The sequence below is a fragment of the Flavobacterium succinicans genome (assembly GCF_001662485.1).
Lineage (GTDB): Bacteria > Bacteroidota > Bacteroidia > Flavobacteriales > Flavobacteriaceae > Flavobacterium > Flavobacterium succinicans_A.
In genome coordinates, this window is record NZ_JMTM01000053.1 from 1 (window position 1) to 230,686 (window position 230,686).

The 230,686-nt window shown below is 35.2% G+C and carries 194 protein-coding genes, 2 tRNA genes and 1 pseudogene (1 of these 197 cut by a window edge); 81 read left to right on the forward strand and 116 right to left on the reverse strand.

Annotated features, from left to right (window positions below):
• Positions 1-121: 121 nt before the first annotated feature.
• Both FLB_RS08955 and FLB_RS08960 read right to left on the reverse strand, forming a co-directional pair.
• Positions 122-361 carry a GlsB/YeaQ/YmgE family stress response membrane protein gene (locus FLB_RS08955; protein WP_064715626.1) on the reverse strand — a complete coding sequence of 80 codons (240 nt, stop codon included), beginning with the start codon at positions 359-361 and terminating at the stop codon, positions 122-124.
• A gap of 63 nt (positions 362-424) precedes the next feature.
• On the reverse strand, positions 425-1,570 hold the full coding sequence (locus FLB_RS08960; protein ID WP_064715627.1) for a sensor histidine kinase: 1,146 nt from the start codon (positions 1,568-1,570) through the stop codon (positions 425-427).
• 89 nt (positions 1,571-1,659) lie between these two features.
• Between FLB_RS08960 and FLB_RS08965 the strand changes: the two genes are divergently transcribed.
• From FLB_RS08965 to aat, 3 genes are all read left to right on the forward strand, one after another.
• On the forward strand, positions 1,660-2,535 hold the full coding sequence (locus FLB_RS08965) for a flavin reductase (protein WP_064715628.1): 876 nt from the start codon (positions 1,660-1,662) through the stop codon (positions 2,533-2,535).
• A gap of 12 nt (positions 2,536-2,547) precedes the next feature.
• Complete coding sequence (locus FLB_RS08970; RefSeq protein ID WP_064715629.1) at positions 2,548-2,928, forward strand: DUF3127 domain-containing protein; 381 nt, start codon at positions 2,548-2,550, stop codon at positions 2,926-2,928.
• 105 nt (positions 2,929-3,033) lie between these two features.
• Positions 3,034-3,669, forward strand: a complete 636-nt coding sequence (aat, locus tag FLB_RS08975; RefSeq protein WP_064715856.1) for a leucyl/phenylalanyl-tRNA--protein transferase — start codon at positions 3,034-3,036, stop codon at positions 3,667-3,669.
• Positions 3,670-3,679: 10 nt separating this feature from the next.
• Here aat and FLB_RS08980 read toward each other — a convergent pair whose 3' ends face one another.
• The 4 genes from FLB_RS08980 to FLB_RS08995 all read right to left on the reverse strand — a co-directional run bounded on the left by FLB_RS08980 (position 3,680) and on the right by FLB_RS08995 (position 6,828).
• Positions 3,680-4,246, reverse strand: a complete 567-nt coding sequence (locus FLB_RS08980) for a DNA-3-methyladenine glycosylase I (protein ID WP_064715630.1) — start codon at positions 4,244-4,246, stop codon at positions 3,680-3,682.
• Complete coding sequence (locus tag FLB_RS08985; protein ID WP_064715631.1) at positions 4,243-4,878, reverse strand: hypothetical protein; 636 nt, start codon at positions 4,876-4,878, stop codon at positions 4,243-4,245. Before FLB_RS08985 ends, FLB_RS08980 begins: the two co-directional genes overlap by 4 nt.
• Before the next feature lie 107 nt (positions 4,879-4,985).
• Complete coding sequence (locus FLB_RS08990; protein ID WP_064715632.1) at positions 4,986-5,639, reverse strand: queuosine precursor transporter; 654 nt, start codon at positions 5,637-5,639, stop codon at positions 4,986-4,988.
• A 130-nt stretch (positions 5,640-5,769) separates the two neighbouring features.
• Positions 5,770-6,828, reverse strand: a complete 1,059-nt coding sequence (locus FLB_RS08995; protein WP_064715633.1) for an exopolyphosphatase — start codon at positions 6,826-6,828, stop codon at positions 5,770-5,772.
• A gap of 205 nt (positions 6,829-7,033) precedes the next feature.
• Between FLB_RS08995 and FLB_RS09000 the strand changes: the two genes are divergently transcribed.
• Entirely contained in the window at positions 7,034-8,275 is a 1,242-nt protein-coding gene (locus FLB_RS09000; RefSeq protein ID WP_064715634.1) for an MFS transporter, read from the forward strand.
• A 149-nt stretch (positions 8,276-8,424) separates the two neighbouring features.
• Here FLB_RS09000 and tsf read toward each other — a convergent pair whose 3' ends face one another.
• From tsf to rplM, 4 genes are all read right to left on the reverse strand, one after another.
• Complete coding sequence (gene tsf / locus FLB_RS09005) at positions 8,425-9,249, reverse strand: translation elongation factor Ts (protein WP_064715857.1); 825 nt, start codon at positions 9,247-9,249, stop codon at positions 8,425-8,427.
• Between the two features lie 126 nt (positions 9,250-9,375).
• Positions 9,376-10,137, reverse strand: a complete 762-nt coding sequence (gene rpsB, locus FLB_RS09010) for a 30S ribosomal protein S2 (protein WP_064715635.1) — start codon at positions 10,135-10,137, stop codon at positions 9,376-9,378.
• Positions 10,138-10,307: 170 nt separating this feature from the next.
• Positions 10,308-10,694 carry a 30S ribosomal protein S9 gene (gene rpsI / locus FLB_RS09015; RefSeq protein ID WP_024980376.1) on the reverse strand — a complete coding sequence of 129 codons (387 nt, stop codon included), beginning with the start codon at positions 10,692-10,694 and terminating at the stop codon, positions 10,308-10,310.
• Complete coding sequence (gene rplM, locus FLB_RS09020; protein ID WP_064715636.1) at positions 10,694-11,149, reverse strand: 50S ribosomal protein L13; 456 nt, start codon at positions 11,147-11,149, stop codon at positions 10,694-10,696. The genes rpsI and rplM overlap by 1 nt, the downstream gene beginning before the upstream one ends.
• Before the next feature lie 336 nt (positions 11,150-11,485).
• Between rplM and FLB_RS09025 the strand changes: the two genes are divergently transcribed.
• Positions 11,486-12,505 (forward strand): LacI family DNA-binding transcriptional regulator, encoded by a 1,020-nt coding sequence (locus tag FLB_RS09025; protein ID WP_064715637.1) that lies wholly within the window; start codon positions 11,486-11,488, stop codon positions 12,503-12,505.
• Between the two features lie 177 nt (positions 12,506-12,682).
• Here FLB_RS09025 and FLB_RS09030 read toward each other — a convergent pair whose 3' ends face one another.
• The 5 genes from FLB_RS09030 to mutY all read right to left on the reverse strand — a co-directional run bounded on the left by FLB_RS09030 (position 12,683) and on the right by mutY (position 19,459).
• Positions 12,683-13,570, reverse strand: coding sequence for a M28 family peptidase (locus FLB_RS09030; RefSeq protein WP_197488950.1), 888 nt, complete (start codon positions 13,568-13,570; stop codon positions 12,683-12,685).
• Positions 13,571-13,631: 61 nt separating this feature from the next.
• Complete coding sequence (locus FLB_RS09035) at positions 13,632-16,625, reverse strand: OmpA family protein (RefSeq protein ID WP_064715639.1); 2,994 nt, start codon at positions 16,623-16,625, stop codon at positions 13,632-13,634.
• A gap of 114 nt (positions 16,626-16,739) precedes the next feature.
• Positions 16,740-17,369, reverse strand: coding sequence for a hypothetical protein (locus tag FLB_RS09040; protein WP_064715640.1), 630 nt, complete (start codon positions 17,367-17,369; stop codon positions 16,740-16,742).
• Positions 17,366-17,836 carry a T9SS type A sorting domain-containing protein gene (locus tag FLB_RS09045; RefSeq protein WP_064715641.1) on the reverse strand — a complete coding sequence of 157 codons (471 nt, stop codon included), beginning with the start codon at positions 17,834-17,836 and terminating at the stop codon, positions 17,366-17,368. The genes FLB_RS09040 and FLB_RS09045 overlap by 4 nt, the downstream gene beginning before the upstream one ends.
• Before the next feature lie 582 nt (positions 17,837-18,418).
• Positions 18,419-19,459 carry an A/G-specific adenine glycosylase gene (gene mutY / locus FLB_RS09050; protein WP_064715642.1) on the reverse strand — a complete coding sequence of 347 codons (1,041 nt, stop codon included), beginning with the start codon at positions 19,457-19,459 and terminating at the stop codon, positions 18,419-18,421.
• A gap of 133 nt (positions 19,460-19,592) precedes the next feature.
• Here mutY and FLB_RS09055 point away from each other — a divergent pair, with 133 nt between their 5' ends.
• Together FLB_RS09055 and FLB_RS09060 are read left to right on the forward strand one after the other, a co-directional pair.
• Positions 19,593-19,883: an HU family DNA-binding protein gene (locus FLB_RS09055; RefSeq protein ID WP_024981932.1), complete on the forward strand. Its 291-nt coding sequence runs from the start codon at positions 19,593-19,595 to the stop codon at positions 19,881-19,883.
• Between the two features lie 385 nt (positions 19,884-20,268).
• Positions 20,269-21,813, forward strand: a complete 1,545-nt coding sequence (locus FLB_RS09060) for a ribonuclease E/G (protein ID WP_064715858.1) — start codon at positions 20,269-20,271, stop codon at positions 21,811-21,813.
• A gap of 198 nt (positions 21,814-22,011) precedes the next feature.
• On the opposite strand, the gene pbpC is transcribed toward FLB_RS09060, so the two are convergent.
• The 3 genes from pbpC to FLB_RS09075 all read right to left on the reverse strand — a co-directional run bounded on the left by pbpC (position 22,012) and on the right by FLB_RS09075 (position 30,958).
• Positions 22,012-24,387 carry a penicillin-binding protein 1C gene (pbpC, locus tag FLB_RS09065; protein WP_064715643.1) on the reverse strand — a complete coding sequence of 792 codons (2,376 nt, stop codon included), beginning with the start codon at positions 24,385-24,387 and terminating at the stop codon, positions 22,012-22,014.
• Between the two features lie 196 nt (positions 24,388-24,583).
• Positions 24,584-30,253: an alpha-2-macroglobulin family protein gene (locus FLB_RS09070; protein ID WP_064715644.1), complete on the reverse strand. Its 5,670-nt coding sequence runs from the start codon at positions 30,251-30,253 to the stop codon at positions 24,584-24,586.
• 261 nt (positions 30,254-30,514) lie between these two features.
• The gene (locus FLB_RS09075) at positions 30,515-30,958 is read right to left on the reverse strand and encodes a nucleoside deaminase (protein ID WP_064715645.1); all 444 of its coding nucleotides are present in this window, start codon (positions 30,956-30,958) and stop codon (positions 30,515-30,517) included.
• A 91-nt stretch (positions 30,959-31,049) separates the two neighbouring features.
• Between FLB_RS09075 and FLB_RS09080 the strand changes: the two genes are divergently transcribed.
• Entirely contained in the window at positions 31,050-32,828 is a 1,779-nt protein-coding gene (locus tag FLB_RS09080) for a 1-deoxy-D-xylulose-5-phosphate synthase (protein ID WP_064715646.1), read from the forward strand.
• A 24-nt stretch (positions 32,829-32,852) separates the two neighbouring features.
• Positions 32,853-33,923 carry a DUF3078 domain-containing protein gene (locus tag FLB_RS09085; RefSeq protein ID WP_082923259.1) on the forward strand — a complete coding sequence of 357 codons (1,071 nt, stop codon included), beginning with the start codon at positions 32,853-32,855 and terminating at the stop codon, positions 33,921-33,923.
• A 54-nt stretch (positions 33,924-33,977) separates the two neighbouring features.
• On the opposite strand, the gene FLB_RS09090 is transcribed toward FLB_RS09085, so the two are convergent.
• The 6 genes from FLB_RS09090 to FLB_RS09115 all read right to left on the reverse strand — a co-directional run bounded on the left by FLB_RS09090 (position 33,978) and on the right by FLB_RS09115 (position 43,387).
• Positions 33,978-36,638 (reverse strand): T9SS-dependent M36 family metallopeptidase, encoded by a 2,661-nt coding sequence (locus FLB_RS09090; RefSeq protein ID WP_064715647.1) that lies wholly within the window; start codon positions 36,636-36,638, stop codon positions 33,978-33,980.
• Positions 36,639-36,730: 92 nt separating this feature from the next.
• Positions 36,731-38,074, reverse strand: a complete 1,344-nt coding sequence (locus FLB_RS09095) for a deoxyguanosinetriphosphate triphosphohydrolase (RefSeq protein WP_064715648.1) — start codon at positions 38,072-38,074, stop codon at positions 36,731-36,733.
• Positions 38,075-38,129: 55 nt separating this feature from the next.
• Positions 38,130-38,849 (reverse strand): AAA family ATPase, encoded by a 720-nt coding sequence (locus FLB_RS09100; protein ID WP_064715649.1) that lies wholly within the window; start codon positions 38,847-38,849, stop codon positions 38,130-38,132.
• A 93-nt stretch (positions 38,850-38,942) separates the two neighbouring features.
• Positions 38,943-41,366: a ribonucleoside-diphosphate reductase subunit alpha gene (locus FLB_RS09105; protein ID WP_064715650.1), complete on the reverse strand. Its 2,424-nt coding sequence runs from the start codon at positions 41,364-41,366 to the stop codon at positions 38,943-38,945.
• Between the two features lie 212 nt (positions 41,367-41,578).
• On the reverse strand, positions 41,579-42,556 hold the full coding sequence (locus FLB_RS09110) for a ribonucleotide-diphosphate reductase subunit beta (RefSeq protein ID WP_064715651.1): 978 nt from the start codon (positions 42,554-42,556) through the stop codon (positions 41,579-41,581).
• Positions 42,557-42,820: 264 nt separating this feature from the next.
• Complete coding sequence (locus FLB_RS09115) at positions 42,821-43,387, reverse strand: DUF3109 family protein (protein ID WP_064715652.1); 567 nt, start codon at positions 43,385-43,387, stop codon at positions 42,821-42,823.
• A gap of 260 nt (positions 43,388-43,647) precedes the next feature.
• Here FLB_RS09115 and FLB_RS09120 point away from each other — a divergent pair, with 260 nt between their 5' ends.
• The 3 genes from FLB_RS09120 (at position 43,648) to FLB_RS09130 (ending at position 45,131) form a co-directional block, all read left to right on the forward strand.
• Positions 43,648-44,226, forward strand: coding sequence for a MarC family protein (locus FLB_RS09120; protein ID WP_064715653.1), 579 nt, complete (start codon positions 43,648-43,650; stop codon positions 44,224-44,226).
• A gap of 95 nt (positions 44,227-44,321) precedes the next feature.
• Positions 44,322-44,525: a hypothetical protein gene (locus tag FLB_RS09125; RefSeq protein ID WP_064715860.1), complete on the forward strand. Its 204-nt coding sequence runs from the start codon at positions 44,322-44,324 to the stop codon at positions 44,523-44,525.
• Positions 44,526-45,131 carry an FAD-dependent oxidoreductase gene (locus FLB_RS09130; protein ID WP_064715654.1) on the forward strand — a complete coding sequence of 202 codons (606 nt, stop codon included), beginning with the start codon at positions 44,526-44,528 and terminating at the stop codon, positions 45,129-45,131. It abuts the gene before it with no gap.
• 2 nt (positions 45,132-45,133) lie between these two features.
• Here FLB_RS09130 and FLB_RS09135 read toward each other — a convergent pair whose 3' ends face one another.
• Genes FLB_RS09135 through FLB_RS09145 form a run of 3 tightly spaced genes read right to left on the reverse strand, consistent with a single transcriptional unit; the run spans position 45,134 to position 47,733 of the window.
• Positions 45,134-46,705 carry a S41 family peptidase gene (locus tag FLB_RS09135; RefSeq protein ID WP_064715655.1) on the reverse strand — a complete coding sequence of 524 codons (1,572 nt, stop codon included), beginning with the start codon at positions 46,703-46,705 and terminating at the stop codon, positions 45,134-45,136.
• Positions 46,706-47,137 (reverse strand): deoxycytidylate deaminase, encoded by a 432-nt coding sequence (locus FLB_RS09140; RefSeq protein WP_064715656.1) that lies wholly within the window; start codon positions 47,135-47,137, stop codon positions 46,706-46,708.
• 2 nt (positions 47,138-47,139) lie between these two features.
• Positions 47,140-47,733, reverse strand: coding sequence for a HupE/UreJ family protein (locus FLB_RS09145; protein WP_064715657.1), 594 nt, complete (start codon positions 47,731-47,733; stop codon positions 47,140-47,142).
• Between the two features lie 170 nt (positions 47,734-47,903).
• Between FLB_RS09145 and FLB_RS09150 the strand changes: the two genes are divergently transcribed.
• A complete protein-coding gene (locus tag FLB_RS09150) occupies positions 47,904-48,335 on the forward strand; it encodes a TerB family tellurite resistance protein (protein ID WP_064715861.1) in 432 nt (143 codons plus the stop codon).
• Positions 48,336-48,896: 561 nt separating this feature from the next.
• On the opposite strand, the gene fbp is transcribed toward FLB_RS09150, so the two are convergent.
• Complete coding sequence (fbp, locus tag FLB_RS09155) at positions 48,897-49,910, reverse strand: class 1 fructose-bisphosphatase (protein WP_064715658.1); 1,014 nt, start codon at positions 49,908-49,910, stop codon at positions 48,897-48,899.
• 170 nt (positions 49,911-50,080) lie between these two features.
• Here fbp and FLB_RS09160 point away from each other — a divergent pair, with 170 nt between their 5' ends.
• Positions 50,081-50,557: a GNAT family N-acetyltransferase gene (locus tag FLB_RS09160; protein ID WP_064715659.1), complete on the forward strand. Its 477-nt coding sequence runs from the start codon at positions 50,081-50,083 to the stop codon at positions 50,555-50,557.
• Between the two features lie 69 nt (positions 50,558-50,626).
• Positions 50,627-51,886: an aspartate kinase gene (locus tag FLB_RS09165; RefSeq protein ID WP_064715660.1), complete on the forward strand. Its 1,260-nt coding sequence runs from the start codon at positions 50,627-50,629 to the stop codon at positions 51,884-51,886.
• A 69-nt stretch (positions 51,887-51,955) separates the two neighbouring features.
• On the opposite strand, the gene FLB_RS09170 is transcribed toward FLB_RS09165, so the two are convergent.
• From FLB_RS09170 to FLB_RS09180, 3 genes are all read right to left on the reverse strand, one after another.
• Positions 51,956-53,254 carry a TlpA family protein disulfide reductase gene (locus FLB_RS09170; RefSeq protein ID WP_064715661.1) on the reverse strand — a complete coding sequence of 433 codons (1,299 nt, stop codon included), beginning with the start codon at positions 53,252-53,254 and terminating at the stop codon, positions 51,956-51,958.
• A 92-nt stretch (positions 53,255-53,346) separates the two neighbouring features.
• Positions 53,347-53,709, reverse strand: a complete 363-nt coding sequence (locus tag FLB_RS09175) for a DUF2200 domain-containing protein (RefSeq protein ID WP_064715662.1) — start codon at positions 53,707-53,709, stop codon at positions 53,347-53,349.
• A 4-nt stretch (positions 53,710-53,713) separates the two neighbouring features.
• Positions 53,714-54,415: a CPBP family glutamic-type intramembrane protease gene (locus FLB_RS09180; RefSeq protein WP_064715663.1), complete on the reverse strand. Its 702-nt coding sequence runs from the start codon at positions 54,413-54,415 to the stop codon at positions 53,714-53,716.
• A gap of 167 nt (positions 54,416-54,582) precedes the next feature.
• On the opposite strand from FLB_RS09180, the gene FLB_RS09185 reads away from it, so the two are divergent.
• The 3 genes from FLB_RS09185 (at position 54,583) to FLB_RS09195 (ending at position 60,179) form a co-directional block, all read left to right on the forward strand.
• Complete coding sequence (locus FLB_RS09185; RefSeq protein WP_064715664.1) at positions 54,583-58,014, forward strand: hypothetical protein; 3,432 nt, start codon at positions 54,583-54,585, stop codon at positions 58,012-58,014.
• 405 nt (positions 58,015-58,419) lie between these two features.
• Positions 58,420-58,956, forward strand: coding sequence for a hypothetical protein (locus tag FLB_RS09190; RefSeq protein WP_064715665.1), 537 nt, complete (start codon positions 58,420-58,422; stop codon positions 58,954-58,956).
• A gap of 161 nt (positions 58,957-59,117) precedes the next feature.
• Entirely contained in the window at positions 59,118-60,179 is a 1,062-nt protein-coding gene (locus tag FLB_RS09195; RefSeq protein WP_064715666.1) for a glycosyltransferase, read from the forward strand.
• Between the two features lie 49 nt (positions 60,180-60,228).
• Here FLB_RS09195 and FLB_RS09200 read toward each other — a convergent pair whose 3' ends face one another.
• From FLB_RS09200 to FLB_RS09210, 3 genes are all read right to left on the reverse strand, one after another.
• Positions 60,229-61,056: a phosphate ABC transporter substrate-binding protein gene (locus tag FLB_RS09200; RefSeq protein ID WP_064715667.1), complete on the reverse strand. Its 828-nt coding sequence runs from the start codon at positions 61,054-61,056 to the stop codon at positions 60,229-60,231.
• Between the two features lie 105 nt (positions 61,057-61,161).
• On the reverse strand, positions 61,162-62,274 hold the full coding sequence (locus FLB_RS09205; protein ID WP_410503415.1) for a sensor histidine kinase: 1,113 nt from the start codon (positions 62,272-62,274) through the stop codon (positions 61,162-61,164).
• A gap of 158 nt (positions 62,275-62,432) precedes the next feature.
• Positions 62,433-63,116, reverse strand: coding sequence for a response regulator transcription factor (locus tag FLB_RS09210; RefSeq protein ID WP_064715669.1), 684 nt, complete (start codon positions 63,114-63,116; stop codon positions 62,433-62,435).
• 240 nt (positions 63,117-63,356) lie between these two features.
• Here FLB_RS09210 and FLB_RS09215 point away from each other — a divergent pair, with 240 nt between their 5' ends.
• The 5 genes from FLB_RS09215 (at position 63,357) to FLB_RS09235 (ending at position 69,777) form a co-directional block, all read left to right on the forward strand.
• Positions 63,357-66,113: a TonB-dependent receptor gene (locus FLB_RS09215; RefSeq protein ID WP_064715862.1), complete on the forward strand. Its 2,757-nt coding sequence runs from the start codon at positions 63,357-63,359 to the stop codon at positions 66,111-66,113.
• 189 nt (positions 66,114-66,302) lie between these two features.
• Positions 66,303-67,508, forward strand: a complete 1,206-nt coding sequence (locus FLB_RS09220; RefSeq protein WP_064715670.1) for a hypothetical protein — start codon at positions 66,303-66,305, stop codon at positions 67,506-67,508.
• A gap of 105 nt (positions 67,509-67,613) precedes the next feature.
• Positions 67,614-67,952: a T9SS type A sorting domain-containing protein gene (locus tag FLB_RS09225; RefSeq protein ID WP_064715671.1), complete on the forward strand. Its 339-nt coding sequence runs from the start codon at positions 67,614-67,616 to the stop codon at positions 67,950-67,952.
• Between the two features lie 113 nt (positions 67,953-68,065).
• Positions 68,066-69,046 carry an acyl transferase gene (locus FLB_RS09230; RefSeq protein WP_064715672.1) on the forward strand — a complete coding sequence of 327 codons (981 nt, stop codon included), beginning with the start codon at positions 68,066-68,068 and terminating at the stop codon, positions 69,044-69,046.
• Positions 69,047-69,057: 11 nt separating this feature from the next.
• Positions 69,058-69,777, forward strand: a complete 720-nt coding sequence (locus FLB_RS09235) for a hypothetical protein (protein ID WP_064715673.1) — start codon at positions 69,058-69,060, stop codon at positions 69,775-69,777.
• A gap of 50 nt (positions 69,778-69,827) precedes the next feature.
• On the opposite strand, the gene tyrS is transcribed toward FLB_RS09235, so the two are convergent.
• On the reverse strand, positions 69,828-71,120 hold the full coding sequence (tyrS, locus tag FLB_RS09240) for a tyrosine--tRNA ligase (RefSeq protein WP_064715674.1): 1,293 nt from the start codon (positions 71,118-71,120) through the stop codon (positions 69,828-69,830).
• An 81-nt stretch (positions 71,121-71,201) separates the two neighbouring features.
• Between tyrS and FLB_RS09245 the strand changes: the two genes are divergently transcribed.
• Positions 71,202-72,194, forward strand: coding sequence for an NAD-dependent epimerase/dehydratase family protein (locus tag FLB_RS09245; RefSeq protein ID WP_064715675.1), 993 nt, complete (start codon positions 71,202-71,204; stop codon positions 72,192-72,194).
• Between the two features lie 2 nt (positions 72,195-72,196).
• On the opposite strand, the gene FLB_RS09250 is transcribed toward FLB_RS09245, so the two are convergent.
• Genes FLB_RS09250 through FLB_RS09260 form a run of 3 tightly spaced genes read right to left on the reverse strand, consistent with a single transcriptional unit; the run spans position 72,197 to position 74,691 of the window.
• Positions 72,197-72,613, reverse strand: a complete 417-nt coding sequence (locus FLB_RS09250) for a DUF4296 domain-containing protein (protein WP_064715676.1) — start codon at positions 72,611-72,613, stop codon at positions 72,197-72,199.
• 1 nt (position 72,614) lies between these two features.
• The gene (locus FLB_RS09255; RefSeq protein ID WP_064715677.1) at positions 72,615-73,955 is read right to left on the reverse strand and encodes a dihydroorotase; all 1,341 of its coding nucleotides are present in this window, start codon (positions 73,953-73,955) and stop codon (positions 72,615-72,617) included.
• Positions 73,956-73,965: 10 nt separating this feature from the next.
• The gene (locus tag FLB_RS09260) at positions 73,966-74,691 is read right to left on the reverse strand and encodes a polyprenol monophosphomannose synthase (RefSeq protein ID WP_064715678.1); all 726 of its coding nucleotides are present in this window, start codon (positions 74,689-74,691) and stop codon (positions 73,966-73,968) included.
• Between the two features lie 103 nt (positions 74,692-74,794).
• On the opposite strand from FLB_RS09260, the gene FLB_RS09265 reads away from it, so the two are divergent.
• The 3 genes from FLB_RS09265 to FLB_RS09275 all read left to right on the forward strand — a co-directional run bounded on the left by FLB_RS09265 (position 74,795) and on the right by FLB_RS09275 (position 76,829).
• Positions 74,795-75,466, forward strand: a complete 672-nt coding sequence (locus FLB_RS09265; RefSeq protein ID WP_410503416.1) for a DUF4271 domain-containing protein — start codon at positions 74,795-74,797, stop codon at positions 75,464-75,466.
• A gap of 12 nt (positions 75,467-75,478) precedes the next feature.
• Positions 75,479-76,228: a uroporphyrinogen-III synthase gene (locus tag FLB_RS09270; protein ID WP_064715680.1), complete on the forward strand. Its 750-nt coding sequence runs from the start codon at positions 75,479-75,481 to the stop codon at positions 76,226-76,228.
• Positions 76,229-76,358: 130 nt separating this feature from the next.
• Positions 76,359-76,829 carry an Lrp/AsnC family transcriptional regulator gene (locus tag FLB_RS09275; protein WP_064715681.1) on the forward strand — a complete coding sequence of 157 codons (471 nt, stop codon included), beginning with the start codon at positions 76,359-76,361 and terminating at the stop codon, positions 76,827-76,829.
• A 103-nt stretch (positions 76,830-76,932) separates the two neighbouring features.
• On the opposite strand, the gene FLB_RS09280 is transcribed toward FLB_RS09275, so the two are convergent.
• The 5 genes from FLB_RS09280 to leuS all read right to left on the reverse strand — a co-directional run bounded on the left by FLB_RS09280 (position 76,933) and on the right by leuS (position 82,803).
• Positions 76,933-77,619 carry a zinc metallopeptidase gene (locus FLB_RS09280; protein WP_064715682.1) on the reverse strand — a complete coding sequence of 229 codons (687 nt, stop codon included), beginning with the start codon at positions 77,617-77,619 and terminating at the stop codon, positions 76,933-76,935.
• 163 nt (positions 77,620-77,782) lie between these two features.
• Positions 77,783-78,373, reverse strand: a complete 591-nt coding sequence (locus tag FLB_RS09285; protein WP_064715683.1) for a hypothetical protein — start codon at positions 78,371-78,373, stop codon at positions 77,783-77,785.
• Positions 78,360-78,833, reverse strand: a complete 474-nt coding sequence (locus FLB_RS09290) for an RNA polymerase sigma factor (protein ID WP_064715684.1) — start codon at positions 78,831-78,833, stop codon at positions 78,360-78,362. Before FLB_RS09290 ends, FLB_RS09285 begins: the two co-directional genes overlap by 14 nt.
• Before the next feature lie 2 nt (positions 78,834-78,835).
• The gene (locus FLB_RS09295) at positions 78,836-79,681 is read right to left on the reverse strand and encodes an alpha/beta fold hydrolase (protein WP_064715863.1); all 846 of its coding nucleotides are present in this window, start codon (positions 79,679-79,681) and stop codon (positions 78,836-78,838) included.
• Between the two features lie 197 nt (positions 79,682-79,878).
• Entirely contained in the window at positions 79,879-82,803 is a 2,925-nt protein-coding gene (gene leuS, locus FLB_RS09300; protein ID WP_064715685.1) for a leucine--tRNA ligase, read from the reverse strand.
• Between the two features lie 305 nt (positions 82,804-83,108).
• Between leuS and FLB_RS09305 the strand changes: the two genes are divergently transcribed.
• From FLB_RS09305 to truB, 4 genes are read left to right on the forward strand one after another with little or no spacing between them, the layout of a single operon-like run.
• Positions 83,109-83,984 carry a cell division protein FtsX gene (locus FLB_RS09305; protein ID WP_064715686.1) on the forward strand — a complete coding sequence of 292 codons (876 nt, stop codon included), beginning with the start codon at positions 83,109-83,111 and terminating at the stop codon, positions 83,982-83,984.
• A gap of 51 nt (positions 83,985-84,035) precedes the next feature.
• Complete coding sequence (locus FLB_RS09310; protein ID WP_064715687.1) at positions 84,036-84,278, forward strand: DUF3098 domain-containing protein; 243 nt, start codon at positions 84,036-84,038, stop codon at positions 84,276-84,278.
• A gap of 49 nt (positions 84,279-84,327) precedes the next feature.
• Complete coding sequence (locus FLB_RS09315) at positions 84,328-85,122, forward strand: undecaprenyl-diphosphate phosphatase (RefSeq protein ID WP_064715688.1); 795 nt, start codon at positions 84,328-84,330, stop codon at positions 85,120-85,122.
• Positions 85,122-85,811, forward strand: coding sequence for a tRNA pseudouridine(55) synthase TruB (gene truB, locus FLB_RS09320; RefSeq protein WP_064715689.1), 690 nt, complete (start codon positions 85,122-85,124; stop codon positions 85,809-85,811). Before FLB_RS09315 ends, truB begins: the two co-directional genes overlap by 1 nt.
• A 360-nt stretch (positions 85,812-86,171) precedes the next feature.
• Here the strand turns inward: truB and FLB_RS09325 are convergent, their stop codons facing one another.
• Positions 86,172-86,789, reverse strand: a complete 618-nt coding sequence (locus tag FLB_RS09325) for a thioredoxin family protein (protein WP_064715690.1) — start codon at positions 86,787-86,789, stop codon at positions 86,172-86,174.
• Positions 86,790-86,879: 90 nt separating this feature from the next.
• On the opposite strand from FLB_RS09325, the gene FLB_RS09330 reads away from it, so the two are divergent.
• From FLB_RS09330 to FLB_RS09355, 6 genes are all read left to right on the forward strand, one after another.
• Positions 86,880-87,665 (forward strand): patatin-like phospholipase family protein, encoded by a 786-nt coding sequence (locus tag FLB_RS09330; protein ID WP_064715691.1) that lies wholly within the window; start codon positions 86,880-86,882, stop codon positions 87,663-87,665.
• 60 nt (positions 87,666-87,725) lie between these two features.
• Positions 87,726-88,433, forward strand: a complete 708-nt coding sequence (gene pyrH / locus FLB_RS09335; protein ID WP_064715692.1) for a UMP kinase — start codon at positions 87,726-87,728, stop codon at positions 88,431-88,433.
• Between the two features lie 69 nt (positions 88,434-88,502).
• Positions 88,503-89,066, forward strand: a complete 564-nt coding sequence (frr, locus tag FLB_RS09340; protein ID WP_064715693.1) for a ribosome recycling factor — start codon at positions 88,503-88,505, stop codon at positions 89,064-89,066.
• Between the two features lie 165 nt (positions 89,067-89,231).
• Positions 89,232-90,569, forward strand: coding sequence for a hypothetical protein (locus tag FLB_RS09345; RefSeq protein WP_064715694.1), 1,338 nt, complete (start codon positions 89,232-89,234; stop codon positions 90,567-90,569).
• A gap of 2 nt (positions 90,570-90,571) precedes the next feature.
• Positions 90,572-91,045 carry a hypothetical protein gene (locus tag FLB_RS09350; RefSeq protein WP_064715695.1) on the forward strand — a complete coding sequence of 158 codons (474 nt, stop codon included), beginning with the start codon at positions 90,572-90,574 and terminating at the stop codon, positions 91,043-91,045.
• Positions 91,046-91,362: 317 nt separating this feature from the next.
• Positions 91,363-93,861: a DUF5686 family protein gene (locus FLB_RS09355; protein ID WP_064715864.1), complete on the forward strand. Its 2,499-nt coding sequence runs from the start codon at positions 91,363-91,365 to the stop codon at positions 93,859-93,861.
• Between the two features lie 255 nt (positions 93,862-94,116).
• On the opposite strand, the gene FLB_RS09360 is transcribed toward FLB_RS09355, so the two are convergent.
• Complete coding sequence (locus tag FLB_RS09360) at positions 94,117-94,446, reverse strand: DMT family transporter (RefSeq protein ID WP_064715696.1); 330 nt, start codon at positions 94,444-94,446, stop codon at positions 94,117-94,119.
• 1 nt (position 94,447) lies between these two features.
• Complete coding sequence (locus FLB_RS09365; protein WP_064715697.1) at positions 94,448-96,715, reverse strand: cation:proton antiporter; 2,268 nt, start codon at positions 96,713-96,715, stop codon at positions 94,448-94,450.
• 198 nt (positions 96,716-96,913) lie between these two features.
• On the opposite strand from FLB_RS09365, the gene FLB_RS09370 reads away from it, so the two are divergent.
• The 4 genes from FLB_RS09370 (at position 96,914) to rpoN (ending at position 103,299) form a co-directional block, all read left to right on the forward strand.
• Positions 96,914-99,334 (forward strand): efflux RND transporter permease subunit, encoded by a 2,421-nt coding sequence (locus FLB_RS09370; RefSeq protein WP_064715698.1) that lies wholly within the window; start codon positions 96,914-96,916, stop codon positions 99,332-99,334.
• A gap of 10 nt (positions 99,335-99,344) precedes the next feature.
• Positions 99,345-99,827, forward strand: a complete 483-nt coding sequence (locus FLB_RS09375; protein ID WP_064715699.1) for a SixA phosphatase family protein — start codon at positions 99,345-99,347, stop codon at positions 99,825-99,827.
• Between the two features lie 468 nt (positions 99,828-100,295).
• Positions 100,296-101,741 carry an asparagine--tRNA ligase gene (gene asnS, locus FLB_RS09380; RefSeq protein WP_064715700.1) on the forward strand — a complete coding sequence of 482 codons (1,446 nt, stop codon included), beginning with the start codon at positions 100,296-100,298 and terminating at the stop codon, positions 101,739-101,741.
• Between the two features lie 94 nt (positions 101,742-101,835).
• The gene (gene rpoN, locus FLB_RS09385) at positions 101,836-103,299 is read left to right on the forward strand and encodes an RNA polymerase factor sigma-54 (RefSeq protein ID WP_064715701.1); all 1,464 of its coding nucleotides are present in this window, start codon (positions 101,836-101,838) and stop codon (positions 103,297-103,299) included.
• A 44-nt stretch (positions 103,300-103,343) separates the two neighbouring features.
• Here rpoN and FLB_RS09390 read toward each other — a convergent pair whose 3' ends face one another.
• The gene (locus FLB_RS09390; protein ID WP_064715865.1) at positions 103,344-103,937 is read right to left on the reverse strand and encodes a thymidine kinase; all 594 of its coding nucleotides are present in this window, start codon (positions 103,935-103,937) and stop codon (positions 103,344-103,346) included.
• A gap of 102 nt (positions 103,938-104,039) precedes the next feature.
• On the opposite strand from FLB_RS09390, the gene FLB_RS09395 reads away from it, so the two are divergent.
• The 5 genes from FLB_RS09395 to FLB_RS09415 all read left to right on the forward strand — a co-directional run bounded on the left by FLB_RS09395 (position 104,040) and on the right by FLB_RS09415 (position 109,381).
• Positions 104,040-104,981, forward strand: coding sequence for a hypothetical protein (locus FLB_RS09395; RefSeq protein ID WP_064715702.1), 942 nt, complete (start codon positions 104,040-104,042; stop codon positions 104,979-104,981).
• A gap of 88 nt (positions 104,982-105,069) precedes the next feature.
• Positions 105,070-105,783: a 16S rRNA (cytidine(1402)-2'-O)-methyltransferase gene (gene rsmI / locus FLB_RS09400; protein ID WP_064715703.1), complete on the forward strand. Its 714-nt coding sequence runs from the start codon at positions 105,070-105,072 to the stop codon at positions 105,781-105,783.
• A 10-nt stretch (positions 105,784-105,793) separates the two neighbouring features.
• Positions 105,794-106,144: a HopJ type III effector protein gene (locus FLB_RS09405; protein WP_064715704.1), complete on the forward strand. Its 351-nt coding sequence runs from the start codon at positions 105,794-105,796 to the stop codon at positions 106,142-106,144.
• Positions 106,145-106,419: 275 nt separating this feature from the next.
• The gene (gene recJ, locus FLB_RS09410; RefSeq protein WP_064715705.1) at positions 106,420-108,111 is read left to right on the forward strand and encodes a single-stranded-DNA-specific exonuclease RecJ; all 1,692 of its coding nucleotides are present in this window, start codon (positions 106,420-106,422) and stop codon (positions 108,109-108,111) included.
• A 1-nt stretch (position 108,112) separates the two neighbouring features.
• Positions 108,113-109,381, forward strand: a complete 1,269-nt coding sequence (locus FLB_RS09415; protein WP_064715706.1) for an MFS transporter — start codon at positions 108,113-108,115, stop codon at positions 109,379-109,381.
• A gap of 9 nt (positions 109,382-109,390) precedes the next feature.
• Here the strand turns inward: FLB_RS09415 and FLB_RS09420 are convergent, their stop codons facing one another.
• The 5 genes from FLB_RS09420 to FLB_RS09435 are packed head-to-tail and all read right to left on the reverse strand — an operon-like array spanning position 109,391 to position 112,332.
• Positions 109,391-110,074, reverse strand: coding sequence for a GNAT family N-acetyltransferase (locus FLB_RS09420; protein ID WP_064715707.1), 684 nt, complete (start codon positions 110,072-110,074; stop codon positions 109,391-109,393).
• An 11-nt stretch (positions 110,075-110,085) separates the two neighbouring features.
• Positions 110,086-110,838, reverse strand: a complete 753-nt coding sequence (locus FLB_RS09425; RefSeq protein ID WP_064715708.1) for a UDP-2,3-diacylglucosamine diphosphatase — start codon at positions 110,836-110,838, stop codon at positions 110,086-110,088.
• 60 nt (positions 110,839-110,898) lie between these two features.
• Positions 110,899-111,351, reverse strand: coding sequence for a 6-pyruvoyl trahydropterin synthase family protein (locus FLB_RS09430; protein ID WP_064715709.1), 453 nt, complete (start codon positions 111,349-111,351; stop codon positions 110,899-110,901).
• Between the two features lie 34 nt (positions 111,352-111,385).
• Positions 111,386-111,559, reverse strand: coding sequence for a hypothetical protein (locus tag FLB_RS14385; RefSeq protein WP_197488951.1), 174 nt, complete (start codon positions 111,557-111,559; stop codon positions 111,386-111,388).
• A 5-nt stretch (positions 111,560-111,564) separates the two neighbouring features.
• On the reverse strand, positions 111,565-112,332 hold the full coding sequence (locus tag FLB_RS09435) for an enoyl-CoA hydratase/isomerase family protein (protein ID WP_157490592.1): 768 nt from the start codon (positions 112,330-112,332) through the stop codon (positions 111,565-111,567).
• A gap of 128 nt (positions 112,333-112,460) precedes the next feature.
• Here FLB_RS09435 and FLB_RS09440 point away from each other — a divergent pair.
• Positions 112,461-112,534, forward strand: a tRNA-Ala gene (locus FLB_RS09440).
• A 185-nt stretch (positions 112,535-112,719) separates the two neighbouring features.
• Here FLB_RS09440 and FLB_RS09445 read toward each other — a convergent pair.
• The 11 genes from FLB_RS09445 to FLB_RS09495 all read right to left on the reverse strand — a co-directional run bounded on the left by FLB_RS09445 (position 112,720) and on the right by FLB_RS09495 (position 123,977).
• On the reverse strand, positions 112,720-113,307 hold the full coding sequence (locus FLB_RS09445) for a hypothetical protein (protein WP_064715710.1): 588 nt from the start codon (positions 113,305-113,307) through the stop codon (positions 112,720-112,722).
• Between the two features lie 40 nt (positions 113,308-113,347).
• Positions 113,348-113,980, reverse strand: coding sequence for a DUF4468 domain-containing protein (locus FLB_RS09450; RefSeq protein ID WP_197488952.1), 633 nt, complete (start codon positions 113,978-113,980; stop codon positions 113,348-113,350).
• An 83-nt stretch (positions 113,981-114,063) separates the two neighbouring features.
• On the reverse strand, positions 114,064-115,155 hold the full coding sequence (locus FLB_RS09455; RefSeq protein ID WP_064715712.1) for a DUF6371 domain-containing protein: 1,092 nt from the start codon (positions 115,153-115,155) through the stop codon (positions 114,064-114,066).
• Positions 115,155-116,711, reverse strand: coding sequence for a phage/plasmid primase, P4 family (locus tag FLB_RS09460; protein WP_082923260.1), 1,557 nt, complete (start codon positions 116,709-116,711; stop codon positions 115,155-115,157). The genes FLB_RS09455 and FLB_RS09460 overlap by 1 nt, the downstream gene beginning before the upstream one ends.
• A 3-nt stretch (positions 116,712-116,714) precedes the next feature.
• On the reverse strand, positions 116,715-117,020 hold the full coding sequence (locus FLB_RS09465) for a hypothetical protein (protein ID WP_064715868.1): 306 nt from the start codon (positions 117,018-117,020) through the stop codon (positions 116,715-116,717).
• Between the two features lie 5 nt (positions 117,021-117,025).
• Positions 117,026-117,304, reverse strand: a complete 279-nt coding sequence (locus FLB_RS09470; RefSeq protein ID WP_064715713.1) for a helix-turn-helix domain-containing protein — start codon at positions 117,302-117,304, stop codon at positions 117,026-117,028.
• 81 nt (positions 117,305-117,385) lie between these two features.
• Entirely contained in the window at positions 117,386-119,824 is a 2,439-nt protein-coding gene (locus tag FLB_RS09475; protein WP_064715714.1) for a hypothetical protein, read from the reverse strand.
• Between the two features lie 61 nt (positions 119,825-119,885).
• Positions 119,886-121,145, reverse strand: coding sequence for a tyrosine-type recombinase/integrase (locus FLB_RS09480; protein WP_064715715.1), 1,260 nt, complete (start codon positions 121,143-121,145; stop codon positions 119,886-119,888).
• Between the two features lie 303 nt (positions 121,146-121,448).
• The gene (locus tag FLB_RS09485) at positions 121,449-121,862 is read right to left on the reverse strand and encodes a hypothetical protein (RefSeq protein ID WP_064715716.1); all 414 of its coding nucleotides are present in this window, start codon (positions 121,860-121,862) and stop codon (positions 121,449-121,451) included.
• Positions 121,863-122,115: 253 nt separating this feature from the next.
• Positions 122,116-122,865, reverse strand: a complete 750-nt coding sequence (mtgA, locus tag FLB_RS09490) for a monofunctional biosynthetic peptidoglycan transglycosylase (RefSeq protein ID WP_064715717.1) — start codon at positions 122,863-122,865, stop codon at positions 122,116-122,118.
• Positions 122,865-123,977, reverse strand: coding sequence for an NAD(P)/FAD-dependent oxidoreductase (locus tag FLB_RS09495; RefSeq protein ID WP_064715718.1), 1,113 nt, complete (start codon positions 123,975-123,977; stop codon positions 122,865-122,867). The genes mtgA and FLB_RS09495 overlap by 1 nt, the downstream gene beginning before the upstream one ends.
• A 384-nt stretch (positions 123,978-124,361) precedes the next feature.
• Here FLB_RS09495 and FLB_RS09500 point away from each other — a divergent pair, with 384 nt between their 5' ends.
• Entirely contained in the window at positions 124,362-126,263 is a 1,902-nt protein-coding gene (locus FLB_RS09500; protein WP_064715869.1) for a S9 family peptidase, read from the forward strand.
• A 56-nt stretch (positions 126,264-126,319) separates the two neighbouring features.
• Here FLB_RS09500 and accC read toward each other — a convergent pair whose 3' ends face one another.
• From accC to pdxA, 6 genes are all read right to left on the reverse strand, one after another.
• A complete protein-coding gene (accC, locus tag FLB_RS09505; protein WP_064715719.1) occupies positions 126,320-127,666 on the reverse strand; it encodes an acetyl-CoA carboxylase biotin carboxylase subunit in 1,347 nt (448 codons plus the stop codon).
• Between the two features lie 84 nt (positions 127,667-127,750).
• Positions 127,751-128,230, reverse strand: coding sequence for an acetyl-CoA carboxylase biotin carboxyl carrier protein (accB, locus tag FLB_RS09510; RefSeq protein ID WP_064715720.1), 480 nt, complete (start codon positions 128,228-128,230; stop codon positions 127,751-127,753).
• Between the two features lie 24 nt (positions 128,231-128,254).
• The gene (locus tag FLB_RS09515) at positions 128,255-129,253 is read right to left on the reverse strand and encodes a beta-ketoacyl-ACP synthase III (RefSeq protein ID WP_064715721.1); all 999 of its coding nucleotides are present in this window, start codon (positions 129,251-129,253) and stop codon (positions 128,255-128,257) included.
• A gap of 173 nt (positions 129,254-129,426) precedes the next feature.
• Complete coding sequence (gene rpmF / locus FLB_RS09520; RefSeq protein ID WP_007137315.1) at positions 129,427-129,621, reverse strand: 50S ribosomal protein L32; 195 nt, start codon at positions 129,619-129,621, stop codon at positions 129,427-129,429.
• Between the two features lie 9 nt (positions 129,622-129,630).
• The gene (locus tag FLB_RS09525) at positions 129,631-130,194 is read right to left on the reverse strand and encodes a YceD family protein (protein ID WP_064715722.1); all 564 of its coding nucleotides are present in this window, start codon (positions 130,192-130,194) and stop codon (positions 129,631-129,633) included.
• A gap of 95 nt (positions 130,195-130,289) precedes the next feature.
• A complete protein-coding gene (gene pdxA / locus FLB_RS09530; RefSeq protein WP_064715723.1) occupies positions 130,290-131,339 on the reverse strand; it encodes a 4-hydroxythreonine-4-phosphate dehydrogenase PdxA in 1,050 nt (349 codons plus the stop codon).
• 57 nt (positions 131,340-131,396) lie between these two features.
• Between pdxA and FLB_RS09535 the strand changes: the two genes are divergently transcribed.
• The gene (locus FLB_RS09535) at positions 131,397-131,984 is read left to right on the forward strand and encodes a riboflavin synthase (RefSeq protein ID WP_064715724.1); all 588 of its coding nucleotides are present in this window, start codon (positions 131,397-131,399) and stop codon (positions 131,982-131,984) included.
• Positions 131,985-132,036: 52 nt separating this feature from the next.
• Here the strand turns inward: FLB_RS09535 and FLB_RS09540 are convergent, their stop codons facing one another.
• The 5 genes from FLB_RS09540 to FLB_RS09560 form a co-directional block, all read right to left on the reverse strand.
• On the reverse strand, positions 132,037-132,252 hold the full coding sequence (locus tag FLB_RS09540; RefSeq protein WP_064715725.1) for a hypothetical protein: 216 nt from the start codon (positions 132,250-132,252) through the stop codon (positions 132,037-132,039).
• 135 nt (positions 132,253-132,387) lie between these two features.
• A tRNA-Ile gene (locus tag FLB_RS09545) sits at positions 132,388-132,461 on the reverse strand.
• Positions 132,462-132,601: 140 nt separating this feature from the next.
• On the reverse strand, positions 132,602-133,000 hold the full coding sequence (mce, locus tag FLB_RS09550; RefSeq protein WP_064715726.1) for a methylmalonyl-CoA epimerase: 399 nt from the start codon (positions 132,998-133,000) through the stop codon (positions 132,602-132,604).
• Positions 133,001-133,032: 32 nt separating this feature from the next.
• Positions 133,033-135,345: a hypothetical protein gene (locus tag FLB_RS09555; RefSeq protein ID WP_064715727.1), complete on the reverse strand. Its 2,313-nt coding sequence runs from the start codon at positions 135,343-135,345 to the stop codon at positions 133,033-133,035.
• Positions 135,305-136,309 (reverse strand): hypothetical protein, encoded by a 1,005-nt coding sequence (locus FLB_RS09560; protein ID WP_064715728.1) that lies wholly within the window; start codon positions 136,307-136,309, stop codon positions 135,305-135,307. Before FLB_RS09560 ends, FLB_RS09555 begins: the two co-directional genes overlap by 41 nt.
• 160 nt (positions 136,310-136,469) lie before the next feature.
• Here FLB_RS09560 and FLB_RS09565 point away from each other — a divergent pair, with 160 nt between their 5' ends.
• Complete coding sequence (locus FLB_RS09565) at positions 136,470-138,134, forward strand: Ig-like domain-containing protein (RefSeq protein WP_064715729.1); 1,665 nt, start codon at positions 136,470-136,472, stop codon at positions 138,132-138,134.
• 5 nt (positions 138,135-138,139) lie between these two features.
• Complete coding sequence (locus FLB_RS09570; protein ID WP_064715730.1) at positions 138,140-138,571, forward strand: cytochrome c oxidase assembly factor Coa1 family protein; 432 nt, start codon at positions 138,140-138,142, stop codon at positions 138,569-138,571.
• Positions 138,572-138,590: 19 nt separating this feature from the next.
• Here FLB_RS09570 and FLB_RS09575 read toward each other — a convergent pair whose 3' ends face one another.
• The 4 genes from FLB_RS09575 to FLB_RS09590 all read right to left on the reverse strand — a co-directional run bounded on the left by FLB_RS09575 (position 138,591) and on the right by FLB_RS09590 (position 143,004).
• Positions 138,591-139,355: an amidohydrolase gene (locus tag FLB_RS09575; RefSeq protein WP_064715731.1), complete on the reverse strand. Its 765-nt coding sequence runs from the start codon at positions 139,353-139,355 to the stop codon at positions 138,591-138,593.
• Between the two features lie 131 nt (positions 139,356-139,486).
• The gene (locus tag FLB_RS09580) at positions 139,487-140,248 is read right to left on the reverse strand and encodes a succinate dehydrogenase/fumarate reductase iron-sulfur subunit (protein ID WP_064715732.1); all 762 of its coding nucleotides are present in this window, start codon (positions 140,246-140,248) and stop codon (positions 139,487-139,489) included.
• A gap of 69 nt (positions 140,249-140,317) precedes the next feature.
• A complete protein-coding gene (locus FLB_RS09585; protein WP_064715733.1) occupies positions 140,318-142,327 on the reverse strand; it encodes a fumarate reductase/succinate dehydrogenase flavoprotein subunit in 2,010 nt (669 codons plus the stop codon).
• A gap of 11 nt (positions 142,328-142,338) precedes the next feature.
• The gene (locus FLB_RS09590) at positions 142,339-143,004 is read right to left on the reverse strand and encodes a succinate dehydrogenase cytochrome b subunit (protein ID WP_064715734.1); all 666 of its coding nucleotides are present in this window, start codon (positions 143,002-143,004) and stop codon (positions 142,339-142,341) included.
• Positions 143,005-143,345: 341 nt separating this feature from the next.
• Between FLB_RS09590 and FLB_RS09595 the strand changes: the two genes are divergently transcribed.
• Entirely contained in the window at positions 143,346-144,707 is a 1,362-nt protein-coding gene (locus FLB_RS09595; RefSeq protein ID WP_064715735.1) for a hydroxymethylglutaryl-CoA synthase family protein, read from the forward strand.
• Between the two features lie 100 nt (positions 144,708-144,807).
• Here the strand turns inward: FLB_RS09595 and FLB_RS09600 are convergent, their stop codons facing one another.
• The 4 genes from FLB_RS09600 to FLB_RS09615 all read right to left on the reverse strand — a co-directional run bounded on the left by FLB_RS09600 (position 144,808) and on the right by FLB_RS09615 (position 149,748).
• A complete protein-coding gene (locus FLB_RS09600; protein WP_064715736.1) occupies positions 144,808-146,646 on the reverse strand; it encodes a T9SS type A sorting domain-containing protein in 1,839 nt (612 codons plus the stop codon).
• Between the two features lie 19 nt (positions 146,647-146,665).
• Positions 146,666-147,208 (reverse strand): hypothetical protein, encoded by a 543-nt coding sequence (locus tag FLB_RS09605; RefSeq protein ID WP_197488953.1) that lies wholly within the window; start codon positions 147,206-147,208, stop codon positions 146,666-146,668.
• 60 nt (positions 147,209-147,268) lie between these two features.
• Positions 147,269-147,799 (reverse strand): outer membrane beta-barrel protein, encoded by a 531-nt coding sequence (locus FLB_RS09610; protein WP_157490594.1) that lies wholly within the window; start codon positions 147,797-147,799, stop codon positions 147,269-147,271.
• 467 nt (positions 147,800-148,266) lie between these two features.
• Positions 148,267-149,748 (reverse strand): ImmA/IrrE family metallo-endopeptidase, encoded by a 1,482-nt coding sequence (locus tag FLB_RS09615; RefSeq protein WP_064715739.1) that lies wholly within the window; start codon positions 149,746-149,748, stop codon positions 148,267-148,269.
• Positions 149,749-149,956: 208 nt separating this feature from the next.
• Between FLB_RS09615 and aceB the strand changes: the two genes are divergently transcribed.
• Positions 149,957-151,558, forward strand: coding sequence for a malate synthase A (gene aceB, locus FLB_RS09620; RefSeq protein ID WP_064715740.1), 1,602 nt, complete (start codon positions 149,957-149,959; stop codon positions 151,556-151,558).
• A gap of 321 nt (positions 151,559-151,879) precedes the next feature.
• Positions 151,880-153,160, forward strand: a complete 1,281-nt coding sequence (gene aceA, locus FLB_RS09625) for an isocitrate lyase (protein ID WP_064715741.1) — start codon at positions 151,880-151,882, stop codon at positions 153,158-153,160.
• Positions 153,161-153,520: 360 nt separating this feature from the next.
• Here aceA and FLB_RS09630 read toward each other — a convergent pair whose 3' ends face one another.
• Positions 153,521-156,145, reverse strand: coding sequence for a WD40/YVTN/BNR-like repeat-containing protein (locus FLB_RS09630; RefSeq protein ID WP_064715742.1), 2,625 nt, complete (start codon positions 156,143-156,145; stop codon positions 153,521-153,523).
• A 212-nt stretch (positions 156,146-156,357) separates the two neighbouring features.
• On the opposite strand from FLB_RS09630, the gene FLB_RS09635 reads away from it, so the two are divergent.
• A complete protein-coding gene (locus FLB_RS09635; protein WP_064715743.1) occupies positions 156,358-157,650 on the forward strand; it encodes an aminopeptidase P family protein in 1,293 nt (430 codons plus the stop codon).
• 156 nt (positions 157,651-157,806) lie between these two features.
• Positions 157,807-158,607: a TIGR00266 family protein gene (locus tag FLB_RS09640; protein WP_064715744.1), complete on the forward strand. Its 801-nt coding sequence runs from the start codon at positions 157,807-157,809 to the stop codon at positions 158,605-158,607.
• A gap of 380 nt (positions 158,608-158,987) precedes the next feature.
• On the opposite strand, the gene FLB_RS09645 is transcribed toward FLB_RS09640, so the two are convergent.
• Together FLB_RS09645 and FLB_RS09650 are read right to left on the reverse strand one after the other, a co-directional pair.
• Entirely contained in the window at positions 158,988-159,566 is a 579-nt protein-coding gene (locus FLB_RS09645; RefSeq protein WP_064715745.1) for a hypothetical protein, read from the reverse strand.
• Complete coding sequence (locus FLB_RS09650) at positions 159,556-160,797, reverse strand: AAA family ATPase (protein WP_064715746.1); 1,242 nt, start codon at positions 160,795-160,797, stop codon at positions 159,556-159,558. Before FLB_RS09650 ends, FLB_RS09645 begins: the two co-directional genes overlap by 11 nt.
• A 209-nt stretch (positions 160,798-161,006) precedes the next feature.
• Here FLB_RS09650 and FLB_RS09655 point away from each other — a divergent pair, with 209 nt between their 5' ends.
• Positions 161,007-161,789: an alpha/beta fold hydrolase gene (locus FLB_RS09655; protein ID WP_064715870.1), complete on the forward strand. Its 783-nt coding sequence runs from the start codon at positions 161,007-161,009 to the stop codon at positions 161,787-161,789.
• A gap of 6 nt (positions 161,790-161,795) precedes the next feature.
• On the opposite strand, the gene FLB_RS09660 is transcribed toward FLB_RS09655, so the two are convergent.
• From FLB_RS09660 to FLB_RS09685, 5 genes and pseudogenes are all read right to left on the reverse strand, one after another.
• A complete protein-coding gene (locus FLB_RS09660; protein WP_064715747.1) occupies positions 161,796-162,455 on the reverse strand; it encodes an ATP-binding cassette domain-containing protein in 660 nt (219 codons plus the stop codon).
• Between the two features lie 300 nt (positions 162,456-162,755).
• A complete protein-coding gene (locus FLB_RS09670; protein ID WP_064715749.1) occupies positions 162,756-165,521 on the reverse strand; it encodes a PD-(D/E)XK nuclease family protein in 2,766 nt (921 codons plus the stop codon).
• 65 nt (positions 165,522-165,586) lie between these two features.
• Positions 165,587-167,073 (reverse strand): annotated as a pseudogene (locus FLB_RS09675) (OmpA family protein).
• Between the two features lie 109 nt (positions 167,074-167,182).
• The gene (gene kbl, locus FLB_RS09680) at positions 167,183-168,373 is read right to left on the reverse strand and encodes a glycine C-acetyltransferase (protein WP_064715750.1); all 1,191 of its coding nucleotides are present in this window, start codon (positions 168,371-168,373) and stop codon (positions 167,183-167,185) included.
• A 31-nt stretch (positions 168,374-168,404) separates the two neighbouring features.
• Positions 168,405-171,563, reverse strand: a complete 3,159-nt coding sequence (locus tag FLB_RS09685) for a UvrD-helicase domain-containing protein (protein ID WP_064715751.1) — start codon at positions 171,561-171,563, stop codon at positions 168,405-168,407.
• A gap of 259 nt (positions 171,564-171,822) precedes the next feature.
• On the opposite strand from FLB_RS09685, the gene rbfA reads away from it, so the two are divergent.
• The gene (gene rbfA / locus FLB_RS09690) at positions 171,823-172,215 is read left to right on the forward strand and encodes a 30S ribosome-binding factor RbfA (RefSeq protein WP_064715752.1); all 393 of its coding nucleotides are present in this window, start codon (positions 171,823-171,825) and stop codon (positions 172,213-172,215) included.
• 1 nt (position 172,216) lies between these two features.
• Positions 172,217-173,416, forward strand: coding sequence for an ABC transporter permease (locus tag FLB_RS09695; protein WP_064715753.1), 1,200 nt, complete (start codon positions 172,217-172,219; stop codon positions 173,414-173,416).
• A gap of 62 nt (positions 173,417-173,478) precedes the next feature.
• On the opposite strand, the gene dusB is transcribed toward FLB_RS09695, so the two are convergent.
• Complete coding sequence (gene dusB / locus FLB_RS09700) at positions 173,479-174,471, reverse strand: tRNA dihydrouridine synthase DusB (RefSeq protein WP_064715754.1); 993 nt, start codon at positions 174,469-174,471, stop codon at positions 173,479-173,481.
• Between the two features lie 337 nt (positions 174,472-174,808).
• On the opposite strand from dusB, the gene lepA reads away from it, so the two are divergent.
• From lepA to FLB_RS14550, 3 genes are all read left to right on the forward strand, one after another.
• Positions 174,809-176,605 carry a translation elongation factor 4 gene (gene lepA / locus FLB_RS09705; RefSeq protein ID WP_064715755.1) on the forward strand — a complete coding sequence of 599 codons (1,797 nt, stop codon included), beginning with the start codon at positions 174,809-174,811 and terminating at the stop codon, positions 176,603-176,605.
• Positions 176,606-176,792: 187 nt separating this feature from the next.
• A complete protein-coding gene (locus FLB_RS09710) occupies positions 176,793-177,014 on the forward strand; it encodes an addiction module protein (RefSeq protein WP_064715756.1) in 222 nt (73 codons plus the stop codon).
• Between the two features lie 5 nt (positions 177,015-177,019).
• Positions 177,020-177,325, forward strand: coding sequence for a type II toxin-antitoxin system RelE/ParE family toxin (locus FLB_RS14550; RefSeq protein WP_064715757.1), 306 nt, complete (start codon positions 177,020-177,022; stop codon positions 177,323-177,325).
• A gap of 117 nt (positions 177,326-177,442) precedes the next feature.
• Here the strand turns inward: FLB_RS14550 and FLB_RS09720 are convergent, their stop codons facing one another.
• Complete coding sequence (locus FLB_RS09720; protein WP_064715758.1) at positions 177,443-178,375, reverse strand: 1-phosphofructokinase family hexose kinase; 933 nt, start codon at positions 178,373-178,375, stop codon at positions 177,443-177,445.
• A 105-nt stretch (positions 178,376-178,480) separates the two neighbouring features.
• Here FLB_RS09720 and thiL point away from each other — a divergent pair, with 105 nt between their 5' ends.
• Positions 178,481-179,527: a thiamine-phosphate kinase gene (gene thiL, locus FLB_RS09725; protein ID WP_064715759.1), complete on the forward strand. Its 1,047-nt coding sequence runs from the start codon at positions 178,481-178,483 to the stop codon at positions 179,525-179,527.
• Positions 179,528-179,844: 317 nt separating this feature from the next.
• On the opposite strand, the gene FLB_RS09730 is transcribed toward thiL, so the two are convergent.
• From FLB_RS09730 to purN, 4 genes are all read right to left on the reverse strand, one after another.
• Positions 179,845-181,743, reverse strand: a complete 1,899-nt coding sequence (locus tag FLB_RS09730) for an amidophosphoribosyltransferase (RefSeq protein WP_064715760.1) — start codon at positions 181,741-181,743, stop codon at positions 179,845-179,847.
• Between the two features lie 66 nt (positions 181,744-181,809).
• The gene (locus tag FLB_RS09735) at positions 181,810-182,733 is read right to left on the reverse strand and encodes a PfkB family carbohydrate kinase (RefSeq protein WP_064715761.1); all 924 of its coding nucleotides are present in this window, start codon (positions 182,731-182,733) and stop codon (positions 181,810-181,812) included.
• Positions 182,734-182,838: 105 nt separating this feature from the next.
• Positions 182,839-183,318: a ribonuclease HI gene (rnhA, locus tag FLB_RS09740; RefSeq protein ID WP_064715762.1), complete on the reverse strand. Its 480-nt coding sequence runs from the start codon at positions 183,316-183,318 to the stop codon at positions 182,839-182,841.
• A gap of 53 nt (positions 183,319-183,371) precedes the next feature.
• Positions 183,372-183,935: a phosphoribosylglycinamide formyltransferase gene (purN, locus tag FLB_RS09745; RefSeq protein WP_064715763.1), complete on the reverse strand. Its 564-nt coding sequence runs from the start codon at positions 183,933-183,935 to the stop codon at positions 183,372-183,374.
• A 175-nt stretch (positions 183,936-184,110) separates the two neighbouring features.
• Between purN and FLB_RS09750 the strand changes: the two genes are divergently transcribed.
• The 6 genes from FLB_RS09750 (at position 184,111) to FLB_RS09775 (ending at position 189,481) form a co-directional block, all read left to right on the forward strand.
• Positions 184,111-184,347: an acyl carrier protein gene (locus tag FLB_RS09750; protein ID WP_007137004.1), complete on the forward strand. Its 237-nt coding sequence runs from the start codon at positions 184,111-184,113 to the stop codon at positions 184,345-184,347.
• Between the two features lie 188 nt (positions 184,348-184,535).
• Entirely contained in the window at positions 184,536-185,789 is a 1,254-nt protein-coding gene (fabF, locus tag FLB_RS09755; protein ID WP_064715764.1) for a beta-ketoacyl-ACP synthase II, read from the forward strand.
• Positions 185,790-185,795: 6 nt separating this feature from the next.
• A complete protein-coding gene (gene rnc / locus FLB_RS09760; protein WP_064715765.1) occupies positions 185,796-186,536 on the forward strand; it encodes a ribonuclease III in 741 nt (246 codons plus the stop codon).
• A gap of 114 nt (positions 186,537-186,650) precedes the next feature.
• Positions 186,651-187,139 carry an IPExxxVDY family protein gene (locus tag FLB_RS09765; RefSeq protein WP_064715766.1) on the forward strand — a complete coding sequence of 163 codons (489 nt, stop codon included), beginning with the start codon at positions 186,651-186,653 and terminating at the stop codon, positions 187,137-187,139.
• A gap of 5 nt (positions 187,140-187,144) precedes the next feature.
• Entirely contained in the window at positions 187,145-188,575 is a 1,431-nt protein-coding gene (gene pyk / locus FLB_RS09770) for a pyruvate kinase (RefSeq protein WP_064715767.1), read from the forward strand.
• Between the two features lie 135 nt (positions 188,576-188,710).
• Positions 188,711-189,481: a Bax inhibitor-1/YccA family protein gene (locus tag FLB_RS09775; protein WP_064715768.1), complete on the forward strand. Its 771-nt coding sequence runs from the start codon at positions 188,711-188,713 to the stop codon at positions 189,479-189,481.
• 150 nt (positions 189,482-189,631) lie between these two features.
• Here the strand turns inward: FLB_RS09775 and FLB_RS09780 are convergent, their stop codons facing one another.
• Both FLB_RS09780 and FLB_RS09785 read right to left on the reverse strand, forming a co-directional pair.
• Positions 189,632-190,240, reverse strand: coding sequence for a superoxide dismutase (locus FLB_RS09780; protein WP_064715769.1), 609 nt, complete (start codon positions 190,238-190,240; stop codon positions 189,632-189,634).
• A 169-nt stretch (positions 190,241-190,409) separates the two neighbouring features.
• A complete protein-coding gene (locus tag FLB_RS09785; RefSeq protein WP_064715770.1) occupies positions 190,410-191,093 on the reverse strand; it encodes a ComF family protein in 684 nt (227 codons plus the stop codon).
• Between the two features lie 97 nt (positions 191,094-191,190).
• Between FLB_RS09785 and FLB_RS09790 the strand changes: the two genes are divergently transcribed.
• The 5 genes from FLB_RS09790 (at position 191,191) to FLB_RS09810 (ending at position 197,116) form a co-directional block, all read left to right on the forward strand.
• Positions 191,191-192,732 (forward strand): glycine--tRNA ligase, encoded by a 1,542-nt coding sequence (locus tag FLB_RS09790; protein ID WP_064715771.1) that lies wholly within the window; start codon positions 191,191-191,193, stop codon positions 192,730-192,732.
• 332 nt (positions 192,733-193,064) lie between these two features.
• On the forward strand, positions 193,065-193,865 hold the full coding sequence (locus FLB_RS09795) for a LytR/AlgR family response regulator transcription factor (protein WP_064715772.1): 801 nt from the start codon (positions 193,065-193,067) through the stop codon (positions 193,863-193,865).
• Positions 193,866-194,040: 175 nt separating this feature from the next.
• Positions 194,041-194,280 (forward strand): hypothetical protein, encoded by a 240-nt coding sequence (locus tag FLB_RS09800; RefSeq protein ID WP_064715773.1) that lies wholly within the window; start codon positions 194,041-194,043, stop codon positions 194,278-194,280.
• Positions 194,281-194,372: 92 nt separating this feature from the next.
• The gene (locus FLB_RS09805) at positions 194,373-196,418 is read left to right on the forward strand and encodes an ATP-binding protein (RefSeq protein ID WP_064715871.1); all 2,046 of its coding nucleotides are present in this window, start codon (positions 194,373-194,375) and stop codon (positions 196,416-196,418) included.
• A gap of 2 nt (positions 196,419-196,420) precedes the next feature.
• Entirely contained in the window at positions 196,421-197,116 is a 696-nt protein-coding gene (locus FLB_RS09810; protein ID WP_064715774.1) for a response regulator, read from the forward strand.
• Positions 197,117-197,167: 51 nt separating this feature from the next.
• On the opposite strand, the gene FLB_RS09815 is transcribed toward FLB_RS09810, so the two are convergent.
• Entirely contained in the window at positions 197,168-198,970 is a 1,803-nt protein-coding gene (locus FLB_RS09815; RefSeq protein WP_064715775.1) for a GNAT family N-acyltransferase, read from the reverse strand.
• A gap of 196 nt (positions 198,971-199,166) precedes the next feature.
• Here FLB_RS09815 and FLB_RS09820 point away from each other — a divergent pair, with 196 nt between their 5' ends.
• Both FLB_RS09820 and FLB_RS09825 read left to right on the forward strand, forming a co-directional pair.
• A complete protein-coding gene (locus FLB_RS09820; RefSeq protein WP_064715776.1) occupies positions 199,167-199,928 on the forward strand; it encodes an exodeoxyribonuclease III in 762 nt (253 codons plus the stop codon).
• Positions 199,929-200,067: 139 nt separating this feature from the next.
• On the forward strand, positions 200,068-201,006 hold the full coding sequence (locus tag FLB_RS09825; RefSeq protein ID WP_064715777.1) for a flagellar motor protein MotB: 939 nt from the start codon (positions 200,068-200,070) through the stop codon (positions 201,004-201,006).
• Between the two features lie 62 nt (positions 201,007-201,068).
• Here FLB_RS09825 and FLB_RS09830 read toward each other — a convergent pair whose 3' ends face one another.
• Entirely contained in the window at positions 201,069-201,284 is a 216-nt protein-coding gene (locus FLB_RS09830; protein ID WP_064715778.1) for a PLDc N-terminal domain-containing protein, read from the reverse strand.
• Positions 201,285-201,424: 140 nt separating this feature from the next.
• Here FLB_RS09830 and FLB_RS09835 point away from each other — a divergent pair, with 140 nt between their 5' ends.
• Positions 201,425-202,462 carry an aldo/keto reductase gene (locus tag FLB_RS09835; protein ID WP_064715779.1) on the forward strand — a complete coding sequence of 346 codons (1,038 nt, stop codon included), beginning with the start codon at positions 201,425-201,427 and terminating at the stop codon, positions 202,460-202,462.
• Between the two features lie 157 nt (positions 202,463-202,619).
• Here the strand turns inward: FLB_RS09835 and FLB_RS09840 are convergent, their stop codons facing one another.
• The 14 genes from FLB_RS09840 to uvrC all read right to left on the reverse strand — a co-directional run bounded on the left by FLB_RS09840 (position 202,620) and on the right by uvrC (position 224,325).
• Entirely contained in the window at positions 202,620-203,135 is a 516-nt protein-coding gene (locus tag FLB_RS09840) for a PAS domain-containing protein (protein ID WP_064715780.1), read from the reverse strand.
• Between the two features lie 92 nt (positions 203,136-203,227).
• The gene (dinB, locus tag FLB_RS09845; protein WP_064715781.1) at positions 203,228-204,310 is read right to left on the reverse strand and encodes a DNA polymerase IV; all 1,083 of its coding nucleotides are present in this window, start codon (positions 204,308-204,310) and stop codon (positions 203,228-203,230) included.
• A 156-nt stretch (positions 204,311-204,466) separates the two neighbouring features.
• Positions 204,467-204,952: a septal ring lytic transglycosylase RlpA family protein gene (locus FLB_RS09850; protein ID WP_064715782.1), complete on the reverse strand. Its 486-nt coding sequence runs from the start codon at positions 204,950-204,952 to the stop codon at positions 204,467-204,469.
• Positions 204,953-205,017: 65 nt separating this feature from the next.
• Positions 205,018-205,440 carry a hypothetical protein gene (locus FLB_RS09855; protein WP_064715783.1) on the reverse strand — a complete coding sequence of 141 codons (423 nt, stop codon included), beginning with the start codon at positions 205,438-205,440 and terminating at the stop codon, positions 205,018-205,020.
• 101 nt (positions 205,441-205,541) lie between these two features.
• A complete protein-coding gene (locus FLB_RS09860; protein WP_064715784.1) occupies positions 205,542-208,817 on the reverse strand; it encodes a carboxypeptidase regulatory-like domain-containing protein in 3,276 nt (1,091 codons plus the stop codon).
• Positions 208,818-209,398: 581 nt separating this feature from the next.
• A complete protein-coding gene (locus FLB_RS09865) occupies positions 209,399-212,182 on the reverse strand; it encodes a TonB-dependent receptor (protein ID WP_064715785.1) in 2,784 nt (927 codons plus the stop codon).
• A 411-nt stretch (positions 212,183-212,593) separates the two neighbouring features.
• Positions 212,594-214,243 (reverse strand): glucose-6-phosphate isomerase, encoded by a 1,650-nt coding sequence (pgi, locus tag FLB_RS09870; RefSeq protein ID WP_064715786.1) that lies wholly within the window; start codon positions 214,241-214,243, stop codon positions 212,594-212,596.
• Positions 214,244-214,365: 122 nt separating this feature from the next.
• A complete protein-coding gene (locus FLB_RS09875; protein WP_064715787.1) occupies positions 214,366-215,586 on the reverse strand; it encodes a M23 family metallopeptidase in 1,221 nt (406 codons plus the stop codon).
• 86 nt (positions 215,587-215,672) lie between these two features.
• A complete protein-coding gene (locus FLB_RS09880) occupies positions 215,673-216,608 on the reverse strand; it encodes a tryptophan 2,3-dioxygenase family protein (RefSeq protein WP_064715788.1) in 936 nt (311 codons plus the stop codon).
• Between the two features lie 4 nt (positions 216,609-216,612).
• On the reverse strand, positions 216,613-217,386 hold the full coding sequence (locus FLB_RS09885) for a DUF3108 domain-containing protein (RefSeq protein WP_064715789.1): 774 nt from the start codon (positions 217,384-217,386) through the stop codon (positions 216,613-216,615).
• A gap of 295 nt (positions 217,387-217,681) precedes the next feature.
• Positions 217,682-218,842: a 4-hydroxyphenylpyruvate dioxygenase gene (hppD, locus tag FLB_RS09890; RefSeq protein ID WP_064715790.1), complete on the reverse strand. Its 1,161-nt coding sequence runs from the start codon at positions 218,840-218,842 to the stop codon at positions 217,682-217,684.
• Positions 218,843-218,995: 153 nt separating this feature from the next.
• Positions 218,996-220,150, reverse strand: a complete 1,155-nt coding sequence (locus FLB_RS09895; protein WP_064715791.1) for a homogentisate 1,2-dioxygenase — start codon at positions 220,148-220,150, stop codon at positions 218,996-218,998.
• 156 nt (positions 220,151-220,306) lie between these two features.
• Entirely contained in the window at positions 220,307-222,511 is a 2,205-nt protein-coding gene (locus FLB_RS09900) for a patatin-like phospholipase family protein (protein WP_064715792.1), read from the reverse strand.
• 20 nt (positions 222,512-222,531) lie between these two features.
• A complete protein-coding gene (uvrC, locus tag FLB_RS09905) occupies positions 222,532-224,325 on the reverse strand; it encodes an excinuclease ABC subunit UvrC (RefSeq protein ID WP_064715793.1) in 1,794 nt (597 codons plus the stop codon).
• Between the two features lie 176 nt (positions 224,326-224,501).
• Between uvrC and FLB_RS09910 the strand changes: the two genes are divergently transcribed.
• Genes FLB_RS09910 through FLB_RS09925 form a run of 4 tightly spaced genes read left to right on the forward strand, consistent with a single transcriptional unit; the run spans position 224,502 to position 229,415 of the window.
• Positions 224,502-225,530, forward strand: coding sequence for a succinylglutamate desuccinylase/aspartoacylase family protein (locus FLB_RS09910; RefSeq protein ID WP_082923262.1), 1,029 nt, complete (start codon positions 224,502-224,504; stop codon positions 225,528-225,530).
• Positions 225,531-225,583: 53 nt separating this feature from the next.
• Positions 225,584-226,858 carry a pyridoxal-dependent decarboxylase gene (locus tag FLB_RS09915; RefSeq protein WP_231891071.1) on the forward strand — a complete coding sequence of 425 codons (1,275 nt, stop codon included), beginning with the start codon at positions 225,584-225,586 and terminating at the stop codon, positions 226,856-226,858.
• Positions 226,833-227,405, forward strand: a complete 573-nt coding sequence (locus tag FLB_RS09920) for a 5-formyltetrahydrofolate cyclo-ligase (protein ID WP_064715872.1) — start codon at positions 226,833-226,835, stop codon at positions 227,403-227,405. The genes FLB_RS09915 and FLB_RS09920 overlap by 26 nt, the downstream gene beginning before the upstream one ends.
• A 36-nt stretch (positions 227,406-227,441) precedes the next feature.
• The gene (locus tag FLB_RS09925; protein ID WP_064715795.1) at positions 227,442-229,415 is read left to right on the forward strand and encodes a transglycosylase domain-containing protein; all 1,974 of its coding nucleotides are present in this window, start codon (positions 227,442-227,444) and stop codon (positions 229,413-229,415) included.
• Positions 229,416-229,504: 89 nt separating this feature from the next.
• On the opposite strand, the gene FLB_RS09930 is transcribed toward FLB_RS09925, so the two are convergent.
• Both FLB_RS09930 and FLB_RS09935 read right to left on the reverse strand, forming a co-directional pair.
• Entirely contained in the window at positions 229,505-229,786 is a 282-nt protein-coding gene (locus tag FLB_RS09930; RefSeq protein ID WP_064715796.1) for a TM2 domain-containing protein, read from the reverse strand.
• 79 nt (positions 229,787-229,865) lie between these two features.
• On the reverse strand, positions 229,866-230,686 hold the 3' portion of the coding sequence (locus FLB_RS09935; protein ID WP_064715797.1) for a 2-hydroxyacid dehydrogenase. It continues 127 nt past the right edge of the window; 821 of the gene's 948 nt are visible here — the last part of the coding sequence; its start codon lies beyond the right edge, outside the window; its stop codon occupies positions 229,866-229,868.

Consider the following 230,686-nt stretch of genomic DNA (forward strand, 5'->3'; position numbering starts at 1 on the left):
TTTCATAAATAAGAAAAGTTTATTGAAACGAATTTCAATAAACTTTTGCAAACATCATATTTTATAATGCTTTGCAGCATTTTTACCAACTATTTTTGACTATTAAACCAGTTTTTGAAGTCTATTTTTTGAATAAACTTATTAAAAATAGCAAAACCCAAGCGCCTCCAGCAGCAATGATAATCTGCCAAAGTAGACCACCACCACCAATTCCTAATTTTCCAGCCAGCCAGCCACCAAAGATACTACCAACAATACCTACAATGATATTACCAAATAAACCAAAGCCGCTACCTTTCCAAAGTTGTCCACCTAGCCATCCTGAAATGGCACCGATCAAAAGAAAATACAAAAATTCCATAAGTCTATTTTTTATTAGTTATCCCTTAAAATTAATCGAAAAATAATCTTAAAGCCAATAAAATCAGAATTTTACAAAAATTAGCTGCATTACTGTTCCTTTTCCTACTTCTGACTGCAATACTTTGATTTTTCCTTTGTGATAGTCTTCAACAATACGTTTGGTTAACGACAAGCCTAATCCCCATCCTCTTTTTTTGGTTGTAAAACCAGGTTCAAAGATTTTTTTAAATTGATTTTTTGGAATGCCGCTTCCAGTATCTGAAATGGTGATTTTTACACTGTCGTTTTCTTCTTCAATGGCTAAATGTAATTTGCCTTTCCCCTTCATCGCATCAATAGCATTTTTTACCATGTTTTCAATCGTCCAACTATGCAAAGTAGGATTTAATTGTACTAAAATGTTTTTTTGAGGTGCCGAAATTGAAAATTCAATCTGCTTAGAAAATCTAGATTGTAAATAGTCATAAGAAAGTAAAGTTTCTGAAACAATATCTTTGGTTTCGAGTTTGGGTTCTGAACCAATTTTTGAAAAACGATCAGTAATGGTTTGCAGACGTTCAATATCTTTTTCAATTTCTTTGGTCGTACTTTCGGGTATATCTTCGGTTTTTAAAAGCTCAATCCAACCAATCAAAGAAGACAATGGAGTGCCAATTTGATGGGCTGTTTCCTTGGCCATTCCTGCCCAAAGCTTGTTTTGGGTCGCCATTTTAGTGCTTTTGTAATAATTAAAAACTAGAGCAGCAAACAAGACAATGATGAGTAGTAAGGCAATTGGATAATATTTTAATTGATTTAAAAGCGAAGAGTTGCCATAATAAAGTTTTTGAACTCTTCCTGGAGCATAAACAATGTGGATAGGCTCATTTTCACCTTTTAATTTTTCTAAAAAGAGTCTTGATTTTTTCGGATTTTGGATAATTGTGGTATCGATATTGACTGCATTGATGATGCTGTCTTTCTCAGTAAGCATGATTGGAATAGAAGTATTATTGCTAAAAATAAGAAGTGGCAAATCTACATCTGTGTTTTCATCAGCATTGATTAAAGTCTCTTGAGCATGTGCCCAAAGTTTCATTTTTAACCGCTCTTCATTTTTAAAAATTTGAAAAAAGGTATAAGTATTCCATAAAATTAAAGAAACCAAACAGAACGAGGAAGCAATAATGATCCATCGAGTGGTGTTTCTTTTATTTGAAAAGGGCATAAGTTTCTTTTTTTAACGATAAATATAACGAATTTATGATGGTTGTATTTTACTTTTGTGAAAACAAAATAGCGTTTTAACTTCAAATTATGGTAACTATAGATCCCAAAAGTATTCCTACCGCTCAGCTACAAGGTTATTTGCAAAGTTCAGTTGGTCCAAGACCTATTGCTTTTGCAAGTACAATAGATAGTAATGGAGTGCCTAATTTATCTCCTTTTAGTTTTTTTAATGTATTCAGTGCTAATCCGCCCATTTTGGTTTTTTCTCCCGCGCGTCGAGTTCGGGATAATACAACAAAACATACGTTGCAAAATGCTGAAGCTACTCGCGAAGTGGTGATAAATGTAGTGAATTATGATATGGTGCAGCAAACTTCTTTGTCGAGTACCGAATATCCAGAAGGAGTGAATGAATTTTTAAAATCGGGATTCACACCCATTCCTTCAACCATCGTAAAGCCCTATCGCGTAAAAGAATCTCCTGTACAGTTTGAATGCAAAGTCACTCAAATTATTGCTTTGGGGACAGAAGGAGGAGCGGGTAATTTAATTTTGTGTGAAGTAGTAAAGTTACATATCGATGAGTCGATTTTGGACAGTAATGGCGCCATCGATCAGCACAAAATTGATTTGGTTTCTCGATTAGGAGGAAATTGGTATTCTAGATCGAACGAAGGTCTTTTTGAGGTTGAAAAACCTTTAAACACCTTGGGTATTGGCGTAGATGCTATTCCTGGTTTTATTAGAGAAAGTGCTTATTTTGATGGGAATGACTTAGGTAAATTAGGAAACATAGAAAAAATTCCAACCGAAGAAGAAATTACTATCTTTGTAAAAGAAAATTTCGATGTCAAAGCGGTCCTCAGTGCCGACGATATGGATAAGAAATTTCAAAAAGCAAAAGAGTATTTAGTTAACGGAAAAGCAGTAGACGCTTGGAAGTTATTATTAGCCAAAAAGTAAATTTTAAGTATTATGGAAGTTTTAGGAAGAGTAAAAGTAATCAACCCTGTACAACAAGTAAGTGCTTCTTTTAAAAAGAGAGAAGTTGTAGTAACTACTGATGAGCAATACCCACAACATATTTCGATTGAATTTCAGCAAGACAAAACCGATTTATTGAACAGTTATGCAGTTGGGGAGCCAGTTAAAGTTTCTATCAATTTAAGAGGAAGAGAATGGGTGAGTCCTCAAGGCGAAGTAAAACACTTTAATACTATTGTGGGATGGAGAATTGAGAAACAAGCTCCAGTTGCAGCAGCAGCTCCTGCTCAAGCACCACCAATGCCAGCGGCAGAAACGTTTGCTCCAGCGACTAATTTTAATGAAGAAGAAGCAGACGATTTACCTTTCTAAAAGAATAAATTTCAAATTCTATTTTCCAAATTCCAAAGCATTACGATGTATTGGAATTTGGAATTTTTTTTGACGGCATTTGTAATTAAAGTATCGAACAAAAAGATGTATCATTTATCTAAAAACTTATTTTTCCCACCTGTTTCAGAAGCTAATCCTGATGGAATATTGGCTATTGGAGGTGATTTATCTCCAGAGCGTTTACAGTTGGCTTATTCAAGTGGAATTTTTCCTTGGTTCGAAGAGGATCAACCGATTATTTGGTGGTCGCCCAATCCTAGAATGGTACTTTTTCTAGAAGATTTGGTAGTGTCGAAAAGTATGCGAAACATTTTGAATCGAAATGTTTTTAAAGTCACCTTTAACCAAGATTTTAGAGCGGTTATTGCTCATTGCCAACAAGTAAAACGCGACGGACAAACAGGAACTTGGATTACAAATGATATGATTGAGGCTTATTGCAAATTACACGAATTAGGCCTTGCAAAATCGGTTGAGGTTTGGCAAGACAATCAATTGGTTGGAGGATTGTATGGTGTAGATTTAGGACATGTTTTTTGCGGTGAGAGTATGTTTTCTTTGGTTTCTAATGCTTCTAAAGTGGCATTTATTGCTTTAGTCAACCATCTTAAAATTAATAACTATCGTCTTTTGGACTGTCAAGTCTATAATGACCATTTAGCCAGTTTGGGTTGTGTAGAAATAGAACGAGCCGATTTTATGCAAATATTGAAAGGTTAATAAAATTTACCTAATTGTTCCTGATCCAACAATCTTCAACATGGTCATTGACCATGCCAGTGGCCTGCATATGCGCATAGATTACTGTGGAACCGACAAATTTAAAGCCTCTTTTTTTTAAGTCTTTACTTATCGCATCCGAAATCGGCGAAGTAGCTGGAACGTCTTTCAAGGTTTTAGGGAAATTGTCAATAGGTTTATGGTCTACAAAAGCCCAAATGTAAGTAGAGAAACTTCCAAATTCTTCTTGGATTTTGATGAAATTTTGAGCGTTGGTTACAGCGGAATAAACTTTGAGTTTGTTGCGAATGATACCAGCATCTTGTAATAATGCTTGAATTTTATGATCAGAATACTGTGCGATTTTTTTATAATCAAAAGTATCAAATGCTCTACGAAAATTGTCTCTTTTGTTTAAGATAGTAATCCAACTTAACCCCGCTTGAAAGGTTTCCAAAAGCAGAAATTCAAATAAAGTAGCATCGTCATAAACAGGTTTGCCCCATTCTTCGTCGTGGTATTTTTGGTATAGAGTGCTAGAGTTGCACCAGTTGCAGCGGTGGAGTGGTTTTGTCATTGTTTTTTTATTTCCCAATAATAGCCTTTCACTGATGGGATATAGGCATTGCCGTTTTTGATAATTAATTCGGTATGGATTTTTTTATTGTGCTTTATTCCGATGGCGCCCCCTTTTAAGATAGTTTTGTTTTCTTTGATGTCAAAGGTTAGTATTCCATTTTTGAATTTTGCATCCGAAATTCTTTCTACAAACCAAGTAGATCCCCAATAAAAGTACAATGTATGTTGTCCTGTATATGTTACCTTTTTGACGAGACCTAATGATTCTTTGGGAAAATTAAAGTTTTCTATGAGTTCTTTTTTGGTGTATGTTTTTCCAATTTGCCCATGTTCAAACAAATCTTTTAAAGGCGAATTAATTTTTTTTTCGAGAACTAAACCCGAAGGTTCAATTATTGACTTGACGTTTTCAATGAGGGTTTTACTCTCGTTTTTACGTGATGAAGAACGGGATTCGTTCTTTGAGGTTATTGTATTGCCTGATTTGGCAGAGGATTCATTTTCTGTAATAATTACAGTATTGGAGTTTTGTTCTTGTGAAGTATTGTCCTCTTTTTCGGAATCATTACCATTACAACCTACTAGGTTGAATAGTACTAAAAGAAAAATAAAGGATGTTACTTTGTTCATTTCGGGTAATTTAGAGAACTTTTGATATTGAAATCAGTTTGTTTATTTGATGTAAAAATAATGATATTCAAAATAAAATTTTGCCAAATTAATCTAAAATCAATGTTTTAAACGGTTTCTTTGGAAAGGTATTTTTTAATGAAATGATGTCCCGCATAAATTACTGGAGTTAAAAGAATAGCTATAGAAAGTTTAAAGGTATAACCCGTAAGTGCAGAACTTAGAAAAGTTTCAAAATCTATTTTTCCAGGGAGCCAAAAGGCAATACCTAAAACGATAAAGGAATCAAACAGTTGCGAAACCAGAGTTGAACCAGTTGTTCTCAACCAAATCTTAGTATCACCCGTTCGGTTTTTAAAAAACCAAAACACAGTAACATCAATGAGTTGTGAAACCATAAAAGCAATAATACTTCCAACAATAATCCACATACTTTGTCCAAAAACGGCTTGAAATTGATCATCGTTTACTGGACTAATTCCTTTAGCCGCAGGAATACTCATAGCGAGTAATAGAATGAGAAATGAATAAGCGATAAGACAAGCAGTAATAAAGGAAAGTTTACGAACACCTTTTTCTCCAAAATATTCATTGATTAAATCAGTAGTCAAGAATACCACAGGCCAAGGCAAAATCCCGATACTCATTACAAAAGGCCCAATTTGGATTAACTTACCACCAATTAGTTCTGCAGTAACAGCATTGGTAATGAAAATCCCTGCGAGAATCACAAAAACAAAATCTTTACGAGTTTTAAACATAGTTTTGAGTTTCTCAAAAATAACATTTTATTTTGATTTGGTTTCTGTTTTAGAATTAGAACAGTTGTTAAATAAAAAAAATCCCAAACGTAAAAAACGAATGGGATTAATATTTTGAAAAGGATTAAAACTAGTAAATCTGTTTTACTCCTCTAGCATTGTCGAATACGTAACTTACTAACCAGGCAATTTGACCTTGTTTTGCAAAGAAAATCTTCTTGTTTTTCATATCTGGAATTACTTCTAGACAAGTTTCTAAAAGGTTAAATGCGGCAATTAGATTTTTTTGCTGATATGTTTTTAATACTTTTTTCTTATTAGCATTGTTTTCAGCATCCAAAACAAAACGCTGGTAGTTGTTTTCTGCAATAGCTTTGATTGATAAAATATCATCATAAGTTACTGGAGTAAAGTTTTCTTCTGCTACAGTACCATTTAGCAAAGTAAACATTGCCCAAGCAGCTCCACCAGAAATGTAAACGTTGTTTTTTTGTTGAGATTCTGGTCTGTTAGTATACATTTTTGTGAAAGTTTCACGTAATGTTGGCAGATAGTTGAACATTTCTTCGTTAAACTCAAAAACGGTTTTTTGTTTACATTTTTTGTTGATTAACTCGGTCAAGGTTACAGTTCCGATATCAGCTGAGATAGGAAAGAAAACCCCAGAAGAATTGATTTCCTTTGCGTAACCGCCTTTAGTATTACCACCCCCGATATCAACAATAACAGAGTTTAAATAGTTTTTTGGAGGAATACATCCTTTAAGTAAAAGCTTAGCTTCCAAAGAAGAAGAAATTACTTCTACATTCTTTTTTGTAAGAAGTTTGATTTTGTCTGTAAGTTCGCTTGTATTGGTGGCTAAACCAACTCCAGATGATGCTACTATGAAAATATTTTTATCTTCAATTTTGTATTCTGTAAGCATTTTGTCGTAGTTCAATAAAACAACAGCTACCGCACGCTCAATGTCTTCTTTGAATAAAGTACCATCTATTGAGATACCCGTTGCTATACCAATGTTTTCTGTCCAAAATTCTTTAACATCATAATTGTTTTTCTTTAAGTTTTCAACTTCAAGAACGGTCATTTTAACACCTTTACTACCGATTTCAATTCCTCCATAAAGTTGAGCATAAGAAGAAAATGAAAAGAACAGCAGCGCAACTATAAAGTGCAATTTTTCTTTCATAATAATTTTTTAATTTGGGGTTAGGTTGCAAATCTAGATTAAAATTTGAAAAATGTATCATTTTTTTTAAATTTTATTTCGAAAAATGAGAGGGTTCTTTTTTTTAAATCACTAACCTATAATTTAACATTTCAATGTTGCTTCGTCTAAAAAAAAATCTATTTTTGCCTCTATAAAAATATTTTTGCCCCAAAAATTTTTAATTATGATAAAAAACTACCTAAACAATTTTAAAGACTTTCCAAGAGAAGTCTGGATTTTGACTTTAATCACATTTATTAACAGAGCGGGAACAATGGTTATTCCTTTTCTGTCAAAGTACATGAAAGAAAATTTACATTTTAGCTACAGCCAAATTGGTTGGGTAATGGTTTTCTTCGGAATTGGTTCTATCATAGGCACTTGGCTTAGTGGTAAATTATCAGATAAGATTGGCTTTTACAAAGTCATGGTTTTTAGTTTATTTGCGAGTGGTATCGTTTTTATTTTACTACATTATGCTAAAACATTTGAAGAAATGTGCATTGGCATACTAATTCTAACTATCATTGCGGATATGTTTCGTCCCGCTATGTTGGTTTGTTTAAAAACCTTTACCACTAAAGAAAATAGAGCAAGCGCTTATTCACTAACTCGTGCAGCTGTCAATTTAGGATTCCTTTTTGGACCAGTTTTAGGAGGTTTAATTATCATGCAATCAGGATATGAGTTTATCTTTTATGCAGATGGTGCCACTTGTATTTTAGCTATTATTGTTTTTGTACTCTTTGTAAAAGAGAAACAATTACCTATAAAATCTGCCACTGAAAAAGCATTGCCTAAAAACATTTCAGTTACGAAAGACAAACCATTTATGCTGCACTTAGTTATTTGCTTAATAACTGGAATTTTGTTTTTTCAAATATTTACCACTTTACCTTTGTATCACAAAGAACAATTCAATATGTCTGAATTTGATAGTGGATTATTATTGAGCTTGAATGGCTTGCTGATCTTGCTTTTTGAACTTCCCATTGTGAACTACGTGAGCAGAAACAAAATCAACAACCATAGAGTTATCTTTTTCGGTTTGGTCTTAATGGCTACAAGTTTTTTATTCTTATTGTATCCATGGGAAGGAATGTTGATTCCCATGATGTTATTTATGACTTGTGGCGTAATGTTGACGTTTCCTTTTGCGAATTCATTTGCTATGGAAAGATCTTATGAGCAAAGAGAAGGGAAATATATGGCTGCTTTTACCATGAGCTATAGTTTCGCTCACATTTTGAGTGCAAAATCAGGAATGGAAATCATTCAATTTTCAGGATACGAAACGAATTGGATTTTTATGTCTATTCTTGGCTTGGTCGGTTCTTTACTTGTATTTAAATTGTTTGCAATGGTTGAGAAAGAAGAATTAAACAAAGCGAGAATGATCCCCGTAGAAAGCGACGATAGAAAATAAATTTTACTTTAAATAAAAAAAACGGTAGTAATCAATTTACTACCGTTTTTTTTATGGAATAAAATTATCTACGCATAAATAAAAAGTCCCAACTTCCAATGAAGTTGGGACTTTTGTTTGATAATACAAGAAGTACATCTTTGCTTTTATTATCCTAAAGCAGCTCTTTTGAAACCAGTTACGATAAGATCTTTATCTAAAGATTTAGCATAAGCAGCAACGCTTAATTTACTATCTTTAATATAATCTTGGTTTACTAAAGTGTTGTCTTTAAAGAAACGAGCTAATTTACCTTTAGCGATATTGTCTAACATAGCTTCAGGCTTGCCTTCTTGACGTAATAAGTCTTTTGCGATTTCAATTTCTTTAGCGATAGTTTCAGCATCAACACCGTCTTCGTTAAGAGCGATAGGTGCCATTGCAGCAGCTTGCATAGAAATATTTTTAGCAACTTCGTCAGCACCTTCAATGTTTTTAGATAAAGCAGTTAAAGTAGCGATTTTGTTACCAGCGTGGATGTAAGAACCGATGAAAGCGCCTTCTAATCTTTCGAAAGCACCAATTTCGATTTTTTCTCCAATAACTCCTGTTTGCTCAATTAATTTTTCAGCAACAGTAATTCCGTTGAAATCAGCCGCTAATAATTCTTCTTTAGTATTGAAGTTTAAAGCTAAAGCAGCTAAATCTTGAGCTAATTTTACGAATGATTCGTTTTTACCTACGAAGTCAGTTTCACAGTTTAATGAAACTACAACACCAGCAGTTTTTTCAGCATTCACAACAGCGATAACAGCACCTTCTGTAGATTCTCTATCAGAACGGTTAGCCGCTACTTTTTGTCCTTTTTTACGTAAGTTTTCGATAGCTAAATCAAAATCTCCTTCTGCTTCAACCAAGGCTTTTTTGCAGTCCATCATACCTGCACCTGTGATTGTTCTTAATTTATTTACGTCTGCAGCAGTAATTGTTGCCATAATATTTTGTATTTTAATGTTAAAAGTAAAAATTCCAATTCTCAAATCCCAAATTCCAACTTTATCAGAAAGTTAATTTTCTGATTTTGGATTTTGGAATTTAAGTTTTGGAATTTAAAATTTGATTTATTCTTCAGTTGCTGGAGCTTCAGGAGCTACTTCTTCGGTAGCAGGAGCAGCTTCAACTTCTTTCTCAGCACCTCTATCAGAAAGGCCTTCGATTACAGCAGTAGTAACTAAAGATAAAATTTTGTCAATTGATTTAGAAGCATCATCATTTGCAGGGATAACATAATCTACTTCACGTGGATCAGAGTTAGTATCAACCATTGCAAAAACTGGAATGTTTAATTTTTGAGCTTCTTTTATTGCGATGTGTTCCGCTTTGATGTCTACTACGAACAATGCTGCAGGTAATCTTGACATATCTGCGATTGAACCTAAGTTTTTCTCTAATTTAGCACGAAGACGATCTACTTGCAAACGCTCTTTTTTAGAAAGTGTGTTAAAAGTACCGTCTTTTTTCATCTTGTCGATAGAAGACATTTTTTTAACAGCTTTACGAATGGTAACAAAGTTTGTCAACATTCCACCTGGCCATCTTTCAGTGATATAAGGCATATTTGCAGCTTTTGCTTTTTCAGCTACGATGTCTTTAGCTTGTTTTTTGGTAGCAACAAATAATATTTTTCTACCTGATGCAGCGATTTTTTTCAATGCTTCATTAGCCTCTTCAATTTTTGCTGCAGTTTTATATAGATTGATAATGTGGATTCCATTTCGCTCCATATAAATATAAGGAGCCATGTTTGGATCCCATTTTCTAGTCATGTGTCCAAAATGAACACCTGCTTCTAGTAATTCTTTTACTTCTACTTTGTTTGACATTTTTTGTACTAGTTTACGTTCTGTTGATTAGCAATGTACGAATGGCGATAAATCGGCTACTTACATTTAGATGCTAAACTAATTTCCCGACGCATCGGGACAACAACAACATTGTTTTTAAATTCAATAAATAAACGAAGTCTTGTACGTATTGCACAAGACAGGCAATATTAACGTTTAGAGAATTGGAATCTCTTACGAGCTTTCTTCTGACCGAATTTCTTACGTTCAACCATTCTTGGGTCTCTTGTTAATAAACCTTCTGGTTTCAATACTCCTCTGTTTTCAGCATTTACTTCACACATTGCGCGAGCGATTGCCATTCTTACAGCTTCTGCTTGACCAGTTACACCACCTCCATAAACGTTTACTTTTACGTCAAAGTTTGATGCATTTTCTGTCATAGACATTGGTTGCATTACTTTGTACTGTAAAGTAGCAGTTGGGAAGTAAGTTGCGAATTCTTTTTTGTTTACTGTGATTACTCCTGTTCCTTCTGAAACATAAACACGTGCAACAGCGGTTTTTCTTCTACCGATTTTGTGAATAACTCCCATTACTTAAGATCGTTAAGGTTAACAGTTCTAGGTTTTTGAGCACCTTGTTTATGCTCAGCTCCTACAACAACATTTAAATTTCTGAAAAGTTCAGCTCCTAATTTATTTTTAGGTAACATCCCTTTTACTGCTTTCTCCACTAATAACGCTGGGTTTTTAGATTGTAAAACTTTAGCAGTTAAAGTTCTTTGTCCTCCTGGGTAACCTGTATGACGCATGTAAATTTTGTCATCCATTTTGTTTCCTGTAAGGTTAATTTTTTCTGCGTTGATAACAATTACGTTATCTCCACAGTCCACGTGTGGTGTATAACTTGGTTTGTACTTACCTCTCAAAATCATAGCGACTTTTGAAGCAAGACGTCCTAAGTTATGACCGTCTGCATCTACAACGATCCATTCTTTAGTAGAATTGGCTTTTGTTGTTGAGATTGTCTTGTAGCTTAATGCGTTCACAATAATAAATTTTAATTAAACATTCCATCCCCAATAAAGGGGTTGCAAAAGTACAATTAATTATTTTAAATACAAATACCTTAAATGATTATTTTTCAAAGCTTTCTGCATTGATTATCAATCGTATATTCATTTTAAGATAATATTCTACTTTAATTTTTAGGAAGCTACTCATTAAAATATAAATGGTTGAAAATCTTTTTTTTGCAAAAAATCAAGTGTTTTAAGTACAAAAAAAACAAAAATAATGACTATCTTCGCTTGTTTAATGCGTATAATTGATAATTATGCTTCTTTTCATAATTATTCAAAAAACTTGAAACTATTTTCTATCCTATGAAAGCAAAAGCTACACTCAAACAAATTGCCAAAGAACTGAATGTTTCTGTTTCCACCGTATCAAAAGCACTTAATGATAGCCCTGAAATTAGTGAACAAACTAAGATTAAAATCAAAGAATACGCGAAGTTAAAAAACTACAAGCCTAATGTAATTGGTTTAAATCTTAAAAACCGTAAGACAAAAACTATTGGCGTTATTATCCCCAATATTTTGAATTCCTTTTTCGCTAAAGTCTTTAGCGGTATTGAGAAAGTTGCCGATAACAACGGATACAACGTGATTATGTGCATCTCTAATGAATCGTTAGAAAAAGAAGCTCATACCTTAGAAATGCTAAGCAACGGAACAATTGACGGTTTTGTTTTGTCTATTTCTGAGGAAGCACAAAAAGAACATGAATACAATCATTTTAAAGAAATTATTAGTGAAGGCACGCCAATTGTTCTTTTTGATAGAACTACAGACGAATTGGATTGCGACAAAGTTATTGTAGACGATTTTGACTCAGCTCTTGATTCTACTCAATATCTTATCAATTCAGGATGTAAAAATATCGCACTCATTTCAACAATTGATAATTTAAGCATTGGTAAACTGCGCCTTGAAGGGTATTTGCAAGCCTTAAAAAACAACAACTTACCTATCAACGAGAATATTATTTTGAGAACTGATTCTAGCGATGGCCTTAATGAAAAAGTAGAAGCTATTTATGCTAATAATACTATAGATGGTGTTTTTGCATTAGCCGAAGACGATTCTGTTGCTGCTTTGAAATTTGGTTTAAAGAAAGGATTAAGCATCCCAGATGAGTTATCCATCATTGGTTTTGCTGACGGAATTCTTGCTTCAAGACGCTTATCGCCAAGCTTAACAACAGTAAGTCAGCATGGCGTTGAAATCGGAGAAGTGGCGGCTCAATTATTGATTGATCGTCTAGAATCTAAAGAAGATCATTTACCCTATCAGACTAAGGTAATTAAAACTAAATTAAAAGAAAGAGAATCTACTAGATAATTTACTTGAAAAAAAGATGTGCAAAAATTAAAAGTTATCTTTTGGGATGAATTAAAAAATGAACTTCTAGCATATTTTTATACATAAAAAACGAATCAAATTGAGTAGTGATATCTAGTTCAAGAGTAGACCAATTCAGAATATAAATTATCTGTTTTTTAAGTTTTTCAACAAAACCTAAAAACAATCAATTAATTTTAGGAGATACCTTTCTATCTGAACCATTCCATCTAAATTAATATAGATTGCATCATCGGATGGCGTATGGTAGTCCATATGAACACCTGTCGTAAAATTAAGACATGGAACCCCTTGATTGTAAAAAAATTTTGTGTCCAAATTTTTTAATTGTTCTTCATTACCCAATTTTAATTTCAATCCAAAATTTTCAATTGGTACAGCATCCAAAATTATAGTTGCTGACTTTGAATTCATACATTTTAAAATTTTTAAGTCAGAATCTAAACGCCCAATCATGTCAAAATTGAGAACGCATGATATTTCTTTGAAATAATTTGAACGCACTTTTATAAAACCAGCAAAAGCTTCTGATCCATATAGCCCTATTTCATGACCCGAATAGAATACAAACAAATAATTTACGTTTGGTTTCTTACGTTTGATTAATTCACTAGCCAAACCAATAGTCATCGCAACTCCAGAAGCATTATCATCGGCTCCATTGTGGATTTGATCAGATATAAATTTAGTTGACAATGCACTTCCTAAACCAATATGATCATAATGAGAACTTATCAAGATGGTTTTACTGGAATGATTATTTACAAACACAAAACCATTGCTTGAAATTATTGTAGTGTCTTTTAATTTAACATAAAAAGTTTGTCTTTCAAATTTAATTTTACTCGACAAGCTTTTCATTTTTAACGCTATGTAATTTAATGATTTCCTCTCCTCTAAGGTACCTGTGTAGCGACCTTTTAAACTGTCATCTGCCAAAGTCAATACAACTTCTTTAAATAAAGACTTAAGAGGAAACTCAACCTTTTTTTGCCCAAATGACAAGGATGTAACTAAAACTAGAAATATTCGAAATAAATTCATTTGAAAAATTAAAAAGGGTTCTTTTGTGAAGAACCCTTTAAAGATATAAAATGTTATGTTATTATTTGACAAGATTAATTTCAACGCGTCTGTTGTTTTTTCTACCTTCTTCTGTATCATTTGAAGCAATGGGCTTTGTATCTCCATGTCCTACAGATTTCAGCCTATTTTTACTAATACCTCTTTGAATAAAATAATTCATTACCGCTTCTGATCGGTCTTTTGAAAGCTTAACATTGTCATTAGTTTCTCCTGTATTATCTGTATTTCCTTCAATTATAAAACTATCGGAACGGTATTGATTTAAAACATCTATGATAGTATTCAAGATAACATAGGATTCTGAAGTAATGGTTGATTTTCCAGTATCGAACAAAATAGCTTTAGAAAATTCTGCAATTCTTTTAATGGCTTCTTTCTTCTCTGTTTTATAGCTTTCCGTTGATTTTTCACTAGAATTATAATCTTCTTTTGGTCTTTTTACTTTCGTTAAACTTTCTGGCATAGTACCAAATTGAATTTTATTTCCATCCCACCAGATTCCAATACCTTTTCCATCTAAGTTAGAATCATTGAACAAAACTTGTTGTATATTTCTATCAAAATTAGCATCAGAAACCATTTGAGTAGCTTTATCCAAACGATTATCAACTCTATTCCCAACAGAAATCCAAGAGACTGCAACAGTACTTGTTCCATGGTTCATTTCTTTAATAGTAAATCCGTTTTTATCTATGCTAGCAATATAAACACCATTACAATTTCCTTTTGGTGTAACGGTGACTTCTGGATTTTCTCCTAGCAAAGCTTTGTATGCCTCATTAAATGCAATATAAGCAGTTCCATTAACTAATTCAGCACTTCCTTTAGCATAAATAGTTGACTCAGTACTAGTAACCGAATAAACAGGTGTTTTAACATTATTAGAAGTTGCTACAAGCTCCACATTTTTACCTAACGTATAAACATTTCCTGAATTATATGACGAAAATAATTCTCCAGAATTTAATTGACCTATTACACTTCCTTTGGATGCAGAACCGATAACGCCAAAGAAACCTCCTCCAAAACCTGAAATTTCACTATTTGTAAAAAAACCAGTTCCAGAACCATATGCATTGGATCCGTATACACCATAAGTAACAGTACTAGCAGCCTTATAGCCTAAAGACCCCCAATAATTACCATAAATCTCCGCACCTACAACTCCTCCTGCACGAGAAAAGTCATTATAATTCCATCCACCTACGCCAAAAGAATAATCGTCACCCCAAAAAGACATACCTGTAACCCCTGTATTAGTTCCATTTTGACCATAGCTAGCTCCTACGTTTTGACTATTACGATCACGATATCCATATATAGTTGATTGACCGTCTCCATTTGCTGTTTGTTGTTGACGATATACAAATAATTGAGAATTTGCTTGAAGAGGGTAATTAATACTTACTGAAGTTCCATTGTCTTGTATCATTGAGTTCCCTATTACGCCTGCAGGGCCATTGGTGAATTTAGTATGAAAATTTGTAAGTCCTGTACCTGTAACTCCAGTAGCTCCTGAAACCGTTAGATTTCCAGAAGCATCTGTTAAAACCACTCTCGTACCTGTACCCGCCAATGCCGTAACACGCTCATTAGTGGTAACAGAAGTCCCAACTACTGTATGAGTATCAGTTGCATTATCCCAAGTATTATTTGCACTACCCGCAGCAACACCTGCATTATTAAAGATGATTTGCGTATCAGCACCTGCAACAGCAGCAGATGCATTTGCATCTACATAGGCTTTAACTGCTTTTACACTTGGATATTTAGTGTCCGATGTTCCATCAGCTGCAACATCTGTGCTTTTATTCGCCACATCTTCTTTTAGTAAATCGGCATCAGTTCTATCTGTTATTTCGCTAGCTAAACTGCTAGCAAGTGTAGTTTCCGCAGTAGTCGCTCTTGTTTCTTCATTAGACAAAGCTGTTGATGCTACTGCCGCACTAGCATCTACATAGGATTTAACCGATTTTACACTTGGGTATTTACTATCCGAAGCGCCATCAGTTGTAACATCTGTGCTTTTATTGACCACATCTTCTTTTAGTAAGTCAGCTGCGGTTCTGTTTGTAACTTCAGTAGCTAAAGCGGTTGATACTGCTGCTGAACTTACATCTACATAGGATTTAACCGATTTTACACTTGGGTATTTACTATCCGAAGCGCCATCAGTTGTAACATCTGTGCTTTTATTGGCCACATCTTCTTTTAGTAAGTCAGCTGCAGTTCTGTTTGTAACTTCATTTGCCAAACTGGTAGTGATAGTATTCACACCAGTATTAGCTCTTGTTATTTCTGTGGTCAAAGCTACAGAAGGTAATGCAGTTACTGCATCCACATAAGTTTTAACAGATTTCACAGTTGGATATTTAGTGTCGGAAGTGCCATCTAGGTTTATATCAGTAGACTTATTAACTATGCTTTCTTTTAAATCTAATGCAGTTTGAGTCGCTGTACTAATTGGTTTATTTAAGTCACTTGTATTATCTACATTTTGTATTCCTAAATTTGTTTTAGCTCCTAAAACAGTAGTTGCATTAGTACCTCCATTTTCTAGTGCAACTGTACCAGTAACGTTCTCAGCATTGATAGCTGAAAAAGCAAATGGAGAATAACTAAATTCCTGATTACTAATTTCAGTGTAAGTGTCACAATTTCCACTAATGTTAATTCCTACCACCAAACTTTTCTTTGACGAATTCCAAACAATAGACTGAAAAGAATCAGCATATCCAGCGGTTTGCGATCCTTTACCTATCACTAAATTTACCATTCCAAAGCCATCCGTTTTGGTTTTTACGGTTTCCTGATATTCTACATTTGAAAATTGATCAATAAACTTGAATACCATACAAATATTTTTATTTACAACTGGGCTATTTGCATTATTCACTCCTGGTATTTGACTACCATTAGGATTTACAATTATGGCTTGATAGCTTATTCCATTTGTCTGAGCATAAATTTGAGCTCCTATAAAAAACACTATTAATAAAATTATTTTTTTCATATAATTTGAAGTTTAATTGTTAGTTCTTCCAACATATTGGTACTAACCATTTTATAGTATTTAATCTTGTAAAATTGCATTAAATCGTTTTGTAAAATCAATTGATACTTGATTTTAATTGATTTTAAAACACAACCCTAACTCTAACTGATTCGTTCTAAATGATAATTTCTCTTCGGAAGTATTAGTAATGTTTATACTATGACTAAAATTATAACCAAGACTTATAGCTCCAGAAGAGGAAAAGGCATATTTAGCAGCTAATCCTATTGAAGGTTCTAAAATTATTCCAGAAAATTCTTTTTGTTTCATCAGGCTATAATAAGTCCCGTTAATTTCCTGCTTCCCATAAACAAGAGTAGATGCATTCAAACCAATACCAGCTAGAATATCAAATTTCCTTTTAGGTTTGGTTTTGTTCGCCAACAAAGAATAAGACAATCCTCCGTGAATCCCTAAATAATGTGATTCCCAACGATATGAATCAGCTGTATTACTACCAATTGCATTATATTCATTAAACGAAACCCCATATTCATAAAAAAAATTTTTTATTCCTGTAGGCTTAACAAAACCAACTTCATAGAAACTTCCAGTTCCTTTCTGGATATCAGAATTTGATTGATCATTAGTGTCTTTATAGGAATACTTTGTGTAATTTTTCCCTGTGTTAAAATAGATTTCCTGAGAAAATAAATTTGCAGATACTAATAGTAAAAAAAGTAGTGAATGTTTTTTTATCATATTTTAATAATTTTAGTATAATAAATCATTGATGTTGAACGAAGTTGAACAAGGTATTCAGATTGTGGCAATTTAGGTAACTGTATTGTCAGAACTGAATTAGAGGGTTTACCTTTCTGCTTATTAACCAAGATACCAGCTATATCAAAAATATAAATTGATATTTCTTCGTCGATAGCTTGCAAAAATTGAAAATTAACGATGTCTTTAAAAGGATTGGGATAAGTTAAAATTTTTATTTCAGCATTCAGTTTGTCTTCTACATAAGCATTCCACAAACTTTGCTGAAAACCCTGAATAACAACTGGGTCTTTATTTGAATTTCCAATGACACTTTGCTGATCGATAGTTTGGCTAATTATATAGCCATCAGCGATTTGTTTAGTTGTTCCTTGAGCAGAAAGCATCTGATGATGTAAAACTTGCCCATAAAAAGAAACTGAGAAAAATAGGAGCAAATATTTCATAACAAAAAAATTTTATCGAATTTAACAAAAATTATAATACTAATTATCAATTGATTATGATTTTTTAAAAAAAAATTATGAAGTGTTTGCTATCAGAATTGGATATTTAAAATTTACAAATGTCACTCCTTTCTGAAAAAATTCAGCGAAGCCTTATATTATTTGGGGTTCTCAACCGAAGAGTTAGTAAAAAAATTATCGTTAAAAATTAATTTTTTTATTTATTCTTCGTCATTTTTTTTATAAAAAAATCTTTGTTTTTTATAAAAAATAACTATTTTTTTTTGAAATTTCAAATGAAAAATTAAGTTTTTTCTTTCTTTTAAAATCAAAAAAAGTCTTCTTCATCAATATTTTGAAAAAAAAATTCTTGATTTTTTTTTATAGTTTATAAAAACAACTAAATATGTTTTAAATGGCAACAAAATAGCGCATCTTATTGAATTACATCCATTTAATATAAAAAAAATAGATAGTACACCCAAAACAAACTAGCGAATTACAGCCTGCTTTTGAATAAAAACTTAAAACACACCATTAATTATTTAGCAAAAGCTAATGAATTATTTAAAATGGATTATTTTAATCCGTAATATGTTCGATGAAATTGTAAATCACTATCGGAAAAGGAAAGGTTTTTAATTGTTCAAAACTTACTCCATCAACCAAAACGTCACCAAGGGTCACTTTCCAAAACTTGACATTCAAATGTTGATGCGATAGTTTATGAACAATACCAATGCGATTCCACTCTTCGATACGATCTACCGAAGCTCCGAAAGAAAAATTGTTCTGAATCAAAGGCGCAATGGTTTCGAATCCTTCCTCTTGTTTAGTTTCGATCAATGGAAATTCATATAAGTTGTGCCAAATACCCTTATCTGTTCGCTGTTGTATTTTGGTGTTTCCATATTTATCAGTTACTACTATATAATTAAAGTAGCGATGTCTCACTTTTAACTTTTTAGATTTTACAGGTAACTCACCTACCCATCCTTTTTGCAAAGCAACACAACTGCTGTTAAAAATGCAATTTTCACAATTTGGACTCTTAGGTACACATTGCAACGCGCCAAACTCCATTATCGCTTGGTTAAAAAGCGCAGGTTGGTCTTTAGGCAACAATTCTGCAGCCAAAGCAGTAAACTCTTTTTTGGTTTTACCTAAACTTATATCTGATTCTATTCCAAAATACCGAGACAACACCCGAAAAACATTGCCATCAACCACAGGTACAGGTTCATTATAAGCAAACGATGCAATTGCTGCTGCTGTATATTCACCAACCCCCTTTAGTTTCAAAAGGCCAGAATATGAATTCGGAAAAACACCGCCTAATTCACTTACTATATATTGTGCGGTTTGATGTAAATTCCTTGCTCGTGAATAATAGCCTAATCCCTGCCACAATTTCAACACTTTTTGCTCATCGGATTGGGCCAAATCATAAATTGTAGGAAAAAATTCTAAAAAATTAGAAAAATAAGGCATTCCTTGAGCAACACGCGTCTGTTGAAGAATTATTTCTGAGAGCCAAATTGGGTATGGATTAGTAGTATTTCGCCATGGCAAATCTCTCTTGCTTTGTAAATACCATTGAATTAAGGAGTTAGAAAATGTCATTGTAAATTATTTGTAAGCAAAAGTAAAAGTTTATGTAATTAAATTTTAACGAATTAGGTTGAATTATTGTTTTTTAAATTCGTATATTTGCAACCTCAAAAAAAATAGTACAACATATTAAAAAGGAAAGAAAATGACGAAAGCAGATATCGTAGCGAAGATTTCAGAAAAATTAGGTCTTGAAAAAGGAGATGTTCAAGCAACAGTTGAGACTTTTATGAATGAAGTTAAAACTTCATTAGAAACTGGAGACAATGTGTATCTAAGAGGTTTTGGAAGTTTTATTGTAAAAACTAGAGCTGAAAAAACAGGAAGAAATATTTCTAAAAACACCACTATTAAAATCCCTGCTCACAACATTCCAGCTTTTAAACCAGCTAAAGTGTTTGTAGAAGGTGTAAAAACAAATAACGAAGCAAAATAATCTATTAATTAATCATAAAATCTTCAGGATATGCCAAGTGGTAAAAAAAGAAAGAGACATAAGGTAGCGACGCACAAACGTAAAAAAAGAGCGAGAGCTAACCGTCATAAAAAGAAAAAGTAGTTTTAAACTACTTTTTTCTTTTTAAAAGTTCATTGAAATTTGAATTTCAGACATTAGATTTTAGACTTCAGATTGCTGCTTAAACTGCATACTGCCCTCTGAATACTGCCGACTGAAAATTCATCCGGGTCAAACCTGTAAAATATTGTTTAATCCATCCTTACAATTCAGTTATGAGTTATAAGTTATGAGTTATGAGTTGTAAAACTGAAAACTGAAAACCGAAACTGAAAACTTTAACGTATGGATAAAAATGTACAGCGTGAATAAAGAATTAATTATTCGTTCTAGTTCTGATGCCGTAGATTTTGCCTTATTAAAAGATGGAAAACTAATTGAATTACACAAAGAACAAGAAACAAGCAACTTTCAAGTAGGCGATATTTTTATTGCCAAAATAAGAAAACCTGTTGCTGGACTCAATGCAGCTTTTGTAAATGTTGGCTACGAAAAAGACGCCTTTTTACATTATCATGATTTAGGTCCAAACCTTGCTTCCCAACTGAAATTCATAAAACTTGTAAGCGCAGGTAAAATAAAGGATTTCTCCCTAAAAAACTTTCAGTTTGAAAAAGAGATTGATAAAGATGGTACCATTACTGATGTTTTGAATGCCAATCAATCTGTTTTAGTACAAGTAGTAAAAGAACCGATATCAACCAAAGGTCCAAGAATTAGTGCAGAGCTATCCTTGGCCGGAAGATTTATCGTTTTGGTCCCTTTTTCGGATAGGGTTTCTATTTCTCAAAAAATAGAAGACAAAAAAGAAAAAGATCGACTAAAAAAACTCGTACAATCCATCAAACCAAAAGGCTTTGGCGTTATTGTTCGCACAGTAGCCGAAGGCAAAAATACAGCCGAATTAGAAAAAGATTTGCAGAACCTGCTCAGCAGATGGACTGCAATGTGTAAGAAATTACCAACTGCTCATCATCCGTCAAAAGTGTTAGGCGAGCTCAACAGAGCCTCCTCTATCCTTCGCGACGTGTTTAATGATACCTTTAGCGGTATTCAAATAGATGATGAAGAGTTGTACCAACAAACAAAGGATTATTTGCAAGAAATTGCACCATCCAAACAATCAATCGTAAAGTTTTATCAATCGAAAGACACACCAATCTTCGAGAAATATAACATAGAGAGACAAATCAAAACATCTTTCGGGAAAACGGTTTCCATGAGTAAAGGTGCCTATTTAATCATTGAACATACCGAAGCCCTTCACGTTATAGACGTTAATAGCGGTAATCGTTCAAATAAGGCTACCAATCAAGAAGACACCGCCATGGAAGTAAACATGATCGCCGCAGCCGAAATCGCAAGACAATTGCGTTTGAGAGATATGGGCGGAATCATTGTAGTTGATTTTATCGACATGGCCAATCCCGAAAATCGCAAAGTTTTATTCGACTTCCTCAGAGAAGAGATGAGCGATGATAAAGCCAAACACAAGATCTTACCTCCTAGTAAATTTGGATTAGTTCAAATCACTAGACAAAGAGTAAGACCAGAAGTCAACATCAAAACTCGTGAAGAGGATCCTAATAATGAACATGGCGAAATTGAAGCGCCAATTTTAATCATTGACAAAATCACTTCCGATCTAGAAAGGCTTCTAAAAACCCACAAAAAAGTAGTACTCAATGTACACCCTTTTGTGGCTGCTTACCTCAGTAAAGGTTTTCCATCATTGCGTTCAAGATGGTTTTTTGAACACAAAAAATGGGTGAAAATTATACCACGTGACGCTTACACGTATTTAGAATATCATTTCTACGACAAAAAAGGAAATGTTATTACAGACTAAAACAAACAAAACCGCTTTTCGTAAGATTAGCGGTTTTTTTGTGCTTTTTTTGGCCACAAATTCACAAATTATAATTGATTCTAATTCGTCAATTTTCTTTTTATACTTTTAAAATTCAAAACGTTAAGTAGGAGTTATTTACTTCGTCAGTTCGCTCCGCTCGTGTCTAGCTAGGGCTTTTAGTTTTCACATCATCAATTACTCTTTTACAATCTCTATTTTTCTTCGAATTTCGTTTCCAAATTCATCTACAACCGTTATGTAATGAAACCCTGTCGTTGCCGAAATAGGCATTTCATGAAAAGTTTTTGTACTGCCCTTGAACACTTTATCAACGTACCAAAACAGCTTACTTTCTCTTTGAGAATGGGCTACTTTTAAAATCACAGGCTGAACTTCACTATTGAAATTCTTCGTAAGATAGATTTTGCTATTGGTTTTCGGATAAATAAAATCCATTGTTGCCGTTTGCATTCCCATACAATCATTTCGATATGGTGGCAAGGGTAAATATTCTATATGCTGACTTTTGTAGTACCAAGCCATTACGGGTGGCAAAATGAACCAGTTTTTGGTCACTATATTTTCAATGTTTTCGCAACTGCTGTTCACTTGAAATTGCAATGTTTTATCCAAATGCACCGTTTTGTGATACGGACAAATGGAAGTGTTTTTCCCTTTCTTCGGAACGAGTTGTTTTATTTTCGGGCAACCGTCTTTGGCCAAATGACCACTCAAACGACACACCTCAACCTCTTCTAAATCCTTAAATGGTGTATCAAACCATCGTTGTCTAGGTAACAAATTAAAGACATCAAACAAAATCGGTGCTGCACTGCTAACTCCCGTTAAGATTGGCCTACCCTCACCTGTTGCATTCCCAACCCATACGCCTACAACGTATCTCGCATTGGTGCCTATCGCCCACGCATCACGATTCCCAAAACTTGTTCCCGTTTTCCAAGCAATTTTGAGTGAACTGTCGTAGAACTTCCAAGCCTCATCTCCTTCAGGGCGATTGACTTGTTCCATGGCATTATAGGTAAGCCAAATCGATCCGGCTCCCAAGATGTTCTTTTGCTTGGTTTCATCGCCAAAATCAACTTGAAAAGCATCATCATAGTTTAATTCGGTAAATTCATTGGTTCTATATTGCCCTTGATTTGCATTAAAATAATTCAAAGTGGAAGATAAACCTGCGTAAGTTCGGCACAAATCCCATAAATTACTTTCGGCACCACCTAAAATAAGCGACAAACCATAATGGTCTGGTGGTTTTGAGATATCCCGTAATTTAAATCGCTGTAATTCTTCATAAAATTTAGTGACCCCAAAATCCTGTAACATCAATACAGAAGGAATGTTCAAGGAACGAGACAAAGCCCGATGTGCTGGAACTGCTCCATCAAAAGTCAGGTTGAAATTCTGAGGCGTATAGCCCGCAATTTGTGTTGGAATATCAGCCACTAATGTATTGGGCAACAACTCGCCATCATCGAGCATACCGGCGTATAAAAGCGGTTTCAGAATACTTCCGGTACTTCTTGGCGCATCAATAATATCCACGTCTTTTTGATGATTGCCATCTGTAGGTGAGTTACCCACATAGCTCATCACTTTTCTATTGGACACATCAATTACCAAAATAGCCAAATTATGCACCTCATTTTGCTTGTATTGGTTGTAATAATACTTTGCAATTTGATTGACTCTGTTTTGTAACCCAATTTCTATTGTTGTTTTCACCCGAGTTCCTTCTTGATTCTTGGCCACACGTTGCAATAAATGCGGAGCAATTTGAGGTAAATCATACGGTTTTTGAGGCAAAGGTTCGGCTATCGAGAGTTCGTAAGTTTGCTGATCAATTATTCCTTCTTGATTTAATTTCAACAAAAGTCGGTTGCGCTTGCTTAATAATTTGATTTGGTTCTTTCCTGGATAAATCAAACTAGGCGCATTGGGCAAAACGGCCAAGGTTGCGCTTTCTGCCCAAGACAATTGATGGGATTGCACGCCAAAATACCGCCAAGAAGCCATTTCCAACCCTACCACATTTCCTCCAAACGGAGCGTGAGCGGCATATAATTCTAGAATTTCATTTTTAGAATAACCTAATTCTAATCGGGTGGCGAGAATGAGTTCGATTATTTTCTCAAAATAAGTTCGGCCTTTGCCATTTCTGGATAAACGAATGACTTGTTGTGTCAAAGTACTTCCGCCACGAACGACTTTGCCGGCTTGCCTATTTTGCTGAAAAGCATTGACCATCGCCACAGGATTGAATCCGGGGTGTTTATAGAAATATTCGTCCTCAAAATAGACAATACATTTTTTAAACTTATCGGGAACGCTATCTTGCGCAGGAAATCGCCATTGTCCATCGAGGGCAATTTTAGCGCCAAGCAATTCTCCTTCCTTGCTTTCAATCACGGTAGAATACGGCTCTTGAAACAAAGTTCGTGGCAACGAAAAATAATAAACCACCAACAGCAAAAAAGCTATTGATGATTTAATTTTATTCGTTTTTATCCAATTGATGATGCGTTGCAAGAACGCTATTAATTTGTTTTTCAAAGTTATTTTATTTAACCGCAAGGGTCGCAAAGTTATACGCAAAGTTCGCGAAGAATATTAATATTTAATATTGGCCACGGATTGCACAGCTTAAACAGATTAAGTCTGATTTTTTACTTCAGGACAAGACACATTAAAATTTCAATCAGTGTAAAATCCGTTCTATCTATATCATCCGTGGCCATTTTAGCCTCTTCTATTTCACCACTTGAACCCAAAATCCTTTGGTTCTTGCCAAAAAGGTATTGTCATACATCGCTTCGCATTGCAATCCTGGTAGATAATAGGTTCCTAGATATGAGGCATTCAGCAATATTCTAAACGATTTGGTTTCACCCGATTTTAAACCAAAATAAAAATTGGTTCTATCATCGCGAATATCAATGTAATCCGCAACGTTATTAGTTGCATCACCATAGTCTGTGAAACGAGTATTTACAATTTCGAAACCTGAAGGTAGAATTTGCGACAAGGCTACATTTTCTACGCGCTCATTTTTCTGATTTCTAACCGTTACCTCAGCGATGAATTCTGTTCCTTGATTGATTTTAGAGACATTAATAATGCTTCCTTTTCTGTTCTTGAAAACAATAGAAGCCGAAGCATTGCTTTGAATCGCTTTTTCTTGTCCAATTGGAAGAATTCCTGTATTCAGCACACGAACAAATAATCTATTTTTTTGGTTGTTCTTCAAAGTCACACTATTCGAACCTGCTTTGACCACCAGACTTCGATCAGCGATGGTTTTCATCGTTTTAATTGATTGCGATTTTCCGTCTTTACTGAACTGCACATCGATTCCTCTCGGACCATTGCTCACGGAAAATTTAGCCATTGCATACAAACCATACGCTGTAGTTTGCGTGCTCATCCATTGATCACTAGACATATTTTTGGCCAATTTTGTTGCCATTGCAAATGCTTTTTGCTTTTGTCCAAGCAATAACAATGTTTCGAGAGCCATGGCACGATTTCTATCAGCGGAACCATAATAGTAATAATTATAATTGGAAGCATCATTTATAGAAGTATTTAACAACAACGACAAACCTGCTGCTTTTTGTCCCGCCAATACATAAGCCGAAGCCAAACGCAATTTACTTTCGTTCGAGATTCCTTTGGTTTCACGCAATCTATTCATCGAAGACAAATCAGGAGCTCCCGCCAAAGCCAAAGTGTACAAACGGTAGGACTGTGCTAAATCATTGCCATAACTCGGCTCAAATCGCCATTGTTTGGCTTCTTTTTGCTGATACGAAATCCATTTGGTTTTGAAATTGATTGGCAAGAAATACCCTTTTTTCTCTGCTTCAATCATAAAATGTCCCGCATACGAAGAGCCCCAATCATCGGCAACGGTGCCTCCTTGCCAATACGATAATCCGCCATTCGACAATTGAAAACCTCCTAAACGCGAGATTCCTGCCGTGATATTTTTTTGAATTAATTGCTGACGCGTGGCATCCAAATCGACAATCTCATTTAAGTACAATTGTGGAAAAACAGACGAGGTCGTTTGCTCCACACAACCGTGAGGATATTGAATCAGATATTGTAATCGTCCATTCAAATTGATGGTTGGCATTGAGGAAACCTCCAATTTTGCTTTATTACTACCCGCAACACCAAATGTTTTCCAAGAAATTGTTTTAGAACTGTTGGGTTCCAAAATCACATCGGTAAACGTATTGGTCACTGGATTTGGATTGGTCATATCAATTTCTACATCATACACGGATTTCTCCTTGCCAGAAGTTGCCACAATTTGCACTTTCCCAATTCCGGTTAGAGCACCTACAGCCAAATTGAAATAAGCCATTTTTTCGTCAGGTTGTGCAAAAGAAAGTCTTTGAGTGGCACTGCCAATAACTTTTAACCCATTATTCGTCTTAACCTGAACGGTAACGTTTTTGATGTTTTTTTCCATAGCAAAAACAGTCACCGGAATCGTAACTTTCTCGGATGGAGAAATCTTTCTAGGCAATGAAGCCAACACCATCAAAGGACTACGAACTGGAGTCGCCTTTTCGACACTTCCATACGCACTTGTAGTTGCATCGCCAGCCACAATCATTGTTTTTACAGAACCAATGTATTTCGGTAATTTCACTTGATGGGTTTTGGTTTGTCCTTTTTCTAATTTAAAAGGTCCCATATAAATTACAACCGGTTTAAAACGATTGGCTTTTTTGGCTTTTCCACCGCCCAAATCTTGGTCACCACCAATACTGAAAATCTGATTCACTTTTCCGCCATACGCCCCAATCACATCATCGTAAATGTCCCAAGTTTTTACGCCCAAAGCTTCACGAACATAGAAACTATCCCAAGCATTTGGCGCTTTGAAACGGGTTAAATCCAATAAACCTTCATCTACAATAGCAATGGTATACGTCATTGCTTTTCCAGTTTGTTCACTCACTTTTAAAGCAAATGATTGTTCAGGACGTAACACATCTGGCATTACTAATTTGGGAGCAAGAATGGTGTTTTTATCAATCACTTCGATTGGTACAATTCCATACATACGGATTGGCAAATCATTCTTGGTTGTAGCATGTGGTTGCAACAGCGTAATATTAAAATAAACATTCGGTGCCATCGCAGCAGTAATCGGGATAGTTACTTTGGTTTCTCCTTTTTGGGTCTTAGCCCAAAGGGTTTGTACTACTTTTGATCCGTTTTCAATAGAAATAAAAGCACGACCTCCTTCGCTAGATGGGAAAGAGATTTGTGCCTTTTCGCCCACGGCATACTTCTCTTTATCTGTAGAAAAAATCAACATGTTGGCCGTTGAAGCATCCGTGTTTTTGGTTTTTCCAGACCACATTGGCCAATCGATATTTACAGTCAATGCTGTTGCGTGACCTCCAACCGCATCAGTAACTCGAATTAAGTAACGCCCCCACTCTTCATCCGTCAAGGCAAATCGAACGTTTCCTTTTCCATTGGCATCTGTGTTTATTCTAAAAGTTTTATACGAAGTCGTAGCATCATCAGCGTTATAATTCGATAAATTATCACTTGATGCATCCCACCACCAGCGCCATTCTACTTTGTAAACTTTGACTTCTAGATTTTTAACTGCTTTTGGTCTTCCGTTTTCATCTACGGTAACGATATCAAATTGATTCATTTTACGGGTTTCTAACATTCCGTATTTGTTAGGTTCAGGTGATTTGATCCCGATATAAGTGTTATACGGAGAATAAGTCGTCGCCATAACATCGGTGCTAAAATCACCGCCTTCTTCATAGACTTTGGTAATAAACGCCGCTTTCAGCATTCCTGGTGCTTCTCCTTGTATTTTGGGGTCTATTGTTACATTCGCTTTTCCGGTAGCATCCAATTTACCTGAAAAAACGGTAATTTCTTCGGTGCTGAATTTTCGAACCAAATCATCAAAAACATACTTTTCATAGTTTTTGAAAGTCGTGATTTGTTGCGAAAATTTGGCTTGCATTTCAACATTCAAATTTTTGGCGACCGCTCCGTGAAGCCACGCTACTTCTAGATTACTCGTATTGGGATAAGAAGAAGAAAGTACAGCTCGTTTGAAACTGTTTTTAATTTTTAAACGATTGGGTTTGATGGTTTCGATTTTAATGCTTTTATAAAATTTTGCTCCTCCCACGCTAACCATTGCTTCCCAATTTCCGGTGGGCGCATCACTTTCAGTTGGAACAGTAAACGCATAATGATGCCACTCATTTGCTTTTTGCACCGTTTGATAGGTTACTTTTCCATTTGGATCGGCTAATCGAAATTTTATAGGATGTCCCAACGGAATTTTATTCGAAGCATCATTCAAAATGAAAGACAAATACAAATTATCTCCAGGTCGCCAAACGCCACGTTCTCCATAAATGAATCCTTTGAGACCTTTTTGCAAAGTCTCGCCAGATACGTTAAAATTACTTACCGATAAAGAATGCCCATCATCAAGTTTTACATAAGTGGACTGCGTTCCGTAAGTCACAATCGCAAAATAAGCAAAAGTATCCAGCTGAAAACTAGCAATTCCTTCGCTACTTGTTGCTCCAGTTGCCAATTTTTGTTGCTGAAAACTGTACAAATCTACTCTTGCATTTGCAATGGGTTCGGTGGTAATAATATTGCTTACGGCAAATAAATACGATTTATTTTCTCCTCTTTTGGCAATTACACCCACATCCGATGCTAAAATATTCGTTCCTATTTTGGCATTATAAAAATAGGAACTTGTACATGGATCCTGACTTTCTCTCCATTCATAATCGTCATAATAGTAATCATCATAAGGGTTTTCACTGTAATTTACATCTTTTTCCTCTATTTCTTCTTCCTCTACATTTTCACTTTCGTCACCAGATGAAGCGTCGCATTTATATAAAGAATACGCCTTTTTATACGAAAACTCTACCCTGTAAATAGCGCCTGGTTCTGGCGTTATAATCTTGGATAAATCCAAAGCAAATGTGTTCCATTTACTCAGATTAACCAAGCCATGTTCGTTAAGATTGAGTGTCGATTTGGCGATAGGTTGCGCTACTCTTTTCAGATTTCGTGCACCATTTAATTCATTATCCTGCAAAAATTGAAGTATGTTGTTTTTGTATATCTTGTATACCTTTACATCGACAGCACTTAGATTTGCCGCTTCAAAGTTGAGTTTTAGATTACTGGAACTTGGTAAGATCGTTCCATTTTTGATAAATCGAACATTGGGTTTTATTTCATCAAACGAAATTTTTTCAGCATAATTCTCGTTCAATTTTTTCCCATATTCGCTTTCGATGCCTTGAAACACCTCTAAGAGTAATTCTCCAGTGAGTTTTTGAGAAACATCAACAGCTTCGGTTGCTACGACTTCTACAATTTCTTGAGATTTTTCAACAACTGTAGTGTCTGAAACCACAACTGTAGAGTCAGTTACAATACCTTCGGAAACCGGCTCAGTAAGCACTTCAACTGGTTTTTCTATAACTTTCTCTTTGCTAAAATAAATCTTCAACACGTTTCCTTGTGCAGAAAACTTTAAATTATTTGTATTTTGAATCGCCACCAACCCTTTAAAATCCTGCCCTTTTTCGAGTGGCTCAGAAAAATTGATGGACAAAGATTGATCGTCTCCTTCTTGTATTTCGGTCTTAACTACTTTGAATTCATTCAGGGCAGTAATTGGAAAATCGATGGTTCCTTTTTGATCTATATCAAAATCGCTTCCATCATAAGCTATCTCAAGATTACTTTCAGCAGCTAATCTTTGAATGCTATCAATTCTGAACTTAAATTCTTTCCCAACTGTGGTCGATTTTTCAAAAACCAGCTGTAAATTCTCTCCATTATGTTCGGCTTCTACTAATTTTTTTGCAGTTTCTAAATCAATATTGTCCGCAGTTTTCAACACACAATTCAAATATTGGTAGTCTTTACTATACGATTGAACGTCGAGTGTGTTAACGATGAAATCCTGTTTAATGGTTTTTACCGTAAAATTGAAATTGGAAAGCTCCTTGTTTTTTTCTGCTACTTTTGGATGTAGCTTATCCAAATGCAAAGTCACTTGGTATTCCGTACCTGATTCTAATTTTTTTTCAGGAATAAAAGCGATGGTATTGTTCGAAAGCGCGATCACTTTTCCATCAACACTTGGAGAAATATTGAATAAATCATCATCTAAAACCTGATTTACCTTCCAATTATTTTCTTCGAATGCCAAAACCACCCGAATATCCGATTGTGCCGAGACAATTCCACCCGTAAAACTGACGATATACTCTTTGAATAATGAAAAATCAGAATTAAAATCGGCAGCCGATTTTCTTCCACACGCTTGAAACAGAAAAAACACACAAAACACATAAATTAATCCTTTTACTTTCACTTTTATCTAGAGTTAATGGGTTATAAACTAAAATTATAGCAACATTTTGCAAATAAAACGATAACTGCAAAAGCGCTATTATATTGTAGTAAAAGTATCGTTTTTAATTTATTATTTTAGGTAGTAGATTATTTAGCGATAAATTATTTCGAAAAGTCTTTTTTGGGAGCTATTTCCAGCTATCCACTCTATCTTTTCCTGCCTAAAGAAGGCAGCAAAAGGATGCCGTTACTATCTGGGCTAGGGTTTTAAGATGTTCAATTACTTTCTTTTCTCAGCAAAAAACCGCTTCATTAAATCAGCCGCTTCTTCTGCTAAAACACCTCGGACCACAGTAGTTTTGGGATGCAATTGAGTGCCCATTTTTTCATATCCTCGATGCGTATCACTGGCGCCAAAAACAATTTTAGCAATTTGACTCCAATACAAAGCTCCTGCGCACATTTGGCAAGGTTCTAAAGTCACATACAAAGTACAATCTTTCAAATATTTTCCGCCTAAGAAATTAGCCGCTGCGGTTATGGCTTGCATCTCGGCATGGGCGGTAACATCGTTGAGAAGTTCTGTCAAATTATGCGTTCGGGCAATGACTTTATCGGCCACAACAATAACGGCTCCCACAGGAATTTCGCCTTTTGCAAAAGCCATTTCAGCTTCTTGCAAGGCTTTTTTCATGAAATATTCGTCGGTAAAAGGATGTATCATAGTCAAGACCGCAAATTCGCAAATTAATTACTTTGTAAAACAACTTTTTTATAGAATGTAAAAATACAATTTCAAATTGTACCTTTGCTTTATGTCAGATAATTTACTTTCAAACATCAATTCCCCCATTGATTTACGCTTACTACATGAAGCGCAACTGCCTCATTTGGCACAAGAATTACGTGACTTTATCATCAATATTGTCGCCACCAAAGAAGGACATCTTGGTGCCAGTCTTGGCGTGGTTGAATTGACCATTGCGCTGCATTATGTATTTGACACTCCCAATGATTTATTACTTTGGGATGTAGGACATCAAGCCTATGGTCATAAAATCCTGACCGAAAGAAAAGCTGTTTTTCATACCAACCGTCGATTGAATGGTATTTCTGGATTTCCAAAAAGAAGTGAGAGTATTTATGATGCCTTTGGCGTAGGCCACTCATCAACCTCAATTTCTGCAGCATTAGGAATGGCGATTGCTTCCAACTTAAAAGGAGATTTCGAAAAACAACACATTGCCATAATTGGCGACGCATCCATAGCCTCAGGAATGGCTTTTGAAGGACTCAATCATGCAGGAGTTACCGACGCAAATTTATTAGTAATTTTGAACGACAACGCTATAGGAATCGACCCAAGTGTTGGCGCACTAAAAGAATATTTAACTGCGGTAAAAGAAGGAAAAAATCATCGACAAAACAATATGATTAAGTCTCTGAATTTTGATTATTCAGGGCCAATTGATGGTCATGATCTTACTACAGTTATTAAAGAATTAAAACGCTTAAAAAACGTAAAAGGCCCAAAGTTTCTTCATATTATTACCACCAAAGGTAAAGGACTACAACAAGCCGAAGACAACCAAGTGCAATACCATGCGCCCGGAAAATTTGATGCTTCAACAGGAGATTTACTGCCTAAATCAGAAGAGCATTTACCTCCAAAATACCAAGATGTTTTTGGCTTAACACTTTTGGATTTAGCCCAAAAGAATGAAAAAATCATCGGAATAACACCCGCTATGCCTTCGGGTAGTTCCTTGAAGTTTATGATGGATGAAATTCCAAGCCGTGCTTTTGATGTGGGTATTGCCGAACAACATGCCGTAACGCTAGCCGCTGGTATGGCTACGCAAGGCATGATTGTTTATTGTAACATCTATTCTACTTTTTTACAAAGAGCGTATGATCAAGTCATTCACGATGTGGCTTTACAAAACTTACCCGTTATTTTCTGTTTGGATAGAGCGGGCTTGGTTGGCGAAGATGGTGCCACCCATCATGGTGTGTTTGACTTAGCCTATTTGAGATGCATTCCCAATCTAATAATCTATGCTCCGTTGAACGAAATAGAGCTACAGAACATTTTGTATACCGTACAATTAGGAATCGACCAGCCTATAGCCATTCGTTATCCTAGAGGTAGAGGAGAATTCATCCAATGGAAATCGCCCTACAAAAAAATCCCTTTCGGAAAGGGCAATTGTTTAAAAGAAGGAACTGAAATTGCCATTCTTTCTACTGGAACCATAGGGAATAATGTGATAAAGGCAATAGATCAATTGGAAAATAAAACCTGCTTTGCTCATTATGATTTTGGCTTTGTAAAACCATTGGATGAAAAACTTTTACATGCTATTTTTGACCAATTTGAAACTATAATTACGGTAGAAGATGGAGCGATAACGGGAGGTTTTGGCTCTGCCATACTCGAATTTTCTGCTTCGAACAACTATCAGAAAACGATTAAAACACTTGGAATACCCGATACTTTTACTGAACAAGGAACGATAAACGAATTACAAAACGCTTGCAAAATTGACGTTAAAAACCTAAAATACTTTTTTTCAACCCACAAAATCAGTTAATTTGCATTTTTTAAAACGACAATAATGAAATTTTCATCAATACCACTTTTATTATTTATAATTAGTTTTTCTTTTCAAAGTTTTGCACAAGAAACTACAACGGTACCAGAAACTACGAACGACTCCATTATTCTTTTATCACCTACTGCTGGACCTACTTTTCGTCCTTTTGTAATTCCTACTTCACTGCCTCCAATAAAAGCGCCAACAATTCGAAAGACTTCTGTAAATACTTTAGGGATTTCAAACTGGATTAAAAAAAATAAACTAGGCTTTGATATTACACAGATAGCTTTTGTCAATTGGAATGCTGGGGGTACCAGTTCAATTTCTGGATTAGTTAAAGGGAATTTTACAAGAGTGTATACCAGAGAAAATTATAAATGGCAAAATGAATTGATTGTGCGCTATGGTCTCAACAAACAAGACGGAATTGAATTACGAAAAACAGATGATGCCGTTTTAATCAACTCTACTTTTGGTTATCGAAAAGACACTTTGACCAATTGGTATTATTCTGCAAAATTTAATTTTAATACACAATTTACAGACGGTTACTCTTATCCAAATAAAGAAGTGGCTATTTCTAGAGCTTTTGCTCCAGCATACGTGTTTATAGGTTTAGGAGCTGAAAAAATAGATAAAAAAAAGAATTACTCTTATTACATCTCTCCATTCACATCAAAAACAACTTTAGTTTTAGATCAAAGATTGGCTGACCAAGGTGCCTTTGGGGTAGACAAAGCCATTTATGATACAAATGGAAATCTTTTAGTAAGAGGAAAAAAAACAAGAACAGAATTGGGTTTATTGTTCACAGGCCAGATGAAAAAAGAGGTGTTCAAAAACATTAATTTAGACAATCGATTGACACTATACTCAGATTATATCAACAATTTCGGAAATATTGATATTGACTGGAATATACAATTTGAACTCGTAGTCAACAAATATGTAAAGGCTAATATTGGTACACATTTAATTTATGATGATGATATCAAATCAAAACGAGAAGAAAATGGGGTTCAAATTACCGAAGGCCCCAAAGTACAGCTAAAACAGGCTTTAGGAGTGGGTATCGTTTATGAGTTTTAGATACAAAAAAAATCCGTGTTACAACGGATTTTTTTATGCCCAATAAATTCTAACTTATTTAACAATTACTTTTTCAACATAATCTAAACCTACACCAGTTACCTTTATTAGGTACATCCCAGATTGCAAACTACTTAAATCAATTTGCTTTTGATTTTCGAATTGTTGGTTATCTAATTTTAAGACTACTCTGCCATTGAAATCAAGGACTTGTATATTGGCTAATCCGCTATATTGATCGATTTTTATTGTAATCCCTCCTTTGGTTGGATTTGGATAAATAGACATCACATTAAGGTTTTCAACATCATTTACAGCCAAAGTACAATTTGCTCCATTCGCAGGCCTAGTGAAATCTTCCGTCTGATCATTACCTTTAAATCGGTCACCTGATGAAGCATTAAGACCTAATCCTCTTGCGGCAAATACTTCCCAAATCATACAAAAATCCTGTCCCCCGGTCAACAACTGATCAGCCCTAATTATTGCATCTCTTGCCTCAACAAAAGTTGGTTGGCAAGGCTGAAGTTTAATTCCATCTAAAACAATCTTCATTACTTTATTGTTACCACCATTCCCATTGTATTTATTGGCATCAAAACCATATTTATTGATATAAGCCCATGATAAGTCCCATAAAATAGTAGCCCACACGGAGCCTACTCCATGAACAGAAGTTTTTTCTGCCCCATTTTCAAAATACTGAAAATTATTTGTTGTTGCAAAAGTCATAGGATTGATACTTCTATCTGTCGAATAAGGGTAACTTCTAATTCCTAAGCCATCTATTGGTTCCGAAGAGACAAAAGTTCCAATCCCTCTTTTTGCGCCAGGTGAATCTCCAGCTTTAATCTGCATCATTAGGGCAAACCAATCAGACCATCCTTCCCCCATTTGATCTGCATTGTTTAAACAACTTGAGTTATTACTTCCCCCAGCCAAACGTGTTGAGATACCGTGTCCATATTCATGTGCTATTATGCCATTATCAAAGTCACCATCGGCGTTAACAAAATTTAAGTCTGTGTCTAATTGAATTGTTAAATTTACCGCACCTGCAGCCATTTGATTGATAAGTAATTCTCCAACATCTTTCGTCACACTTATAGAAGGAATAGTTATGGCAACATCTGCTCCCGACATTGTTATCTCACCATCAACATTGTTAACAACAATAACTGCAGTTGCACCAGCAGTTTGTGCAGCTAACGTTTTAGTAACGAAATTGCACCCCCCTCTTCTTACAACAACAATTTTACCTGTCATTGCCGCAGCATTAGACGGAGCTACACATGCCTCTGATGTACCTCCTACACTATCCAAGTATAACACTAAATCAGACTGAATCAAATTAGGAGCAACTGGCAAGTCAACTTTTCCTGGATTAAATGAATTTTGTTTAGCAATATAAACTCCCGCAATACTTGCTGGCGAATTCACCTTAATTGGCTTTAACTGCGGTAGCTTATCCCATAAATACATTTGCATTCTTCCAGAAGTCCCATCCACAGGTGTTGAGAAGTTAGCATTATTTAACTTTATTTCTGTTGCCTGTGATCCATCCTGTGCTTCGGCTATAACAAAATCACCTGCTATTCCACCCTTGCCATAATTATTAGCTTGAAAATTCCCACTTACTTCATCAAAACCATATTGATACCAGACATCATGCATTATATTGTTCATATAAAACAAATTAGTGGTAGCCGCATCAATATATATTGGAGCGGGCACACTAGTACCTCCGTATAGAAAATCGAATTTTAGATCCGGCCCGCCATCAGGACTGTAACCTAAAGGACTGTTTGTACCATTAAAATCTTCTTTGGCCCATACATTATTTCCTCTGGTAATGGTATGTTCCGGACCAACAGCTCCATTTGTATCGTGCCAACCAAACGGCGATGCGGTGGCGTTCTCTACATTAGTTAATAACTTGAAAGGGCCATGATTAGGACTTTCAAACTCAAAAGGTAGAACTCTATAAGTTCCTGAATTAGCAACTACAGATTTTGGCGTATATATTTGATTATAAGCGATATCAAACACCGAAGGGTCAAACTTGTTTGATGTTACACCTTCTGCTTCATGATCAAAACTACAAGAGATGACAAAATCATTTTTTTCTAATAAATTTCCATTATCAGCATCAATCCTTACACTCCAAATATGATCGTGTTTAGGGGTATGAATCGTGTAATCCCACGCTAAAATTAAATTTCCCTCTTTGGTTTGATGATACACTAAATTAGCCAACACGGGCTCGGCTATAGTTAAGCCATTTGACACCTTGTATTTATTAAGGGCTGTTGTTTCTAGCAATTCAAACTCTTTGATTGGAACAATTCCTAATTGTGAATAGGCCTTTCTTAATCCTTCGGTTACTGATAAATTGGCTTTGGTAGTATTAGCCTTTTTGGAGATTCCTGATACCGCTCTTTGCTGAACTGCAATAACTTCATTATTTTTAATGGAGAAGTTTGAAACTGCATTGAAAATCTCAATCCCCTTGTAGCGCTGAACTACATAACAATTTTTAATTCCAGAAGTGGTAGCTCCTCCGTCACTTTGAATCACCCAATCAGAAAAATCGTCTTTGGAAAAAGTAGATTTTGATGTAGAAGCATTCAAATATCGTTGAATAATTTCTTTATTTGATTGAGAAAAACCAAAAACAGAAATTATAAATAAACAAAAAAGTAGAGTTTTTTTCATATTTTTTATTCAATTAGTAATAGAAACACAAAAATGTAACAAAACTAATTGATATCCAAAACTTTTAAAGCAAATCAACTCTATAACAGGTGTTAATTTTTTGCCGCTGTAAGTGTTTTGTATATCAATAGGGCATTACCATCGGTCAACATAGAAATATAATGACAAATGTGTAACAAGCGCTCGTATAGATTTTCTTTGTCGAGGTGGTGTTTTTCTGGAAGCATTTTTAAAATTAGTTGGTCGTAATTGGAAGCCTTGCCTTCAAATTTATTATTAAAAGCAACAATAAATTTATCCAAAAGCGTCTGAATAATTTGATATCCTACTAACTCTTTTTCTATCACTTCTCTACTCTGATAAATGTTCTTGACACTAATCTTGATGATATCATCCATTTGTGCTTTGTATTTGCTTTTATCCATTAACGCGAATGGAAAATTACCCGCAAGAATGTGGTTCTCGTTTTCGATAAAAACTTTTACAGCATCATTTATTAAACTTCCTATTGCCAAGGCGCGTAAGTAACTAATCCGATCTTCTTTGGTGCTCAATGTCTTGTATTTAGAAGCATCAATACTATCTTTTACCAATTTGATTAAATATTCTAAAGCAAAATCTTCCGAAATTAATCCCAAATTGATTCCGTCTTCAAAATCAATTATAGTATAACAAATATCATCGGCAGCTTCGACCAAATACGCTAAGGGATGTCTTTCGAAACCAACATTTGGAAGATCCTTATTCGGAATCATTCCCATTTCTAGAGCTACTTCTTGAAAAAAATCTTTATCGGTTTGAAAGAAACCATATTTTTTATCCGCAATATTTTTGGTAGGCTTTTTTGGTAAACTCTCTTTGGGATATTTCATAAAAGCACCTAACGTAGCAAACGAAAGTCGAATCCCTCCTTCGACTCCTGGACGAGAGCTATTCAATACAGAAAATCCATTAGCATTACCTTCAAAATCTACCAAATCTTGCCACTGCTTAGGACTCAATTGATTTTTATATTGTTGTCCTTTTCCAATTGAAAAATACTCTCCAATAGCTTTTTCACCAGAATGTCCAAATGGAGGATTCCCAATATCGTGTGCTAAAGAAGCCGCGGCAACAATGGCTCCAAAATCATTCATTTGATAGCCATGAATCTCTTGTAAGTGCGGATATTTTTCGATAATTTTTTTTCCAACCAATCTTCCTAAAGAACGTCCTACCACCGAAACCTCTAAACTGTGTGTCAAGCGAGTATGCACAAAATCAGTTTTAGACAATGGAATTACCTGAGTTTTGTCCTGCAAACTTCTAAAAGCAGACGAAAAGATGATCCGATCATAATCTACTTCAAACCCTAAACGGGTTTCATCTTGTTCGATTCGCAAACGCTTTCCTGTGTCGCCTTGACGTTTTAATGATAATAGTTGTTCCCAGTTCATTTTACTTTGTGCATGATTAGTTGTCAAATATACAAATACGATTGGTTTTATATTTCTATTCGGATAAATCCTGAGAGTGATTCGCAATAGCGTCTTGAATCACATTGTTTTTCACTGATTGGAGCAAATGGTTTTTGGCTTCAGCAAAAGTAAGGTCGTACAAACGTTCCATTTTTTGAAATTGTAAGGGATACTTTTGAAGTAATGAATCATAATATGAATCCAAAACGGCAGCGTTGGGCGCTGTAAACTCAAGTTGTAATTCAAAGCGACGCACTAAGGCCTCGTCTATCATTTGGATTTGATTGGTTGCAGCAATTAAAACAGAGCGACTCGGAAAACTATCAATCAACTGAATAATGGAGTTGACCACTCGTTTCATTTCTGTATTGTCTTTATTGTCATAATCTCTTATTTGTCCTAAAGAATCGAACTCATCAAAAAACAATACGGCACTTTCATACTGTACTTCTTTAAATAGCCCTTCGATATTTTTGGATGTTTCTCCTAATTTAGAAGAAACAATTCTTGACAAATTAACAATGATAAGTTTTTTATCCAATTTTTTAGCAATGGCTTTGGCAGTCATCGTTTTTCCACAACCTGTTTTGCCATAAAGTAACATTTTATTGGCTACTGGTAAATCATATTTTTCGAGTACTTTTCGAAATTGATACTCCTTCAAAAATTGATTAATTTGTTGTGAAACGGCTTCATTAAAGACAACATCTTCAAGGAGGACATTACTTCGGTCCGTAAAATATAATAAACTCAAGGGGATTGGATTAGAAGTTATAGCTGCAAAAGTATAAAAAAACAGCTATCGATTTGGATAGCTGTTTTCATTTTTATCGATGGATTTAATCAATTAAGAACCACACATTTCGCAGTCATCTGGTCCTGCATTTTTGGCCAATTCAATCATGGCTCTGTATTCTTCAGGAGTCATTTCTACCGTTTCGACCTCAACCGCTTCAAGAGGTCTTGCTTTAGGTTTACTTTCTGGAATTGCCTCTTCTTTTTTGTCATTATTCAAAGTGAACTTGATAGCGTCTACTGCTGCTTTGGTTCTCAAATAGTACATTCCTGTTTTTAATCCTGATTGCCAAGCATAGAAATGCATTGAAGTTAATTTAGAATAATTAGCATCTTGCATAAACAAGTTCAAAGATTGTGACTGGTCAATAAAATACCCTCTTTGACGAGACATATCGATAATATCTTTCATAGACATTTCCCAAACCGTTTTGTACAATTCTTTTAAATCCTGAGGAATGGCGTCAATGTTCTGAACTGAACCATTATTTCTCATGATTTCTTGTTTCAACGTTTCATTCCACAAACCACGTTCTACTAAGTCATGTAACAAATGTTTGTTAACAACTATGAACTCTCCAGAAAGTACACGTCTTGTGTAAATATTAGAGGTGTATGGTTCAAATGCTTCGTTATTTCCTAGAATTTGTGAAGTGGATGCTGTTGGCATAGGCGCAACCAATAGTGAATTTCTAACACCATGTTGCATAACTTCTTTTCTTAAAGACGCCCAATCCCATCTTCCAGATAATTCTTCGTCTTTTAGTCCCCAAAGATTGTGTTGAAACTCCCCTTGAGAAATTGGCGAACCTTCGAAAGTAGAATAAGCCCCTTCTTCTTTGGCCATTTCCATTGAAGCAGTAACCGCAGCAAAATAAAGGGTTTCAAAAATTTCTTGATTCAATTTCTTTGCCTCATCACTTGTAAAAGGCATACGTAACAAAATAAAGGCATCGGCCAAACCTTGTACTCCCAATCCAACTGGTCGGTGACGCATGTTAGAGTTTTCAGCTTCTTTTACCGGGTAGTAATTTCTGTCAATTACTTTATTTAAATTACGAGTTACTCTCTTAGTTACTTTGAATAACAATTCATGGTCAAATTTGCCATTTTCAATGAACATTGGTAAAGAAATAGAAGCTAGGTTACATACCGCAATTTCATCTTTAGACGTGTACTCCATAATTTCGGTACACAAGTTTGAAGAACGAATAGTTCCTAAATTCTTTTGATTTGATTTGCGGTTAGCCGCGTCTTTGTACAACATATAAGGCGTACCCGTCTCGATTTGAGATTCTAGAATTTTTTCCCATAATTCACGAGCCTTGATCGTTTTTCTTCCTTTTCCTTTGCTTTCATAATCAGCATAAAGGGTTTCAAATTCTTCTCCATATACATCATACAATCCTGGACATTCGTTAGGACACATTAAAGTCCAATGTGCATCTTCTTGCACACGTTTCATGAACAAATCCGAAGTCCACATCGCATAGAATAAGTCTCTAGCGCGCATTTCTTCTTTTCCAGTATTTTTTTTCAAATCCAAAAATTCAAAAATATCAGCATGCCAAGTTTCTACATAAACTGCAAAACTTCCTTTACGTTTTCCTCCTCCTTGATCTACATAACGAGCGGTGTCGTTAAAAACACGCAACATCGGAACAATTCCGTTTGAAGTTCCATTGGTACCGCGAATATATGAACCTGTAGCTCTCACATTGTGAATAGAAAGTCCAATTCCTCCAGCCGATTGTGAAATTTTAGCCGTTTGTTTCAACGTATCATAAATTCCGTCAATACTATCGTCTTGCATCGCCAAAAGGAAACAAGAAGACATTTGAGGTTTTGGAGTACCCGCATTAAATAAGGTTGGCGTCGCGTGGGTAAAGAATTTTTTAGACATTAAGTCGTAGGTTTCAATAACCGATTCTAAATCGTCCAAATGAATACCCACAGAAACACGCATCAACATGTGTTGCGGACGTTCAACTATTTTTCCATTGACTTTCAATAAATAAGAACGCTCTAAGGTTTTAAAACCAAAATAATCATAATTAAAATCACGGTTATAAATGATATGAGAATTCAAGAATTCAGCATTTTCCATGATTACTTTATGTACTTCATCAGAAAGTAAAGGTGCTTTTTGACCATTTCTTGGGTTTACATAATGATACATTTCGTTCATGGTTTCTGAGAACGATTTGTTGGTATTTTTATGCAAATTAGAAATAGCAATACGAGCGGCCAATTGTGCATAATCTGGATGCGCAATGGTCATTGAAGCAGCAGTTTCTGCCGCTAAATTATCCAATTCAGAAGTAGACACGCCGTCATACAAGCCTTCGATTACTCGCATGGCTACTTTTACAGCATCTACTAAATCATTCAAACCATAGCATAGTTTTTTAATTCTATCTGTGATTTTGTCGAACATTACCGGCTCTTTATGGCCATCTCTTTTTACTACGTACATAATTTTTGGTTTTAAAAAACAGCAAATCCCTTTGCTATTTTAGGGTATTTGTAATAATTGAATTGGGAAGCTAATCCCTTGAATGTATTGAATCGTAAGAGGCAAATGATTCCTTATCACCATAAAAAGTCATGTCTAAAAAAGACAGAATTTAATAGGCAATAAAAAGAACTACTTACTTCTAATTACTAAACGATACTACTTAACTTTTTTTAAAAATCAGCGTCGAATGAAATCTTCTGCGCGTCACTATCTGTGTTCATTACGCCCGCTTTCTGATATTCTGCTACTTTTTTCTCAAAGAAATTGGTTTTTCCTTGTAATGAAATCATGTCCATGAAATCAAAAGGATTAGTGGTATTATATTCTCTTTCGCAACCCAACTCAACCAACAAACGGTCGGTTACGAATTCTAAATATTGAGTCATTAACCCTGCATTCATTCCAATCAAACTAACCGGAAGTGATTCAGTGATAAACTCTCTTTCAATATTTAAAGCGTCAACTAAAATTTCTCTAATTCGCTCTTTTGGAACTTTATTAATCAGATGATGATTATGCAAGTGTACTGCAAAATCACAATGAACACCTTCATCACGAGAAATCAACTCATTAGAAAATGTCAATCCTGGCATTAAGCCGCGTTTTTTTAACCAAAAAATAGAACAAAAACTTCCTGAAAAGAAAATTCCTTCAACCGCTGCAAAGGCAATTAATCGCTCTGCAAATGAATCGGATTCAATCCATTTTAACGCCCAATCAGCTTTTTTCTTGATGGCAGGAAATACTTCAATAGCGGTAAACAACTCGTTTTTCTCTGATTCATCTTTTACATAAGTATCAATCAATAAAGAGTAGGTTTCACTATGAATGTTTTCCATCATAATTTGAAAACCATAGAAAAATTTAGCTTCTGCATATTGCACTTCGTTTACAAAGTTTTCAGCTAAATTTTCATTTACAATCCCGTCTGAAGCAGCAAAAAAAGCTAAAATATGCTTGATGAAATACTTTTCATCTTCACTTAGCTTATTATTCCAATCATTTAAGTCTTGAGATAAATCAATTTCTTCTGCAGTCCAAAAACTGGCTTCCATTTTCTTATACCATTCCCAAATATCATGATGCTTGATAGGAAAAATCACGAAACGATTTTTATTTTCTTGTAAAATTGGTTCTAATTGTGACATTTTTATTGTTTCTTTTTTTTGATTTTTAAAGAGAAATTTAATCCATCTGGGGATTACAAAGATTGTGAAATATTGCGTGTATTAAAAGTCAAACTTATTCACAATCGACTCTAGTTTTTAACAAAGGGGTATTTTCGAAATTGTAAATTATTATTTTTTAACTCACTGATTTACAGTTTTTTGAATTTTAAAAAACCGAATGAAGTGCCGTAAAATATAGGATTTTAAAACTCCTATGCAAGCAAAAAAAGATATTTTTTGGATTTATTTTTTTAGATCATTTGCTACTTTTTCGAGCTCCATATACCAATCCTCTCCGAACCTTCTAATAAGGGCTTCCTTAACAAATTTATATACCGGAACCTCTAATTCTTTTCCTAAAGAACAAGCATCGTCGCAAATATCCCATTTGTCGTAATTGACGGCAGCAAAATCACTAAAATCTTTTACTCTAATAGGATACAAATGACAGGATACTGGTTTTTTCCAGTCGATTATTCCTTGGTTGTAGGCTTGCTCGATGCCGCAAAGCGCTGTGGCTCCATCAAAAATAACATACGCACAATCTTTATTGTCGATTAATGGCGTTTCTAAATCCCCATCTGTTCCTTTTAGCCAAGTTCCTTGCGATTCTATAGCCTCTATACCTTGTTTGCGCAAAAAAGGTTTTACTTTAGGATAGATGGCTTCAAGGATTTTAGTTTCCTCAAGACTCAAAGGTGCACCAGCATCTCCGTCAACACAACAAGCTCCTTTGCAAGCAGATAAATTACATACAAATTCTTTTTCGAGTATATCTTCGGATACGATAGTTTTTCCTAATTGAAACATGAGTGTGCTTGTTTTTTTTATTTTTGAGGCAAAGTTAATGAAACTCACGGAGTCTACTGTTTTTTAATCCTTCTTTAACTATTAAGCTACTTTAATAAATAAAAATAGCTTTGATAAAACGATTATCAACAACTGCCAAATTACAAGTAAAGCAAAGAATGGAAGCTTATTTTTTGATAAAAATTATTAAAAAATTACTATTTATTGCGACAAACTACTAAAAATCTATACAATGTTTTACCTTTGTCCTCAAAAAAAGTATGTTAGAATTCAACTTAAGAGAAGTCGCTACTGTAGGAATGGTACTATTTGCCGTGATTGATATTGTCGGTTCTATTCCAATCATCATTAACCTTAGAGCCAAACATGGACATATTGAATCTGAAAAAGCCTCTCTTGTTGCTGGCTTAATCATGATCGTATTTCTTTTTATAGGAGAAGAATTTTTAAGTTTAATCGGAATTGATGTGCATTCTTTTGCTGTTGCAGGTTCGTTTGTGCTTTTCTTTTTGGCACTCGAAATGATTCTTGGCATTCACTTGTACCGAGACGAAGAAGCAAATTCTGCCTCCATAGTACCTATTGCTTTTCCTTTAATTGCAGGAGCAGGAACCATGACTACTTTATTATCCCTTCGTTCTCAATTTCATACCATCAACATTATTATCGGCATTATTCTAAATATTGTATTGGTTTATTTTGTTTTGAAATCTTCTGGTAAAATCGAAAAAATGTTGGGCAAAAACGGGCTTGGAGTCGTTCGTAAAACGTTTGGAGTTGTCCTTTTGGCTATAGCTGTTAAATTATTTGCAGCTAATGTTAAAGGTTTGTTTGTCTAAAGTAAAATTTTATAAATTTACTGCCTCGAATACTTTTAATCACCCCATGTTGACCACAAAATATTGGAGGATTAAATCATAATTTAATGAATCCCATGAAGATCTTTACTACTGTTTTAATTTTTTTAGCTGTTGCTTTAATCGTTTTTAATATTACCCTATTGGACTTCTCAGAGCCTTTCAAAGGTAATAGCGGAGTAGCACTTATTGGTGTTGGAGCCTCTTTTTGTGCTATTTTAATTCTTCTGATTTTTAGAATTTCTAAAAAAATTGAAGAAAAAATGAACGACAACATCTAAATGTTTGATGTTTTAATTATCGGCGGAGGTGTTTCGGGAGTTTCTTGCGCCTTAGTTTTAGGTTCTGCCCAGAGCAAATCTTTTGTTTCAAACAAAAAAATTGGAATTATTACCCATCAAAAAACCTCTTCGCTACAAGAAGCCTTATTCAATAATACCTACGGAATTCCTGCTGGTACATTAGGGAGTGATTTGTTAAAACAGAGCCTCTCACAATTAGGCACTTCCTATCCTCACATCATTCAAATTCCCGAAGAAAAAGTATTTAAAATCGAGGACGACTACCCTGTTTTTAAGGTTGTTACAAACAAAAACACCTATACCACCAAAAACATTATTATTGGTATCGGATCAGCCAACACATTTGCCATTGAAGGCTTGATGCAGTTTGTAGAACCTCACCAAAAAGCATTACCAGAAAAACAACGCATACAATTGCGAAATATAGACCACAAAGTAGCGGAAGGGATTTATGTAATAGGCACATTAGCAGGCTGGAGAAGTCAACTAGCCATTGCAGCTGGAAGTGGCGCAGCAGTTGCAACAGACATTCTTACTTTATGGAATAATGGCGTGCAAACGCATGCACATGATAGCATTCGTTAATTTCATTTTTTAGTCAAGACTTTTTTGACCATTTCATCTTGTTTCAAGACAATTTGATAAAAATAATCTTCGCCGTATAATTGTCTGGCAAATTCCGCTTTGATGTATTGATTTACCGCTATTTTACTTTTTTCTAATGGAAGTAACAAACCATTTCTTTTAAGGTAATCTTGAAAGAGGTCAAAATACTTCTCAGCATTGTATTGCATTTGAAATTCTTGGAAAGTTAATCCCTTAAACGCTTTTCGATCTTGGTCCAAGACTTCAAAAACAAAATGTCCAACCACTCCAGATTGTTCTAATATTGCTGCATTTTCTTCTTCCTTTTCGGTACTTATTGGCACAAAAACATCAGGAACGATTCCGCCACCGCCATAGACTAATTTGCCTTTTTTGGTTTTAAATTTCAACGTATCGGCAACTTTAATGCTGTCTTTGTGATACAATTCGCCATTCAAATAACGGTGTTCCGATTCTTTAAAATAATCGGCATTGCCTTTAGCATAAGGCTTTTGTATCGAACGCCCTGAAGGAGTATAATATCGAGCTACGGTCAAACGCACGGCTGAACCGTCTTTAAAATCCATTTCGCGTTGCACTAACCCTTTACCAAAAGAACGACGGCCAACTATGGTTCCGCGATCGTTGTCTTGTATCGCTCCAGCCAAAATTTCGCTTGCGGAAGCACTATTTTCGTTGATTAAAACGAATAATCTGCCCGATTCAAAATTTCCTTTTTCGGTAGCGAAGGTTTTTTCTATCGTACCGCTTTTACTTTTCGTAAAAACAATCAAGTCGTTATCTTTCAAAAAATGATCGGCTATTGCTATGGCTTCTTCCATGTAACCTCCGCCATTGTCACGCAAATCCAAGACCAGAATTTGTGCGCCTTGCTTTTTCAATTGTGCCAATCCTGCATTAAATTCTTCTAAAGTAGTTTCGGCAAAACGGTTAATTTTGATGTAACCCACCGTAGGATTCAACATCAAAGCCACGTCAACACTTTTTAGCGGAATGATGGCTCTTTTTATTTTGAATTTGAGTTTTTGGTGTGTGGTTTTTCGGTAAACCGTCACTTCAATATCAGAGCCCACTGTTCCTTTTAGCTTTGCAAAAAGGCTGTCACTGGGCAAATGACGCCCGAATAATTTGGTTTTTCCAGCATATAGTAATCGGTCACCGGCTTGTATTCCTGCTTTTGCCGAAGGGCCATTCGCAACAGGTTTTATGACGGCAACGGTATCTTTGTACATGTAAAAATTGATTCCAATCCCTACAAAATCTCCTTTCATACTCTCAGCAACCTGAGTTTGTACGCTTGGCGGAATATAAACAGAATGAGGATCTAACTTGGCCAAAATATTATCTACGGTCATATTCACAATAGAATCCGTATTGACATCGTCTACATACTCGTTATTGATGAAATCAATCAAAGAATTCAACTTTGATTTAGAAGAATTTGAAGCTACTAAACCAGGATTTTTCGAAATATTTAACCATCCGCCAATACCCACGCCGAGTGCTAAAGTAGCACTCAAAAGTATGGGCAAATATTTGTTTTCGAATTTCATTTAGTCGTCTAAATTGGGAATATGTATGACCTCAACGCCTGCTTTTATTAAAAATTGTATTCCAGAATCATCACGATATCCGTTTTGGTACACGACTCTTTTGATTCCAGATTGGTGAATCAACTTACTGCATTCTTTGCAGGGAGAAAGTGTGATGTACAAGGTGGCTCCTTCGCAAGATTGTGTGGATCGCGCTACTTTGAGAATGGCATTGGCTTCGGCATGTAATACATCCCAACGTGTTAATCCTTCGTCGTCTTCGCAACAATTATCAAATCCTGAAGGCGTTCCATTGTAACCATCCGAGATAATCATCCGGTCTTTTACAATAATAGCTCCTACTTGCTTGCGTTTGCAATACGACAACAAACTCCATTCTCTGGCGATTCGCAAGTAGGCTTTGTCGTATTTATTTAATTTTATTTCGTTCATTATTATCGTAACCAAAATTCACTTTCAACAATCATTGGAAGCACTACACCGATTATGAAAGAAGACATAACCAAAGTCCAATCTCTTTTGGAGAATCTAAATACTGTTTGTACAATATATGACAACACCAAAACTACAAAAACTACTGCAATCTGCGCCGCTTCTATTCCTAAAGCGAACTCGCATAACGGTAATAATTTTGAGTTGGCCGTTCCGCCTAATATAGTTTTGAAATAGTTAGAAAATCCTAAACCGTGAATGATTCCAAAGAACAAAGTGATAAAAAACACCAGATTAATACTCTCTTTTTTACTGGACTTTCCAGCAGTAAACAAATTAAACAATGCGGTAATCAAAATCGTAATAGGAATCAGCAATTCGACTACATTTACTTTTATAGCTACAATACCATAAACCGAAAGAAATAATGCCATGGTGTGGCCTAGTGTGAACACAGTAACCAATAACAAAATGCGTTTCCAATCGTTAAACGAATAAGGAACTGCTAAGGCGATTAAAAATAAAACATGATCATAAGCATGAATATCTAAAACGTGGCGTAAACCGATTTGAAAATAAATCCAAAATTCTGACATAGGGAAATAACTATTTTTGATTAAGGGTTTGTAAACTTACGATAATTTTTGAAAAGGAAGAGCTTGAAAATTGTAATCCATTGATAAAAAAATGGATTATTTCTAGAACACTTTCTTACTTTTTTGAATATTTTCGTACCTTTATTTCAAACACAAAAAAAACAACTATTATGTCAATTTCAGATTTATTTGATAACGAATTCAAACAACGCAACAAAGGTCATTTTTCAGCTATTGTTCGTGTAGCTTTAGCAGATGGAAATACAACGCCCGAAGAGCAAGCTTTTTTGGACAAACTGGCTTCTCGTTTGGAAATCTCGACCGAGGAATACCACGAAATTTTGAAAAATCCCTTGAACTACGATATTAATCCGCCGTATTTGTATACGGAACGTTTAGAAAGATTATATGACTTGGGTCGTATGGTTCACGTAGATCATCATTTGGGTGATGCACAAGAACAATTATTGGTGCGTTTTGGTTTGGCGCTAGGCTTTACACCTGGAAATGTAGGGTATATTATCAACAAAGCTTTGACACTCCTTGACAAAAAAGTAGACTTAGACACCTTTGTTTTTGAAATGAAGAATATGAATAAATAGTAATTAGTGATTAGTAATTAGTGACTAGTGATTAGTAGCTAGTTCTTAGTCGTTAGTGAAAAATATTTTAAAACAGAAAACCGGTGCTTTTTTACAGCTACCGGTTTTTTTTGAGTGGTACGACAAATTCTGTTTTTTAATAGGGTACCAATTGTCGCAATTTTTTGTGTATTAGTCTTTAATTGCCTCCAACTTTAGTTGGAGGGATAAGATTTGCTAGATTTTATCGGCTTTAGCCAAAAATATTGAATTTTGGCTAAAGCCAATTTACATTTATTCCTTTATCTCCAGCTAAAGCTGGAGCCAATTCAAAAATTATTATAACATAAAACAAAATCTCCAGCTAAAGCTGGAGCCAATTCAAAATTTATCCTAATTGATAACCCTAGCTAAAGCTGAAGCCTATTTAAAAAAAGAACGCATTTTTTATGTTTACAAAGAAGCGCATTGCTGTTCTTTTAGCCCTGATCGCAGCGGCATCCTTTTGGGGCGGGGTTCGCCCCAAAAGATATAGCGGAGAGCAGGAACCCTTGTTTGCTGAAAATGCCTACTGTTTCGCTCCTATTTATTTTTTGCTTTTGCCATAAATTCTTCGGCTTTTACGACCATATTGTAGCTGCCACAAAAGAATGGCACGCGTTGGTGCAACTCTGTAGGCTGGATTTCCATGATGCGACCAAAACCATCCGAGGCTTTGGCGCCAGCTTGCTCAGCAAGGAAAGCCATAGGATTGCATTCGTAAAGCAAACGCAATTTTCCGTTGGGTGCTTTGGAGCTGGTAGGGTACAAATAAATTCCGCCTTTGATCATGTTACGATGGAAATCGGACACCAAACTTCCGATGTAGCGTGAGGTATACGGGCGATCGCCTTCTTCGAGCTGGCAATATTTGATATAATCTTTGACTCCTTGTGGGAAATGCACGTAATTCCCTTCGTTGATGGAGTAAATTTTTCCATCAGGAGCGTATTTCATGTTGGGATGCGACAAGTAAAATGTTCCAATAGCAGGATTCAAAGTAAAGCCGTTCACGCCATGCCCTGTAGTGTACACTAACATGGTGGAGGTGCCGTAAATTACATAACCTGCTGCTACTTGATTGATGCCTGGTTGCAAGAAATCCTCGATGGTTACTGGAGTTCCAATGGGTGTAACACGACGATACACTGAGAAAATAGTTCCTACCGACACGTTTACATCAATATTTGAAGAGCCATCAAGCGGATCCATTAATACAACGTACTTGTTGTTGTGACTGCTGTCTGAGCCTTCGACGGTGATGAAATCGTCGTTTTCTTCGGAGGCGATACCGCAGACAATCTCTCTGTTGATAAGGGTTTGAATGAATACTTCGTTGGCATAGACGTCTAATTTTTGTTGGTCTTCACCTTGAATATTTTGTTCTCCAGCTGCTCCAACAATATCGACTAAACCGGCTTTGTTTACCTTATAATTTACTACTTTGGCCGCCAAACGAATGGAGTTAATGATTCGGGATAATTCACCCGAGGAATACTGAAATTGATTTTGTTTTTCGATGATAAATTCACCTAAGGTTTTGTTGCGTTCTTCCATTACGAAATCGTTGTAGTTAATTTGAAGTCACAAATATCGTTTTTTTTGTGAAAATGAATTGATAATTATTTAGATAGTTTAGCACTATTGTATCTTTGCAATAAAAATGACAAAAAAAATGTGTTTTTATCTGTTTTTTCGGTCAATTTAGAATCTAAATATCAAATATTATGATAATACGAAAAGGAACTTCAGTAGATATGAAAGGTGTTTTGGCACTTATTAAGGAACTTGCTGCATTTGAAAAAGAACCTGAAGCTGTTGTAATTACCGAGGTGGATTTGATCAGAGACGGTTTTGGCGAAAATCCTTTATTTTCAGTCTTTGTCGCCGAAAAAGAGCAAGAGATTGTTGGGATTGCTTTGTATTATTATCGCTATTCTACTTGGAAAGGGAAAACCATTCATTTAGAAGATTTGGTGGTCAAAGAAAGTATGCGTGGGACTGGTCTTGGCTCTGCCTTGTACTCGGCCATAATTGAACAAGGTAAAATCGATGGTGTGAGAAGAATCGAATGGAATGTTTTGGATTGGAACAAGCCTGCTATCGCTTTCTATGAGAATTCCGGAGCCAAAGTTTTGTACGATTGGAGCGTGGTACAAATGGATCAAAACGGAATTGAAGCATTTTTAGAAAAAAGTAAATAACATTAAAGCAACTCTTGCTGCTCAAATACACAAAAGCAAGAGATTGTTTTACAATTATAAGTTGATATAATGAGAGTATTTAAATTTGGAGGCGCATCGGTAAAAGATGCCGAGGGCATAAAAAACGTACACCACGTACTAAAAACTGTAGGTTACGACGAAGTATTGTTGGTCGTTTCGGCTATGGGTAAAACCACCAATGCTTTGGAAGAAGTTATCAAGAACTATTTTGATAAATCTCCCGAGTTGAATTCTTCGGTTCAAGAAGTAAAAAAGTACCATAACCAAATTGTTTTGGATTTGTTCGAAGACGAAAATCATCCCGTTTTTAGCGCGGTTAATTTGCTTTTTGCTGAATTAGAATATTTTTTAGCACATAACAAATCACCGAATTACAACTTTGTTTACGACCAAGTGGTGAGCTTTGGGGAATTGATTTCGACCACTATTTTGAGTTATTTCATGAATTTCATGGATATCGAAACCCAATGGATAGATGTTCGTAATTTGATTAAAACAAATGCTAATTATCGTGATGCCGAAGTAGATTGGGAGCAAACCAAAAAGAACATTACCAAAACCATTAAATCAAAAAGCCTAAATATCACCCAAGGATTTTTAGGATCGGATGAAAATAACTTTACGACCACTTTAGGAAGAGAAGGATCGGATTATACGGCGGCTATTTTTGCCTATTGCTTGAATGCTGAAAGCGTAACAATTTGGAAAGACGTTCCAGGAGTGATGAATGCCGACCCAAGGTATTTTGAAAATGCAAGTTTGTTGAACCAAATTTCGTATCGTGAAGCGATTGAATTAGCCTTTTACGGCGCCACGGTAATTCACCCCAAAACCTTACAACCTTTGCAAAAAAAGGAAATTCCTTTGTATGTTAAATCCTTTATAAATCCTTTATTGAAAGGAACTTCAGTTTCGAAAGGAGCCGATTTAGAACCTCAATTGCCTTGCTTTATTGTGAAGCGCAACCAGTTGATGATTTCGCTTTCGTCTATTGATTTTTCATTTATTATGGAGGAAAATATTAGTGAAATCTTTGCTTTGTTCCATCAATACAAAATCAAAGTGAACTTGATTCAAAACTCAGCGATTAGTTTCTCAGTTTGCGTAGAAGATAAATTTGGCAATTTCGGGGAATTGAATGCTAAATTATCAAAGAAATTCAAAGTTGAGTTTAACGAAGATGTGACCTTGTACACCATTCGCCATTTTAACGACCAAGCCGCTAAATTGGTAGAAGAAAATAAGATTGTACTACTCAAACAAGTCAGTCGTGAAACGATGCAAATCATCACCAAAGAGACTTTATAAAAACGAAAAAGACCATTTTGAAATTATTTTAAAATGGTCTTTTTTTATTGAAAAACTGCAGTTGATGGATTACAAATGAAGTTGTAATAACTTTTCAATATCTGGACTTGAAGGTCTAGGGGCGTCTTTGTGAAGTATTTTACCATCTTTTCCAAACAAAACATAACGAGGTATAGAATAAATCTTAATCTCTTTCATTAATTGGTCTTCTTCTGATTTTGTAAGCAAAAAACTATTGTCTTTGTTCAAAATCTTGGGATACTGAAGCATTGCTTTTTCCCAAGCTGCTGCACTTTGATCAGTAGAAACAAAGACAAACGCTACTGCTGGAAACTTATCCATCAAAGCTTTTTCAGCAGGGAATTCTGCTCTACACGGCTTACACCACGATGCCCAAAAATCGACCAAAACCAATTGCCCTTTGTACTTATCAATTTTACTTTGCAACACAAATGGCTTGTTCTTAGGTTGTAAATCTAAATTGATAGCATCAAGATATTCTTGGTCTTTACAATACTTTCTAAATAAATCAATAGAGGGTTGATCTAGTTTAGTTATCGATTTTGGATCATTTAAAAAAAAATCCAAATTCTTAAACAAGAAATAATCTTTGACTTTTTGACTTTGAAATGTGGTGGTAACAAATGTTAGTTTATTTAATAAGGTAGGTGTATTTCCTGATTTAACCAAAGACTTTTTAATATACATTTCTAATAATGAACGATATTCATCCACAACAAAAAGGGAATCTGCTCCTTTAAAACTCTCTTCTATTGCTAAAATTGTAGCTGGAGCAACAGTTGCTTTTTCAAGTTCATTCGTTTTAATCAAAGACCAATACATTGTTTTAAAATAACTGTAAAATTCTTTAGAAATATTTCCAGATTTAAAATTACTTTCTAAGAATTCTTGTTCTTTTTGATACGTTGGGTCAAAATTTTTCAACACCTTATGTATGGAACGAATTCTTTTTAGTTCATTATAATCAGAGAAACTTTCTGCAACTCCATACTTTTCAAAACTCTCATTCAAATACTGCGATTCGGTTGCTCGGTACTTGTTGGTTTTACAAGAATATTCGATCAACCCTTTTTTATTAAAATCAAATTCTATCACTTCATTAGGCAAGGCAAAAATGGGTGTTGCTTTTTTGTAATGCGTACATTTAATCACTGCAGGCTGATTGAGCTTGAACACCAATTCTCGTTCTCCAGGACTGAAACCTCTGGGGCCAATCAAAAATTTTTCGGAGCAACCAATAAATGCAATACCATCGTCATTATCGCCAATAAATTTTAAAACGATGTTTTGAGAAAAACATAGGGAAGTAAGAAACAACAAGCAGAGCGTAATTTTAAATACTTTCATAAATTTAGGTTGGGTTGGTTAACTGTAAATTTCAACGTAGAATACTACAATTTATTGTCGCGAAAGAAAGCATAAACTTACTAATTAAAAATTTAACTCCTCAAAATCTTCTCCATAGCTTTTCCTTTGGCTAGTTCATCGACCAATTTATCTAAATAGCGAATTTTCTGCATCAAAGGATGTTCGATGTCTTCAACGCGATAACCGCAAATTACTCCAGTAATTTGGCTAGCGTTTGGGTGCAATTGAGGTGCTTGGGCAAAAAAAGTTTCAAAATCTACTTTCGTTTCCATTTGATGCTGCAAGGCTTGTGATGTATACCCTGTTAGCCAACAAATAATGATATCAAGTTCTTCTTGGGTGCGATTTTTTTTGAGGACTTTGGCTAAATAATGCGGATAAACACTGGCAAAAGTCATGGCAAAAACGCGTTCATAATTTTTAGGATGTGCCATAGTATTATATTTTATGCAACAGAAAAAAAGTCAAATTAGTCATACAATGCAGCAGGATTCCCCAAACAAAACCTTGTTTCAATCTCAAATTAGTAGCAAAATAACCAATCAACATTTGTGGAAGAACAAAGAATGGGTAAATCAATAGTAAAGAAAAATATAACTTTTCTAAATTACCAATATGCACTAACCCAAATGCTAGTATTGAAACTATTGTTATACTTCTTCGGATTCGAATTGAAAAAGTGATGCTGTCTATGACAAAAAAATACAGCACTACAACAACCGAAAGCGAAATTCCAACCTTTACCCAAGTAGAAAGCAAAAACAAGGCTTCACTAGTAAACCGAATTCCTAATGCCAACAGCAACATAAAAAATACACTCAGGCAAATTTCCTTTTTATTGAAATTCAAAAAAAGACGAAATGTAATTTCTTCTATAATTGGACCAATTACAACAACATACCAAAAAGAATAAGTAGCAATCCTGACTCCTGACTTTTGTACAGACTCTATTATGGACGGAAAACCCAAAATAGTTGTAACAAAATAGTCTAATGGTTGGAGCAACAATAAAACAATTAGTAGGATTGCTAAATACATATACCAATAAGACAACAAAAGGTTTTTGATTTTTGACTTCCAATCGTAAGGCTGGTGAATTTCTTGAGATGGGCTAAAAACAGTAAATAAATTGAAAAACATAAAATGGTTTTGAGTATAGAATTACATATTCATAAAATTGGATTACAACTTTCAATCCTTATCAAATATATTATTAATTCCTGCAAAACAAAAATCACTAATTACTAATTACTAACTACTATTCACTATTAAATACTACTTTTGAACATTAGACGTTATCGTAAGCTATGTGGAATAAAATTGTGCTTCTTGGAGTCTTCTTTTGGCTTTCTGGCGTCTACGCGCAGGAAAATCAATCGTCCTATCGCACTAAAAAAGTCCGCGTTACTACCGATACCATTTGGTTAGAAAAAACAAGTATCAATCCGAGTTTTTTTAAAATTACAACCGACAAAAAAGAGACGCTTCCCACCGCAAACTACAGCGTGAATTTTGAAAAAGGCTATTTGCTGTTACAATCTATTTCGACACTTACCGCCGAAGAACTAACGGTTCAGTACCTAAAGTATCCCGATTTTTTGACGAAAACCTACCAAGTCTACTCGGATAGTCTAGTGGTCAACAACGAAGCGCTGAAGGGTACTTTATATCAAATGGCAGAAACGAATCCTAAAAAAACAACACCTTTTGATGGGCTCAATACCTCTGGAAGCATCACGCGTGGGGTGACGGTGGGCAACAATCAAAACGCGGTGCTCAACTCGAATTTGGACCTGCAAATCAGCGGTAAACTCTCAGATAAAGTCAGTATTAGCGCCTCGATTCAAGACAGCAATATTCCGCTACAAGACGGAGGCTATTCGCAAAGATTGGATCAGTTTGATAATATTTTTATGGAATTGTACAGCAAGGATTGGAGAGTCCGCGGAGGCGATTTGTTTTTAGAAAATCGAACATCTCAGTTTATGAATTTCAACAAAAAAGTACAAGGTTTGAGTACCCAATTCGATTGGGGCAACACCGAAAAACACACCAAAATCGAGGCTGCTGTTGGTTTGGTCAGAGGGCAATATGCTAGAAGTTCATTTATTGGTCAAGAAGGCAATCAAGGGCCTTATAAACTCAAAGGAAATAATCAAGAAGCCTACGTATTAATTGTTTCGGGTTCGGAGCGCGTGTATGTAAATGGCAATTTGCTAAAACGAGGAGAAAACAACGATTATGTGATGGATTACAACGCGGGTGAGTTGGTCTTTACCCCTTTATTCACCATCACTTCCGAAATGCGAATTGTAGTCGAATACCAATTTACAGACCAAAACTATACCCGAATTGTTGCGTATGGAGGTGGAATGCACGAAAACAAAAACTGGCGTTTTGGTAGTTATTTGTATTCCGAAAGCGACTTGAAAAACCAACCCTTACAGCAAAGTTTGTCCAAAGAACAAGTCGCCATTTTACAAAATGCGGGCAATGACCCAAGCAAAATGAATGCGCCATCAGCCTATGAAGATTCGTATTCTGAAAATAAAATCTTGTATGAGAAAAAAAGCGCCAATGGTATTGAATACTTTGAATTTTCAACCAACGACCAAGCTGTTTTGTACAATGTTCGTTTCAGTAATATAGGTGCGAATCAAGGAAATTATATTCTAAAAAACTCCGGAGCAATTGGCAGAATTTACGAATACATAGCGCCCATCAACGGGATTTTACAAGGAGAATATGAACCAACGATTCCGCTCATTGCTCCCAAAAAAATACAAATCGCTACTTTTTTAGGTCAATACCAGCCAAATGAAAAAAGCAGTACTGATTTTGAAATTGGCGTGAGCAACAACGACCAAAACTTGTTTTCGAGTCTTGATGACAATCAAAACAAAGGATTAGCCGCAAAACTCAACACCAAACAACGCTTGTTTACCGGAAAATGGAATTTGGATTTTATAGGCAATTACCAATACATAGCCGAAAGCTTCAAAACCGTAGAACGCTTGTTCAACATCGAATTCAATCGGGATTGGAATTTGGGCAGCACAACTGCGGGTAATCAAAGCTTCTGGACTGCAGGAATCCAAAGCGAATGGAACCCAAACTACAAAGGAGCGTTAAAAGGCAATGCGTCTTATCAACTAGAAAAATTAGATTTTACCGATTCTTTTTCTGGGCAAAAACACCGCATAATGGCGCACTTCCAGCTTCCGAATTGGCGTTTTCAAAATCAGACTAGCGTACTCAAAAGCGACAACTTGTTGAACACTTCAAATTTTGTTCGCCAACAAACCCAAGTCCGTTTTCACAAAAAGAAAAATTGGGTGGGCGCTACCTTCCGTTTAGAAGACAACCAAGAAAAAATCAAAAGCACACAAACCTTCACCCCCATCAGCCAGCGTTTTTCAGAGATAGGAGGTTTTGCGGGTCGCGGCGATAGTACCAAAGTTTTCGTGGCTGTGGGATATTTGCAAAGAGCCAACGACAGTATTCAAAATGGCGTGTTACAACGCGTCAACCATTCACAAACCTTCAGCTTAAAATCAAAAGTCTTTCAAACTGCCAAAAGCGATTTGTCTGTCTTTGCCAATTATCGTGTCTTGGAATACACCCATAACTCCGCACAAAAAGAGCCTTCCCTCAATTCGAGAGTCGTATACAATGACCGTTTTTGGAAACAATTGGTACAAAGCACCACCGCTTATGAAACCAATTCGGGTTCGATTGCCCAACAAGAATTTACCTTTTTAGAAGTCAATGCGGGGCAAGGAGTGTATGCTTGGAACGATTACAACGGCAACGGCATTCAAGAATTACAAGAATTCGAAATCGCGCCTTATCCTGATTTGGCGAAATACATTCGCGTGTTTTTGCCCAACCAAATCTTTATCAAAACCCATCAAAATAAGTTTTCGCAATCCCTAATTATTAACCCAAACCAATGGCAAAACGAAAAAGGAATCAAAAAAATAGCCTCCTATTTTTACAACCAAACCTCGTTTATTATGGACCGAAAAATTAAAAACGAAGGCGGTAATTTCGATTTGAATCCGTTTGGAAGCCCGAAGGACGATGTCTTGGGACTCAACTCCGTTTTCAGAAACAGTTTATTTTTCAATCGAGGCAAACAAAAACACTCGGTCACTTACACCTATTTGCAAAACAAATCCAAGAGTTTATTGTCCAATGGCTCACAGGAAAACAGCAATGCCTCACACCAGTTGCAATACCAACATTTGTTTCAAAAAAGTTGGCTGCTGAACTTCTTTACCAAAACATTGGCGACCGCCGTGGTTTCCGAAAATTATGCTGAGAAAAATTTCGACATCAAAGGCTATCAAATCGCTCCCAAAATCAGCTATTTGTTTTCTAAAAACGCCAGTTGGGAATTGTTTTATGAATTCCAACACAAAGAAAACCAACTCGCTCAAGCCGAAACCCTGCAACAAAACCGATTGGGAACCGCCTTTAGTTATGCGCGCAACGCCAAATTCACCCTCAACGGTGAACTCTCTTTTTATCAAAATCAATTCGATGGCAATGCTCAATCTGCTGTAGGTTTCCAAATGCTCGAAGGCTTACAAACCGGTCAAAACCTCACTTGGCGTTTGTTATTGCAAAAAAACATCACCCAATTTCTAGATATTAATTTCAACTACCAAGGCCGCAAAAGCGAAACCAGCACCGCCATTCACACCGGAAATGTGCAGTTAAGAGCTTATTTTTAGGACAGCTATAAATTGTTATAAAATATAAGTCATTCAAGTTTTTTATTGACTTTTTGAACCATATAAGGAATTTAAGGACATAAAAGACCCCAAATTACGCAATGTTCGCAAAGAATAATCGGCTGTTTAAACGATTAAACTTTAAACTTATCTGACTTATATGTTAAAAATTAAATAATCAGGAGAGCCAACAAAAGGCTTTTTCAGCCGGCAGGGATTCCTGCTATCCACTATATCTCTTGTCTTGTTGTAAGGACAAGACAAGAGGATGCCGTTCCTATCAGGACTAGAAGCAAAATTGAGGCATTCTTGCCAACACTAAAACTAAGATTTTTAGAACTTTATATCCTTTTACCAAAAATAATTAGTAGTTTTAGTAATCCATTAATTTAAAACCCTAAAACTATGAAAAGAATACTGATTTTATGTTTCTTGTTTATCGCGTCCAACACTATTTTCGCCCAAGAAACAGCCACCAAAAAGAAAACTACAAAAGCTAAAACAGAAGTTTCTGCTGCCGAAAAAGAAGCCAAACAAAAAGCAGCCAACGAAAAAAGAAAAGCAACTATAGCTGCCAAAAAAGAAGCCGAAGCCAAAGAAGCTGAAGCTAAAGCTGCCAAACAACAAGCCGCTAACGAAAAAAGAAAAGCAACTATAGCTGCCAAAAAAGCCTCCGCCGAAAAAGAAACTGCTGAAAAAGAAGCCAAAAAAGCCACAACTGCAGCTAAAGCAGAAAAAAGCAAAGCAGAAAAAGCCGTAACTGAAAAAGCTACCAAAGCCAAAAAAACAGCCGAGGTTAAACTCAAAGAAACCACCGAAAAAGCGCCAAAAACTCCAGACAAAGTAACAGGTGAATACAACGGCAAAAAAGTATATACTGGCCCAAGAGGCGGGAAATATTACATCAATAAAAACGGAAACAAAACCTATATCGAAAACTAGTTTTCCCGTAAAACACAGTATTTCAAAGGCTTTCTTTAAAAAGAAAGCCTTTTTTTATGTAAACAGTTGTTAAATTAAACTTTTAGTAATGTTCTGTAAACTTAAAAAAACAAGAGTATTGCTACCTTGCCTCTGTATTAATGTTTAATTTTGCACACTAAATGACCTTGGATTCTACCTCAAAAACGATACTCATCGCACCCTTAAATTGGGGATTAGGCCACGCGACTCGCTGTATTCCAATTATAAAAGCCTTGCAAGAAAATAATTACACCCCCATCATCGCGTCGGATGGTGTGGCACTAGAATTGTTAAAAAAAGAATTTCCTTATATTCAAACCCTACAACTTCCCTCCTACCAAATCGAATATGCCAAAAATGGCAAAAATTTTAAATGGAAACTCCTCAAAAGCTTGCCAAAAATGTTGGAAGCCATAAGAGAAGAAAAGAAATTGGTCAAAAAGTGGATCAAAAAATACGAGATTGAAGGCATTATTTCAGACAACCGCTTAGGCGTTTATAATCCAAATGTTCCTTCTGTTTTTATTACCCATCAGTTGAATGTAATGACTGGAAATACTACTTGGTTTACGAGTAAATTACACCAAAGAATTATAAAAAAATACACTAAATGTTGGGTACCCGATGTTGAAGGAACTCCCAATCTTACAGGAAAACTAGGTCATGTAAATGGCAATCATTTTCCAGTACAATACATTGGCCCTTTGAGCCGATTACATAAAAAAGAGAGTCCAAAAGTCTATGACTTGATGGTAATCCTTTCTGGTCCAGAACCTCAAAGAGGAATGCTTGAGAAAAAGCTAACAGAGGAAGTAAAACATTTTGAAGGTAAAGTCGTTTTCGTAAAAGGAATCATCGAAAAAACACAAGTTAAAGAAATAGTTGGTGACGTAACTTTTTACAATTTTATGAATACACGCCAGTTAGAACAAACCTTTAATGAAAGTGAACTCATTTTGTGTCGCTCTGGCTATACCACGATTATGGATTTGGTCAAATTAGGTAAAAAAGCCTTTTTCATCCCTACTCCTGGACAATACGAACAGGAATATTTGGCGATCAAACTTGATGAAGAACGCATTGTTCCTTATGCTTCTCAAGAAGCTTTTAAAATTGAAATGCTATCAAAAATCACCGATTACAAGGGACTTTCAGAAATGAATACCACAATAGATTGGGAGGAACTTTTGTCTGTTTTTTAAACGAGAAAAAAAATCCTTCGTTAATTAAAAGGAGGAAGTCTAATTGGGTTTATTTTAAAGGATAATATCCCACCTCAACAATTACATTTTGCCCTTCGTCACTCAAAATCCAATCGATGAATTTTTTGGTTTCACCCGTTGGTTTTTCTCTCAAATACATAAAAAGGTATCTAGAAATAGGATAGGTTTTATTTTTAATTGTAGCCGCCGTTGGCAAAATTCCTTTGCTCTTAGCATCTTTTTTAACTTTACAATCTTTCACGCCTTCGGCATAAGCCGCACCACCATATCCAATACCAAACTTATCTTTTTTCACTGCATTAACAATGGCGGCTGTACCAGGCAATGTTTGACAAGTATGAGCAAAATCAGTTTTTACTACATGATCTTTAAAAAACTCAAAAGTCCCTGAGCTACTTTCCCTTCCATACAACTGAATTTTAGCATCGGATCCACCCACTTGTTTCCAATTCGTGATTGCTCCCGAAAAAATATCGGATAACTGAGCAAGGGTTAACTCATTTACAGGATTGGTTTTATTTAAATACACTGACAAACCATCTTTCGCACAAGCAATTTGAATTCCATTCTGCTTGTATTTGGTTTTCAATTTTTCTAATTCTTCTTGTTCTATCGGGCGGCTTGAATTGGCAATCATCGTCGACCCATTAATTAATGCCGCAATGCCTACGCCTGATCCACCACCGGTAACTTGAACAAATACGCTTGGATTTTTTCTCATATAAACCTCAGCCCATTTTTGGGATAAAATGACCATTGTATCTGATCCTTTTACGGTTATTTTCGTAGTAGTAGTAAACGAAAATCCAATCATCATAACAACTACTAAAAGAGCTGCTAATTTTGTTTTATACATTCTTAAAATTTATATCATTTAATACAAAAATAGAAACTCCAAACTAATTATGTGTTATTTCTACATTAATCCTTCTTCAAATTGATGACTTTATGCTTGTTGAGATTAGTCATGATTTTCCTCCTCTTTTACAAGTACTTTTTTTGGTTTTTCCTTTTCTAAGGTAAAAGAAAATTCGGAGCCAATACCAAATTCACTCTCCACATAAATTTTTTCTTTATGGGCTTCAATAATATGTTTTACTATAGAAAGGCCTAAACCTGAACCGCCTTCTGAACGAGAACCACTTTTGTCCACACGATAAAAGCGTTCAAAAAGACGCGGAATATTTTGCTTTTCAATTCCTTCGCCATTGTCTGTTACGCGAATCAAAACTTTTTTATTCGTTAAATTTACAATGGTAACTTCAGTATTTCCGCCTACTCTTCCGTATTTAATAGAATTCACGATAAGATTTTCGACTACTTGTTGAATTTTATCTTTATCGCCATGTACATAAACCGACTGAAGATTACTGCTCTCAAAACCTAGTGTAATTTTCTTTTTATCGGCCTTCATTTCTAGCAAATCAAAGACATTCTGAATTAGATCTACAATATCAAAATTAGAAAACTCTAGATTTAAATCGCCAGATTCTAGCTTTGTAATCATGTCTAAATCTTCAACAATATAAATCAATCGTTCCACTCCTTTTTCGGCACGTTTTAGGTATTTCTTTCGAACAGATTTATCATCCATGGCTCCATCTACTAAAGTAGACAAATAGCCTTGGACTGTAAATAATGGCGTTTTTAACTCATGAGAAACATTACCTAGAAATTCACGTCGATAAGCTTCACGAACCTGCAACATCTCGATTTCTAGTTTTTTATCGGTGGCGAATTTCTTCACTTCGCGCGTCAACGTTTCCATATCAGTAGTGATGGGCTGATTGATGAACGAACTGGATTCTAATAAGGCTACGTCATCATATATTTTTTTTACTCTGCGATAAATAAAACGTTCTACACGATATTGAATCACCAAGAAAGAAAAAATATAAGTTCCTACAAAAGCAATTAATGCATAAGAAAGAATAATTTGAGAAGGAGGTTTAAAAAAAGCTTGTTGCAGAATAGCCGAAGATAATGCCACAAAAATGCTGACATACAAAGCGGATTTTATGGCAAATTTATAGGTCTTTTTAAAGTTGATTTTTACCATGGGATTCAATTCCAATTTGTTACTTTTTTAGGATTAAAATATTTTTTGAACGCTTAGTTTCATTTTAAAAGACAAAAATCACAAATTATAACCAATAATTTGGTGTCAATTTGTGATTTTATTTTAAAATTACGAATACGCTTCTGCAAAAGAACAGTAGCATTTATAGGTAGTTATACTTCAAATTTATACCCTACCCCTTTGATGGTTTTGAACAAGTCTTCACCAATTTTTTCTCTTAATTTGCGAATGTGTACATCTATGGTTCTTCCACCAACCACTACCTCATTTCCCCAAACTTTATCTAAAATCTCGTCTCTTTTGAAGACTTTTCCTGGTTTTGAAGCTAGCAAATAAAACAATTCAAACTCTTTTCGTGGTAACGCAATTTCAATATTGTCTTTTATAATTTTGTATTCTTCACGATTGATTTCTATTCCTCCAACATTAAGGGTTTCACTATTCTGGGTTTCTTCTTTTAATCTACGAAGTAATGCTTTTACTTTACTTACCAATAATTTGGGCTTAATTGGTTTTGTGATATAATCATCGGCACCTGCATCAAAACCTGCTACTTGGGAGTAATCTTCGCTTCTGGCGGTCAAAAAAGTGATGATCACATTGTTCAATTCAGGGATTTTACGAATATGTTCACAGGCTTCCATTCCGTCCATTTCTGGCATCATGACATCCATAATAATCAAATCTGGCAATTCTTTTTTGGCTTTGGTAACCGCTTCTTTTCCATTGCTTGCGGTTACAATTTGATAGCCTTCTTGAGAAAGATTGTAGCCTACAATTTCCAAAATATCTGGTTCATCATCAACCAATAAAATCTTTGTGCTTCTTTTTTTCATAAAAAATGGTGCAAAATCTATTAAAACAAATCAAATTTAGGCTTTTATTACTACAAATTCACAAAAACCATCGTAAATGTAGCTATAAAGAAATCATTTGTAAAAATAGAATTCGAGGACTTAACTTTAATTTAATATGTTAACATTTGCATAATGATAATAAAATACAATGTTAATATTGAAATAACATCGGGTTTAAAGCATGGTTGTTATTTTGCCCCCAACAAACAAAGACAACAAATGAAATTAAAATTTTTAATCCTTACCTTATTTATAAGTGTACTTGGATTTTCTCAAAACAAAGGAACAATTACTGGAATCTTATCTGACAAAGACTCTAACAATCAACCCTTACCATTTGCAAATGTAACTTTAAAAGGAACAAAAATTGGAGTAAATACTGATATTGATGGTAAATACACCTTAAGTGCAGCAGCAGGTAGTTATGTACTACAATTTAGTTTTGTAGGATATGAATCCGTTGAAGTTGCTGTAACAGTTAAAGCCAACGAAACTATAACTGTAAATAAATCTATTGGATCTGGCAGTTACAAATTACAGGATGTTGTAGTAAAAGCCGCTGCTCCCAACAGACAAAAAGAAACCGCTTTATTACTTGAGCAAAAAAATGCAGTAGAAATTAAGCAAAGTATTGGTGCTCAAGAATTAGCTCGTAAGGGAGTTAGTGATGTAGCAACTGCTGTAACAAAAACTACTGGAATCACAAAGCAAGAGGGATCAGGAAACATATTTGTAAGAGGTTTAGGAGACCGATACAATTCTACTACCATGAATGGAATGCCAATTCCATCAAACGACCCAGAAAAGAAGAACATCAATCTTGATATTTTCTCAACCGACATTTTGGAATACGTTTCTATTGATAAAGTATACAGCAGCCGTTTATATGGTGACTTTGCAGGTGGAAATGTTGATATAGTTTCGAAAGACTATAAAGGAAAAGGTTTCTTGAAAATTGACATTGGCTCAAAAGTAAATACTAACGCTCTTCAAAATGATAATTTTTCATTGCAAAAAGGAATCAATAGTTTAGGGTTTAGTACTTCTACTATACCATCAAACCCATTGACCAATTATAATTACAACTCATTAAACTTAGATACCAAGAATCCAATCGCAAGTTCTGTTGGAATTTCAGCTGGTAACTCTTTCAAAATAGGTTCTGAAAGTAAACTAAATGTATTTACGACAGTATCCTTTGGAACTGACTTTACATCTCGTAGCGATGGTAGTGCAAAAGGCGCCGTAAATGGTAATGGCGTGGTTTTTAAAGATTTTAAGAACTATACTCTTGATAGTTACAACACCAATTTTACTGCAATGTTGAATTTGGGATACAAAATCAATAATAGTAACAAAGTAAGTTTCAATTCTGTATTTATCAATACTTCTTCATTAAGTAAAGAAGAATATACTGGATTGATAATCGATATCGCTAATGACGGTAATGGTTTGATTCGTCGTAACAAATTCGAAAAAAATACACTGTGGATCAATCAATTATTAGGTGATCATAAATTAAGCGATCGATCCAACTTTAATTGGGGACTTTCTTTAAATACTATAGATGGTGATATGCCCGATAGAAATCAAAACATTTTTAGAAAAGAAGCTGCTGGATACCAATTATCGAATATTTCAGCTCCTGATAACCACCGTTATTTCCAACAATTACAAGAGACAGAAGCTGCAGCAAATATGGCTGTAGATTACAAATTCAACAAAACTGGAGAAGGGGAATACAAAGGAAAATTCACCCTTGGATATAATGGTCGAATGAAAAAGAGAGATTTTGAAGCAACTCAGTTCAACTTCAAAACCAATGCCAACGCCGCTGCAACAATTGTTGATCCAAATAACTTAGACTTGTTTTACAACCAAACTAATTTAAGTAATAATGTTTTCCAAATATCAACTTTTAGAGGTAATGCACAGGTGTCAAATGCACTTGATCCGCAAACCTACAATGGAGAACAATTCATTAATGGCGGTTTCTTAAATACCGAATATAACTTTGGAAAACTAACAGGTGTATTAGGATTAAGAGGGGAATACGTATTTCAAAAAATAAGATGGAATACACAGCTAGACCCGTCTGGTAATGGTTATGATGAGTTGGAAAAAATAGCCTTCTTACCAAGTTTGACTTTAAAATACGAATTAAACGAAAAGCAAAATTTGAGATTCGGATTTAGTAAAACCTATACTTTGCCACAATTTAAAGAAAGAGCATTGTTTGTTTACGAAGATGTAACAGAGGTAAAAGTGGGTAATCCAGATTTATATGCTTCTGACGACTATAATTTTGATTTAAAGTGGGAAATGTTTCCAACTTCTGACGAATTACTTTCTGTAACTGGATTTGGTAAATACATTATGAATCCAATTAACGAAGTGACAATTGCTTCATCAACCAATGATATTTCATTCATCAATACAGGTGATTATGGTTATGTAGCTGGAGCAGAAGTAGAATACAGAAAAACTATCTTTAATTTTGATGACACTAATGCTAAAAAATTATCTGCTGGTATTAACGCTTCTTACTTGTACAGTAACCAAGAACTAAGTACTTCAAAAGTAATCAATGAGACTGCATACAATGTTGTGTTTACCGATGAGAAAAGTAAATTTACTGGAGCGTCAGATTTGTTGTTGAACGCTGATGTCTCATTCTTTAATGAGTGGAACAATAAAGAAAGCAACCTTACATCGACACTAGCTTACACGTATTTCTCTGACAGAGTATATGCTATTGGAACTAACGATAGAGGAAATTTAGTTGACAAAGCATTTGGTTCATTAGATTTTATCACAAAAATGAAATTGAACAAAAAAATAGGAATCGATTTCATCGTAAAAAATATTTTAGATCCAAAGATTAACCGCGTACAAGAAAATGCGTCTGGAGACATTAACGTTCTTTCTTATAAAAAAGGTCTTAATGTAGGTTTAAATCTAAACTATCAATTTTAATAAAACACGAAAGAGCAGCTTAACAGCTGCTCTTTTTTTTTAATAAACTCTGTTAAACAAGTAACATTAACTTAATGTTGATATAAGCATTTATTAAATCAACATTGATATTTACTTAACCTTGAAAATAAAATAAAGGCAGACATTTGCCATGTTAATAAAGAACAAACAACTATTACAATTACAATCATGAAAAAAAACTTTTTGAAATTATTCGGAATTTTAGCAGTGAGTGCTGCGTTATTTACTAGCTGTTCAAGCGACAATCCAAATGAAAAACCATCTTCTTCTTTCGTAGCAGATGCAAATAATTTTCAAGGAACAATCAACGATGGTGAAGTTACTTTAGATGCATCTAAAACGTACAAATTAACTGGAAAATTACAGGTTAATAACGGCGCAACATTAAACATTCCTGCAGGAACAAAAATTGAAGGTACTGGAGGAACAGCTTCTTATATTGCTGTAACGCAAGGAGGAAAAATAAATGTAAACGGAACTGCTTCTAACCCTGTAGTTATGACAAGTGGTTTAACTACTAAAAAAGCAGGTGACTGGGGAGGTTTAGTAATTTGTGGAAAAGCTCCAATCAACCGTGTAACTGGTGGTGCAAGTACTGCGCAATCTGAGGTTGCAGATTTAACTTACGGAGGTACAGTTGCTAATGACAATTCAGGATCTATCCGTTATTTAAGAATTGAATATGCTGGAGCTGCATTTAACAGTGAAAAAGAATTTAACGGAGTTTCATTATTTGGTGTCGGTTCAGGCACTACATTTGAATATGTTGAAGCTTACCAAGGTGCTGATGATGGATTTGAATTTTTCGGAGGAACTGTAAATACTTCAAACTTGATCTCTTTAGGAAATGAAGATGACCAATTTGACTGGACAGAAGGATGGAATGGAACCAATACTAACTGGTATGGTAAATTAGCTTTCGGTAAAGGAAATAGAGGAATAGAAGCAGATAATTTCGAACTAGGCTTCTCCAATACACCATTCTCTTCTCCAACTATTTCTAATATAACATTAGTTGGACCAGGTAGTGCCCCAACAAGCGGGACTTGGCAAGAAAATCAAGCAATTAAACTAAGAAGAGGAACAAAAGCAATTTTTACTAATGTAGCTTTAAGCGGATGGGCTAGAGGTGTTGATGTTGAGCACGACGAAACATTAAGCTTTATTGGAACTTCTTTGAAATTAAGCAGTGTTAACTTTATTTCTGATGTTACAACTAAAACAAGAGGTACAAAAACTGTAGTTGCTCCTGCAACAAGTGGTGTTACAGCTGATGCTTCAGCAGTAATTGCTTCAGAATTAGCTACAGCTACTGGTGCTGGAAATGGCGTTGGAGCTCCAGGATGGGCTGCTACTTGGTCTATTGGTTTGTAATCTGATATAATTTTAGATAAAATATAAAGGGATTGAATTTATTTCAATCCCTTTTTTTATATTATATAAATCAAATTTTATATCTTTACTATTAAATCTAAGCTAATGGTAAAAAACTACTTTTATAGTATACTCTTATTGGTCTTGTTTTTTTCTTTAGGGGTTTCAGCTCAAGAGGTAAAACAACAACCAAAGCCACAAGAAAACACTTCCATTGAAGGGTTGAGCTTGTATCCAAATCCTGTGAGTAATGGTAAAGTATATATCTCTACCAAAGAGGATTTAGAAAAAGAAATCACCATTTTTGATGTTTTAGGTAAAAAAGTACTACAAACTCAATTAAGCTCTCGCGAACTTAATGTTTCTGCACTACCTCCTGGTGTATACATCATAAAAATTAATGAAAATCAAGCTTCTGCTACTCGAAAACTAATTATTAGGTAATTCTAAATAAACTACGCTAAAGCTCCAATTCAGTTGGGGCTTTTTTTTATTCCATTTTTAATATAAACTCGAAAAAGAACAAAAAAGTATACCTTTGCCAAAAACATACTGCATTGGTCTCAAATTCTGATCTTTTTTCGATTTCCAACCAAAAGCAATTTGAAAAAATCGCTTTAAAAACCTTTCGTTATCAATACGAAAACAATCTGGTGTACCAAGAATTCTGTGATTTATTAAAAACCAATGTGCAAAAGGTAAAAACACTGCAACAAATTCCGTTTTTACCCATTCAGTTTTTTAAAAGTCATGCAGTTGTGACCAATAATGAAACACCTCAAGCTATTTTTACCAGCAGCGGAACTACAGGTATGACCACAAGCCAACACCTAGTTACTGATGTCACTCTTTACGAAGAAAGTTATCGTCGAGGATTTTCTCAGTTTTATGGCAACATTGAGAATTATGTTGTTTTGGCTCTTTTACCTTCTTATTTAGAGCGCGAAGGCTCCTCTTTGATTTATATGGTCGAAGATTTAATTCAGTTATCCAATCAACCCGAAAGCGGTTTTTACCTCAACAATCACGAGGAATTAATAGAAAAGTTAATTGCACTGGATAGTGAGGGACAAAATGTGATTTTGATTGGTGTTACCTATGCCTTATTGGACTTGATTGAAAAAAGAAAATTCCAGTTCCAAAACACCATCATTATGGAAACTGGCGGAATGAAAGGCAAGCGCAAAGAAATGATCCGTGAAGAATTGCACGAACAATTATGTGCTGGTTTTGGTGTTGCTAGCATCCATTCAGAATACGGAATGACCGAATTACTCTCACAGGCGTATTCTCTTGGAGAAGGCGTATTTGAATGCCCCTCTTGGATGCAAATACTCATTCGTGATACCGAAGATGCTTTAAGTTATATCGCTAATGGAAAGACTGGAGGAATCAACGTGATTGATTTGGCCAATCGCAATTCCTGCTCCTTTATTGCTACTCAAGATTTGGGTAAAAAATACGCTAACGGTACTTTTGAAGTGTTAGGTCGTTTTGACAACACGGATATTCGTGGGTGTAATTTGATGGTGGTTTAACTCTATTTTTTATGAAAAGGATATTGTTGCTAATTTTTTATTTTCCTTTATTAGCTGCTGCTCAATTACAAATAAAAATCAATACAATTACTACTGACAACAGTAATAAAAACCATAGAAAATTCAACATTGAATATACTCTAGAAAACACTAGTGATAAAGAAATTGCCTTTTTCTTCACTCCAAATCATTTCAATTCTGCTCACCGTGGATCCTTGCAAACAGCAATGTTATTTAAAATATTTGAAAATGACACATTAATTCCTACCGACGGAATTCTCTCAAATTCAAAAAATAACTATTCCAAACTCTCAAACATATTAGATGTTGAGGAGAAAATGAAAACGTTGGACAAAATGAAAGCAGATGAGCTAAACATCACTATAGACTCCCTCCGTTCCTATCGAAAAAGAATAACTAGTGATCCTGATTTTTTTCAAAAAGAATCTAGCAAAAAATTAATGAGTAGCATAATTAGATTACCATCAAAATCAAGCAAAACCTATCATCAAGATCTTTATTGGAACAAAAAAAGATACTTTAAAACCGATGATAACGAATATTATTTAGGAGAAGCAAGTCCCTTTTTTATTGAACTTTCCTTAGTTGCCCTTAAAGAAGAATTGAGTTTTAAATTAAGTTCAGAAGACTTCAAAATCATAAAAAACGATACTTCTTTTATTAAAGGCTATTTTACATCTAACAAAACTCTTATCGATTTATCAAAATAAAAAAGTCCGCAATAAAAATTGCAGACTTTTTAGTGTATAAATTTCGGGCATTACACCACTCTGATCACAAAATAATTTTTCTTACCACTTTGCAACAAGACAAATCTATCGTTGATTAAGTCGTTGGCTGTCAAAACAAAATCTTCTTTTACTTTTTCTCTATTTACCGAAATAGAATTGGCCGTTAAAGCTCTTCTCACCTCACCATTCGATTTAAAGAAACCTGTTTTTTCGTTTAAAACGGTAATGATATCCAAACCAGCTTCCACTTCATTTTTGGCAATTTCTGCTTGAGGAACACCATCAAAAACTTCTAAAAATGTAGCTTCGTCCAATTGCTTCAAATCATCAGCAGTAGCATTTCCAAACAAAATTCCAGAAGCTTTTATCGCATTTTCTAAATCTTCCTTAGAATGTACCATAATCGTAATTTCCTCGGCTAATTTCTTTTGTAACAAACGTAAATGAGGTGCTTCTCTATGTTGCAACGTCAACTCCTCGATGGCTTCTTTGGTCAAGAACGTAAAAATCTTGATATATTTCTCAGCGTCAACATCAGAAGTATTCAACCAATATTGGTAGAATTTATAAGGTGACGTTCTAGCGGCATCCAACCAGATATTTCCTCCTTCGGATTTTCCAAACTTAGTTCCATCAGCTTTAGTAATCAAAGGACAAGTCAAAGCATAGGCTTTACCTCCTTCTTTTCTTCGAACCAATTCGGTTCCTGTGGTGATATTTCCCCATTGGTCGCTTCCCCCCATTTGCAGCGTACAACCTTTGGCTTTGTATAAATGCAAGAAATCATAGCCTTGCACCAACTGATAGGTAAACTCTGTGAAAGACATTCCCTCAGCTGCTTCTGAGGACAAACGTTTCTTTACAGAATCTTTCGCCATCATATAATTCACCGTAATGTGCTTTCCGATATCGCGAATGAAATCCAGAAACGAAAATTCTTTCATCCAGTCATAGTTGTTCACCAATTCGGCAGCATTGTCAGCATTCGAAGTAAAATCTAAGAAACGAGCCAATTGGCCTTTTATCGCTTCTTGATTATGGCGTAAAGTGGGTTCGTCTAATAAATTTCTCTCATTTGATTTCCCAGATGGGTCTCCAATCATTCCTGTGGCACCACCAACCAAAGCCAATGGTTTATGTCCAGCTAACTGAAAATGTTTCAATAGCATCACGCCTACCAAATGACCAATATGCAATGAATCGGCAGTTGGGTCAATACCCACATATGCCACACGCATTTGCTCCAACAAATGTTCTTCGGTGCCTGGCATAACATCGTGGAGCATTCCTCTCCAAGTCACTTCTTCAATAAAATTCTTCATTTTTTTTCAATTTTGACAAAGATAACAATTTCGATGGCAATGACAATTTGAGTTATGAGTCAAAATAGTATATTTGTCCATATGATATTAGTAACAGGAGGAACCGGCTTAGTTGGCGCACATTTATTACTTCATTTGATAGAAAATGGAGAACAAGTTCGGTCAATGTATCGAACAGAAGCGAATTATTCTAAAACCAAAGCGCTATTTAGCTATTACCAAAAAGAACATTTATTTGCCGAAATTGAGTGGATCCCTGGAGATATTTTGGACATTCCCTCACTTGAAATGGCATTTCAAGACATTAAACAAGTCTATCATTGTGCTGCTCTGATTTCGTTTGACCCCAAAGACGAAGACGCCATCCGAAAAACGAATATCGAAGGCACCGCCAATATTGTCAATTTTTGTTTGGCAAAAAAAACTGAAAAACTATGTTTTGTGAGTTCGATTGCTGCATTGGGTGACTTAGCTCCTCACGAAACAGAAATCACCGAAACCACCGAATGGAATCCAGAAAAACCGCATAGCGATTATGCCATTTCAAAATACGGCGCCGAAATGGAAGTTTGGCGCGGTCAGCAAGAAGGACTGAAGGTCATTATTGTAAATCCAGGTGTGATTTTAGGTCCGGGTTTCCCTTCTCAAGGAAGTGGGACTTTGTTTACTACCATAAAAAAAGGCCTATCATACTACACTTTGGGAACTACTGCTTTTATCGCCATTCCTGATGTAATAAATTGTATGTACCGCTTAATGAAAAGCGATTGTTGCAACGAAAGATTCACATTAATTGCCGAAAACTTAACCTTCAAAGATATTTTCTTCACTATAGCTGATGCCTTAAAAGTAAAAAGACCGACACAATATGCCAGTCCTTTACTTACTACTATTGCTTGGAAAATTGATTCATTTTTAGCATTCTTATCCATCAAAAAACGTACATTTAGTCGCGTTACTGCTAAAGCTTCCCATTCTAAAACACCTTACAGTAACGAAAAAATCAAACAGCAATTACAACCTTCTTTTACTAGTATTACAACATACATTCACGAGATTGCTTCTTCTTTCTAATTTTATTGTGCTAATTTCTCGGCCCTACTTTTGGATTGGGTTGTAGAGTTCAGCTTTAATTTCTCTTGTTTCCTTTTTATGATGGTATCCATTTTATCACTATTGACTTGCAGTCGTTTCTGCACTTGCTCAAACATAGCTTTATACTCCTCAATAGAAGACGCATAATAAATATTACTCTGAGAAAACTGAGCGCTATCAATCTTGTATTTTTTAAAAATGAATTCTTTAGGAACAATTTTTTGATACTCCGTTTTAGACATCATCTGATATTTTGAAGCATCCAAAATGGCCAAATCGTAAAAAACGTTTACCATAACGGCTTTATCAATCAACTTTTTGGGCGTTTTGACTGTTTCTTCTTTTCGACATCCAACGAAAAAAACTAAGAGTACAAAAAATAGGATTCCTTTTTTCATTTTATCTATCAAATAATAATCGTTTACCAGCTTTCTTTGGACTTACTTTAAAGCCTTGGTACACCAATTGTCCGTTAACAAAAGTATGGGTAATTCTAGATTTGAAAGTATAGCCTTCAAAAGGAGACCAACCACATTTAGCTAAAATATTTTCTTTTTTCACACTCCACGGTAAGCCTGCATTCACAATGGCTAAATCGGCATAATACCCCACTTTAATAAAACCACGTTTCTCGATTTTGAAAAGCGATGCAGGATTGTGGCACATTTTCTCTACAATTTTTTCGATAGTGATTTTTCCTTGGTGATAGGCTTCAAACATGGCCACTACTGCGTGTTGCACCAACGGCCCACCAGAAGGAGCTTTGGTATACACTTGTTTTTTTTCTTCTAGAGTATGAGGCGCGTGATCTGTAGCAATAACATCAATTCTGCCATCATTTACCGCTTTCCATAAAGCGTCTCGGTCATTGGCTGTTTTGACTGCTGGATTCCATTTGATAAAGTTTCCTTTTGTTTTATAGTCTTCGTCTGAAAACCATAAGTGATGGATACATACTTCAGCAGTAATCATTTTCTCAGCCAGTGGAATTTTATTAGTAAACAAATCCAACTCCTTGGCCGTAGAAATGTGAAAAACATGTAATCTTGCTCCGGTTTTTTTGGCCAATTCAACGGTTCTTGATGAAGAAAGATAACAAGCTTCTTCGCTACGAATCAAAGGATGGCACTCCACTGGAATATCGTCACCGTATTGTTCTTTGTATTTGGCTAAATTCGATTTCACTGTACTTTCATCTTCACAGTGAACGGCGATTAGCAATTTAGTACTAGAAAAAATTTTCTCCAAAGAAGCGGTACTGTCTACCAACATATCTCCTGTTGATGAACCCAAAAAGAGCTTAAGTCCAGCAACATTTCTTGGATTTGTCTTTAAGATTTCCTCCAAATTATCATTGGTTCCTCCCATCATAAACGAATAATTCGCAAAAGAAGACTCCGCTGCAATTTGGTATTTTTGTTCTAATAATTCTTGGGTAACTGCATTTGGAACGGTGTTGGGTTGTTCTATAAACGAAGTTATTCCGCCCGCTACAGCCGCTCTAGATTCTGATTCAATATCGCCTTTGTGGGTAAGACCTGGCTCTCTAAAATGCACTTGGTCATCTATTGCACCTGGGATCAAATAATTTCCTTCGGCATCCACAATTTTGCAATCGGATGACTTTGGGCTAATTGTTTCAGCAATTTCAACAATTAAATCATTTTCAATTAATAAATCGCCTTCAAAAATGGTCCCTTCATTTACAATCTTAGCATTTTTTATTAAAATCTTATTCATTTTTATGGTATTAAAGTCTTCTAATTAACTGTCGCATTCGGAGGGAAATGACTCCAAAAACAGCTTCTATTATAATGGAGTTGCTCATTTTTGAAACCCCTTTGGTTCGATCGGTAAAAATAATCGGAACTTCTGCAATCTCAAATTTTTTGCAATACGTTCTATATTTCATTTCGATTTGAAAAGCATAGCCTACAAACTTAATTTTATCAATGTTAATACGCTCTAGCACTTCTCTTTTGTAACAAACAAAGCCTGCGGTTGCGTCATGAATCTTCATCCCTGTAATCAATCGAACATAAACTGAGGCAAAATACGACATCAAAACGCGACTCAACGGCCAGTTGACCACATTTACTCCCGTTACATATCGAGAACCTATAGCTAAATCGGCTCCACCAAAATGACAAGCATCGTATAGTTTTTCTAAATCGTTAGGATTATGAGAGAAATCGGCATCCATTTCAAAAATGAATTGGTAGTCCCTTTGCAACGCCCACTTAAAGCCATGAACATAGGCTGTTCCTAGACCAGATTTTCCTTTTCTTTTCTCTAAAAACAATCTTCCTGGATATTCTTCTTGAAGCGAAGTTACCTTATCAGCGGTATGATCGGGCGAATTATCATCTATAATTAGAACATGAAAAGGTTTGTGCTGAGAAAGCGTCGCTCGAATAATTTTTTCGACATTCTCAATTTCGTTATAGGTTGGAATTATAACTATACTATCGTTCATATTTGTAGCAATTTCACGGCAAAAGTAAACTTTTTATAGCATTTGATTCATAATAAATCTATAATAAAAAGATTCAAACAAAAAATTAGTAATTTTGTTGGCTATGATGGATCCCATACTTCACCCAAGAATAATAGAGAATAAAGACTGGGCAACTGCTTTATTTGTTTTGTCATTGGTATTGATTGCTTTGACCAAATCGATGTACGAAAATCGTTTCAATGAATTCACAAAATTGATCTATTCGGACAAATATGTCAAAATGTATCGTGATAGCAGCCATTTAATGAGTGGTTTTACCATAGCACTTTTTATTGTCCAAATCATATCATTTGCTTTTTTTCTGCAACTTTTTTTAAGTTATTACGGTCGGGCTTCAAAATCAGATTGGATGTTATTTATTCAGCTGTTTACGTTTCTTACGTATTTTATTTTGGCCAAATTTTTACTAGAAAAAATTATTGCTACTGCTTTTAAGATTGAAGATGTAATGGAGCAATTCAATTTGAAGAAAGTAACCTATCGAACTTACATTGGGCTAATCATGTTACCGATCGATTTGATTCTTTATTATTTTGACGTCTTTTCTAAAAACATTTTTTTACCAATTCTAGTTATTTTATTGATAATAAACCTCTTTACTTATTTACTCACAATAAAAAAGTACCAAAGTTTAATAATGAGTAAATTGTTTTATTTTATTTTATATCTTTGCGCACTTGAAATAGCACCCTATTATTTTATGTATTATTGGTTTACAAAAGGGAATACTTAGACAATATTAACTATGAAAGTGAAAACAATTTTGGTGTCACAGCCAGAACCTAAAGTAGAGAACTCTCCTTACTTTGAGTTGCAACAAAAGCATAAAGTAAAAATTGATTTCAGGCCTTTTATTCATGTAGAAGGAGTCAGCGCAAAAGAAATTCGATTGCAAAAAATCGATCTACACAATTACAGCGCCATTATTTTAACCAGTCGTAATGCGGTAGATCACTTTTTTAGAGTGGCCGAAGAAATGCGATACAAAGTTCCCGAAGATTTAAAATATTTTTGCCAATCAGAAGCTATTGCTTTTTATCTTCAAAAATATGTAGTGTACAGAAAACGTAAAATCTACGTTGGGCCAAAAGATTTCGCGGATTTATCTCCGTTAATCAAAAAGTATAAAGACGAAAAATTCTTATTACCCGCTTCAGATCAATTGAATGCTGATATTCCAGTTACTTTAAATGCTTTGAAAGTAGATTGGACTCCTGCTACTTTTTACAAAACCGTAATGAGTGATTTATCTGATTTAGCCGATGTATATTATGATGTTTTGGCTTTTTTCAGTCCAACTGGAATCAAATCATTATACAAAAACTTCCCTGATTTTGAGCAAAACAACACAAGAATTGCTGTTTTCGGAAGCACAACTCAAAAAGAAGCTTTAGATCATGGATTGCGTGTAGATATTATGGCACCAACCCCTGGAACTCCTTCAATGACCATGGCGTTAGAAAAATATATCGCTGAGGCTAACAAAGGAAAATAATACTTTTAAAGCCCAAAATATAAAATCCAAATTCCAATTAAAAACGGAATTTGGATTTTTTTTATATCCTCAAATTTGATTTTAATTTCAAATCTAAACTAAAATCATTATTTTAGTTAAAAATTATAACATGAAAATCAATTCCCTTATAGTTGAAATTGACGGAATCGACAAAGAAATTTTGCGTTACCTGATGGAAGATGCTAGAAAACCCATTTTGCAAATCGCTAACAAGATTGGAATTTCGGGTGCAGCCATTCATCAACGACTGCGCAAATTGGAGCAATCGGGCGTAATTTCTGGGTCTAAATTCACTGTAAACCACAAAGTATTAGGTTATAACACTATGGCTTTCGTTGGAGTATATCTCGATAAAGCCGCCCGAAATTCAGAAGCGGTAAAAGATTTAAAAAAAATTCCAGAAGTACTCGAATGTCATTATACCACGGGAAATTGGTCTATTCTAATTAAAATCATTTGTCGAGATAACGAGCACTTAATGCAACTTTTGAATTCAAAAATACAGACCATCGAAGGCGTTTCCAGAACTGAAACGTTTATTTCGCTAGAGCAGCAAATAGAACGACAGATACAACTTTGAAAAATCTCAAATTCCAAATTCCAAATTCCAAGTAAAATAAAAATTCCAACCTCAAGACTTCGAGATTGGAATTTGGATTTGATTTTTATTGAATTTTTCTCTTCTACTCTCTTCTGCCTCCCATATAAATGGAAACATAGTACAACAAAGTCGCAATAGATCCCAAAGCTGCTACTACATAGGTTCTAGCCGCCCATTTTAAAGAATCTTCGGCTCCATCATACTCGGCACGATTGAGCATATTTTTGTTTTTCAACCAAGCTAAGGCACGATTGCTCGCATCATATTCTACTGGCAAAGTAACGATAGAGAATAAGGTCGTTGCTGCAAAAATCACAATCCCGATCAACAACAAGCTTGGAAAGGTTTTGATTAACAAAATTCCTGCTAACAAAATCCATTGCACAAATCCAGAAGCTACACTTACAATCGGCACCAACTTAGATCGCATTTGCAACCATTCGTACCCCACAGCATGTTGTACCGCATGACCACATTCGTGCGCTGCCACAGCTGCCGCTGCCGCATTTCGCTGATTGTACACCGCTTCACTCAAATTGACCGTTTTATCAACAGGATTATAATGGTCCGTTAATTGTCCTGGAGTCGAAATGACACGAACATCATAAATCCCATTATCTGCGAGCATTTTTTGAGCAATCTCAGCGCCCGACATACCGTTTTGCAATTGCAATTTAGAATAGTGTTCAAATTTACTCTTCAATCTTGAACTCACTAACCAGCTGAAAAGCATAATGGCTCCAGCCAAAATCAAATAACCACTTCCCATATTTTTGTTTTTTAGTTTATATTTTTTGTCTCGGTTGTAGACAACAATTTACGAACCAAACTCCAAAAATGCCATTTTGACACGAGTTAAATATTCTATAAAAAAATCCAAACTCCAATCGTGAAATTGAAATTTGGATTTTTTTCAAAACTAAAATTGAAATTTACAACAGTTGTTTGTCTACTTCTTCAAATTTTTCAATTAGAGCATTTATCTTATCTTCTTGCTTTTTAATTTGTTTCGGACGGACATAAAACCAGTTAAACCCTATCCAAAGCAATGTAACACCATAAGTAACCACAGCATAAAAAACAGTCATTCTAGAAGCGTATTCATACATATACAAACATATACCGACAAACAGCAAAACAAAATAACAAGTTAATATTGTAGACTGCATAAATTGCTGTTTCTTTTTAATTACAATAAGCTGCTGCAAATAGTCGTGATTCGTATGAGTGGCATCACTATTTTTAAAATCGTTTAGCGAGCGATTATAAACTAAGACATACATCGCCATAGCAACAATTGCCAAAACGATCCCGATTTTACTTGAAATGAATTGTGGCTGAAAATAATACCACACAAACAGAATGAAAGCGCTTGTTGCAAAAAGGAGAATGTTCGTTATCCATAAATTTCTCAAATTTGTTCTTTTAAACTTCTTCAACCTCAACATTAAATCTTCCATATTAGGCTGACTTACGGCTTGTTTTTTCCATAAATCTTTAAAATCTATATTATTGTTGTCCATTTTCTTTAAATTTTTGAGTCAATTTTTCTTTTATTCTGTGAATTTTCACTCTAATATTCGCTTCAGAAAGCCCAACGATTTTGGCAATTTCCGCTTGCTTTACCTCTTCTAATTCCAATGAAATAATAATACGTTCCGTTTCTGGCAACTCGGCAATACATTTGTACAAAAACTGAATTTGCGGCTCTAGGGACTGTTGTTTTTCTTCTGTCAAATGAATTGGCAAATCTGATTTTGGAAAACGTTTTTCTTTTTCAATTTGTCTTAAACAATTATTAGAAGCGATTCTAAAAATCCAAGTTCCAATACTCGATTCATTTCTAAAAGTTTCTAGCTTTTGCCAGACAATTATAAAGGTTTCTTGGGCTAAATCTTGTGCAATATCGTAATCATTGACAAAACCCATACAAAGCCTGAATATTCTGTCCCAATAGGTTTTATAGACTTCTTCAAACTCCATTATTACGATTTTATAAAATTGTTTAATTGCACCAAATACCAGTCTTTATCGTCGTACATAATAAAATGCAATCCTTTATTGGCATATTGAAAATTGGCCGTTTTCAAGTTTTTATATTGTTCTTCGATTGCAGGTTTTAAATTTATAAAATTAGATGCTAATAAAATTAGCGATGGACATTTTACAGTCGAAATTCTTTCCCTCAAATCGGTATTAAAGAAATCGCAATACATTTGAGCAAAGGTTTTTCTATCTGATTTCACACTCCAATCAATAACCATTTCTAGTTTTGAAGTATCTTGTAAAAGTCTCGGCATCGTTTGTTTCTGCATTTCATAAAACCGCGTTTCGTTCATTGCTGTCATTTGAGCAACCATTGGCGAACAATCATTATTTTCTTTTGATTTAAAAGAAGTATTCCTCAAAGCTGCCAAACACGGAAGCGCATCTACCACCACAATTTTCCCAATTAAATCTGGATAATCTGCTGCTAAAGCCAGAGCCAATCCTCCACCCATACTGTGACCAATTACAATTGGTTTTTCAATTTTATTTGTTTTAATGTAAGTAGCGATTTCTGCTTTCCAATTTTCAAAAGAAGAACTTGGATGTGGTTTTGCGCCAGCAAAACCTGCCATTGTAAGCGTATAACAAGTGAAGTCTTTTTCGAAAGCTGTTTTGGTTTCATTCCATACTTCTCCAGAAGAAGCAAATCCGGGAATAAATAGAATAGCTTGTTTTCCTTTTCCAGTTTTAATTACTTCGAAAGGATATGATTTTGTCTGAGCAAAAACATTTACACATAATGCAGAAAATAAAAGGGCGATAATTACAATATACTTTTTCATTTTAAATAGTTTTAAGTTGTTCATTTAATCGGATCCGCCCTTTGGATACGTGAACTATTAAAATGTTACAAATTTTTAAAAAAAAGCAATAAAAAAATTTCAAATCCCAGTGTTTGCTAGTGTTTTTGACCATAAAAAAACCCAAACTCCAATCGTGAAATTGGAATTTGGATTTTTTAAAGTTAGAATTTAATAATTTACCCTACCAAGTTGATGATTTTCCCTGGCACAATAATCACTTTATTTGGCGTTCTGCCGTCTAATTGTTTTTGAGTTCTTTCGTCTTGCATTACGATTTCCTCAATTTGTTCTTTGGTTAAATCCAAAGGCAATTTGATGGTGAAACGCATTTTACCGTTGAAAGAAACTGGATATTCTTTCTCGCTTTCAACCAAATGTTGCGCGTCAAAAACTGGAAACGGAACAGTTGCAATAGACCCTTCGTGACCTAATAACGACCACAATTCTTCTGCAATATGAGGCGCATAAGGCGAAATCACAACCGCCAAAGGCTCTAAAATGGCACGAGAATGACAGTTTTGTGAGGACAATTCGTTGACACAAATCATAAATTGTGAAACCGAAGTATTGAAAGAGAATCCTTCAATGTCTTCTGCCACTTTTTTGATGGTTTTATGTAATGATTTCAAGTTGTCTTTGGTAGGTTCGTCGTTGTTTACAATCAAACCATTTTCATCAAAATACAAACGCCATAATTTTTTCAAGAAACCAAAAACTCCAGAAATTCCAGCGGTATTCCAAGGTTTGGCTTGCTCTAATGGGCCTAAAAACATTTCATACAAACGCAACGTATCCGCTCCGTATTCTGCACAAATATCGTCTGGAGTGACTACATTGTATTTCGATTTCGACATTTTTTCGATTTGCATTTCGAAATCAAATGCATTGTTATTGTTTACATTTTCGCTTGTTTTATCAACACCAATTAAATTAAATCCAATACAATTTATAGCCTTTAAAAAATCGTTTTTCTTAGACAAATTTAAGTCCCCAAAAGATTTAAAAAATCTTTCTGCATATGGAACTCTAACTTGAGTCAGATTACCAATTCCACTAGTTAAATGATAATTTGGATACACCAATTTATTTTCAAAATCAACAAAAGTAAAAAAGCTCTGACCCAAAATCATCCCCTGATTAATCAGTTTTTTGAAAGGTTCTTCGGTTGGCGCAAACCCTTTGTCTTTTAAGAATTTGTTCCAAAAACGAGAATACAACAAGTGACCTGTTGCGTGTTCGCTTCCACCAATGTATAAATCTACGCTTTCCCAATATTTCAAAGCATCGGCAGAAGCAAACTCGGTGTCGTTTTGCGCATCCATATAACGCATCCAATACCAAGAACTTCCAGCCCAACCTGGCATCGTATTCAATTCTAAAGGAAAAATGGTAGCCTCCCCCGACCCCTCCGAAAGAGGGGAGATAAGCTCATTAGAAACTACTTTGTTATTTACAGTATCCCAAGCCCAAGTCGTTGCATTTCCTAACGGAGGCAATCCGTCTTCGGTTGGTAAATATTTCTCAACTTCTGGTAAAACGATTGGCAAATGTTTGGCATCAATCATTTGAGGCAATCCGTTCACATAATATACTGGAAAAGGCTCACCCCAATAGCGTTGACGCGAGAAAACCGCATCACGCAAACGATAATTGATTTTTCCTTTACCTTGACCTATCGCTTCAAGTTCTGCAATAACTTTTTGAGTCGCTTCTTTATAACCTAAGCCGTTCAAGAAATCAGAATCGATTAATTGAAACCCTTCTTTGGCGCCATAAGCCGCTTCTGAAATGTCTTGGTCAAAAATATTTTTGATGGCTGGCATTCCGTTTTGCCCTTTGAAGAAATTCGCAAAAGCATAATCTCTTTCGTCTCCACAAGGTACCGCCATTACTGCTCCTGTTCCGTAACCCGCCAACACATAATCGCCAATCCAAACTGGAATTGGTTCTTTGGTGAACGGATGTTCTGCATAAGCACCCGTGAATACTCCCGAAATAGTTTTCACATCGGCCATACGCTCTCTTTCGGAACGTTTTGCTGTTTTTTCAATATAAGCGTCTACGGCTTCTTTTTGTTCAGCAGTTGTGATTTGAGCAACTAATTCATGTTCTGGAGCCAAGGTCATAAACGTTACTCCGAAAATAGTATCTGGACGAGTTGTAAATACGTCAATACTTGCTTCGTGATTTTGCACATTGAAAGTTACCATCGCTCCCACCGATTTTCCAATCCAGTTTCTCTGACTTTCTTTGATACTTTCACTCCAATCAATTTCGTTTAAACCTTGCAACAAACGCTCGGCGTAAGCAGAAATTCGCATACTCCATTGTGTCATTTTCTTGCGAATCACAGGATAACCACCACGCTCCGAAACGCCATTCACAATTTCGTCATTCGCCAAAACCGTTCCCAATCCAGGACACCAGTTTACCTCGGTTTCTGCTAAATAAGTTAATCGGTATTGTAATAAGATTTTTTGTTGCTCATCGGATGAAAATGCGTTCCATTCGCTTGCTGAAAAACTAATGATATTGTCATCACAAACAGCATTTACAGTAGCATTTCCTTCTTTTTCGAATATAGCTATCAAAGTCGAAATATCTTCGGCTTTGTCGGTTTCGTTATTGTACCAAGAATTGAACAATTGGATAAAAATCCATTGCGTATGTTTATAATAATCAGGATTGGATGTTCTCACTTCTCTGTCCCAATCAAATGAAAATCCAATTTTGTCTAACTGTTTTCGGTAACCTGCAATTGCATTTCCTTCTTTATCAACTCCTCCGTCTATATTTACACGTGTAGTATCTTCTGGACGTTGTCCCGTTTGTATCGCATATTGTTCAGCAGGTAATCCAAAACTATCATAGCCCATTGGATGCAAAACATTAAAACCTTGATGTCTTTTGAAACGCGAATACACATCTGATGCGATGTAACCTAGAGGATGTCCAACGTGTAATCCCGCTCCAGAAGGATAAGGAAACATATCCAAAACATAATATTTTGGTTTATCAGAGTTGTTTTGCGCTGCAAAAGTCTTGTTTTCAGCCCAATATTGTTGCCATTTGGCTTCGATTTCGTTCGGATTGTATTTCATTCGTACCTAGTTTATTGCTTTTTAAAGGTCTTATGCTTTCACTTTCGCTCAAGTCATCCCTTTTTTTATATGGTTTTTTTAATAGAGTAATGCTTTCGCTTACTCAAGTCTTTGTTCTGTGAAGATTTTTGGCTGACGATTTATAAATCTGTTTTATGTCGATAACAACGAACTAAAAACTATAAACCACAAACTAAAAATGAGCCGCAAATTTACATTTATTGTACGAAAGTTGAAAGTTTGGGCGTTATTAACTTCAAATAAAGAATTTGTTTGTTATTTTTACGCCATAATTAAAGTATGCTATGAGTTCTAACTTCGACAAATTTCAAAAACGCAGGTTAATTTCCTCTTATTTTTCGGTAGTATTGAGTGTTTTTTTGGTGTTATTCCTATTGGGAACATTAGGACTATTCATCGTGAATTCTAAAAAATTAGCCGATGATTTTAGAGAAAAAATTGCGATGACTGTTTTCTTCAAAAAAGAAGCTACTGACAGTACTTTTCAGGCCTTTGAAAAAGAATTAAAAGCGGCTAAATTTCCGAAACAATTTGTTTATGTTTCTAAAGAAAAAGCAGCCAAAGAACACACAGATATCATTGGAGAAGATTTCCTTACTTTCTTAGGAGAAAATCCACTTCAAAATTCCTACGACATCAACCTAAAAGCGGATTATGTGGTTCGTGATAGCATTGCAAGAATTGAAAGTCATTTTCGTAAAAACCCAATGATTTCTGACATTGTTTATGACAAACAATTGGTAAATCTAGTAAACGATAACATCAAGAAAGTAAGTATGTGGATTTTAATCATCAGTGGTTTTCTAACGGTAATCGCTGTGTTATTGATTAATAGTTCCTTACGTTTGTCGATTCATTCCAATCGTTTTATCATCAAAACAATGCAAATGGTGGGCGCTACCAAATCCTTTATCCGCAAACCTTTTGTCATTAAAAGCATAAAATTAGGAATGATTGGAGCTGGTTTGGCTATCGTGGCTTTGATTTCTTTATTGATTTATATCGAAACTAACTTTCCAGATTTAGGAATTTTAGAAGACAAATTAATCATTGCTGTGATTCTTTTGGGCGTATTTGGTCTTGGTGTTTTAATCACTTGGTTGAGCACGTACTTTGCTACTCAACGTTTCTTGAACTTAAGAACAGACGACTTATACTAGTCGATTGCCATTTCTCATAACTATTCGATAATTCATCAAGTTGAAATAAAAATGAAAAACAACGAAATAAAAAAAGAATTCCTTTTTGAAAAAAGCAACTACATTATTTTATTGATTGGTATTGCCGTGATTACCCTTGGTTTTATCTTAATGTCTGGTGGAGGAAGCGATGATCCTGCCGTATTTAGTGAAGCTATTTTTGACTTTAGAAGAATTCGTTTGGCTCCAACAACCGTTTTGATTGGTTTTGGAATCACTGTTTATGCTATTCTTAAAAATCCTAAAAAACAGTAATTAGTCATCAGCATAGCTACTGGCTTTTCTCCATTTTACAAACAGAAAAATGAACACACTACAAGCAATCATCCTTGCAATTATTGAAGGAATTACTGAATTTTTGCCTGTTTCTTCGACTGGGCATATGATTATTGCTTCGTCTTTTTTTGGAATTGCGCACGACGATTTTACCAAATTATTCACTATTGTGATTCAATTGGGAGCGATTTTATCGGTGGTGATTTTGTATTTCAAACGGTTTTTTCAATCCTTAGATTTTTATTTCAAATTATTGGTGGCTTTTATACCCGCTGTAGTTTTAGGATTGCTATTAAGCGATTTTATTGATGGCTTACTAGAAAATCCAGTTACCGTAGCAGTATCATTACTAATTGGCGGTTTCATTTTATTAAAAGTGGACGAGTGGTTCAATCACACTACTACCGAAAATGAAAAAGAAATCACCTACGGACAAGCCTTTAAGATTGGTTTGTTTCAATGTTTAGCAATGATTCCCGGAGTCTCTCGAAGCGGAGCGAGTATTGTGGGCGGAATGTCTCAAAAATTATCTCGTACTTCTGCTGCTGAATTTTCCTTTTTTCTAGCCGTACCAACGATGTTGGGTGCTACAGTCAAAAAATGTTACGACTATTACAAAGACGGATTAGTTTTGAGCGACGATCAAATTAATTATTTAATTATTGGTAATATCGTGGCTTTTATAGTAGCCTTATTGGCAATTAAGACCTTCATTGGTTTTTTAACTAAAAACGGTTTCAAAGTATTTGGTTACTACCGCATACTTGCTGGTATTATCTTGCTAATCATCCATTTTTTTATTCATCCTCTGACCATTATTTAATGACACCCGAAGACTATTTAGAAGGTCAAGTCCTTTTGATTGACAAACCTTTGCATTTTACTTCTTTTCAAGCGGTAAATAAGTTAAAATATTTGTTGATTAACAAAGTGGGATTGCCAAAAAAATTCAAGATTGGTCACGCGGGAACCTTAGACCCATTGGCCTCTGGTTTATTATTAATCTGCACTGGTAAATTCACCAAACGTATTACCGAACTACAAGGGCAAGCGAAAGAATACACCGGCACTTTTCATATTGGAGCTACTACTCCATCCTACGATTTAGAAACAGAAGTAGACCAACACTTTCCGACCACACACATCACTGAGGCGTTGATACACGAAACAGTAGTACATTTTCTAGGAGAGATTGACCAAAAACCACCAATTTTTTCTGCCATAAAAAAAGATGGCGTACGCTTATACGAACACGCGAGAGCAGGAGAAACTATTGAAATTGCAAGTAGAAAAACCACCATTCACGAATTTGAAATCACCAGAATTGCACTACCAGAAGTTGATTTTAGAGTAGTTTGCAGCAAAGGAACTTACATCAGATCTTTAGCCTTTGATTTTGGCAAAGCCCTGCAATCTGGAGCGCATTTAACAGCACTAAGAAGAACCAAGATTGGTGATTATGATGTTCAAAATGCTGTAACACCAGCTACTTTTGAAGAACATTTAGGATAAAACATAAAAAAAAACACATGACACTTTCTTTTTCTAGAACTTGCAATGTGTTTCTTTTTAAACAAAGTACTTTTTCAAACCATACTTGTTGTTTTTAAAAGGCTGGGGCTAGACCGAAGTTAATAATGAATTGTTGTTTTCCCCCCAAATAAAGCTGAGGAAAAAAAATCATAAAACTTTTCAAATAGCTTTTTCATAATGATGTTTTTAAATTGTGAGACACTATTTTAAACACCAATAAAAAAGTAAATCAAATTAATAGACTTGGTTAGCTGCCACCAATTTACAACATTTCTTTCATAAACAGAAGATTTTGCTATTATTTTTTATGATAACCATCTGAAATAAAGAAACTTACCTTTAGAAGTGGGCTGTCTCTACACTTTCAAGAATTAAACCCAAAATTTCCTCTTGTGTACTTAATCCTTTGTCATGCAAATACCATAATTGTAGCTCTGATTTAGCGGTTTCATCAACCACTCCATGCTCTTTTTTGTAATTCAAAATCAAGTCTTTAGCTCCTTTTGGACGAGGCCCCCAGTCAGCAATAACCTCAGAAGTAGCTTTATCAATAATAATCAACTTAGGAATAGCTTTTCCGCCATTGGTCAAAAATTGGTTCATTAGATTTTCATTTTCATCTCTAAAAACAATTCTCAAATCAATTTTATCGGTTTCTAAAGCCATTTTATTTATAATCGGTAGGATTTGAGCGGCATCTCCGCACCATCCTTCGGCTAAAACCAACCAAGTGTATTCGTTTTGCAATCCTTTCAATTGTTCGGCAACAGTTGCATCAATCTTTATCGTTTTATCCAAACGATTCATCCTGGTCTCGTTGAGTGCACTATAATGGGTCAAATCTTCCGATTGTTCGTTGCCTGATGATTTTCCTTCTTTTAACAAATCAGAAACTATTTTTCTATAATTGATATAAGGATGACTATGAAATAATGCTTTTGCAATTGATGTTTTCATTTTATTACTATTTTTAAGCAAAATTAAACATATCACATCGTTAATAGCGTGATAAAAATCACTTATGAATAAAATAAAACATAGCGTTCTATGTTGAGCAACTCACAATCAACAGGTTTAGTTTTGTCTGGCGGTGGTTCCAAAGGAATTGCCCATGCTGGAGTTTTGCAATTTTTGGAAGAGCAAAACATCATTCCAAAAAGCATATCAGGCTCAAGTGCTGGATCAATCGTTGCAGCCCTTTATGGAAGCGGAAAATCACCAAGAGAAATTTTGGCTTTCTTTAAATCGATTTATTTCTTTCATTGGAAACATTTTACCTTTTCAAAAGCGGGTTTAATTGATCCGGAATCATTTAAAGAATATTTTACAGACATTTTCAACGACTCTGTGTTAGGCGATTTGAAAATCCCAATTCACATTACGGCTACCAATATGGTAAAAGGAAATTTAACCGTTTTTGATGCCGATACCAAAACCATAGATGCCATTTTAGCTTCAAGTGCTTTTCCAGGCGTTATTTCTCCTTACGAAATCAATGGACAATTGTATAGTGATGGCGGCATTCTGAATCATTTTCCAACAGAGTTACTACAGGACAAATGTGACTTTATTATTGGCGTCTATGTGAGTCCAATGCAAAAAATTAATGCAAAAGACCTGTCCTCCATAAAATCTGTTACCAGTAGAGCCTTTGATTTACTAACTGCAAATTCAAGTCTAATTAAATTCGATCACTGCCATTGGTTGATTGAACCCGAAGAATTATCAACCTATAGTACTTTTGAAACCAGCAAAAGCAAAATGGATGCTATTTTTAACATTGGTTACGAATCGGCCAAAAAAAGTTACGAAAAACTTAATTTATATATTTAAGGCTCACTATTTCACAAAAAATAGAATATCGCTATATTTGCACCAAACAATTCAACAAACATGAAATACAAAAGAATCCTTCTCAAATTAAGTGGTGAAGCTTTAATGGGCGATTTAAATTACGGAATTGATCCTAAAAGATTAGCTGAGTATGCCAATGAAATTAAAAAAGTTCACGCTAAAGGAGTAGAAATTGCCATTGTAATTGGTGGAGGAAATATTTTTAGAGGTGTTGCTGGCGCAAGTTCTGGAATGGATCGCGTTCAAGGTGATTATATGGGAATGCTAGCCACTGTAATAAACGGAATGGCGTTACAAGGAGCATTAGAGGATAACGGGATGAAAACCCGCTTAATGACTGCTTTAAAAATGGAATCTATCGCAGAACCTTATATCAAAAGAAGAGCCGACCGTCATTTAGAAAAAGGACGTATTGTAATTTTTGGAGCAGGAACTGGAAATCCATATTTTACAACCGATACGGCAGCCGTTTTACGAGGAATCGAAGTAAGTGCAGACGTAATTTTAAAAGGAACTCGCGTAGATGGCGTATATGATTCTGATCCAGAAAAAAATGCTGCTGCTGTAAAATTTGACTACATCTCATTTGAAGATGTCTTAAGCAAAGGATTGAATGTTATGGACACCACAGCATTTACTTTGAGTCAAGAAAATAAATTGCCAATTGTAGTTTTTGACATGAACAAAGACGGTAATTTATTGAAAATTTGTGAAGGCGAAAACATAGGAACCGTAGTTAATATATAAGTTTATGGTTAAAGGTTTGTAGTTTATAGTTGACTGCGAACCACCAACAACAAACAACAACATAAGATTATGACTGAAGAAATTGAATTTATATTAGATAGTACAGAAGAATCTATGAATGGTTCTATTGCGCATTTAGAAAAATCATTTTTGAATATCCGCGCAGGAAAAGCTTCTCCAGCAATGCTAGGAAGTGTTTTTGTAGATTATTACGGGTCTGCATCACCGCTTTCTCAAGTGTCAAAAATTAGTGTGCCAGATGCGAGAACCATTACTTTGCAACCGTTTGAAAAAAGTATGTTGCACCCTATAGAAAAAGCAATTATGATTGCCAATTTAGGGTTTAACCCAATGAACAATGGAGACGTAATCATCATTAGCGTTCCACCTTTGACAGAAGATCGTCGTAGAGAATTGGCCAAACAAGCCAAAGCCGAAGCCGAAGACGCCAAAATTGGAATTCGTAACGCTCGTAAAGACGCCAATACCGATATCAAAAAATTAGAAAAAGACGGCACCTCTGAAGACATTTGTAAAAGTGCCGAAGAGCAAGTTCAAAACTTAACCAACACTTTCATCAAAAAAATCGATGAATTGCTAGCCGTTAAGGAAGCCGAAATTATGAAAGTGTAACTTTCACAATAATCATTAAACGAAACCGTCTCCAAAAGTATCTTGGAGACGGTTTTTTTATTGCTAAAAATCACTAAATGTAGGTATTGTCTATTAATTTTCAAATCAATATTTTTGGTTAAATTCTCTTCTTTAGAATGATTTTAAACTTTAACTAAATTTTTTATGAAAAAAATCTTTTTTATTGCAACATTTATAATTTTTTCTGCTTTGCTATTCTTAAATTCTTGTTCAAATGAAGATCCTGTAAATAAAGGCAAACCTGATTTAATCAATATAAATCTAGCAAGAGAATGTTTTAATAGTACACCAATTAAGATTAAAAAAAATATTTATTTTTCGAATGAATTAGATTGGGAAAGAGGTCATTTTGAAAACGACACATTATCTATTCCTATATTATCAAACAAGCCCATTTTAATTAAGATATTAAAAAATCGAAGCACATCAAAATATTTATATCCTTTTCTCCTTATAACCAAAAACAAATCGAACAACACTTACGATTACAATTTAAAAGTTTTTATTGCTACAAATAGTAATGGCTTTGATAAAGAAAGTTATCATTTATATGACACAAACAATAAATTAATTTTAAATAAAGAGAAATTAAGAATTAAAGAGACTTCCAAAAAATCAAAAAGCAGTGCTGTCGAATGTGAATTATGGGGCATGTTCTCAACCAATCTTGAAACAGGCGAAGAAAAGCTGTTATATACTTGGTGGCAATGTTCTGACTCTAACCAACCAGAACAAGCTCCCCCTGGCAATGGAGGTGGTGGTGAAGCAATAAGTTGTGGTCCTGGATACATTCAAGATGAATATGGAAATTGTGTTTTAGATGATCAGATTATTGTTGAACTTACTGGAAAAGTAAAATGTATTTATGATAAATTAATGAACTCAAATTCTGGATTTAAAAATTCAATTTTGAAATTTGATGGGGAATTTCCAGTAAGTCACTTAAAATTAACAATTAACAATACATTAGCATCAAATGTATATGGAGAGACTCAACCTCCTGTTGATTTTGTCACAGAAATACAATTTAACGAAAATAGTTTTACCTCTTTATCAGATTTAGGTGCAGCAACAGTATTTGCACACGAGATTATTCATGCTGAAATTTTTAGAAAAATGTTATCAGCTGCTCAAAGAGGCACTCTAAACTCAAACACTCCAGAAGAACAAGTAATATTAGTGAACTCTTTAAAAAATAATTTTCCAGGATTATATGACTACTATGAAAGAAGATGGAAGCCAACTTGGAATCATGAAATGATGGCAAACCATTACCGAAGTATAATTGCTGATATGATACAACAATTTGATAATAATCGTCTTCCCCGATCTACCTATGAAGCTGTAGCGTGGGTAGGTTTGGGTAAACTTGACAAAAATGTAACTACAATTGCTTGGGATAATTTACCTCCAGATGTAAAAGCCTCAATTGATATATTAATCAGAGATAATTTTTATAACGGACCAAAAAATTGCAATTAACCATGAAAACAATTATTTACACATTACTATTAAACGTAAGTTTTATATATTCCCAAAATCTAAAAGCGGATTTTGATAATTTTTATAGAGGAGAAAATGAAAGAGAAAAACCAAAAAAGTATATTTTATTCGAAAACGAAAATAGTACGAAACAAAAAAGTGAAGATAAAAAAGTAACTTACTTTTACATAGAAAAAGAAAGATTTGTTTTTAATAAAGGAAGACACAAAATCGATACATGCTCAATTAGAATCCTAAAAAAAATTAAGTTAGAAAGCACAGGAAATTTAGAGGAAGAAGAAGTAAATTACTTTAGAAAAAAAGTTGAAAAATTCAAAAAAAAAACAAATCAAAAAGTTCCAAAATCAATGCCTATATCACGCATTCATAAATATCTCAAGGTATATATCCTTGAAAAAACGGATAATGATAAGATAATTAAGTACGAGGTGGACTGGGAATCAAGTATTTTTTGAAAGAAATTGCAATTTGGTTAATCTCAAACAACCTATGTGTTCGCAAAACACAAATTTAGCGACAATTATATGGAATAATTTATTTCTTAAAAGAAAAGTCTACATTGATGTATTAATCTGGACATGCTAACTTATAAGTTACTAAAATATGAAGTAGATTGGGAATATTCTATGTTTTAAAAATAAAATATAAAAACTCTTGTAACCGCTGTTTGGCAATATGGCGAAACCGTCTCCAAAAGTATCTTGGAGACGGTTTTTTTATGCTATTTTTGTCAATCTAATACATAAATCACTTGGGTTCAAAATACACGCTTATGAAGCAATTGAGTTGGTTGTTGCTGCTTTTTACGTTCTCACTGCACGCGCAATTCCAATGGAATGGTTTGGTGAAAGACACGAAGACCAATCAACCCTTGCCGTTTGCGAGCATTAGCAGCAACACGGGTGTACAAACCATCTCGGATGTAGACGGGAAATTCCAGCTCTTGAGTCCCAATCCCATTTCGGATTTTACGGTTTCATATTTAGGTTATACGCCCATCCAACAAATCATTAAGCCCCACAAAACGTTTTATGTAGTGGCGTTACAAGAAAAGTCCAATGATTTGAATGAAGTGTTGATTCCCAAAGAAAATGAGGCTTTGCAAATTATTCGAAAAGCTATAGCGACCAAATCAGTCAATAATCCGCAGCAAAAAAACAATAGTTTTTCGTTTAAATCCTACAACAAACTCCTAGTTACGGCCAATCCTGACTCGATTAACGGCAAAATCGATTCGGTTTTTGTAGACAAAACGTTTGGTAGAAAACTTGTAAAAATAGATTCGTCTAACTACAAGTTTAAAGAAATTATCAGTAAGCAGCATTTGTTTCAAACGGAGAAAGTATCGCTTTTTCAGTACCAAAATGCCCACTTAAAAGAAGTTATTTTAGGAACCAAAATGGCTGGCTTCAAGCAACCTATTTATGAAATCATCGCGTTCAATTTACAATCTTTCTCAATTTATGAACCCAAATATGAGTTGTTTGAAACCAAATACAATAGTCCCATAGCCGATGACGCGCCAGAACATTACAACTACAAACTACTGGATACGGTAGCCATTGACGGCAGGACTACCTATATGATTTATTTCAAAAACAAGAAAAAGAAAAATGCCGCAGGGCTAGAGGGGGTTTTATATATAGACACGAATTCCTATGCGATTGCTAAAGCCATTATGCGCATAAAAGGCGTGTTAGACATCAGTGGGACTCACGAATATGTGTATTTGCCTAAGGAAAAAATTTGGTTCCCCTCGGCCAAGACATTCCAAATTGTGAAAGGAAAAAATGACGATGACATTAAAATTCTCGGCGGAACCATACAGTTTGATGGTGATATTGAACAAGAATTTAAGCCAAGAAAAAAGGAAGCTACTGATATTAGTTATTTAATTTCCAAAAGCTACAATTTTGATATCGAATACAACACAGCTGTTAAAATTAAACAGCCCATGATGACTATCGAAATTCAAGAAGATGCTATCAATCAAACAGAAGCCTTTTGGGAAGCGTATAGAAAAGAAAAATTAGATTTGCGCAGTCTAAAAACCTATGCTGCAGTGGATAGTATCTCGATAAAAAATAGGATTGAAAGCAAATTATTATTTGGTAGAAAAATTATCAACGGATACCTCCCAATTAGTGTCATTGACTTTGATTTAAGAAAGTTTATGACTTACAACAATTACGAAGGTTTTCGATTAGGAGTTGGCGGTATCACCAATGACCGCTTTTCTAAAAAATGGAAAATTGAAGGCTATAGCGCTTATGGCACAAAAGACGGGACTTTTAAATACAGTTTAGGGATTGGCACCCGAATCAATAAGTTTTCGAATACTTGGTGGGGCGTTTCGTTTACGGATGATGTGCGAGAAATAGCGAGTACCATTTGGACTGTTGACCGAAGAGCCTTTAAAATTTACGACCCAAGACCTATCAATATTAGTACTTTTTACAATTATCAAACATGGAAAACGACTGTTGAAACCAAGTTTATTCCAAAAACCGAAAGCATTTGGGAAGTATCTAATACTTTTGTGGAGCCTAAATTTAATTATGCCTATAATCTGGGAGGCAAACTTTTTACAAGATACAATTTGACCACAGCTATGGTTTCGTTGCGTTGGAATCCGTTTAGCGATTATATGCAAACGCCAACGGGAAGAATTGAAACCGAAAAAAGGTATCCGAAATTTACGTTTCAGTTTACCAAATCATTACCCAATGTAGGCAACAATGATTTTGAGTTTAGCAAAATCGATTTTAGAACCGAATATCAAAAGAACTACTTGAACGGTCAAAAAACCAGTTTGCTCTTTGAAGCAGGCTACACCATTGGCGACTTGCCGTTGACGCATTTGTACAATACCTCGCCGAATAATTTGAATAAAGAAACGATTATTCAGCGTGTGACTTTTGCAGGTAAAAACAGTTTTGAAACGATGTTTTTTAATGAATTTTTCTCTAGTAAGTTTGCTTATTTTCAGTTCAAACACAGTTTTAATCGGATTCATTTGTTGAAAAAAGTAAAACCCAACTTGGTAGTGGTGAGCCGAATGGGATGGGGCGATATGGAAAAACCAGAACAGCACGTTGGCATTAACTACAAAACCCTACGCGATGGCTATTTTGAATCGGGCATTGAGTTGAACCAAATTTATAACGGTATTGGCCTAAGTGGTTTTTACCGTTATGGGCCGAATCAATTAGCAAAATTTCAAGATAATATTGCGGTGAAAATTAGCTTTATTTTGAATTTGGGATTCTAACTCAGATTTCAAGAAAGTGGTGCTTTGACCATTGACATCTCACTTATATTTTACTATTGATTTTAACCACAAGGTTCGCAAAGGGGAAAACGCAAGGTTCGCAAGTTTCGCGTGAGGGATAGAAGCGGCATCCTCTTGGGGCGGGGTTCGCCCCAAGAGATATAGCGTAGAGCCCGACAGCATAAAACAAAGAGAGCCACTCAATAGTTAGTTGAATGGCTCTCTTTGTTTTATGGTGGCACGCCCTAATTTAACTTAATGTTCGGAAACCATTTTTAGTCCGATAATGGAGGCGATGAGGGTAAGCAGGAAGAAAATACGCCAAAAAGTAGCGGGTTCTTTGAAGACTAAGAGTCCGACGAGAACGGTTCCTGCAGCGCCTATTCCTGTCCAAACGGCATAAGCGGTTCCGATGGGGAGGGTTTGTGTGACTTTGTAAACTAAGGACATACTGATGGTAAGACAGGCCAAAAAACCTAGGTACCAGTAGGTGGCTTCGGTACCTTGAGCTGCTTTGGCTTTGCCTAAACAAGTGGTAAATCCTACTTCGAAAAGGCCAGCAATTAGTAATAAAATCCAGTTCATACTATGGTTTTATAATTAATACCGAAGGGACTCCGCTCAACCAAACGCTTCTGGAATCGACAAGTGCTTTCCAGCTTTCAAGGCTTATCATCATCAAATCTTGCTCGGCTAGGAACTCTTTTTTGATGATTTTTTCGCCATACAAGGTGATGTTGTTTGGAAATTTATGCTCCAATGAACTTATGGCGCTTCCGATTACAAAATTCGATTTGATGTGTCCGTTTACGTCCAAAACGACTACTTTAGACTTATTATTATGGATGAGTTTTTGAGCATAATCAATCAAAAAGGCATCATCGGCGCTGAAGATGGGGATAAAGATGGTGTTTACTTTTTGTAAATCTTTGTCGATTAAGATTCCCACAGGCATTTTGGCTTTGAGCAAAATTTGACGGGTTCTTTCGTCAAAAGGAGAATTGGCAAATAAGCCTTCTTTTCCTGTGAATTTATCCATTAATCGCTCTGGATTAATGATTCTAGTGGTAAAACCAATCACTTTTCCGAGCAAAGTTCCCTCGAAAATTGATTTCCCGAGTCCTACTAATAATAGGTCGTATTCGCCTTGATTGGCGATGTCGGTAATTTCTGTTTCGATGTCGACTGTAGCTTTGAAGATGGTAGTGACTTCCTGTTTTAAGATTTTAGATTCTTCATGAATAGGTAAAAATGTTGCAGTTTCTTTATCTTCTAGAGCAAATGGATGCATTTCGTTGCTTACAGACAAATGCATAGCGGTTACCGAAGCGTCTTTTTGTTTTCGAACTAAACTGTTAGCCAAACGCAGCAGTGATCTTCCTTTTTCGTTGTTTCCAAAAGAAATCAAAACGCGATATACTTTGGATTGTTCTAGTTCTTCTACCTCAACATCGTCTTTGGTCTTGAAAATAAAATTGATTAAGTTTAAGGCTGGTCCCGTCATAAAAGTAGTAACCAAAGCCATAATTACCATCATAGTAAATACCGCTGGAGTCAGCACTCCCAATTCTAAACCAATGTTTAGCACAATTAATTCCATCAAGCCGCGCGTATTCATCAATGCGCCGATGGTTAAGCTATCTCTCCAGTTTTGTCCTACAAATTTGGCCGCTAAAGCACTACCAAAAAACTTACCTACTACGGCTACCAAGATGATAAAACCGGTTACTTCCCATAAATAAGGGTCGTTGATTAGACCGATTTCGGTTCGTAATCCTGTAAATACAAAAAACAAAGGCAAAAGTAAAATAACAGAAACATCTTCTACTTTTTCTATAAAAACGATTCTGAATTTAGCCACATCTGGCATAATTACACCTGTCATAAAAGCTCCAAAAAGCGCGTGTATTCCGATTACTTCTGTTGCATAAGAAGCAATAATAAGGGTGACAAAAAAGATAGCCACAACAGGTTTACTAATCGCTTCTTTGGATGCATACAAGTCTCCAATTCGTTTCAGGAACGGTTTGACAATCAAAAGCATAATCAACACAAATCCGACAGCTAAAGAAATCACATATAAAGAACTCACAAAAGAACCCGCTTTTACAATGGCAATTACGGCAGCCAATAAACACCAAGCTGTAATATCATCGGCGGCAGCACAAGTGATTACAATGGCTCCTAATTTGGTTCTATGAATACCACGTTCTTGAACAATTCTTGCCAAAACAGGAAATGCTGTTATACTCATCGCAATTCCCATAAACAAACTAAAGGAGAGGAATTTTACCCCATCAGGAGCAAATTGGTCATATACAAAATACGCTAAACCAATTCCGAGTGTAAACGGAAAAATAATACTAGCGTGACTGATTACTACGGCATCATTAGCCTTGTTTTTCAACACCTTCAAATCCAACTCCATACCAATCACATACATAAAAAGTATCAAACCGATTTGGCTTAAGAACTTTAGGTTTCCTAGAGATTCTACAGGAAACAAAACTCCCGAAAACTCTGGAAAATAAGTTCCTAACAAAGATGGGCCTAAAGCTATTCCTGCAATAATTTCACCAATTACAGAAGGTTGCCCTATTTTTTTAAAAATCCAGCCAAAAATTCTGGCCACAATAATTATGGTGATGATTTGAGCCAAAAGTATGGCCAAAGGTTCTTGAAAACTATGCTGCATAGATGTAATAAAATCCAACCAAGCATCTTTAGACCCAGTGGTAGTTTTTGTAACATCGGTGCCTTCCAATAATTTTCCGTTTTGTATGATCCAATACATTAAGGCGGAAAAACCTCCCGTAACTGCTAGATAAAATAGGGTATTTTTGTAATTCTTCATTTATTTATTTTAGACTGTAATGTAATACTGATTTAACAAAGATGAGAAAATCAAATATAAGAATTATATCAGGAAGGAGAATATTAACCAAAATTTAAAGAATTTCACAATACGATCAAAAAAACTGCCATCAAAGCAATGAATTCCTGCTTTTTTAATATGGGTTTCGTTACCTTTACAGCTTTTTAACTACAGAAAATGATTAAATGGTTTAGTTTAGGATTTTGGGAACTTATCGCCCGTATTGTCCTTAGAAATAGAATTTTAATGATCTCTATCATTGTAGCCATCACGATATTCTTGGCAATGCAATGGAAAAATATTCATTTTACGTTTACCGAAGCAAACATGTTGCCCGATGACAACATTGCCAATGTAGAATACAATGCCTTTTTGGACAAATTTGGTGAAGAAGGTAATTTGATTATTATAGGGGTTAAAGATTCCACTTTATTTACACCAAAAGCTTATGCCTCCTGGAGTAAATTGATGAACACCATCAAACAAAACCCTACGGTTGACTTAGTGGTTTCGATTAATGATTTGAAAAAATTGCAAAAAAACGAAACTTTAGAAAAATTTGAATTGGTTCCCTTTGTGGACGAATCGAAAACTCTAGATCCAAAATACCTGCAAACCATCAAGAAAGAGTTGTTTAATGATCTCCCCTTTTATGAAGGATTATTGTTCAACAAACGATCTGGCAGTGTTCGTTCGGCGATTTATCTTGACAAAAAAATCGTGAACACTAAAGTTCGCAAAACCTTTGTTTTAGAAAAATTAATCCCTGCGATAACCACTTTTGAAAAAGAAACCAAAATTGACCTTCGCGTTTCGGGGATGCCTTACATTCGAACGCTCAATGCAAAGACAATAACAGACGAGATTAGTATTTTTATTGGTGCTTCGTTATTGATTACTTCTTTGTTATTTTTCTTCTTTTTTAGAAGTTTCAAGGCGACTTTAATTTCTATCATTATCGTGGTGATTGGTGTAATGTGGTCCTTTGGATTCTTGGGATTATTCAATTATGAAATTACCATTTTAACGGCTTTGGTTCCATCCTTAATTATTGTAATTGGGATTCCGAATTGTATTTTCTTGACCAATAAATACCATCAAGAGTTTAAAGTACACCGCAACAAAGCCAAAGCCTTGCAAAGAGTCACCACCAAAATTGGAATGGCTACTTTGATGACCAATTTGACTACCGCTATAGGTTTCGCTACTTTTGTAGCTTCGAACAATGATTTGCTGATAGAGTTTGGCGTGGTAACTTCTATTAATATTTTGGCGCTTTTTTTCTTGAGCATTGTTTTGATCCCCATCTTTCATAGCTACATTTCAGCGCCCAAAGACCGTCATATTCAGCATTTAGATCGTGGTTCTGTTAAGCAATTCATGGACTGGATTTTGCGTAATGTGAAAACGAATCGTTTCTCAATTTATGTAGTGGCTATAGTCCTGCTGATCATTAGTATTATTGGTATTTATGAAATGCGTATTTCGGGAAGTTTGATTGAAGACATGCCCAAAAAGGAACCTTTCTTTCAGGATATTGTTTTTTTCGAAAAAGAATTTGATGGGGTAATGCCACTCGAAATCATGATCGACACCAAACGCAAAAAGGGAGTGATGAAATTATCGACCTTAAAACGCATGGAAGAGTTAGAAACTGCAATTGAAGAAATTCCAGAATTATCAAAACCTATTTCGATTGTGAATTTGGTGAAATATTCCAAACAAGCATACTATAATGGCAATCCTGATTATTATGAATTACCGACCTCGCAAGAACAAGCTTTTATCCTTTCGTATGCCAAAAATGCTACAGCCAACAGCAAAGAAAATGTAATGAAAAGCTACGTGGATAGCACTGGTCAATATGCCCGAATCACCACGTTTATGCGCGATGAAAGCGGAGATCAAATTGCTAAAATTGAGGCCGAAATTAGAAAGAAAGCCGACAAATTATTTCCAAAAGAACGTTATAATGTTATCATAACCGGAAAAGCCTTAGTGTTTCAAAAAGGAACGGGTTATTTGCTCGACAACTTGCTATCTTCGCTGGTGTTTGCCTTTTTCTTGACAGCGCTTTTGATTGGATTTATGTTCCGTTCGTTCAAAATGATATTGGTTTCTATAATCCCTAACCTGTTGCCGTTATTATTAACTGCCGGGATTATGGGCTTCCTAAATATTCCGCTAAAACCGTCTACTATTTTGGTATTTGGGATTGCCTTTGGGTTATCGGTAGATGATACTGTGCGGTTCTTGTCGCAATACCGCGAGGAATTGAAAAAGAACAACTGGAAAATAAAAAAATCGGTGTATGCCACTTTTAACGATGCGGGATTGAGTATGTTTTATACTTCGATTGTGTTGTTTTTTGGATTTTCGGTGTTTATGTTGTCTAGTTTTGGCGGTACAATTGCTTTAGGCGGATTGATTTCGTTAACTTTATTGTTTGGTATGTTATCAAATTTGATGTTGCTTCCAGCTTTAGTGCTAACTTTGAATAAAACCTTGGCCAATGAACAAGAATTTATCGAACCTAGAATTGACATCATCGAGCATTCTGACGAGGAAATTGACTCGCTTACTAAAGACAAAAAATAAATAGTTGTTTATGAAAAAGATAGTATACGCTTTCGTTTTTTTGGTTTTTACTCTTGGTGCTTTAGGCCAAACGACGTCGATTTACTTGATTCGCCACGCCGAAAAAGTAGACAATTCTAAAAATCCTGATTTGTCTAAAGCAGGTTTGGAACGCGCGGAACATTGGAAAACGATTTTATCCCAAGTTCCACTAAAGGCCGTGTACAGCACTGATTTTTTGAGAACGGTACAAACTGCTTCTCCAACTGCTACAAGTAAAAATTTGGAAATCATAAAATATGACCCCAAAACTATCGACCTTGAACAACTCAAAAAAGATTACAAGGGTCAAGCTGTTTTGATTGTAGGTCATAGCAATACGACGCCTGATTTGGTCAACAAAATCATCAATAAAAAGGTGTATGCGCCAATCGATGATACTGTTTTTGGAAATTTATATATCATTACGATTAGCGGGAATGAAGTGAGCCATCAATTGTTGCAAGGATTGTAAACCCAAAAACAATTGGTTTCCCTACTGGCCTAGCCCCGATTGTAGTGGAAATCCTTGTAGAAAGAAAAGCTAATTTTTTCTTGCCAAAAAAGAGCGACCAACGGAAGCTCCTTTTTTGGGTAGAAAAATAGCTTTTATGAGACAAGATTGTAACGAAAAGCGGGAAATAGCTCCAAGAGTTAGCCAAGACCCGAGAGATAGCGAATTGGCGAAGCAATAGCACTAAATGGCACTACTTTTATAAATTTTAAACATTGGATTGCACTAATTATATCAATCTTAAGAATTCGTGGGATAAAAAACGGTTATAAATTAGTGTTTATTGGTGTAATTTGTGGCGGAAATTTTAAAAGCAAATGTCCTGAAATAGCTCCTAAAAAATAAATACAAAACAATTATATTTGCATAGTACTTGAAACATCGATTTTGGTTTTGAGTGCATATTTAAATCTAAAATCTAAAATTAAGATGAGACACACAAAAGTTAAAGACTTATTAAACAGTACAACGACACTTCAGGAAGTGAATGCAAAAGGATGGGTGAGAACGTTTAGAAATAATCAGTTTATTGCGCTGAATGACGGTTCTACTATTAATAATATTCAGTGTGTGGTTGATTTTGAAAATACTCCCGATGAGACCTTAAAACGCATTACGACAGGCGCTGCCGTTTCGGTTATTGGCGCTTTAGTAGAAAGCCAAGGTGCGGGTCAGAAATATGAAATTCAGGTAAAGCAATTGGAAATTTTGGGCGACTCCGATGCGGAGAAATTCCCAATGCAGCCTAAGAAACACTCTTTGGAATTCTTGCGTGAGAATGCGCATTTGAGAGTAAGAACGAATGCTTTTGGTGCGATTATGCGCGTGCGTTCGGTTTTGGCTCACGCGGTGCACACGTATTTTCAGGAGAAAGGTTTTGTGTATGTGAATACGCCAATCATTACTGGTTCGGATGCAGAAGGTGCGGGTGAAATGTTTAAAGTGACCGCTTTGCCTTTTGACAACACGCCAAGAACCGAGGAAGGAAAAGTAGATTACAAAAAAGATTTCTTTGGGAAAGAAACGAACTTGACGGTTTCTGGACAATTAGAAGGTGAAACGTTCGCCATGGCGTTGGGTCAGATTTATACTTTTGGCCCTACGTTTAGAGCTGAAAACTCAAATACTTCTCGTCACTTGGCAGAATTTTGGATGATTGAGCCAGAGGTGGCTTTCAATGATTTGGAAGACAATATGGATTTGGCTGAGGATTTCATTCAATTTGTAATTAAATATGTAATGGATAAATGTCAAGAGGATTTGAAATTCCTTGAAGGACGTTTGCTAGAAGAAGAAAAATCAAAACCACAAGCCGAAAGAAGCGAAATGGCTTTGTTGGAGAAATTGAACTTTGTGTTGGAAAACAATTTCAAACGCGTTTCGTATACGGAAGCAATTGATATTTTGAGAAATTCAACTCCGAACAAGAAGAAAAAATTCCAATATATTATTAACGAATGGGGCGCTGATTTACAATCAGAACACGAACGTTACTTGGTGGAAAAACACTTTAAATGTCCGGTAATTTTGTTTGATTATCCAGCCAATATCAAAGCGTTTTATATGCGTTTGAATGATAATACAGAACCTGGAAAAGAAACGGTCCGTGCGATGGATATCCTTTTTCCTGGCATTGGAGAAATCGTTGGCGGCTCAGAAAGAGAAGAACGCTACGATGTATTGGTAGAAAAAATGAAAACCTTAGGTATAGATGAAAAAGAATTGTGGTGGTACTTAGATACCAGACGTTTTGGTTCTGCTACACACGCTGGTTTTGGTCTTGGTTTCGAAAGATTGGTATTGTTTGTAACTGGAATGACGAATATTCGTGACGTAATTCCTTTCCCAAGAACACCGGGAAGCGCCGAGTTTTAAAAAAGTTTACTGTAGTTTAAAATGGTTTAAAGTTGTTGCCTACAACACAACAACTTTAAACCTTTAAACCTTAAACCTTTAAACTATTAAAAAAATGCTAAAGCAATTTTTAAATTTAAAATTATCTCAGAAATTATCTCCTCAACAAATTCAGTTGATGAAGTTAATTCAATTGCCTACGCAAGCCTTTGAACAACGTTTATTAGAAGAAATGAACGAAAATCCAGCCCTAGAAGCAGGCAAGGAAGACGACTACGAAAACGACGAGTTTGAAGCTGAAGATTATGACGATTATGATGATGCAGAATCAGATCGAATAGAAGCGGATGATATTAATCTTGATGACTATCTTGGCAGTGACGACATCCCAGATTACAAAACACAAGTTAATAATTATAGTGACGACGATGAAGACCGCGAGACACCTTTTGCCGCTCCTATCAGTTTTCACCAAGATTTAATCAACCAACTTAACACGTTTATTTTAAACGACGAAGATCGAGAAATAGCAGAATTTTTAGTGGGAAGCATTGACGATATGGGTTATATCCGAAGAAGCATTCCTGATATCGTAGACGATCTAGCGTTCACACAAGGTATTTATACCGATGAAAAAAATGTAGACCGTTTACTCCATGTTATTCATGAATTAGAACCTACTGGAGTTGGCGCTCGAGATTTACAAGAATGTTTGCTTTTGCAACTCAAACACAAAACACCAACGGAATACATTGCACTAGCCATTGATATCATCGAAAATCAATTTGATGCTTTTACCAAAAAACATTACGAAAAATTAATCCAGAAATGTAATGTCTCCAATGAACAACTCCGAAAAGCCATACACGAAATCGAAAGGCTCAACCCTAAACCAGGAGGTTCATTTGCAGGCAATAGTAAAATTACCGAAAATATTGTTCCAGATTTTGCCATCAGAATCGTGGATGGTGAATTAGAATTAACGTTGAATGGACGAAACGCTCCATCATTGCACGTGTCTAAGGACTATCAAGAAATGATGCAAACGTATAAAGATTCTAGAGACAAATCGACTCAGCAAAAAGAGGCCGTTCAGTTCATCAAACAAAAATTAGATTCGGCAAAATGGTTTATCGATGCTATTCGTCAACGTCAAGAAACCCTTTTTGTAACGATGAACGCCATTATGCATTACCAAGAAGAATTTTTCCTAGACGGCGATGAAACCAAGTTAAAACCAATGATTTTGAAAGATATTGCGGATTTGGTTGGTCTTGATATTTCGACCATTTCTAGGGTGGCCAATAGCAAATATGTAGAAACCCCCTACGGCACCAAATTGATTAAAGAATTTTTCTCCGAAGCGATGATGAACGACCAAGGCGAAGAAGTTTCAACGTTAGAAATTAAGAAAATCCTAAAAAACACCATCGAAGAAGAAGACAAACACAAACCACTTCCCGATGACCAATTGGCCGAAATATTAAAAGAAAAGGGCTATCCAATTGCTAGAAGAACCATAGCCAAATACCGTGAACAACTCGATATTCCGGTGGCGAGGATGCGGAAGAAAATGTAATAAAAAAATCCCAACGAGTTGTTGGGATTTTTTATAGTGCTATATTATTTTTTGTCTTTATCGTCATGCATCGCATGATAAAAAGCGGCCCGACTTAAGGGTTCATATTCCTCTGTTTCTCCCAGCATAACGAGTTTATCATTGTCAGTTTTTCTGAAACTGTAATTCGCTAAATTCCCAGTTCTGGTGCACACGGCATGCACTTTGGTCACATACTCGGCTGTGGCCATCAAAGCAGGCATTGGACCGAAAGGATTGCCTTTAAAATCCATATCCAACCCAGCCACAATTACGCGAATCCCTTGATTGGCTAAATCATTACAGACAGTAACAATTTCGTCATCAAAAAATTGAGCTTCGTCAATACCAATAACGTCACATCCTTGCGCCAAAAGTGCTATATTGGCTGCAGCAGGAACGGGTGTAGAACGGATTTCGTTCTCATCATGCGATACCACCATTTCCTCATGATAACGCGTATCAATAGAAGGTTTAAAAATTTCGATTCGTTGTTTGGCGAACTGAGCTCGTTTTAATCTACGAATCAGTTCTTCTGTTTTACCCGAAAACATGGAGCCACATATGACTTCGATCCAACCAAATTGTTCTTTATGATTTACTGTATTTTCGAGAAACATTTTGTATTTTTCTACCTTTAAAAATGAATAGTTTTTATTACTTTGTAATGGCAACAAATTTATTAAAAAAGACACACCTTACTCACTATAATACCAAAAGTTATGAAAAAAAGATTGGAGGCTGATTTAGTCAGCATTGCGCACAGAATTCTACAACTTAAAAACAAATCGGATGTAAATGTGCTGTTCTTAGAAACCCAAAAACTTTATGAAAAACTGGCGATTTTAAAGTTTATACAGGATAATTTCGGAGAAGTCAAACCAACCATTGGACAAGCAGCTCTAGAGATAGAAGTTGAAAAAGCTTTTGACAAACTAGAGATCTCTCCTGAAATTGTGCTTCCTGCATCTGCTGCAACAATCGAAGAAGTTGTAACAGAAAATGATCTTCCGATAGAAACATTCGTTACTGAAATTTTAGAAGAAGTTGCTCCAGAAAGTAGTATTAAAGAAACAATTATATCCGAAATTGAAGCGCCTAAAAATGAAATTCCAAGCATTGAAGACGTTCTAAAAGAAGAAGAGAAACCAATACTTGAAGCTATAGTAGAAGAAGTTGTCGCAACAGAAGAAGTGGAAATCCAAGAACCAGAAACTGTTTTACCATCGGAAGAGATTAAACAAGAAGTAATCCAAATTTCTTTTGAAGAATTATTGGGAGGAAGCTTTACTGAACCTCTATTTGTAAAGGCTGATAGTATCGAAGCAAGTAAAACCAATGCAACCGTTTCGCCTTTTGACTTAGCGTTTGATAAAGTAGAAACACTAACCGAAGAAAAGGAGAACAAACCCAAATCATTGAACGAAAAATTAAGCAAAGGAATTAACATCGATTTAAATGATCGTATCGGCTTTGTTAAACATCTTTTTGGCAATAGCAATGAAGATTATAATCGTGTGTTGAGTCAGCTGAATAGTTTTAATAACTTTTATGAAACCAAGACTTTCATTGAAGAAATGATAAAGCCGGATTATAACAACTGGGAAGGAAAAGACGATTATGCCAATCGATTCATGGAAATTGTAGAGAAGAAATTCATGTAATTGATCCTTTTCACTGTATAATTCAATACCCAATCATCAAACACGGACTTCGTTTTATTGCGGATTTCGTGTTTTAACTTTTTAAAATATGTCTAAACTATATATCGTACCCACTCCAATTGGCAACCTCGAAGACATGACGTTTCGAGCGATACGTATTCTCAAAGAAGCCGATTTAATTTTGGCCGAAGACACCCGAACCAGTGGCAAATTGCTCAAGCATTTTGAAATTAGCACACACATGCACAGCCATCACATGCACAATGAACACAAAACCATCGAAAACATAATTAGTCGATTACAAGGAGGCGAAACCATCGCTTTGATTTCGGATGCTGGAACGCCCGCCATCTCGGATCCTGGTTTTTTGATCACTCGAGCTTGCATTGAAAACGGTATTGCAGTAGAATGTTTACCAGGCGCCACAGCATTTGTACCTGCTTTAGTCAATAGTGGTTTGCCGAATGATAAATTTGTTTTTGAAGGTTTTTTGCCTGACAAAAAAGGAAGACAAACCCGTTATTTGGCTTTGGCCGAAGAAACCAGAACGATGATTCTTTATGTTTCTCCTCACAAATTAGTCAAAACGTTAAGTGAATTTGTTACTTATTTTGGCGAAGACCGTCCCGTTTGTGTATCAAGAGAATTATCTAAAATGCATGAGGAAAACGTACGCGGAACAGTAAAAGAAGTATTAATTCACTTTGAAAAAACCGCCCCTAGAGGTGAAATTGTAGTAGTGATTGGCGGAAAACCCATAACTAAAGAAACCAAAAAAAGTAAATTTTCAGAAGAACAATAAAATAAAAAATATGAGCCTAACTGCTTTTTTAGAAAAATTAAAAAATACCCCAAACGCGATTACATTTCAAGAAACTATCACGGTTATTGAAGCCAATTATGATTTTGAACCAACCGCTTTTGAAAACGGATTGCAACACAATGCAGCTAACGAAAATAATGGCTCTTGCAAATTGTTTGCTTTTGCACAACTCCACAACTTGTCAGAAGAAGCAACGCTGGCTTGTTTTGGCGCTTATTATACCGAAGACGTCTTGAAAAATCCAGAAGGAACAGACCATCAAAACATTCGTAATTTTATGAAAACGGGTTGGAATGGCATTGCTTTTTATGGAGAGCCTTTGACATTGAAAGAACAATAATTGTTATTTACAGATAACGATTTTAGAAAAAAATGTTATTTATAGATAACAAAACTAGTTCTAAAATATAGTCTAAAGACCATTTTAAAATGCCAACAAAAAGGCAATTTGTGGCTCTTTAACCCCGATAGATGCGGTATCCTTTGTTTTTTTCCTTTAAAAAAACAAAGATATAGCGGATAGCGGGCTCCTTGTTTCCTGAAAAAGCCTTTTGCTTTGGTTCCTAAAAAAATAAATTATACGCCTAATTAACAAGTTATAAAACCTAAAACAGCATGCGTTGGACACTCAAACCCAAATCCGAAGAAGAAAAAATAAATGAATTAGCGACTGCCTTACAAGTTTCTGGAACGATTGCCTCATTATTACTGCAAAGAGGCATCTCTTCATTTGAGGAAGCCCGACAATTTTTTCGCCCCTCTTTAAACGATTTACATGACCCGTATTTGATGAAAGATATGGAAAAAGCGGTGGAAAGACTTGAAAAAGCCATAGCAAACGAGGAAAATATTTTGGTTTTTGGGGATTACGATGTGGATGGAACAACAGCAGTTTCCTTAGTTTCTGGTTATTTGAAAAGTTTTTACCCCAATGTTGCCACGTACATTCCGGACCGTTATGATGAAGGCTATGGCGTGTCGTTTAAAGGAATTGATTTTGCCGATGACAACGGTTTTTCGCTAATTATAGCGCTAGATTGTGGGATAAAATCTATAGATCACGTGGCGTATGCCAAAGAAAAGAATATCGATTTTATTATTGGCGATCACCACCGTCCTGGAGAGCAATTACCTGATGCTGTAGCGATTTTGGACCCGAAACGAGAAGATTGCGACTACCCGTATGACGAATTGTGTGGCTGTGGCATTGGCTTTAAACTCATTCAAGCGCTGGCGGCTAACCGTAACCAAACCCTAGAGGATTTGATTCCGTATCTGGATTTGGTTGCAACAGCTATTGCTGCTGATATTGTTCCGATGACTGGAGAGAATAGGGTTTTGGCGCATTTTGGTTTGCAAGTAATTAATAGTGACCCTCGTCCTGGAATTAAGGCGATGACACATCAACTCAAGAAAAAAACGCTCGATATTACGGATGTGGTTTTTATTATTGCGCCGAGAATCAACGCGGCGGGTCGCATCAAACACGGGAATCATGCCGTGGAATTGTTGACCGAATTTGATTTTGAACAAGCCCAGCAATTTGCCTTTGAAATTGAAGCCTATAATGCTGAACGCAAAGATTTGGACCAACAAATTACGAAAGAAGCGCTGACGCAAATTGAAGAAAATGGCGAACAAAACCGTTTTACTTCGGTAGTTTTTCAGGAAACTTGGCACAAAGGCGTGATTGGAATTGTCGCTTCTCGATTGATAGAAACCTATTATCGCCCTACCTTGGTGTTTACCAAAAGTGGCGATAAATATGCCGCATCTGCCCGTTCGGTAAAAGGATTTGATGTGTACAATGCACTTGAAGCTTGTGCAGAACATCTGGAACAATTTGGAGGCCACATGTATGCTGCAGGAATGACTTTAAAGCCTGAAAATTATGCCGCTTTTAAGGAAGCCTTTGAAAGAGTCGTTCAAGAAACCATTGCCCCCGAATTACTACAACCCGAACTTTCTATCGATGCTGTTGTCCGTTTTGAAGAAATTACCCCTAAATTTACACGCATTTTGAAACAATTTGAGCCTTGTGGTCCTCAAAATATGACGCCCGTTTTTGTTTCCAACAATGTCTTTGATACAGGCTATGGAAAACCTATGGGAAAAGAAGAAGAACATCTGAAACTATTTGTGCGTCAAAATAATTCGGAGGGAATTCCAGCAATTGGTTTTGGATTAGGGAAAAAATATGAAATAGTAAAAAACAAACAACCGTTTGAGGCAGCTTATTGTATAGACGAAAACGAATGGAACGACAAAATAGAACTACAATTGAGACTAAAAGACATAAAGAACTAAAATGAAACCAAAAAACGACCCTTATCAAGCCCTTCGCTATAAAGAATTTAATATCTTTTTACTCATCCGATTCGCTATGGTTTTTGCATGGTCCATGCAGTTTATCATTATCGAATGGGAAGTATATAGAGTTACCAAAAGTGCTTTATCCTTGGGGATTATTGGGTTGATGGAAATCATACCGGCGGTTGCCATGGCGCTGTTTGCTGGTCATATCGTGGATCAAAAGGAGAAAAAAGGCATGCTAATCAAATGTATTTTTGGATTTCTTTTTATTAGTTCAGGATTATTTTGCTTGACATTTCCCTTCTTTTCAAATCGATTTTCTACAACCACTCTTTTGTATTTAATTTACTTTTTTGTGTTTATGGGAGGCATTGTACGTTCGTTTTTGGGACCAACCATTTTTTCCCTTTTAGCCTTAATCGTCCCAAAACAAGCCTATTCAAATGCTGCAACTTGGAGCAGCTCTGTTTGGCAAGTAGGATCGGTAATTGGGCCTGCGGTTGCTGGATTTTCAATTACTTTTATAGGGGTTCATTGGTCTTTAGCCCTTGTCGTTGCCTTTGCTTTTGCCGCTTTATTAGGCCTAACTTTCATAGATAAGAAACCCATTTTAAATCCAAAAATTGGTGAACCTGTTTTGGATAGTTTGAAAGAAGGCGTAAAATTTGTGTACAACAATAAAATGATTCTTGGCGCCTTAACCCTGGACATGACCGCCGTATTATTTGGTGGTGCAGTAGCTTTGTTACCTATTTTTGCTTTAGATATTTTGCAAGTAGGCTCACAAGGTTTTGGTGTTCTAAGAGCCGCTCCTGCTGTTGGAGCAATTCTAACCATGCTTTTCACTGCTTATGTTCCAGTAAATAAAAATGCTGGAATGAAATTGCTAACCGCTATTTTCTTATTTGGTGTTTGCATCATCATTTTTGGACTTTCTACTATTTTCTGGATTTCATTGTTGGCGTTGTTCTTTAGTGGCGTTGTGGATGGCATTTCAATGGTGATTCGTTCAACTATTTTACAACTCAAAACTCCCGATCATATGCGAGGCCGAGTAGCTTCGGTAAATTCTATTTTTGTTGGCTCGTCGAATGAATTGGGTGCTTTTGAAAGTGGTTTAACTGCCAAATTAATGGGAACTGTTCCTGCGGTGGTATTTGGAGGATGTATGACTTTGATGATTGTACTCGGAATGGGAACCTTTATGCCTTCTTTCCGAAAACTAGATTTACAAAAAGATTTAGAAGAAATCGAAAAGGCATAAAACAGAAAACTATTTTTTAACTAAATGCCAAATGTCTATTTTTTTTCGAGTACTAAACCCTAAAGATTCGTATACGTGAATGGCACCAACATTTTGATCGGATACATGCAAAAAAGGAATTTTATTTTGATCAAAAATCGCGTTGGCAGTGTGTGTTACTAACTGTTTTGCATAGCCTTTTCCTGTGTGCTCTGGATGCGTAATTACAGCACTGACTTCTATAAAATCGTTCATTTGCATGCGCTCACCCGTAACGGCAACTAATTGGCCATCTTTATAAATGCCGTAATAATTACCCATAGCCGCTGTTTGAGGCTTGAAATATTCCGGATAGACTAATTGTACCAAACCCAACAAATCGTTCAACTTTTCAGGACCTAATTTGATGATAGATTCCGTAATAGGATGTTGTATCCTTGAAGAAACAATCATTTGTCGACAAAGTAACGCACCTTTATTCTCTATACTTGACGGGACTTCAGGTAAGTTACCAAAAATGTAAAAAGAAGAAGCCATTTGGGCATACTGCTCTAAAATAGAAGCTGCATTTTCAAAAGAAGAAAAGTCCCCAAAAGGACAATAGTCAGGAAGATAAAAATGCCCATTTTGAAAATCTAATCCATACTGACTATGGCATTCTTTGACGGAATTCCCAACAGGATAATCTAATCTATTATAATCTATTGGCTCCATATCCCTTAATTTTAGTTGAATGTTTTGATTTCAAAAGTATCTCCATCAAAAACACCATAGGTGAAATAAGTAATCCAATCACCTAGATTGACATATTCAGCGTTTTCACCAACGGTATATTTCATGGGCAAATGGCGGTGTCCAAAAACCAAATAATTGTAATGCTTGGTTTCTAGTTTTCGTTTGGCATATTGAATTAACCATTCGTTGTCTTCGCCTAAAAAAGTAACATCTTCGGCTCCAGAAATTAATTTATTTTTTACCGAAAGATATTGCGCTAGTCCAACGCCTAGATCAGGATGCAACCAACGAAACATCCATTTAGAGAACGGATTGGTAAACACTTTTTTCATGCGTTTGTATCCCAGATCCCCAGGTCCTTTTCCATCTCCGTGCCCTACCAAAAAGGTTTTTCCATGAAAAGTGTATTCTTGATTGTCGTGAAAAACGGGAATATTCAGTTCTTTTTCAAAATAATCGTTCATCCATAAATCATGGTTTCCAACGAAAAAATAAATTGGAATACCACTATCGCGAATCTCGGCCAATTTACCTAAAATGCGGACAAATCCTTTGGGTACCACGGTTTTGTATTCAAACCAAAAATCGAATAAATCACCCAATAAAAAAATAGCTTCGGCATCTTTCTTTACTTCGTCTAGCCAAGCTACAAATTTCTGTTCTCTTGGAAAACTCAACTCAGGGGTAGGCGCACCAAAATGCTGATCAGAAGCGAAATATATTTTTTTAGAAATTGAAGTCATGCAATTTAATTTGGAATTTGGTCCAGAAACTTTGGGATGAAACTTGAAAGGTATCTATTTCTATACATTATCACTAGCAAACCATTCTGCGAAAGAAGATTCGGTTTCTTGCAATTTTAAAGAAAATAGGTTAATTCCTTCTGGCAAACGGCTTTTGATTCTTTCAGCAAAATCAACAATCATATTCTCGCTAGTAGGCTGATAATCAACCAAAATCACATGATGTCCGCGGTCTTTTAATTCTTTGGCCAATTCAACATGAGGAGTGGTTTGGTTGAAAACGGTAGCGTGGTCAAATTGATCGACTACTTCTTCTTTAACGATTTTTTTCAAATCGGTAAAATCAATCACCATTCCAAGTTTTACGTTCGATCGATCGGTTATTGGAGAGCCAATTACGGTTACTGATAACTTGTAGCTGTGTCCATGTACATTTTTGCATTTCCCATCATAACCATACAACGCATGACCGGTTTCGAAACTAAATTTTTTGGTGATTCTGATATTACTCATCTGTATTGAATTTGAGGGGCAAATTTAAGGAATATTAACGGTTTTCGTCTCTTTTTTTTGCTCGGTAATACATCCAATACGCAAATCCAACCAAAACCACGAAAGGCAAATACGAGCCAATTACCACTCCTATTTCGTAACTTTTGTCTGGCGCTTGGGCTATTTTTTGAGCCACATCTGGTTTTTGAATCAAAGAAAATGGTGTCATTATAGTTATTTTTTAAATTGAAGTAAAGCGTTTTTGGTAAAATCAGAAAGTACCAATTGTCCCGAAATTGCGGCACGTTCTAGCAATAATGCTGCCCAATGATCGGTGCCTTCCCAAAATACTTTCTTGATTTCGAGTAAGGCTTGCGGATTGTAGCCAGCTAGTTGTGTAGCCATTTGGTATACGACTTGATCCAATTCTGGAATTGTATCAAAAATAGCGGCATACAAACCTTGTTGTTGTGCCCACTCAGCCGATTTCCATTCTTGAGCCGTCAAGGTCATTTGGGACATCGCCATTTTTCCGATTTTACGGCTTACCGCAGGCTCAATCACAAAAGGACCAATTCCGATGGCGAGTTCTGATAATTTGATACTTGCCTGACGAGTAGCCAAGGTGTAATCACAAGCCGCGGCAATGCCTACGCCTCCCCCAATGGCTTTGCCATGAATGCGACCAACAATGACTTTGGGACAAGTGCGCATCGCATTGATTAGATGGGCGAAACCAGAAAAAAAAGTAGTTCCTTCAGCTTCAGTATTCACCGCCAAAAGCTCATCAAATGAGGCACCTGCGCAGAAAACCCCCGTTCCTTCGCTCTGAAGCACCACCACCTGAACGGCATCATTAGTACTTACCTCCTGAATCGCATTCGTGAGTTGTTGCAAGAGTACTTTAGGAAAAGAATTGCTGGCGGGGTGACCAAAGGTAAGTGTTGCAATACCGTTGGTAATCGTTGTGGTAAGTGTACCTGAGGCAATCATTTGTGACATGCTTTTTATTTTAGCGTAAAGTTAAAATTATTTCAACAAACCACTTCTTTTTTTGAAGGGAAAGCATTTTTGTACGACATAAATTTGTGTATTGAGTAATTAAAATACTATATTTGCGCCATAGTCATGGGGATGTAGCTCAGTTGGCTAGAGTGCTTGACTGGCAGTCAAGAGGTCGTGGGTTCGAGCCCCATCTTCTCCACTTATAAAAACCGTAATTGCTTGTAAAATAAGCGTTTACGGTTTTTTGTTTTTGATATTTGTACGATTTATGTACGGTCAAAAAAAATAGCCTACTATCTAGACTATTTTAGTTGAAAAAAAATATTGTTTTTTAGGATTCATTTCGTGCATTTCGTGCATTTGAAAAAAGTTGATTAATCAAAATTACATCATTAAAAGTATTTCTTCCATGTTGGGCGGACAACTCTCGATTAAATCTATTTTCTTTTTTACTCTTAAATATCGTTTTGTTGGTTTACCCTTATAATGCGTTTTAAAATATTTTTTATACCGTTCTTGGTAAATTTCATCAGGATTAAAAATATAATCAAATACCTTTCCCAAATATCTGAATTTTTTACTCTCAATTTGTTTTGAATACATCAAATTTTGAAAAGCGGTTCGATGCAAAAAGTAACCGCATTGTAAATGTAATTTTCTGCATTGTTGTTTTGTACTCGGACAAACAAAATACATAACCTCTCCTTTGCCTAAATTAGAGGGTTTACTAATAATCTCAACTTTATAATTTTTAGGCTCTCCATTTACAGAATAATCTAAAATCATAAAAGCTTTGAAATCACTCTTTGTTATCGTTATCCTAATATTAGAATGAGGTGTTCCGTTTCTGCTCCAACTAATTGTACCCGACTTAGTGCCGTTATTAGTTAAGTAATCCCAATCTTTTAGTTTTTTTATCGATAAATACAAACAGTCTTCAACTGTTGTTGGATAATTGCCATATCGTCCCATAGTAAATAACCTAAATTATTAAGGAATAAAAAACTATTTATTACCAGTTATCTTTTGAAATTGTGCTTACAGTTTTTTGGATTGATAACATAAAATCTTTTTCATAATTTACAATATCATCATTAACACCATGTAGATATCCTTTAGAACTTGCTTTAAAAGCATCTCTTTTTTTAGAACCCACAAAACCCATTTTCAACAACTTATCCATTCTCGAATTATATTCATCGACAACATTTTGCTCAACTCCATTAAAATTAACGCAATCAAAATTAAATTTATCATTCGGACTAACTTCAGATTTCAAATCAGTTAATTTAAAAATGACTCTGTATTTGTTGTCTTTAATATTAATTTCAATCATATGATTAAATTCATAATAATTGTATTCAGGCATACTCATTGGATAAAGACTTTTTAGTGCATTTTTAGTTTTTACTTCATTTATCCCTTTTATAATTATAGTTCCCGAATCTAAATCATTCATTTGAATAACATTCTTTGATGAGTTATAGTTTACAGAAATCCATTTATTTATTACCGAAAACAATTCAGCTTTACTCTTTCCTTGTGCCTCAAAAACCCCTGTAAGAGTTTTGTTATCTTTTGTAAAATCCTGTGCAAATCCTAAAAAACTTGCAAAAATCATTAATCCTAACAAAGTGTATTTCATAAAATAAAAATTTAAGTTAATGTAAATGTAACCCTTTACAGAATCCATAACAATACTGGAATTTAGTGATTTTTACAAAAGCTCTACAAATCTTGTAAACTCAAATAATAATCTGCTAAATCAAAACCGTTTTCAAAGTCTGTTTGCTCTATCATATCACTAACCGAAATTTTAAACCCTAATGCGTTTAATTCGGTGGCTTTGTCTAACCAGTTGTTATACTCTCCCTTATCAGGAAAGGAAACAATATTTCTTTTTTTGATAGGCTTCAACATTTCAAATTTAAAATTCCCTTTGCTTCCAGTTGCTAACCAAATGTAATGCGGTAACAAAATGCTCATTATAATTGCGGTCTTTTCACTCTCTACTATTGCAATAGTTTTTTGATAGTCTTCATTAACTCGATGCAATCCAAACAAGCATTGACAAAGATTAAAATCAGGCTCTTTGGTGGCTTTGTGTACCCAATTGATATGATTATAAGGTTCTTTTATTCTTTTGCCCGTAAATCTATCATACTGCATAATTTTTCCAGCGTGTATTTGTTCTTTGTCATCAATTTGCCAAAATACAGTTGACAATAACCAACAAAAATTTGTTCCTGTAATGAAGTAATCTTGCATTGCCTTAAATACCTCATCTTTTGAAAACCGTTCTTTTAAATACTCGGTCAAATGGTCATTTACTCGATTTTCAAAATACATTTTTTCCAATAATTCGAAACTGTGAAAACTTGGTGCAACTGGTGGCGGTTGCATTATTTCTTTGACTTCATTTACAAAACATACCTCATCAGTATTAAAGTATTTACTTTCATTACTCAAATAGTTAATAGTTGAGTTTTTTAAATACCATTCTGTTATCCAACAATCATTTTTTGACTGCTCCAGTATTTGCGACTTTGGTACAATTGAAATAACACCGTTTAAATCGGTTAATTTAATCGCCTTATCACTAATACTACTTAAACTCAAAAACGCTATTAAATACGCTTTTTTACCCTTTGGCGGTGCTTTGTGATAGTTACAGTTTTGCGCCCTATCACATTTACCAAAATCAGTAGTTAAATAATTGTTTGTTTCTGTATCAATGTATAAAACAAAAGTTTTTTTATTACAGTTAGGACAAACAAACTTCTTACTGCTTTTATCTAATGAATATCTAAACCTTTCCATCAAAACAAATCTTTATCAGTTGTAATGTATGCCACGTTTCCAATACTTATGCGACTAACCAAAACTTTAAAACTATGTAACCGCTTCATAAAGTTTGACTTGTTTACTGGTCTGAAACCGTCTTCAATACAAAAACTTTTATACTGGTTGTATAAAGTACTTATAGTGGTATATTCTGTTGAGGTGCTATATTCAAACTCATCAATAAACATTTTTACACTATCACTTTGTTTTTCGTAATTGCTTCGGGCGTTTTCTATTGCTTCGCATTTGCTGAAATTCTTTTGCTCCAGTACCCTGTCAAGTCCTTGCAAAATCCAATTAAACACTCCCGATAATTCGTTATTAATTATCTTTTGCGGTAACTGTTTGTCCTGTTTGCTTTCGGGTATAGTAACATCAAAACCAATAATTAAAAACCGTCTGAAATAAGCGTTTGTATGTTCTACGTCTTTGGGTAACTCGTTACAGTTAAAAATTAGTTTTGCATACTCGTTTAAAATAAACGGCTCTCCATAGGGCAAACGTGCTTCTATTGGTTCGCCCGATGCCATTTGTTTGAAAATATCAGTTTCTAGTTTGCCGTTTATCTCACTTGCATAGTTTACCAGTTTATTTGCGATTTTTGCCCTAAAATAACCGTTATCATTCGTTAAACTTTGCAATGAATAGTTGCTTATGTTTTCAGTCCCTAAAAGGGCGTTAAGTATCTCAAAAAACACACTTTTGCCATTTGCTCCAGTACCGTATAAGATTAACATTTTTTCAAGTTTCAAAACACTTGGTTTAATGAAAATGTAACCGCAATACTCGGCAAAAACTCTTTGTTTATCCTTATCGGGCAAAACCTCATCTAAATACTTTTGAAATAGTGGTGCGGTGGCTTCGGGTTCATACTCAAACGGCAACTGGTGGGTAATAAAATCTTTGCTTTCAAAATCTCTCAACCCTCTTTTTGTTGGTGTAATCTCAAAAGTGCCATTCTGCAAATTGATTAATACATTATTTTTCTTGGTCTTTGGTGTAGGCAAATAAGCATCTGCCATAAACTGTTTGAATAACTCATCTTTAAACGTATGAATTTTACATTTGAATTTTTCAACTCCCATTTTTAAAGCTACGTTACCCAAAAAAGATTGAAAACACTCCTTATCAATTTCGCTCCAGTAGCTACCATTATACAAATAAATAAAGCCGTTCTTCTTGCATAAACCCCATTTATTCGCAACTGCAATTTTTAAAAGTTGCTCGATACAAAGGATTAAAAAATGGTTTTTACTTAACTTAAATCTCTTTAATTTATCCGTTAAATCCTTAAACCTTGTTTGGTCTTCATCTGAAAGAGTACCGCTTACATTTAACTTGGTTTCAAGTGCTTTGTATTGTTTCAGAACGTCTGCGCTTTCAGGATATGCCAAAAGCATAAAATCAATTTGCCCAATACTTTTTGTTAGTTCCTGTAATATGTCATCGGTTGTATTTTGTATTGGTTCAATGCTATCCGTTAGCCGTAAAACATCATTATTAATAATGTTTTTTAATTTATTTACTTCCATAGTCTAAAACATTTTTAATTGGTTCGACTTCGGAAATAACTCGGGGTTTGTGGTTAAATACCACGCACGAAAACCAGTAGACTTGCAATGCTTCTTTACTATTTCATAAAGCAAACCTTGTTTCTCTAAATCTCGCTTATAACGACAAATAGACTTTTGCGGGACTCCTGTCGCTTCTGTTACCATTGAAGCGGTGGCGGTTTGTTGCTTTAAATATTCAAATATGGTTTTCTTTTGGTTTTGGGATTGCTTAACTTTGCCTTGTTCTAATCCATTAAAATCAAGGCTTTGCGTATTGGTAGTACTCATTGCCTTTATTTTTTTAACGGTTTTAAACATTGAAGTAATTCCGCTTTTTTGTAATATCTGCGGTTTCCAATTCCATAGGCTATAACTTTGCCCTTGTTTGTCCAATGAAATAACGTGCTGGAATTTATTTGTAGAAACTCGCACGTTTGCTCTCGGGTTAATAACTCATCAGGATTGTGAGTATTATTTGTTTCTTTTTTTTGCTCTAAAAATTCAAGTGTTTTTAAAGCAATTTTTTCAGTTAAAGCATCAACTGAAATCGGTGTTAAAATTAAATTGTGCATCTTTTTACATTTAAAAGTTTACACAAACCACGTGAGGTATTTTAAAAGGTTTTTTTAAGGTACGTACCTGAAAGTACCATACTAATTTGAAGAGTATTTTTTTTCAATGAAACTAACAACTGCCTGATTATAATTTGACAGTTCTTTAATCTTATCTTTCCAATCTTTACCAAAACTTACATTAATTGATTTTTCGTTGTTTAAATCTATATCAATGAAATGTCTGTAAAAACTTTGTCCAGTTGTATTTGTTTTATTACTACCTATTTTTTCAATTTCATTTCTTATAAATGCTCCTTCAATATTTTTTGGAGGTTGCTCTCCATTTGCATTTAATTCAATCCAGTATAACAATGCGTACCATTTTTCTGATATTTTTTTTTGTTTAGCCTCATTAGGAATATTGTTTTCAGTTTGTTGAGGTTGTATAATACTTTTACATACTTCTCGTATCTCGATACACTTGGAATAAATTTTATCAACTTTTAAGCTTTCAATATATTCCGAATTCTTACTTCTATTTTTAAATCCTATTTCTAACAGATGACTGATTTTGTTATCGGTATAATGAAAGTATTCAAGCTTTGCACTTACACTCCCCGAAGACTTCCCACCCTTTGAGTTAACATATTCATACTGATAAAAAATTAACGGATTCGGTTTTGGTATTAATAAGTATTCGTTTCTTTTAATTTCAAAACTATCGATTATCTCAATCAACTTTTTCGCTTCAATTTTTGCAAAATCATTAAGGCTATTTTCTAAGAAATATTGCTTTAATTTTTCAATATCAAATAAAGGTTCATCTGAACACACTAAAAAAATTTCTTTTATTTTCAGATTATTTACTAAGCATAACCTTTTATAAAAATAATCTATCTGCAAATTAAGTTTTAAAAGAATATTAGTTTCTTGCTTAACTGCTTTTGTTTCAAGTTCGTTTATTAAAGCTAACTCTTTAAAATCAATTGCTTTTTCTAAATCGTTTTTAACATTTTCAAAGTGACTTTTCAAAGGACTTTTATAAATATCAATGGTTAAAACATCATTGAGATTATAAACACAATTACCAAATAATGAGATGCAATAATCTTTAATATCATTTGCTTTTTGAAACTGCTTATTTCTTATGTAATGTTTGACAATTTCAGAATAGTACTTAATAGAATCTAACCTTCGTAAAATCTCATTTTCTTGTATGTGTATTGATGTTTTAAAACCAGCATTATTTGTTTTTTTATAACCGCTTACCGCTTTGAATAAACCCATTAAATCCTGTGCCAAAAAGAGTAAATATTTATTATAAGTACTTAATTTATCTTGTGTTTCAGCATCATAACTTTTATTAGCTAAAAGGTTTCTATCTATATTCTTAAACCATTCATTAAAATTATTACCTAAATAAATATTATTTGGTGTTCCGTCTTCATTTCGTTTAATCATTACCTCATCAAAATGATTTTCGTTGTATGATTCTAAGTAAATATCTATCTCGTTATCTTGTTGAGGTTGTTCAATTGATACCCTTAAATCTGTTTGGGGTTTAATTTTATTTAAATTCTTTTCTTTTGCTTTTTTCTTTAAAAATTTAAGAATAAGTCTAATTGAGTTTTTTAAATTGTGTGAGTTAAAAACAAACTCATCAAATGAAAGATTTTTAAACAAATTAATTACATACATCACATCGGGTCTTACCTCCTCAACTGCAACATATCCATTTTCATTTTCTTCGCTTACATAGAAAAAATCATCGATTGTACCCTCTGCAAAATAGAGATTACCATAATCGAAATCATTAATATTAATTACTTGAAATTTGTTTTTTTTATGCAATAAATCATCAGGAATACATTTTATAGAATTAATAAGATTAAAGTAAAACTCGTAGTTGTTTTTTTCATCTAAAATAAAATGACTAGTATCGTAATCAATATGAATTTTTAAATGATTAGATAACCTACTCTCGTATAGTAATTCATACTCCTTTAAACTCAACACAATCGGTTGATAGTAGTCCTTAATAGAAACTTTCTTTATCAAACTAAAATTCTGAAAAGCATCTTTAACCTTTTCAGAATTTGAGTTTTTCAATTCGGTTAAAATTCTCAACTCTTCTAATTTTTTTAATGCTTCATTATACCAATTTATAAATGAAGCCTTTAAATCGGTGTTTTCAATCTGTAAAATACCAAAACCATACATAATAGCTTTTTTGGTAAAGTTTAGCCAATTAAAGCTATTATTGGGCGTATACTCATTGTACAAATTGTATTGATTTTGGATATACTCAATAAATTCAGATTGATTCGTTAAGGTTCTTAATTTACTGTAAAAATGTAATCCATTTGCGTGCAACAAACTATTTACTGCCCGAATAAAATCTTCTTTATTTTCAAAATCGTTTTCAAGTTTTTGATAAGCCTGTTTGATTCTGTTTTTATTTGTATCACTAAAGTAAAATAGTCCCTTTTCAAAAACCATTTCTTTAAAAATTTGGTCTTTTTCTTTTTCTGAAATCATATTTTGTAATAAATAATGTATGTAATGTACCAAATGCACGTTAAAAAACAATCTTTTTTTCTTAAAAATAGTTAGTCAGTTCCATTGCAATATCCTTATTGCTTTTGCCTATGTAGTTTAAAAACATTGCTTCTGTGCTATGTCCAGTAACATAAATCAAAAACGAGGTGGGTATAATTCCATAATTATTTGTAGCAAAAGAACGTCTTCCGATGTGAGAAGTTACAAGGTCGCATTTTTCAAAAACTCCAGTTTCTTTGCGATAAATTCCGCTTTCGGGTGCGGTTTCAGAAATTACACTTCCATTAACCTTTTGAGTTATCTTTGCTTCTCTACATACAATTTTAATATAGTCATTGTATTTTTGGTCTGAAATTGCTCTCGGAAACTCTCCATTTCTTTTGCTTAAAATATCCATTACTTTTTGTGATAATGGTACGGTCATTTCTTTGCCAGTTTTCTTTTGAGTAAACTCAATCAAAGGCTTTAAAACACCCTCTTTATTCTTTTCAAAACGTATCATTTCTTTTGTAAATCTCATAAAGTCTGAAACCCTTTGCCCTGTATAACAAGAAATCAAAAGCCAGTCCCTCGCATTGTCTAAATGTTCAACTAAACCGCTAGTTTTTTCAATTGCTTCTAATTCGTTTACAGTCAAATAAATGCTTTCAATTTTATGATATTTCACTTTGATACTGTCTAACTGGTAACTGGTTTCAAGTCCGTTAGATTTTGCGTGTTTACAAATGGTTTTAATAAATCGAATTGTTCTTGCTATGGTGTTTGGTGCATAACCATTCGACAAACAATAATTTTCAAAATGAGTTTTAAAGTTTGTATCAATATCGGTAAGTAAAAGATTTTTTTTGTAGTGGCTTTGATACCTTGTTAAAAGCTGTTTAATAACATTACATTTCTTAATTGTGCTTTCGGTTACTTCGGTACGTTTCGCATCAATGTAATGAAGTAAGTATTTATTAAGTTCCGTTGGTAGCTTTTCGGCTTGTTGAGGTGGGTTGTAATAATAGTCAATTTGAGTTTGTAACCATTCTTTGTTTATCTCATCAGGATTAACAGAATTAAACGCATTTAAAACGTGGTTTTCAATTTTATTAAGTTCGGTGTTAACTTCAGTTTGTCTGTTTGAAATATCAATATCCTTTGACTTCTTTTTGTGTTGCTTATTCCAGTAATCTTTTAAAACTTCAAACTTTGTGTTTGCTCCAAAAACAAAATCAGTATCATTGAAACGATACAATAACCTCAAATGTAAATTTGCTTTTTCTTTAGTTGAGCGATACAAAAAATTAACCGTTGCCATAAATTGAAATTTTAGTCATACAAATATAAATAATCTGTACGGCATTTGTACGGCTAAATGCAAATTGTTTCAATTTGTTGCAAACTAAATAAAAAACAATATATTTGTAAAAGCTTGTAAATATTGATTTTAAAATAAAATATTATGCTTTTTATAGGGATTCAGAAAACAGTAACTTTGCATTTATAGTAGTCCCATCTTCTCCACAAAAAAGCCTTAGAAACTTATGTTTTTAAGGCTTTTTTTTATTTTTATCTCAAAAGCAAAAAAGGAGTTCTTTTTGATTCGCCTTTTCTTTTAACTTTATAATTCTTTTATTTGTAGCCCATAATAATCAACAGTACAAATCCACGCTATTATAGCAAAATCGTTCTCCCAAACCATTTTGATTTCACTGCTGTTTGTCTTTATTGTTAAATCCATCATTTCGAAATCTTCAATTGATTTACATAGGGATGATATAACTGATTCATCCGTTTTTGGCTCAGTAAATTTGAAATCATAAAACTGTAAAGCCTTTTTCAACTCGCGATATACTTTTGCATAAGCGACGGTGTTAGGCTTCATAATCAGGGCGTCTTGTTTAACACCTGAAATATACCATTGACCTATTATTGCTTTTTTTCCTAGTTTTTCACTTGAATGGTAATCTGTTGATTGAGCAAAAGCATTTGCTGCCAAAAACAATATGAATGTTGTAATAAGTGTTTTTACCATTTTCTTTTATTTTAAAGATAATTAAAATTACTACAATTTAGGTAAATACCTAATCACTAAATTTAGTGATATTTTAAATTTATCCTTGTTAAACTAAAATGTAAAAACATCTTATGAAAAACAAAAAGTCCTGTCTAGCCCTGATCGCAGCGGCATCCTTTGCTTTTTTCCTTTAAAAAAGCAAAGATATAGCGTAGAGCAGGTCGAGGCGTGGTTATGGAAAGGAGAGGATCTGCTCTAAAAAGGAAACAATTTATTTGTAGTTTATAGGCCCTACATGATTCATCACGCGTACGATTTTGGCTTTTCGATTGTTGATGTAAGAAGACGAACTTGTGGCTTTGTATTTGCGTGGGTTGGGTAAAATAGCGGCTATTCCTGCGGCTTGCATTTTGGTCAAACTCGACGCGTCTTTTCGGTACCAATATTCTGTCGCAGCATGGGCGCCATACACCCCATCACCCATTTCGATGCTGTTCAAATAGACTTCCATAATGCGTTTTTTACCCCAAATGATTTCGATTAGTACGGTAAAATAAGCTTCTAATCCTTTGCGCAAGTAACTTCTTCCTTGCCATAAAAAGACATTTTTGGCAGTTTGCTGCGAAATAGTGCTTCCTCCTTTTATTTTACGGCCTCTTTCGTTGCTTTTATAGGCTTTTTGCATCGCCAAAAAATCAAATCCATTGTGGGTCAAAAAGGTTCCGTCTTCACTAGCGATTACGGCTTTTTGTAAATTCATTGAAATGTTTTCGATGGGTTCCCAATCATGGCTAAAATGATTCTCTTTTCCATCGGCTACATTTTCAAAAAAACGAATCACCATAAGCGGCGTAAATGGAACGGGAACGAATTTAAACACCACCACACTAAAGATAGAAAGCCCAAAAAACCAAAGCATGGCTTTGAAAAGAAAGCGTTTCACTTTACTTCCAAAACTAGTTTCTTGCTTCTTTACCGGTTTTTTTGGAGTTGCTTTTTTTGAGGTAATCTTGGTTGCCATTATACTAAATCTGCTAATTCGGTTCCTATTAAACTGCCAATTGCTACGCCCATTCCGCCCATGCGAACCCCACAATAAACATTTTGGGACAGATTCGTTACTATGGGATTCTTGCTTGCGCCTATGCCCATAATACCGCTCCAACGGTGTGCAATTTCAATTTCTTGATTCGGCAAAATTACTTCTTTTAATAACTGTTCCAATTTTTTTTGAATAATTTCGGTTTGCCCCATTTCGTTGGTGGTTTCTTCTTCAAAAGCCAAGTTTCGACCACCGCCTAACAAAATTCGGTCACCAATATTTCTAAAATAATAATACCCGCGATCCAAATGAAAAGTTCCTTTAATGTCCAAATTCGGAATGGGTTCTGTAATCAGCACCTGCGCCCGTGCGGGTTTTACTTGTCCTTGTGTGAGTTCGGCAGCGAAACCGTTGGTAGCAAACAATAACTTTTGGGTCACAAAACTAAAATCACCCAAGGCTACTTCAACACTTGAACCCTTATCCTCAAACCCTGTAACCGTTTGCTGATTTAGAATCAAAATATTCGCCGCTACAGCTTGACGCAACAATTCTTGCATCATATTTCCGGTATCAATTTGTCCTTCGAAAGGATTAAAAATTAAATATTCTTTTGTCCCTTTAAATCCAAAACGGTCCACTTCCTTGGTAAAAACGCCACCTCTAAAAATAGGATTCAGAATTTCATTGACAAAAGGCATTTTGTTCACACACTCAGTGTACAAACTTTCCTCCTCTTCCAAAAACAATTCATAGCCGCCAAAAGGTTTGTAATCCAAAACCGCATCAGGAATCCGTTTGCGCAACAATTGCAAACCCGACCAACGCTTTTGCACCAAAGCAATTACCTCTTCTTCGGCATGTGTTTTTAAATCTTCTACAATCTCCGAAAGACTTCCAAAACAAGCAAAACCAGCGTTTTTGGTACTGGCGCCTTGTGGTAACATTCCTTTCTCTAACACCAAGATTTTAGCAGCAGGAAATCGTTCTCTCAACCGCAACGCGGCGTGCAAACCCACAATTCCACTACCCACAATCGTATAATCTACGTCGGTAAACCAATTTTTTATTTCCCAATAACTCAATTGCATCTGTGAAAATTTTTTATAAAAATAAGGATTTTTTGGAGCTATTTCCAGCTGTCCACTGTATCTTTTCTATTTTAAAGAAAAATAGAAAAGGATGCCGTTCCCATCTGGGCTAAAATGAGGTGCACCACAAGATATTTGATTTACAGAATTAAAATCAGCGCCAACAATAAAATTCAAAATGGAACACGAATTACGCGGATAAAACGGATTTTACACGTTTCACAATTGAATGTAAACTCATCAAATCCGTCCTAATCTGCTTCATCCGTGGCATCTGTGGTTCATTAGTTTGTTTGACAAGCTTTTTTTAAAGCAAGCATTGAGATTACCATCCAAAACAAGTCAATTTAAATGATTATTTTTACGTTTTTAAAATTGAAAACAATGAAAAAGATTCTTTTATTAACCTTATCCATGATGAGTTTGACAACAATGGCTCAAAACACACTGACTCCCGAGCTGCTCTGGAAACTAGGTCGCGTAACACCTCTAGGTCTTTCAAAAGACGGAAAAAACGTTATTTATAAAGTTAGCACACCCTCTGTGGCTGAAAACAAATCCAGTTCTAAACTGTATTCCCTACCCATCGAAGGCGGAAATGCCACTGAAATTAAAGACACCAAAGGTCTGCTAAACGACAAAAACACCTCACCTGATGGAAAATATCTAGTCTATAACGAAGAAGTAAAAATCGACAAAGTTCACGGCAAAGATTTCTATCCCGAACTGGAAAAATCAAACGTACAAATCTACAATGGACTCGATTACCGCCATTGGGACACTTGGAATGAAGGTAAATTCAACCACGTTTTTTACAAAGAAAATAAAGACGGTGCTACAGGAATCGATATCCTAAAAGGAGAAAATTTCGATAGCCCACAAAAACCTTTTGGTGGCGACGAAGATTATATCTGGTCACCAGACGGCAAAAGCATTTTGTACGTATGCAAGAAAAAAGCAGGCACGCAATATGCCATTTCTACGAATACAGATATTTACGAATACCAACTCGAATCCGGCAAAACCATCAACCGAACTGAAGGTAATTTAGGGTACGACACGGCACCTCAATTTTCGCCTGCGGGTCACTTGACTTGGTTACAAATGAAACGTGATGGCTATGAAGCCGATAAAAACGACATCATTGTAGATTTCAAAGGCATCAAAATGAACCTTACCGCCAATTGGGACGGAAGTGTAGACCAATTTATGTGGAGTCCAGACGGAAAGAACGTCTATTTTATAGCTGCCGTAGACGGCACCAAGCAATTGTTTGCAGTGAACTTCCCTGGAATGACTAGAATTGCGGTAACCGCTCGCCAAATTACCAATGGTGATTTTGATGTAAGCGATATTATTGGCTTTTCTGGCGACCAAGTCTTGGTCACTAGAACCGACATGAATCACGCTGCTGAAATTTTTTCTTATACTCTAAAGAAAAACACTTGGAAACAATTGTCTAATGTGAATACAGCAACGTACAACACTTTGGCTTTAAGCAAAACTGAACGCAGATATGTTACCACAACGGATGGCAAAAAAATGTTGGTTTGGGTAATTTTACCTCCGAATTTTGATGCAACTAAAAAATACCCTACTTTATTATTTTGCCAAGGAGGACCACAGTCTCCGTTAACACAAAGCTATTCGTTCCGTTGGAATTTCTCTTTGATGGCCGCTCAAGGCTATGTAGTAGTAGCACCAAACCGCAGAGGAATGTACGGCCACGGACAAGAATGGAACGAAAAAATATCGGGTGATTGGGGCGGACAAGTGATGGACGATTATTTATCAGCGATTGATGACGTCGCCAAAGAATCGTATGTAGACAAATCACGTCTGGGATGTGTAGGCGCTAGTTACGGTGGCTATTCTGTGTTTTATTTAGCTGGAATTCACAACAACCGTTTCAAAACATTTATTGCTCACGACGGCGTTTTCAATACGCAGAGTATGTTTGGCACCACCGAAGAAGTCTTCTTTAACAACTGGGATTTTGGAGGCGCGTATTGGGAAAAAGATAATAAAGTAGCACAAAAAACCTACACTACTTTTAACCCAATCACCTTGGTAGACAAATGGAACACCCCAATATTAATTATACAAGGAGGAACTGATTTTAGAGTGCCGATTGGACAATCCCAAGAAGCCTTTCAGGCAGCACAATTAAGAGGCATCAAAAGTCGCTTTTTGTACTTCCCTGAAGAAAACCACTGGGTATTGCAACCTCAAAATGCTCAAGTTTGGCAAAGAGAATTCTATAAATGGTTGAAAGAAACCTTATAGTTACCCACAAAAAAACCTCGCAAATTGCGAGGTTTTTTATAGTAATTATTTCCCATCTATTCTGGATCATTCATTTTGAAAGTATCCATAAAGGCAGTAGTGTAATCTCCTGCTATATAACGAGGATCATCCATTAACTGTCTGTGGAAAGGAATAGTAGTTTTGATTCCTTCAATTACGAATTCATCCAAAGCTCTACGCATTTTGCTAATCGCTTCTTCACGAGTTTGCGCAGTAGTAATCAACTTGGCAATCATCGAATCGTAATTTGGTGGAATAGTATATCCAGAATACACGTGAGTATCTAAACGAACTCCGTGTCCGCCTGGCATATGTAAGGTGGTGATTTTTCCTGGAGAAGGACGGAAATCATTGTAAGGATCTTCCGCATTGATACGACATTCGATAGCGTGTAAATTTGGGAAATAATTCTTTCCTGAAATTGGCACACCTGCCGCTACTAATATTTGCTCACGAATCAAGTCATAATCTACTACTTGTTCAGTGATTGGGTGTTCTACTTGGATACGAGTATTCATTTCCATAAAGTAGAAATTACGGTGTTTGTCTACTAAAAATTCAACAGTTCCAGCGCCTTCGTATTTAATGTATTCTGCAGCTTTTACAGCAGCTTCACCCATTTTAGCACGTAACTCATCAGTCATAAATGGTGATGGAGTCTCTTCAGTTAATTTTTGGTGACGACGTTGTACAGAACAATCTCTTTCAGAAAGGTGACACGCTTTACCGTAAGCATCTCCCACTACTTGAATTTCAATATGACGCGGCTCTTCAATTAATTTCTCTAAATACATTCCGTCATTACCAAAAGCGGCTGCCGATTCTTGACGAGCACCTTCCCAAGCTTTCAATAAATCTTCTTCTTTCCAAACGGCACGCATTCCTTTTCCTCCACCACCAGCAGTTGCTTTCAACATAACTGGATATCCAAATTCTTTGGCTAATGCTGCTGCTTGTTCGTATGATTCAAGAATTCCAACAGATCCTGGTACACAAGGTACTCCTGCTTCGATCATTGTCGCTTTTGCAGAAGCTTTATCTCCCATACGATCAATCATTTCAGGAGCTGCACCAATAAATTTAATACCGTGTTCTTGGCAAATTTTTGAAAACTTAGCGTTTTCCGAAAGGAATCCATATCCTGGGTGAATGGCATCGGCATTAGTAATTTCTGCTGCTGCAATAATATTTGACATTTTAAGGTATGACAAATTACTTGGTGCAGGTCCGATACAAACGGCTTCGTCAGCAAATTTTACGTGTAAACTTTCAGCATCTGCAGTAGAGTAAACCGCTACTGTTTTGATTCCCATCTCTCTACACGTTCTAATAACCCTAAGAGCAATCTCTCCTCTATTTGCTATTAATATTTTTTTAAACATCTTGTTTTTTTTAAAATTACAAATTCCAATCTTCAAATTCCAACGTATTGGATTTTGTGATTTGTCTATTGGAATTTTTAAAAATTATGATGGATCTACTAAAAATAAAGGTTGGTCAAACTCTACAGGAGACATATCGTCTACTAAGATTTTCACTATTTTTCCTGAAACTTCCGATTCAATTTCGTTAAAAAGCTTCATTGCTTCAATTACGCAAAGAACATCACCTTTAGCGATTGTGCTTCCAACTTCAGCAAAAACTGGTTTATCTGGAGCAGGTTTTCTATAGAAAGTACCAATAATTGGTGATTTGATGGTAATAAATTTTGAATTATCCTCTTTTGGCGCTGCTTCTGGTGTTGCAACAACTGGAGCAATTTGTGGTATAACTGCTGGTTGAATTGCCGCTTGAGTTGGTAATTGCTGAACGTAAGTAGTTTCTGTTACATTACCTTCTAAAGTTGTTCTAATTGTGATTTTCACATCATCCATCTCTAACTTAACCTCAGCAACTCCAGAATTTGCTACAAATTTGATTAGGTTTTGAATTTCTTTTAAATCCATAATTGTTTTGTTTTTAGTTTTAATTTATTTTGTGTCGTAGGCCCATTTTAAATAAATAGATCCCCAAGTAAATCCTCCTCCGAAAGCAGCAAATATAATATTATCTCCTTTTTTTAGTTTCTTTTCAAAATCATGAAGTACTAATGGCAAAGTTGCTGATGTTGTGTTCCCATAACGCTCGATATTCACTAAGACCTTTTCTTCTTCAAGGTTCATTCTGTTGGCCGTAGCATCGATAATCCTTCTGTTGGCTTGGTGAGGTACTAACCAATCAACATTTTCATTGGTTAAATTATTTCTTTGCAAGATCAAATCACTTGCATCAGCCATATTTGTTACAGCATATTTAAAAACTGTTTTACCGTCTTGGATGATATTGTGCATGTTTTCTTCTACCGTTTGAGCCGATGTTCTAAGAATAGAACCTCCTGCAGGAATTTTCAAGAAATCACGACCTACGCCGTCGCTTCTTAAATATTCATCTTTCAAACCATAGCCTTCATAATTAGGCTCGAATAAAACGGCTCCAGCACCATCTCCAAAAATAATACAAGTGGCTCTGTCAGTATAATCAATAATAGAAGACATTTTATCTGCTCCTATTAATAGTACTTTTTTATATCTACCTGATTGAATGTAAGCTGCAGCTGTAGACATTCCGTATAAAAAACTAGAACAAGCAGCTTGTAAATCATATGCAAAAGCATTTGTTGCCCCTATTTCTGTTGCCACATAAACTCCTGTTGAAGCTACAGGCATATCAGGTGTTGCGGTTGCCATAATTACCATATCAATTTCAAGTGGATCGATATTGGCTTTTGCTATTAAATCTTGAGCGGCTTTTATGGCCAAAAATGAAGTTCCTTTTCCTTCTTCCTTTAATATTCTTCTTTCTTTAATTCCTGTACGAGTAGTGATCCATTCATCATTGGTATCAACCATGGTTTCCAATACTTTATTAGAAAGCACAAAGTCAGGAACATACCCACCTACTGCGGTAATTGCTGCGGTAATTGCATTCATTGTGTATGACTATTACTATCAAATATTGCTACTTGATTTTTTAATTTAAAAGACCTGAAAATTACAAAATTTATTCTAAAAGTACTGTTTTAGCTTTTCTTATTTTAGAAAATTATAAACAATAAAAAAAACTCCCACAAAGTGAGAGTTCTACTATTTTTTGCCAAAACGTATTAAGCAACAGCTACAGATTTATCGATAACAACTTGCCCTCTGTAGTACATTTTACCTTCATGCCAGTAAGCTCTGTGGTACAAATGTGCTTCGCCAGTGATAGGACAAGTAGCGATTTGAGCTACAGTTGCTTTGTAATGTGTTCTTCTCTTATCTCTTCTTGTTTTCGAGATTTTTCTTTTAGGATGTGCCATTTTACTATATTATTTATCCGTTAATAGTTGCTTTAATTTGTCCCATCTAGGGTCAATATTATCTTGATTCTCTTGTTGTGTATTCTCTTTATTCTTCTCTTTTACTTCTTTTTTTGCAGTCAATATTTTAAGCTTTTCTAAAGCTTCTGATTGCAAAGTACCATCTTTTACCCCTGGATGAACTCTCTTTAAAGGAATTGACAACACTATCATTTCATAGATGTACTGTGCAATATCTAGCTCAAATTCTCCAAATGGCAAAATTAATAACTCTTCGTTGTCATTATTAAACGTTTCTCCGAAACGAACAATTAATTTAATTTTACCTTTTATCGGTAAATCAAATTCTTCCCCTGTTAAATCACAAGGTACTTGAACGGTTCCTTTGTGTTTAAAATCTAATTCTAATAAATTCGCTTTTTTTTCTAAAACTACATTTACTTTGATGTTTGATTTTTCAAACTCACTAAAGTCAAAGATCTCAAAGAACGAATTATTGATTTGGTATTCAAATTGATGTTTCCCTAGCTTCAATCCCACGAATGGAATTATGAATTCTTTTCTCTTGTTCATTTCATCAACAATTTTCCCTATTCTGAATTGTCTGAATCGGGGTGCAAAGATATAAAATTATTATAAATCTAATAATGTTATTCACCTTTTTTTGTTTATAACTGTTTTTCTTTTGATTTCAGTGGATTTGAACTCACTTCTTCATGTTGCATTCTTGATTTATAGATATCTATAGCCAGATAAACCGCTTCTTTAAAAGAAGTAAAATCCGCTTGATTTTTTCCCGCAATATCAAAGGCTGTACCATGATCAGGCGAAGTTCTTATCTTATTCAACCCTGCGGTATAATTTACTCCTCGACCAAAAGACAAAGTCTTAAATGGAATTAATCCTTGATCATGATAAGTAGCAATAATGGCATCGTATTTCTCATAATGATTGCTTCCGAAAAAACTATCCGCAGAAAAAGGCCCAAAAACCAAAGTCCCTTTGTCGAATATTTTCTTCAACGTTGGCTTAAGCAACGTATCATCCTCGGAACCAATCACCCCCCCATCGCCACAATGCGGATTCAAACCTAGCACAGCAATTTTAGGCTTATTGATACTAAAGTCTTTAATTAAAGTTTGTTTTACCGTTTCGATTTTCTTTTTAATTAACTCCTCAGTCAAATGTCCAGCAACTTCATTCAATGGTACATGATCAGTTAGTAAACCAACACGCAAATTATCATTCACCATAAGCATTAATGCATCGCCTTCTAACTCTTGCGCTAAATAATCGGTATGCCCTGGAAATTTAAAGCTATCCGATTGAATATTGTATTTATTTATTGGAGCTGTAACTAAAACATCTACGATTCCTTCTTTTAAGGCTTTGGTTGCCGCCACAAACGACTTGATAGCATATTCACCCACTTTATCATCATTGGTTCCTAAATTTAAATCCACACCTTCTCGCCATAAATTATAGACATTAATTTTGCCTAAAACTATTTGATCTAGTTTATCAATACCATGAATACTCGAAGTAGATTCAATGCTTTTCTTCAAAAAGGAAACAATTTTTACATTAGCAAAAATTACTGGAGTACAAAATTCCAACATTCGAGCATCCTCAAAAGTTTTTAAGACTACTTCGCTTCCAATACCGTTTAAATCTCCTATCGAAATTCCAACTATTATATTTTCTGCTGTTTTATTCATGAGCTCCCGTTTTTTATTGCTAATTTTGAACTGCAAATTTAGTAAAATAAAATAAGAATGTTTACAGGAATCATAGAAACCCTTGGCATTGTAACAGAAATAAAAAAAGAGCAAAACAACCTGCATCTTACCCTATCTTCTGACATTACACCCGAGCTAAAAATAGACCAAAGTGTTGCGCATAATGGCATTTGTCTTACAGTAGTCGCTATAAACGGAACCCAATATACAGTTACCGCCATAGGCGAAACGATTAACAAAACCAATATTGGTAGCTGGAACGTCAATGATGAAATCAATCTGGAACGAGCCATGAAATTAGGTGATCGTTTAGATGGTCATATTGTACAAGGACATGTGGATCAAACCGCCACTTGTATCGAAGCCAACGAAACGAATGGAAGCTGGCACTACACTTTTGAATACGATCCTAACCGCAACAACATTACTATCGAAAAAGGATCCATAACCGTTAATGGTGTAAGTCTAACAGTTGTCAATTCAGAAAAAAACAAATTTAGTGTTGCCATCATTCCTTATACCTACGAACACACGAATTTTCATAATTTCAAGGTAAATACAATTGTAAATCTAGAATTTGATGTAATCGGAAAATATGTTACCCGTTTGCATGCATTGAACTAAAATCAAATTCCAAGTTAGAAATCTTATTGGCTATAAAATAAAAAACCCCAAGTTATCTTGGAGTTTTTGCTTTTAATTTATTGCTAATGACATAAAAGCCATAAAGAATCGAAAGAATAACCAATATACCTATATAATCATCAATTGGTAATTTTGGCGGTGGTGGCGGTGTTCTTCTGGGACTTGGCGGTGTTGGAGCTGCATATAATGACATATTACCAATCAAAAGCAACAAAAACCCAGCTATTATTTTTAATTTGTCTTTCATAAATATCCGCATATTAGCAAACTAATTCCTTATTTGCTTGGCAAAATAAGGAATATTTTTATTGATAAAAAAATAAAAAGCTTATTTTTATCAGAAAACCCTTCTTGAAAATTTCAAGAAGGGTTTTCTTAGTTGTGGTCCCACCTGGGCTCGAACCAGGGACCACCTGATTATGAGTCAGGTGCTCTAACCAGCTGAGCTATAGGACCGGTTAAGAGTTTGCAATATTACTATATTTTTTGGTTTAGACCAAATATTTTAGTCGTGGATTTTGAATTATATCATTATTCGCAAACCCCTCAAACGGAATCTACTGATAATGAAGCAGTATAAAAATTCAAATAACTATCTAAATTTCTTGACACAATTCTATTAAAACGCCATTTGTACTTTTGGGATGCAAAAATGCAACCCATTTATTGTCGGCACCTCTCTTTGGTGTTGGATTTAAAACCACAAATCCTTCGCTTTCCAATCTTGCTATTTCCGCTACAATATCGGTTACATCAAAGGCAATATGATGAATCCCTTCTCCCTTTTTCTCAATAAATTTAGCAATGGGACTTTCTGGATGAGTCGCTTCTAATAATTCTATTTTATTAGGGCCATTTTGAAAAAAAGCCGTTTTTACTCCTTCAGAAACAACTTCCTCTTCTTTGTAAGCAGGAGCGCCAAATAATTTTTCAAAAAGTAAATTGGATGCTTGCAAATCTTTGACCGCTATTCCTATGTGTTCAATTTTATTCATTTGTCTCACTATTAAAACCGCAAATATACCAACTATTGATTGACATACGTTTTGAAATAACCGCATTCTTCAATGACCTCTTGATAGTATTTAGTATCCGAATAATTTGTTTTCAATTTTACAAAACCATCAAACGCAACAAAATTTACTTTTTCCTCTGGAATCTCCCAAACATTCGCAATCGCACTATACTTCTTGTTATAATATTCGTTTCGCTCACATTTGGCTATCATGTAGATGCATTTCGCTTTCTGTTCTTTGTTATTGGCTGCCTCAAATGCTTTTTGATAATACATTTTGGCTAGGCTACAATCCGTAATCATTTTTTTGATTGGCTCTCTAAAACTATAAGGGCTAGAACCATAGCCCGAAATTTTGGATTCATAAAAAACACGGGCATTACCAAAATGAGTGATATTATAAAAGGCATTGCCTAACAACAAACTATTGGTATATACCTCTTCCTTAGCCGCAATCTTATCTTGCATTGTTTTGATAGTGGTCAGAAAATCCAATTGCGAATACTTCTTTTTTTGATACGCCACGTGATCGCAATCGTGACAATCTTTGATTCCTCCATTAAAAGGATTCCCATAAAAAATCATATTTTGAAGCGAATCGGATTGCTTCATGAACTCGATAGCCGCAGGTATATCATTTTTGTAAGTGGCTTTGACCGCTTGAAAATTATTTATATCTGCTAATTTTACATCATACACACTTTGTGCTACTTGTTCTAAGTCTGTTTTGTTTGTTTTGGTTAAAAAGGCTTTCATGGCTTGCAAATCGGCAGTGGCGTCATAAAAATTATTTCCATAGCCCCAATAATATTGATTATCAGTACCATCAAACAATTCGGCCATCACTCTGTTGCCGCTAGTTCTGTATAGCGCTGCTAGATATTTTTTACTCCAATTGGATGCATTTTGGTATCTGAATTCTGGCATTCCTTTTTCTTTGGGCAGTTCGCGATATAACCAATTTAAATCTTTGATAATCGTCTTTTCATTTTGAGCAGTTAGCTTTTCTATTTTACTCAAATTATTTACAAAACGAAGCAAACGCAACTGATCATTGGCTAGTTTTTTCGGTGGCATTTTTTTCTCAACTTTGGCATAAATAACCTCTGCTTTCGCGAAATCTTCTCTTAAGGTATATAAATACCCCAAAGCCATATCCCACAAATACGGTTGAGCCGTGGTTCCAGCAGTCGCAATTTTGGTTACTAAGCCTAAAACTTTGGCTTCAATCTTCTTTTTATTGTCCAATTTATTTTCAGTAACCGTTTGTCTTTTTATATCATTATTTTGCTCTGTTTTAGAGAAAGAATGATTCATATTTTGTTCTGTCTTGTTAATCAAACGCGTCAAGAGATAATCCAAATGGGTAGATTTTGGATCTAATTCAAAGATTTTCTCTATAGCACGCACCTCGTCTTTGTAATATCCTTGAATCGCCCAAAGTGCTGCTTTTTCTTTATTATCTTTGGCCATAGCCAGAGAAGCGTTCCAATCTTTTTCGTCTTGTGGATGAAAATTATATGCCGAAACAACTCGCATTTCCGGGCATTTATCAAAAACTACCGCATAGAGATAATTAGACTTAGCATACTCTTTTTCTTTATAATAAAATCCTGCCAAGTAAGACAAAGCACGATAATACAACACATTTTTCGGAACAGTTGCTTCTGTTTTTTGAAAAAAATCAAAAGCTTCTTTGCGATAATCACTATAAAAATAAGCCTTCAACGTTTGAAACCAATACCTGTTTTTCAGAAAGGCATCTTTGGTGTTTTTGTAATTATTTTCGATTGCTATTACTGTTTGAATCCCTTTGAACGTTTTTACTGGAACGGGATCATAACTCCAATAATCCGTGTTTACAGAAACCGTTTCAATTTGTTTTGCGAGGTACAAAAAGTCGATAAAGCTTTTAATTTTTGAGTCTTTTAACTTCAATTTGGATTCCCATTGCACGACGTTTTTTGTACTCTTTTTGGTTTTATAAAAAGCATAAATATCTTGAACCGCTACAGCGCTACTGTCCAACAAAAAGTAACCAACAGCAGCCGAATCCGCTTTGCCTTTTAGATACGTTTCCCAATCAGTTCGAATCGATTCGTTGAACCTCGTGTTATAATTTACCTCAAAGCCAATAGAATAAAAAACGTCCCCAGACAAAAACAAGGGTTCGTAGGAGGCATCTACAAAGGTTTCGGGAGTGAAATTAGAATCAAATGAAAAATTATTATAATCACCATCAGAACAGGCGTAGATTATTCCATACACCATAAGTAAAACGGCACTAAAAAACAGCAATAACTTGCTCAAAAATTGATTTTTCATAGTTATTAAAATTGAATTGATCTAAATCGTAAAATAGTATTTCTTTAGGAGATGCTTTGGTATTTTCTTGCAAATCAGCAGCCATTTCTAGCAAATCGGAAGACGAAATCGCTTCTAATTTTAAAATATCATTTTCTTGATAAAAAACTCCATTTTTGTAATTAGATTGTATGACTCTAAAATATTTTTCGTTTTCACGTTTAAAATTTTTATCCTCTAATAAATTAGCAACGCTAAGTTTAGCCCGAACGCCTATTACTTTTTGGTTTTGAATATGAATAAACCAAGAATAAATAGGCAATGCAAAATTGAGTGGTAGCGGATATTTCTTAACACTTTCCAAATACTTTTCGGCAATTTTTCGGTCATAAATCGAATTGAGCGAATCATGAGCAATTTTTCCCATGTTGTAATACATCAAAACACCCGAATCTACATTAGGGATTTTGGTTTTTTTGAAATATTTTACCTGATGCAATCGAATGGTTGCTGAAATTCTTTTTTGGGATACTTTTTTAAAAACCTCAACAAACTCCAAGTAGCGTTCTTTGGTACTCAATGTCCAATCGCAATCCAGCTGAATCTCTTGACAATTTATCCCATTAGAAGCATTAATTCTTGTGATTAAATTGGCTGTTTTATGCGCTATCTCTTTTACTGCAATTGTTGAATCTAAAAAAATCTGGTTCTTGATGTAAACCACAGGAACTACTGTAAATTGCTTAATAGGTGTTTTAAAATGAATCGGACTTGTGGGATAAACTTGATGAGAAGCAACGTTTATCGCAAGATCAAAATAACGTACATAGAGTTTTTGAACGTTGTTTAGCATCAATACTTCTTGTTCTTTTGGCGTTAATTCAAAAATGGTTTTCCAATAATAAAAGGATATAGCCGGTTTTTTGCTAGGTTGGCAAGCCAAAAGCAAAAGTAATAAAAGCGCAAAACCCAATTTATTTTTCAAAAGGTATAAGAATTAATAGTCTTAACAAATATATTAATAACCAGCACGTAAAACATCAAAAGCCTAAATTTTACTATAAAAGATATGCCAATAAATCGCTAAATAATTTCGATTACAGTAAATATAATTGTTATTTTGTACTTTCTAATGTTAAACTAATATGTCACAATCCAATTACCGTTTCCTTTTGTTCCTTTTTCTTTTCGTATGTATTGGCTGTGCCAAAAAAGGAAGTATCACCGGCGGTTTGAAAGATACCATTGCCCCAACCCTGAAGATTAGTTTCCCAGAAAATTATAGTACCAATTTTAAAGGTAATCAAATCAAACTCACTTTTGATGAGTATATAAAACTGAAAGGATTAGAAAAACAACTCATCGTTTCACCACCCATGAAAAATGAGCCGTTGATTATACCATCAACTGTAACGAAATACCTTACTATTCAAATCAAAGACACTTTACAACCCAATACAACTTATAGTTTTAATTTTGGACAAAGTATTACCGACAACAACGAGGGCAATCCTTTGAACCAATTCAAGTATGTTTTCTCTACAGGGCCTTATATCGATTCGCTTGCCCTTGGCGGAAGAGTGAAAGATGCTCTTGAGAAAGAAGTAGAATCGTTCGTTTCTGTGATGTTGTATGAAGTGAATGAAAAATTCAAAGATTCGGTGGTGTACACTAACCCTCCAAGATACATTACCAATACGTTGGATAGTTTAAAGACGTTTCGTTTAGAAAATCTAAAGGCGGGAAAATACCTTTTGGTAGCTATGAAAGACCGCAACAACAACAATAAATTCAATCCGAAAACAGACAAAATTGGTTTTCACAAACAATTCGTAACCATCCCAAACGATACGGTGTATGAAATTGAATTGTTCAAAGAAGAACTTCCGTTTAAAGCCTATAAACCCTTCCAAGCCTCAGGCAATCGATTGGTAGTGCCGTATGATGGAAAACAAGATTTTTCGAAGTTAAAACCGAAAATCATCTTGAGAAACAATACTCAAAGTATTGAAAGTATCGTAACTCAATTTCCAAAAAAAGACTCGCTTCAAGTATGGTACAAACCTATAAAAGTAGATTCACTTTTGATGAATATCAAAAAAGAAAGTTATGTAAACGATTTTAGTGTAAAAATCAAAAATCAAAAAAAAGATACACTAAGTATCAGCGCAGTTCAGTCTGGGATTTTGAATATGAGAGAGCATTTCACATTAGAATCCAACACTCCTTTGGTTAAAATTGATCCTTCTAAAATAAATTTAACTGATGGTGCTACCAAAGCAGTAGCATTTACCCCTCGATATGATGATTTTCACCAAAAATTGGTTTTTGATTTCAAAAAAGTACCTGAAGAAAAATATGAATTTAAATTGCTTCCAGGTGCTTTGACTGACTTTTTTGAAAAATCGAATGACACCTTAACCTATAAGATCAACACCAGAAGCGAAACGGATTATGGAAACTTAACAGTTGTTTTGAGTAATACCAAAAGATTCCCTATTATTATAGAACTCACCAATGCCAAAGGAGAAGTTTTAGCCTCTGAATATTCTGAAAAAGCAAACAAAGTCGTCTTCACGTTTTTGGAACCTGCTAATTACACCCTAAGAGCAATTTATGATGATAATAAAAATCAAAAATACGATTCGGGTAATTTCTTAGAAAAAAGACAGTCCGAAGAAGTTATTTATTTCTCTAAAGAAGTAGATGTTCGAGCCAACTGGGAAGTAGAACAATCCTTTGATTTGAGCATTCCTTACACTCCTGAGTCTAAAAAGAAAGAAGACAAGGATAAGAAGAAGAAAAAATAGAAGCGATGAACAATGATGGAATTGATAGTGATTCTTGGATGAAACGAAACTGGAAATGGCTACTTCCAACTACAATTGCAATCCTATTTTTGACTTTTTATACCATTATTCCAGTTTTAAATAACGAAGCTCCTCAATTGATTAAAGCCTATTCTGATACTAAAGTTTTTGAAAAAGCAATTGCCATAGCCAATGCGAATTCGAAAGTTAAAACTACAATCGGAACTATTGAAGCCATCGACAAATTAACTATTTTAGAAGGCAATATTGTTTATTCTAATAACGATACCTCTATAGCTTCGACTATTAGAATCAAAGGAAATCATAACCAAGGAAAAATGGATTTTACAGCCAACAAAAAAGGAAACGAATGGATTTTTCAAAAGATAACCATACGCTGTAAAAATCCAAAAACGGTAATTAGTGTGATTGAATAAAGCGGAACTCTTAATCGATTTACTTGATTTCAAAATCATCTTTATCGTTCAAGAAACCTAGTTTTTGTCGGGTTTCCAATAGTCCTTTTTTATCCAAAGAAGCTATAAAAATGCCTTCGGATTCTTGTGGAGCAACAAGATCTCGACCCAAATAATCTTGCACTTGCGAATGTCCGTTGTATAAATGGTGATTGGCATCTACTCCTATTCTATTCACTCCAATAGTATAACACATATTTTCAATCGCTCGTGCTTTAAGTAAGGCGTCCCAAGCATTAATTCGCATATTGGGCCAATTCGCAACATAAAGTAACACATCGTACGCTTCCATATTTCGTGCAAAAACAGGAAAACGCAAATCATAGCAAATCAGTGGGCAAATTTTCCAACCCAAATAATCAATGATTACTTTTTCTTTGCCAGCAGTATAAGCTTTATCTTCTCCAGCTAAAGTAAACAAGTGTCTTTTGTCATAAAATTGCACTTCTCCCGAAGGAAAAACAAACACCAATCGGTTATAGAAATTTCCTTTATCGGCAATAACCAAACTCCCAGTGATGGCTGCATTTTTTTCTTTAGCCAACTGTTGTAACCATACCATCGTTTCGCCTTGCATCGTTTCTACTACCAAATTAGGATGCATCGTAAAACCTGAGGTAAACATTTCAGGAAGTACAATTAGATCAACTGATTCACTAATCGCATTGATTTTTTCTTCGAACTGAAGGCGATTTGCTACTGGATTTTCCCAGGTTAAGGGAGATTGTAGGATGGCTATTTTCATAAAATAAATTTAATAAAAATTGATTCTTACCGCATAAGACAAAACATCTCTTTACTCCTTGGTAATAAAAAAAACGCATCCAAATAAATAGATGCGTTTTTTTTACTTCTTTGCCTAAAAGACAATTAGAATTATTTCAAACTTGCTGACAAATATTCTCTATTCATACGAGCGATGTTCTCTAATGAAATTCCTTTTGGACATTCGATTTCGCAAGCTCCAGTGTTAGTACAGTTACCAAAACCTTCTTCGTCCATTTGACGTACCATGTTCAATACACGGTTTGTAGCTTCTACTTTCCCTTGTGGTAAAAGTGCATATTGCGAAACTTTAGCACCAACAAACAACATCGCTGAACCATTTTTACAAGTAGCCACACATGCTCCACATCCAATACAAGCAGCAGCTTCAAAAGCTTTGTCTGCATCAGCCTTAGGCACAGGAAGCGTATTCGCATCGATGGTATTACCTGAAGTATTTACAGAAACAAATCCTCCTGCTTGTTGAATTCTTTCGAAAGAAGATCTATCAACAACTAAATCTTTAACTACTGGAAACGCCACACTTCTCCATGGTTCTATTACGATCGTATCCCCGTCGTTGAACATTCTCATGTGTAATTGACAAGTCGTGATTCCTGTATCTGGTCCGTGTGCACGTCCATTGATATACAAAGAACACATTCCGCAAATTCCTTCGCGACAATCGTGATCAAAGGCTACAGGCTCTTTTCTTTCGTTCACTAATTGCTCGTTCAATTGATCTAACATTTCTAGAAACGAACTCGCTGTAGAAACATCATTCAACTTATATGTTTCCATCTTTCCCTTAACTTTAGCGTTTTTTTGACGCCAAATCTGTAAGGTTATATTAATATTTTTTGCTGCACTCATGTTTTTTATTTTTAAAGTGATTAGCTTATAGTCGAATTAATACTAACCGCTAATTTCTATCGCTAATTACTATTTATAATTTCTTGCGGCTATTTTAATAAACTCGTATTTCAATTCTTCTTTATGAAGTACTTCTTGATTGATATCGTCTCCTTTGTACTCCCAAGCTCCAACAAACTTAAAGTTTTCGTCATCTCGAAGTGTTTCACCTTCAGCATCTTGATATTCTTCACGGAAGTGACCACCACAAGATTCTAGACGTTGTAAAGCATCAATTGCCATTAATTGTCCTAATTCAATAAAATCAGCCACACGTAATGCTTTTTCTAATTCAGGATTCAACTCATCTGCACTTCCTGGAACATAAACGTCTTTGTAGAATTCTGCTTTCAAAGCTGCAATTTCAGAAATGGCTTCAGTCAAACCTTTCTCATTACGCCCCATACCTACTTTATTCCACATGATCAATCCTAAACGTTTGTGGAAATGATCTACAGATTTTGTTCCGTTATTGTTCAAGAATTTATCAATCGAATCTTTCACGCTTTTTTCAGCTGCTGCAAATTCAGGTAAATCAGTAGAGATTTTTCCTGTACGAATGTCATCCGCTAAATAATCAGAAACAGTATATGGCAATACGAAATAACCATCAGCCAATCCTTGCATCAAAGCAGAAGCTCCTAAACGGTTGGCTCCGTGATCAGAGAAATTCGCTTCTCCAGCTACGAAACATCCCGGAATAGTTGACTCTAAATTGTAATCAACCCAAACACCCCCCATAGTATAGTGTACCGCTGGATAAATTTTCATTGGAGTTTCGTATGGATTTTCGTCTGTAATTTTTTGGTACATGGTAAACAAGTTACCATATTTTTCTTCTAACCATTTTTTACCTAAAGAAAGAACCTCTTCTTGCGAAGGATTGTGATTTCCTTTAGCAAAAGCTACTTGTTTCCCTTTTGATTGAATCTCAGAAGAGAAATCCAAATACACTCCTTCATTAGTATCATTAGCTTCGATACCGTGACCAGCATCACAAACCTCTTTAGCAGCTCTAGAAGCAACGTCACGAGGCACTAAGTTACCAAACGCAGGATATTTTCTTTCTAAGTAGTAATCTCTATCTTCTTCAGCAATTTGTGTTGGTTTTAGTTTACCTGCACGAATCGCTTCTGCATCTTCTTTTTTCTTTGGTACCCAGATACGTCCAGAGTTTCTTAATGACTCGGACATCAAAGTCAATTTCGATTGATTGGTTCCGTGTACTGGAATACAAGTTGGGTGAATTTGCACAAAACATGGGTTAGCAAACAAAGCACCTTGCTTATGAATTTTCCAGCTTGCAGTAACATTAGAACCCATCGCATTCGTAGACAAGAAATATACATTTCCGTATCCACCTGTTGCAATAATTACTGCGTGAGCCGAATGTCTTTCTAATTCTCCAGTAACTAAATTACGAGCAATGATTCCACGAGCTTTTCCGTTCACTTTTACTAATTCTAGCATTTCGTGACGGTTGTACATGTCAATTTTACCCAAACCAATTTGTCTAGATAAAGCAGAATAAGCTCCTAACAACAACTGTTGTCCGGTTTGTCCTGCAGCATAAAATGTACGTTGTACTTGAGTTCCTCCAAAAGAACGGTTATCCAACATTCCTCCGTAGTCACGCGCAAAAGGAACTCCTTGTGCCACACATTGGTCAATAATATTTCCAGACACTTCAGCCAAACGGTGTACGTTTGCCTCACGTGCTCTATAATCTCCTCCTTTTATCGTATCATAAAACAAACGGAAGGTACTATCTCCGTCATTTTGGTAATTTTTTGCAGCGTTGATCCCTCCTTGAGCTGCAATTGAGTGTGCACGTCGAGGAGAATCTTGATAACAAAATGCTTTAACATTATAACCCATTTCAGCAAAAGATGCTGCTGCAGAGGCTCCGGCTAAACCGGTTCCAACAACGATAATATCAATTTTTGGGCGATTGTTTGGAGCAACTAATCGTAAGTGGTCTTTATAATCTGTCCATTTTTTAGAAATGTGACCTTCAGGTATTTTAGAATCTAATTTCATTTTGATTGATATTAATGATTAAAATGATGAAATAAAGCAATAAATATGAATCCAACAGGAACCACAATTGCAAATGCATATCCTAATTTTTGAATAGTAGCGGAGAATTTGTTGTTGAATCCAACAGATTGGAAAGAAGAACTAAACCCATGCCATAAGTGAATCGCTAATAAAACGAAGGCTACCACATAGATACCTGTACGAACTGGACTTTCAAACTTAGCCACCAATTCTTCAAAATATCTTGTTTCATTGATTGCTCCAGATTCTACATATTTATAAGTCATTTCATGAATCCAAAAATCGAAAAAATGCAAACCTAAAAAGGCCAAAACCACCAATCCAGAAATAATCATATTCCTTGAAGCCCATGAAGCATTAGCAGCTCCATCATATTTTACATAACTTACCGGTCTAGCTTTTCTGTTTTGATACTCTAATACCATACCCATTACAAAGTGGAAAACTACCCCTGCGATAAGTATGGGTTGCATCACAAATTGAATTAAAGGATTGTATCCCATAAAGTGAGACATTGCATTAAAAGCATCTGCACTAAAAACAGACACCATATTGATGAAAAAATGCAATGACAAGAAAGTAATTAAAAAAAGTCCCGATAATGCCATTGCCACTTTTCTAGCAATAGAAGACTTTAACAACGTAGTTTGTGCCATATTTTTTTATATTGATTAATAAAAATTCCACACAAAAATAAGGGAATTAAAAAGGAATCACAACCCTTTCCTATTTATTTATAATGATTTTAAAGTGTTTAACATAAAGCAGCCATAAGGAATAAAAAACCAAAACATACTAAACAAAATTTAAAAAAATCTAAAATAATTAACAAAAAACAAGGCTAAAGACTGAAAATTTAGAAAAAATTAGCGATTTAACAACAAAACAATTTATTTTCCTTTTTATTAAAAAAAATTCACATCCAGAAGAATAAAAGGATAAAAATCTTGCATTTGGCTCCTGTCATTTTACCTTTGCATTTCAAAATTGATATACCATGAAAATCGGAATTGATGCCCTATCCTTTGACGTAGCCAAAATACACTTACCTATACAAACCTTAGCAGAAGCTCGAAATATAGAACCCGCAAAATTGCAAAAAGGACTCGGATTGACGAATATGACACTCGCCGATGCCCATCAAGACACTGTAGTTTTTGGAGCCAATGCCTTGACAAAACTTATCCAAGATCAAAAAATAGCTTTAGACGACATTGCTAGAATTTACGTTGGAACCGAAAGTGCTATTGATAGTTCGAAACCCATCGCTTCGTTTTTGGTAGCCTTGATGGAACAAAAATTTGGAGCAAACAGTTTAAACCATTGCGATGCCGTTGATTTTACTTTTGCTTGTATTGGAGGAGTGGATGCACTACAAAATTGCTTAGATTTTGTAAAATTAAATCCCACTAAAAAAGCCATTGTTGTTACTACTGATTTTGCCAAATACGACCTGAACTCCACCGGAGAATACACCCAAGGCGCAGGAGCTGTAGCCATACTCATCTCTACTAACCCAAGAATTATTGCTTTTGAGAATCATTGGGGCGTTAGCACGAAAGGTGTATTTGACTTTTTTAAACCTTACAGAACTATCTCAAAACTAGAAATCACAGGCAATAATAACAACGAGGCTTGGTTTGATAATTTGGAAGGAGAAATTGAAATTCACAAAGACCAACCGGTGTTTGACGGACAGTATTCAAATCAGTGTTATATGGATCGTACCAAATATGCCTACTTTGCTTTCAAAAAAGAAAAAAACACTTCTGAAACGATTTACAACAACTGGAAAAGCATTGTGATGCATTTACCGTATGCCTTTCAAGGACGACGTATGTTGACCGAAATTTATGCTTTAGATGCAACCGAAGCCATTATTACCGGAAACGAAACTCCAGAAGAATATCAAAACAAACTTAAAGAAATCAGCAAAACTCAGGCTTATCAAGATTTTGTAAGTCAAAAGTTGCAACCTGCAGAAATCGCTTCCTCTTTAATCGGAAACTTATATACAGGTTCTATCTTTATGGGATTGCTATCGACTTTAGCGCATTTTTCAGAGACCAACACTGAAATCGCCAACGAAAAAATGGGCTTTTTAGCCTATGGAAGTGGCTCTAAATCTAAAGTTTTCGAAGGAACCATTCAAGGCGAATGGAAAAAAGCCTTGCAACCTGTAGCACTATTTGAAACGCTAGAAAAAAGCGTCGCTATTGATTTTGAAACCTACGAAAAACTCCACAAAAAGGAACAAAAACAACCCATTCGCACCCCAAAAAACGAATGGATTTTGGATCGTATCGAAAACGAAAATCCCAACTTATTAGGCGCTCGTTATTACAAATGGATGGAGTAGTATAGTTTTTTTAAGGCTGAATTTACTTTACAAATTTGCAACAAAACATAAGGCTGTCTCCAATTTTGAAGACAGCCTTTTTTATTCTGCTATTTATTTTTTACTCTACAGCAATTTGATGGGTTTCAACTTTATCAATACTATAAATTTTGAGTATGTACATTCCTTTTTGTAATCCTTGAACATTAACTTTTGCCTTTGTTTCTTTTACGTCAACAATTGCTTTCACTTGCCCAGTAAAATCAAATAGCTCCCCTTTTAATCTTGTCGATTTATTTGTTTTCGACTTTTCATCTTTCAATTCTATTGTAATCCAATCGCTTGTGGGGTTTGGATAAACAACGTAATCGTTGGAATCATTAGGATTTGGCATTCTTGCAATAGCACCACCTCCACCTGAATCATGTGTAACACTTATAGTTCTAGCACCTCCACAACCACACTCATTGGCACCCATTACTTGAATCAAACCTGATGTTCCAGCATAACCCGTAAACACATTAATACTGCTTCCTGCAGAACTTATGCCTTCAATTTTTTGCCAGTTTTGACCAAAGTAATCAAAAACAGCAACGGTATCATAAGGAAATGGCAACCACCATTCAAAAGAAGTAGCTCCCCGTGGCAAAGCGGAATTTACACTATAAGAAGCTATTGCACCAGATTGAACAGTGGAAGGACCTGCTAAACCAGAAGGTAATCCTAGTGGCTTACCCATCCAAAATGTTTTTGAAACCGTTCTAGTTTGTCCGCAAGAATTCGTGATTACTGCTGTTAGCGTTTGCGATCCATTACTAATGAAATTTAGGGTAGCTTGTGTATTTGACACATTAGACAAAGTCGCAATACTTGTGTTAGATAAACTCCAAACCACAGTCTGACCATTCTCTAAATTAGACAAAGTAAAAGTAGTAGCACCAGAACATAAACTTGAAGCACCTATTATTTGAGCATTACTCGTAAAAGTTGGCGCACCATCATTTATCACAAAAGGTACAGTAGCAATTTGTCCGCAAGCATTAGTTATTGTAGCGGTTAATGTTTGTGCTCCATTGCCTGAAAATGCAACAGTTACTCCTGTATTTGAAGGATTACTCAAAGTACCTATAGCTGTATTTGATAAGCTCCAAGTCACAGTTTGACCTGCTGTGTTAGAAATACTATAGTTACCGCTACCTGAGCAAATCCCTTTGGGTCCTGAAATCTCGGATACCGATACAAATGGAGCCCTGTTAACGCTACAAGACAATATAGCTTGGTTTACATTATTAAGAATAGGTTGTACCGTAACATTAGATGGCAACCCTGTGCCAGGAAACGGAGCAAGTGTAATAGTATTGGTATTTGTAGCTGTACCAGACCAACCACTATAACTCCAAACATAACTCAACGATGCACCTGGTGGAATATTAGTTGCATTAACCGAAAATGATCTAGGACTCGTATCCCCACAAGCCACACTCGTACTAGTTGGCGATAGCGTGAAAGTGGGAGTAGTTTTTGTTAGTGGATATGTACAAGTTTCCCTTGTATTATTTGTCTCAATTTCATAAACCCCATAAAAAATACTACCTGTCGCATCTATATCAGAGGCTTGTAAGGTTGCGCCAAAATTTCCAGACCAATTCTCACCAGTTAATCCAAAAGCAGAATTACCCACAATTAACCCATCTATAAATTTTGGAGTACTACTCCCGTTTCTCAATATATACAAACTTAATTTTGAAGTTGGCTGTACTATATTAGTATTAGACTTTGTAATTCTCAATTTGAATGCTAAACTAACTGTATTGCTAGCCCCGAAATTAATCGCAGAACAGTTGTTTATACTAACACCATTAACTTTTACTTCTTCCAAAAACACTTTAATTTGCCCTTTCATTTGAATTGAATAAAAAGAGATAATAAGCACTACAAACATTAACATTATTTTTTTCATTGTCTTTCTGTTAAGATTATTATTTTTCTAAATGTATCTGTAAACCTAAACCAACTTGAAAATTATCGGCTGTTCTAGAATCAATACTAACAAAACTATGTTCATATTTTATAATCATTTCCAAGCCCACACTACTATTAAAATAAACTACAGGCCCAGTTTTAAAACCATACCGATTGCTAAAGTCAGAACTATTAAAATCTTTTGCATAAGAATAATTTGCTTCTAGAAGCACATTAATCCTATTTTCTGGTTTTAAAAAATAATATCGTAAAAATGGTCTAACACTAATTCCAGAAGTTGAGTTATTATTACCATTAATCCTCGAAAATCCAAAGGATGTTCCTAATCCTCCTACTAGACGGTCTATAAAAAAATATCCTAAATTAGGACTAAATAAAAGTTGTGTGCTGCTTTGTTCTACTGACCCATTAGCATCTTTATTAGTTACACTACTAAAAAACGCATCCCCTCCTACCATCCAATTCCCTTTGGTGATTTGGGCTTGGGAGATTGTTCCTGCAAACAATAAGGCTACTGAGAGTACTCTTAAAAATTTCATTTTTTTCATAATTTAAAGGTTGGTTAAAAGTTGTTTTATTTATTCATAATTTATTGCTTATTACTTTTCTAAATGTATTTGAAATCCCATCCCAACACTAAAAATATTGTATCTTGTGTCAGAACTAAGATTATTAATATTATAATTGAGTGTCATTTCAAACGCAACACTGCTATTAAAATAAATTACCGGCCCTGCTTTAAAATCTACAGCTGTACTATTTTCATTTGAGTTGCTAGTTCCTACATAAGAATAGCCAACCTGAGTTAATACGTTAATTATTTTATCAGGTTTTAGCAAATAATATCTAACATAAGGACCTATACCGTAATTAGTAACTGAACTTCCTCCCTCTGTTTTACTATATGTTAACAAAGGAGTTAAACCCACTCCAAATTTGTCAGCTATAAAGTAACCGACATTGGGTCTCAAGTCAAAGCCGTAAAAATTGAGATTATCAGTCTCGGATTTAAGGTTACCACTAAAAAAACTTCCACTCCCTCCTACCATCCAATTCCCTTTGGTGATTTGGGCTTGGGATACTGTTCCTGCAAACAATAAGGCTACCGTGAGTACTCTTAAAAATTTCATTTTTTTCATAATTTAAAGGTTGGTTAAAAAGTTGTTTTTATTTTTTGGTTGGTTAATTCTTTTTTTGGTATTTAATACTTGTTAACCAAGAAAATCGACGGACTGGTTGTCTATTTTTACTTTAAAATAGTCCATACCAATAGCCTTCAATATTCCATAACGAATACCGTTCTATAAACACAAAAATTGTTTTTGAAATAAACACACTCCCTCTTTACCAAGAGTAAAATAGTTCCTAAAAATTGAAGTGGTATGTATTCTTTGGAACAAAATGTAAGATTAATAACCAAATATAGAAAAACATTTTAATGAAAAAAAAAAAAAAAAATCTTACAAAAATATTATTTTTTTTACCCTAAAAGCATTTTAATGTAGTCATATACCTATAATATTGTCCAGAAAGTAAAAAACAAAATAATGGAGCTTTACCTCTTTTAATGAGAATGGTAGTAAATCTAAGTTGTTTTTCAACTAAACTTCGCCATATATTTCTGAACGATGGCTTCGGTGTTTTCGTTGCGTATTTTTTGATTGAGATGAATGGGTTCTGAGGCGCGCTCTTGGCAATCTTTTACCGCGCAAGTTTCGCAGGTTACACCCACTAATTGTCTAGGCACCACATCGCCTTCTAAGAATTTGAACTTTTTCTTTACCGATGGCGTGATTAAAATCCCCACCGAAATACTTCGCAAACAATCTTTCTTAAACGGATCGGGCGTAGCCGAGGAAAATACCAAATATTCATTGCTGCTGTTTTCGTAACGTGAGACTTGCGCATCAAAAAAATGCGTCTTGCCTTGTTGTAACAATTGCTCAATAGTTTTAATCGACACCCATCTGCGGCAGTAGTGCTCGTTCATTTCATTGGCGTGCGGTTCTTGTTGATTGGTAATATGTAGTTCCTTTTTGATTTGGTAGGTATCGGCACCTATTTTGTGAGACAAACGCAGGAAAAATAAGTTTTTCAAATTAAAATCCTTCGGCAAAATATTCGTCAATCGCTGATAAAAGGATTCTGGAGAGACGTTGAATTGCGTCATCAATTGCACCATTTCTTGTGGTTTTGGATTTTCTTTAGCCAAAAACAAATTCAATTCATCAATCAACTTTTGTCTAGGCAACAACAACGCACCTGCAAAATAAGACGCGTAAAAATTATTCAAGACTTGGTCAAAATTGTCGAATTTAATCCAACTGAACGTATACAAACGCTCTTTGATTTCCATAAAATTATAAGCGATTTCTTTGGCCAACACAAAAGCCTTTTGCCCTTCATCAATTTCGTCCGAAAGCAATAAGGTTTTGCTTGTAGGCACATAAATTGAACGTAAATCACCCATTTCTTCTTGCTCGGAAAACACCAATTCTTTGATGGTATAGCCGTATTCCTCTTTTAGAATCGCCTTTAACTCCTCGATAGAAATGTTTGTGGTTACATCTACGTGAAAAGCTTTGCAAAACAACAATACCTTTTCTTCTAAATCTTCAAAATAATTATTGTGTGCTTCTTGATAAGAACGCAAAGACGCCAAAAAGAAACTTTCACGGGTAAGATTATAATGTTGTGCAATTTCGATAATCGTACTAATAAAGGCCGTCACTTTTGCGGGTGCATTGGCAATAATGTCAATCAAATCTGCTTCTTGGATACCAAACAATTCCAACGGAATTTCTTTTAACACACCCGATTTCAAAATTTCGCCGATAGGCGCTAGATTATTATCGAGTTTCAAAGACACCATTTGGTCATAGGAAACCTCCAATTTTTCGGCCAGCAGAATAATTTTATCCGTTTTGGGATATTTTTTTCCTTTTTCGATCTCGTTCAAATACGATTTGGACAACTCCGTAATCTTCGCCAAACCGAATAAAGACAAATCCTTATTCATTCGAGCCTGCTTGAGTTTAAGCCCAAAAATCAACTTAATATAATCTTTCTCTATGTTCATAAAATCAAAGATAAATTAAAAAACCAAAATACGCAAAAAACATTTTTTTCATTTTTTGCGAACGTTCGCTTGTTTTGTAAAAAACTTTTTGTAGTATTGCAATATCAAAATGAACTAGTTATGAAATGAGCATAGCACTAAATGGCTAATAACCACCAAAAACAATATGCGAATTACATATGACCGATAAAAAATAAAATATCAACATATGAAAACACTAACCGAAACCACCGAAAAAAAATGGCAATTTTTGAATGAAGAAATTGCACAACACGAAAACATTTTAACTGAGGAAGCCATCGATTTTTTGACGGCTTTGCACGAAAATTTCAATGCTAAACGATTGGAACTTTTAGAAGCCCGTAAAGCACAACAAGTCCAATTTGATAATGGTGTGTTACCCACTTTTCCTTTGGAGACCAAAAGCATCAGAGAAAGTAACTGGCAAGCGGCTCCTATCCCAAAAGATTTAATCGATAGACGCGTGGAAATCACTGGACCAGTAGATAGAAAAATGGTGATTAACGCTTTGAACTCGGGTGCCAAAACTTTTATGGCCGATTTTGAAGACAGTACTTCGCCTACTTGGAACAACATCATGGAAGGACAACAAAACCTGAAAGATGCCGTAAACAAAACCATAACACTTGACGACCCATTACGCAATAAAAAATATGCACTAAAAGAAAAAACTGCTGTTTTGATTGTGCGTCCAAGAGGATTGCACTTGAATGAAAAGCACATCTTGATAGAAGACGAAGAAGCTTCTGGTTCTTTGATTGACTTTGGGTTGTATGCTTTTCACAATCACGACCAATTGGCCAGAAACGGTTCGGCTCCTTATTTTTACTTACCCAAATTAGAACATTATTTGGAAGCCAGATGGTGGAACGAAGTGTTTGAATTTGCACAAGAATACCTTGGAGAGCAACACGGTACGTTTAAAGCAACGGTTTTGATTGAGACCATAACCGCTAGTTTTCAGTTGGACGAAATTATCTACGAATTAAGAGACCATATCGTAGGATTGAACTGCGGGCGTTGGGATTACATTTTTTCATACATCAAAAAATTCAGAAATAATCCTGCCTTTATCGTACCGAACCGCGATCAAGTAACGATGACTTCGCCTTTTATGGACGCGTATTCTAAATTGGTGATTCAGCGTTGTCACAAACGCAACATTCACGCAATGGGCGGAATGGCAGCACAAATTCCGATTAAGAATGACCCTGAAGCCAACGATATCGCCTTCAAAAAAGTGATTGCTGACAAAGAAAGAGAAGCGAGAAACGGACACGACGGGACTTGGGTAGCGCATCCTGATTTGGTGCCGATAGCGATGAAAGTGTTTAATGAAAATATGATGACCAAAAATCATATTCACATCAAGAGAGCGGATTTGCACATTACCGAAGCGGATTTGTTGCAAATTCCAGTGGGCACCATTACTGAGGAAGGTATTCGCAAAAACGTAAATGTGGCCGTGCTGTACATCACTTCTTGGCTAAACGAGCAAGGCGCTGCAGCGATTCACCACTTGATGGAAGATGCTGCCACGGCCGAAATTTCAAGGTCGCAATTGTGGCAATGGCTTCAAAATGAGGTGTCGCTGGATACAGGCGAAAAGTTAACCACAAAACTGTACAATCGCATCGCCATGGAAGAATATGAAAAAATCAGAAAGCAAGTGGGTGATCGAGCACACGAGGAAGAAAACTACATCTTGGCAGAAAAATTACTAGACCAACTGGTAGTGAACAAAAAATTTGTAGAGTTCTTGACGATTCTAGGGTATCAGTATTTATAGTGCTTCACAATAACGATTAAAAAAGTAAGCCACGAATTCCACAGATGAACACCAATTTTTATTGCTTTAATTAAACGAATCATAGCAACAAATAAAATTGGCATTTAAAACCTTGCGTCTATTGTTTTTCCAGAAAATCACATTGCTGGCTTTTAGCCCCGATAGCAGTGGCATCCTCTGGACTCGCGAACGAGCGAGGACAGAGATATAACGGAGAGCGGGAACCATACTTCCTGAAAAAGCCCTTTGCTTGCCGCTCCTGATAATTAAATGAAACAAAAAATCTATTATAAACCAACCGAGAATTAAAAAAAAGAAATTATGAAAACCACCGAAACACGCATTCAAGAATTAGTAACTGATTGGTTAACAAACCCAAGATGGGAAGGCATCGAACGTCCTTACACCGCAGAAGAAGTGGTGCAATTGCAAGGTTCGTATCAAATTGAACACAGTATCGCTAGAATGGGCGCTACGAAACTTTGGAACAGATTGCAATCGCAGGATTTTGTTGCCGGATTAGGCGCATTGACCGGTAATCAAGCCATTCAAGAAGTGGAGGCTGGACTAGAAGCGATTTACTTAAGCGGCTGGCAAGTGGCTGCCGATGCGAATGTGGCTGGCGAAATGTATCCTGACCAATCGTTGTATCCTGCCAACAGTGTTCCTTTGGTTGTAAAAAGAATCAACAACGCTTTGTTGCGTGCTGACCAAATTCAAGTGGTGAATAAAACCGCAGATAAAAAAGACTATTTGGTTCCGATTGTAGCGGATGCTGAAGCAGGTTTTGGAGGAAACTTGAACGCTTTTGAATTGATGAAATCGATGATTGAATCAGGCGCAGCGGGTGTACACTTTGAAGACCAATTGAGTTCTGCTAAAAAATGCGGCCACTTGGGCGGAAAAGTATTGGTGCCTACGCAAGAAGCCATCAATAAATTAATCGCTGCACGTTTGGCTGCCGACGTAATGGGAACACCAACCTTGATTGTAGCAAGAACCGACGCAGATGCTGCGAACTTACTAACGAGCGATATCGACCCAAGAGATGCCAAATTCATCACAGGAGAAAAAACAGACGAAGGTTTCTTCTACGTAAACTGCGGTGTGGAGCAAGGTATTGACCGTGGATTGAGTTATGCACCGTATGCGGATTTGATTTGGATGGAAACGAGCAATCCTGATTTGGCTTACGCCAAACAATTTGCCGATGCGATTCACGCGAAATATCCCGGAAAAATGTTGGCTTACAACTGTTCGCCTTCGTTCAACTGGGCAGCGAAACTATCAGTAGCTGAGATGGAAACCTTTAGAGAAGACTTGGCGGCTATGGGGTATAAATTCCAATTCATTACTTTGGCGGGATTCCACGCTTTGAACACGAGTATGTTTGAATTGTCTAAAGCTTACAAAGAAAGAGGTATGGCGGGCTACTCTGAATTGCAAGAAAGAGAATTTGCTTTGCAACAACACGGTTTTAGAGCCGTAAAACACCAAGGTTTTGTGGGGACTAGCTATTTTGACGCCGTTCAAAATACGGTTACTACCGGAAAAGCGTCTACAACCGCAATGAAAGACTCAACAGAAGTGGCACAATTTTAAAAATATTTTAGAAGTTTATACCGATTATGTATTCAATATAGTCCAATAAAAATTGAACTATTTTCATACTATATCGGCATTATACCTGAACTCTTTTGGACTAAAATGTATTTTTTTAGTATAATTGTTAAAGATGTTTGCCAAAAAAAGGCACGAAACCAACTTGGAATCGTGCCTTTTGTATTTATTTTAAATCGTGTCAATACGAAAAATCTTTGTTGAAATTTAACCGCAAGGTTCGCAAAGGTTTACGCAAGGTTCGCAAAAAACTTAAATGCCTTAAATGGTTCAAAAAAAAGTCATTAATCAAATCCTTTTAAAGCAAAACCTACGTAATTGATGGTTGCTTTTCCAAACAGATTATTTAGGCGCTAGAATTTCGAAAGGTGTTGTTGCTTTCTCTTTGTCTTTAGAAAGTGTCCAAGTGTATTTAGCTACTGGCAAATAATACTTGCCGTTTTTAGCAGGCGTTATTTTTAGCTTTTTATCTTTTGCCATCCATTTGTCGGCCGCAGCTTTGTCGATAGACAAATCGTACACCACTTTATTCAATCCTTTTTGAGCGGCAACAGTAGTTGTATACACGATTTCTTTGGAAGGATTTTCTAATTTAACGCTTACATTTCCAACCGAATTTGAATAAAACCAAAGCTCATTTTTTGGAATAAACTCGTCACCCCAAGCGCCACGTTTCGAACCCCATCTTTCGGATTTGGTTGTGTTTTTGATTTCATACACGTAAAGCGTTTTGTCTAAAACCTCCTTTTTCAATTCTTGTACTTGTTTCAAACTCACTTTATACACAGAACGACCGTGTGTCCCCACAATTAAATCTTTGGCTTTCTTTTGAATCACCAAATCGTGCACTGCTACAGGTGGCATTCCGTTAGAGAAATCTTGCCAAGAAGCGCCTCCGTCAACAGAAATGTACAAGCCATTATCAGTTCCTACATACAACACGCTATCCAAAACGCTGTCTTCTAAAATCACATTGACTGGACTTGCAGGAAGATTGTTCGCTACACTTTTCCAAGTTTGCCCAGCATCTTCTGACACATACACATAACTGGTAAAATCGTCATTTCTGTAGCCATTAAGTGTGACATAAACACGCTCTTTTTTGTGCGCAGAAGCCACTACTCTACTTACCCAAAGGTTTTGTGGTAAAGTAGTAGAAATCACTTTCCAACTCGCTCCACCATTATTACTGAATTGCACTAAACCATCATCGCTACCCGTATACAACACTCCAAACTCGAAAGGACTTTCACTGATGGTCGTCAAGGTTCCAAAAGCTACATTTCCTTGTTTACCTCCTTGAGTCAAATCCGGTGAAATAGCCGTCCAAGTATCGCCTTGATTCATAGAACGGTGTAAAAAATTAGACCCTAAATACAAAATGTCTTGATTGTGAGATGACAATAAAATAGGCGATTGCCAATTGTATCGATAAGGTTTATCTCCTTTTTTGGCTTTCGGCGCAATGAACTTACTTTTAGATTCATCAGCGCGATTGATGCGGTAGTAACTTCCGTATTGGTATCCTGTAAAAACGATATTTGGATTGCGCTTATCAATTTGGATTTGCATCCCATCGCCTCCCATTAATCTGGCATAAGGATACTTTCCTTCTTGTTGCCAACCGATAGAAGCACTGTAATTACTCGCACCAACCCAAACGCCATTATCCTGCAACCCACCATAAATATTATACGGTTCTTGTTCGTCGACATTCACCGCATAAAACTGTCCCACTGGAATACTGTTGCATAACTGCCACGATTTTCCATTATCATAGGTAATATTCAAACCACCATCGTTTCCGTTAACCAAATGATTCGGATTGTTAGGATTGATCCAAACCACGTGATGATCAGAGTGTACATTGTCACCATCAATAGCTTGAAATGTTTTGCCTCCATTATCTGAAAACAACAACGGAACGCCAGTAATATAAATTCGTTCTTGGTTTTTTGGGTCTACCGTGATGTCACCAAAATAATAGCCGTAGCTAGAGTAAAAATCATCAATAAAGCTCGTATTGGTTTTTACCCAAGTTTTCCCTCCGTTACTAGATTTGAAAACTTCGGCACCAATTACCTCTGGATCTTCATCGTTGGGATCTTTTTCTTTTTTAGCCGATGGACGCATTTTTTGATTATCCATCACCGCATAAATACTATCTGAAGTAAAAGCTGATAATCCAATACGCCCGACGAATTCATCCGAAGGAAAGCCACTTTCTGGGGTAGAAATCAACTGCCAAGTCGATCCTGCATCGATACTTTTATAAATACCAGAAGCTTTTCCGTTTCCATTGAAATTGTGTGCTTTTCTGTCTTTCTGCCAGGCACTGGCGTACATAACGTCAAAATTATTTTCTGCCACAGCCATATCAATTACTCCCGTTTCATCATTTACAAACAACACTTGTTGCCACGATTTTCCACCATCGGTCGTTTTAAAAACACCTCTTTCCTTGTTTTTGGTAAATAAATGTCCCGCCACTCCAACAACGATCTCTTGGCTATTTTTTGGGTTGACCAAAATTTTACTGATGTGATGACTGTCGGTCAATCCAATATTTTTCCAGGTTTTTCCTTTGTCAAAGGATTGTAACAAACCTATTCCTGCATAAGAAGATCTCGAAGAATTGATTTCTCCTGTACCTACCAGAATCATTCCTGATTTCCAGTCCACAAAGACAGAACCACAATTTAGTGTAGGCGCCGTATCCATCACAGGTTCCATTCGCAAACCATTCGTATTCGAATACCACAAACCACCTGAGGCATAAGCTACATAAAATTCGATAGGATTCTCAGGATTTACCGCCACGTCAACTACGCGTCCACTCATTACTGTGGGTCCAACATTTTGCAAAGTCAACTCCTGAAACAAAGTTGGCGTTGTGGTAGTAGTACCATTTTGGCCCCAGGAAACACTAAAGGTCAAGGCACTGATTAAGAAGGCAATTTTTTTCATATGTAAAAACTATTTGTTTTTAGAGGAATAAGGAAGTCGCACAAAAATTAATCTCTCTTTGAACTAATTTTAGGCCTTGCGACTTTCATTTGCATCAATTTTGAACGAAAATTAAGCATTAAAATAGAGACTCAAAAATTTTATACCCAAATTAACACCCGTTTCTACTAAAGTTACTATTTTTGAGTATTACTAATAAATAATTGGTTGTTATGAAATATCATCAAATAAACAGTGGGCTTTTTGTAAAAAATAGAGAAAAATTCACTGCTCAAATGAAACCGAAAAGCGTTGCGGTTTTTAATTCAAACGACATATATCCTGTTTCTGCCGATAGCACTTTACCTTTTGCACAGCATAGAGATATTTTCTATTTATCCGGTGTAGATCAAGAAGAAAGCATTTTGTTATTGTTCCCAGATGCACCTTACGAACACTTGAAAGAAATCCTTTTCTTGAGAGAAACCAATGAGCACATTGCGATTTGGGAAGGAGAAAAACTAACCAAAGAACGTGCGTTTCAGGTATCAGGAATCAAAACAGTTTTCTGGCTACAAGATTTTGACAAAACCTTGAAAGAAATCATGATGTATACCGAAGTGATGTACATCAACACCAACGAGCACTATCGTTCAGCCGTAGAAATCGAAACTCGCGAAGACCGTTTTATCAAAAAATGGAAAGCACAATATCCTGCACATACGGTAGCCAAAAGCAACCCCATTTTGCAACGCATTCGCTCCATAAAAGAAACCGAAGAAATCGATTTGATCCAACAAGCGTGTAACATCACCGAAAAAGGATTCCGTCGTTTGCTTTCTTTTGTGAAACCCAACGTAATGGAATATGAGGTAGAAGCCGAATTGATTCACGAGTTCGTTCGCAACCGTTCCAAAGGGTTTGCCTACACACCCATTATTGCTTCTGGAAATAATGCCAATGTCTTGCATTACATCGAAAACAACCAACAATGCAAAGCAGGCGATTTATTGTTGCTAGATGTAGCGGCCGAATACGCCAATTATTCCAGCGATTTAACCCGTACCATACCAGTTTCTGGGCGCTATTCTGAAAGACAAAAAGCCGTGTACAACGCAGTACTTCGAGTAAAAAACGAAGCAACAAAAATGCTTACGCCAGGTACACTTTGGAAACAATATCACGTAGAAGTGGGCAAAATTATGACTTCTGAATTATTAGGTTTAGGTCTGATTGACAAAGCCGATGTTCAAAATGAAAATCCTGATTGGCCTGCTTACAAAAAATATTTTATGCACGGGACTTCTCACCATATGGGACTCGACACGCACGATTACGGATTGCTCCACGAACCAATGGAAGCCAATATGGTGTTTACCGTAGAACCTGGAATTTATATTCCTGCCGAAGGTTTTGGTATCCGAATTGAAGACGATGTGGTGATTCAAAAATCAGGCGAACCGTTCAATTTGATGCGCAACATTCCGATAGAAGTAGACGAAATCGAAAGCTTAATGAACGCATAAAGTTCAACCGCAAATTCGCAAATTGAAGCGAAATTGTACATCAAAAAACCTAAACAACAAACGGCATCTATTTTGGATGCCGTTTTTTTATGCCTAAATAATGTAACATTTCCATTTAACCACTTACTAATTTCTTAAACCTTAAAACACAAAATCATGATAGCACACGAAATAGACTACCATATTTATGGCGAAGAAATGCAATATGTAGAAATAGAACTCGACCCACAAGAAATTGTCATTGCCGAGGCGGGAAGTTTTATGATGATGGACAATGGCATCCAAATGGAAACCATTTTCGGAGACGGTTCCCAACAACAAACGGGTTTGTTCGGTAAATTATTGAGCGCAGGAAAAAGAGTTTTAACAGGAGAAAGTCTGTTCATGACTGCTTTTATCAATCAAAATTACAACAAAAGCAAAGTCTGTTTTGCCTCGCCTTATCCCGGAAAAATCATTCCCATTGATTTGAGACAATTTCGCGGAAAATTCATTTGTCAAAAGAACGCTTTCCTTTGCGCTGCCAAAGGTGTAGCCGTGGGTATTGAATTCTCCAAAAAATTAGGCACTGGCCTTTTTGGCGGCGAAGGTTTCATCATGCAAAAACTAGAAGGCGACGGAATGGCTTTCGTACATTCAGGCGGAACTTTAGCCAAAAAAGAATTACAACCTGGCGAAATCCTCAAAGTAGACACCGGCTGTATCGTAGGTTTCACCCAAGATGTCGATTATGATATCGAGTTTATTGGCGGCATCAAAAACTCTCTTTTTGGTGGCGAAGGCTTGTTTTACGCGACTTTGCGTGGCCCTGGAACAGTGTACATTCAGTCGCTTCCGTTCTCTAGATTGGCCGATCGTATCATTGCTTCAGCCCCAAGAGCCGGTGGCAGTAGCCGTGAAGAAGGCAGCCTTTTGGGCGGACTCGGCAATCTTTTAGACGGCGATAACCGCTTTTAATAGCAGAAAAATTTCAAAAACACCCTACCCCAAAAGACACCAATTTTGGGGTATTTTTTTTTAGGAGCAGTAAACACAGGAATTTTTTGAAAACACCGTTCTCGCGCGACAAGCAGTTTGGGATTAATCAGCGTCATCTTTCGGATTTGCCAAATCTTCCAAATACAAAACCAATTTTTCCATTAAGCCAAATGCCCAAATTGCTTATAGCGTGTGTGCTTGTTGCACAACTAAAATTCCCTCTTAAAATTCTGATTTATCAAATCATTTAAAATGTAATATATTGATTTTAATCGAATTACTCACTTTAAAAAGTTGATTAAAAGTTAGATTTAGTCTTTTTTTTAGTTGTGCAACAGCCAAGTGTGTTAGCTGCTGTCTTATATATTTATTCGTTTATTACTTATGATTTCAGCAGTATTTGTAGCTCTAATTCTTATTTTATAATTAATTAAGATATCCTCAATAGACAAATCTCCAGTAAAAAATGTTGAGCTAAAATCTTCAATTAAAGTAGGAAAAGAAACAATAGCGTTTACTCTTCTGTTTATGTCAATTATTCCTTTATTTCTGAAGTAATTTACGGTTTGAATAATTTGATCTATCATACAGTTTGGATAATCAAAATTTTCTTTAAAGGCATTTTCTAAATTGTTTACATATTTAGTTTCAATGGCTAAAATCCAATCCGTTTGGGTATTCTGTTGAGGAAATATTATGCATTCACATTGTCTAGAGTATATCCCTGTTGAAATTTCTAAAGCATTATTATCAAAACCATCAAAATAAATAGGAACTCTATTCACGTTTTGAATGTAAACGTTTCCTTCTATAGGTTTTGAATTTAATAATACAACATTACCACCATTAATATTTGTATAATCCACAACATAAAGCTCTGGCGAATTTTCTGTTATTATATTATGAGTAGGGAGCAATTCATTAATTTTATTCAGCATACTCAAAATAGTTTAACATATCATAATACTCATCCATAATATCTTTTGTAATTTCATTAAAATAATGTTTAGTAACTGTTTTAGTTCTTTCGTCTAATACAGAAATTAACTCACCATTTTTAACTTGCCAAATTGAAATATATTCTGGATTCAACCAAGAGTTATGACTTTTTAATTCATTTTGTTCGTCCAAAGGCATTTTATCTTTTATAGTATATCCTAATAAACAATTGTTTATTGCGTATAGAATGTATGGACTATGGGTGGTTAGTAATAGTGAATGGTTTCTTTCTGATTTTAATTTATTTAAAAGATGGTATATTAAATCTCGTTGAGTTTCAGGAAAAAGATTTTGTTCAGGTTCTTCAATTATAAAGTTTGTATTATGATATGTAGTTCTTGATAAAAATACATTGGCTATTTTTTTAATTTCTAAATTTGAAATTTCAATTTTTTCTTTGACATCTTGCTTTTCTACTATATCTTTTAATCTTTTGGGACTAATAATATCTGTGAAATGTTTAGAAATAAAATGATTTATTGAATCTAATTCATTTACAGAGTTAGATATGTTTTCATCATAAAAGGTTTCCGTTAAATACTCGATGATTAAAATTAGTGGTATAACTGATTGTAGTCCACTTGAACCTTCTCTTAATAAAATTTCTTTTTTAATTTTATTAAGAAATAAAACATCTAAATCATTTTCTTCGCTATTATAAAAATCTATTCCTAAATTTAATATTGGCAATGAATTTTTTTTCGTAAATTTTCTTTTAGCACTATACCAATCATAAACAAAACTCATTATATTGTCATTTGTCTCTTTGTATCTGCTCAAATTTGGTATAACTGAAACAAAATTTCTTTCTGAAGGGATGTAAATATTTTTTTCTTTCTTATAAGAAATATTATTCTTTTTCTTTTTTATAGTTTCTTTTAATTTTTGCCCTTTATAACTGATTTTAATAAAATCAGTTTCATATTCTATATATGATTTATCAGAAAAATAATTTTCACTTAATCTATGAAAATCTAAAAGTTGTTCAGAGACTTTATATTTATATTCACCATCTAATATATGTCTTTTTTCAACCCATTGACAATAACTTATGATTTTAGCAATAGTGCTTTTTCCACTACTTTGCGGTCCCATTAAAATATTAACCTTGTTCAATTCAAGTTCAATATTTAAAATTGGTCCTATATTTTGGATTATTAATTTCTTCATTTTTTTTCTAATTACTACAAAATTAAGAAAATTAAGTTTTAGAAACTATTATATTGTTAATCGACTATATTTTCTGTGGGAAACTTGCCCCTAACGTCCCGCTTTCCACTACAATCGGGGCTAAAAACCAACATTTGGCTTTATTAGGTTACATTTTGAATTCAAAAAGTGTAAAAATAAAAAGTACTTTTGCAAAAAACATTCGAACTTTGAAAACCCTTCACTACAAAAACACCTCTATCGCATTCACCGACACGGGAAAAGGAACTGCTATTGTTTTATTGCATGGCTTCCTAGAAAACCAATCGATGTGGAGTGCTTTAGTACCCGTTTTGAGTCAAAAATACCGCGTCATCACCATCGATTTGTTAGGTCACGGCCAAACCGAACCTATGGGTTACCTCCAAACTATGGAAGACAATGCCGATGCAGTACACGAAGTGCTTTCTAGTTTGCGTCTGCGAAAAGCGGTTTTCATCGGGCATTCAATGGGCGGTTACGTAGCTTTAGCCTACGCCGAGTTGTATCCTGAAAGCGTCAAAGGCTTGGTGTTACTCAACTCCACCGCCAAAGAAGACAGTCCCGAACGTAAAACCAACCGAGACCGCGCCATTATAGCGGTAAAAAAAGATTACGAAACCTTTATTCGTCTTTCTATCGCCAACTTATTCAGCGAGGACAACCGCGACCGACTAAATGACCGCATCGAAAAAGTAAAAATAGAAGCTTTACAAACGCCCCTACAAGGCATCGTCGCCTCTCTCGAAGGGATGAAAATCCGTAAAGACCGAGAAATCTTGCTCCACACTACAGCTTTTCCTAAACTATTAATCCTAGGAAAAAAAGATCCCGTTTTGAACTACGAAGAAACCGTCACTCAAATTCAGGGAACCACCGTTGAGTTGGTAACTTTCCCAGACGGTCATATGAGCCACATCGAAAATGAATCCGATTTGACTAAAGAATTAGTACAGTTTTTGAAAAAAATTTAAAAGTATTTATCGGGATAGATATCCTTTTTCGACCAGCTCTTCTTTATTTTTGATGTGGTGTAATTTACTTTCTTTTAATAAAGTCAACCGTGTAGAAATACCAATTATACTTTCATAATTATGATCCGTAATTATTATCCCTTTTTGAACAGCGCTTTTTAGGATTAAATCATTAATTTTTTCAATCAATAAGGGCGACAATCCATTGTAAGGTTCATCAAGTAGCACAAATTTAGAGGAGTTATTGAGTACTAGCTTGATTTCCAAATATCTTAACTCTCCTGAAGACAAATCACCAATATTTTTATTCTGCAAAGTTGTTATCATTTCATCATTATAAAAGGCACTGATTTCATTCTTCTTTATGGATAAAGCTATTACTTGGGCTACAGTAAAATTTTTGGGCAGAAAATTATCTTGTGATAAATAACATATTTCATTAAACAACTCACTTGTTTTGGACTTTACCACACCGTCCACTCTAATAAATTTAAAATCAGCTTTTAAAACACCAAAAATAATCTGCAATAATGTAGATTTACCAGAACCATTTCTCCCCAAAAGCCCTATGATATCTCCCGTTTCGCATTTCAAATAAACATCAGAAAGAATTGGTTTTAAATCAAATTTCTTCTGAATACTATCTATTTCTAAAACGTGTTTCATCCTAAATTTTTCTAATAAAATGATACACTAAATTCAGTAATACAAGCAATACAAAGGTCATCATCCAAGAAAACAAAAACAAAACAGGCTTAGAAATTTGATTATTATAGTAAAACAAATACTCATTTTTACGATTAATCTCCTTAAACAAAAGACTACAAAAAAAACCTATACTCAAAAAACAACTATTAAAAAAATCAGTCCCTCCAAACAATAAAGGCAATAGACAAACCGCACAATTAAGCAAAATTGTAGATTTAAAAAACTGAAAAATAGTGATGATTTTTACCCAACTCATATCTAATTAACTTTCTCCTTAAATGGAATTGCTGGGTCTAAAATTTCTTGCAACAAACTCACTAATTGCTCCAAGTAAGCCGTCAAAATAGCCGCATTGATAGTAGTTTCTTCCGTTTTATCTTCTTTTAAAGTAAAAGGCAAAAATCCAGCTTTACTATTTTTAAAAGAGATAATACCCGCTTGTATCGGTTGTTCTTTGGCTAGGGTTTCATACATAAAGGCATACGCCAAAATTTGAATGATTTTGTCATTTTTAATGTCATCCACTAATCCGTTCCAAGATTTCAAGGTAACATTGCTTTTCTCTACTTTACCTGTTTTATAATCTATAATTCGAATAGTACCGTTTCGGACTTCAATTCGGTCAACATTACCCGCAATTTTTACTGGAAAAGGCAAACTCGGATGCTCCAAAACACGCTCAAAAGTCGCTTCCAAAGCCAAAATTTTAACAGCATCGCCGGCTTTTATGGATTGCAATTCCGATTTTAAAAAATTAAACACATTGCGTTTCGCTACTTCAAAAGCTAATAAATTCCGTCCTTTGGAAATTTCGCCTTCTTTATACACCAATTTAAATTGTTTCAACACCTCGGAATCAATTTTTTGAATAGCCTGCTCGATATCTTGTTCCGAAATGAACTTATCTATAAAAGGCGTGTACAATTCCTCCAAAGTTTTGTGAATAATTGTACCTAAAGTATTCAAAGCTATGTTCTCTTCGACTTCTTCTGTATCTCGAATACGTACTATTTTTTTGAAATAAAAATCAATAGGATTCCGAATGTAACTAGTCAAGGCCGAAGGTGAAAATCCTTTCTCTGCAATTTCTTTCAAACGCTCCATAACCAATGGCGACTTTTCAACACTCATCGGCAAGTAAGCCGAATCTGGGACAGTGGCATTGTAAATCTCATGAGTAAGTATATGATTCGGACGTTTCTCCACTTCGAGTTGTGTGATGAAACGGCTTTTTTCACCACCATCTAATCCTTCATTTTCGGTATTGTAAATCAAATAAATAGTTTTGGCACGCTGCAATAAATGATAAAAATGATAGGTATAAATAGCATCTTTTTCTTTAAAAGTAGGCAATCCCAATTCTCTTTTGACATCATAAGGAATAAAAGAATTCATTGATTTACCCGCAGGAAATTTTCCTTCATTCATTGAAGTCACTATGACGGTATCAAAATCCAATACCCTGCTTTCCAAAACTCCCATAATTTGCAAACCATTCAACGGCTCTCCTTCAAAGGAAACCTCAGCCAAATCAATTATCTGTTTGTAAATAGCAAAAAGCGTCGGTATTTGATCAATATGCAAGTGTTGAGCATAATAACTCTTCAACTTGTTAATCACCGTAAAAATTGAAAACACAAAAGCTTTGGTTAATTTCTCTTCTTCATTATCATTACTCAAATTATTGCGTAAGAGCAACAACAAACTAGAAATAACGTCTAAAACTGCCATAGAACCATTGTCCCATTTTTGAAACAACAAATCGAATAATGGATTCGTTTGGTTTTGGAGCTCAAGTATTTTTTTAAGGGTAATAAAAGTGTAATTATTCTCTTTTATAATCCGAACCAAATGGCCCGCGTTTGCAAAAGATTCTACTAATGGATGCGTAAGAATATCGAGTACATCTTTATAATAAAACACATACTGGGAAGGATTCCTTTTTAAAGCATTCGTATGCATTTTAAACAATTTTGCTACTAGCAATTGCGCTGGGTTATTTTTACTAGAATACCCCATAGTAATATTTAACGCACCAACTGAAGCAGGAAGAGAATACAACAACGGCACCAAAAGATTTTCCTCACCTAAAACTACTGCTACTTTATCGAGATTCGGCACCTGTTGTTCAGCAATGGTCTTTTCAATAAGGCTACCCACAATTTTGGCTTGCCCAATAGTTTTTGGTGTCCCAATTATATGAATGTTTTTAGATTTAGAAAAATCATCCTTTATCCATTCAAAAGGGTGGGATTTGTAGTGCTTCCAACTTTCTTTAAATCTTCGAATAAATAATCCAGCATCATGATAGGGATCATTCAAAAATGTTTGATCAGCATCCCAAAAAATAGTAGCTTTATCAATACTGATTAAATGCTGAATAATTTTCTCTTCGGCAGCATTTAAAGCATTAAACCCAGCGAATACGTAAAATTTAGACCCAGTTTTTTTTGAAAACAAAGAGAGATTAGCTACCGCTTCTCTATAAATCAGTCCCTGATACCCTGTCTTTTTTTCTAACAAATAGTGGTATAACGATTGGTAATAATGAGGCAACAATTTCCAGAAATCAATATAATTTTCAAGTAATTGCGTTTTATCTTCTACTGCTATTCCCCATTTTTTAATATCTTCAATATCTTTTAAATAAGATAATACGTGATTCGGATCCAATAAATAGCGATCGATTTCATTAAAATCCTGCAATAACATTTTGGCCCAATTGGCAAATAATTCAAAGGATTGTTGGTTTTGTTTCGAAGTGATTGACAAATAGACTTCATAAAATTCAAATAATAAGGCAATCGAATCTATTGAACGAATTCCAGAAACGTCTTGAACAAAATCCTCTATACTTGTTATTTCAGGACAAAAAACAGTTCCAGTAATTTGTCTTTTTAAAGCCTCTATTAAAAAGATTTTAGCCCTCTTATTGGGAAGAATGACTATAGTATTCGAAAAATCTTCAGAATAATTAGTGATTAATTGAGTCGCAATTTGGTCTAAAAAAGAGTGATTTGTCATTTTATAAATATAAAAAAAGCCGTTCAATTAAGAACGGCCTTTAAATAATATTTAAAATAATTTAATTATTTAATGTTAACACTCGCTCCGTCAACACCACCAACATAAATTACTTCAGTTCTTCTGTTTTCAGCTCTACCTTTAGCAGTTTTGTTAGTTGCTACTGGTTTAGTTGATCCAAAACCGTTAGAAGACAAATTAGCTGGATTAATTCCTCTTGCTACTAAAGCATCTACTACAGCTTTAGCTCTAGCTTGTGAAAGTTTTTTGTTCATAGCTGGCTTTCCAACATTGTCAGTGTGACCATTAACTTGGAATTTAGCTGTTGGGTAGTTTTTCAAGATTTCTTTGATAGCGTCTAAACTAGTTGCAGTTGCTGGTTTAGCAGCATCTAAAGTAGATTTACCAGTTACAAAGAAAATAGATCTAGCTTGAACTTTTAAATCTTGAAGTACTTTTTCATCAACTACTGGACAACCTTTGTTTTCTTTAGGACCAGCTACGATTGGACAAGCATCTTCTAAATCTGGAACACCATCTTTATCAGCATCTAATACTACTGGAATTGGACAACCTTGATTATCTTTTGGACCAGCAACTGTTGGGCATTTGTCATCTTTATCAGCAACACCGTCACCGTCTGTATCAGGACAACCTTTTGTTGAAGCAGGACCAGCAGCATCTGGACAAGCATCATCTTTATCAGCAATTCCGTCACCGTCTGTATCAGGACAACCGTTGAAAGCTGCTAAACCAGCAACATCTGGACAAGCATCACTTCCGTCAACGATTCCGTCACCCCGTCTGTATCAGGACATCCGTTGAATTGTTTTAAACCAGCAACTTCTGGACAAGCATCATCTTTATCATAGATTCCATCTCCGTCAGTATCTTTACCTCCAAATTTGAAAACGATACCAGCTGTATGTTGCACTAAAGATGGAGACTCTGGATTTAAACCATCGTTTCTTTGATCATTAGGCAATGCCATTCTGTACCCAGAAGACAATGCTAAACCAACATTTTCAGTAAACCAAAAAGTCAATCCAACTCCTAAGTTTACGTGACCAAAGCTATCTTTTCCTAAGAAAGTATACCCTCCACCAGCTTGTAAGCTTGGATCAAACCATTTTGTACCGATTAAATCCATGAAAGAGTACTTTACTGTTCCATCGATTCCGTAAAACATTAAATCTCCAGGATTTGTTACACTCATTCCTCTTGCATCAGCATTACTAGCAGTTGGATTAAAATTCACAAATTTATCAATTTTGTTAACTGATCCAGCCAATCCAAAAGAGAAACCTCCACTAATATGTCTAGACACATTAATGTAAGATACTGAAGGAAGAATATTCCAATTGTCTTTTACAGCAAATGGCTGAGAAAAATGTTGTTGAAACCAATTCACGTGTTCTGGACCAGCACTCGATCTTGAATCAACTGCATTAGCTCCAATGGTAATAGCCCAAGGATTGTTACTGTCTTGCGCTTGCGAAGAAAAACCCGCAGCCATCAATACAGCAACTAAAAGTTTGTTAAGATGTTTCATAATGATTCTATTAAAATTTAGTTAATTATAAACAAAAATAGCAACTTATTTTTTAGTGACAAAATTAAAAGATAAAAAATACCTACAAAAAATAACGAAGCTGTTTGCTTTAAATAACTTTTAAAGCTTTCCCTACTTTTTCAAAAGCAGCCAAAGCACTGTCTATGTGCTTCTTAGTATGGCTTGCCGATAATTGAACCCTGATTCTAGCTTTCTCTTTTGGCACTACTGGAAAAAAGAAGCCTATAACATAAACCCCATTCTTTAACAATTCATTAGCCATTGTTTGTGCTAATTTAGCGTCATACAACATAACAGGCACTATAGCTGAATCCCCATCAATTATATCAAAACCAGCTTTAAGCATCCCTTGTTTGAAATAATTGGTATTCCATTCTAACTGATCTCTCAAGGTTGTATCTTTCTCTAACAATTCGAAGACCTTAATAGAGGCACCAACTATAGCTGGAGCCAATGAATTTGAAAACAAATAAGGTCTTGAACGTTGACGTAATATTTCAATAATCTCTTTTTTAGCTGTAGTATAGCCACCCATAGCTCCTCCTAAAGCTTTTCCAAGGGTACCTGTAATTATATCAACACGCCCCATTACTCCTTTAGCCTCTAATGTTCCTTTTCCTGTGGCTCCAATAAAACCTGCAGCGTGACATTCGTCTACCATTACCATTGCGTCGTATTTATCAGCCAAATCACAAATCTTATCTAAGGGCGCTACAAGTCCATCCATAGAGAAAACACCATCAGTAACAATCAATTTAAAACGTGTACCTGCTTCAGTAGCTTTGATTAGTTGCTGCTCTAAATCTTCCATATTGCTATTTTCATAACGATATCGAGCCGCTTTACACAAACGCACACCATCTATTATAGAAGCATGGTTCAAACTATCTGAAATAATACAGTCTTGCTCTCCTAATAAAGGTTCAAAAACACCTCCGTTCGCATCAAAAGCTGCTGCATACAATATAGTGTCTTCTGTACCATAAAAATCGGCAATCTTTTTTTCTAAGGTTTTGTGAATATCCTGCGTACCACAAATGAAACGAACGGAGGACATACCGAAGCCGTGAGAGTCTAAAGTGTCTTTTGCAGCTTGTATTACTTCGGGATGCGAAGAAAGTCCTAAATAATTATTGGCACAAAAATTAAGTACCGTTTCACCATTCACTGTAATTTCTGCACCTTGCGCTGAAGTTATGATTCTTTCTTTCTTAAAAAGGCCATTAGCTTCGATGGTTTGCAATTCGTTTTGCAAGTATTCTTGTATCTTACCGTACATAGTATGTGTTTTTATATTCTAAATTTAGTTTTTATGACAAATTTACTATATCGATTGCTAATCCGATATATACCAATACCTTTTTAACTACTTTATATCCCATTTTCTCAATAGCTTCTTGATAATTCTCCAATTGCTGCTGATATTTAACATTATGAACTCCTGTTTTGTAATCCAACAAAAGCATTTCATTGGTGCCTTGCAAAACCATACGGTCAGGTTTCATTGTTTTTCCTTCGTTTTGAATAATGGCTTGCTCATTAAAAACCTGATTTCCTTCCTCAAAATACCCCACCAACTCAGGATGTGAAACAATGGCTTGAATCGTTTGCGTCACCGTTGCAGTTTGCTCGAAATGAATCCAACCATTTGCCAAAGCAATTTCGATGGCCTTTTCAATATCTGTTTTATACTTTACCAGTGACAAGATTTCGTGCACCACGTTTCCATAAGCAATGGCCTCTTGCTGTTGTGTGCCCCACATTAAGGCCTCTTTTTGAGCAATCTTAATATTTTTGGGGTCTAAAAACGCTTCCATCACTGGAATTGACTTGGTAGAATCGATATGTTTTACCGCTTTTGAAAGTTTAGTAGCAGAACCAAAATCATAGGATAATTTTTCGCTATCAAATTGATTTTTACTCTCTAAATATTGGATAAAAAAAGTACACATATTGTTCTTTGGCACCTCACCTTTACTGGACAAATTCATATTAGAAATAATATACAATTGTTCCTCTGCCCTAGTCAATGCCACATACAAAACATTGATATTGTCCAATAATTCTTCTTGCTTTTTTTGATGGTAAACTTCGGATGCTTCTACTCCGAAACCCTCAACCGCACTACTATTATCAATCAAAACTTTCTCTAATCCAAGTTCTTCCTTTTCGGCATCGAGCCATAGTTTATCTTTGGGTTTTCGTGAATAATCTTCTTCTGCAAAAGGCATAATTACCACAGGAAACTCCAGCCCTTTGGATTTATGAATGGTCATTATTCGAACTGCATTGCTGCCTTCTGGAGAAGGAATACTGAATTTGGAACCATTTTTCTCCCAAAACACTAAAAAATCTGCTATTCCAGCTTGATTGCGAATGTCTCGCTCAAGCACAATATCTAAAAAATATTGCACATACGAATTGCTATTTTCTGCAGTCAAAAACTTAGCAATACTAATCTCGACCGCTTCATACAAGGCTTTTTTTCGGATATCCTGAAATGAAAATTGCACCCCAAATAACTGCTGCAACCAAGCCTCAAAATCAACTTCGTTTGACAATGCCATTCCTTGCGCAATGCAATCAGGGACAGCAAATAGATTTTGTTTGTTTTTGGCAATGAAATACAAAAAATTCACCTTGGCTTCTAAGTCATTGCTATTATTCAAATAGCGCAACAAATGAATCAAAAAACGAACTTCCGTGGCATTTTGTATCATCAGAGTCTCTGAGGACAGCAACGGAATGTTTTGTTCCGTTAAATAATTTGCTACCGCAATTCCTTGTTCGCGTTTTCGGGTAAGAATAACGATGTCTTTGTATTCAAATCCTTGAGCGATTACTTTTTGAATCGTTTGCAATGTTGCCAAAACATACAATGCTGTTTTATCAAGTGTTTCCTCCTCTTCCTCATTAGTCGCTGACTGAGGAATAAATGAAATATTTACATAACCTCCCGTTTTATCATTTGCTTTTTGATGGCTGTGATTTTCGTATAAATCTTTGTAATCTTCATTAGTAAATTCAGCCGATAACATCTTAAAAAAAGCATTATTAAAATCAATTACTTCTGAATAACTTCGGTAATTTTTATCCAAATGAATCAGTTTTTTATCTGGATTGCTAAACGGATTATGGTCTTTGCTCAAGGCGATAAATTGCTCTGCTTTCCCGCCTCTCCAACGATAAATGGATTGTTTCGGGTCGCCCACAATCATCAACGTTCCTTTTACGCCATAATCATCTTGACCCGCCAAGGCATTATCAATTAGCGGAATGAGATTTTGCCATTGCATTTCGGAAGTATCTTGAAACTCATCGATAAAAAAATGACGATAGCGCTCACCCAAACGCTCATAAATAAACGGGGCTGGTTGGTTTTGAATTTCTCGATGAATAATCGCATTGAACTCCGCAATGGAAAGCACATTTTGCTCTTCTTGAATTTTGGCCAATTCGTTGCTGACCGTATTCAATAAGGACAAAGGCGTGATGTTTTTTAGAAAGGCTTTATAAAAATTAATCTTTTCAAAAACTTTATAAATAGCAGCTAACTGACTCAAAAATTCAGGAATTAAGACCTCTATAATCGCTCTATCTTTGGCTGTTTTGTTGATTTTTATATCGTCAAATTCGTGATAGGTTTTGTTCTTAGGATTAAATTTTCCTTCTTGAATACTCAAAAGATGCTTTGGAAAATAAGCACCAGAAAATGATTTTGAATCAATGCCATTCGAATTGATTTGCTCTAAAATTGCAGCTGCCCCAGACATCGTCTCTTGTTCTAAATCGCGATTAAGTTGCAGTAACTTCTCTTTTATTTTTACAAATTCACCAATCGTAGTGTCTTGAAATTGCGCAATTTCGTTACGATTGTTTTCATTTAGCACTAGTCGACCCGTTTCTAATATTTCCCTTGAAATGTCCCAAGACTTATCATCATCGGTTTTTTCCATAGTGAAATCGATGAGTAGTTGCGTTAGCGTTGCATCTTCGCCAGCTTGAGCAATAATGGCGTCTACGGTTTCGACTAGTAAATTTTCGGTATCTAGTGTGACCTCAAATGTTACTGGCAAATTCAAATCGAGAGCAAAAGCACGAATGACTTTATGTGTAAATTTATCGATGGTAGAAATATCAAAAGCGGCATAATTATGAATTATATGCTTGATGATTTGTTGCGCTTTGGTTTTGATTTGAATCAAAGACAACTGAGTATCAATCGCCAAATCCTGCATTAAATCAAGCGCTTTCGAATTGGGTTCGTCTTTGGCAAATTCAGATAGGCTACCTACAATCCTGCTCTTCATTTCTTGTACCGCTTTGTTGGTAAAAGTGATGGCTAGAATATGACGATAGGCATCGTTTTTGGGGGCGACCAAAATAATTTTGAGATATTCTTTGACCAATGCGTAGGTTTTCCCCGAGCCAGCAGATGCGTCATAAATTGAAAAGGAAGTGCTTTGCATAGTTGTGATTATTTGTAAACCTTTCGTCTTTTCCTCTCAAAACTCTGAAAGGATAATAGTGAACAATAAAAATAAAATCTCTCGATTATCCTAAACCCTAGCCCTGATGGAAGCGGCATCCTTTGCTGCCGGGGTTCGGCAGCAAAGATATAGCGTACAGCAGGAAATAGCTCCTGATTACTAATCGGAATATTTTAGAATCAGGATTGTTCCGTTGAAAATTTGTTCGAATAAAGCTTAAAAGTAGTATTTTTGCAGTATGGAAACAAATAGACAGAAAAAAATAGGCGGTGTCATCCAAAAAGATTTGGTGGACATTTTGCAAGGTGAAGTGAGAAAAAATGGCGTTACTAACTTAGTAATTTCAGTATCCAAAGTAGTGGTAACCTCAGATTTATCGGTAGCTACGGTGCATTTAAGTATTTTTCCTCAAGAGAAGGCAAAAGAAACATTAGAAGCCATAAAAACGAATACCAACTTGATTAAACACGATTTGTCGCAACGTGTTCGTTTGCAATTGCGTAGAGTTCCTAATTTGGTTTTCTTTATTGATGACTCGTTGGATTATATCGAGAAAATCGACAATGCCTTGAAAAATCAGGAAAATCCTATTGAAAACAGAGATTTATTAGAAAAACGAAGACAGTTTTAAATTGAATTTCCCGCTTTACATCGCGCACCGGTACCTTAGAAGTAATAGCAAAAACAGCGCTATTAACATTATTAATCGCATAGCTAGTTTGGGCATCATTGTGGGTGCTATGGCGCTATTTGTAGTGCTGTCGGTATTTAGTGGTTTGAAAGAATTTAGTCTTTCGTTTACCAATGAAATTGATCCCGATTTGAAGGCAGCTCCAGTGCTTGGCAAATCGTTTTTTATTACTCCCCAACAAGACCAAGAAATCAAAAAAATAGCGGGAATTGCTTCCTTCTCCAAAATTATTGAAGAACGAGTGCTTTTTACTTTTGCAGATAAGCAAGAAGTGACTTATTTGAAAGGAGTGGACACGCAATTCACCAAAGTAAACGCCATTGAAAAAAAATTGTACAACGGGCAATGGCTGCAACCCAACACCTATCAAGTTGTGGTAGGATACGGAATGGCGCAAAAATTCTCGATGGGTTTGTTTGATTACAATACGGCGCTTGAAGTTATGGTGCCAAGGCCGGGCAAAGGGACGATTACGATTCCATCAGAAGCCTTTAATCAAACGGATTTGATTCCGATTGGGATTTATTCGATTAGTGAAGATTTGGATTCAAAATACGTTTTTGCCGATTTGGGATTGGCGCAAGAATTACTAGAATACCAACCCAATCAAATTTCGGGAATAGAATTTAAACTCCGCCCCAATGCGGATGAAAACAATATTATTGAGCAACTACAAACGATTTTCAAAAATAAAATCACGCTAAAAAACAGAGCGCAGTTGAACGAGTCGCTTTATAAAATGTTGAACACCGAAAACATTGCAGTGTATCTGATTTTTACTTTAGTGATTGTCGTGGCGCTTTTTAACTTGATTGGCGCTTTGATTATGATGATTTTAGACAAAAAAGGCAACCTGAAAACCTTATTCAATCTCGGAACCGAAATCAAGAGTCTTCGCAATATTTTCTTGCTACAAGGGACTTTATTGAGTGTTTATGGCGGAATCATTGGATTGCTTTTGGGCATCGTAATTGTGCTATTGCAACAACAATTCGAGTGGATTATGATTACCCCAACATTGGCTTATCCAGTCGTTTTTAGTTTTGAAAACATCGCAATCGTAATGGTGACCATTATCACGCTTGGCTTTTTGGCTTCGTTGATTGCTAGTAGTCGTGTGAGTAAGAAGTTGTTGGATTAAAAAAAGCCACGAATTCACGAATTATTAGTGAATTCGTGGCAAATCTGAAGCAGATTTAATTTTTAAACCACTTCATACCCAGAATAAGCATCGATAATCTCGTCAAGAACTGCAAATAATTCTTCAGGTTTATCGAGCGTAACCAATTGTTGTTTGTAGGTTTTGAACGAATGAATTCCTTTGAAATAATTGGTATAATGCGGTCTTGTTTCTACAATTCCGTGACGTTCGCCTTTCCAGTCCATAGCCCAAGTCAAATGGTTGCGAACCGCTTCTACTCTATCAGCAACGGTGGGTTTGGCCAAATGTTCTCCTGTTTTAAAGAAATGCTTGATTTCGTTAAAAATCCAAGGATAACCAATAGCGGCACGACCAATCATAATCCCGTCTACACCGTATTTGTTTTTGTATTCTAATGCTTTTTCAGGAGAATCAATATCGCCGTTTCCAAAAATCGGCATCGTAATTCTTGGATTGTTTTTCACACGAGCAATGTGAGACCAATCGGAATGACCTTTGTACATCTGGGCGCGTGTTCTAGCGTGAATGCTTAATGCCGCAACGCCAATATCTTGCAAACGTTCAGCCACTTCATCGATGTTGATAGAATTATCGTCCCAGCCCAAACGGGTTTTTACGGTTACAGGTAAATGCGTACTATCAATAACTGCTTTGGTCAAACGAATCATCAAATCGACGTCTTTTAGAACTCCTGCTCCAGCGCCTTTACAAACGACTTTCTTTACAGGACAACCAAAATTAATATCAATTAAATCTGGGTTTACGGTAGAAACGATTTTAGACGATAACGCCATCGCCTCTTCATCGCCACCAAAAATCTGTATACCAACAGGACGTTCGTAATCGAAAATATCCAACTTCATTCGGCTTTTGATGGCATCGCGAATCAATCCTTCAGAAGAAATAAACTCGGAATACATTAAGTCGGCACCGTGCATTTTGCACAATCTACGGAAAGGCGGGTCGCTTACGTCTTCCATAGGTGCAAGAAGTAAAGGAAAATCTGGAAGTTCTATGTTGCCAATTTTGACCATCTTGAGGTAATTTTTTGCAAAATTACGGTTTTTAAGCGAAAGGATAAAAAGGTTATTTTGAAAGACTTTTTAGATATGGTTGTTGTTGGCTTTGAAGCTATTGAATTTAGCGTATATTTGCAGATTATTTGTCGTTTAGCAGGGTTTGCGTGAGTGATAGTAGCGGCATCCTTTTATGTAGCGATAGCGGAATAAAAGATATAGCGGATAGCACGACGGCTTTTTCTGCCGGCACGCCCTACTTCGACTGCGCTCAGTACTCGACTGCGCTCAGTACTCGACTGCGCTCAGTACTCGATTGGACTCAGCATGACATAGAATTTGATATTTATTGAAAATGAAACATATAAGAAATTTTTGCATTATTGCACACATTGACCACGGAAAAAGTACTCTTGCTGACCGATTATTAGGCGCTACGCAAACGGTGACCGCTCGTGAAGAAAAAGCCCAATTGCTAGACAACATGGACTTGGAGCGCGAACGTGGTATTACCATTAAGAGTCACGCCATACAGATGGAATACACCTACAAAGGCGAACAATACATCTTGAATTTGATTGACACTCCGGGTCACGTGGATTTCTCGTATGAAGTTTCTCGTTCAATCGCCGCTTGTGAAGGCGCACTTTTGATTGTTGATGCGGCTCAAAGTATACAAGCACAAACGATTTCTAACTTATACTTGGCTTTAGAAAACGACTTAGAAATTATTCCTGTTTTAAACAAAGTCGATTTGCCAAGTGCCAATCCTGAGGAGGTAAGCGATGACATTATCGATTTGTTGGGCTGTGAATTAGAAGATATTATTCACGCGTCAGGAAAAACAGGTTTTGGGGTCGAAAATATTTTGGCTGCCATTATCGAAAAAATTCCACCTCCAAAAGGTAACAAAGAAGAACCTTTACAAGCCTTAATTTTTGATTCACATTACAATCCTTTCCGCGGAATTGAAGTTATTTTCCGTGTGGTAAATGGAGAAATCAAAAAAGGTCAAAAGATAAAATTCATGGCTACTGGCAATGAATATTTTGCCGATGAAGTTGGAACTTTAAAACTGAATCAAGTTCCAAAAAGCGTAATCTCCACTGGAGATGTTGGGTATTTGATTTCTGGAATTAAAGAAGCCAAAGAAGTAAAAGTAGGGGACACCATTACCGATGCCAAAACACCTACCACCAATATGATTACAGGTTTTGAGGACGTGAAACCGATGGTTTTTGCTGGAATTTACCCTGTCGATACAGAAGATTTTGAAGAACTAAGAGCTTCAATGGAAAAACTACAGCTAAATGATGCTTCGCTGGTATTTACAGCTGAAAGTTCGGCGGCTTTAGGATTTGGTTTCCGTTGTGGATTCTTAGGAATGCTACATATGGAAATTATTCAGGAACGATTGGAGCGCGAGTTCGATATGACTGTAATTACTACGGTTCCGAACGTTTCGTATTTGGCATATACCAAAAAAGAGCCTGAAACAGCTATTATCGTTAACAATCCATCAGATTTACCGGAACCATCAAAACTGGACCGTGTAGAGGAGCCTTATATCAAAGCAACCATCATTACCAAGTCTGATTTCGTGGGTAACGTAATGAGTTTGTGTATTGAAAAACGTGGTATTATCACGAATCAAACCTATTTGACCACTGAACGTGTGGAATTAAACTTTGATATGCCATTGGCCGAAATAGTATTCGACTTTTACGACCGATTGAAAACAGTTTCTAAAGGTTATGCGTCGTTTGATTACTCTCCTATTGGAATGCGTGCTTCAAAATTGGTTAAATTGGATGTATTATTAAATGCTAATCAGGTGGATGCGCTTTCTGCGTTGATTCACGAAAGCAATGCTTACACGATTGGTAAAAAAATGACCGAAAAATTACGTGAGTTGATTCCGAGACAACAATTTGATATTCCGATTCAAGCAGCAATTGGAGCTAAAATCATTGCTCGTGAAACCATAAAAGCCTTGCGTAAAGACGTTACTGCCAAATGTTACGGTGGAGATATCTCTCGTAAACGTAAACTATTGGAAAAACAGAAAAAAGGTAAAAAACGTATGCGTCAAGTAGGAAATGTAGAAATTCCGCAAGAAGCGTTTATGGCGGTTCTTAAACTGAACGACTAGTTTTTTTTAGAGAAAAGAATATAGAAAATAGAATAAAGAGAAAACCTGACGATGTAAAAATTGTCAGGTTTTTTTGTTTAGATTAAAAATCATATTTATTTTCAAACTAATAATTAAGACTATTTATACTTAGAAAATAGTATAAGGCTAACAGGTAACAAAACCTTTTTTCATTAACTTTGTTTTTATGGAAACAATAAAATTAAACATTGATTTAAGTGTAAGTCAATTACTTGAAGCGGTTAAACAATTATCTCCAAAAGATCGATTGAAAATCAATGATGCGCTTTGGAATGAAGATGTTGAAATTCCTATAGAACATCAAAAAATTGTTTTAGATCGAATCGCTAAAGCTAAAACTAATCCTGAACGCCTTTTGGATTGGGACAAAGTATCTAAAACACTATAAAAGGTTTGGGCTATAAATTAAAGATAGATATTGACGCATTCAATGACATCCTTGAAACCTCTGAATGGTATGAAATACAATTAAAAGGTTTGGGTTTTCGCTATAAATCTCAAGTTAAAAGACAAATTAATTCTTTAAAGAAAAACCCTTACTTGTATTCTATAAAATACGACGAGGTGAGATGTCGGAAAATTGAAAAATTCCCTTTCCTAATTCACTATCTAGTAAACGAAGAACTAAAGTTAATTACTGTTTTTGCTGTTTTTCATACTTCGAGAAATCCTGAAATTTGGAAAAAGCGAAATAAGTAATTTTTTTCTGCAAATATTGCATTAGCTTTTATGACAATAAAAAGAAAACCTGACGATGTAAAAATTGTCAGTTTTTTTGTTTCTAATTCCCCGCCAAGGCGGGGTTAGGGGCTTTCCCTATTTATGCTTCAACCAATCAAACAAACGCTGTGCATCGGAGCCTTTGAATAATTGGGTGCCTTCGTTCATCGTGGCGGCTGAACCACAAGCCACCCCCCATCGAATAACTTCTTTTAAAGGTTTATTTTGGGATAGCGCCCAAACCATGCCTCCTACCATACTATCTCCAGCACCTACTGTACTCTTTTTGGCAACATTAGGAGCAGGCACAAACTCATAATGGTCTTTGGTAACCAAAACAGCGCCTTGTGGACCAAGAGATACCACTACTATTTCTGCACCTCCTTTAGCTATAATTTTCTTGGCTGCTTCGTTTACTTCTTCCATTTCAAGTCGCTCTTCGCCAATTAATTTGGCTAGTTCACCAACGTTTGGCTTGATTAAATAAGCGCCAACTTCAAGGACTTTTTCTAAAGCTTCTCCTGAGGTATCGATAATTAATTTTGAGTGGTTCTCTTTTGCAATATGGGCTACTTTTTGATAAAAATCAGCATTCAAGCCTTCATTCAAACTACCGCTAGCCACCAAAAATTTAGGCTTGAACTCCCTAATTTTAGCTAAAAATCGCTCACTTTCTTCTTCCGTTAACGAACCTCCCGTAAATCCAAATCGGTATTGCGAATTGGTATTCGTATCTACCGCCACAAAACTTTCGCGTGTCCAACTCTCCACAGCAACAGCCTCACTGGCAATATTTTCTTTAGCTACTAATTCTTCTAACAATTGTCCCATAGCGCCACCTGAAGTGAATAGTGCCATAGAATTTCCGCCTAATCGTGCGATCGCTTTAGAGACATTGATTCCGCCACCTCCAGCGTCGTATCTTGGGATTTCGCAACGGATTTTTTGTTCGGCTACTAATCCTTTAAAACTTGTGCTTTTATCAACTGCTGGGTTGACCGTTAGGGTCACTATATCGAATGCTTTCATACTTTCAATTTTTAATTACATAAAGATGCATATTTTCAATGAAAATCGAAGTATTCTTGGCAATTAATTCTTCGTACCTTTGCCTTTTTAAAACCATAAACAAACATGATTGAAGATAAAAACCCTCAACGTACTAGTATTGCTCAATTAGGTGAATTTGGGTTAATCGACCATTTGACAAAAAACTTTGAAATTAACCAAGAATCAACCCTAAAAGGAATTGGTGACGATGCAGCTGTTTTAGATTTTGGCACAAGAAAAACAGTAGTTTCAACCGACTTGTTAATTGAAGGAGTACATTTTGATTTGGCTTATATGCCTTTAAAACATTTGGGCTATAAATCAGTTGTAGTTAATCTCTCTGATATTTGTGCTATGAATGCAAAACCTACACAAATCACTGTTTCGGTAGCCGTTTCTAATCGATTCCCTTTAGAGGCATTGGAAGAATTATATGAAGGTATTGCCAGAGCGGCCAAAGAATACAAAATTGATGTCATTGGTGGCGACACTACTTCTTCTCAAAAAGGAATGATTATTAGCATTACCGCTTTAGGTGAAGCAGATGAAAATGAAATCGTTTATCGAAATGGAGCCAAAGCAACTGATTTATTAGTAGTAACTGGTGACATTGGAGCTGCTTATATGGGACTTCAAGTTTTAGAAAGAGAAAAACAAGTCTTTCAAGTAAATCCTAATTCGCAACCAGATTTAGATGCGTATACTTATTTAATTGAGCGACAACTGAAACCAGAAGCAAGAACCGATATTCGAAGCTTATTACATGCCTTAGAGATAAAACCAACTGCTATGATTGATGTTTCTGATGGCATTTCTTCTGAAATCATGCATTTGTGCAAACAATCTAATGTGGGCTGTAATTTATATGAAGACAAATTACCATTAGATCCTCAATTTATTTCTGTGTGTGAGGAATTCAACATTGACAGTACAACTATCGCAATCAACGGTGGAGAAGATTATGAGTTGTTATTTACTATAGCAATGTCTGATTTTGATAAAATTAAAGGAAACCCAAACTTTACAATTATTGGACACATGACAGAACCAGGAGAAGGCCTTCACTTAGTTACTCGTGCAAATACAAAAATTCAATTAAAAGCAAGAGGCTGGAATGCCTTGAGTGAATAATCAACTTATTTTTATTAATAACAAAGAGTCGTTTTCTAAATTGAAAACGACTCTTTTTATATTATACCTGTCTAAAAAAATACTGTTAAAATAATCCTAAAAAAACAACATAAGAGCACTATATTTATTATAAACAAAACACTTTAACATTAAAAATAAAAAAGGTGGAATCTCTTCCACCCTTTTTGCCCCAAATCTACCATAAACTTAACCTACTAATATTATGGTTTAGTAAACTTACTATAAAGCTATAGTACTAACAATCTTTTTCGATGAAATGCAAAAAAATCCGATTAAATACAGATTTTATGATTTCTTTAATACGCTCTTGCGTCTTTACCCTCATAAAAATTCATAAATGCGCGATTGACTACACGATTCCCACCTGGGGTAGGGTAATCACCTGTAAAATACCAATCTCCTAAATTTTTAGGACAAGCTATATGTAAATTTTCAACGGTCTGGAAAATAATTTTTACTTCTGCATTGATTTCAGAAGAACTTAACATTTCAGCTATCTTATCAGAAACCTCTTGGGGCGTAAATGGCTCATATATGGCGGTAACATAATTTACCACTTCAATATCTTTAAAGTTCTCTTGAGCTTTACACTTAACGTATACTTCATCGACAATATGATATAGATTTCTTTCTTTAAGCAACTCTAAAGCGGCTTTAAAAGCAATTAACCCTTCTAACTTGGCCATGTCAATTCCGTAACAATCTGGGTAACGAATTTGAGGCGCTGAAGAAACGACAACGATACGTTTAGGATTCAAGCGATCCATCATTTTGATGATACTTTTCTTAAGTGTAGTACCACGTACAATACTATCATCAATTATCACTAAATTATCCGTTGGCTGAACCACTCCATACGTCACATCATAAACGTGAGCCACTAAATCGTCCCTACTGCTGTCTTCTGTAATAAAGGTTCTTAATTTAGCATCTTTAATCGCTACTTTCTCTGTACGTATTTTTACCGCTAATAACTCCTGTAAACTCTCAGTCGTTAAGGTATTTCTATTAGCTAATATGTAATTGTTTTTACGCTGATTCAAGAAATCCTGTGCCGCTTCAACCATTCCAAAGAAAGACGTTTCAGCGGTATTCGGAATATAAGAAAACACCGTATTATCAGTATCGAAATCTATGGTTTCCAAAACAGCCGGCAATACCAGTTTACCTAACATTTTACGCTCTCTATAAATCTCTGCATCACTTCCTCTTGAGAAATAGATTCGTTCAAAAGAACAGGCTTTTTTGGCAATTGCAGGAAGTATTTCTTGCATAGAAACGGTTCCGTTCTTTTTGATTATCAAAGCAGCTCCTGGATCGATTTCATGCACTTCATCAAAAGGAACATTAAACACCGTTTGAATCACTGGTCGCTCTGAGGCCACCACAACAATTTCGTCATCTTGGTAAAAATAAGCAGGGCGAATTCCTGCTGGATCTCTAAAAACAAATGCATCTCCATGCCCTAAAAGGCCTGCCATAGCATAACCTCCGTCAAGATTTTTGGCAGCACGTTGTAAAATCTTTGCAACATTTAATCGTTCGGCTATTACAGGCGAAGCTTCTCTTTTATTTAACCCTTCATTTTTACAATCTTGATACAAATCAGTAACGGCATCATCTAGAAAATGACCTATTTTTTCCATTACTGTAACCGTATCTGCCATCTCTTTTGGATGTTGACCTAGCTCTACTAAATTTTCAAAAAGCTCCTTAACATTAGTCATGTTAAAGTTACCCGCTAGAATCAAATTACGATGCATCCAGTTATTTTGACGTAAAAACGGATGCACACTCTCGATACTATTTTTACCGAAAGTACCATAACGTACATGCCCCAAAAACAACTCCCCTAAATAAGGAATATTTGCTTTTTGAAGGGCAACACTTTCTGCATATTCAGGATGTGCGGAAAGTTCATCATTAATTCTCGAATTGATTTGAGCAAAAACATCTTGAATGGGTTGGGCATGATTCGAACGCACTCGACTGATATATCTTTGACCTGGCTCAACATCTAATTTTATACTTGCAAATCCAGCACCGTCTTGTCCTCGATTGTGCTGTTTTTCCATAAGCAAATACATTTTTTGGATGCCATAAAAGGCTGAACCATATTTTTCCTTATAGTATTCAAGTGGCTTAAGAAGTCGTACTAAAGCTATTCCACATTCGTGTTGTAAAGCGTCACTCATGGTATTTATTGTTGTGTTGTATTAAGCAGTTTATTAAAAAAAGCTCAGTTCCCTGAGCTTAAGTCATTATAGTTCGATGTCAAATTGAGTCAAAGCTTTGAACTGTTTCAAGCGTTGATTCACTTCTTTTGCTTCTAAACCAACCATTCGTTCTGTTCCAAATTTCTCCACACAAAAGGAAGCCAAATTAGAGCCGTAAATGATTCCGTTTTTCATGTTTTCAAAAGAAATATTTTCACTTTGAGCAATGTATCCAGAAAATCCTCCTGCAAAAGTATCACCAGCACCCGTTGGGTCAAAAACTTCTTCTAATGGTAATGCTGGCGCAAAAAACACTTCGCTTTTATGAAACAAAAGGGCTCCATGCTCTCCTTTTTTAATCACTACATATTTTGGGCCTAATTCCTGGATTTTGGCTGCAGCTTTTACCAAAGAATATTCGCCAGATAGTTGTCTTGCTTCTTCATCATTTATAGTAATCACATCTACACGTTTAATCACATCAAGTAATTCAGGTAGGGCACAATCCATCCAAAAATTCATAGTATCTAAGACTACTAATTTCGGAGTAGTCTCCATTTGATCCAAAACACTGCTTTGTACTAGTGGATGAAGATTTCCTAACATCACAACTTCAGCATCTTTGAAATTTTGAGGTACTTTTGGTTGAAAATCAGCCAAAACATTAAGTTCTGTAACCAATGTATCTCTTGAATTCAAATCATTGTGATACAAGCCACTCCAAAAGAAAGTCTTTCCACCTTTAACAATTTCAATTCCTGAAATATCAATGTTTCGAGAAGTTAATAAATCTAAATGCTCTTGTGGAAAATCATCCCCAACTACAGAAACAATTGCAGACTGTAGGTCGAAAAAAGAAGCTGACAAACCTATATATGTCGCGGCGCCACCTACTATTTTATCAGTTTTCCCAAAAGGAGTTTCAATTGCGTCGAAAGCTACTGTTCCAACAATCAATAATTTATTCATTTGCTGTGTTTCGAATTAAGGCGCAAAGATAGTTCATAAAGTGTAAAGTTGCAACGATTGCAAGCCTCAAAGAAACAAAAGTAATAAATACTGATTTTCAGATTATTATATCATTTTTTGATCCTCTTTTTCATAAAAAGAATCAATAGAAAGTTGCTTTTGTTGCGAAGCCATCACGGCCAACTCATCGCAACGTTCGTTTTGAGGATGATTATTATGACCTTTGATCCATTTAAAATCTACTTGATGCTTGCGATAAATGATTAAAAAACGCTTCCAAAGATCAGCATTTTTCCTGTCGGTAAATCGCTTTTTTTCCCATCCAAAAACCCATTTTTTCAAAACAGAATCTACCACATACTTTGAGTCCGAAATGACCAAAACAGAAGTATTTTCGTTTTTTAGCTTTTCAAGGCCAACAATTACAGCTAAAAGCTCCATTCTATTATTAGTAGTTAAACGAAATCCTTCATAGAATTCTTTTTTATAAGGTTTGCCTACCCACTCCATAACTACGCCATAGCCACCAGGACCGGGATTTCCTTTGGCCGCTCCATCGGTATAAATATGAACTTGATGTGACATTTAGAGAAATTAGTTTTTAGCTTATTGATTTATTATGATTTACTTTTAAAAGCTTAGTCACCTAATAAATTATCTATAATAGTAGGGAAGTGTTTTTGTTCTAATTCATGAATTTTTACTGCGACATCTCCAGGGGTATCTTCGGGAGTAAGAGCAACAGAGGATTGAAAAATGATCGCTCCCTCATCGTAATTTTCATTTACATAATGAATAGTAATCCCAGTCTCTTTTTCCTTGTTAGCAATCACAGCTTCGTGAATATGCATGCCATACATTCCTTTACCCCCAAATTTTGGCAATAATGCGGGGTGTATATTTATAATTCTATTTGGGTAAGCCTCTATTAGATTTTGAGGAATTTTTAGTAAAAAACCAGCCAATACAATTAAATCAGGTTGAAAAGTATTGATTTTTTGTAATAAAAAACCTTCATTTAATTCTTGTTTTGAAAAAATTTGAGACGGAACTTCTAATTTTGCAGCACGTTCAATCACCTTTGCAGAGGGATTATTAGTGAAGACATTCACTACCTTAGCTTTAGAAGAATTCGAAAAATATTTAATGATATTTTCTGCATTTGTTCCCGATCCCGAAGCAAAAACAACAATTTTTTTCATGTTACAACTCATTTTATTTTGCAAAAAACGACATAAAAAACGAAAAAAAACAGCTTTGATTGTCCTTTGTTAAAATAAATTTTAGTTTTTATCCAATACATTTATAAACTAAATAGTAGTTTTAAAATAAAGTTTTTTATTTTTGCCAACAAATTAAATTCTAAAATTAAAGATTATGTCAGACATTGCATCAAGAGTAAAAGCGATTATCGTAGACAAATTAGGTGTTGACGAAAACGAAGTTGTAACAGAAGCAAGCTTCACAAATGATTTAGGAGCTGACTCATTAGACACTGTTGAGCTTATTATGGAATTCGAAAAAGAATTCGACATTCAAATTCCAGACGATCAAGCAGAAAACATTGCTACTGTTGGTCAAGCTATCTCTTACATCGAGGAAGCAAAAAAATAATAAATTTTCACCCGTTTGCATTGCTTGTAAACGGGTGTTATTATTTTTAAAATCAATTTAATACTTAGTGGAGGGGTTTTCCTCCTTATAAATACTTATATTGTAATACCCATGTCTCTTTTGTACTCTATATACAATAAAAGAATGCGTGGGTTTTATTTGTTTAAAGCTAACAAAACACATACGTTATGGAATTAAGACGAGTTGTAGTTACAGGATTAGGTGCACTAACTCCAATTGGAAATAACATCCAAGAATACTGGCATGGTCTTTTGAATGGAGTAAGCGGAGCTGCTCCAATTACATACTACGATACCGAAAAACACAAAACAAAATTTGCGTGTGAAGTAAAAAACTTCAATATTGAAGATTATATGGATCGCAAAGAATCTCGACGACTAGACAAATTTGCCCAATATGCTATTGCCGCAAGTGATGAAGCTATTAAAGATGCTGGATTAACAGACGACAATATTGACAAACAAAGAGTAGGTGTTATCTGGGGTGCTGGAATTGGTGGACTTGAAACTTTTCAAGACGAGGTATTGTATTATGCAAAAGGTGACGGAACTCCAAAATTCAATCCTTTTTTTATTCCAAAAATGATTGCAGATATTGCTCCAGCTCACATTTCGATGCGAAATGGCTATATGGGTCCCAATTATACAACAGTTTCAGCTTGTGCTTCTTCTGCTAATGCATTAATTGACGCGTTTAACTACATCCGATTAGGAATGTGTGACGTGATTATCTCTGGAGGCTCTGAAGCAGCGGTAACAATTGCAGGAATGGGCGGCTTTAGTTCTATGCACGCTTTATCTACTAGGAATGAAAGTCCAGAAACCGCTTCGAGACCTTTTGATGCCACCAGAGATGGCTTTGTATTAGGTGAAGGTGCTGGCGCACTTGTACTTGAAGATTACGAACATGCAAAAGCGAGAGGCGCAAAAATATACTGTGAAATTGGTGGTGGCGGAATGTCATCAGACGCCTATCATTTAACCGCTCCTCACCCAGAAGGAATTGGAGTTATTGCCGTAATGAAAAACACCCTTCGAGATGCAGGAATGAATCCAGAAGACGTAGATCACATCAATACACACGGAACTTCTACTCCTCTTGGAGACGTAGCTGAATTAAAAGCGATCAGTGCAGTGTTTGGCGATCATGCTAAAACCATCAATATTAATTCGACCAAATCAATGACTGGTCACTTGTTGGGAGCCGCAGGAGCAATTGAAGCTATTGCTTCTATCTTGGCCATGAAACACGGGATAATCCCTCCAACCATTAATCATAGCGTTGTAGATGATAAAATCGACCCATCACTAAATCTTACTCTAAATACACCTCAAAAGAGAGAAGTAAATGTGGCTATGAGTAACACTTTTGGTTTTGGCGGGCACAATGCATGTGTATTGTTTAAAAAATTAGTTGACTAATTTCGTATGCGAATTTTAAAAAAAATATTTTCAAAATCCCGTTCTCTCGAAGACGGGATTTTTTTTAATGCTCTCGAAAAAATATTGGGTTTTCCACCAACCGAGTTAGAATCCTACCGGAAAGCATTCACACATCGTTCCTCAAACAAAGTAGACAAAGAGGGCAACCCTATGAATTATGAACGATTAGAATTCTTAGGGGACGCCATGCTAAGTTCTGTCATTGCTGGTTATTTATTTAGTAAAGCACCTTATGGAGACGAAGGTTATTTAACAAAAATGCGTTCCAAAATAGTAAGTAGAGAACACCTAAATGAACTAGGAAAAGACTTAAATTTAATTCAATTCATAGAAAGCAAAGTTCCGGTACAACATTTTGGAGATAACATTCATGGTAATATCTTTGAATCTTTAATTGGCGCCATTTATTTGGACAAAGGATATGTATTCTGCGAAAAATTCATTAATTCAAGAGTAATTACACCTTATGTTGACATTAGCCGATTAGAAGGCAAAGTAATCAGCTATAAAAGCTTGGTCATCGAGTGGTGCCAAAAAGAAAAAAGAGTATTTCATTTCGATATTTTTGAAGACAATGCCATTGATGGACAACGTTTATTTGGTGTCCGATTGAGTATTGACGACAAAGTAATTGCCAAAGCAAGAGCTACTTCCAAAAAGAAAGCTGAAGAAAAAGCAGCCCAAAGAGCTTATTTTGCCTTTCAAGAAAAAATAAACAAGAAATAATCTTATTTTTCTTAAAACTATATCGTTTTCGTTAAGGATTTAACAAAATCATATCAATCTTTCTTAGAAAATCTTCTATAGAAGTAGTACCTTTACTGCTAATTTATTTTTGAAATGGCAATTCACAAAGTAAGTTTAGATGAGTTTGAAGAAATAGATTATTCTATCATTGCTATACATACTCCTTTGGAGGATTATCGTTTAGCTTATTTCATTAATCTAGCCTTAAACATTAATCTTGGCAGAAGTCCAAAAGACATTTTGATTGACATAAAAGAAGGAAAATCTTTTTTCTCGAAATACTCTTATTATGATGCTAAAAAAGACAGTACTTGGCATCTGATTCAAAATAAAAATGAAGTAATTCAGAGCGATACTAAGCAAAAATCCAATCTGTTTTTCGATCAAAATATAGAAATCGCTGCTCAAGTATATTTGTTACCTGAACTTAAAAAAGCAGACTATTTCTTAAAAATTGAAGCCTGTCATAGCAATTTTAATAAAACAAAAACAGTTGCTGATTTAAACACTATAGAAGCCATAAGTATGGTCTATAGCGTAAAAACAGAAACCATAAAATCAAAAAACAATTTAATTTTTTAACAACAATGCTTACAAACAAAAAAACGAAAATTGTAGCCACACTAGGACCTGCATGTAGTACAAGAGAAGTCATCAAAGACATGATTGAGGCAGGAGTTAATGTATTTAGAGTAAACTTTTCGCACGCTGATTATGAAGATGTAAAAAACAAAATCAGTATTATTCGTGGCCTAAATGAAGAATTTGGATACACAACAGCAATATTAGGTGACCTACAAGGTCCAAAATTACGTGTTGGTGTGATGGAAGAAGGAGCATTTGTTAATGAAGGTGACTTAATTACATTTACTACGGCAGAAGATATTCTTGGAACTTCTAAAAAAGTTTTCATGAAATATCAAAACTTTCCGAACGATGTAAATCCTGGCGAAAGAATACTTTTAGACGACGGAAAACTTATTTTTGAAATCGTTGAAACAGACAAAAAAAGCGAAGTACTTGCCAAAGTTATTCAAGGTGGAGAACTAAAATCAAAAAAAGGAGTTAATCTTCCTAACACAAAAATCTCTCTTCCAGCGTTGACAGAAAAAGATATTGCTGATGCAAAATTTGCCATTGAACAACAATTAGACTGGATTGCCCTTTCATTTGTTAAAACACCAAGAGATTTACAAGATTTACAAGAATTAATCGCTGAGCATTCTGAATTTAAAATTCCAATTATTGCCAAAATCGAAATGCCAGAAGCACTAGAGAATATGGACAAAATTGTAGCTTTTTGTGATGCTCTAATGGTGGCTCGTGGAGATTTAGGAGTTGAACTTCCTGCTCACGAAGTACCATTGGTTCAAAAAGAATTGATTAGAAGAGCTAAAACGGCAAGAATTCCTGTAATTGTAGCCACTCAAATGATGGAAACAATGATCACAAGCCTCACTCCCACTCGTGCTGAAGTAAATGACGTTGCAAATTCTGTTATGGATGGTGCAGATGCTGTAATGCTATCTGGAGAAACAGCAACAGGTAACTATCCTGTTCAAGTTATTCAGAAAATGACACAAATCTTGGAAGCGGTTGAAGATTCACCACTGATCAATGTTCCTCAAAATACACCACAAATAAAAACGAATCGTTATATCACCAAAACAATTTGTCACCATGCTGCCATGATGGCCAACTCAATCAATGCAAAAGCTATTTGCACATTGACCAATAGCGGTTATACTGCTTTCCAAATATCGGCCTGGAGACCTAATGCGCACATCTTGGTATTTACATCAAACAGACGTATTCTAACACAGCTTAATCTATTATGGGGAGTTAAATCCTTTATGTATACGAAAGATGTCAGCACAGACGATACCGTTACTGATGTAAACGAAATCGTAAAAGAGAAAGGTTTTGTGAAAAAAGGAGACTTTTTAATCAATTTAGCAGCTATGCCAATCAAAGATAAAGGAATGGTTAATACTTTAAGAGTATCTGAAATAGCATAATTCCTAAAGTATAGATTAAAAAAGCGCTCCAAAAATATGGAGCGTTTTTTATTTATATTTTACTTTAAAAATATCCGGAGTATTTATATCTTTAACCATCATTAATTTTCATTCCATAACTATAAATTAACACTTATGGCTTTTAATAACTCGAACAACCCGTTTTTAAACAACAAAACATTCAAAAATCAAGGAAACTCTAACGAAGTACATCAAGCTACAATCATTGATTATAACTCCGAAATGTCCCTGACTGGAACCATAAACAAAAGTCTAATCCTTTTCTTATTGCTGACAGCCGCAGCAACAATTACTTGGTGGATGGCGTTTAATGATATGAATCCAATCGTACCTGCTTTTGGCGGAGCTATCGTTGGGCTAATTTTGGTAGTAATTGCAGCTTTCAAACCTCATTTATCGCCTTATTTAGCGCCTGGATATGCTGTTTTTGAAGGGCTTTTTATTGGAGGTATTTCTGCTATTTTTGAGGCTAAATATCCTGGAATTGTACTACAAGCCGTTGGAGCAACATTTGTTACCTTTTTAGTTTGTTTGGGCCTTTACAAATATAAAATTGTAAAAGTTACGGAGCAATTCAAATCTGTCGTTATTGCTGCGACTTTAGCAATTGCAACCTATTACCTAATTTCTTGGTTGTTTTCAATGTTTACGAGTTTTACTCCGATTCACCACGACAATTCATTAATGAGCATTGGAATTAGCGTTTTTGTAATTATCATTGCTGCATTGAATTTATTTCTAGATTTTGACAGAATAGATCAAGGCGTAAATCAAAGAATGCCAAAATACATGGAATGGTACGGAGCTATGGGATTGCTTATTACCTTAGTTTGGTTATACATAGAGTTCCTTAGATTACTCTCAAAACTTTCCAGTAAAGATTAATTAAAAAGGAAACTTCCGAAAAAAATCATTGCAATTTCAAAAATTGCATAGATAAAATTTGGTTCAGTAGAAGTTTCTATATCTTTTTTACATAAAAAAAGGCTGTCCAAAAGTTAGGACAGCCTTTTCTATTTTGGTTACAATTTGTTTTTACTTTTCTAAAACAAAACGTCTTGTTACTTCAGTCCAGTTGATTACATTGAAAAAAGCTTCAATATAATCAGGTCTTCTGTTTTGGTAGTGCAAGTAGTAAGCGTGTTCCCAAACATCCATTCCTAAGATTGGAGTTCCTCCACAACCCACACCAGGCATCAATGGATTGTCTTGATTTGGAGTACCACAAACTTCAAGTTTACCACCTTTTTGCACACATAACCAAGCCCATCCTGAGCCAAATTGTGTAGCTCCTGCTTTAGCAAACTTAGCTTTGAATTCTTCGAACGTACCGAAAGAAGCTTCGATAGCATCAAGCAATTCACCTGTCGGTTGTCCTCCTCCATTTGGAGACATTACAGTCCAGAACAAATTGTGATTGTAATATCCACCACCATTGTTACGCACAGCAGCATTAGTCTTGTCTAAATTGATTAAAATATTTTCGATCGTTTTGCCCTCCATATCCGTTCCCGCAATAGCAGCATTCAGGTTAGTGGTATAGGCATTATGATGTTTAGAATGGTGAATTTCCATTGTTCTAGCATCAATATGTGGTTCTAATGCATCGTATGCATAAGGTAATTGAGGTAATTCAAAGGCCATGATATCTTAATTTAATTGATTTATAAAATTTATCCAAATTTATACAATTAACTTTATACTTTAAAAAACAATTTTGTTATAATTCCTATTTTGTTTTTGAAAACCACATTAAGTAAAGAATACACTGAAAGATGCCATTTTGATTTTTAACTTAGAGAGAAATTTAATTTTAGGAATGTGCCATAGCCATACATACAATACTGATTTTGGCTCCAGGAATTGTCAAAAGTGCTCTTGAACAAGATTCTAAAGTCGCCCCGGTGGTCAAAACATCATCGAGCAATAAGAAATGTTTGTTATGCTCTTTTTCTTCAAAAACCACATCAAAAACTTGGTCAATCCCTTCCATTCTACCCAATAAATTTTTCTTGGATTGGGTTTTAGAATCTATCTTTCTGAGTAAAATATGATTTTCAACAGGAATGTTTAATACATTTGATAAAGCATTTGCAAAAGTATCTACTTGGTTGTATCCTCTTTTGTGTCTTCTTTTTTTATGAATAGGAACGGGTATAATCGCGTCTACACTTTTGATAAATGCATTGTTTTTTAACTCCTCGGCATACCAATATCCTAATTGCGTACCTATTTCCTGATGCCCACGATATTTCAAATTGTGAATTAATTCTTGGACCATTCCTTTTTTATGAAAGTACAAGAAAGCCGAGGCATGAATTACTGGAATCCTGCCATAAAATTTTTTAAATGCTTCGTTTTCTGTTTGCAAATGATGATGGGTTTGCGGTAAATGATGCCTGCAATTGGTACAAATGACCGTTTCATTGCTCAATAAAAAAGAATGACATCCCGAGCAAACTGGTGGAAAAAAGAGATGAATGAGATTTTTAAGCATCTAATCAAGGAATTAATGCTAAAAATAAGCAAAATGATGATTCAAACTTGTTGATTTTTGTTTTTTTTAAATGCACTTTTTATATTTTTGCAACACTATGGCAAAACAAGAAGATTTATTTAAGAATGTAGTTTCGCATGCAAAAGAGTACGGATTTATTTTTCCGTCAAGCGAAATATACGATGGTTTAAGTGCAGTATATGATTATGCACAAAACGGAGTTGAATTAAAAAAGAACATACGCGAATATTGGTGGAAATCGATGGTGCAGATGAACGAGAACATTGTAGGTCTCGATGCTGCCATTTTGATGCATCCAACGACTTGGAAAGCTTCGGGTCACGTAGATGCATTCAACGATCCGTTGATTGACAACAAAGACTCTAAACGAAGATACCGCGCTGATGTTTTGATTGAAGATTATGCCGAAAAATTAAATATTAAGGCAAAGAAAGAAATCGAAAAAGCAAAAGTTCGTTTTGGAGACGCTTTCAATGAGCAAGAATTCATTACAACCAATCCAAGAGTAGTAGAATATCTAGCCAAAGAAAGAGAAATTCTAGAAAGAATGGGACGTTCTTTGGGCAATGGCGATTTAGAAGATGTAAAAGCCTTAATCGAAGAATTAGAAATTGCTTGTCCAGAATCAGGTTCACGTAATTGGACCGAAGTGCGTCAATTCAATTTGATGTTTGGTACCAAATTAGGGGCTTCTGCTGATACGGCAATGGATTTGTATTTGCGACCAGAAACGGCTCAAGGGATTTTTGTGAATTTCTTGAATGTTCAAAAATCAGGCAGAATGAAAGTTCCTTTTGGAATTGCTCAAACCGGAAAAGCTTTCAGAAACGAAATCGTAGCGAGACAATTCATCTTCCGTATGCGTGAATTTGAACAAATGGAAATGCAATTTTTTGTACGTCCAGGTGAAGAAATGCAATGGTACGAACATTGGAAAGCTACCCGTTTGAAATGGCATTTATCGCTTGGTTTAGGAGCAGAAAGATACCGTTTTCACGATCACGAAAAATTAGCGCATTACGCCAATGCCGCTGCAGATATCGAATTTGAGTTTCCTTTTGGGTTCAAAGAATTAGAAGGGATTCACTCCAGAACCGATTTCGATTTGAAAGCACACGAAGAATATTCAGGTAGAAAATTACAATATTTTGATGCCGAATTGAATCAAAATTATGTGCCTTACGTAGTTGAAACTTCAGTTGGTTTGGACAGAATGTTCTTGGCGGTTTTTGCAACTTCGTTAAAAGAAGAAACCTTAGAAGATGGTTCAACAAGAACGGTTTTGAAATTACCAGCGGTTTTAGCACCAACTAAAGCGGCTATTTTACCTTTAGTAAAAAAAGACGGTTTACCAGAAATTGCTAAGCAAATCATTGAAGATTTACGTTGGGATTTCAATGTGTCTTACGATGAGAAAGATGCAGTAGGAAGACGTTATAGAAGACAAGATGCCTTAGGAACACCTTTCTGTATCACAGTTGACCATCAAACAGCAGAAGACCAAACGGTAACCATTCGTCATAGAGATACGATGAAACAAGACCGTGTAGCTATTGCAGATTTAAAAGCCATTATCGAAAATGAAGTATCGATGAAAAACTGGTTGATGAAAATGTAATCACCTATCCATTTATAAAAAGAAAGGCTTCTCAAATCGAGAAGTCTTTTTTGTATTTAAGCTTTAGTTAAGCGAGTAAAAGAATTAATAACCATCATAAGAGTCATTCAAAAATGCAATTCATCGGATTTTTATGCATTTCATCTGTTTCTATCAACATTCTAAAGGTTTATTTTAACAAAATGAAGGAAAGAAAAAGGATTACATTAATTTTAAAAGTCTAAATTGTGTTTTTTGTTTAAAATGGTATTTTTGTGTACTATCAAATAATCCGCAAAAAAAGATTTAGAATTTAGACAACCGACTTCTAAACTGAATATAAGCGTTGTTGAATGACTGTTACCTATATTATTATTGACGATTCACAAGAAAGTGCTTTACAAACCAAGGCTACGGCTGATGGAATTTCAGGCTTAGAATTTCTAGGAATGGCTTTTTCACTTGAAGAAGGATTGAATTTAGTACTAGAAAAAAAGCCTCATCTTATTTTCTTAGAAATTGTCCCTTCAGACAAAAAAAGTAATCTATCCCTATCATTTATAAGTGAGTTACATCGTTTTTTATCTATTTTACCACAAGTCATTATAACTACTACCAAAAAAGATTGGGCTTTTGAAGCAATAGACTATGGTGTTTTTGATTATTATTTAAAACCCGTGCGGAGCATCCAAATAGTAAAATCGATTCATAAATTAAAAAAAAAGGCGTGTTCGGGAGTACCAATTCAAAACACTCATGCTGAACAGAAAAAAATTTCACCACCTGTTGCTAGCCTAACACTTAAACCATTAATCATTTGTATTAAATCCTACGGTGACTATCGCTATATCAATGCCGATACTATTTGCTATTTTCAGGCCGATAATAATTCTACGGATATTCATTTACAATCTGGCGAAATGATAACCGCCTTCAAAACATTAAAACATTTCGAATCAATTTTAACTTTTCCCTTCATTCGCATCCATAATAGTTACATCGTAAACCGGAAGTTTATTTCCCGTATTCAAATGGGTAACTCTCTGTGTTTCATTAAGAATAACACTACAAAGTTGCCGTTTTCGAAGTCCTATAAAACTAATATTGACCTAATTATTTCTGATTTTTCCAAAGAAAATTATGTAGAAATCTGATAATCAATACACTTACTCAATATTGAATAGTACTTACTAACAAATGACTGTATTCTACCAAAAAAGGTGTTTTTGTGTAGGAAAAAATCCGTGTGGCTACTTAGATTTACAAAACTATTCCGAACATTATCGGAAAGAAACGTAAAATAAAATTAAAAACATAAAGCCACAAATTATGAAAAAAACTATCTTAACTATCGGATTATTTACATTAGTAATGGGATTAACTTCATTTACAACACCAGAGCAAAAAACTACAATTGAAAAAGGGACAAATTTGTTAGATATAAACGGTTCGCAATCTACAGGAGGAAACAAAAAAGTAGACATAAATGGTTCACAATCTACAGGGGGAAATAAAAAGGTTGATATAAATGGTTCTCAATCTACAGGAGGAAATAAAAAAGTTGATTAAAACATAAAAATACTTTTAAAAAAGGCTAACAAAATTTGTTAGCCTTTTTTTATGTCAATTCTTTTTCTATTTTTGATAAAATTCGAAAAGCTTTGAAATTCAAAAACTTAATTATTATTGTTTATGTTTGTTTTTTTGTCAATTGTTCAAAAAGTAAAAAAATTGAACCTATTGATGATAATTTTAGCACAGATAGTCTCAAAGTATTTTTAGAGATTGCCAATCAAGACACAGTTTCCTTTGAAATTAAGCAAGACTATAATAGTAAGGCTTTTGATTTATTATCCAATTATTCAAATGATTCTTTAACTAGGGTCAATTTGTTTAAAGTTGCGAACAGATTCTATAATATGGATGATTCATTTAATTATGTAAAAACTGTAGAATTCATTTTAAATAAATGTATTGAAGCAAAAGACACATTGAGTTTAGCAAAGGCATATACATATAAAGGAGATTATTACAGTTCAAAATTAATGTCTGATAGTGCATTTTTAAACTATTATAAAGCTGAAAAATTTTATTTGTTAAAAAACGATGGATATAATGTCGCACGAACGAGATTAAATAAGGCTAATTTACAATACGCAGAAAGTGATTTATTAGGAAGTGAAAAATCTGTCTTTAATGCTTTAAGGGTCTTAAAGTATCATAAAGCGGATGATTTAACGTATGAATTATATAATTTATTAGGAATCTTATATAATGATTTAGAGGAATATGACAAGTCAATTGATTATCATAATAAAGCACTAGTAAATGCTACAGATTATAAAATCCCCTCTGTTTATCAATCCAAAGCAACCTCGTTAAATAACATTGGATATGTATACCAGAATCTAAAAAATTACCAAAAAGCTCAACAGTACTATCAAGAAGGATTAAGACAAAAAAATCTAAAATACGATAAGCCGTCCTTGTATGCTATGCTTTTGGACAATTTAGCTTATTCAAGATTCAAGCTTAAACAAGAGAAAGACCTTCCAGGATTATTTTTAAACTCTTTAAAATTAAGAGATAGTCTGAAACTAACCTCTGGCATTGTTGCCAATAAAATCCACCTTTCAGAATATTATAGCTACCATAATGATAGCCTACAAGCGGTTCGATATGCCAGAGAAGCACTTTCCTCTGCCCGTAAAGACAAAAATTTTAGAAACGTTTTGGTCGCTTTAAAACAAATGGGAGTTGTTGAACCGCAAAACGCATCGCTTTATTCCAAAGAATACATTCATATCAATGACAGTCTTCAAAAAGCAGAACGAAAAATGGGAGAAAAATTCTCTCGAATTGAGTATGAAACCGATGTAATTAAAAGCGAAAACACTGATTTGGTCGTACAAAACCGAAATTTATTTTATATTTTCAGTGTTTTGACTTTAATGAGTATTTTTACCTTTATTTTTGTCTCTCTACGCAACAAGCACCGACTATTGATGTTTAAAGAACAGCAACAAATAGCCAATGGTGAAATTTATAATTTGATGATTTCACAGCAAAAAACTATTGATGACAATCGAACTAAAGAGAAGAAAAGAGTCGCTAGAGAATTGCACGATGGCGTTTTGGGAAAAATGTTTGGGGTTAGAATGAATCTTGATACCATGAATAATGCTCAGGATGAACATGCTATAAAAACTAGATTGGAATATTTAGCTGAATTAAAACAAATCGAACAAGATATTCGAGAAATTTCACACGATTTAAATAGAGAAAACACAGAATTAATTAATAACTTCGTCGTGATTCTCACGAATCTTATCGAAAATCAAAGAAAAGCTTTTAAAACTAAAATAACTTTTTACTTAGATAAAAACATTCAGTGGGAAGGTATTTCTAATGAAATCAAAATTAACTTGTACCGAATCGTTCAAGAAGCCTTACAAAATTGCAATAAATATGCACAATCTAAGTTAATAACGGTTAGCTTTGTAATGGAGGGAGATCAGATGATTAAGCTTTCTATACAAGACAATGGCGTGGGATTTAATCTTAAAAAAATTAAAAAAGGTATTGGTTTACAAAATATAGAATACAGAACCAAAGAATGTAAAGGTAAATTAGAGATTAAAACAAAAGAAGGAGAAGGAACAGCTTTAACTATTGAAGTACCCATTGAACATAAAAAGCAAACGTAATAATGAATACAATACCCAACAACAACGACCTTTGCATCAAAAATATTTTTATTGCAGACGACCATCCGTTTATTATTCAAGGGTACAAAAATGCAATAACCCGTTACCGTCCTACCGAATATGAGTTTTTGATCACCCAAGCCAAAGATTGTCAGTCAGGTTATGAAGTAATAACAAATCCAGAAACAAAGCCCTTCGATATCGCATTTCTGGATATTAGCATGCCGATTTACGAAGAAAAAGGGATTTTTTCTGGGGAAGATTTGGCAAAACTACTAATAGAACACATGCCAGATTGCAAAATTATCTTGCTAACAATGTACACCGAAATTTTAAAAATAAAAACAATTATCAAAACCATTAATCCCATTGGATTGGTGATAAAAAATGATCTAACTTTTGATGAATTACTGTTTGCTATTGATAAAGTCATTAAAAACCAAAAATATTATAGCCAGTCTGTACTAGAAATGATTAGCAAATTAGAGCATGTAACCATCGAAATCGATCAGTTTGATAAAAATATTTTATTTCAATTATCAAAAGGAACTAAAATAGCCGATATCCCTCAATATGTCCCAATTCCCTCAAGTGCGATTCTACGAAGAATGGAAGATATGAAAGTACTGTTAAAGCTTAAAGATGCGACAGACGAAGAGCTTGTAAAAGAAGCTAAATCAAAAGGATTATTATTATAAAGTATATTGTTATGTATAAAAAAAGACACTTCGCAGTGTCTTTTTTTTATTCTATTCTTCTTTGTCGTTCATTTTTCGTTCTAATTCGGCTTGATATTCTTCCATAACCGGTTTCATGGTACTTTCTGGAATGTCTTCAATACGAATGTAAATCAACCCATCTATAGCGTTATTAAAAAGAGGATCAACGTTAAAAGCAACGAGTCTAGCGTTTTGCTTGATGTATTTCTTAATCAAAACAGGAAGACGCAATACACCTGGCTCCAATTCGTCAATAATTTTGTCAAATTTATTCAAATCAGCATCGGTTTCATTAAAGACAAAATCTTTGTCGGCATCCTTTAGTTTTACTTTGTATTCTTTTTTCGGATGAACATATTGTGCGATGTATGGATCGTAATAATGTGATTTCATAAACTCAATCATCAGCGATTTAGAAAAATCCGAAAATTGATTACTAATACTCACTCCACCAAGCAAATATTTATGCTCTGGATAATGCAAGGTCGTATGAATAATTCCGCGCCATAACAAAAACAAAGGCATAGGTTTTTGTTGGTATTCTTTAATGATAAAGGCACGCCCCATTTCGATGGACTTATGAAGCATTTCGTGTAATTCGGGCTCAAAGCGGAACAAACCATTCAAATAAAATCCATCCATGCCATATTTTGGATAAATCTCACAACCCAATCCCATTCGGTAGGCCCCTGCAATCTTATTAGTTTCATCGTCCCATAAAAAAAGATGACGATAATATTGGTCGTATTTGTCTAAATCGATAGACTCATTGGTTCCTTCTCCTACTTCTCGAAAAGTAATTTCTCTTAATCGACCAATTTCATGAAGAATATTTGGAATGTCTTTGGCTTTTGCAAAAAACACTTCGTAATTTTTACTTTGCAAGAGTCTACAATCTAATTTTCTAAGATTGTCTACCTCTCGAATCAATTTCTCACTATTGGCTGGAGTGACAATTTTCTTTGGACTTTTATTCCCTTTAAGTGGATTGGTATTCAAGAAATTATTGTCTTTTTCGAAAGGATTAGCCAACATATAGGTTTTCTTTCTCAAAAACTCTGAATATTCTTCAATAGATTCGTACTCATTTTGCTCTGCCACAGATATCGGTTTACCAATACGTACTTTGATGACTCTTTTCTTCTGAGTTAACAATTCCGAAGGTAATTTAGCGGTTCTTAGCGTATCGTTTATCTTCGATAAGAAGTAAAACAATTTACTGTTTTTGGCATGAAAATAAATAGGTACCACTGGCACTTGCGCTTTTCGAATCACTTTCAATGCACCTTCTTCCCATGGTTTGTCCACCATTAATTTTCCATCTTTGTAGGTAGAAACTTCTCCTGCAGGAAACATCCCCAGTGGCTTTCCGTCTTTCAAGTGACGCAACGTTTCTTTGATTCCTACTACGCTAGATTTGGCATCTTTGTGGTTTTCAAAAGGATTAACCGGCATGATGTAAGGCTTCATGGGGTCAATGCGGTGCAATAAAAAATTGGCAATAATTTTAAAATTAGGCTCTTTTTCGAGCATTAATTTCAGCAGCAATATTCCGTCAATTCCACCTAAAGGATGATTTGAAACCGTAATATAGGCACCATCCTTTGGTAATCGCTTAAAGTCTTCTTTTGGTATTTCAAACTTAATTTGAAACTCATCCAATATAGCATTTAAGAATTCAACATCACTCAAATGTTTATTCCTGTCGTAGATTTTGTTTAACGTAGAGATTTTCAAAACTTTCATCAGCAACCAACCCGAGAAAGTACCAAAAACACCGTACTTATCCGTATTTATTGCTTTTGCAACTTCTTTTGCGGTAACTAAACCCATTTCTTTATTGTTTTAAAGCAAGACGCAAAGATAGAAAAAAAGGCTAATTTATTCGGGTTTATTCAAACAATCTTCTACTTTTTTACTACTTTTGAAATCCGCAAAAATCTTACTTTTTTATTTTGAAATAAGATAAAATGTAAGCAAAAACCATCTTTTTGTTCATTTTTTTATAAAGAAATTTAATACATCTCGTATGAAAATCATCTCTTACAACGTCAACGGAATTCGCGCTGCCATCACCAAAGGGTTCTTAGAATGGTTACAACAAGCCAATCCAGATGTTATTTGCCTTCAAGAAATAAAAGCCAATGAAGATCAAATACCCGTAGCCGATATCGAAAAAGCAGGGTATCCATACCAATACTATTTCTCGGCTACCAAAAAAGGGTACTCTGGCGTAGCTATTTTGTCCAAAATCAAACCCAATGCAGTGACTTACGGAACCGGAATCGAGCATATGGACTTCGAAGGACGCAACCTTAGAGTTGATTTCGATGATTGCTCCGTAATGAGTTTGTACTTGCCTTCGGGAACGAATATTGAGCGACTAGACCACAAATTCAAGTACATGGATGATTTTCATCAATACATAGACGAATTAAAAAAAGAAATTCCCAACCTCATTATTTGCGGGGACTACAACATTTGCCATAAACCCATCGATATTCACGATCCCATTCGCAACAAAAACGTTTCAGGCTTCCTACCAGAAGAGCGCGCTTGGTTAGATAAATTCATCAACTCAGGTTTCATCGACAGTTTCCGTCATTTCAATCAAGAGCCACATCAGTATTCCTGGTGGAGCTACAGAGCCGGAGCTCGCGGCAATAACAAAGGCTGGCGTATCGATTACAACTTGGTGAGCGACTCCCTACAACATAAACTCAAAAGAGCCGTTATTCTACCAGACGCTATGCACTCCGATCATTGCCCTATTTTGGTCGAAATAGAATAATTTTTAGGAGCTAATCCTGCTGTCCACTATATCTTGCTGGGCGAACCCCGCCCAGCAAGGATGCCGTTCCCATCAGGGCTAGGGCATGGTGCCAAAAACAACAATTGTCACAAAAATAACAAAGCTCAAAATAAACAACATGATCAAAAAAACCATCCTGGGACTAACATTGCTACTTTTAACCAGTTCCTGCGTGTCCAAAAAAATCTACAACGAGCTAGAAAATAAATTAGCCAATCTTCAAAAAGAGCAAGCCGACTTAACCAATGAAAATGAAGAATTGCAAAAAGCAAAAACACAATTAGAATCCGAAAAAGAAAAGCTAACCACAGATTTAAACAAAACCAAATCCGATTTAGAAAAACTAAAGGCCGATTATACTGCTGCAATAAACAAATACAAAGTACTTCAAGATTCGTATGCAGCATTAGAAAAAAACAGTGGCGAAGCGTTGCAAACCAACTTGAAAAAAAATCACGAACTTCTAGCTGAACTCGATGCCAAAAGTAAAGCCTTAGCTATAGAAAAAGAACGTTTAAGCAAAAGTGCTCAACGTTTGCAAGAACTTGAAGATTTGATTGCAGCCAAAGAAGCAGCAATGAAAAAACTAAAAGATACACTCTCCAAAGCGTTGAATGGTTTTGAAGGAAAAGGATTGACCGTTGAGCAAAAAAACGGAAAAGTCTACGTTTCTATGGAGAACAAATTATTGTTCAATTCAGGGAGTTGGGCCGTAGGTTCCGAAGGAAAAAAAGCAGTGGTAGAAGTAGCCAAAGTATTGGGTGACAATCCAGATATTGCTGTTTTAATCGAAGGACATACAGACGATGACGGTTTCAAAGGTTCAGGACCCATCGAGGATAACTGGGATTTGTCTACCAAAAGAGCCACCGCTATAGTAGCTATTTTGAGCGAAAACAAAAAAGTAAACAAGCAAAACCTAACAGCAGCTGGTCGTAGCGAATATGCTCCCTTAATGAGTAACGCGACTGCCGAAGGTAAAGCCAAAAATCGCCGAATTGAAATCATTCTGACGCCACGTTTAGACGAAATCTCAAAAATGTTAAACGAGTTTTAGAAAAAAGCTAGTCTTTAGAAAAGGCACAAAAGGCTCTCCGTTTTATTGGTGAGCCTTTTGTGTTAAGCAGATATTTTATTTAAAAATCCTTTGATGTAATAACTTATAATACCAAGAACAGGGAAGAATATTATGATAAATAACCAAATAGGGAGTCCATATTTTTTCTCTTTTTTTACAATTTGTGATGCAGTAAATAACAAAAGCACACCATATACTAAAATGGCTATGACAATTTCAAATGAACTTATTTTTCCCATATGATTTCTTATCGCCATAAATTTAATGTTTTGTAGTAAATAGAACAATAAAAACTTTATTAAGGCTAAACCCTTTTGTGTTAAAATTAACGAATGTCGAATTTTTAAACGGCAGCTAATTTTTATCTTTGAATGCTTTAAATTTAATTATCAAATCAATGAAATATACCACACTCCCTAATACTGACATTCAAGTCAGTAAAATTTGTTTAGGCACCATGACTTTTGGTCAACAAAATACAGAAGCCGAAGGACACGCTCAAATGGACTATGCTTTAGAACAAGGCGTTACCTTTTTTGATACTGCCGAGATGTACTCCGTACCAGCGCGTCAAGAAACCTATGGTAGCACCGAACGTATTTTAGGAACTTGGTTTCAAAAAACAGGCAATAGAGACAAGGTAGTTTTGGCTTCAAAAATTGCTGGGCCAAATCCGAACTTTACCTACATGCGCGAAAAAAATGATTTTTCTCCAGCGAGTATTCAATATGCTTTAGACCAAAGTTTGCTTCGTCTACAAACGGATTATATCGATTTGTACCAGTTGCATTGGCCAGAACGTAAAACCAATTTTTTTGGACAACGCGGTTTTAAAGCACAGGACGATGCTTGGGAAGACAACATTCACGCAGTTTTAGAAACATTGAACGGATTTATCCAACAAGGAAAAATAAAACATATCGGATTGTCGAATGAAACGCCGTGGGGAATCATGCGCTTTTTGGAAGAAAGTAAATACCATAATTTGCCAAGAATCAAAACGGTTCAAAATCCTTATTCGTTGTTGAATCGTTTGTACGAAAATGGCTCCGCAGAGATTGGAATCAGAGAAAACGTGGGGCTTTTGGCTTATTCGCCAATGGCGTTTGGGGTGTTATCGGGTAAATTTTTAACGGGCGAAGCACATCCTAACGCAAGAATCAATTTGTTTCCTCAATTTTCAAGATACAATAGCGAACAATCCGCTGCCGCTACGCGTTTGTACCACGAAATTGCGCAGCAAAACGGATTGACCCTAACGCAATTGGCTTTGGCTTTTATTGAGCAACAACCTTTTGTAACTAGTACGATTATTGGTGCCACAACAATGGAACAACTGAAAGAAAATATCGATACGATTAACGTGACTTTAAGCGAAGAAATATTGCAAGCGATTGATGGTGTTCAAGCAAAAATTCCAGATCCAGCGCCTTAAAAAAAGAAGATAAGCTGTTCCCAAAAGTAATTTTGGAGAAAACTTTAGAAATATCAATACAATACTTTTTGGAACTTCATCAAAGAAAACAGGGCATGAAGAATCAAAAATATTTGTTCAAAAAAGAGATAAAGCTGTTCGAAATGGACAGCTTTATTTATAAGGATTGTTCAAAAGCTATAAAATGAGTATGCACTCCTTTTTTATTGAAAACAGGATAACTTCTAATTAAACAATCGTAGGTTTTTCCATTCTTTTTGTAATTAATAACTTTGGATTCAAAAGGCAATTTTTGATCAATTTTTTCACGAATCTGCCTTGAAATCAATTGGTTTGTTTTCGCGCCATGAAACATTTTGGGGCTATTTCCTAAAACTTCTTTTTCTGTATAGCCATTCATTTTTGTTAAATTATTAGACGCAAAAACAATTTTTAAATTAACATCAGTTACTACAACTACTTCGTCTAAAAGGGAATTCCTTAAATTTTCGTTGTTTAATTCAGAAGTATTTTGAGGCAAAATAGTATGTAATCGATTAAAATCACTAAAAGATTTTTTAACATTTCCCAAAAATTCTTCATGAAAACTCATTGATAAAATCGTAGTTGTTTTCAAAGCTAAAGTATTAAAATACTTGGCTTTAGCATTTTCATAATCACTGATATTCACCATTTTCAAGTAATTTAATTTGTCAAATGTAACTGATTTAAAAAACCTACCGATACAATTTTTATCATTTAACTGTTGTTGAACGTCATCAAATTTTAAAAATCAAATTGAAGTTGAATTACTACCGTTTTTTTTTGTTCTGTATTTAAATTACTCAGCGCGATCCCCAATAACCGCACTGACTCTTTTAATCGTTCCTGATACAGCAGCTCTTTGACTATGTCAAAAATTAAATTTCTATCCGACACAAAATAAGGCATCGTTTTACTCCTTGTTTGCTGCGAAAAATCGCTGTATTTAATCTTTAAGGTGATGGTTTTGCCAGAAATAGCATGTCTTTGTAATCTTTTTTCTAAGTGAGCAGCAATACTTTCTAATTGTTCGAGCATAAAAATTTCAGAAGACAAATTCACATCGAAAGTATGCTCTGCTGCAACCGATTTAGTAGTTCTTTTGGGCTGAACTGGGCTATTATGAATTCCTCTTACCACATTGTAGTAATAACTCCCAGATTTACCAAAATGCTGTTCTAAAAATTGGAGATCTTTACGTTTCAAATCTAATCCAGTAAAAATACCCAATTGATACATTTTTTCGGTAGTGACCTTGCCTACTCCATAAAACTTTTGAATGGGTAAATTTTCAAGAAACGGAATAATTTCATCACCACTAACGGTTGTTTGCCCATTGGGTTTGTTGAAATCGCTTGCTACTTTTGCAATGAATTTATTCACAGAAATTCCAGCAGAAGCGGTCAGCCCTACTTCATTCAAAATACGCGTTCGGATTTCTTTCGCTAACAAAGTCGCACTTGGATTACCTTTTTTGTTATAAGTTACATCTAAATAAGCTTCGTCCAAAGAAAGAGGTTCCACAAGATCCGTATAGTCATAAAATATGCGCTGAATTTGTTTGGAAATTTCTTTATATCGATCGAATCGTGGCCGTACAAAAATCAATTCAGGGCAATATTTTTTGGCTAAAACACCACTTAAGGCACTTCGAACGCCAAACTTCCTAGCTTCATAACTAGCTGCTGAAACCACCCCTCTATTTTCATTCCCACCAACTGCAATTGGCTTACCTTTCAATGATGGATCATCCATTTGCTCTACAGACGCATAAAAAGCATCCATATCAATATGAATAATTTTTCGTTGAAAAGTAGTAGTATCCATAGGTCAAATATATTCAAAAACAGTAAAACAAAAGCTCAATATAGATCATAAAAAAACCCAGAACTATAAAAATTCTAGGCTTTAATTTAGGAAGAGCAATTCATTATTGTTTGTGATTTGCCCTTACATATGTTAATCTTGGTTTGAAATGATATGCTATTTTTTCACAATAGTTTCAATCGTTACTTTCATTGAACCTGATCCTTTAGATGATGCAATAGCCATGAATGCTTTTTTAGACAAATCAATTTCTCTCGATCTAACAAAGGGGCCTCTGTCATTGACTTCAACAATTACGGACTTTCCATTGGCTTCATTAGTTACTCTAATTTTTGATCCAAATGGAAGCTTCTTGTGAGCTGCTGTCATTTTATGCATGTCAAAACGCTGACCACTTGCTGTCCTTCTCCCATGAAACTTATCAGCATAATAGGAGGCATGACCATTTTTTTTATACAGGACATATTTTACATTAGGCTCAAAAACGGTATCTTTTATCGTTGTTGATGGTAAAAGATTGGTTTTATCTTTTTTTATCGTGTCCTTGCTAATGGTTCCTTTTTCTTTTACAGCTGAAGACCCTTGACCATATACCAATCCAATGATTGTCAATAAAAAAAGCATCGCTAATAATTTTTTCATGCAAACTTTTTTAAATTAATATTGATTTAAAAGATACTGAATCAATTGTCCAGTAGTTTTAAAAATTAAAGCCACAATGACCAAGGTATTCTACTTAAGATTAAAAGTAGCCCAATACCATAAAACAAAGCAAAGGTTTTGAATTTAGCTGAAGAATCAGTTAATTTTTTATGTCTTGACCAACCTATAGTAATTAAGACAATTGCGATAACATTAATTAAAGGATGCTCTAAAGAAGTCAAACGTAAGGCTTTATCAGACATTTGTCCGAATGAAGCTAGCCCCAATGGAGAAACAAAATAAGTTACCAAACCAATAACGAGTTGAAAATGAGTAAAAATCAAAGCAAACAAGGCTATTTTACGATCTTTTGCAGTAAATTCTTTTTTGGAAGTAAAGCCTATTAGCGCATTAGCCACAGCTATTACTAAAATCAACAAAACTAAGTAGGCCCAGCCTGAGTGAAATTTTTGTATAAATTCGTACATATTTTATCTGTTTTAGAATTTCAAATATATGAAAAAAAGAGGTAAAAAAAACCCTCATATCATTTTGAATGAGGGTTTTTTAAGAATTTAAAAATCAGACATTAGTTAAAGGTATAACGAACACCTGTTTGGATTTGCCATCTAGAAGAGTTAAGTCCTACGTCATCTACTTGGTTAATATTGTTAGCCACTGACGGATTATAATTGAAAGTTGGTGTATTTGTTCCAGTAACAAAGCCAACTTGTTGTAATAACAACACTTGATCATTACTTACAAAATAACGTTTTCCCCAATTTTTATTTAACAAGTTTGTAAAGTTAAATATATCTGCAGTAAATGCTATAGTATGTTTCTTTTTACCAACATTAATAGTAAAATCTTGTGCAATTTTTAAATCCACAATGTGACTCGTTTTTAAACGATCACCATTTCTTTCAGCATAATTTCCTTTTCTGCTTCTTAGATATTTATTACCCTCAATGAAGGCACTTAAAGCTTCCCATTGTTGGTCTGGCGTTAACGTATTTCCAGAAACCGTCACCAAATTAATCTCGCTTTTATTTGCAGGTACATAAATTAAAGCTGAATTTTGGAATGTGTCTTGCAATAAACGACCATTGTCATTATACACATAACTAAATGGAGTACCTTGAGCTCCTTCATAAAATGCGCCGATAGTAGTTTTGGTAAAATTAGACCATTTAAATGTCGCAGTTCCATTAACCACTACTCTTCTCCCTTGATCGAAATCAGATCTTGAAATGGTTGGATAATTAGCTCCGTTAACAGTTTCTGTAAAATTCCACTGTGAACTGTTTTGAGAAGAAGTTGCATCAACTAAAACTGTTGATTTACCATAAGAATAAGTTCCTGAAATACTTCCATCTATAAAGTCAGATCTGAAATTTTTAGCCAAAGTAAATGAATAATTGTAAGCACTTCCCTCGCTTGTATTAGAGGCTAAATATACTCCCAAATATGTATTATCTACTCTATTATTTCCATTATAACGAGGCCTTGTATCAGACCCAGTTAAATTACTAGACGCTGATCTTATATTTAAATTTTCGTACTTAATTGCATAAATATTAGCATTATAAGTAATTTCAGAGCTTAAAACAAAACCAAAAGGAAGTTTTTGATCAACTGCTAAACTTGATTTAAAAACTTGAGGTAATCTAAAATCTTTTGCAAAAAGGTCTATATTCCCTCCTTTACCGCCACTACCTGGACGAGGTACAGATGCTGGAAGTCCAGTCATTTGACTACCAACTGTTGGATTAGGATTAAATGTCGGTACTGTAGCTGCTGTAGTTAATTGTACTGAACCCTGTGTAATTCCGTTATTATTGTAAGTTCCTCCAGGCCAAACAAGTGGTAATCTCGAAGTAAATACCCCTAATCCTCCTCTAATCTGGGTTGATTTATTGCCATTTACATCATAGTTAAACCCTAAACGCGGCGCAACATGCACTGTATTTGCAATTGCTTGCCCTACTCGAGCCCCTTTTAGATCTTTACCTGCAGCTTGCAACAACCCAACTGTACGATTATTAAAATCATCATTTACTAAACCATTTTCCCAAACTGGCATATCAAGTCTAAGTCCAAATGTAAACCTAAAATTATCTGACACTTTCATTTCATTTTGAATATATACACCAAATTGTTTGGCTCCAAATTCTGCTGCACCAAGAGAATTATCTCCATCACCACCAATCAATGAATAATTTAAAAGATATCTATTAGCCTTTCTATCATTTAAAAAATCATCTAAATTATTGAATCTATATGACCCAAAATTATTATTAAAGAAAACATTCTTAGACTTAGAAAATTCATTGTGTGTACCAATAGTTATCGTATTAATACCTGATTGTATCTCAAAATTATCAGTAATTGTTAACACATCTTGGTTTAACAAATTAGCAGTTGAAGAAGCCTCTGCTCCAAAGAAAATACTTCCTGGTCCATCTACTATTTGAACCGTTGGAAAAGGAGAACCTGATGCATCACGATTGTCACGAACTCCCGTGTAGGCTACTACTAAATTATTTGAAAATTTATTACCAAATTTAGAGCTTAATTCCAATGCTGTGGAATTAGTTGTTGAATTAAATAACTGACTACCGTTTAAAAAGCTAATCGCTGTAGCAGAAGATCTATTAGGAGAAAAGTTTTTAGCTTTAACATAACTATGTTTAACGGACAATTTATGATTATCATTAATATTCCAATCTAATTTTGCAATTAACTTATCGCTTACCAAAGTTCTCACATTATTCTCGTATGAACCCGGATCATAACCATATGTAGCTAACTTTGTTCTTAATTGCTCAATTCTTGTTAAAGCAGTTTGAGGATTAAATGGCGTCCCACCAATACTTCCTGTATAAGTTGCAATATCAAAAGGTTGCGGCGTTTCATTATCTTGTCTTTCATAGTTAACAAAATAAAACAACTTGTCTTTCAAAATTGCACCACCAGCACGAACTCCATAAGTTTGTGCAGAAAAATCTGCTAATTTTTGTCTCCCATTTGTTCCTGCCAAGGATGGCGGAGTTTTTGCTGCTAAATTTTCATCTCTATTCAAGAAATAAGCAGAACCTTCGAAATTATTTGTACCAGATCTTGTGATTGCACTAATAGCTCCACCTGCAAATCCAGAAAGTTTTACATCAAAAGGAGAAACACTTACTTGAAACTGCTCAATTGCATCAATAGAGATAGGACTAACCCCAGTTTGCCCTCCATTTGTACCATTTGCAGCTAAACCAAAAACGTCATTACTTACCGCACCATCAATATAAATTGCATTAAATCTATTGTTTTGTCCTCCAATAGAAAGCACGTCATCACCTCTTAATTGAGCTTGTGGTGTCAATCTAGCAAAATCAGAAATATTTCTAGAAAGCGATGGCAAAGCATTAATTTTTCTAGAATCTACAACTGTCTGAGAACCTGTTCTTTTAGAATTAAAAGTATTATCTTTTGAAGACTTAACTACAACTTCCTTTAATTCATTAGAATCACTCACTAAAGATACTTTGATACTTTTTGATTCTCCTAATTGAAGATTTATATCATTATCTTTATACGGTTTAAAACCTACATAAGATATAGTAACCTCATAAGGTCCCCCAACTCTCATATTAGAAATTCTGTAATTCCCAGTAAAATCAGTAGTTGTACTGTATCGAGTTCCTGATGGTGTATGTACCGCCAAAATTGTTGCTCCTGGCAATGGTTGTGGATTCTTTTCATCATCAAAGACTACACCATTAATAGAAGAGGTCGTATTTCCTTGTCCATAAACATCTGGATTTGAAAACACAAAAAATGCAAATAATAAAAATAACTTGAATAGATTTCTCATGCTTTTTGGTTTGATTAATATTCTTGGCAAAATTCTAACTTTTAGGATTATTTTATGTTAAGCCAATGTTAACATGATTAATACGTCTGTTGATTTACAAACAATTAGATTATTTATCGTTTTTTTGTTAAATACTACAAAATGCCTAATAAAAAATGGATAAAAATCATCAATTTGTTACACTTATAACATATAGAACCATTTGAAAAAATAAAAAAAAGTGAAGCAATAATGAATCTATGATCAAAAAAAGTGAAATTAAATGTGAAATCACAACCTACTAGATTAAAATAGGATTCAAAACAGCTCAATTCCTACATATATAATCATAATGTATAAGGTTATTTTTATGATGCTTTTTGTAAGTAATTGCTAGAAATAAAAATCACTAAAATCAACAATACCTTATTTAATTTCAGCTCCTTATACAACTTCTCTTGGAGCTATCATTTGCACAGGTCGCAATGAAAGAAATTGGAACTTAACTTATATTGAAACAAAAATCAGAATCCTATGGATCGATATATAGCATAAAAAAACCGCCTCAAATGAAGCGGTTAAAAAATTTGTTTTTTACGGATTTAGAAATTATAGATCAAACTGAAGTTCCAAGTTCTTCCAAAGCCAAAGAATACTTGATTACCATCTGCAACACCTTGATACGTTCTTCCTAATTCTTCATAGGTTTTACCTCCTGAAGCAATATCATTAGCAAAAATATTGGTTCTAGATTCAGCAATGTACGTTTTATCTAAAACATTGTTTACATTTAATCTAAAGTTGAATGATTTGTCATTATGTTTCCCAACTAATAATTTATAAGATACTCCCATATCCAACAAGCCGTAAGAAGGCAATTGCAATGATCCTTTGTTATCAGCTAGTGTAAACTTATCTGGTGAGATAGAAGCATACAAACGATCTGAATATCTATAGTTCGCATCTACCTTAAATCTTTCGAACACTTCATAAGTAGCCCCAATAGAAGCGGTTAGCTGCGCAGCATCACCAACTTTTACACCATCCAAATACAAAATACTTGTTGATCCTCCACCAATGGGGTTATTGGAGATATCAAATCGTCTGCTTTGACTATTCCCGTCATATTGCCAATCTCCAATAGAGAACATACCGTTTACTTTTAGTTTTGGGGTTACTCTAGCATTAGCTTCTAACTCAAAACCTGTGTGTACTTGTGTAATACCAGAGAAATCATAATAGCCTCCTTGATTATCTACCGCTTGATCTGAAGCTCTTTGGTATCTGTCTTTCCAAGTAGTATGATACACATTTACATTGGCATTAAAAAATCGAGAACGAAAACCATAGCCGGCTTCCAATCCAACAACTTTTTCATTGGTTAGGTTGTCATTAACTATTGAAGCATTATTTGGATAAACGGCATTAAAGAAAGGTTGTTTCGAATAATATCCTGCATTTACAAATACATTATGTTGCTCATTGATATTGTAATTGGCTCCCCCTTTAATATTTCCTCCTAAAATATTTTCGTAATTTGTAGAAGACAAATCAGAATTGGATTCATATTTAAAGAAATCGTCTCTTCGAAATCCTTGTTGCGAAACAGCTCCTTGAACAAAAGCCGTTAAATTATCATTACTATATTCTAATTGTGTAAATGCACCATACCATTTCACCAATCCATCATTATTGAAACCAAGTTTCGGTTGATTGCTTTCACTAAAAAATGGATTCCAACTTGGTTTCGTTGAAACAGTATTATAAATTAAATTAGGAATTTGAACTCCAGAAGCATTCACATTATTTACATTACTATTATCAGAATATCTATCAGAACCCAACAAGTTAGTAAGGGTTTGGTAATGCATTCCGCGGTAAGCTCTTGCATCTACCCCAAAATCAAGCGTGAAATTTTTAGATAATTTCTTATTCAAATTCAATACTCCACCATACCAGTCGTGTGAATTAACATTAGAAATTTGACTAATCCCGTTGGTGGCATTATTAGCAGTAGAACCAGTACTTTCATAAGCACCATTTACTTGCGCTCTTGTGAATGTTTTTCCGCCAATAGTTACAGTTTGTCCTGAATTGTACGCTTGGATTAAATCCACATTGATTAAGCCCTCCGGAGTTCGTAACGCATCATGAAATTGCCTGTTTCCTGCAATGGCACCCGTACCATTGGTTCCACCGCCACGACCCCAAGACCCATAGACTACAGCAGACATTTTAGTGGTTTCGTTAATGTCATAATCCCAGTTTACAGACATTACAGGTTTATGATAGTAGTTGGTATTAAAACTAAATTCCTGTCCATTTAAGTATCCCCAATCAGAATTGTATTTAATATTCGGTTGCCCGTTTGCCCCATATTTTAAGTAATTTCCAATAGTAGGCGCTGTGTTTCTTTTGTTATGCCATTGTGGGGCACCCGTAAAAGTAAATTGAAAATCATGTTTTTTATTAGCGGTTTTATAACCTAAACCAACAAAATAATTATATCCTTCAAATTTTGTTCCATCCACATATCCATCTCCTGAAGTACGACTAAACAATACAGAAGCCGATAAGCCATTTTCTAATACCCCAGTAGAATAACTTGCGGTTGATTTCAAGTATAGGTCATTACCAAATCCTGTAACCAAAGACCCACCTTCCTTCATGTCTGAAGTTCTAGTTACAACATTTATAGTACCCCCAACCGAAGAGATGGCCAATTTAGAAGATCCTAAACCACGTTGCACTTGCATGGCCGAAGTTACATCAGACAAACCTGCCCAGTTACTCCAGTACACTGCACCGTTTTCCATATCATTAATCGGCATACCATTTACCATTACTGCGATATTTTTTTGATCAAACCCACGAATATTAATTCTGGAATCGCCATAACCTCCGCCTGCTTTAGTGGCGTATACTGAAGGTGTGTTCGCCAAAATTTCAGGAAATTCTTGGGACCCCAATTTTTCTTGAATTTCAGCCGCTTTAATTGTTGATACCGCTACTGGTGTTTTTCTGTCTTTAGCAACATCAATCACGGAGCTTTTTACAACAATTTCTTTCAGTTCATTAGAATTTGAAGTTAACAGTACCGCTCCAATATCCTTAGTGGCACCATTAGAAACTGAAAAATGAACAGTTTTGGTTTCAAACCCAAGGTATGAAATAACTAATTCCCCTGAACTTGCCGTTGTAGTCAAAACAAAACTACCATCAAAATCAGTTGTTGTCCCTATTGACGATCCTTTAATCACAATGTTAGCTCCTGGTAATGAGCCGTCATTATCTTTAATTTTTCCTGTAATTTTTCCTTGTGAAAATGCCGTTGAAAAAGCAAAAACCATCAAGCAAAATAGCACATAATTCTTAATTTTCTTCATTGTTTTTTTGTGTTGTTCTCTTTAAAAATCATTTTTTTGCAAAATTCAGTCATTAAAAACGGCGCAATGTTAAGCCAATGTTAACTAGGGTTAACACTATCTTAAAACGACTATTATTAATATATTACCCGTATTTTATGTTAATTTAACAGCCTATTGAATCAAAAATTAAGTCTAAATTCTACCCTACACTTTTTTACGTAAAGTATTTTATGGTTCACTTATAAAATTGGCAATTAGACCTCTTAAAAAAAACCTAATTCTTCATGCAAAACTTAAAATTTTTAAAAAGAAAATAGCTTTTCAAAAAAAACAGCCAAACCATCCTCCTCTTTTTTAACCTATCATATTCCAAAAAAAAAGTCTCGAGCAGAAAACCTGCCGAGACTTGTAAATTGAAATTATTTATACCTAATTTTTCTTATTCTTAAGAAAGTGATTCAATAAAAAAGAAGTTGAACTGTCGTGGTTTTTCACTTGTTCTGTTTCTATTTCTTCTAAAATAGAATTAGCCAATTGTTTTCCTAATTCCACTCCCCATTGATCAAAACTAAAAATGTTCCAAACAACTCCTTGTACAAAAATTTTGTGCTCATACATCGCAATCAAAGCACCAAGAGATCTTGGAGTAAGCTTTTGAATCAAAATTGTATTGGTTGGTTTGTTTCCAGTAAAAACTTTAAAAGGCAAAAGATAAGAAGCTCTATCTGCAGCAAGTCCTTGCTTATCAAATTCTGCTTGTACCTGAGCTTCGGTTTTACCATGTAATAGTGCTTCGGTTTGAGCAAAGAAATTAGACATTAATTTGTCATGATGATTCCAATCGCCATACAAAGGTTCTACAAAACCAATAAAATCAGAAGGAATCAATTTAGTTCCTTGATGAATTAATTGAAAAAAAGCATGTTGTGCATTGGTACCGGGTTCTCCCCAAATTATGGTACCTGTTTGGTAATTCACTGGTTTACCATCTCTTCCTACACTTTTACCATTACTTTCCATCGTTCCTTGTTGTAAATAAGGCGCTAATTTTTGTAAATATTGCGTATACGGAATCAAGGCTTCGCTTTCAGCACCAAAGAAATTATTATACCAAACACTCAACAAACCTAGAATAACAGGGATATTATTTTCGAAAGTAGTGGTTTTAAAATGTTCATCCATTTCATTGGCGCCACCTAATAAAGCTTCATAATTATCGTATCCAACGGCTAAACTAATAGACAAACCTACAGCGCTCCATAACGAAAATCTGCCTCCAACCCAATCCCACATTGGGAATACATTATCAGGATTGATTCCAAATTCGGTAACTTTTTGCATATTGGTAGAAACCGCTACAAAATGTTTCGCAACATCTTCTTGTGTAGCCGATTGTAAAAACCATTTTCTGATGGTTTCGGAATTTGTCAACGTTTCTTGTGTCGTAAATGTTTTTGATACAATTACAAACAAAGTCGTTTCTGGATTTAATTTTTTGATAATCTCATTAGCATGATCCCCATCAACATTCGAAACAAAATGAACATTCAAATGGTTTTTATAAAATTGCAAAGCCTCAACTGCCATCACGGGTCCTAAATCCGAACCTCCAATTCCAATATTTACAATATCTGTAAAAGCTTTACCGGTGTACCCTTTTCGAATGCCTGAAACCACTTCATTCGTAAAGGTTTTTATTTTCGCCTTTACTTCATAGACTTCAGGAATCACATTTACTCCTTCAACATTTATAACTGTATCTGCTTTGGCTCTAAGTGCCGTATGCAAAACTGCACGATTTTCTGTTTGATTGATTAATGCCCCTTCAAAATAATCTGAAATAGCCGATTGCAAACCACATTCATTAGCCAATTCGACTAATAACTGAATAGTCTCTTTATCTATATTATTTTTGGAATAATCTAATAAAAAGTCTTCCCAAATGATGTTGAATTGCGCAGCTCTGTTAGTCTCTTTCTGAAACAACTCTTGCAATGTAACTGATTTTAATTCAGCAAAATGCTTTTGTAATTTTTCCCAAGCTACCGTTTGGGTTGGATTGATTGTATGTAAGGCCATGTGCTTAAATTTAATGCATTTTTAATAGATGCAAAATTAAGCAATTAACTTCAAATTGATGGTTATCCTTAGTTTAAACAAACAACAATCTACGAAAACGATATAATAAAAATGAAGGTCGTTTATAAATTGGCCACACTATCCAATTCAAACTTTAGGGGCTTTATCTGTTTGAAAAAACGTTCTTTGGCCGCTCCATTTAAAGGCTCTCCATTGGGCAACTTCAAACGCAAAGGATCGACCTGTACTCCATTCTTCCAGAAGCGATAGCACACGTGTGGACCTGTTGCCAATCCTGTACTTCCAACAAGTCCTATTGGCTGTCCTTGGGTTACTCGTTGTCCTCTTCGTACTAGAATTCTAGACATGTGTAAATATTGAGTAGCGTATGTTCCGTTATGTCTCACTTTTACAAAATTACCATTACCAGCGGTATAACCTGTTTGCTCAACCACTCCTGAAGCCGTTGTTGTAATTGGCGTTCCATGTGGGGCAGCATAATCGGTTCCTTTGTGGGCTTTCCACGTAAGTTGAACTGGATGAAAACGATTTGCTGAAAAACGCGAAGACAATCGACTAAACTTAATAGGTGTTTTCAAAAAGAAATTTTTCAAGCCTTTTCCTTCTTCATCATAATACTCGATTCTATTAGACGAAGGATTGGCTACAAATGGAAAAGCATAAATAATTTTCCCTTTGTATTCAAAAAATGAAGCCTCTAAGCTATCAACACCATCATAAATTGAGTCATTAATGTAACGCTCTGTGAAAGTTATCGCAAAACGATCGCCTCTTTTTAATTTAAAAAAGTCAATAGACCAAGCATAAATTTTTGCAATTCTGCTTGCTAATCCGCCTTCAACTTTGGCACTTTCTAGCGTTTCAGAAAGAGAACTTTTCAAAACACCACCTATGGTTCTTCTTTTGATGGTGATGGGTTTTGTTTTTTTGTAAGCTTTTGCTATTGAATCTCTAAAATCAACCACATAATAATGAAGAGCGTCGGGTTGATATACAAAAACAAGTAACTCTTTAGTTTTATTTTTAGAACGCAAAAGTGTGTAGGGCTTATTGTTTCGTATGGTTCTTACATCAAATGAATCTTTGATTTGCTCTACTAATTGAAATACTTTTTTGTTACCAATATTTTGTTTTTGAATAATACTTCCAAAAGTATCGCCGCTTTTTAATGTATCCTGCACCACATTAAAATCAGAATAAGTAAATCCGAACTCTTTCTTTTTAGAAAGAGGTTTTGTTTTGACTTCACTCCAAACTTCTTCTTTTTTGGTACATGAGAAAAAAACCAAGGAACATAACAAAAGGATTGCGAAACGTTTCAATATAATGCTTATTTATTCAAATTATTTAATTCATTTAGTAGAGGCGATTTGATCAAATCAAAAATCTATTCCTTATAAAGGCAAGATTATAATTCAACTCCCCAATTGGCCAATTCTTCAGCACTCCATAATTCAGGAAAAAATATACGTCTTTGATATTTTGGATGCATGTATTTTTTCCAATCGCTTCCACCTGTCGCTTCTCCGTCTCCTAAGCCACTTGATTCTATATATTTTTTGGCTGTATTCAAATGTTGCATTACCCAAGTTACATTTACCGTATAATCATACTCCCTCATGGCTTGCACAAGTGCTGGATTTTGCTGGTCTTGATCTGGCAGCTGCTTGAATTTCTGCCAAAGATTTATCGTATTGTATTCCTTCATTTGAGCAATAAACGAAGCTTTGTATTTTCGTTCAAATTCTTGTAATAAATAGGATTTATCTCCCGTTTCATGATCTTTCCCAGCCGCCTGCCAATACAAGTGTTCAAAAGCGTGTTCAAAAGGAGTATTGCGATCAATAGATGCTCTGAATCTAGCGTCAATCAAGTTGATCAAATCAGTTGAAGCAAATTCAATCATGCGGTATTGTGCGCTTTGAAAACCACTTGCTGGGGTCAACGTATTTCTAAATTTCATGTATTGTTCTACTTCCATTCCGTCGCCCATAATATCAAACGAAGTGGTGAGCATTGTAAAATATCGACTTACACGCATTAATCTTTCGGTAAAAAAAGCTGTCTGAATTTGTTCGCAATAAGAGATTTGCTGCATCTCCCAAAGAATCATTTTGAACAACAATTCATTGACTTGATGGTACATTATAAAAACCATTTCATCAGGCAAAGTTGTGCGTTGTATTTGTAAATTCAAAAGTGCATCCGTTTGAATATAGTCCCAGTAGGTAATGGGTTTAGACCATAGTAATCCTTCTAAATGTGTTTGGGTTTTTTGATGGATAGATTGAAATTTTTGATCAATATCTTCTAGTAAGGAAGCGGTGTTTTCTGAAATAGTCATTCTTTTAATTTACTTTTATCTTAAACGGATGTTTTAGTCCTTTATAGGCATCTAAATCGGCTTTTATAGCACCAACAGCTAACTCAGCTTTAATTCGTAAAGGGATTTTGTTTTCATCATTTGAAATCCAAACCGTCAAACTCTCTTTCTCTTTAAAGACACGGCCAGATTGCACCAAGGGGCGAAATATCATCGCTGAAATCACGCCAAATTTAGTTGTAATATCTTCACGACCTAAGAATTTTAACTTAAACTTTGTAGTTTCATCGTCAAAAAACATATCAATCGCCACAGACTCCCCCACTTTTAATTTGTCGATAGTAGGGAAATTTCTAAGATAATAAAAAGTAGAAACGATGTCCTGAGTACCTTTGGGAAAAGAAAATGTTTTTTCATTTTTATTTTTATAATCTTTCACCACAATTTTATTGGTGGCTTGATTAAAAAAACCTTCTTGATTTTTGGTATAACCGCCTTCGTCTATTCTTCGAACAAATTGGTACGGATATCCAGTAGTTTTATCGAAATAGCTTTCGTATAAATCATCCACTTTAAAAAAGAAACGAGACATCCCAGTAGTATATCCTTTACCCACAACATGGTAAACTGATTTTTGATTAATTACCGCATCTTTGACTTCTAATGTGGCAAAACCAGCGTTTATAAAACCATAATGTATCCTGAATTTGAACCATTCCCCCGAATCGAAAGCTGATGAATCCTGAGAATCGAAGCTGACTGTAATGACCAACAAAAAGAGTAATAGTAGTTTTCTCATTAGTTAAATTTTGAGCTTTATAGAGATTCTCTTGGCAAAAATGATTCCAAATGTATTAAAACAAAAAAACCCAGTCAAATTAATGACTGAGTTTTTATGCTATTAACTAACCAAAAAACTATAAATTATGAAATTTATAATACCCATGAAAGGAAACCACCCCTTTCATTTGTGAGTACAAAGATAAAACACAAATCCATATTTTTTGAGCTAAAAACTGAGTTTAACACAACATTTGCAAAAAATTAGCTTTTGGTTTAGTTATTTTTTTTGATTATGCAAAAAAAATGGCTTTTTACAGCGTTCCTCGCAATTGTTGCTCTCTTTCTATTGATTCGAATAAAGCTTTGAAATTACCTGCACCAAATCCTTTGGCTCCCATTCGTTGAATAATCTCAAAAAACAAGGTAGGACGGTCTTCAACTGGCTTGGTAAAGATTTGTAATAAATACCCATCCTCATCTGCATCGACCATGATGGCTAACTTTTCGATAACGGCTAAATCTTCTTTCATCATACTCATGTGCTCACCCAAACGTTCTGGAATGGCTTGGTAATACGCATGAGGTGGCGCTGACAAAAATTCTACACCACGAGCTCTAAGTTCAGTTACTGTGGTAATGATGTCATCGGTAGCAATAGCAATGTGCTGCACGCCCGCTCCTTCATAAAAATCTAAATATTCTTCAATTTGTGAACGCTTGTTTCCTTTGGCGGGTTCGTTGATTGGGAATTTAATTCTTCCGTTACCATTACTCATTACTTTACTCATCAAAGCAGAATATTCGGTATGGATTTGCTTGTCATCAAAAGAAAGGAAATTCACAAATCCCATTACGTCTTCGTACCATTTTACCCAAACATTCATTTGGTTCCAACCCACATTTCCTACCATGTGGTCGATGTATTTTAGTCCAACAGAAGTTGGGTTATAATCCGATTTCCATTCTACAAATCCTGGAAGAAAAGCACCCGTGTAGTTTTTACGTTCTACAAACATATGGACGGTTTCTCCGTAAGTATAAATTCCAGCGCGAACTACTTCTCCAAATTCGTCTTTTTCTACGGTAGGTTCCATATATACTTTTGCGCCACGTTTGGTGGTTTCTTCAAAAGATTTACGAGCATCTTCTACCCAAAGTGCCACGATTTTTACGCCGTCGCCGTGTTTTTTTACGTGTTCTCCAATTGGGGATTCGCTAGTAAGAGCGGTAGTCAACACCAAACGGATTTTGTCTTGTTTTAGCACATAAGAAACTTTGTCTCTTGAGCCTGTTTCTAACCCGCAATATGCGTGCGATTGAAATCCGAAAGCAGTTTTATAAAAATGAGCGGCTTGTTTAGCGTTACCCACATAAAATTCTACGTAGTCGGTACCCATTAATGGAAGGAAATCTTGTGCTCCTTCAAATATTTTCTCTAATCCGTATTCTACTGATTGTACTTCTTTTGCCATTGTATATATTGTTTGTTTCGGGGTTTCCGAAAATGTTGTTGATTAGTTCAAAGCCTAGCCCTGATGGAAGCGGCATCCTGTGGCTCCGGGGTTCGGAGCCACAGATATAGCGTACAGCAGGAAATAGCTCCTTATTTTTTTAATTGTTTTTTACTATACCCAAGATTTGTAGTACTGTCCGTCATCAAGACCCATAGCTTCTTCGGTAACCATTAAAGGACGAAACGTATCGACCATTACGGCTAATTCTTGCGTAATGGTTTGACCAATGCTTCGTTCCATAGCTCCTGGTGCTGGCCCGTGAGGAATTCCTTTTGGATGCAAAGTGATATGTCCTTGTTCGATATTATTACGGCTCATAAAATCGCCATCTACATAATACAGTACCTCATCGCTATCGATATTGCTGTGATTGTAAGGTGCAGGAATGGCTTTTGGATGGTAATCGTACAAACGAGGCACGAAAGAACACACTACAAAAGTAGCCGTCTCGAAGGTTTGGTGTACTGGTGGCGGTTGGTGCACACGACCAGTAATAGGTTCGAAGTTGTGAATGCTAAAGCCATAAGGAAAGTTATAGCCATCCCAACCAATAACATCAAAAGGATGCGTGGCGTATACCACCTCGTGCATCATCCCTTCTTTTTTGATTTTGATTAAGAAATCGCCTTTTTCGTCGTGCGTTTCTAATTCGGTTGGCAATTTGAAATCACGTTCGCAAAAAGGAGCGTGCTCTAAATGCTGACCTGATTCGTTTTTATATCGTTTTGGTGTATAAAAAGGCGCGAAAGATTCAACATAAAACAAGCGATTCTCAGTAGTATCAAAATCAATTTGATAAATCATTCCGCGAGGTATGATGAGATAGTCTCCATATTCAAAAGGAATGTTACCCATCATCGTTCTTAGGGTTCCGCTTCCTTTGTGGATGAAAATCATTTCATCGGCATCGGCATTTTTATAAAAATAAGAGCGCAAGGATGCTGTTGGAGCGGCCAAACCAATGGTACAATCTTTATTGACCAACATAGGTTTGCGGCTTGCTAAGAAATCATTTTCGGGTAACAATTCAAATCCTTTTAGCAATAATGATTTGATGTTTTTGCCGATAGCAATTTTGGGTTCTACCGAATAAGAATTTAGTATTTCTTTGACCTGAGTAGGTCGGTGTACATGATATAGTAGTGACGAATGACCGTGAAAACCCTCCGTACCGAATAATTGCTCATAATACAATCCCCCATCAGGTTTCTCGAATTGTACGTGGCGTTTTTGAGGAAAATCTCCTAGTTTATGATATATTGGCATTTTTTAAAAAATTTAGATTCAACCTAATTGTATTCCTTAAAAAATAGTGCAATCATTCTGGATTTCTCTTAATAAGAAATTGCAGATAATCTAATAAACCTTGCCATGTTGTTTTCATGAAAGCAAATGTCGTAATTTTTTTGATATAATTTACGATTAAAAAACATATCCTATACTGAACCACGCAAATCCTTTAGGATCCTCAGGAGACCAAGAATACTTAACCTCAATAGGACCTAAGATTGTTTCTAAGCCATAGCCCACAGCATATCCTGAATACTTAGGAATAGAAAACCAATCTAAAGAACTAAAAATTTCTTCTCCAACATTGGCAAAATTTGCCGAAAAATTAATGTGATTTTTTTTATAGAACTCATAATCTAAAGTCCCTAATGTTTTAATAAAACTATCTCCTCCAATACTCAAAAAGTCATAACCATAAAAGGGTTTAAAGTTATTCACTGGCGTAAAACCATATCCCCCGAGAACAAAATCAAAAAATGGAATACTTTTTTTCCCAATAGCCAATCCAGCATCAGTTTGAAATTTAAAAATTAATTTAGGTTGAACTTTAAATGCGACGGCAAAATCCGCTTTTAAAATGGTGAAAGGATTAAATTTATTGGATTGATTGGAAGACATTAAATAAGAGTGAATGTCTCCTGTAAAAGCCCATCCCTTTGTTGGAAAATACTTATTATCAAACGCATCATATTTTAAGTATCCAAAAGCACTGAAATAGGTGCTGTTATCTAAATCAGGCGTGTTTTTGGCAATGGTTATGGGAATAATTTTTAAATACTTGTATTCGAGGCCTGCGCCAATTAAGAATTTTTGCACAAACACTGATTGAAAATAGGCTTGATTATTCCAGTCTTTAAAATCAATGTTTATTAGTGATAAATCACTGTCACCATTTGCATTGGTTTGAATCGTATTGGACACATTTCTATTAAATTGATTAAAAGTAGATTTAAATCCAAAACTAATATTAAAGCCATTATCTACATAGTAATCTAGATTGTATCGCAAATTATCCCCAATAATTAAATCCAAAGATGCATTATCATTTTTGAAGAAAAGATTTTTCTGGGTAATGTTAGCCAAAACAGCACTTTTGTACAATCCATCATAGTGCAGGCCAAATTTCAACAATGTTTTGGTTTCATTTTCTTTAAGATTCAAGACCAACGTTTCTCCGTAACCATCAGGCTCAAGAGTGTAATTAATAGCATTAAAATTTTGCGTTGCGTTTATGGTATTTATTCCTCTTTGCAATTTATCATACGTAATTACTGTACTAGGCTTGAATCGGAGCTTTCCTTTAACATAAGCGCTGGTGAAATTAGTAAGCTCATTTACTTTAATATCGGCCACAAAAATACTGTCTGAACTCACTTTCATTTTTGGCTTTTGATAGGGTGGGTTTTCAGTGGCCAAAGCTTTCAATTTTTCATAAACCGCAAAAGTAGCCTCCTCACCTTTAACAATAATTTCTTTACCTTTATCAAATGAGACTACACTAAAATCTTTGATGTCTGGCTTAATATAGATTGTTGTTTTCTTAACATTGTCCTTCATGCGCTCGATCATGTTCAAATTACTAATCTGAACCAAAATTTTTGTCGCGTTTTTTAGAGCAGTTCGATCTTTCAAACCGTCTTGAACATCTACTCCAATGATAATATCGGCTCCCAAATCTTGTACCTCTTTGATTGGATAATTATTTACAACACCTCCATCAATCAAAATTCTTCCGTCTATTTCTACTGGCGAAAACAAAGAAGGAAAAGCCGAACTGGCCAGCATAGCTTGCGCTAAATTCCCTTTATTGAGTACTACTTGTTCTCCATTTTCAATATCTGTAGCAATACAGAAAAATGGAATGGGAAGTTGATTAAAATCCTTAATATCTTTCACATTTCGGGTGAGTCGTGTCAATAAATTAAAATTGTACATCCCTTTAGAAAGCGCCTCAGGAATTCCAAATCTGAATTTATTAAAAGGCAAAACGATGGCATACAACTCATCGTTTCTTTTTACGTAGAAATTTTTTGTCCCTCTTGGAATGTAATCATTGATGAGTTCATCAAAGTTAGTGGTATGAAAAATTGAATCTATTTGGGCAGCAGTATAGCCCGAAGCGTAAAGCCCCCCAATCACAGCCCCCATACTGGTACCGCCTATATAATCAATCTTGATTCCAGCTTCTTCAATAACTTTTAGCACCCCAATATGTGCAAACCCTTTGGCGCCACCACCACTTAATACCAAACCTATTTTTGGTTTTTTATCCGGGTTTTGCGCAACTAGTGAGAAACTGCAAAGTAATGAAATCCAGATAATCAAGAGTTTCTTCATAAATTGGAGATATTATACCGTTATTTTGTCTTGTAAAAGTCGGAAATTTTTTTGGCTTTCGACACTCCTATAACGTCAGAAATTTCTTTTTCTGTTGCCAATTGCAATCTTTTAACACTTTTGAAATGTTGAATTAAGGTAGTCATTGTTTTTTCGCCTATTCCTGGGATACTTTCAATCGATGAATTCAAGGCGGCTTTGCTTCGTTTGTCACGATGATGTGTGATTCCGAATCGGTGGGCTTCGTTTCGCAATTGCTGAATCACTTTTAGTGTTTCGGATTTTTTATCCAAATACAATGGAATGGAATCTCCAGGGAAAAAGAGTTCTTCCAATCGTTTGGCAATGCCAATGATGGTAATTTTACCTCTCAATCCAAGTTCGTCAATACTTTTTAAGGCCGCAGATAATTGTCCTTTTCCTCCATCAATAATAATCAATTGTGGTAACGGTTCTTTTTCTTCCAATAATCGTTTGTATCGTCGGTAAACCACCTCCGTCATCGAAGCAAAATCATCGGGTCCTTCGACGGTTTTGATATTAAAATGACGGTAATCTTTCTTGCTAGGTTTCCCATCTTTAAAAACCACACAAGCCGAAACAGGATTCGTTCCTTGAATATTTGAATTATCAAAACATTCGATATGTCTTGGCTCTACAGGCAGTCGCAAGTCTTTTTGCATTTGCGCCATAATGCGATTGGTATGACGATCCGGATCAACAATCTGTAATTGTTTCAGCTGTTCTATGCGATAAAACTTAGCGTTGCGAATAGACAAATCCAATATCTGTTTTTTGTCGCCCAATTGAGGCACTGTAATTTTGATGTTTTCCCCCAAATCTATGGCGAAAGGAACAATCACTTCTCTGGACAATAAATGAAAGCGTTCTCTAAGTTCTACAATCGCTAATGCTAACAACTCTTCATCCGTTTCTGCTAATTTCTTCTTGATTTCCATAGTATGCGAACGAATAATCGAACCGTGGGAAATTTGCAAGAAATTGACAAAAGCCGCACTTTCATCCGAAACAATCGAAAACACATCAACATTCGTAATTTTCGGATTTACAATCGTAGAACGGGATTGGTAATTTTCTAGAACCTCAATTTTTTCCTTTATTTTCTGTGCTTCTTCAAACCGCATTTCGCTGGCCAAATCGACCATCATTCGTTTAAAGTCTTTTAAACTTTCTTTAAAATTCCCTTTAAGGATTTCGCGTATGGCATCTACTTGTTTTTGGTACTGTTCCAAGCTTTCGTGACCTTCACACGGGCCTTTGCAATTGCCAATATGGTATTCTAAACACACTTTAAATTTCCCACTATTGATGTTGTTTTGGCTCAAATCAAAAGTACAAGTTCGGAGTGGATATAACTCTTTAATTAATTCTAAAATCGTATTTACGGTCTTGAAACTCGTATAAGGACCAAAATATTCGGAACCGTCTTTAATCATTCTTCGAGTAGAAAAAATACGCGAAAAAGGTTCTTTTTTGATGCACAACCAAGGGTAACTTTTGTCATCGCGAAGCAATACATTATAACGAGGCTGAAGTGTTTTGATTAAGTTGTTTTCTAACAACAACGCATCGGATTCTGTGGGAACTACAATGTGTTTGATGGTCACAATTTTTTTGACCAACACATTGGTTTTAGCCGTATCGTGAATTTTATTAAAATAAGAAGATACCCTTTTTTTTAAGTTTTTGGCTTTGCCTACATATAAAATTTTACCTTCCTTATCATAATATTGATACACTCCTGGATTATCAGGAAGGGTTTGTATTTGAAGGGCTATCGAGGGTTGCGTCATTGTAGTTTTAGAAAATTCGCTATTGCTTTTTATTCTGAACAAATTTAGTAATTCTATTTTTCTAAAACTTCTGCGTTGGCTTTTTCTTTCCTAAGACAAAAATGATACAAAGCGATTCATAAAATAAAGCCTTTTAATGCTTAATAATTTTTATATTTAGCCCATTAAAGTTGGCTATGAGAAGTTTAAAACCAATAACGATTTTTGGCGAAAGCATTTTACCTGGAGAAAACAAAACCATCAACGTAGAGATGGCGAGACTCCACACGACTACAAAACTCAATATTCCCATCATAGTTCGTCGGTCTAAATTAGAAGGCCCAGTAGTACTCTTTTCAGCGGGTATTCACGGAGATGAAATCAATGGAATCGAAATCGTGCGACAACTCATTAGCAAAAAAATAAACAAACCCAAACGCGGCACCATTATTTGCATTCCTATAATTAATATGTATGGATTTGTGAATCGTTCCCGAGAATTTCCTGATGGTCGTGATTTGAATCGTTCTTTTCCAGGAAGCAAAAAAGGTTCATTGGCGAGTAGATTTGCCTTTCACATCCTCAACGAAGTTATGCCCGAAGTGCATTATGCCATTGATTTTCACGCGGGAGGCGCGAGTCGTTTTAATGCACCACAAATTCGCTTGGCCGAAAATGATGCTGAATTAAAGCAATTAGCCGATGTTTTCAATGCTCCTTTCACTTTGTATTCCAAAAACATTGCGGGTTCGTTTCGAAATTCTTCTACTAAAATGAAGGTAAAAATGCTCCTTTTCGAGGGTGGAAAATCATTAGACATTAATAAGGAAGTGGCCAATGAAGGGATTAATGGTGTAAAACGAGTCCTAGCCTACCTAGATATGTTAGACCCCAAACACACTGTCGAAATTCCAGAAAACAAAACCATTTACATCGAAAAATCGAATTGGGTTAGAGCCAAATGTTCTGGAATGCTTCACGACTACAATACTATAGGTACGTTTGTAAAAAAAGGAACTGTTCTCGCGACCATAACCGACCCCTTTGGGAAATTTGAACGCAAAATCAAGGCACCCAATGATGGTTACGTAATCAACAGCAATCAATCGCCTATAGTTTACGAAGGAGATGCTATTTTTCATTTGTCTACTTCGTTGGTGACTGAAAAAAACAAAGCAACAAGCCATCCCGAAGCACAAATTGTCTCATTTATAGAACCAAAGTAAATCAACCAAAACCTAACAAAAGTCATATTCTAATTCTAAAACGCCATTTACCTTTGCAGAAAAACAAAGGTATGTTGTACTGGAAAAAACTAGATCAAAAAGAACGCAAAACGCGCATTCAAAAAGCATTAGAAGAAAATGTAAATTTCTCTAAAGACATTTCTTTGGGTTATCCAGCATCAAAACTAGACGGAAAAGTTTTTTATGACGATGCGCCTTTTTTACAAGAAGCGCCTACTTTGCAAACCTATGTTGCCAATCCTAATCACATTGGTTGCCATACCTTGGGGACCTCCGAAAAAGCCTTCAAAGGTACCCAACAAATAGAGCGTGACGTTTTAGATGTAATAGCTGTTGACATTTTCAAAGCCAAACCCAATTCCTACGACGGTTACATTTCTCCTGGAGGAACCGAAGCGAATATTCAGGCCATTTGGATGTATCGCAATTATTTTATAAACCAAAAAGGAGCGCAACTACACGAAATTGCCATCGTTGCTTCAGAAGATACACACTACTCCATTGCCAAAGGCTCCAATGTTTTAATGATCGATTGGATTAAAGTTCCCGTTTCTTTTCATCAAAGAGAAATCGATTCCAATGCTTTGGAACAATTGCTAATCGATTCCAAAAATAAGGGTAAAAAACACTTTATTACCGTTGCGAATATGGGAACCACTATGTTTGGTTCTGTAGATGATCCCGAAGTGTACTGTGCGCTTTACGAAAAACACCATTTAGAATACAAACTCCATATTGATGGGGCGTACGGTGGATTTGTCTATCCGTTTAGCAATCCTCAATCGACCCTTAATTTTAGTAATCCAAAAATTAGTTCGATTACCATCGATGCGCACAAAATGCTACAATCGCCTTATGGTACAGGGATTTTTATTTGCCGAAAAGGATTGATAGAAAATGTCTTGACTAAAGAAGCCGAATATGTAGAAGGAATGGATTTAACGCTTTGCGGAAGTCGCTCGGGTTCTAATGCCGTTGCAGTTTGGATGATTCTATTTGCTTACGGTCCTCACGGTTGGTTCGAAAAAGTAAGCGTGCTGCAAATGCGTACACAATTTTTATGCAATGAATTGGACCAACTCAACATTCCGTATTTCCGTGAACCTTTTATGAACATCGTAACGCTCGAAGCAAAAAACATTGATCATGCTTTAGCTGAAAGATTTGATTTGGTACCCCAACAACACAACGCCGAAAACAAATGGTACAAAATAGTGCTTATGGATCATGTAGAAGTCGAACATTTGACTACTTTTATAGCCCAATTAAAAGCAACTATGCATGTTGAAAAAAGAATTACGGCTTAAATACAAAGCACTCAGAAAAGCACTTAGTGAAAATGACATAGAATCGATGAGCTTGGAAATCGCCAATCAAGCTTTATCGCTTCCTATTTGGGACAAAACCTATTTTCATATTTTTTTACCTATTGAGCCCCAAAAGGAAATCAATACCGAATATCTTTTACACATTTTAGCTGGAAAAGACAAAGAAATCATTCTGTCAAAAAGCGATTTCGAGACCCGAAAAATGACGCATTTTTTATTGACAGAAAACACCAAAATCGTTAAAAACGACTATCAAATTCCAGAGCCCGTCTCAGGTATTGCCGTTCCTTCCAAACAAATAGAAGTGGTGTTTGTACCTTTATTAGCCTATGACAAATTGGGTAACCGAGTTGGGTACGGCAAAGGATTTTATGATCAATTTCTTTCCGAATGTTCTCCCGAAACTTTAAAAATTGGACTATCCTTCTTTGAACCCGAAGAACAGATTCGCGATGTTTTTGAAAATGACATCCGATTGGATTATTGTGTAAGCCCACGCACCATTTTTAAATTTATCTTAACATAAAATGAGATACTTTTGTACCCAAGTGAAACCCCAAATATGAGAATAAACAAACAAAAACTGCTTTTGGCGGCCAAAATACTTTTAGCAGTCCTCCTACTAGTGGTGGGTGGTTTTATCTTTTTTAGAGACTCCCTTTTAAACCAAGCGTTAGATAAAGTTTCGACCAAAATGACGCAACAGTACAACAGCACTTTTTCCGTAAAAAAAGCCTCTTTTGATGGTATGAACGGCGTCGATTTATACGATGTGGTTTTAGCTCCCAAAAACGCCGACACGCTTTTGAATATTAAAAAATTAAAAACGAGTATTAGCTTCTGGAACCTTTTTATAGGAGACATTCAACTGCAATCTTTGGAACTAAAAGAAGGATACATTCAATTGGTAAAAAAAGGAAAGGTCAAAAATTTTGATGCTTTTTTGAAAAAAGATGAAGAACTCAATCTAGAAAACTCCGATAGCAAAACCGATTATGCCGCCACAGCGTATCGAATGATTTCGAGGTTGCTCAACTTGGTTCCAACCGATATGAGCATCGAAAAATTAGCTTTCAAGATTGACGATAATGGCAAAAAAGCAATCATCGATATCGAAAAACTAACTTTAGCCAATCAAGAACTCAACTCCTTAATCACGGTAGAAACGGGCACTTTCAAGCAACATCTGAGTATGAAAGGCTTGGCCGACCCAAGAAACAGAAAAGCCGATATTCGTATTTTCAATAAAGATACTGGCGCCATTCGTTTGCCTTATGTAGACGAACGTTACAACCTCAAATCGAGTTTTGATTCGATTCATTTGAATGTTGACAACATCGAAAAAACGATGGGCGAATTCCATTTAGATGGCTTTGCTACGATAACCAATTTACACGTCAATCATCCCAAAATTGCCAATAAAGATGTGGTCATCAAAAAAGCGCGTTTTGACTACCGTTTTCTTCTGGGTTCTGATTTTATTTCTATTGATAAAAGTTCAACATTGCAACTCAATAAAATAAAATTGAATCCGTATATGGCTTACGAAACCGAATCGGATACCATCTATAAACTGCAAGTAAGTATTCCAAAAATGAAGGCGCAAGACTTTATCGTTTCCCTTCCTGATGGTTTATTTACCAACTTCCAAGGAATGGAAGCCCAAGGAAATTTTGAATACAACTTGGATTTTAAATTCAATAAAAACAAACCGTATCAATTGGTTTTTGATAGCAAATTGAATAAAGAAAACCTCCGAATTACGAAATACGGCAAAGCCAATTTAACGAAAATCAATGGCGAATTTGTGTACCGAGCGATCATCAAAAACGTATTGCAGCGCCCTATTATAGTAGGAACAGAAAATCCAGATTACACCCCTTTGGACCAAATTTCTCCCTATTTACAAAAATGTGTGCTCACTACCGAGGATCCTTCCTTTTTTCGACACAGAGGTTTCATCAACGAAGCTTTCAAACAATCGATTCTCAAAAACATTCGAACCAAAAAATTTGCGCGTGGTGCAAGTACCATCAGTATGCAATTGGTCAAAAATGTATTCTTGACCCGCGAAAAAACCTTGTCTAGAAAATTAGAAGAAATTTTATTGGTTTACATCCTCGAAAACAACCGAGTCGTGAGCAAAGAGCGCATGCTTGAAGTCTATTTCAATATTATCGAATGGGGACCTGATGTGTATGGAATTGGCGAAGCCAGCCGTTTTTATTTCCAAAAAACACCCGCCGAATTAGACTTGAACGAATGTTTGTACTTGGCTAGAATCATCCCAAGTCCTCGTAAATTTATGTACCAATTCAATGACGAAGGCAACCTGAAAGACTATGCCGCAAAACAGCAATTGTACCTGACTAATTTAATGAATAGACGAGGTCTACTTGCGCCAGAAGATTCCATTTACAAATCGAAACCTTTCTTCATTACTGGTCAAGCCAAGTCATTTATCAAATTGCGGGTGCCAGACAGCACCAAAATTTCGGTTGATTCTTTGGCGACAGAACTCCCATTTGAATTTTAGCGTAAAAGCTTGTTTTTACCCAATAAAAAAAGAGGCGGTCTATTGTATACTTTATTACTAGACCGCCTCTTTTATATTGGATCGGTAGATTAAAACCATCCCCTTTTGCCCACTTGGTACGTTTGATAAAACTCTTCGTCTGATTTGGTCAAATAGATAATGCCTTCAATAAAACCGATTATCCCTCCAATTCCACAGGTGACAACTCCAATTACTAGTTGAATAATTCCTTCTTTTGTGTATCCTAGAACAAATTTATGAATTCCTAACCCACCAAAAACGATTGCTAAAACTCCAGCAATTATTTTTTTGTTTTCGGGTTGGGTTTTAGGATAAGAGGTGTTCCATGATTCGTTTTTTGTTTCTTCCATGATGGTAAAATTTAGTTAGTTATTTAGTTAGTTGTAAATCTATAAAAAAAGTTGCACATTTTTCATAACCAACAGCTTATCATTTAGTATAAAGTAGCTTTATTTTGTCTACAATCACCTGAGCCAATCGCTCATGACTCTCGTAAGTCCAGCCAGCGATATGTGGCGAAAGTAAAACTTTAGGGCTTTTCAGTAAGTAATCAAAAGCTTCGGGCGTGTTTTTGTCATTAAACAAAGTTTCAAAAGACAATTTCTCATACTCCAATACATCTAAGCCTGCACCTAAAATTTTTCCAGATTCTAACGCTTGAACTAAATCGGCAGTAACTACATTTTTTCCTCTAGAAGTGTTAATCAACCAAAAAGGGTTGGAGAACGATGCGATAAAATCAGCATTCACCATTTTATCCGTTTCAGGTGTCCATGGAATATGTAAACTTAGGACATCCGCTTTTTGTTGTAATCCTTCTAGTGTAACTTGTTGGGCATTGGCATCGCCTACACCGGGCAAAATATCGTGACAGATTACCTCAACATCAAACCCTCGCAATTTTTTGGCAAAAGCCTTTCCCATATTTCCGTAACCAATAATCCCAACGGTCTTCCCGTCTAGTTCATGACCGCGATTGCTTTCTCGGTTCCAATGGCCTTTTCTAATTTCAGTATCGGCTTGGTTGAGTTTATTAAAAAGCGATAATATCATTCCTAAAGCATGTTCGGCAACTGCATTTCGATTGCCTTCTGGAGCGGCTATAAGTGCAATATTTCTAGACGTTGCGTAATCACAATCTATGCTTTCGAGACCAGCACCTACACGGGCTATGAACTGTAAATTAGTGGCTTTGTCGATGAAATTTTTATCAATTTTGAAACGGCTACGAATCACGATGCCGTGATATT

Coding starts and splice junctions, on each gene's coding strand:
- FLB_RS09880 (WP_064715788.1), bottom strand. CDS start 216,608: ATGACTATTTCAGAAAACACCGCTTCCTTACTAGAAGATATTGATCAA.
- FLB_RS09120 (WP_064715653.1), top strand. CDS start 43,648: ATGTTAGAATTCAACTTAAGAGAAGTCGCTACTGTAGGAATGGTACTA.
- FLB_RS09855 (WP_064715783.1), bottom strand. CDS start 205,440: ATGTACGAATTTATACAAAAATTTCACTCAGGCTGGGCCTACTTAGTT.
- FLB_RS09750 (WP_007137004.1), top strand. CDS start 184,111: ATGTCAGACATTGCATCAAGAGTAAAAGCGATTATCGTAGACAAATTA.
- FLB_RS09390 (WP_064715865.1), bottom strand. CDS start 103,937: ATGTTTCTCGAAAATACAGTAAATCATAAAGAACAATTTGGTTGGATC.
- FLB_RS09235 (WP_064715673.1), top strand. CDS start 69,058: ATGAAAAGGATATTGTTGCTAATTTTTTATTTTCCTTTATTAGCTGCT.
- FLB_RS09220 (WP_064715670.1), top strand. CDS start 66,303: ATGAAAAAAAACTTTTTGAAATTATTCGGAATTTTAGCAGTGAGTGCT.
- FLB_RS09475 (WP_064715714.1), bottom strand. CDS start 119,824: ATGATTTCAGAAAAAGAAAAAGACCAAATTTTTAAAGAAATGGTTTTT.
- FLB_RS09090 (WP_064715647.1), bottom strand. CDS start 36,638: ATGAAAAAAACTCTACTTTTTTGTTTATTTATAATTTCTGTTTTTGGT.
- FLB_RS09075 (WP_064715645.1), bottom strand. CDS start 30,958: ATGATACATCCTTTTACCGACGAATATTTCATGAAAAAAGCCTTGCAA.
- FLB_RS09810 (WP_064715774.1), top strand. CDS start 196,421: ATGAATACAATACCCAACAACAACGACCTTTGCATCAAAAATATTTTT.
- rnc (WP_064715765.1), top strand. CDS start 185,796: ATGCGAATTTTAAAAAAAATATTTTCAAAATCCCGTTCTCTCGAAGAC.
- FLB_RS09685 (WP_064715751.1), bottom strand. CDS start 171,563: ATGCAAAGCACTTCCTTTTCAATTTATGACGCATCTGCTGGCTCGGGG.
- FLB_RS09160 (WP_064715659.1), top strand. CDS start 50,081: ATGATAATACGAAAAGGAACTTCAGTAGATATGAAAGGTGTTTTGGCA.
- rpsI (WP_024980376.1), bottom strand. CDS start 10,694: ATGGGAGTTATTCACAAAATCGGTAGAAGAAAAACCGCTGTTGCACGT.
- FLB_RS09615 (WP_064715739.1), bottom strand. CDS start 149,748: ATGAACATAGAGAAAGATTATATTAAGTTGATTTTTGGGCTTAAACTC.
- FLB_RS09645 (WP_064715745.1), bottom strand. CDS start 159,566: ATGCTGAATAAAATTAATGAATTGCTCCCTACTCATAATATAATAACA.
- pyrH (WP_064715692.1), top strand. CDS start 87,726: ATGAAATACAAAAGAATCCTTCTCAAATTAAGTGGTGAAGCTTTAATG.
- FLB_RS09735 (WP_064715761.1), bottom strand. CDS start 182,733: ATGAATAAATTATTGATTGTTGGAACAGTAGCTTTCGACGCAATTGAA.
- aat (WP_064715856.1), top strand. CDS start 3,034: ATGTATCATTTATCTAAAAACTTATTTTTCCCACCTGTTTCAGAAGCT.
- FLB_RS09345 (WP_064715694.1), top strand. CDS start 89,232: ATGAAAAAAATCTTTTTTATTGCAACATTTATAATTTTTTCTGCTTTG.
- kbl (WP_064715750.1), bottom strand. CDS start 168,373: ATGTACGGTAAGATACAAGAATACTTGCAAAACGAATTGCAAACCATC.
- pyk (WP_064715767.1), top strand. CDS start 187,145: ATGCTTACAAACAAAAAAACGAAAATTGTAGCCACACTAGGACCTGCA.
- FLB_RS09480 (WP_064715715.1), bottom strand. CDS start 121,145: ATGGCAACGGTTAATTTTTTGTATCGCTCAACTAAAGAAAAAGCAAAT.
- FLB_RS09150 (WP_064715861.1), top strand. CDS start 47,904: ATGTCAATTTCAGATTTATTTGATAACGAATTCAAACAACGCAACAAA.
- FLB_RS09140 (WP_064715656.1), bottom strand. CDS start 47,137: ATGAACGAAATAAAATTAAATAAATACGACAAAGCCTACTTGCGAATC.
- FLB_RS09280 (WP_064715682.1), bottom strand. CDS start 77,619: ATGGGAAGTGGTTATTTGATTTTGGCTGGAGCCATTATGCTTTTCAGC.
- fabF (WP_064715764.1), top strand. CDS start 184,536: ATGGAATTAAGACGAGTTGTAGTTACAGGATTAGGTGCACTAACTCCA.
- FLB_RS09650 (WP_064715746.1), bottom strand. CDS start 160,797: ATGAAGAAATTAATAATCCAAAATATAGGACCAATTTTAAATATTGAA.
- FLB_RS09825 (WP_064715777.1), top strand. CDS start 200,068: ATGATCAAAAAAACCATCCTGGGACTAACATTGCTACTTTTAACCAGT.
- FLB_RS08990 (WP_064715632.1), bottom strand. CDS start 5,639: ATGTTTAAAACTCGTAAAGATTTTGTTTTTGTGATTCTCGCAGGGATT.
- FLB_RS09355 (WP_064715864.1), top strand. CDS start 91,363: ATGAAGCAATTGAGTTGGTTGTTGCTGCTTTTTACGTTCTCACTGCAC.
- FLB_RS09485 (WP_064715716.1), bottom strand. CDS start 121,862: ATGGTAAAAACACTTATTACAACATTCATATTGTTTTTGGCAGCAAAT.
- FLB_RS09900 (WP_064715792.1), bottom strand. CDS start 222,511: ATGAAGAAACTCTTGATTATCTGGATTTCATTACTTTGCAGTTTCTCA.
- FLB_RS09395 (WP_064715702.1), top strand. CDS start 104,040: ATGAAAAAAAGATTGGAGGCTGATTTAGTCAGCATTGCGCACAGAATT.
- FLB_RS09405 (WP_064715704.1), top strand. CDS start 105,794: ATGAGCCTAACTGCTTTTTTAGAAAAATTAAAAAATACCCCAAACGCG.
- FLB_RS09930 (WP_064715796.1), bottom strand. CDS start 229,786: ATGGAAGAAACAAAAAACGAATCATGGAACACCTCTTATCCTAAAACC.
- FLB_RS09370 (WP_064715698.1), top strand. CDS start 96,914: ATGATTAAATGGTTTAGTTTAGGATTTTGGGAACTTATCGCCCGTATT.
- FLB_RS09255 (WP_064715677.1), bottom strand. CDS start 73,955: ATGAATAAGATTTTAATAAAAAATGCTAAGATTGTAAATGAAGGGACC.
- FLB_RS09125 (WP_064715860.1), top strand. CDS start 44,322: ATGAAGATCTTTACTACTGTTTTAATTTTTTTAGCTGTTGCTTTAATC.
- FLB_RS09720 (WP_064715758.1), bottom strand. CDS start 178,375: ATGAAAGCATTCGATATAGTGACCCTAACGGTCAACCCAGCAGTTGAT.
- thiL (WP_064715759.1), top strand. CDS start 178,481: ATGATTGAAGATAAAAACCCTCAACGTACTAGTATTGCTCAATTAGGT.
- dinB (WP_064715781.1), bottom strand. CDS start 204,310: ATGGATACTACTACTTTTCAACGAAAAATTATTCATATTGATATGGAT.
- truB (WP_064715689.1), top strand. CDS start 85,122: ATGACACCCGAAGACTATTTAGAAGGTCAAGTCCTTTTGATTGACAAA.
- FLB_RS09635 (WP_064715743.1), top strand. CDS start 156,358: ATGAAATATCATCAAATAAACAGTGGGCTTTTTGTAAAAAATAGAGAA.
- FLB_RS08955 (WP_064715626.1), bottom strand. CDS start 361: ATGGAATTTTTGTATTTTCTTTTGATCGGTGCCATTTCAGGATGGCTA.
- FLB_RS09270 (WP_064715680.1), top strand. CDS start 75,479: ATGAAAGTGAAAACAATTTTGGTGTCACAGCCAGAACCTAAAGTAGAG.
- FLB_RS09445 (WP_064715710.1), bottom strand. CDS start 113,307: ATGGGACGATATGGCAATTATCCAACAACAGTTGAAGACTGTTTGTAT.
- mce (WP_064715726.1), bottom strand. CDS start 133,000: ATGAATAAAATTGAACACATAGGAATAGCGGTCAAAGATTTGCAAGCA.
- FLB_RS08985 (WP_064715631.1), bottom strand. CDS start 4,878: ATGAACAAAGTAACATCCTTTATTTTTCTTTTAGTACTATTCAACCTA.
- FLB_RS09525 (WP_064715722.1), bottom strand. CDS start 130,194: ATGAACAAGAGAAAAGAATTCATAATTCCATTCGTGGGATTGAAGCTA.
- FLB_RS09285 (WP_064715683.1), bottom strand. CDS start 78,373: ATGGACAACAATAATATAGATTTTAAAGATTTATGGAAAAAACAAGCC.
- dusB (WP_064715754.1), bottom strand. CDS start 174,471: ATGGTCAAAATTGGCAACATAGAACTTCCAGATTTTCCTTTACTTCTT.
- FLB_RS09450 (WP_197488952.1), bottom strand. CDS start 113,980: ATGAAATACACTTTGTTAGGATTAATGATTTTTGCAAGTTTTTTAGGA.
- FLB_RS09670 (WP_064715749.1), bottom strand. CDS start 165,521: ATGACAAATCACTCTTTTTTAGACCAAATTGCGACTCAATTAATCACT.
- FLB_RS09080 (WP_064715646.1), top strand. CDS start 31,050: ATGTCAGATAATTTACTTTCAAACATCAATTCCCCCATTGATTTACGC.
- FLB_RS09040 (WP_064715640.1), bottom strand. CDS start 17,369: ATGATAAAAAAACATTCACTACTTTTTTTACTATTAGTATCTGCAAAT.
- FLB_RS08995 (WP_064715633.1), bottom strand. CDS start 6,828: ATGAAAGAAAAATTGCACTTTATAGTTGCGCTGCTGTTCTTTTCATTT.
- FLB_RS09165 (WP_064715660.1), top strand. CDS start 50,627: ATGAGAGTATTTAAATTTGGAGGCGCATCGGTAAAAGATGCCGAGGGC.
- FLB_RS09580 (WP_064715732.1), bottom strand. CDS start 140,248: ATGAGTGCAGCAAAAAATATTAATATAACCTTACAGATTTGGCGTCAA.
- FLB_RS09305 (WP_064715686.1), top strand. CDS start 83,109: ATGAGTTCTAACTTCGACAAATTTCAAAAACGCAGGTTAATTTCCTCT.
- FLB_RS09610 (WP_157490594.1), bottom strand. CDS start 147,799: ATGAAATTTTTAAGAGTACTCACGGTAGCCTTATTGTTTGCAGGAACA.
- recJ (WP_064715705.1), top strand. CDS start 106,420: ATGCGTTGGACACTCAAACCCAAATCCGAAGAAGAAAAAATAAATGAA.
- FLB_RS09885 (WP_064715789.1), bottom strand. CDS start 217,386: ATGAGAAAACTACTATTACTCTTTTTGTTGGTCATTACAGTCAGCTTC.
- tsf (WP_064715857.1), bottom strand. CDS start 9,249: ATGGCAACAATTACTGCTGCAGACGTAAATAAATTAAGAACAATCACA.
- FLB_RS09640 (WP_064715744.1), top strand. CDS start 157,807: ATGATAGCACACGAAATAGACTACCATATTTATGGCGAAGAAATGCAA.
- FLB_RS08960 (WP_064715627.1), bottom strand. CDS start 1,570: ATGCCCTTTTCAAATAAAAGAAACACCACTCGATGGATCATTATTGCT.
- FLB_RS09865 (WP_064715785.1), bottom strand. CDS start 212,182: ATGAAGAAAATTAAGAATTATGTGCTATTTTGCTTGATGGTTTTTGCT.
- FLB_RS09415 (WP_064715706.1), top strand. CDS start 108,113: ATGAAACCAAAAAACGACCCTTATCAAGCCCTTCGCTATAAAGAATTT.
- FLB_RS09085 (WP_082923259.1), top strand. CDS start 32,853: ATGAAATTTTCATCAATACCACTTTTATTATTTATAATTAGTTTTTCT.
- FLB_RS09565 (WP_064715729.1), top strand. CDS start 136,470: ATGTCACAATCCAATTACCGTTTCCTTTTGTTCCTTTTTCTTTTCGTA.
- rpsB (WP_064715635.1), bottom strand. CDS start 10,137: ATGTCAAACAAAGTAGAAGTAAAAGAATTACTAGAAGCAGGTGTTCAT.
- FLB_RS09595 (WP_064715735.1), top strand. CDS start 143,346: ATGAAAATCGGAATTGATGCCCTATCCTTTGACGTAGCCAAAATACAC.
- FLB_RS09215 (WP_064715862.1), top strand. CDS start 63,357: ATGAAATTAAAATTTTTAATCCTTACCTTATTTATAAGTGTACTTGGA.
- FLB_RS09895 (WP_064715791.1), bottom strand. CDS start 220,150: ATGCCAATATATCATAAACTAGGAGATTTTCCTCAAAAACGCCACGTA.
- frr (WP_064715693.1), top strand. CDS start 88,503: ATGACTGAAGAAATTGAATTTATATTAGATAGTACAGAAGAATCTATG.
- FLB_RS09210 (WP_064715669.1), bottom strand. CDS start 63,116: ATGAAAAAAAGAAGCACAAAGATTTTATTGGTTGATGATGAACCAGAT.
- FLB_RS09850 (WP_064715782.1), bottom strand. CDS start 204,952: ATGAAAAAATTATTAGCGATGCTTTTTTTATTGACAATCATTGGATTG.
- FLB_RS09455 (WP_064715712.1), bottom strand. CDS start 115,155: ATGGAAAGGTTTAGATATTCATTAGATAAAAGCAGTAAGAAGTTTGTT.
- FLB_RS09590 (WP_064715734.1), bottom strand. CDS start 143,004: ATGGCACAAACTACGTTGTTAAAGTCTTCTATTGCTAGAAAAGTGGCA.
- FLB_RS09425 (WP_064715708.1), bottom strand. CDS start 110,838: ATGACTTCAATTTCTAAAAAAATATATTTCGCTTCTGATCAGCATTTT.
- pgi (WP_064715786.1), bottom strand. CDS start 214,243: ATGGCCTTACATACAATCAATCCAACCCAAACGGTAGCTTGGGAAAAA.
- FLB_RS09250 (WP_064715676.1), bottom strand. CDS start 72,613: ATGAAAAAAGGAATCCTATTTTTTGTACTCTTAGTTTTTTTCGTTGGA.
- rpmF (WP_007137315.1), bottom strand. CDS start 129,621: ATGGCACATCCTAAAAGAAAAATCTCGAAAACAAGAAGAGATAAGAGA.
- FLB_RS09135 (WP_064715655.1), bottom strand. CDS start 46,705: ATGAAATTCGAAAACAAATATTTGCCCATACTTTTGAGTGCTACTTTA.
- uvrC (WP_064715793.1), bottom strand. CDS start 224,325: ATGACGCAACCCTCGATAGCCCTTCAAATACAAACCCTTCCTGATAAT.
- tyrS (WP_064715674.1), bottom strand. CDS start 71,120: ATGAAGAATTTTATTGAAGAAGTGACTTGGAGAGGAATGCTCCACGAT.
- FLB_RS09000 (WP_064715634.1), top strand. CDS start 7,034: ATGATAAAAAACTACCTAAACAATTTTAAAGACTTTCCAAGAGAAGTC.
- FLB_RS09820 (WP_064715776.1), top strand. CDS start 199,167: ATGAAAATCATCTCTTACAACGTCAACGGAATTCGCGCTGCCATCACC.
- aceA (WP_064715741.1), top strand. CDS start 151,880: ATGAAAACCACCGAAACACGCATTCAAGAATTAGTAACTGATTGGTTA.
- FLB_RS09920 (WP_064715872.1), top strand. CDS start 226,833: ATGTTGAAAAAAGAATTACGGCTTAAATACAAAGCACTCAGAAAAGCA.
- FLB_RS09170 (WP_064715661.1), bottom strand. CDS start 53,254: ATGAAAGTATTTAAAATTACGCTCTGCTTGTTGTTTCTTACTTCCCTA.
- FLB_RS09330 (WP_064715691.1), top strand. CDS start 86,880: ATGTTGAGCAACTCACAATCAACAGGTTTAGTTTTGTCTGGCGGTGGT.
- FLB_RS14385 (WP_197488951.1), bottom strand. CDS start 111,559: ATGACACCATTTTCTTTGATTCAAAAACCAGATGTGGCTCAAAAAATA.
- FLB_RS09290 (WP_064715684.1), bottom strand. CDS start 78,833: ATGGAGTTTGAAGAAGTCTATAAAACCTATTGGGACAGAATATTCAGG.
- FLB_RS09200 (WP_064715667.1), bottom strand. CDS start 61,056: ATGTATAAAACAAAATTAGCAGCTCTTTTAGTAGTTGTTATGATGATT.
- FLB_RS09605 (WP_197488953.1), bottom strand. CDS start 147,208: ATGAAATTTTTAAGAGTACTCTCAGTAGCCTTATTGTTTGCAGGAACA.
- FLB_RS08965 (WP_064715628.1), top strand. CDS start 1,660: ATGGTAACTATAGATCCCAAAAGTATTCCTACCGCTCAGCTACAAGGT.
- rbfA (WP_064715752.1), top strand. CDS start 171,823: ATGGAAACAAATAGACAGAAAAAAATAGGCGGTGTCATCCAAAAAGAT.
- FLB_RS09115 (WP_064715652.1), bottom strand. CDS start 43,387: ATGTTTCAATTAGGAAAAACTATCGTATCCGAAGATATACTCGAAAAA.
- FLB_RS09260 (WP_064715678.1), bottom strand. CDS start 74,691: ATGAACGATAGTATAGTTATAATTCCAACCTATAACGAAATTGAGAAT.
- FLB_RS09795 (WP_064715772.1), top strand. CDS start 193,065: ATGACTGTTACCTATATTATTATTGACGATTCACAAGAAAGTGCTTTA.
- FLB_RS09910 (WP_082923262.1), top strand. CDS start 224,502: ATGAGAAGTTTAAAACCAATAACGATTTTTGGCGAAAGCATTTTACCT.
- FLB_RS09030 (WP_197488950.1), bottom strand. CDS start 13,570: ATGAATTTATTTCGAATATTTCTAGTTTTAGTTACATCCTTGTCATTT.
- FLB_RS09180 (WP_064715663.1), bottom strand. CDS start 54,415: ATGTTTTTCAATTTATTTACTGTTTTTAGCCCATCTCAAGAAATTCAC.
- FLB_RS09095 (WP_064715648.1), bottom strand. CDS start 38,074: ATGAACTGGGAACAACTATTATCATTAAAACGTCAAGGCGACACAGGA.
- FLB_RS09780 (WP_064715769.1), bottom strand. CDS start 190,240: ATGGCCTTTGAATTACCTCAATTACCTTATGCATACGATGCATTAGAA.
- FLB_RS09325 (WP_064715690.1), bottom strand. CDS start 86,789: ATGAAAACATCAATTGCAAAAGCATTATTTCATAGTCATCCTTATATC.
- FLB_RS09105 (WP_064715650.1), bottom strand. CDS start 41,366: ATGTACGTAGTAAAAAGAGATGGCCATAAAGAGCCGGTAATGTTCGAC.
- rnhA (WP_064715762.1), bottom strand. CDS start 183,318: ATGTCACATCAAGTTCATATTTATACCGATGGAGCGGCCAAAGGAAAT.
- FLB_RS09130 (WP_064715654.1), top strand. CDS start 44,526: ATGTTTGATGTTTTAATTATCGGCGGAGGTGTTTCGGGAGTTTCTTGC.
- FLB_RS09600 (WP_064715736.1), bottom strand. CDS start 146,646: ATGAAAAAAATAATGTTAATGTTTGTAGTGCTTATTATCTCTTTTTAT.
- FLB_RS09730 (WP_064715760.1), bottom strand. CDS start 181,743: ATGAGTGACGCTTTACAACACGAATGTGGAATAGCTTTAGTACGACTT.
- FLB_RS09265 (WP_410503416.1), top strand. CDS start 74,795: ATGATGGATCCCATACTTCACCCAAGAATAATAGAGAATAAAGACTGG.
- FLB_RS09500 (WP_064715869.1), top strand. CDS start 124,362: ATGAAAAAGATTCTTTTATTAACCTTATCCATGATGAGTTTGACAACA.
- mutY (WP_064715642.1), bottom strand. CDS start 19,459: ATGACATTTTCTAACTCCTTAATTCAATGGTATTTACAAAGCAAGAGA.
- FLB_RS09025 (WP_064715637.1), top strand. CDS start 11,486: ATGAAAGCAAAAGCTACACTCAAACAAATTGCCAAAGAACTGAATGTT.
- FLB_RS09185 (WP_064715664.1), top strand. CDS start 54,583: ATGTGGAATAAAATTGTGCTTCTTGGAGTCTTCTTTTGGCTTTCTGGC.
- FLB_RS09925 (WP_064715795.1), top strand. CDS start 227,442: ATGAGAATAAACAAACAAAAACTGCTTTTGGCGGCCAAAATACTTTTA.
- FLB_RS09175 (WP_064715662.1), bottom strand. CDS start 53,709: ATGGCACATCCTAAAAATTATGAACGCGTTTTTGCCATGACTTTTGCC.
- FLB_RS09295 (WP_064715863.1), bottom strand. CDS start 79,681: ATGAAAAAGTATATTGTAATTATCGCCCTTTTATTTTCTGCATTATGT.
- FLB_RS09245 (WP_064715675.1), top strand. CDS start 71,202: ATGATATTAGTAACAGGAGGAACCGGCTTAGTTGGCGCACATTTATTA.
- FLB_RS09630 (WP_064715742.1), bottom strand. CDS start 156,145: ATGAAAAAAATTGCCTTCTTAATCAGTGCCTTGACCTTTAGTGTTTCC.
- FLB_RS08970 (WP_064715629.1), top strand. CDS start 2,548: ATGGAAGTTTTAGGAAGAGTAAAAGTAATCAACCCTGTACAACAAGTA.
- FLB_RS09035 (WP_064715639.1), bottom strand. CDS start 16,625: ATGAAAAAAATAATTTTATTAATAGTGTTTTTTATAGGAGCTCAAATT.
- FLB_RS09190 (WP_064715665.1), top strand. CDS start 58,420: ATGAAAAGAATACTGATTTTATGTTTCTTGTTTATCGCGTCCAACACT.
- rsmI (WP_064715703.1), top strand. CDS start 105,070: ATGTCTAAACTATATATCGTACCCACTCCAATTGGCAACCTCGAAGAC.
- FLB_RS08980 (WP_064715630.1), bottom strand. CDS start 4,246: ATGACAAAACCACTCCACCGCTGCAACTGGTGCAACTCTAGCACTCTA.
- FLB_RS09365 (WP_064715697.1), bottom strand. CDS start 96,715: ATGAAGAATTACAAAAATACCCTATTTTATCTAGCAGTTACGGGAGGT.
- accC (WP_064715719.1), bottom strand. CDS start 127,666: ATGTTTAAAAAAATATTAATAGCAAATAGAGGAGAGATTGCTCTTAGG.
- FLB_RS09375 (WP_064715699.1), top strand. CDS start 99,345: ATGAAAAAGATAGTATACGCTTTCGTTTTTTTGGTTTTTACTCTTGGT.
- FLB_RS09045 (WP_064715641.1), bottom strand. CDS start 17,836: ATGAAATATTTGCTCCTATTTTTCTCAGTTTCTTTTTATGGGCAAGTT.
- FLB_RS09515 (WP_064715721.1), bottom strand. CDS start 129,253: ATGAATGCAATTACCGCAGCAATTACCGCAGTAGGTGGGTATGTTCCT.
- FLB_RS09460 (WP_082923260.1), bottom strand. CDS start 116,711: ATGGAAGTAAATAAATTAAAAAACATTATTAATAATGATGTTTTACGG.
- FLB_RS09360 (WP_064715696.1), bottom strand. CDS start 94,446: ATGAACTGGATTTTATTACTAATTGCTGGCCTTTTCGAAGTAGGATTT.
- aceB (WP_064715740.1), top strand. CDS start 149,957: ATGAAAACACTAACCGAAACCACCGAAAAAAAATGGCAATTTTTGAAT.
- leuS (WP_064715685.1), bottom strand. CDS start 82,803: ATGAAATACAATCCGAACGAAATCGAAGCCAAATGGCAACAATATTGG.
- FLB_RS09860 (WP_064715784.1), bottom strand. CDS start 208,817: ATGAGAAATCTATTCAAGTTATTTTTATTATTTGCATTTTTTGTGTTT.
- FLB_RS09420 (WP_064715707.1), bottom strand. CDS start 110,074: ATGGAGCCAATAGATTATAATAGATTAGATTATCCTGTTGGGAATTCC.
- FLB_RS09225 (WP_064715671.1), top strand. CDS start 67,614: ATGGTAAAAAACTACTTTTATAGTATACTCTTATTGGTCTTGTTTTTT.
- asnS (WP_064715700.1), top strand. CDS start 100,296: ATGAGACACACAAAAGTTAAAGACTTATTAAACAGTACAACGACACTT.
- FLB_RS09815 (WP_064715775.1), bottom strand. CDS start 198,970: ATGGGTTTAGTTACCGCAAAAGAAGTTGCAAAAGCAATAAATACGGAT.
- FLB_RS09310 (WP_064715687.1), top strand. CDS start 84,036: ATGAAAAACAACGAAATAAAAAAAGAATTCCTTTTTGAAAAAAGCAAC.
- FLB_RS09465 (WP_064715868.1), bottom strand. CDS start 117,020: ATGAGTACTACCAATACGCAAAGCCTTGATTTTAATGGATTAGAACAA.
- FLB_RS09840 (WP_064715780.1), bottom strand. CDS start 203,135: ATGGTGAATATCAGTGATTATGAAAATGCTAAAGCCAAGTATTTTAAT.
- FLB_RS09275 (WP_064715681.1), top strand. CDS start 76,359: ATGAAAATCAATTCCCTTATAGTTGAAATTGACGGAATCGACAAAGAA.
- FLB_RS09110 (WP_064715651.1), bottom strand. CDS start 42,556: ATGTCACAATTAGAACCAATTTTACAAGAAAATAAAAATCGTTTCGTG.
- FLB_RS09145 (WP_064715657.1), bottom strand. CDS start 47,733: ATGTCAGAATTTTGGATTTATTTTCAAATCGGTTTACGCCACGTTTTA.
- hppD (WP_064715790.1), bottom strand. CDS start 218,842: ATGGCAAAAGAAGTACAATCAGTAGAATACGGATTAGAGAAAATATTT.
- mtgA (WP_064715717.1), bottom strand. CDS start 122,865: ATGGCAACCAAGATTACCTCAAAAAAAGCAACTCCAAAAAAACCGGTA.
- FLB_RS09800 (WP_064715773.1), top strand. CDS start 194,041: ATGAAAAAAACTATCTTAACTATCGGATTATTTACATTAGTAATGGGA.
- rpoN (WP_064715701.1), top strand. CDS start 101,836: ATGCTAAAGCAATTTTTAAATTTAAAATTATCTCAGAAATTATCTCCT.
- FLB_RS09435 (WP_157490592.1), bottom strand. CDS start 112,332: ATGTCACAAATGATTGCCTCAGGTACACTTACCACAACGATTACCAAC.
- FLB_RS09430 (WP_064715709.1), bottom strand. CDS start 111,351: ATGAGTAATATCAGAATCACCAAAAAATTTAGTTTCGAAACCGGTCAT.
- FLB_RS09470 (WP_064715713.1), bottom strand. CDS start 117,304: ATGCACAATTTAATTTTAACACCGATTTCAGTTGATGCTTTAACTGAA.
- FLB_RS09785 (WP_064715770.1), bottom strand. CDS start 191,093: ATGCTTAAAAATCTCATTCATCTCTTTTTTCCACCAGTTTGCTCGGGA.
- lepA (WP_064715755.1), top strand. CDS start 174,809: ATGAAACATATAAGAAATTTTTGCATTATTGCACACATTGACCACGGA.
- purN (WP_064715763.1), bottom strand. CDS start 183,935: ATGAAAAAAATTGTTGTTTTTGCTTCGGGATCGGGAACAAATGCAGAA.
- FLB_RS09710 (WP_064715756.1), top strand. CDS start 176,793: ATGGAAACAATAAAATTAAACATTGATTTAAGTGTAAGTCAATTACTT.
- FLB_RS09830 (WP_064715778.1), bottom strand. CDS start 201,284: ATGGCGATAAGAAATCATATGGGAAAAATAAGTTCATTTGAAATTGTC.
- pdxA (WP_064715723.1), bottom strand. CDS start 131,339: ATGAATAAAACAGCAGAAAATATAATAGTTGGAATTTCGATAGGAGAT.
- FLB_RS09575 (WP_064715731.1), bottom strand. CDS start 139,355: ATGAAAATAGCCATCCTACAATCTCCCTTAACCTGGGAAAATCCAGTA.
- FLB_RS09570 (WP_064715730.1), top strand. CDS start 138,140: ATGAACAATGATGGAATTGATAGTGATTCTTGGATGAAACGAAACTGG.
- accB (WP_064715720.1), bottom strand. CDS start 128,230: ATGGATTTAAAAGAAATTCAAAACCTAATCAAATTTGTAGCAAATTCT.
- FLB_RS09055 (WP_024981932.1), top strand. CDS start 19,593: ATGACGAAAGCAGATATCGTAGCGAAGATTTCAGAAAAATTAGGTCTT.
- FLB_RS09790 (WP_064715771.1), top strand. CDS start 191,191: ATGGCAAAACAAGAAGATTTATTTAAGAATGTAGTTTCGCATGCAAAA.
- FLB_RS09535 (WP_064715724.1), top strand. CDS start 131,397: ATGTTTACAGGAATCATAGAAACCCTTGGCATTGTAACAGAAATAAAA.
- FLB_RS09540 (WP_064715725.1), bottom strand. CDS start 132,252: ATGAAAGACAAATTAAAAATAATAGCTGGGTTTTTGTTGCTTTTGATT.
- FLB_RS09660 (WP_064715747.1), bottom strand. CDS start 162,455: ATGAAACACGTTTTAGAAATAGATAGTATTCAGAAGAAATTTGATTTA.
- FLB_RS09495 (WP_064715718.1), bottom strand. CDS start 123,977: ATGCAATTGAGTTATTGGGAAATAAAAAATTGGTTTACCGACGTAGAT.
- FLB_RS09350 (WP_064715695.1), top strand. CDS start 90,572: ATGAAAACAATTATTTACACATTACTATTAAACGTAAGTTTTATATAT.
- FLB_RS09585 (WP_064715733.1), bottom strand. CDS start 142,327: ATGAAATTAGATTCTAAAATACCTGAAGGTCACATTTCTAAAAAATGG.
- FLB_RS09555 (WP_064715727.1), bottom strand. CDS start 135,345: ATGAAAAATCAATTTTTGAGCAAGTTATTGCTGTTTTTTAGTGCCGTT.
- FLB_RS09315 (WP_064715688.1), top strand. CDS start 84,328: ATGAACACACTACAAGCAATCATCCTTGCAATTATTGAAGGAATTACT.
- FLB_RS09835 (WP_064715779.1), top strand. CDS start 201,425: ATGAAATATACCACACTCCCTAATACTGACATTCAAGTCAGTAAAATT.
- fbp (WP_064715658.1), bottom strand. CDS start 49,910: ATGGAAGAACGCAACAAAACCTTAGGTGAATTTATCATCGAAAAACAA.
- FLB_RS09195 (WP_064715666.1), top strand. CDS start 59,118: ATGACCTTGGATTCTACCTCAAAAACGATACTCATCGCACCCTTAAAT.
- FLB_RS09765 (WP_064715766.1), top strand. CDS start 186,651: ATGGCAATTCACAAAGTAAGTTTAGATGAGTTTGAAGAAATAGATTAT.
- FLB_RS09775 (WP_064715768.1), top strand. CDS start 188,711: ATGGCTTTTAATAACTCGAACAACCCGTTTTTAAACAACAAAACATTC.